At 70.5% G+C, this 230686-nt stretch carries 195 protein-coding genes, 6 tRNA genes and 10 pseudogenes (2 of these 211 cut by a window edge); 133 read left to right on the top strand and 78 right to left on the bottom strand.

Going from position 1 to position 230686, the window contains the following annotated elements; all coding sequences use genetic code 11:
• Positions 1 to 709 carry the start of a sensor histidine kinase gene (locus OG780_RS12960; RefSeq protein ID WP_328447743.1) on the bottom strand. It extends 2960 nt beyond the left edge of the window, so 709 of the gene's 3669 nt are visible here — the first part of the coding sequence; it begins with the start codon at positions 707 to 709; the stop codon falls past the left edge of the window.
• Positions 710 to 1309: 600 nt separating this feature from the next.
• Here OG780_RS12960 and OG780_RS12955 point away from each other — a divergent pair.
• The 9 genes from OG780_RS12955 (at position 1310) to OG780_RS12915 (ending at position 5500) form a co-directional block, all read left to right on the top strand.
• Positions 1310 to 1498 (top strand): hypothetical protein, encoded by a 189-nt coding sequence (locus OG780_RS12955; RefSeq protein WP_328447741.1) that lies wholly within the window; start codon positions 1310 to 1312, stop codon positions 1496 to 1498.
• Between the two features lie 227 nt (positions 1499 to 1725).
• Complete coding sequence (locus OG780_RS12950; RefSeq protein ID WP_261708236.1) at positions 1726 to 2502, top strand: fumarylacetoacetate hydrolase family protein; 777 nt, start codon at positions 1726 to 1728, stop codon at positions 2500 to 2502.
• Positions 2495 to 3964 carry a glutamate--tRNA ligase gene (gene gltX / locus OG780_RS12945; RefSeq protein WP_328447736.1) on the top strand — a complete coding sequence of 490 codons (1470 nt, stop codon included), beginning with the start codon at positions 2495 to 2497 and terminating at the stop codon, positions 3962 to 3964. Before OG780_RS12950 ends, gltX begins: the two co-directional genes overlap by 8 nt.
• Positions 3965 to 4161: 197 nt before the next feature.
• Complete coding sequence (locus OG780_RS12940) at positions 4162 to 4896, top strand: HAD family hydrolase (RefSeq protein ID WP_328447734.1); 735 nt, start codon at positions 4162 to 4164, stop codon at positions 4894 to 4896.
• Between the two features lie 90 nt (positions 4897 to 4986).
• A tRNA-Gln gene (locus OG780_RS12935) sits at positions 4987 to 5058 on the top strand.
• Between the two features lie 44 nt (positions 5059 to 5102).
• Positions 5103 to 5175, top strand: a tRNA-Glu gene (locus OG780_RS12930).
• 62 nt (positions 5176 to 5237) lie between these two features.
• Positions 5238 to 5310, top strand: a tRNA-Glu gene (locus OG780_RS12925).
• Between the two features lie 16 nt (positions 5311 to 5326).
• Positions 5327 to 5398 (top strand) — tRNA-Gln (locus tag OG780_RS12920).
• A gap of 29 nt (positions 5399 to 5427) precedes the next feature.
• Positions 5428 to 5500 (top strand) — tRNA-Glu (locus tag OG780_RS12915).
• A 240-nt stretch (positions 5501 to 5740) separates the two neighbouring features.
• Here the strand turns inward: OG780_RS12915 and ndgR are convergent.
• Positions 5741 to 6457, bottom strand: coding sequence for an IclR family transcriptional regulator NdgR (ndgR, locus tag OG780_RS12910; protein WP_028806673.1), 717 nt, complete (start codon positions 6455 to 6457; stop codon positions 5741 to 5743).
• Between the two features lie 192 nt (positions 6458 to 6649).
• Here ndgR and leuC point away from each other — a divergent pair, with 192 nt between their 5' ends.
• The 4 genes from leuC to OG780_RS12890 all read left to right on the top strand — a co-directional run bounded on the left by leuC (position 6650) and on the right by OG780_RS12890 (position 9953).
• Positions 6650 to 8074 carry a 3-isopropylmalate dehydratase large subunit gene (gene leuC, locus OG780_RS12905; protein ID WP_328447731.1) on the top strand — a complete coding sequence of 475 codons (1425 nt, stop codon included), beginning with the start codon at positions 6650 to 6652 and terminating at the stop codon, positions 8072 to 8074.
• Between the two features lie 5 nt (positions 8075 to 8079).
• On the top strand, positions 8080 to 8673 hold the full coding sequence (leuD, locus tag OG780_RS12900; protein WP_328447729.1) for a 3-isopropylmalate dehydratase small subunit: 594 nt from the start codon (positions 8080 to 8082) through the stop codon (positions 8671 to 8673).
• 275 nt (positions 8674 to 8948) lie between these two features.
• Positions 8949 to 9179 carry a hypothetical protein gene (locus tag OG780_RS12895; protein WP_326785324.1) on the top strand — a complete coding sequence of 77 codons (231 nt, stop codon included), beginning with the start codon at positions 8949 to 8951 and terminating at the stop codon, positions 9177 to 9179.
• A 138-nt stretch (positions 9180 to 9317) separates the two neighbouring features.
• Positions 9318 to 9953 carry an HU family DNA-binding protein gene (locus OG780_RS12890; RefSeq protein WP_328447727.1) on the top strand — a complete coding sequence of 212 codons (636 nt, stop codon included), beginning with the start codon at positions 9318 to 9320 and terminating at the stop codon, positions 9951 to 9953.
• Positions 9954 to 10090: 137 nt separating this feature from the next.
• On the opposite strand, the gene OG780_RS12885 is transcribed toward OG780_RS12890, so the two are convergent.
• Both OG780_RS12885 and cofC read right to left on the bottom strand, forming a co-directional pair.
• Positions 10091 to 10294 (bottom strand): hypothetical protein, encoded by a 204-nt coding sequence (locus OG780_RS12885; RefSeq protein WP_326785322.1) that lies wholly within the window; start codon positions 10292 to 10294, stop codon positions 10091 to 10093.
• Positions 10295 to 10371: 77 nt separating this feature from the next.
• Positions 10372 to 11010: a 2-phospho-L-lactate guanylyltransferase gene (gene cofC, locus OG780_RS12880; RefSeq protein WP_328447724.1), complete on the bottom strand. Its 639-nt coding sequence runs from the start codon at positions 11008 to 11010 to the stop codon at positions 10372 to 10374.
• A 144-nt stretch (positions 11011 to 11154) separates the two neighbouring features.
• On the opposite strand from cofC, the gene OG780_RS12875 reads away from it, so the two are divergent.
• The 3 genes from OG780_RS12875 (at position 11155) to OG780_RS12865 (ending at position 14205) form a co-directional block, all read left to right on the top strand.
• A complete protein-coding gene (locus OG780_RS12875) occupies positions 11155 to 11925 on the top strand; it encodes a lysophospholipid acyltransferase family protein (RefSeq protein WP_328447722.1) in 771 nt (256 codons plus the stop codon).
• A complete protein-coding gene (locus OG780_RS12870; RefSeq protein WP_328447720.1) occupies positions 11922 to 12932 on the top strand; it encodes an NAD(P)H-dependent glycerol-3-phosphate dehydrogenase in 1011 nt (336 codons plus the stop codon). Before OG780_RS12875 ends, OG780_RS12870 begins: the two co-directional genes overlap by 4 nt.
• A 115-nt stretch (positions 12933 to 13047) precedes the next feature.
• Entirely contained in the window at positions 13048 to 14205 is a 1158-nt protein-coding gene (locus OG780_RS12865; protein WP_328447718.1) for a D-alanine--D-alanine ligase family protein, read from the top strand.
• 21 nt (positions 14206 to 14226) lie between these two features.
• Here OG780_RS12865 and OG780_RS12860 read toward each other — a convergent pair whose 3' ends face one another.
• Both OG780_RS12860 and OG780_RS12855 read right to left on the bottom strand, forming a co-directional pair.
• Positions 14227 to 14736: a DUF3515 domain-containing protein gene (locus tag OG780_RS12860; RefSeq protein ID WP_328447716.1), complete on the bottom strand. Its 510-nt coding sequence runs from the start codon at positions 14734 to 14736 to the stop codon at positions 14227 to 14229.
• A gap of 20 nt (positions 14737 to 14756) precedes the next feature.
• A complete protein-coding gene (locus tag OG780_RS12855) occupies positions 14757 to 14990 on the bottom strand; it encodes an Lrp/AsnC family transcriptional regulator (RefSeq protein WP_158990895.1) in 234 nt (77 codons plus the stop codon).
• 206 nt (positions 14991 to 15196) lie between these two features.
• Between OG780_RS12855 and OG780_RS12850 the strand changes: the two genes are divergently transcribed.
• Positions 15197 to 16162 carry a thiamine-phosphate kinase gene (locus OG780_RS12850; RefSeq protein WP_326785315.1) on the top strand — a complete coding sequence of 322 codons (966 nt, stop codon included), beginning with the start codon at positions 15197 to 15199 and terminating at the stop codon, positions 16160 to 16162.
• A 130-nt stretch (positions 16163 to 16292) separates the two neighbouring features.
• Here the strand turns inward: OG780_RS12850 and rpmB are convergent, their stop codons facing one another.
• On the bottom strand, positions 16293 to 16478 hold the full coding sequence (gene rpmB, locus OG780_RS12845) for a 50S ribosomal protein L28 (RefSeq protein WP_037625034.1): 186 nt from the start codon (positions 16476 to 16478) through the stop codon (positions 16293 to 16295).
• 264 nt (positions 16479 to 16742) lie between these two features.
• Here rpmB and OG780_RS12840 point away from each other — a divergent pair, with 264 nt between their 5' ends.
• Positions 16743 to 18557: a DAK2 domain-containing protein gene (locus tag OG780_RS12840; protein ID WP_328447709.1), complete on the top strand. Its 1815-nt coding sequence runs from the start codon at positions 16743 to 16745 to the stop codon at positions 18555 to 18557.
• A gap of 19 nt (positions 18558 to 18576) precedes the next feature.
• Here the strand turns inward: OG780_RS12840 and OG780_RS12835 are convergent, their stop codons facing one another.
• On the bottom strand, positions 18577 to 19503 hold the full coding sequence (locus tag OG780_RS12835; protein WP_328447707.1) for a DMT family transporter: 927 nt from the start codon (positions 19501 to 19503) through the stop codon (positions 18577 to 18579).
• A gap of 81 nt (positions 19504 to 19584) precedes the next feature.
• Here OG780_RS12835 and OG780_RS12830 point away from each other — a divergent pair, with 81 nt between their 5' ends.
• Complete coding sequence (locus tag OG780_RS12830) at positions 19585 to 20526, top strand: LysR family transcriptional regulator (protein WP_328447705.1); 942 nt, start codon at positions 19585 to 19587, stop codon at positions 20524 to 20526.
• Positions 20527 to 20685: 159 nt separating this feature from the next.
• On the opposite strand, the gene OG780_RS12825 is transcribed toward OG780_RS12830, so the two are convergent.
• Together OG780_RS12825 and OG780_RS12820 are read right to left on the bottom strand one after the other, a co-directional pair.
• On the bottom strand, positions 20686 to 23778 hold the full coding sequence (locus tag OG780_RS12825; protein ID WP_328447703.1) for a tetratricopeptide repeat protein: 3093 nt from the start codon (positions 23776 to 23778) through the stop codon (positions 20686 to 20688).
• Positions 23775 to 25613, bottom strand: coding sequence for an HSP90 family protein (locus tag OG780_RS12820; protein ID WP_328447701.1), 1839 nt, complete (start codon positions 25611 to 25613; stop codon positions 23775 to 23777). The genes OG780_RS12825 and OG780_RS12820 overlap by 4 nt, the downstream gene beginning before the upstream one ends.
• 166 nt (positions 25614 to 25779) lie before the next feature.
• On the opposite strand from OG780_RS12820, the gene recG reads away from it, so the two are divergent.
• The 8 genes from recG (at position 25780) to mutM (ending at position 33353) form a co-directional block, all read left to right on the top strand.
• Complete coding sequence (recG, locus tag OG780_RS12815) at positions 25780 to 27990, top strand: ATP-dependent DNA helicase RecG (protein WP_328447698.1); 2211 nt, start codon at positions 25780 to 25782, stop codon at positions 27988 to 27990.
• A 64-nt stretch (positions 27991 to 28054) separates the two neighbouring features.
• A complete protein-coding gene (gene rsmD / locus OG780_RS12810; protein WP_328447697.1) occupies positions 28055 to 28642 on the top strand; it encodes a 16S rRNA (guanine(966)-N(2))-methyltransferase RsmD in 588 nt (195 codons plus the stop codon).
• 26 nt (positions 28643 to 28668) lie between these two features.
• Positions 28669 to 29148 carry a pantetheine-phosphate adenylyltransferase gene (coaD, locus tag OG780_RS12805; RefSeq protein WP_326790782.1) on the top strand — a complete coding sequence of 160 codons (480 nt, stop codon included), beginning with the start codon at positions 28669 to 28671 and terminating at the stop codon, positions 29146 to 29148.
• A gap of 99 nt (positions 29149 to 29247) precedes the next feature.
• Positions 29248 to 30327, top strand: a complete 1080-nt coding sequence (locus OG780_RS12800; RefSeq protein WP_328447696.1) for a cell division initiation protein — start codon at positions 29248 to 29250, stop codon at positions 30325 to 30327.
• Positions 30328 to 30500: 173 nt separating this feature from the next.
• Entirely contained in the window at positions 30501 to 31154 is a 654-nt protein-coding gene (locus OG780_RS12795; protein ID WP_328447695.1) for a YceD family protein, read from the top strand.
• Positions 31155 to 31156: 2 nt separating this feature from the next.
• Positions 31157 to 31330 (top strand): 50S ribosomal protein L32, encoded by a 174-nt coding sequence (rpmF, locus tag OG780_RS12790; RefSeq protein ID WP_006139588.1) that lies wholly within the window; start codon positions 31157 to 31159, stop codon positions 31328 to 31330.
• A 19-nt stretch (positions 31331 to 31349) separates the two neighbouring features.
• On the top strand, positions 31350 to 32207 hold the full coding sequence (rnc, locus tag OG780_RS12785; RefSeq protein ID WP_328447693.1) for a ribonuclease III: 858 nt from the start codon (positions 31350 to 31352) through the stop codon (positions 32205 to 32207).
• 285 nt (positions 32208 to 32492) lie between these two features.
• Entirely contained in the window at positions 32493 to 33353 is an 861-nt protein-coding gene (gene mutM, locus OG780_RS12780) for a bifunctional DNA-formamidopyrimidine glycosylase/DNA-(apurinic or apyrimidinic site) lyase (protein WP_328447691.1), read from the top strand.
• A 42-nt stretch (positions 33354 to 33395) separates the two neighbouring features.
• Here mutM and OG780_RS12775 read toward each other — a convergent pair whose 3' ends face one another.
• Positions 33396 to 33854, bottom strand: a complete 459-nt coding sequence (locus OG780_RS12775) for a winged helix-turn-helix transcriptional regulator (protein ID WP_328447689.1) — start codon at positions 33852 to 33854, stop codon at positions 33396 to 33398.
• 114 nt (positions 33855 to 33968) lie between these two features.
• On the opposite strand from OG780_RS12775, the gene OG780_RS12770 reads away from it, so the two are divergent.
• Positions 33969 to 34268, top strand: coding sequence for a hypothetical protein (locus OG780_RS12770; protein WP_328447687.1), 300 nt, complete (start codon positions 33969 to 33971; stop codon positions 34266 to 34268).
• Between the two features lie 372 nt (positions 34269 to 34640).
• Here OG780_RS12770 and OG780_RS12760 read toward each other — a convergent pair whose 3' ends face one another.
• A complete protein-coding gene (locus tag OG780_RS12760) occupies positions 34641 to 35633 on the bottom strand; it encodes a CAP domain-containing protein (protein WP_328447685.1) in 993 nt (330 codons plus the stop codon).
• A gap of 153 nt (positions 35634 to 35786) precedes the next feature.
• On the opposite strand from OG780_RS12760, the gene OG780_RS12755 reads away from it, so the two are divergent.
• The 3 genes from OG780_RS12755 to smc all read left to right on the top strand — a co-directional run bounded on the left by OG780_RS12755 (position 35787) and on the right by smc (position 40464).
• Positions 35787 to 36068 (top strand): acylphosphatase, encoded by a 282-nt coding sequence (locus OG780_RS12755; RefSeq protein WP_328447682.1) that lies wholly within the window; start codon positions 35787 to 35789, stop codon positions 36066 to 36068.
• Between the two features lie 382 nt (positions 36069 to 36450).
• Positions 36451 to 36654 (top strand): hypothetical protein, encoded by a 204-nt coding sequence (locus OG780_RS12750; RefSeq protein ID WP_028802434.1) that lies wholly within the window; start codon positions 36451 to 36453, stop codon positions 36652 to 36654.
• 207 nt (positions 36655 to 36861) lie between these two features.
• On the top strand, positions 36862 to 40464 hold the full coding sequence (gene smc / locus OG780_RS12745; RefSeq protein ID WP_328447679.1) for a chromosome segregation protein SMC: 3603 nt from the start codon (positions 36862 to 36864) through the stop codon (positions 40462 to 40464).
• Positions 40465 to 40516: 52 nt separating this feature from the next.
• Here smc and OG780_RS12740 read toward each other — a convergent pair whose 3' ends face one another.
• A complete protein-coding gene (locus tag OG780_RS12740) occupies positions 40517 to 40861 on the bottom strand; it encodes a DUF4326 domain-containing protein (RefSeq protein WP_328447677.1) in 345 nt (114 codons plus the stop codon).
• Between the two features lie 608 nt (positions 40862 to 41469).
• Here OG780_RS12740 and OG780_RS12735 point away from each other — a divergent pair.
• Positions 41470 to 42888 (top strand): sugar porter family MFS transporter, encoded by a 1419-nt coding sequence (locus OG780_RS12735; protein ID WP_328447675.1) that lies wholly within the window; start codon positions 41470 to 41472, stop codon positions 42886 to 42888.
• Between the two features lie 132 nt (positions 42889 to 43020).
• Here the strand turns inward: OG780_RS12735 and OG780_RS12730 are convergent, their stop codons facing one another.
• Complete coding sequence (locus OG780_RS12730) at positions 43021 to 43989, bottom strand: LLM class flavin-dependent oxidoreductase (RefSeq protein WP_326785296.1); 969 nt, start codon at positions 43987 to 43989, stop codon at positions 43021 to 43023.
• Positions 43990 to 44338: 349 nt separating this feature from the next.
• On the opposite strand from OG780_RS12730, the gene ftsY reads away from it, so the two are divergent.
• Positions 44339 to 45541: a signal recognition particle-docking protein FtsY gene (gene ftsY, locus OG780_RS12725; RefSeq protein WP_326785295.1), complete on the top strand. Its 1203-nt coding sequence runs from the start codon at positions 44339 to 44341 to the stop codon at positions 45539 to 45541.
• Positions 45542 to 45636: 95 nt separating this feature from the next.
• Here ftsY and OG780_RS12720 read toward each other — a convergent pair whose 3' ends face one another.
• Positions 45637 to 46299: a bifunctional DNA primase/polymerase gene (locus tag OG780_RS12720; RefSeq protein ID WP_328447673.1), complete on the bottom strand. Its 663-nt coding sequence runs from the start codon at positions 46297 to 46299 to the stop codon at positions 45637 to 45639.
• A 447-nt stretch (positions 46300 to 46746) separates the two neighbouring features.
• Between OG780_RS12720 and nsdA the strand changes: the two genes are divergently transcribed.
• From nsdA to ftsH, 6 genes are all read left to right on the top strand, one after another.
• Entirely contained in the window at positions 46747 to 48222 is a 1476-nt protein-coding gene (gene nsdA / locus OG780_RS12715) for a transcriptional repressor NsdA (RefSeq protein WP_328447671.1), read from the top strand.
• A gap of 438 nt (positions 48223 to 48660) precedes the next feature.
• Positions 48661 to 49998, top strand: a complete 1338-nt coding sequence (locus OG780_RS12710) for an ammonium transporter (RefSeq protein ID WP_328447669.1) — start codon at positions 48661 to 48663, stop codon at positions 49996 to 49998.
• Positions 49995 to 50333 (top strand): P-II family nitrogen regulator, encoded by a 339-nt coding sequence (locus OG780_RS12705; protein ID WP_142192909.1) that lies wholly within the window; start codon positions 49995 to 49997, stop codon positions 50331 to 50333. The genes OG780_RS12710 and OG780_RS12705 overlap by 4 nt, the downstream gene beginning before the upstream one ends.
• A 41-nt stretch (positions 50334 to 50374) precedes the next feature.
• The gene (locus tag OG780_RS12700; RefSeq protein WP_328447666.1) at positions 50375 to 52834 is read left to right on the top strand and encodes a [protein-PII] uridylyltransferase; all 2460 of its coding nucleotides are present in this window, start codon (positions 50375 to 50377) and stop codon (positions 52832 to 52834) included.
• Positions 52835 to 53246: 412 nt separating this feature from the next.
• Entirely contained in the window at positions 53247 to 54797 is a 1551-nt protein-coding gene (gene ffh / locus OG780_RS12695) for a signal recognition particle protein (protein WP_328447664.1), read from the top strand.
• Between the two features lie 135 nt (positions 54798 to 54932).
• Positions 54933 to 56867, top strand: coding sequence for an ATP-dependent zinc metalloprotease FtsH (gene ftsH, locus OG780_RS12690; protein WP_328447662.1), 1935 nt, complete (start codon positions 54933 to 54935; stop codon positions 56865 to 56867).
• 21 nt (positions 56868 to 56888) lie between these two features.
• On the opposite strand, the gene OG780_RS12685 is transcribed toward ftsH, so the two are convergent.
• Complete coding sequence (locus tag OG780_RS12685) at positions 56889 to 57746, bottom strand: SAM-dependent methyltransferase (RefSeq protein WP_328447660.1); 858 nt, start codon at positions 57744 to 57746, stop codon at positions 56889 to 56891.
• A 200-nt stretch (positions 57747 to 57946) separates the two neighbouring features.
• On the opposite strand from OG780_RS12685, the gene proS reads away from it, so the two are divergent.
• From proS to OG780_RS12595, 18 genes and pseudogenes are all read left to right on the top strand, one after another.
• Positions 57947 to 59362, top strand: coding sequence for a proline--tRNA ligase (proS, locus tag OG780_RS12680; protein WP_328447658.1), 1416 nt, complete (start codon positions 57947 to 57949; stop codon positions 59360 to 59362).
• A gap of 251 nt (positions 59363 to 59613) precedes the next feature.
• Positions 59614 to 60210: a hypothetical protein gene (locus tag OG780_RS12675; protein ID WP_328447656.1), complete on the top strand. Its 597-nt coding sequence runs from the start codon at positions 59614 to 59616 to the stop codon at positions 60208 to 60210.
• Between the two features lie 436 nt (positions 60211 to 60646).
• Positions 60647 to 61066, top strand: a complete 420-nt coding sequence (rpsP, locus tag OG780_RS12670) for a 30S ribosomal protein S16 (RefSeq protein ID WP_326785285.1) — start codon at positions 60647 to 60649, stop codon at positions 61064 to 61066.
• A 2-nt stretch (positions 61067 to 61068) separates the two neighbouring features.
• On the top strand, positions 61069 to 61308 hold the full coding sequence (locus OG780_RS12665; protein WP_005479813.1) for an RNA-binding protein: 240 nt from the start codon (positions 61069 to 61071) through the stop codon (positions 61306 to 61308).
• Between the two features lie 118 nt (positions 61309 to 61426).
• Positions 61427 to 62014, top strand: coding sequence for a ribosome maturation factor RimM (gene rimM / locus OG780_RS12660; protein ID WP_328447653.1), 588 nt, complete (start codon positions 61427 to 61429; stop codon positions 62012 to 62014).
• Positions 62014 to 62835, top strand: a complete 822-nt coding sequence (gene trmD / locus OG780_RS12655; protein ID WP_328447651.1) for a tRNA (guanosine(37)-N1)-methyltransferase TrmD — start codon at positions 62014 to 62016, stop codon at positions 62833 to 62835. Before rimM ends, trmD begins: the two co-directional genes overlap by 1 nt.
• Positions 62836 to 62966: 131 nt before the next feature.
• Positions 62967 to 63317, top strand: coding sequence for a 50S ribosomal protein L19 (rplS, locus tag OG780_RS12650; RefSeq protein WP_328447649.1), 351 nt, complete (start codon positions 62967 to 62969; stop codon positions 63315 to 63317).
• 80 nt (positions 63318 to 63397) lie between these two features.
• Positions 63398 to 64114 carry a signal peptidase I gene (gene lepB / locus OG780_RS12645; protein WP_328447647.1) on the top strand — a complete coding sequence of 239 codons (717 nt, stop codon included), beginning with the start codon at positions 63398 to 63400 and terminating at the stop codon, positions 64112 to 64114.
• Positions 64107 to 65195, top strand: a pseudogene (gene lepB, locus OG780_RS12640) (signal peptidase I); the annotation flags it as partial. The gene lepB (OG780_RS12645) and the pseudogene lepB (OG780_RS12640), both read left to right, overlap by 8 nt.
• On the top strand, positions 65083 to 66024 hold the full coding sequence (lepB, locus tag OG780_RS12635) for a signal peptidase I (RefSeq protein WP_328447645.1): 942 nt from the start codon (positions 65083 to 65085) through the stop codon (positions 66022 to 66024). The pseudogene lepB (OG780_RS12640) and the gene lepB (OG780_RS12635), both read left to right, overlap by 113 nt.
• 149 nt (positions 66025 to 66173) lie before the next feature.
• Positions 66174 to 66947, top strand: coding sequence for a signal peptidase I (lepB, locus tag OG780_RS12630; RefSeq protein WP_328447643.1), 774 nt, complete (start codon positions 66174 to 66176; stop codon positions 66945 to 66947).
• The gene (locus OG780_RS12625; RefSeq protein WP_328447641.1) at positions 66937 to 67461 is read left to right on the top strand and encodes an NUDIX hydrolase; all 525 of its coding nucleotides are present in this window, start codon (positions 66937 to 66939) and stop codon (positions 67459 to 67461) included. Before lepB (OG780_RS12630) ends, OG780_RS12625 begins: the two co-directional genes overlap by 11 nt.
• 55 nt (positions 67462 to 67516) lie before the next feature.
• Positions 67517 to 67825 (top strand): DUF2469 domain-containing protein, encoded by a 309-nt coding sequence (locus OG780_RS12620; protein WP_003965949.1) that lies wholly within the window; start codon positions 67517 to 67519, stop codon positions 67823 to 67825.
• A gap of 204 nt (positions 67826 to 68029) precedes the next feature.
• Positions 68030 to 68401 carry a YraN family protein gene (locus OG780_RS12615; protein ID WP_328447639.1) on the top strand — a complete coding sequence of 124 codons (372 nt, stop codon included), beginning with the start codon at positions 68030 to 68032 and terminating at the stop codon, positions 68399 to 68401.
• On the top strand, positions 68401 to 70026 hold the full coding sequence (locus OG780_RS12610; protein WP_328447637.1) for a YifB family Mg chelatase-like AAA ATPase: 1626 nt from the start codon (positions 68401 to 68403) through the stop codon (positions 70024 to 70026). The genes OG780_RS12615 and OG780_RS12610 overlap by 1 nt, the downstream gene beginning before the upstream one ends.
• Positions 70023 to 71168, top strand: a complete 1146-nt coding sequence (dprA, locus tag OG780_RS12605) for a DNA-processing protein DprA (RefSeq protein WP_328447635.1) — start codon at positions 70023 to 70025, stop codon at positions 71166 to 71168. Before OG780_RS12610 ends, dprA begins: the two co-directional genes overlap by 4 nt.
• 271 nt (positions 71169 to 71439) lie before the next feature.
• Positions 71440 to 72282: an RNA polymerase sigma factor WhiG gene (gene whiG, locus OG780_RS12600; protein ID WP_326785273.1), complete on the top strand. Its 843-nt coding sequence runs from the start codon at positions 71440 to 71442 to the stop codon at positions 72280 to 72282.
• A gap of 156 nt (positions 72283 to 72438) precedes the next feature.
• Positions 72439 to 72996 carry a TetR/AcrR family transcriptional regulator gene (locus OG780_RS12595; RefSeq protein ID WP_328458084.1) on the top strand — a complete coding sequence of 186 codons (558 nt, stop codon included), beginning with the start codon at positions 72439 to 72441 and terminating at the stop codon, positions 72994 to 72996.
• A 285-nt stretch (positions 72997 to 73281) separates the two neighbouring features.
• On the opposite strand, the gene OG780_RS12590 is transcribed toward OG780_RS12595, so the two are convergent.
• The gene (locus OG780_RS12590; protein ID WP_328447631.1) at positions 73282 to 73881 is read right to left on the bottom strand and encodes a murein hydrolase activator EnvC family protein; all 600 of its coding nucleotides are present in this window, start codon (positions 73879 to 73881) and stop codon (positions 73282 to 73284) included.
• Between the two features lie 270 nt (positions 73882 to 74151).
• Between OG780_RS12590 and rpsB the strand changes: the two genes are divergently transcribed.
• The 5 genes from rpsB to OG780_RS12565 all read left to right on the top strand — a co-directional run bounded on the left by rpsB (position 74152) and on the right by OG780_RS12565 (position 78852).
• The gene (gene rpsB, locus OG780_RS12585) at positions 74152 to 75096 is read left to right on the top strand and encodes a 30S ribosomal protein S2 (protein WP_328447629.1); all 945 of its coding nucleotides are present in this window, start codon (positions 74152 to 74154) and stop codon (positions 75094 to 75096) included.
• A 96-nt stretch (positions 75097 to 75192) separates the two neighbouring features.
• Positions 75193 to 76029, top strand: coding sequence for a translation elongation factor Ts (gene tsf / locus OG780_RS12580; protein ID WP_326785270.1), 837 nt, complete (start codon positions 75193 to 75195; stop codon positions 76027 to 76029).
• 183 nt (positions 76030 to 76212) lie between these two features.
• The gene (gene pyrH, locus OG780_RS12575) at positions 76213 to 76983 is read left to right on the top strand and encodes a UMP kinase (protein ID WP_037625128.1); all 771 of its coding nucleotides are present in this window, start codon (positions 76213 to 76215) and stop codon (positions 76981 to 76983) included.
• 172 nt (positions 76984 to 77155) lie between these two features.
• On the top strand, positions 77156 to 77713 hold the full coding sequence (gene frr / locus OG780_RS12570; RefSeq protein WP_037625129.1) for a ribosome recycling factor: 558 nt from the start codon (positions 77156 to 77158) through the stop codon (positions 77711 to 77713).
• Positions 77713 to 78852: a phosphatidate cytidylyltransferase gene (locus OG780_RS12565; protein ID WP_328447624.1), complete on the top strand. Its 1140-nt coding sequence runs from the start codon at positions 77713 to 77715 to the stop codon at positions 78850 to 78852. Before frr ends, OG780_RS12565 begins: the two co-directional genes overlap by 1 nt.
• A 79-nt stretch (positions 78853 to 78931) precedes the next feature.
• On the opposite strand, the gene OG780_RS44640 is transcribed toward OG780_RS12565, so the two are convergent.
• Positions 78932 to 79183, bottom strand: a complete 252-nt coding sequence (locus OG780_RS44640) for a DUF6233 domain-containing protein (RefSeq protein ID WP_443062152.1) — start codon at positions 79181 to 79183, stop codon at positions 78932 to 78934.
• A 322-nt stretch (positions 79184 to 79505) separates the two neighbouring features.
• Between OG780_RS44640 and OG780_RS12560 the strand changes: the two genes are divergently transcribed.
• The 3 genes from OG780_RS12560 (at position 79506) to OG780_RS12550 (ending at position 81260) form a co-directional block, all read left to right on the top strand.
• Positions 79506 to 79979 (top strand): carboxymuconolactone decarboxylase family protein, encoded by a 474-nt coding sequence (locus OG780_RS12560; protein ID WP_328447622.1) that lies wholly within the window; start codon positions 79506 to 79508, stop codon positions 79977 to 79979.
• 337 nt (positions 79980 to 80316) lie between these two features.
• Positions 80317 to 80637: a GYD domain-containing protein gene (locus OG780_RS12555; protein WP_328447620.1), complete on the top strand. Its 321-nt coding sequence runs from the start codon at positions 80317 to 80319 to the stop codon at positions 80635 to 80637.
• A gap of 242 nt (positions 80638 to 80879) precedes the next feature.
• Complete coding sequence (locus tag OG780_RS12550) at positions 80880 to 81260, top strand: DUF4240 domain-containing protein (protein ID WP_328447618.1); 381 nt, start codon at positions 80880 to 80882, stop codon at positions 81258 to 81260.
• 104 nt (positions 81261 to 81364) lie between these two features.
• On the opposite strand, the gene OG780_RS12545 is transcribed toward OG780_RS12550, so the two are convergent.
• On the bottom strand, positions 81365 to 81769 hold the full coding sequence (locus OG780_RS12545) for a hypothetical protein (protein ID WP_328447616.1): 405 nt from the start codon (positions 81767 to 81769) through the stop codon (positions 81365 to 81367).
• 254 nt (positions 81770 to 82023) lie between these two features.
• On the opposite strand from OG780_RS12545, the gene OG780_RS12540 reads away from it, so the two are divergent.
• From OG780_RS12540 to OG780_RS12530, 3 genes are all read left to right on the top strand, one after another.
• A tRNA-Ser gene (locus tag OG780_RS12540) sits at positions 82024 to 82110 on the top strand.
• A gap of 427 nt (positions 82111 to 82537) precedes the next feature.
• Entirely contained in the window at positions 82538 to 83155 is a 618-nt protein-coding gene (locus OG780_RS12535) for a hypothetical protein (RefSeq protein ID WP_328447614.1), read from the top strand.
• A 576-nt stretch (positions 83156 to 83731) separates the two neighbouring features.
• On the top strand, positions 83732 to 84358 hold the full coding sequence (locus tag OG780_RS12530) for a hypothetical protein (protein ID WP_328447612.1): 627 nt from the start codon (positions 83732 to 83734) through the stop codon (positions 84356 to 84358).
• A 279-nt stretch (positions 84359 to 84637) separates the two neighbouring features.
• Here the strand turns inward: OG780_RS12530 and OG780_RS12525 are convergent, their stop codons facing one another.
• From OG780_RS12525 to OG780_RS12475, 11 genes are all read right to left on the bottom strand, one after another.
• The gene (locus OG780_RS12525) at positions 84638 to 85873 is read right to left on the bottom strand and encodes a tyrosine-type recombinase/integrase (RefSeq protein WP_328447610.1); all 1236 of its coding nucleotides are present in this window, start codon (positions 85871 to 85873) and stop codon (positions 84638 to 84640) included.
• Positions 85873 to 86070 (bottom strand): helix-turn-helix domain-containing protein, encoded by a 198-nt coding sequence (locus OG780_RS12520; protein WP_328447609.1) that lies wholly within the window; start codon positions 86068 to 86070, stop codon positions 85873 to 85875. The genes OG780_RS12525 and OG780_RS12520 overlap by 1 nt, the downstream gene beginning before the upstream one ends.
• Positions 86067 to 87485, bottom strand: a complete 1419-nt coding sequence (gene repSA, locus OG780_RS12515; protein WP_328447608.1) for a replication initiator protein RepSA — start codon at positions 87483 to 87485, stop codon at positions 86067 to 86069. Before repSA ends, OG780_RS12520 begins: the two co-directional genes overlap by 4 nt.
• Positions 87486 to 87576: 91 nt before the next feature.
• The gene (locus tag OG780_RS12510) at positions 87577 to 87894 is read right to left on the bottom strand and encodes a SpdD-like protein (RefSeq protein WP_328447606.1); all 318 of its coding nucleotides are present in this window, start codon (positions 87892 to 87894) and stop codon (positions 87577 to 87579) included.
• Between the two features lie 23 nt (positions 87895 to 87917).
• A complete protein-coding gene (locus OG780_RS12505; protein WP_328447604.1) occupies positions 87918 to 88073 on the bottom strand; it encodes a hypothetical protein in 156 nt (51 codons plus the stop codon).
• A gap of 10 nt (positions 88074 to 88083) precedes the next feature.
• Complete coding sequence (locus OG780_RS12500; RefSeq protein WP_328447602.1) at positions 88084 to 88275, bottom strand: mobile element transfer protein; 192 nt, start codon at positions 88273 to 88275, stop codon at positions 88084 to 88086.
• A gap of 20 nt (positions 88276 to 88295) precedes the next feature.
• Positions 88296 to 88952 carry a DUF2637 domain-containing protein gene (locus OG780_RS12495; protein WP_328447600.1) on the bottom strand — a complete coding sequence of 219 codons (657 nt, stop codon included), beginning with the start codon at positions 88950 to 88952 and terminating at the stop codon, positions 88296 to 88298.
• Positions 88952 to 89155, bottom strand: a complete 204-nt coding sequence (locus OG780_RS12490; protein WP_328447598.1) for a hypothetical protein — start codon at positions 89153 to 89155, stop codon at positions 88952 to 88954. Before OG780_RS12490 ends, OG780_RS12495 begins: the two co-directional genes overlap by 1 nt.
• An 80-nt stretch (positions 89156 to 89235) precedes the next feature.
• Positions 89236 to 90579 (bottom strand): FtsK/SpoIIIE domain-containing protein, encoded by a 1344-nt coding sequence (locus OG780_RS12485; RefSeq protein ID WP_328458082.1) that lies wholly within the window; start codon positions 90577 to 90579, stop codon positions 89236 to 89238.
• A 14-nt stretch (positions 90580 to 90593) separates the two neighbouring features.
• Positions 90594 to 90950 (bottom strand): SCO3933 family regulatory protein, encoded by a 357-nt coding sequence (locus tag OG780_RS12480; protein ID WP_328447596.1) that lies wholly within the window; start codon positions 90948 to 90950, stop codon positions 90594 to 90596.
• Between the two features lie 137 nt (positions 90951 to 91087).
• Positions 91088 to 91867, bottom strand: coding sequence for a GntR family transcriptional regulator (locus tag OG780_RS12475; protein WP_328447594.1), 780 nt, complete (start codon positions 91865 to 91867; stop codon positions 91088 to 91090).
• 18 nt (positions 91868 to 91885) lie between these two features.
• Here OG780_RS12475 and OG780_RS12470 point away from each other — a divergent pair, with 18 nt between their 5' ends.
• Both OG780_RS12470 and OG780_RS12465 read left to right on the top strand, forming a co-directional pair.
• Positions 91886 to 92353, top strand: coding sequence for an NUDIX hydrolase (locus tag OG780_RS12470; RefSeq protein ID WP_328447592.1), 468 nt, complete (start codon positions 91886 to 91888; stop codon positions 92351 to 92353).
• A complete protein-coding gene (locus tag OG780_RS12465; RefSeq protein WP_328447590.1) occupies positions 92350 to 92580 on the top strand; it encodes a hypothetical protein in 231 nt (76 codons plus the stop codon). Before OG780_RS12470 ends, OG780_RS12465 begins: the two co-directional genes overlap by 4 nt.
• Before the next feature lie 280 nt (positions 92581 to 92860).
• Here the strand turns inward: OG780_RS12465 and OG780_RS12460 are convergent, their stop codons facing one another.
• The 14 genes and pseudogenes from OG780_RS12460 to OG780_RS12395 form a co-directional block, all read right to left on the bottom strand.
• Positions 92861 to 93427, bottom strand: a complete 567-nt coding sequence (locus OG780_RS12460) for a hypothetical protein (protein ID WP_328447588.1) — start codon at positions 93425 to 93427, stop codon at positions 92861 to 92863.
• A 47-nt stretch (positions 93428 to 93474) separates the two neighbouring features.
• A complete protein-coding gene (locus tag OG780_RS12455; RefSeq protein ID WP_328447586.1) occupies positions 93475 to 94452 on the bottom strand; it encodes a hypothetical protein in 978 nt (325 codons plus the stop codon).
• The gene (locus tag OG780_RS12450) at positions 94449 to 95540 is read right to left on the bottom strand and encodes a nucleoid-associated protein (RefSeq protein ID WP_328458080.1); all 1092 of its coding nucleotides are present in this window, start codon (positions 95538 to 95540) and stop codon (positions 94449 to 94451) included. Before OG780_RS12450 ends, OG780_RS12455 begins: the two co-directional genes overlap by 4 nt.
• Positions 95541 to 95853: 313 nt before the next feature.
• The gene (locus OG780_RS12445) at positions 95854 to 97119 is read right to left on the bottom strand and encodes a RelA/SpoT domain-containing protein (protein ID WP_328447584.1); all 1266 of its coding nucleotides are present in this window, start codon (positions 97117 to 97119) and stop codon (positions 95854 to 95856) included.
• A gap of 484 nt (positions 97120 to 97603) precedes the next feature.
• Positions 97604 to 98426 (bottom strand): annotated as a pseudogene (locus OG780_RS12440) (IS5 family transposase).
• A gap of 83 nt (positions 98427 to 98509) precedes the next feature.
• Positions 98510 to 99151 carry a hypothetical protein gene (locus OG780_RS12435; protein ID WP_328447582.1) on the bottom strand — a complete coding sequence of 214 codons (642 nt, stop codon included), beginning with the start codon at positions 99149 to 99151 and terminating at the stop codon, positions 98510 to 98512.
• A gap of 61 nt (positions 99152 to 99212) precedes the next feature.
• Entirely contained in the window at positions 99213 to 99656 is a 444-nt protein-coding gene (locus OG780_RS12430; RefSeq protein WP_328447580.1) for a hypothetical protein, read from the bottom strand.
• A 1169-nt stretch (positions 99657 to 100825) separates the two neighbouring features.
• Positions 100826 to 100978: pseudogene (locus OG780_RS44635) on the bottom strand (translation initiation factor IF-2 N-terminal domain-containing protein); the annotation flags it as partial.
• A 126-nt stretch (positions 100979 to 101104) separates the two neighbouring features.
• Positions 101105 to 101435 (bottom strand): annotated as a pseudogene (locus tag OG780_RS12420) (transposase); the annotation flags it as partial.
• A gap of 559 nt (positions 101436 to 101994) precedes the next feature.
• Positions 101995 to 102297 carry a hypothetical protein gene (locus tag OG780_RS12415; RefSeq protein WP_328447576.1) on the bottom strand — a complete coding sequence of 101 codons (303 nt, stop codon included), beginning with the start codon at positions 102295 to 102297 and terminating at the stop codon, positions 101995 to 101997.
• Positions 102294 to 103037 carry a GntR family transcriptional regulator gene (locus tag OG780_RS12410; RefSeq protein ID WP_328447574.1) on the bottom strand — a complete coding sequence of 248 codons (744 nt, stop codon included), beginning with the start codon at positions 103035 to 103037 and terminating at the stop codon, positions 102294 to 102296. The genes OG780_RS12415 and OG780_RS12410 overlap by 4 nt, the downstream gene beginning before the upstream one ends.
• On the bottom strand, positions 103034 to 103258 hold the full coding sequence (locus OG780_RS12405) for a hypothetical protein (RefSeq protein ID WP_328447572.1): 225 nt from the start codon (positions 103256 to 103258) through the stop codon (positions 103034 to 103036). Before OG780_RS12405 ends, OG780_RS12410 begins: the two co-directional genes overlap by 4 nt.
• A 217-nt stretch (positions 103259 to 103475) precedes the next feature.
• Positions 103476 to 103658, bottom strand: a complete 183-nt coding sequence (locus tag OG780_RS12400; RefSeq protein ID WP_328447570.1) for a hypothetical protein — start codon at positions 103656 to 103658, stop codon at positions 103476 to 103478.
• Between the two features lie 135 nt (positions 103659 to 103793).
• A complete protein-coding gene (locus tag OG780_RS12395; RefSeq protein WP_328447568.1) occupies positions 103794 to 104072 on the bottom strand; it encodes a hypothetical protein in 279 nt (92 codons plus the stop codon).
• Between the two features lie 78 nt (positions 104073 to 104150).
• Between OG780_RS12395 and OG780_RS12390 the strand changes: the two genes are divergently transcribed.
• From OG780_RS12390 to OG780_RS12370, 5 genes are all read left to right on the top strand, one after another.
• Positions 104151 to 104906, top strand: a complete 756-nt coding sequence (locus OG780_RS12390) for a GntR family transcriptional regulator (protein ID WP_328447566.1) — start codon at positions 104151 to 104153, stop codon at positions 104904 to 104906.
• A gap of 223 nt (positions 104907 to 105129) precedes the next feature.
• Entirely contained in the window at positions 105130 to 106236 is a 1107-nt protein-coding gene (rlmN, locus tag OG780_RS12385; protein ID WP_328447564.1) for a 23S rRNA (adenine(2503)-C(2))-methyltransferase RlmN, read from the top strand.
• Between the two features lie 314 nt (positions 106237 to 106550).
• On the top strand, positions 106551 to 107609 hold the full coding sequence (locus tag OG780_RS12380; protein WP_328458078.1) for a thiamine ABC transporter substrate-binding protein: 1059 nt from the start codon (positions 106551 to 106553) through the stop codon (positions 107607 to 107609).
• A gap of 164 nt (positions 107610 to 107773) precedes the next feature.
• Positions 107774 to 109372 carry an ABC transporter permease gene (locus OG780_RS12375; RefSeq protein ID WP_328458076.1) on the top strand — a complete coding sequence of 533 codons (1599 nt, stop codon included), beginning with the start codon at positions 107774 to 107776 and terminating at the stop codon, positions 109370 to 109372.
• A complete protein-coding gene (locus OG780_RS12370) occupies positions 109373 to 110431 on the top strand; it encodes an ABC transporter ATP-binding protein (RefSeq protein WP_328447562.1) in 1059 nt (352 codons plus the stop codon).
• Between the two features lie 72 nt (positions 110432 to 110503).
• Here the strand turns inward: OG780_RS12370 and OG780_RS12365 are convergent, their stop codons facing one another.
• The 7 genes from OG780_RS12365 to OG780_RS12335 all read right to left on the bottom strand — a co-directional run bounded on the left by OG780_RS12365 (position 110504) and on the right by OG780_RS12335 (position 118076).
• Entirely contained in the window at positions 110504 to 111163 is a 660-nt protein-coding gene (locus OG780_RS12365) for an LAETG motif-containing sortase-dependent surface protein (RefSeq protein ID WP_443062151.1), read from the bottom strand.
• A gap of 186 nt (positions 111164 to 111349) precedes the next feature.
• Positions 111350 to 112465, bottom strand: coding sequence for an LOG family protein (locus OG780_RS12360; RefSeq protein WP_328447558.1), 1116 nt, complete (start codon positions 112463 to 112465; stop codon positions 111350 to 111352).
• A 475-nt stretch (positions 112466 to 112940) separates the two neighbouring features.
• Positions 112941 to 113348 carry a VOC family protein gene (locus OG780_RS12355; RefSeq protein ID WP_328447556.1) on the bottom strand — a complete coding sequence of 136 codons (408 nt, stop codon included), beginning with the start codon at positions 113346 to 113348 and terminating at the stop codon, positions 112941 to 112943.
• A 141-nt stretch (positions 113349 to 113489) separates the two neighbouring features.
• A complete protein-coding gene (locus tag OG780_RS12350) occupies positions 113490 to 115184 on the bottom strand; it encodes a hypothetical protein (RefSeq protein ID WP_328447554.1) in 1695 nt (564 codons plus the stop codon).
• Entirely contained in the window at positions 115166 to 115903 is a 738-nt protein-coding gene (locus OG780_RS12345; RefSeq protein WP_328447553.1) for an ABC transporter ATP-binding protein, read from the bottom strand. The genes OG780_RS12350 and OG780_RS12345 overlap by 19 nt, the downstream gene beginning before the upstream one ends.
• Before the next feature lie 290 nt (positions 115904 to 116193).
• Positions 116194 to 117576, bottom strand: a complete 1383-nt coding sequence (locus OG780_RS12340) for an aspartate aminotransferase family protein (RefSeq protein ID WP_328447552.1) — start codon at positions 117574 to 117576, stop codon at positions 116194 to 116196.
• Positions 117561 to 118076 (bottom strand): Lrp/AsnC family transcriptional regulator, encoded by a 516-nt coding sequence (locus OG780_RS12335; RefSeq protein ID WP_328447551.1) that lies wholly within the window; start codon positions 118074 to 118076, stop codon positions 117561 to 117563. Before OG780_RS12335 ends, OG780_RS12340 begins: the two co-directional genes overlap by 16 nt.
• 187 nt (positions 118077 to 118263) lie before the next feature.
• Here OG780_RS12335 and OG780_RS12330 point away from each other — a divergent pair, with 187 nt between their 5' ends.
• Positions 118264 to 119703, top strand: a complete 1440-nt coding sequence (locus tag OG780_RS12330) for a gamma-aminobutyraldehyde dehydrogenase (protein WP_328447550.1) — start codon at positions 118264 to 118266, stop codon at positions 119701 to 119703.
• 106 nt (positions 119704 to 119809) lie between these two features.
• Here OG780_RS12330 and OG780_RS12325 read toward each other — a convergent pair whose 3' ends face one another.
• Complete coding sequence (locus OG780_RS12325) at positions 119810 to 120472, bottom strand: hypothetical protein (RefSeq protein WP_328447548.1); 663 nt, start codon at positions 120470 to 120472, stop codon at positions 119810 to 119812.
• Positions 120473 to 120766: 294 nt separating this feature from the next.
• Here OG780_RS12325 and OG780_RS12320 point away from each other — a divergent pair, with 294 nt between their 5' ends.
• Genes OG780_RS12320 through OG780_RS12310 form a run of 3 tightly spaced genes read left to right on the top strand, consistent with a single transcriptional unit; the run spans position 120767 to position 124077 of the window.
• On the top strand, positions 120767 to 121423 hold the full coding sequence (locus tag OG780_RS12320; RefSeq protein ID WP_326785217.1) for a response regulator transcription factor: 657 nt from the start codon (positions 120767 to 120769) through the stop codon (positions 121421 to 121423).
• A complete protein-coding gene (locus OG780_RS12315) occupies positions 121420 to 122835 on the top strand; it encodes a sensor histidine kinase (RefSeq protein ID WP_328447545.1) in 1416 nt (471 codons plus the stop codon). Before OG780_RS12320 ends, OG780_RS12315 begins: the two co-directional genes overlap by 4 nt.
• A gap of 51 nt (positions 122836 to 122886) precedes the next feature.
• Positions 122887 to 124077 carry an ABC transporter substrate-binding protein gene (locus tag OG780_RS12310; protein ID WP_328447543.1) on the top strand — a complete coding sequence of 397 codons (1191 nt, stop codon included), beginning with the start codon at positions 122887 to 122889 and terminating at the stop codon, positions 124075 to 124077.
• 1 nt (position 124078) lies between these two features.
• Here the strand turns inward: OG780_RS12310 and OG780_RS12305 are convergent, their stop codons facing one another.
• Positions 124079 to 125137, bottom strand: coding sequence for a PucR family transcriptional regulator (locus OG780_RS12305; protein WP_328447541.1), 1059 nt, complete (start codon positions 125135 to 125137; stop codon positions 124079 to 124081).
• A gap of 187 nt (positions 125138 to 125324) precedes the next feature.
• Here OG780_RS12305 and OG780_RS12300 point away from each other — a divergent pair.
• Positions 125325 to 125609: pseudogene (locus tag OG780_RS12300) on the top strand (hypothetical protein); the annotation flags it as partial.
• A gap of 53 nt (positions 125610 to 125662) precedes the next feature.
• On the opposite strand, the gene OG780_RS12295 reads toward OG780_RS12300, so the two are convergent.
• From OG780_RS12295 to OG780_RS12285, 3 genes are all read right to left on the bottom strand, one after another.
• Positions 125663 to 129001, bottom strand: a complete 3339-nt coding sequence (locus OG780_RS12295; protein WP_328447537.1) for an ATP-binding protein — start codon at positions 128999 to 129001, stop codon at positions 125663 to 125665.
• A 119-nt stretch (positions 129002 to 129120) separates the two neighbouring features.
• Complete coding sequence (locus tag OG780_RS12290; protein WP_328447535.1) at positions 129121 to 132138, bottom strand: FG-GAP repeat domain-containing protein; 3018 nt, start codon at positions 132136 to 132138, stop codon at positions 129121 to 129123.
• The gene (locus tag OG780_RS12285) at positions 132138 to 134696 is read right to left on the bottom strand and encodes a S8 family serine peptidase (RefSeq protein ID WP_328447533.1); all 2559 of its coding nucleotides are present in this window, start codon (positions 134694 to 134696) and stop codon (positions 132138 to 132140) included. The genes OG780_RS12290 and OG780_RS12285 overlap by 1 nt, the downstream gene beginning before the upstream one ends.
• Before the next feature lie 347 nt (positions 134697 to 135043).
• Between OG780_RS12285 and OG780_RS12280 the strand changes: the two genes are divergently transcribed.
• The 5 genes from OG780_RS12280 (at position 135044) to OG780_RS12260 (ending at position 138659) form a co-directional block, all read left to right on the top strand.
• Positions 135044 to 135409: a sortase-dependent protein gene (locus tag OG780_RS12280; RefSeq protein ID WP_328447531.1), complete on the top strand. Its 366-nt coding sequence runs from the start codon at positions 135044 to 135046 to the stop codon at positions 135407 to 135409.
• Positions 135406 to 136038, top strand: a complete 633-nt coding sequence (locus OG780_RS12275) for a class F sortase (RefSeq protein ID WP_328447529.1) — start codon at positions 135406 to 135408, stop codon at positions 136036 to 136038. The genes OG780_RS12280 and OG780_RS12275 overlap by 4 nt, the downstream gene beginning before the upstream one ends.
• Positions 136039 to 136150: 112 nt before the next feature.
• Positions 136151 to 136642, top strand: coding sequence for an RNA polymerase sigma factor (locus tag OG780_RS12270; RefSeq protein ID WP_328458074.1), 492 nt, complete (start codon positions 136151 to 136153; stop codon positions 136640 to 136642).
• On the top strand, positions 136626 to 137126 hold the full coding sequence (locus OG780_RS12265) for a hypothetical protein (RefSeq protein ID WP_328447527.1): 501 nt from the start codon (positions 136626 to 136628) through the stop codon (positions 137124 to 137126). The genes OG780_RS12270 and OG780_RS12265 overlap by 17 nt, the downstream gene beginning before the upstream one ends.
• Positions 137127 to 137294: 168 nt before the next feature.
• Positions 137295 to 138659: an FAD-dependent oxidoreductase gene (locus tag OG780_RS12260; RefSeq protein WP_328447524.1), complete on the top strand. Its 1365-nt coding sequence runs from the start codon at positions 137295 to 137297 to the stop codon at positions 138657 to 138659.
• An 89-nt stretch (positions 138660 to 138748) separates the two neighbouring features.
• Here OG780_RS12260 and tnpA (OG780_RS12255) read toward each other — a convergent pair.
• Positions 138749 to 139160, bottom strand: a pseudogene (gene tnpA / locus OG780_RS12255) (IS200/IS605 family transposase).
• 76 nt (positions 139161 to 139236) lie between these two features.
• On the opposite strand from tnpA (OG780_RS12255), the gene OG780_RS12250 reads away from it, so the two are divergent.
• Both OG780_RS12250 and OG780_RS12245 read left to right on the top strand, forming a co-directional pair.
• Positions 139237 to 140517 carry an RNA-guided endonuclease InsQ/TnpB family protein gene (locus OG780_RS12250; RefSeq protein WP_328447522.1) on the top strand — a complete coding sequence of 427 codons (1281 nt, stop codon included), beginning with the start codon at positions 139237 to 139239 and terminating at the stop codon, positions 140515 to 140517.
• Between the two features lie 32 nt (positions 140518 to 140549).
• Positions 140550 to 140849: pseudogene (locus OG780_RS12245) on the top strand (hypothetical protein); the annotation flags it as partial.
• Here the strand turns inward: OG780_RS12245 and OG780_RS12240 are convergent.
• The 3 genes and pseudogenes from OG780_RS12240 to OG780_RS12230 form a co-directional block, all read right to left on the bottom strand.
• Positions 140842 to 142038 (bottom strand): serine hydrolase domain-containing protein, encoded by a 1197-nt coding sequence (locus OG780_RS12240; RefSeq protein ID WP_328447520.1) that lies wholly within the window; start codon positions 142036 to 142038, stop codon positions 140842 to 140844. The pseudogene OG780_RS12245 and the gene OG780_RS12240 sit on opposite strands and share 8 nt — an antisense overlap.
• Before the next feature lie 300 nt (positions 142039 to 142338).
• Positions 142339 to 143022, bottom strand: a complete 684-nt coding sequence (locus OG780_RS12235; protein WP_328447518.1) for a glycerophosphodiester phosphodiesterase — start codon at positions 143020 to 143022, stop codon at positions 142339 to 142341.
• 17 nt (positions 143023 to 143039) lie between these two features.
• A pseudogene (locus OG780_RS12230) lies at positions 143040 to 144188 on the bottom strand (adenosine deaminase); the annotation flags it as partial.
• A gap of 120 nt (positions 144189 to 144308) precedes the next feature.
• Between OG780_RS12230 and OG780_RS12225 the strand changes: the two are divergent.
• The gene (locus OG780_RS12225) at positions 144309 to 145553 is read left to right on the top strand and encodes a hypothetical protein (protein ID WP_328447516.1); all 1245 of its coding nucleotides are present in this window, start codon (positions 144309 to 144311) and stop codon (positions 145551 to 145553) included.
• 65 nt (positions 145554 to 145618) lie between these two features.
• Here the strand turns inward: OG780_RS12225 and OG780_RS12220 are convergent, their stop codons facing one another.
• Positions 145619 to 147214 (bottom strand): MFS transporter, encoded by a 1596-nt coding sequence (locus tag OG780_RS12220; RefSeq protein ID WP_328458072.1) that lies wholly within the window; start codon positions 147212 to 147214, stop codon positions 145619 to 145621.
• A gap of 128 nt (positions 147215 to 147342) precedes the next feature.
• Entirely contained in the window at positions 147343 to 147924 is a 582-nt protein-coding gene (locus OG780_RS12215) for an NADAR family protein (protein ID WP_328447514.1), read from the bottom strand.
• A gap of 208 nt (positions 147925 to 148132) precedes the next feature.
• On the opposite strand from OG780_RS12215, the gene OG780_RS12210 reads away from it, so the two are divergent.
• From OG780_RS12210 to OG780_RS12175, 8 genes are all read left to right on the top strand, one after another.
• Positions 148133 to 149659: a gamma-aminobutyraldehyde dehydrogenase gene (locus OG780_RS12210; RefSeq protein WP_328447512.1), complete on the top strand. Its 1527-nt coding sequence runs from the start codon at positions 148133 to 148135 to the stop codon at positions 149657 to 149659.
• Positions 149660 to 149732: 73 nt separating this feature from the next.
• Positions 149733 to 150980 carry a polyamine ABC transporter substrate-binding protein gene (locus tag OG780_RS12205; RefSeq protein WP_328447510.1) on the top strand — a complete coding sequence of 416 codons (1248 nt, stop codon included), beginning with the start codon at positions 149733 to 149735 and terminating at the stop codon, positions 150978 to 150980.
• A gap of 5 nt (positions 150981 to 150985) precedes the next feature.
• On the top strand, positions 150986 to 152134 hold the full coding sequence (locus OG780_RS12200; RefSeq protein ID WP_328458070.1) for an ABC transporter ATP-binding protein: 1149 nt from the start codon (positions 150986 to 150988) through the stop codon (positions 152132 to 152134).
• Positions 152134 to 153063, top strand: coding sequence for an ABC transporter permease (locus OG780_RS12195; protein ID WP_328447508.1), 930 nt, complete (start codon positions 152134 to 152136; stop codon positions 153061 to 153063). Before OG780_RS12200 ends, OG780_RS12195 begins: the two co-directional genes overlap by 1 nt.
• Positions 153064 to 153864, top strand: a complete 801-nt coding sequence (locus OG780_RS12190) for an ABC transporter permease (protein ID WP_328447506.1) — start codon at positions 153064 to 153066, stop codon at positions 153862 to 153864.
• Positions 153865 to 153894: 30 nt separating this feature from the next.
• Positions 153895 to 155322: an NAD(P)/FAD-dependent oxidoreductase gene (locus OG780_RS12185; RefSeq protein WP_328447504.1), complete on the top strand. Its 1428-nt coding sequence runs from the start codon at positions 153895 to 153897 to the stop codon at positions 155320 to 155322.
• 127 nt (positions 155323 to 155449) lie between these two features.
• Entirely contained in the window at positions 155450 to 155908 is a 459-nt protein-coding gene (locus tag OG780_RS12180; protein ID WP_328447502.1) for a hypothetical protein, read from the top strand.
• Positions 155909 to 156029: 121 nt separating this feature from the next.
• Positions 156030 to 157865 (top strand): chitinase, encoded by a 1836-nt coding sequence (locus OG780_RS12175; protein ID WP_328447500.1) that lies wholly within the window; start codon positions 156030 to 156032, stop codon positions 157863 to 157865.
• Here OG780_RS12175 and OG780_RS12170 read toward each other — a convergent pair.
• Together OG780_RS12170 and gabT are read right to left on the bottom strand one after the other, a co-directional pair.
• Positions 157804 to 158703, bottom strand: coding sequence for a phosphatase PAP2 family protein (locus OG780_RS12170; RefSeq protein WP_443062314.1), 900 nt, complete (start codon positions 158701 to 158703; stop codon positions 157804 to 157806). The two genes, OG780_RS12175 and OG780_RS12170, sit on opposite strands and share 62 nt — an antisense overlap.
• Positions 158704 to 158902: 199 nt before the next feature.
• Positions 158903 to 160237 (bottom strand): 4-aminobutyrate--2-oxoglutarate transaminase, encoded by a 1335-nt coding sequence (gene gabT, locus OG780_RS12165; RefSeq protein WP_328447498.1) that lies wholly within the window; start codon positions 160235 to 160237, stop codon positions 158903 to 158905.
• 302 nt (positions 160238 to 160539) lie between these two features.
• Between gabT and OG780_RS12160 the strand changes: the two genes are divergently transcribed.
• The 4 genes from OG780_RS12160 (at position 160540) to OG780_RS12145 (ending at position 168058) form a co-directional block, all read left to right on the top strand.
• The gene (locus OG780_RS12160) at positions 160540 to 162948 is read left to right on the top strand and encodes an ATP/GTP-binding protein (RefSeq protein WP_328447496.1); all 2409 of its coding nucleotides are present in this window, start codon (positions 160540 to 160542) and stop codon (positions 162946 to 162948) included.
• 180 nt (positions 162949 to 163128) lie between these two features.
• Complete coding sequence (locus tag OG780_RS12155; RefSeq protein WP_328447493.1) at positions 163129 to 164796, top strand: PucR family transcriptional regulator; 1668 nt, start codon at positions 163129 to 163131, stop codon at positions 164794 to 164796.
• 211 nt (positions 164797 to 165007) lie between these two features.
• Positions 165008 to 166453, top strand: coding sequence for an aldehyde dehydrogenase family protein (locus OG780_RS12150; RefSeq protein WP_328447492.1), 1446 nt, complete (start codon positions 165008 to 165010; stop codon positions 166451 to 166453).
• Positions 166454 to 166768: 315 nt separating this feature from the next.
• Entirely contained in the window at positions 166769 to 168058 is a 1290-nt protein-coding gene (locus OG780_RS12145) for a tachylectin-related carbohydrate-binding protein (RefSeq protein ID WP_328447490.1), read from the top strand.
• A gap of 474 nt (positions 168059 to 168532) precedes the next feature.
• Here OG780_RS12145 and OG780_RS12140 read toward each other — a convergent pair.
• The 3 genes and pseudogenes from OG780_RS12140 to OG780_RS12130 all read right to left on the bottom strand — a co-directional run.
• Positions 168533 to 168625: pseudogene (locus OG780_RS12140) on the bottom strand (lytic transglycosylase domain-containing protein); the annotation flags it as partial.
• A gap of 247 nt (positions 168626 to 168872) precedes the next feature.
• Complete coding sequence (locus OG780_RS12135; protein ID WP_328447488.1) at positions 168873 to 169046, bottom strand: hypothetical protein; 174 nt, start codon at positions 169044 to 169046, stop codon at positions 168873 to 168875.
• A gap of 170 nt (positions 169047 to 169216) precedes the next feature.
• Entirely contained in the window at positions 169217 to 169525 is a 309-nt protein-coding gene (locus OG780_RS12130) for a hypothetical protein (protein WP_328447486.1), read from the bottom strand.
• 160 nt (positions 169526 to 169685) lie between these two features.
• Between OG780_RS12130 and OG780_RS12125 the strand changes: the two genes are divergently transcribed.
• On the top strand, positions 169686 to 170681 hold the full coding sequence (locus OG780_RS12125; protein ID WP_328447484.1) for a helix-turn-helix transcriptional regulator: 996 nt from the start codon (positions 169686 to 169688) through the stop codon (positions 170679 to 170681).
• Positions 170682 to 171261: 580 nt separating this feature from the next.
• Here OG780_RS12125 and OG780_RS12120 read toward each other — a convergent pair.
• Positions 171262 to 174111 (bottom strand): glycoside hydrolase family 3 C-terminal domain-containing protein, encoded by a 2850-nt coding sequence (locus OG780_RS12120; RefSeq protein ID WP_328447482.1) that lies wholly within the window; start codon positions 174109 to 174111, stop codon positions 171262 to 171264.
• 363 nt (positions 174112 to 174474) lie between these two features.
• Here OG780_RS12120 and OG780_RS12115 point away from each other — a divergent pair, with 363 nt between their 5' ends.
• The 6 genes from OG780_RS12115 to OG780_RS12090 all read left to right on the top strand — a co-directional run bounded on the left by OG780_RS12115 (position 174475) and on the right by OG780_RS12090 (position 183329).
• On the top strand, positions 174475 to 176154 hold the full coding sequence (locus tag OG780_RS12115; RefSeq protein ID WP_328447480.1) for a Tat pathway signal sequence domain protein: 1680 nt from the start codon (positions 174475 to 174477) through the stop codon (positions 176152 to 176154).
• A 26-nt stretch (positions 176155 to 176180) separates the two neighbouring features.
• On the top strand, positions 176181 to 177233 hold the full coding sequence (locus OG780_RS12110) for an ABC transporter permease (RefSeq protein ID WP_328447478.1): 1053 nt from the start codon (positions 176181 to 176183) through the stop codon (positions 177231 to 177233).
• Complete coding sequence (locus OG780_RS12105; RefSeq protein ID WP_328447476.1) at positions 177230 to 178165, top strand: carbohydrate ABC transporter permease; 936 nt, start codon at positions 177230 to 177232, stop codon at positions 178163 to 178165. The genes OG780_RS12110 and OG780_RS12105 overlap by 4 nt, the downstream gene beginning before the upstream one ends.
• A gap of 129 nt (positions 178166 to 178294) precedes the next feature.
• Positions 178295 to 180301 carry a beta-galactosidase gene (locus OG780_RS12100; RefSeq protein ID WP_328447474.1) on the top strand — a complete coding sequence of 669 codons (2007 nt, stop codon included), beginning with the start codon at positions 178295 to 178297 and terminating at the stop codon, positions 180299 to 180301.
• Complete coding sequence (locus OG780_RS12095) at positions 180298 to 182574, top strand: glycosyl hydrolase family 95 catalytic domain-containing protein (RefSeq protein WP_328447473.1); 2277 nt, start codon at positions 180298 to 180300, stop codon at positions 182572 to 182574. The genes OG780_RS12100 and OG780_RS12095 overlap by 4 nt, the downstream gene beginning before the upstream one ends.
• 38 nt (positions 182575 to 182612) lie before the next feature.
• On the top strand, positions 182613 to 183329 hold the full coding sequence (locus OG780_RS12090) for a glycoside hydrolase family 12 protein (RefSeq protein ID WP_328447472.1): 717 nt from the start codon (positions 182613 to 182615) through the stop codon (positions 183327 to 183329).
• 48 nt (positions 183330 to 183377) lie between these two features.
• On the opposite strand, the gene OG780_RS12085 is transcribed toward OG780_RS12090, so the two are convergent.
• Together OG780_RS12085 and OG780_RS12080 are read right to left on the bottom strand one after the other, a co-directional pair.
• On the bottom strand, positions 183378 to 185420 hold the full coding sequence (locus OG780_RS12085; protein ID WP_328447470.1) for a glycoside hydrolase family 31 protein: 2043 nt from the start codon (positions 185418 to 185420) through the stop codon (positions 183378 to 183380).
• Positions 185421 to 185610: 190 nt separating this feature from the next.
• On the bottom strand, positions 185611 to 186624 hold the full coding sequence (locus OG780_RS12080) for a LacI family DNA-binding transcriptional regulator (protein WP_328447468.1): 1014 nt from the start codon (positions 186622 to 186624) through the stop codon (positions 185611 to 185613).
• Positions 186625 to 186978: 354 nt separating this feature from the next.
• On the opposite strand from OG780_RS12080, the gene OG780_RS12075 reads away from it, so the two are divergent.
• From OG780_RS12075 to OG780_RS12060, 4 genes are all read left to right on the top strand, one after another.
• Positions 186979 to 188910, top strand: a complete 1932-nt coding sequence (locus OG780_RS12075; protein ID WP_328447465.1) for an acyl-CoA dehydrogenase family protein — start codon at positions 186979 to 186981, stop codon at positions 188908 to 188910.
• A 159-nt stretch (positions 188911 to 189069) separates the two neighbouring features.
• The gene (gene secA, locus OG780_RS12070; protein WP_328447463.1) at positions 189070 to 191844 is read left to right on the top strand and encodes a preprotein translocase subunit SecA; all 2775 of its coding nucleotides are present in this window, start codon (positions 189070 to 189072) and stop codon (positions 191842 to 191844) included.
• Positions 191845 to 192036: 192 nt separating this feature from the next.
• Complete coding sequence (gene dxr / locus OG780_RS12065; protein ID WP_328447461.1) at positions 192037 to 193293, top strand: 1-deoxy-D-xylulose-5-phosphate reductoisomerase; 1257 nt, start codon at positions 192037 to 192039, stop codon at positions 193291 to 193293.
• On the top strand, positions 193290 to 194594 hold the full coding sequence (locus tag OG780_RS12060; RefSeq protein ID WP_328447459.1) for a M50 family metallopeptidase: 1305 nt from the start codon (positions 193290 to 193292) through the stop codon (positions 194592 to 194594). The genes dxr and OG780_RS12060 overlap by 4 nt, the downstream gene beginning before the upstream one ends.
• A gap of 156 nt (positions 194595 to 194750) precedes the next feature.
• Here OG780_RS12060 and tnpA (OG780_RS12055) read toward each other — a convergent pair.
• Positions 194751 to 195118 (bottom strand): annotated as a pseudogene (gene tnpA, locus OG780_RS12055) (IS200/IS605 family transposase).
• A gap of 110 nt (positions 195119 to 195228) precedes the next feature.
• Between tnpA (OG780_RS12055) and OG780_RS12050 the strand changes: the two are divergent.
• The 5 genes from OG780_RS12050 (at position 195229) to OG780_RS12030 (ending at position 201365) form a co-directional block, all read left to right on the top strand.
• Positions 195229 to 196443, top strand: coding sequence for an RNA-guided endonuclease InsQ/TnpB family protein (locus OG780_RS12050; RefSeq protein WP_328447457.1), 1215 nt, complete (start codon positions 195229 to 195231; stop codon positions 196441 to 196443).
• A gap of 152 nt (positions 196444 to 196595) precedes the next feature.
• Entirely contained in the window at positions 196596 to 197753 is a 1158-nt protein-coding gene (gene ispG / locus OG780_RS12045) for a flavodoxin-dependent (E)-4-hydroxy-3-methylbut-2-enyl-diphosphate synthase (protein WP_326785167.1), read from the top strand.
• Between the two features lie 369 nt (positions 197754 to 198122).
• Positions 198123 to 198971, top strand: a complete 849-nt coding sequence (locus tag OG780_RS12040) for a GNAT family N-acetyltransferase (protein WP_326785166.1) — start codon at positions 198123 to 198125, stop codon at positions 198969 to 198971.
• A gap of 61 nt (positions 198972 to 199032) precedes the next feature.
• Positions 199033 to 199602 (top strand): GNAT family N-acetyltransferase, encoded by a 570-nt coding sequence (locus tag OG780_RS12035; RefSeq protein ID WP_328447454.1) that lies wholly within the window; start codon positions 199033 to 199035, stop codon positions 199600 to 199602.
• A 71-nt stretch (positions 199603 to 199673) separates the two neighbouring features.
• On the top strand, positions 199674 to 201365 hold the full coding sequence (locus tag OG780_RS12030) for a proline--tRNA ligase (protein ID WP_328447452.1): 1692 nt from the start codon (positions 199674 to 199676) through the stop codon (positions 201363 to 201365).
• 86 nt (positions 201366 to 201451) lie between these two features.
• On the opposite strand, the gene OG780_RS12025 is transcribed toward OG780_RS12030, so the two are convergent.
• The 3 genes from OG780_RS12025 to OG780_RS12015 are packed head-to-tail and all read right to left on the bottom strand — an operon-like array spanning position 201452 to position 203543.
• Positions 201452 to 202396: an aminoglycoside phosphotransferase family protein gene (locus OG780_RS12025; protein WP_328458066.1), complete on the bottom strand. Its 945-nt coding sequence runs from the start codon at positions 202394 to 202396 to the stop codon at positions 201452 to 201454.
• Between the two features lie 38 nt (positions 202397 to 202434).
• Positions 202435 to 202908 carry a ferritin-like domain-containing protein gene (locus OG780_RS12020; protein ID WP_328447450.1) on the bottom strand — a complete coding sequence of 158 codons (474 nt, stop codon included), beginning with the start codon at positions 202906 to 202908 and terminating at the stop codon, positions 202435 to 202437.
• A complete protein-coding gene (locus OG780_RS12015; protein ID WP_328447448.1) occupies positions 202905 to 203543 on the bottom strand; it encodes a hypothetical protein in 639 nt (212 codons plus the stop codon). The genes OG780_RS12020 and OG780_RS12015 overlap by 4 nt, the downstream gene beginning before the upstream one ends.
• 251 nt (positions 203544 to 203794) lie before the next feature.
• On the opposite strand from OG780_RS12015, the gene rimP reads away from it, so the two are divergent.
• From rimP to OG780_RS11970, 9 genes are all read left to right on the top strand, one after another.
• Positions 203795 to 204292 carry a ribosome maturation factor RimP gene (rimP, locus tag OG780_RS12010; protein WP_328447446.1) on the top strand — a complete coding sequence of 166 codons (498 nt, stop codon included), beginning with the start codon at positions 203795 to 203797 and terminating at the stop codon, positions 204290 to 204292.
• 2 nt (positions 204293 to 204294) lie between these two features.
• Positions 204295 to 205305 (top strand): transcription termination factor NusA, encoded by a 1011-nt coding sequence (gene nusA, locus OG780_RS12005; RefSeq protein ID WP_328447444.1) that lies wholly within the window; start codon positions 204295 to 204297, stop codon positions 205303 to 205305.
• Between the two features lie 101 nt (positions 205306 to 205406).
• Positions 205407 to 205685, top strand: coding sequence for a YlxR family protein (locus OG780_RS12000; protein WP_328447442.1), 279 nt, complete (start codon positions 205407 to 205409; stop codon positions 205683 to 205685).
• A 149-nt stretch (positions 205686 to 205834) separates the two neighbouring features.
• Complete coding sequence (gene infB / locus OG780_RS11995; protein WP_328447440.1) at positions 205835 to 208993, top strand: translation initiation factor IF-2; 3159 nt, start codon at positions 205835 to 205837, stop codon at positions 208991 to 208993.
• A 268-nt stretch (positions 208994 to 209261) separates the two neighbouring features.
• Complete coding sequence (locus tag OG780_RS11990) at positions 209262 to 209555, top strand: DUF503 domain-containing protein (protein ID WP_328447438.1); 294 nt, start codon at positions 209262 to 209264, stop codon at positions 209553 to 209555.
• Between the two features lie 43 nt (positions 209556 to 209598).
• Positions 209599 to 210063, top strand: a complete 465-nt coding sequence (rbfA, locus tag OG780_RS11985) for a 30S ribosome-binding factor RbfA (protein ID WP_328447436.1) — start codon at positions 209599 to 209601, stop codon at positions 210061 to 210063.
• On the top strand, positions 210060 to 210965 hold the full coding sequence (gene truB / locus OG780_RS11980; RefSeq protein WP_328447434.1) for a tRNA pseudouridine(55) synthase TruB: 906 nt from the start codon (positions 210060 to 210062) through the stop codon (positions 210963 to 210965). Before rbfA ends, truB begins: the two co-directional genes overlap by 4 nt.
• Positions 210966 to 211232: 267 nt before the next feature.
• A complete protein-coding gene (locus OG780_RS11975; protein WP_328447432.1) occupies positions 211233 to 215054 on the top strand; it encodes a serine protease in 3822 nt (1273 codons plus the stop codon).
• Positions 215055 to 215284: 230 nt separating this feature from the next.
• A complete protein-coding gene (locus OG780_RS11970) occupies positions 215285 to 216238 on the top strand; it encodes a bifunctional riboflavin kinase/FAD synthetase (protein ID WP_328447430.1) in 954 nt (317 codons plus the stop codon).
• A 135-nt stretch (positions 216239 to 216373) separates the two neighbouring features.
• Here the strand turns inward: OG780_RS11970 and OG780_RS11965 are convergent, their stop codons facing one another.
• Positions 216374 to 220129 carry an SCO5717 family growth-regulating ATPase gene (locus OG780_RS11965; protein WP_328447428.1) on the bottom strand — a complete coding sequence of 1252 codons (3756 nt, stop codon included), beginning with the start codon at positions 220127 to 220129 and terminating at the stop codon, positions 216374 to 216376.
• Positions 220130 to 220571: 442 nt separating this feature from the next.
• Entirely contained in the window at positions 220572 to 220868 is a 297-nt protein-coding gene (locus OG780_RS11960; protein WP_328447426.1) for a DUF397 domain-containing protein, read from the bottom strand.
• A 263-nt stretch (positions 220869 to 221131) separates the two neighbouring features.
• Between OG780_RS11960 and rpsO the strand changes: the two genes are divergently transcribed.
• The 5 genes from rpsO (at position 221132) to OG780_RS11935 (ending at position 226652) form a co-directional block, all read left to right on the top strand.
• A complete protein-coding gene (gene rpsO, locus OG780_RS11955) occupies positions 221132 to 221422 on the top strand; it encodes a 30S ribosomal protein S15 (RefSeq protein WP_081219736.1) in 291 nt (96 codons plus the stop codon).
• Between the two features lie 362 nt (positions 221423 to 221784).
• A complete protein-coding gene (locus tag OG780_RS11950) occupies positions 221785 to 224001 on the top strand; it encodes a polyribonucleotide nucleotidyltransferase (RefSeq protein ID WP_328447423.1) in 2217 nt (738 codons plus the stop codon).
• The gene (locus OG780_RS11945; RefSeq protein WP_326785149.1) at positions 223998 to 225377 is read left to right on the top strand and encodes a M16 family metallopeptidase; all 1380 of its coding nucleotides are present in this window, start codon (positions 223998 to 224000) and stop codon (positions 225375 to 225377) included. The genes OG780_RS11950 and OG780_RS11945 overlap by 4 nt, the downstream gene beginning before the upstream one ends.
• A gap of 38 nt (positions 225378 to 225415) precedes the next feature.
• Entirely contained in the window at positions 225416 to 226168 is a 753-nt protein-coding gene (dapB, locus tag OG780_RS11940) for a 4-hydroxy-tetrahydrodipicolinate reductase (RefSeq protein ID WP_328447420.1), read from the top strand.
• A gap of 31 nt (positions 226169 to 226199) precedes the next feature.
• Positions 226200 to 226652 (top strand): hypothetical protein, encoded by a 453-nt coding sequence (locus OG780_RS11935; protein ID WP_328447417.1) that lies wholly within the window; start codon positions 226200 to 226202, stop codon positions 226650 to 226652.
• Positions 226653 to 226716: 64 nt separating this feature from the next.
• Here OG780_RS11935 and OG780_RS11930 read toward each other — a convergent pair whose 3' ends face one another.
• Positions 226717 to 227274, bottom strand: a complete 558-nt coding sequence (locus OG780_RS11930; protein WP_328447415.1) for a hypothetical protein — start codon at positions 227272 to 227274, stop codon at positions 226717 to 226719.
• A gap of 89 nt (positions 227275 to 227363) precedes the next feature.
• Entirely contained in the window at positions 227364 to 227603 is a 240-nt protein-coding gene (locus OG780_RS11925; protein ID WP_328447413.1) for a hypothetical protein, read from the bottom strand.
• A gap of 294 nt (positions 227604 to 227897) precedes the next feature.
• Between OG780_RS11925 and thyX the strand changes: the two genes are divergently transcribed.
• The 3 genes from thyX to OG780_RS11910 all read left to right on the top strand — a co-directional run.
• On the top strand, positions 227898 to 228638 hold the full coding sequence (gene thyX / locus OG780_RS11920) for an FAD-dependent thymidylate synthase (RefSeq protein WP_326785144.1): 741 nt from the start codon (positions 227898 to 227900) through the stop codon (positions 228636 to 228638).
• 211 nt (positions 228639 to 228849) lie between these two features.
• The gene (gene dapA / locus OG780_RS11915) at positions 228850 to 229749 is read left to right on the top strand and encodes a 4-hydroxy-tetrahydrodipicolinate synthase (protein ID WP_326785143.1); all 900 of its coding nucleotides are present in this window, start codon (positions 228850 to 228852) and stop codon (positions 229747 to 229749) included.
• A 131-nt stretch (positions 229750 to 229880) separates the two neighbouring features.
• Positions 229881 to 230686 carry the 5' end (the start) of a ribonuclease J gene (locus OG780_RS11910; RefSeq protein ID WP_328447410.1) on the top strand. Its footprint extends 880 nt past the window's final position, so 806 of the gene's 1686 nt are visible here — the first part of the coding sequence; the start codon lies at positions 229881 to 229883; its stop codon lies off the right edge, out of view.

The raw sequence follows: 230686 nt of genomic DNA, 5'->3' as shown, positions 1-230686 counted from the left end.
TGTCCTGCGAGAGCGCGAGGAGCTCGGTGATCAGGCGGTGGTAGGCGTCCACCGTCTGGGTCGAGTTCTGCGGGTCGTTGTAGGCGTCGCTGCGGATCTTGTTGAGGTTGTACAGCTCGCCCACGACACCGACGAGGCTGTCGTGCACGCCGACGAGCTGGCCCTCGGCCGTCGCGTTGTCGACCTGCTGCGTGCCTTGGAGGAAGTGCTTCCTCGCCACGTCGGTCTTGTCGCGCGCCGACTTGACCTCGTAGTCGTTGGCCAGGGCGCCGTGTGTCAGCGGACCGGCCGTCTCGTCGCGCTCCTGCTGGAGCGCGGCGGCGAGCTCGGTGGCCTGCTTGGTCATCTCGGTCAGCAGCCGCATGTTGTCGAGCTGCTGGATGTTGTCCATCGACTCGTTGATGCGGAGCGCACCCAGCGAGGTCGCGGCGACCACGGGGAGCGCGAGCAGCGAGACGAGTCGCGTCGAGATGCGCCAGTTCCGCAGGGCTACACGCGAGCCGTAGCTCGGCGTACCCGTCGACGTGGCGTCGGTCGTGGTGGCGGGAGCCTTGGGCTTCGCGCCGGCGCGAGCGGAGTGTTCACCGCTGCCGCCGACCTCTGCCGGTCCCGGGTTCTGGGCGTGCTGGGGCGAGGAACCGCGGTCGGTCCCGCCGCGCGGCTCCGGCTCCGCCGAAGCGCTGCCATCCCTCTTGAAACGTCCCTGCACTAGCGTCGCAACCTCTGGACCAGGCGCCCCTCCGCTGGAACGGCGGGGCGGTGTCGGCGTTGTACACGGACGCAGATGCGCCCTGTGTCGTGGTCTGAATGACCGGCGCAGGTTCCCCCTTCCCGCCGCCACTCGGCGCTGAGTAGCGCCCCTGCGCGCCGGATTCGTGAATCCGCGGCGGTCCGAGGAATTCCAGCACAGTGCAGGATCTCCAACAAGGGCCATGTACCAGGCTGTGACCTCCGTGACAGCATGTGAGTGACAGGTCACGAGGCGTGCAAGGGGTTCTCGTACATACCGGGCATAGGCCTACGAGCCATGGGCGTCACGGCTGTGTCCCAGTCGCGATGATCAGGAGCGGAATGACTGGTTCAGTGGAGTAATGTCCGTTTGGTCGGCCCGTATTGGGGGTCTTGATTGACCGGTTTGCCCCTTGGTAAGTGAGCAAACTCACACAGCGATCATGGCCTCTTCACGGCATCGCCAGGGAATTGAATGTTTAGCCTGACGCTTTACAGGGATGGCGAATCCGACAACCTGCGTCTATGTGGGGCTCTTTGACCCCGACCGGCGCCCAGGACGACAAGGTCGAGCAAAACGGTGAAGACGACGATGATGTTCCGCAACATTGCCAATCCGCGGCGCACGACGCTGGCGCACCTCGAGGACGCCGATGCCCTGCGCACGCCGGAGCGGCCGGAGCACTCGGTCGAGCTCCCCCTCCAGACGGCCAACCCCCGCCGCACCGTCCTGATGGACGCCCCGGTCACGGTCGCCGCCGCGGAGTGAACGCGGTGACCGGCGAAGGGCCGCGCAGCGCGCGGCCCGGCCGGTCACGGACACCCCTCCACGAGGGCACCCTCACCCCTGGCCCGGACCGGCGCACCGCTGCCCGTCACCCCGGAGCACGCCTCGCCGTTCACCGCCCCGGCGGATATACGCGAAGCCCGCAGCCCTTGCCGCGTTAGCCTGGAGCGTCAGACTCCAGCCAGCTCAGTGAGGGGCGCAAGGATCCCGTGCGCATCGCCAGATTCTCCATCGACGGCAACGTCGCTTTCGGCGCGGTCGAGGGCGACAAGCCGGACGAGCTCGTCCTCGACATCATCAAGGGCATCCCGTTCGCGGACTTCGAGCTCTCCGGTACGAAGGTCCCGCTGAACAAGGTCCGGCTGCTGCCGCCCGTGCTCCCGAACAAGGTCGTGGCCTTCGGCCGCAACTACGCGGAGCACGCCAAGGAACTCGGCAACGAGGTGCCCGACGCCCCGTTCGCCTTCTTCAAGCCGTCGACCTCGGTGACCGGTCCCGGCGACCCGATCCAGTACCCCTCCTTCTCCAGCGAGCTGCACCACGAGGCCGAGCTCGCCGTCGTCATCGGCCGCATGTGCCGCGAGGTCCCGCGCGAGCGGGTCAAGGACGTCATCCTCGGCTACACCTGCGCCAACGACGTCACCGCCCGTGATGTGCAGAAGCGCGAGAAGCAGTGGGCCCGCGCCAAGGGCTTCGACAGCTCCTGCCCGCTCGGCCCCTGGGTGGAGACGGACCTCGACCCCTCCGACCTGACCATCCAGTGCACGGTCAACGGGCAGCAGCGGCAGCTCGGCCGCACCAGCGAGATGATCCACTCCATCGAGGACCTGATCGTCAACATCACCGAGGCCATGACGCTGCTCCCCGGCGACGTGATCCTCACCGGCACCCCGGCTGGGGTCGGCCCCCTGAACGTCGGCGACGAGGTCGCCGTCACCATCGAAGGCATCGGCACTCTCACCAACAAGGTGATCAAGCGTGGCTAACGTCCGTGTACGTTTCTGTCCCTCCCCGACCGGCAACCCCCATGTCGGGCTGGTCCGCACCGCCCTGTTCAACTGGGCGTTCGCCCGGCACAACGAAGGCACCCTGGTCTTCCGCATCGAGGACACCGACGCGGCCCGCGACTCCGAGGAGTCGTACGACCAGCTCCTCGACTCGATGCGCTGGCTGGGCTTCGACTGGGACGAGGGCCCCGAGATCGGCGGCCCGCACGCGCCGTACCGCCAGTCGCAGCGCATGGACATCTACGCGGATGTCGCCGCCAAGCTCCTGGACGCGGGCCACGCGTACCGCTGCTACTGCTCGACCGAGGAGCTGGACACCCGCCGCGACGCCGCCCGCGCCGCCGGCAAGCCCTCCGGCTACGACGGCCACTGCCGCGACCTGTCCGCCGGGCAGAAGGCCGCCTACGAGGCCGAGGGCCGCGAGCCCATCGTCCGCTTCCGGATGCCCGACGAGGCGATCACCTTCGACGACCTGGTCCGCGGCGAGATCACGTACCTCCCGGAGAACGTCCCGGACTACGGCATCGTCCGTGCCAACGGCGCCCCGCTGTACACGCTCGTCAACCCCGTCGACGACGCCCTGATGGAGATCACCCACGTCCTGCGCGGCGAGGACCTGCTCTCCTCCACCCCCCGGCAGGTCGCCCTCTACAAGGCGCTGACCGAGCTGGGCATCGCCAAGGAGACCCCGGCCTTCGGCCACCTCCCGTACGTGATGGGCGAGGGCAACAAGAAGCTTTCCAAGCGCGACCCGGAGTCCTCGCTCAACCTCTACCGGGAGCGCGGCTTCCTCCCCGAGGGCCTGCTGAACTACCTCTCCCTGCTCGGCTGGTCGCTCGCGGCGGACCGCGACATCTTCTCGATCGACGAGATGGTCGCCGCGTTCGACGTCACGGACGTGAACCCGAACCCGGCCCGCTTCGACCTGAAGAAGTGCGAGGCGATCAACGCCGACCACATCCGCATGCTCGATGTGAAGGACTTCACCGAGCGCTGCGCCCCCTGGCTGCGCGCCCCCTTCGCGCCCTGGGCGCCGGAGGACTTCGACGAGGCGCAGTGGCAGGCGATCGCCCCGCACGCCCAGTCGCGGATGAAGGTCCTCTCCGAGATCACGGACAACGTCGACTTCCTGTTCCTGCCGGAGCCGGCCGTCGACGAGGCGTCCTGGACGAAGGCGATGAAGGAGGGCAGCGACGCCCTGCTCCGCACGGCCCGCGAGAAGCTGGAGGCAGCCGACTGGACCTCTCCGGAGTCCCTGAAGGAGGCCGTCCTGGCCGCCGGTGAGGCGCACGGCCTCAAGCTCGGCAAGGCCCAGGCCCCGGTCCGCGTCGCCGTCACCGGCCGCACGGTCGGCCTGCCGCTCTTCGAGTCCCTGGAGATCCTGGGCAAGGAGAAGACGCTGGCGCGCGTCGACGCCGCGCTGGAGCGGCTCGCGGCCTAGCCCGCAGACGTACGCGACAGGGGCGGTGTCCGGTTCGGACGCCGCCCCTGTCGCATGTGCCCGGCCGGTCACCCTCGGTTCACCGTTCCCGCCGACTCCCTCTTGCGGTAGCGCAGTTGTATGCCTGCCGTGCCCTGACCGGCACGACCGCCACCGTCCGAGGGACAGTCGCCCGCCCTCGGGGATACCGTCGGCGCATGAGGATCGACGCCGTGGTCTGGGACATCGACGACACGCTCTTCGACTACACGGCCGCCGACCGGGCGGGCATGCGGGACCATCTCGCCGCCGAGGGCCTGCTCGACGGCGGGACGACCGTCGAGCAGGCCCTCGGGCGCTGGAGGGAGATCACCGACGCCCAGTGGGCGAGGTACGCGGCCGGCGAGACGGACTGGCAGGGCCAGCGGCGGGACCGTGTCCGGGTGTTCCTGGGGGAGTCGCTGAGCGACACCGAGGCCGACGCGTGGTTCGACCGGTACGTCACGCACTACGAGGGCGCCTGGGCGCTCTTCCCGGACGTCCTGCCCGTCCTGGACGCGCTCGTGGCCAGCCACCGGCACGCCGTGCTGTCCAACTCCAGCCTCCTCGTGCAGGACCGCAAGCTGCGCGTCCTCGGTGTGCACGACCGCTTCGAGGCCATCCTGTGCGCAGCCGAACTCGGCGTCTCCAAACCCGCGGCGGCCGCCTTCCACGCGGCCTGCGACGCCCTGGGGCTGCCGCCGCACCGCGTCGCCTACGTCGGGGACCATCCGGAGATCGACGGACGCGGCGCCGCCGACGCCGGTCTGCTCTCGGTCTGGATCGACCGGGACGGCGCCCACGCCGCCGGCGCCGTCGGGCGGACGGGTCCGCATCGCATCGGATCGCTGGCCGAGTTGCCCGCGCTCCTCGACGCGGATACCCGTTTTGGAGCGTGGTCCACCTTCGGGTAATGTTCTTTCTGCGCCGCCGGGAGCGGGCCGAAAGGCCGGAGCCCGGAGGTGCCAGCTAAAACAAGATCCCCCTGGGGGGTTGCGTTTCAGTGGCCTATGGTGTAATTGGCAACACTACGGTTTCTGGTACCGTCATTCTAGGTTCGAGTCCTGGTAGGCCAGCTCGCAGAGCTCATCTGCAAACGCGGAAGTCCAGATCCGCACCCGCCCCCGTTGTGTAGCGGCCTAGCACGCTGCCCTCTCACGGCAGTAGCGCCGGTTCGAATCCGGTCGGGGGTACAGATCCTTCCCAGGGAGGCAGTCCGGGTCGCACCCGCTGTCCCTCATGCAGGATCGCTAGGGCCCCCGTTGTGTAGCGGCCTAGCACGCTGCCCTCTCACGGCAGTAGCGCCGGTTCGAATCCGGTCGGGGGTACTGGTCTAAACCACCATGGGCTATGGTGTAATTGGCAACACTACGGTTTCTGGTACCGTCATTCTAGGTTCGAGTCCTGGTAGCCCAGCTTCGAATCTGCGGAAACGCAGGATTCAGGCCCCCGTTGTGTAGCGGCCTAGCACGCTGCCCTCTCACGGCAGTAGCGCCGGTTCGAATCCGGTCGGGGGTACACGGTCCGCAAGGGTCTCCACTTCGGTGGGGGCCCTTTCGGCGTTCGGAGATCAACTCGGGCCACGGGTGCCGTGAGAACTCGGACCACGGTGCCGTGAGTTGGATCACCCCGGAAACGAGGCGCGGGGTGCACGGGCTCGGTGAGCCGGTACACCCCGCGTACGGGACGGTGCGCTTCGGGAAGGGCCTGCCGCGGCGTTGAGGCCGGCCCTCCCGTCGCGAGGGAGCGGAGCGAAGGTCAGCCCGTGCGGCGCAGGGCTTCGGAGAGCCGCCCGGCGGCGTCGATGACGGCCTGGGCGTGCATGCGGCCCGGGTGGCGGGTCAGGCGCTCGATCGGCCCGGAGACCGAGACGGCGGCCACGACACGGTTCGAGGGGCCGCGGACCGGCGCGGACACGGACGCCACGCCCGGCTCGCGCTCGCCGATCGACTGGGCCCAGCCACGGCGCCGTACTCCCGACAGTGCGGTGGCGGTGAAGCGGGCGCCCTGGAGACCGCGGTGCAGCCGCTCCGGCTCCTCCCAGGCCATCAGGATCTGGGCGGAGGAACCGGCCTTCATGGTGAGGGTGGAGCCCACCGGGACCGTGTCCCGCAGACCGGACAGCCGCTCGGCCGCGGCGACGCAGATGCGCATGTCGCCCTGGCGGCGGTAGAGCTGCGCGCTCTCGCCCGTGATGTCCCTCAGGTGTGTGAGCACCGGGCCCGCCGTCGCGAGGAGGCGGTCCTCTCCGGCGGCCGCGGCCAGTTCGGCGAGCCGGGGTCCGAGGATGAAACGGCCCTGCATGTCGCGCGCCACCATGCGGTGGTGTTCAAGTGCCACGGCGAGGCGATGTGCCGTGGGTCGTGCCAGTCCGGTCGCCGCGACCAAGCCTGCGAGGGTGGCCGGACCGGACTCCAGAGCGCTCAGGACAAGGGCTGCCTTGTCCAGAACGCCGACGCCGCTACTGTTGTCCATGAAACGATACTCGCGTCTCACTCTGTGAAACGCAAGTTCAATTTCCGGTGGAACGCGCCACCCTTGTAGACACAGCGGCCCGCGAACCAACGGGTCCGGCGGACGACGTCCGGTACGAGGGGTACGGACGTTCAACCGCCCCGGAAATCTCTAGTTGGGCCGGCGCCACACAAGCCGGCCGGAGGGAAAGCGATGGGTAGGACACTCGCGGAGAAGGTCTGGGACGACCATGTCGTCCGGCGCGCCGAGGGCGAGCCCGACCTCCTCTTCATCGATCTGCACCTGCTGCACGAGGTGACCAGCCCGCAGGCCTTCGACGGCCTGCGTCAGGCGGGCCGTCCGGTGCGGCGCCTCGACCTCACCATCGCGACCGAGGATCACAACACCCCGACCCTCGACATCGACAAGCCCATCGCGGACCCGGTCTCCCGGATCCAGCTGGAGACGCTGCGCAAGAACGCCGCCGAATTCGGCGTGCGGCTGCACTCGCTGGGCGACGTCGAGCAGGGCGTGGTGCACGTGGTGGGGCCGCAGCTGGGTCTGACCCAGCCGGGCACCACCGTGGTCTGCGGTGACTCGCACACCTCCACGCACGGCGCCTTCGGCGCCCTGGCGTTCGGCATCGGCACCTCCCAGGTGGAGCATGTGCTGGCCACCCAGACGCTCCCGCTGGCCCGCCCGAAGACCATGGCCATCACGGTCGACGGCGAGCTGCCCGACGGAGTCAGTGCCAAGGACCTGATCCTGGCGATCATCGCCAAGATCGGTACGGGCGGCGGCCAGGGCTACATCCTGGAATACCGCGGCTCCGCCATCGAGAAGCTCTCGATGGAAGCCCGGATGACCATCTGCAACATGTCGATCGAGGCCGGCGCCCGCGCGGGCATGATCGCCCCCGACGAGACCGCCTTCGCGTATCTCAAGGGCCGCGCCCACGCCCCCGAAGGCGAGGAGTGGGATGCCGCGGTCGCGTACTGGAAGACCCTGAAGTCCGACGACGACGCCGAATTCGACGCGGAGGTCGTCATCGACGCCGCCTCCCTGTCGCCGTTCGTCACCTGGGGCACCAACCCCGGCCAGGGAGCACCGCTTTCGGCGAACGTCCCCGACCCGGCTTCGTACGAAGACGCTTCGGAGCGCCACGCCGCCGAAAAGGCCCTGGAATACATGGGGTTGACCGCCGGACAGCCGCTGCGCGACATCAAGGTCGACACCGTCTTCGTAGGTTCGTGCACCAACGGCCGTATCGAGGACCTGCGCGCGGCCGCCGAGATCGTCGAGGGCCGCAAAGTCGCCGACGGCGTACGGATGCTGGTCGTCCCCGGCTCCGCGCGGGTCGGTCTCCAGGCCGTCTCCGAGGGCCTGGACGTGGTCTTCAAGGAGGCCGGCGCCGAATGGCGGCACGCGGGCTGCTCGATGTGTCTGGGCATGAACCCCGACCAGCTGGCTCCCGGTGAGCGCTCCGCGTCCACCTCCAACCGCAACTTCGAGGGCAGGCAGGGCAAGGGCGGCCGTACGCACCTGGTCTCGCCGCAGGTCGCCGCGGCCTCGGCGGTCCTCGGCCACCTGGCCTCCCCGGCCGACCTGTCCGACGCCCCCGTGCCCGCTGGAGTCTGAGAGCCATGGAAGCATTCACCGCGCACACCGGCCGGGCCGTCCCGCTGCGCCGCAGCAACGTCGACACCGACCAGATCATCCCCGCCCACTGGCTCAAGAAGGTGACCAGGGACGGCTTCGAGGACGGCCTCTTCGAGGCCTGGCGCAAGGACGCCTCCTTCATCCTCAATCAGCCCGAGCGCCAGGGCGCCACGGTTCTGGTCGCGGGTCCCGACTTCGGTACGGGCTCCTCCCGCGAGCACGCCGTCTGGGCGCTCCAGAACTACGGCTTCAAGACCGTCATCTCGTCCCGGTTCGCCGACATCTTCCGCGGCAACTCGCTCAAGAACGGCCTGCTCACGGTGGTTCTGGACCAGAAGATCGTGGACGCGCTCCAGGAGCTGTCGGAGAAGGACCCGCAGGCCGAGATCACGGTCGACCTCGAGGCCCGTGAGGTGCGCGCCGAGGGCATCACCGCCGCCTTCGAGCTCGACGAGAACGCCCGCTGGCGGCTGCTGAACGGGCTGGACGACATCTCCATCACCCTCCAGAACGAGGGCGACATCGCGGCGTACGAGGCCAAGCGCCCCTCGCACAAGCCGAAGACGCTCCAGGTCTGACACCCGGGCCCGGCCCCGGCCGGGCCCAGCTGGTTTCAGCCACGCGGCATCACTCTGTACCCCCAATCGTGGACGGTTGGGGGTACAGCTGTTTCCACTCCCGGAGGACTCCCGCGCACCCTCACGAGGCAGGTCAACTCCCTTAGTTACAAGGCGGGTTGCCTGGGTAGGCGACTACGTGGGCGACTTCCGGCCAAGAGGGTCAGAAGGCCTCCGGTGGACGGCAGTTACCCCCTGCGCAGGCGACAACTCGCCCCAGATGGCACAATCTGTGCATGGAACGTGACAGCCAACTCGAGCTCTACACGGCGGTCGCGGCCCAACTCAAGGAAGCGCACACAAGAGTGCGCGCACTGCAAGTCCCGGAGGGCGTACGGATGGCGCTGACCCGGAAGCTGCTGGTCATTACGGCCGCGGCCAAGCACGATCTCGCCGACGCGACAAGGCGGCTGGAGCGGTTCACCACCGACCTCGACGAGGGCCGATTCCTCGAAGGGGATCACTGACGAACTGCGCTACGGCCCGAGTTCGTTGCGGCACAAGGGTGATTAGCCCGTTTCGTGTTTGATTTGCGGTATATATCTGCCTAACGTGCGAAAAAGCTTGAACGCATTCGTTCGGGCAATGTCTCCGAAGGGGAAGACGTGAACAAGGCGCAGCTCGTAGAAGCGATTGCCGACAAGGTCGGCGGGCGTCAGCAGGCCGCCGACGCGGTCGACGCTGTACTGGACGCCATCGTCCGTGCGGTTGTCGGCGGAGACCGGGTCTCGGTCACGGGCTTCGGTTCCTTCGAGAAGGTCGACCGTCCCGCCCGTTACGCCCGCAACCCTCAGACGGGTGAGCGTGTTCGGGTCAAGAAGACCTCTGTGCCGCGCTTCCGTGCCGGTCAGGGCTTCAAGGACCTGGTGAGCGGCTCGAAGAAGCTCCCGAAGCACGACGTCGCGGTCAAGAAGGCCCCGAAGGGCAGCCTCTCCGGCGGCGCTTCCGCGACGGTGAAGAAGGCCGCGGCCAAGAAGGCCACCACCGCCAAGAAGGCGGCGGTCAGGAAGACCGCGGCGAAGAAGACGGTCGCGAAGAAGACCACGGCCGCCGTGAAGAAGACCGCGGCGAAGAAGACCACGGCGAAGACGGCCGCCGCCAAGAAGACGACGGCGAAGACGACCACGGCCAAGAAGACCGCCGCCAAGAAGGCTCCGGCGAAGAAGGCCACGGCCAAGAAGGCCCCCGCGAAGAAGTCGACGGCTCGCAAGACCACCGCCAAGAAGGCCACCGCCCGCTAGAAGCAGGGCCGAGGGGCACCTCACACGCCGGGCCGGGCTCCCACCGGGAGCCCGGCCCGCGGCGTGTTCAGAACGTCTGCGCCAGAACGTCTGCGCCAGAACGTCTGCGCCAGAACGTCTGCGCCAGAACGTCTGTGTCAGAACGTCTGCAGTGTGATCAGGGTGATCCTGAGCTCCGCGCCCTCGCCCTCGGTCTCGATCCGCACGCGCTGTCCCGGCCGCAGCAGCCGCAGCCCGCCGGCGTCGAACGCCGGACCGTCGAAGGGCACCGGGGTGCCGTCGTCGAGCAGCACCTGTCCGCTGCGGGTCTCGGGGTCGTACGTGTACGAGGTCGCCTGCATGGGGGCAGCCTACTGATCCCGCCCCGCGCGGGACGCGGGCAGTCCCGCCACACCCGGGCGCGGGCGCCCGTTGCCGCCTACTGCCCGGGAATCAGCAGCCGTGCCGCCGCGGCCGCCGTGCGCGGGCCGACGCCGAGTGTCAGCGCCGCCCGCAGATCCTCCCGGGTGTCCACGTCCTGGCGTACGGAATCCACCGCGTCGAGACGGAGTTCCACGGCCCCCGAGGCGCGATGGCGGGCCCGCGAATCACCGCCGAAAGCGGGGAGCAATTCCCGGCCCGGGGAAGCGGCCAGGAGCGTCGTGCCGATTGCGGCAGCATCGGCCAGAAAAGCGCGGGGGAATTCGGCCGCGGCGGCCAGTACGCGGGCCAATTCCCGAGGCCGCAGAGCGGGCAGATCGGCGTTCAGGGCCGCGACGGCGCATTCGGGATCCCGGGCCCGCACGGCCTCGGCCCCGTGCGCCAGCGCCGCGTTGAGGCCCCCGCCCGGCTCGTCCGCGACGATGTGCGCGCCGAGTGCGGCCAGCTCCCTCCCGGCCAGGGCGTCGCCCGTGACGACCGCCACACCCCGGACGGTGGCGCAGGCCAGCGCCGCCGCCACGGTGTCCTGCGCGAACGCGAGGGCGAGCCCTGGGCGCAGTACGTCGGAAGCGGTGTCCGCCAGCCTGCTCTTGGCCCGCGCCAGGGGTTTGAGGGGTACGACCAAGGTCCACCGCACGAGCGCTCCACCCTCTCCAGTCACGCCTTATTGTGACCTGGTCACCCTGGCGGTCCGGGTGTCGGGGCGTACGGTGTTCTCGACAGACAGGCGGCCTGGAGCGACACTTGTGCGGCCCCCCAGGCTCTAGAGGAAGGTGTCCGCGTGCCCCGCCGCAGAATCGGCTTCTGGTACCGCTTCGCAGCGGTTCTCTGCAAACCGCCGCTGGTGCTTCTGATCAAGCGGGACTGGCGCGGGATGGAGAACATTCCGGCCGAGGGCGGATTTATCACCGCGGTGAACCACAATTCCCATGTGGACCCGTTCGCGTATGCGCACTACCAGTACAACACCGGGCGTGTTCCGCGCTTCCTGGCGAAGGCCGGGCTTTTCAAGAAGGGATTCGTCGGCGCCGCGATGCGCGGCACCGGACAGATCCCCGTCTACCGCGAGAGCACCGACGCCCTGAGCGCCTTCCGGGCCGCGATCGACGCCGTGGAACGCGGTGAGTGCGTGGCGTTCTACCCCGAGGGCACGCTCACCCGTGACCCCGACGGCTGGCCGATGACCGGCAAGACCGGTGCGGCGAGGGTCGCCCTGCAGACCCGGTGCCCGGTGATCCCGGTCGCGCAGTGGGGCGCCAACGAACTGCTGCCCCCGTACGCCAAGAAGCCCGACATCCTTCCGCGCAAGACCCACCGCGTGCTCGCGGGCCCGCCGGTGGACCTCTCGCGCTACTACGACCGGGAGATGAACCCGGACCTCCTGAAGGAGGTCACCGAGGTCATCATGGCGGCCGTCACCGCGCAGCTGGAGCTGATCCGCGGCGAGAAGGCGCCCGAGAACGTGTACGACCCGCGCGAGGTGCGCATCGCGCAGCGCCGTAGGACCGCGGCCAAGCCGAAGGCACAGCAGGAAGAGGGGCAGGGCACGTGAGCAAGCCGGTCAGGGCGGCCGTCTTCGGGACCGGATCGTGGGGTACGGCTTTCGGCATGGTGCTCGCCGACGCGGGGTGCGACGTCACCCTGTGGGCACGCCGCCCCGAACTCGCCGACGCGGTCAACTCCACGCGCATGAACCCGGACTACCTCCCGGGCATCGAACTCCCGGAGAACCTGCGGGCCACCGCCGACCCGGCGAAGGCCGCGCGCGGAGCCGACTTCACCGTCCTCGCCGTGCCGTCCCAGACACTGCGCGGCAACCTCGCGGACTGGGTGCCGCTGCTCGCCCCCGACACCGTGCTCGTCTCGCTCATGAAGGGCGTCGAACTCGGCACCGTGAAGCGGATGAGCGAGGTCATCGAGGAGGTCGCCAAGGTCTCCGCGGACCGTGTCGCCGTCGTCACGGGGCCCAACCTCGCCAAGGAGGTCGCCCAGCGGATGCCCGCGGCGGGCGTCGTCGCCTGCCGCGACGAGGCGGTGGCCCGACGCATCCAGACCGCCTGCCACACGCCGTACTTCCGCCCGTACACGAACACCGACGTGGTGGGCTGTGAACTCGGCGGAGCCGTCAAGAACGTGATCGGTCTCGCCGTAGGCATCGCCGACGGCATGGGTCTGGGCGACAACGCCAAGGGCTCGCTGATCACCCGCGGCCTGGCCGAGACCACCCGGCTCGGACTCGTGATGGGCGCGGACCCGATGACGTTCTCCGGCCTCGCGGGCCTCGGCGACCTCGCCGCGACCTGCTCCTCGCCGCTGTCCCGCAACCACACCTTCGGCATCAACCTCGGCCGGGGCATGACCCTCCAGGAGACCATCGCGGTCACCCGGCAGACCGCCGAGGGGGTCAAGTCCTGCGAGTCGGTGCTGGATCTGGCGCGCCGGCACGGCGTCGACATGCCGATCACGGAGACGGTCGTCAGCATCGTCCACGAGGGCAAGCCGCCGGTGGTCGCCCTCAAGGAGCTGATGGGGCGCAGCGCGAAGTCCGAACGCCGCTGAGCCGCCCGCCGAACCGCCAGGTGGGCGACGCTCCGCAACGGTGGGTACGACGCTGAGCAACGGCCGCCGTGGGGCGCTGACTCACCGCCGTACCACCGGGTACTCTCAACCCGATATGAGCACCGAGAACCTCCCCCAGAGCCCTGAGCAGCCGACGCGCAAGCCGCGCGTGGCCGTCGTCTTCGGCGGCCGAAGCTCCGAACACGGGATCTCCGTGGTCACCGCCGGCGCCGTCCTCAGCGCGATCGACCGTACGAAGTACGACGTACTGCCGATCGGCATCACCCAGGACGGCCGTTGGGCGCTCACCGCGGACGAGCCGGAACGCATGGCGATCGTCGACCGCAAGCAGCCCAGCGTCGAGCAGCTCGCCGAGTCCGGCGAGGGCGGCGTGGTGCTCCCCGTCGACCCGGCCAACCGTGAAGTCGTCTACAACGAGCCGGGGTCGGTCCCCAAGGCGCTCGGTGAGGTCGACGTCGTCTTCCCGATGCTGCACGGTCCGTACGGCGAGGACGGCACCCTCCAGGGCCTGCTGGAACTGTCCGGGGTCCCCTACGTCGGCTCGGGCGTGCTCGCCTCGGCCGTCGGCCAGGACAAGGACTATATGAAGCGGGTGTTCACCTCGTTCGGCCTGAAGGTGGGCCCGTACGTGGTGATCCGGCCGCGCGAGTGGCAGCAGGACGAGGCCGCCGCCCGCAAGAAGATCGTCGACTTCGCGGGTGAGCACGGCTGGCCGCTCTTCGTGAAGCCCGCGCGCGCGGGTTCGTCGTTCGGCATCACGAAGGTCGACGACCTCTCGGGCCTCGACGAGGCCATCGAGGAGGCCCAGCGGCACGACCCGAAGATCATCGTGGAGGCGCTGCTGCGCGGCCGCGAGATCGAGTGCGGAGTCCTGGAGTTCGAGGACGGCCCGCGCGCGTCGGTCCCCGCGGAGATCCCGCCCGTGCAGTCGCACGCGTTCTACGACTTCGAGGCCAAGTACATCGACGCCGCCGACGGGATCGTGCCGGCGCCGCTCACCGAGGAGCAGACCGCGGAGGTCCGCCGTCTGGCCGTCGAGGCCTTCGACGCGGCGTCCTGCGAGGGCCTGGTCCGCGCGGACTTCTTCCTCACCGAGGACGGCGAGTTCGTGATCAACGAGATCAACACGATGCCGGGCTTCACGCCGATCTCCATGTACCCGCGCATGTGGCGGGAGACGGGCGTCGGCTACGCGGAGCTCGTCGACCGCCTGATCCAGGCGGCGCTGCGGCGGTCCACCGGACTGCGCTGAGTACGTCGCGGGACCAGCACGTCAGTCGGCGATCCCCTTGGGGATCGCCTTCTTGACGGAGGCGGCCAGGTCGACGAGCACGCCGGAGGCATCGGCCCCTTCGGGCACGGTGACCTGGACGTACGCCAGACGCGACGCGGTGGTGAGGCGGGTCGTCCCGTCGTCCTGCTGCTCCATCAGCCAGTCGACGCCGTTCACTCCGCCGCCCACCGCCTTCGGGTCGTCGCCCGCCGCCACCTTCGGATCGATCATCTTCGGCGGCCGCTCGACACCGCAGCGCAGTATGATCGCCGGGCTTCCCCAGCCCGCGGTCAGTGCGGACCGGGGCTCCGGGTCCTCCCGGCGCCGGCCGTCCACGGTTCGCGGCAGCGCCTTGTCCAGGTTCTGGCACAGCTCGGTGACCTTCGTGTCCGGGCTCGGAACCGCGACGGACGCGCTGTCGTCTGCTGAGGAGCAGCCCGCGATCGCGATCAGCGTCGCGAGAGCGGGCAGCCCGAGCAGAGCGGTGTGCCGGTGACGGAAGAAGTTCACCGGCCAAGGGTAGACGGGGGCTACAGGTGAACGACCGGGCAGGTCAGGGTGCGGGTGATGCCGTCCACTTGCTGGACCTTGGCGACCACCATGCGACCGAGGTCGTCGACGGTGTCCGCCTGGGCGCGCACGATCACGTCGTACGGTCCGGTCACGTCCTCGGCCTGGATCACCCCCGGGATCTTGGCGATCGTCTCGGCGACGGTCGACGCTTTGCCGACCTCCGTCTGGATCAGGATGTACGCCTGTACCACGGAACCTCCAGGGCGGCCACGAGGATCATGTGGGGAAAAGGAACGCCACGGTATCGCGTTGCCGCTCGCCGCGGGGAGACCCGCGGTCACTGGGGCTCGCGCGCCGGGGTGGAGGGACTGCGCAAGTTGACGGTCAACTCGACCGTACCGAGTACTCAGACGGCTCGCGACCGGGCACGAGCAGCGACAGAGGGAGCACGACGATCATGAAGGGCACCGTGGGCGAGTTGGGGGAGTTCGGGCTCATCCGAGAGCTCACCTCGCGTCTCACCACCACCCCGGCGGTCCGGGTCGGCCCCGGCGACGACGCCGCGGTGGTGGCAGCGCCGGACCGCAGGGTCGTGGCGAGCACCGACATCCTCCTCGAAGGGCGTCACTTCCGCCGCGACTGGTCCACGGCGTACGACGTCGGCCGCAAGGCCGCCGCACAGAACCTCGCGGACATCGCCGCGATGGGCGCCGTGCCGACCGCGCTGCTGCTCGGCCTGGTCGTGCCCGCCGAGCTCCCGGCCACCTGGCCCTCGGAGCTGATGGACGGGCTGCGCGACGAGTGCCAGGTCGCGGGCGCCGCCGTGGTCGGCGGTGATGTCGTACGGGGGGAGACCATCACCGTCGCGATCACCGCGCTCGGCGATCTGCGCAACCACGAGCCGGTCACCCGGGGCGGCGCACAGCCCGGTGACGTCGTCGCCGTGACGGGCTGGCTGGGCTGGTCCGCGGCCGGGTTCGCGGTGCTCTCCCGGGGCTTCCGCTCGCCGCGCGCCTTCGTCGAGGCCCACCGCCGCCCCGAGCCGCCGTATCACGCGGGTCCGGCCGCCGCCGGGCTCGGCGCGACCTCGATGACGGACGTCAGCGACGGCCTCATCGCCGACCTCGGGCACATCGCCGAGGCGAGCAAGGTCCGTATCGACATCCGCTCCGGGGACATCGACATCCCCTCGCAGATGAACGACATCGGTCAGGCCGTGGGGGTCGACCCCATTCAATGGGTGCTCACCGGCGGCGAGGACCACGCGATCGTCGCCACCTTCCCGCCGGACGTGAAGCTGCCCGCGCGCTGGAAGGTGATCGGCGAGGTCCTCAACCCGTCGGCGCTGCCCCGGGTGACCGTGGACGGCGCTCCCTGGACGAGCAAGGGCGGCTGGGACCACTTCGGGGGCATCGAGTCCTGAGCCCCGGCGCCCGGGGTGCATCCCCGGGCGCTCGGGCGGCCGACGGAACGCGAGCAGCAAAAAACCCGCCCACCGTGAGGTGGACGGGTTCAGTGCAGACGTACCAGCAGTGGCCGCGCGCTAGCGGTTGTCAGCGCGTGACCTTGCCGGCCTTGATGCACGAGGTGCAAGCGTTCACGCGCTTCGGCGTCCCGCCCACCACGGTACGAACGCGCTGGATGTTGGGGTTCCAGCGACGCGGTGTACGGCGGTGCGAGTGCGAGATGTTGTTGCCGAAGCCCGGCCCCTTGCCGCAGACGTCGCAGTTGGCAGCCACGGGTCACTCCAAAGACTTCAGATGCACTTACGGTTGATCCCGGCATGCCGAGAATCAAGATCTAGGATCTGAGTGGCGCTGCCAGGGGGATGGCCCGATCGGATCGGGCAACTGGAGCAGCATACAACGACTGCGTCCGGAGAACGAAACTACCATGACCTGCCGGTTGCCACTCCGCCCTCCTCGGGCCCGGGGCCCTCTACCGGCAGTAACCCGTTCTGGGTCTACGCTGCCTCCCACGTCCAGCAGCTCAAGGAGGCGCAGGTGCCGCAGGTGCCGCAGACATTCGATGCTGTCGCGGTGCGCACCTGGTGCGGGCTCGCGCTGGAGGCCCTGGGCCGTGCGCGCGAGGAGATCGACGCGATCAATGTCTACCCGGTCGCCGACGGGGACACCGGGACGAACCTGTATCTGACGGTGGAGTCGGCGGCGGCGGCCGTCGAGGCGGTGTTCGCGGGGCACGAGGCGGCCGCGACGGCCGAAGGAGCCGGGACCGCCGGTGGGAGCGACGTCTCCCTCGCCGACGCCATCAGGGCCATGGCGCACGGGGCCCTGATCGGGGCCCGGGGCAACTCCGGAACCATCCTCGCCCAGCTGCTGCGGGGCATGGCCCAGGTGCTCGCGGCCGAGGGCGAGGCCGCTCACACCGACGGCCGGGGCCTGTGCCTAGCGCTGCGCAACGCCGCCGATTCCGCCCGCGGGGCCGTCGCGCACCCCGTCGAGGGCACGGTCCTCACCGTCGCCTCGGCCGCCGCCGACGCGGCCTGCGGCGCCGAGGGGGACTGCGGCACGGTCGCGCTCGCGGCCCACGAGGGAGCGGGCACCGCGCTCACCGCGACCACCGGGCAGCTCGCCGTCCTGCGGCACGCCGGCGTGGTCGACGCGGGCGGGCGAGGACTGGTGGTGGTCCTCGCGGCGCTGGTCGAGACGTTCACGGGGGAGGCGCCGAGACCGTTCGCGGCCTCCGCCGCACCGCACGAGCCGGTGGAGGGGGCCGTTCCCGGCACCAAGGGCGTGCCCGGTCCGGCCGGCGTCCCGGCCTCCGCCGCTGACGCCGGAGCCGGCGGCTCCCGGGCCGCCGGGCCGGACGTGCCGGACGGCCACGGCGCCGACGCGGCGGCAGGCTGCGGGGACACGGCCGCGGAGACCGGCCACCCCGCCTTCGAGGTGATCTACCTCCTGGAAGCGGAGGACTCCGCCGTGGAGCGGCTGCGGGACCGGCTCGACGGCCTCGGCGACTCCCTCGTCGTGGTCGGCGGCGACGGCCTGTGGAACGTCCATGTGCACGTGGACGACGCGGGCGCGGCCGTCGAGGCGGGCGTCGAGGCGGGGCGTCCGCACCGCATCCGGATCACCCACTTCGGGCTCGGTGACGCGCACACCGGAGCCGGGACGGGGCGCCCGCCCCGGGAGCGGGCGCAGCGGGCCGTCGTGGCCGTCGTGCCCGGCGAGGGCCTGGCCGGGCTCTACACGGAGGCCGGGGCGACCACCGTGCTCGCGCGGCCGGGGGAGCCGCCCGCCAGCGGGGAGCTGGTGGAGGCCGTACGACGGGCCCACGCGCGCGAGGTGGTGCTGCTGCCCAACGACGCCGACCTGCGGCACACCGCGGCGGCCGCCGCGGAACAGGCCCGCGCCGAGGGCGTCCGGGTCGCGCTGATCCCGACCCGCTCCGCGGTGCAGGGCATCGCCGCGCTGGCCGTGCACGAACCCGAGCGCCGCTTCGACGAGGACGTCGTCGCCATGACCTCGGCGGCCGGCGCCACCCGCTACGCCGAGGTCGCCGTCGCCGAGCGGCAGTCCTGGACGATGGCCGGCATCTGCCAGGCCGGAGACGTTCTCGGGCTCATCGACGGCGACGTCGCCGTCATCGGCGCCGACGTCACCGCCACGGCCGAGACCGTCCTCGACCGCATGCTCGCGGCGGGCGGCGAGATGGTCACCCTCGTCCTGGGCGACGAGGCCCCCGAGACCATCGCCGCGCGCCTGGAGTCCCGGGTGCGGGAGTCGTACCTCGCGGTGGACACCGTGGTGTACCGGGGCGGGCGCCAGGGCGCGTTGCTGCTGATCGGGGTCGAGTAGCGGACCTGGGTGCCGGCGGTCAGGCCCCCGCGGGCACCTCGGACCGCCGGGGGACCTCCAGGGTCCCGGCCGTCCGGTGGACGCGTTCGACGGCCTGCCCCCAGTAGGTCCCGGCGACCATGACCACGGCACCGAGGGCGGTGAGGGCCGTCAGGTGTTCGCCACCCAGGGCGAGGCCGACCGCGACGGCCCAGACCGGCTCGGTGCCCAGCAGCAGACTGACCCGGCTCGCGGAACTGCGCTGCACCGCCCAGGTCTGGGCGAGGAAGGCGAACAGGCCGCAGAACAGGGCGAGATAGAGAAGCCGCGCCCAGCCCCCGGCGTCGACCCCGCCGAGCGTCGTCAGGCTGCCCGCGACGGGCACCGTGAACAGGACGGCGCCGACGGCCGTCTGGACGGCCGTGACGTGCAACGGCCGTACCGGGTATCGGGCGGTGAGCCGCCCCACCAGGGCCACATGGGCCGCGCGGACCAGGGCGGCGGCGAGGATCAGCAGGTCACCGCCGCGAGGGGAGTGGAAGCCGCTGCCCGACACGAGGAGCCCGACGGCCAGCAGACACAGGCCGGTGGCGGCGAAGTAGCGAAGCGGCAGCCGCGCCGCGCCGGACGTACGGTCCAGCAGCGGGGTGAGGACGATGGTGAGGCTGATGATCAGGCCCGCGTTGGCCGCGCTGGTGTGCGCGACCCCGTACGTCTCCAGGATCAGGACCGCCGCCTGAGTGACCCCCAGCAGGGCCCCGACGCGCAGCTCGTCGCGCGTGCAGCGCCGGGTCCGGCGCCGAGCGGCGACCAGGGCGACGCAGGCGACGGCGGAGATGCCGTACCGGGCGAACAGGACGAGCAGGACGGGGAGCGCCGACGTGGCGGTCTTGGCGGCCAGATAACTGGAACCCCAGACGACGGCGACAAGGAGAAGCACCGCGTCGGTGCTGCGGACTCGGGACACGCCCCACACGCTCCCGTACACCGACCATGAAGCCCAGACCGAAGTTCTTCAGGGTCTATTAAGCATCACTACAATGAGCAGGTGAACGAGCGGCAGTTGCGGATCCTGCGTGAACTGGGCGAGCTGGGAAGTGTCACCGCCGTGGCGGAGGCGCTGCTGATGACCCCCTCGGCGATCTCGCAGCACCTGCGCCTGCTGCAACGCTCGATCCCGGTCCCGCTCACCGAACGCGACGGACGACGGCTGGTGCTGACGGACGCCGGGCGGGTGCTGGCCGGTGCGGCGATCGAGGTGGAGAGCGCCCTCGCCCGGGCACGCCACTGCGTGGACGAGTTCGTCGGGGAGCCGGCCGGAGACGTGTCGGTGGCCGCCTTCCACAGCGCGGCCGCCACGTTCTTCCCGGTCCTGCTGCGCGACCGGGCCGAGACGGCCCCGCGGCTCTCGCTCGCCGACCAGGACGTGGCGCAGGACCACTTCCCCCGGCTGACCCGGGACTACGACCTCGTGCTCGCCCACCATCTCGCGCACACACCGCCCTGGCCGCGCACCGTCACCGCGACCACGCTGCTGAGCGAACCCCTCGACGTCGCCCTGCCGGCCGACCACCCGCTGGCCCGCGAGGAGAGCCTGACCCCGGACGATGTCGCGGGTCTGCCCTGGATCACCGTGCACGACGGTTTCCCGCTGATGGCCACCGTCGACGCCATCGCGACCGCCGCGAACCGGCGGCTCGACATCGTCCACCGCATCAACGAATTCGCGGTGGTCGCGGAGACCGTCGCCGCGGGAGGCGGCCTCGCCCTGATGCCCCGCTGGACCACACGCCCGCATCCCGCCCTGGTCCTCAGACCGCTGACCGGGGTCCACGCCGTACGCCGCATCGACGTGCTCCACCGTCCCGAGAGCGCGGCCCGCAAGGCCGTACGGACGGTCCTCGGCGAACTGCGCCGCGCGGCCGAGACGATCCGGCGCGGCGACGCGGATTCCGAGCCCGTCGGGACGCCCGCCGCCGGTTCGCCGTGAGAGCCAGGACCGAGGTCCGCGCCCCGGCACCGAGCTCCGCGACCTCGTAACCGCGCGGACGCGGCCGCCAGGGACGACGACGTCGATCCCGACGACGCCGGGACACCGGCGCCGTACAGCCTGGTGCCGAGGCGCGGAGACCCCGCGTCCCGGCACCGTTCAGGCTTTGTCGGCGCTCTCCAGGAGCTCCCGCATCCTCGCGGCCTCGGTGCGCCGCGCCTCAGCGACCTCCCCGTCCAGCCGCGCGCAAGCGGCGAGGACCCCTCGCGCGCGTGCCGCGGCGGCCTCGCGCCGTCCCAGTTCGGCCTCCAGCCGGCCGGCCGCGAGTTCGGCACCCGTCCGGGCGTCGAGCAGGGCGTCCCCGAGGGAGTCGAACACCGGGATCGCCCGGGTGATGTGCCCGAGAGCCTCCTCGAACGCGTCCCGCGCGGCGGCCTGCTCCGCCTCGTCCGGTACGGAGCCGGCCACCAGATCGCCGAACTGGCGGTGGGTGTGCCCGAGTTCGGCGACGATACGGCGACGCGCGTCCTCGGCCTCGGCTTCCGCCTCGTGCTCGTGCAAGCGCCCGTCCCCGGTCCCGGCTCCGGCCCCGTCCTCGGGTGAGCCGCCCGGCGGGTCCGGGGCGACCGCCCAGGCCTCCACCGCCGACTCGCACTCCAGGACCGCCGCTCCCATCAGCTCCCGCGCGCCGTCGAGCCCCCCGTCCAGCCGGGCCGCGGCCCAGGCGCGTGCCCGGAGCGCCCGGACCAGCCCGTGGACGTCGCCCAGCTCGCGCCAGAGGTCGCCCGCACGCGCGTACGCCTGATCCGCCTGGGCGGTCAGCCCGGCGCGCCCGAGAGCCTGGCCCGCGAGGTGCGCGAGCATCGCGTGGTCGCGCTGCTCGGGCCAGTGCCGGGCCGTGTCGGCGGCGCGCAGCCAGTGCTCGGCGGCCTCGCGGTGTTCGCCGAGCTCGGTGAGACAGTCGCCGAGCCACCAGCGCGTCTGCACGATCGCGCCCTCGCCGTGCATCTCGGCGGTCAGATCCGGCAGTGCCGCCTCCAGGATCTCGGCGGCCTCCGCCCACCGTCCCCGGCGGAGCAGGAAACCACCGAGCTGGTGGCGCGCCCAGGCCCCGAGTGTGGCGGCCTCGCCCGCCTCGTCGGCCCAGTGCGCGGCCTCCAGAGCGTGCTCCGAGGCGGGTCCGAACCGTCCGGTGGTGGCGAGGATCTCGGCGAGCTGGAGCTGCAACTGGGCATGGGCGGTCGGCTGCAGACGGGAACCTCCGTGGTCCAGCGCCGCCCGCGCCGACCGCTCCGCCTCCTCCATGTCGCCGAGGTGGATCGCGATCCCGGCGAGCCGGGAGTCGTACTCGACGGCGAACCACGGCAGCTCCGCCGCCACGAACCCGTCGACGGCGCGCGAGAGCAGTTCGGCGGCCGCCTCGCCGTCGTCGGCGCGCGCCGCGAGCTCCCCGAGCATCGCGTACGCCTCCGCGGCCCGCGACGCCTGTACGACGTCGTCCCCGGCATGGGGTTCCGCGAGGGCCAGCAGTTCCCGCGCGGCCTCCTCGGCGGCGACCATGACATCGCCCTCCGAGCCCGGGCCGGTGCCCGTGCCGGCGTCCGAGAGGGGGCCGCCCTGCGCACCGGACTCCAGTTCGTCCACCCGGTGCATCAGGATCCGTGCCCGTCCCACCAGGACGGACGCCGTCTGCGACACCTCGGTCCCGCCCTCCGCGAAGAGGGCCAGCACCTGTCGGCGCAGCTCGGCGACGGTGGCCAGGGCCTCCGTGGTTCCGCCCGACAGGGCGTGGACGTACGCGGCGCGGGAACGGGCCGCCAGCGCCTCGCCGGGGTCGCCCGCCTCGGCGTACAGCTCCGCGGCCCGGTGAAAGAGGTCGACGCCCTCCGGCCCGCGGCCCATCGCCGCGTGATCGGCGATCTGCGCGCGGTCGCGGACGTCCAGTTCGTGGTCCTCGGCGGCACGCGAGACCGCCGCCCACGCCTCCATCGAGTCCGGGCTCCGGCGCGCCGAGAGCCGCCGGGCCTCGGCGAGCAGCTCGGACAGGCCGGGGCCGGCGGCTACGGCCGCTTCGGCCCCGGCGTGCGGCAAGGGTGCCGCGGCCGTCGGCGGCGTGTGGTGCGCGGTGCTTCGCGGGCTCGCGGAGCGCACACCGAGGGGCAGCCGGTCGACGAGCGGCGGCTGGTCCATGCGCGCACGGGTGCGCTCGCCGACGTACGACGTGCCGTTGCGGGCGTCGAACCGCCCGGCCAGCGCGAGCGCCTCCTCGCGCGCGTGCACGGCGAGTTCCGCCGCGGTCCACACGCGTCCGGTGGGCCCGGGAACCGTCTGCCAGCCGAGCCCGAGGGCGGTCAGGCGGTCCGTCGTGAGCGCCACCACCGCCATGAAGTCCAGCTTGCTGCGCGGGTCCCCGGAGTCCGTGAAGTACGCCGGGCGCTCCGCGAGCAGTTCCAGGGCACGTGCCTCGTTGCCGGTGAGGGTGCAGAACGCCACGTGGTCCGCGTACGCGCCCCGCATGCTTTCCATGGCGCGCACCAGCCGGAAACCCCGCAGATGATGGGCGCGCGCCTCGTCCACGCGCCCCAGGCGCAGCAGCGGCAGCAGGGAGGACGCGAGGACCGTGTGCGGCTCGTGGGCGCAGGAGTACTCGCCCTCCAGAACCGGTGCCCACACCTCCAGCGCCTCCGGGTCCGCGCCGCGCGCCGCCCGCCACCACCCCTGCCCGTGCAGCTCGCACGCGTGGCAGTCGGCCATGGAGTCGCGGTCCGCGGCCATCCAGGAGCTGTACGCCCGCTCGGCGCGCTCCAGGTCGCCCAAGTGGGCGGCGACGCTGAACTCGGCTCTGCGCACGGCCCGTTCGGAGTGACCGGCGAGACGGTAGCGCCGCTCCATCTCGCCGAGCCACTTCTCTATGGAGGCGAGCGGGACGTGCGGCTGGTCGAGCATGCCCGCCGACATCCACTTGAAGACCCAGTGCAGGGAGTGGATCTCGAACTCGTCGAAGTCCTCCGGGTGTTCGTCCCACATGCGCAGCAGGCGCGCGAAGGGCACGAACATCTTGCCCTTCTCGGAGCTGTAGTTGTAGACCTTCAGCTGGTGACCGAGCGCCTCGATGACGGCGAGCGGAATGTTCAGCCGCTCGGCCTCCACGAGCAGTTGCTCCGCGCGCGCGTTGCGCCCCGGCCCCTCCGGCTGCTCGTAGTTGTCCGCCATCGCCCGGCGCAGCGTGTCGAAGTCCATGGCCGGGGTCATCGCCGGTCGTCCTTTCCGGGGTCGGTGTGGGTGGCCCACTCCAGGAGGCCGATGAAGGCGCGGTTGAGGAGCGCCGAGTCCGCGGGCCGCAGCGGGCGCTGGGCCATCAGCAGGGCCTGTCCGTAGAGGGACTCCGTGGCGGTCCCTATCAGGTCCGGATCGCCGAGCGAACTGATCCTGCGGATCAGCGGATTGAGGTGGTTGAGGACCAGACGCGCGCGCGGGGCGCTGCCGCGCAGCGAGCCGAGGATGCCCGCCCACAGGTCGTCGGCCTGCTCCTCGGCCTCCGCCCTGGCCTGTTCGTGGCGGGCCGACCGGTCGTCCAGATGCAGGGCGGGCACCGACAGGGGGTGGAAGGCGCGCAGCACCACATCGCAGTTCAGCGGGTCGAGCCGGGCCCGCGCGGCCGCGAGGAAGCCGGCCAGCGCCAGCTCCTCGGCCGGGTCGACCGTGTCCAGGTGGGCCGTCACGGTGTCCGCGTCCAGCTCCGAGACGGCCGTGTCCGGGCGCACGGTGGGCAGTGCCTCGATCAGCTCGCTGTCGTACGTGTAGCCGCCGTTGACGACCCCGACACCCTGCGCGGAGGCGATCGCCGCGACCTGCCGGTACTCCTCCACGGTCCGGGTGAAGTGGACCACCGGGTGCCGCTGCGCGAACTCCTCCAGGGACAGCCGTCCGTCGGTCGTCTCGAAGGGCAGCCACGGCAGCATCGTGCGCAGCATCTCCGGGTCGTGCCGCGCCAGCGACTTCACGCCCAGGTGATGCACGGACAGGAAGGCGGCCAGCCGTTCCGGATCGCCCGCCGCGAGTCCGGTCAGCCAGGACCGGATGCGCTCGCCCAGCGCCTCCCGTACGGCGGCGAGGGTCTCGTCCTCGTACAGCGACTCGCGGGACGCGGTGGGCCGCAGGCTGTCCGTGTCGAGGACGCAGCGCACGAAGAACGCCCAGTCGGGCAGCAGCTGTTCGGCCCGTTCGGTGAGCAGCATGCCCTTCAGGTGCACGCGGTGGGTCGCGCGCTGTGCGGGACTGACCGCCGTCGGCAGCACGTAGGCCACGCCCCGGATGCCGGCCAGCGGCACGTCCAGGTCGATGGAGTCCAGCGGAGTGAACCCGAACAGCTCCCGGCAGTGCCGGGCCAGGGCGACCCGCCGGCCGGAGGGGCTCGGATAGGGCCGGTCCCAGGGCGCGGGCAGGTCCGCGATCGCCTCGTCGCCGACCCGTACGTCGTACGGCAGCAGCGCGCCGAAGTCGCGCGCCAGCGAACGGACCCGCTCCTCGCTCAGCCACTCGGCGGCCCCGGCGCGCGCCACCAGGTGCACGGTGGTGCCGGGTTCGGCGCGCGCCTCGTGCGGCAGGGTGCGCACGGTGTACGAGCCGTCGTCGGCCGCCGTCCACTCGACGGGCGCCGCCCCGGGCGTCCGGGCGCTGCGGCTGACCACCCGGATCCGCTCGGCGACGACGAAACACGCCAGCAACCCGATGCCGAACTGGCCGAGGAAGTCCGAACGCGCCGACTCCAGGCCGTCGTTCCGCTTGGAACTGCGGCCGATGGTCGCCAGCAGACTGTGCACGTCGGACTCGGTGAGCCCGACACCGGAGTCCTCCACCCGCAGGGTCCCGCCTTCGGCGTACAGCCGCACGGTGGCCGGGGCGTCCGGCTGCTCGGCGCGGCGCGCGGTGATCGCGTCGACGGCGTTCTGCAGCAGCTCGCGCAGATAGACCTTGGGGCTGGAGTAGAGGTGATGGGAGAGGAGGTCGACCAGACCGCGCAGGTCGACCTGGAACGTATGAGGTGACGGGGAGGCCTGGGACGGCTGTGAGGTCTGGGAGTCCATCGTCGCTGCGCCGGTCGGTGGGGGGACAGGCCACGGCGCGGGGTCGGGCGGTCCCGGGGGCGGTGACCGCGAAGAGGGCCGGAGCGCGTCATCCTAGGCCCGGAACGAGCCGTCTGACCAGCGGATTTCCAGGACGTATACGGCAATGTCAGTGCGGTGGTGTGCAATGGATCTCGTGCCCGTGCTCGAAGAACCACTGAAGAAGGCGCTCGGTCCCGCCACCGCGAAGGTGATGGCCGAGCACCTCGGCCTGCACACCGTCGGCGATCTGCTGCACCACTACCCCCGCAGATACGAGGAGCGCGGGCAGCTCACCCACCTCGCCGACCTGCCGCTGGACGAGCACGTGACCGTGGTCGCCCAGGTCGCCGACGCGCGCCTGCTCACCTTCGCCTCCTCCAAGGCGCCCCGCGGCAAGGGCCAGCGCCTCGAAGTCACCATCACGGACGGCAGCGGCCGCCTCCAGCTGGTCTTCTTCGGGCACGGCGTGCACAAGCCCCACAAGGACCTGCTCCCCGGCACCCGCGCGATGTTCTCCGGCAAGGCCTCCCTCTTCAACCGCCGTCTCCAGCTGGCCCACCCGGCCTACGAACTGCTGCGCGGCGAGGGCGACGAGGCCGTGGAGAGCGTCGACAGCTGGGCGGGCGCCCTCATCCCGATCTATCCGGCCACCGCCAAGCTGGAGTCCTGGAAGATCGCCAAGTCCGTGCAGACGGTGCTGCCGAGCGCCCAGGAAGCGGTCGACCCCCTCCCGGACTCGCTGCGCGACGGCCGCGGCCTGGTCGCCCTCCCCGAGGCCCTCCTCAAGATCCACCGCCCGCACACCAAGGCCGACATCCACGACGCCCGCGCCCGCCTCAAGTGGGACGAGGCCTTCGTCCTCCAGGTCGCCCTGGCCCGCCGCCGCCACGCCGACGGCCAGCTCCCCGCCGTCGCCCGCGTCCCCGCGCCGGACGGCCTGCTGACCGCCTTCGACGCCAAGCTCCCCTTCACCCTCACCGAGGGCCAGCGGAAGGTCTCCAAGGAGATCTTCGACGGCCTCGCCACCGAACACCCGATGCACCGGCTGCTGCAGGGAGAGGTGGGCTCGGGTAAGACGATGGTGGCCCTGCGCGCCATGCTCGCCGTGGTCGACGCGGGCGGGCAGGCCGCGATGCTCGCGCCCACCGAGGTGCTCGCCCAGCAGCACCACCGGTCGGTCACCGAGATGATGGGCGAGCTGGCCGAGGGCGGGATGCTCGGCGGGGCCGAGCACTCCACGAAGGTCGTGCTGCTCACCGGCTCCATGGGGGCGGCGGGCCGGCGGCAGGCGCTGCTCGACCTGGTCACCGGCGAGGCCGGGATCGTGATCGGCACCCACGCGCTGATCGAGGACAAGGTGCAGTTCCACGATCTGGGCCTGGTCGTGGTCGACGAACAGCACCGCTTCGGTGTCGAGCAGCGCGACGCCCTGCGCGGCAAGGGAAAACAGCCCCCGCACCTCCTGGTGATGACCGCCACGCCCATCCCGCGCACGGTCGCCATGACGGTCTTCGGCGACCTGGAGACCTCCGTGCTCGACCAGCTCCCCGCCGGACGGTCCCCGATCGCCAGTCATGTCGTCCCGGCCGCGGACAAACCGCACTTCCTGACGCGCGCGTGGGAGCGCGTGCGCGAAGAGGTGGAGAACGGCCATCAGGCGTACGTCGTCTGCCCCCGCATCGGTGACGAGGACGACGACCCGAAGAAGGGCGGCAAGAAGAAGGCCCCCGAGGACGAGAAGCGCCCGCCGCTGGCCGTCCTCGACGTCGCCGACCAGCTCACCAAGGGCCCCCTCCAGGGACTCAGGGTCGAGGTCCTGCACGGCAGGATGCACCCCGACGACAAGGACGCCGTGATGCGCCGCTTCGCCGCGGGCGAGACACACGTCCTGGTCGCCACGACCGTGATCGAGGTCGGGGTGAACGTCCCGAACGCCACCGCCATGGTGATCATGGACGCCGACCGCTTCGGCGTCTCCCAGCTCCACCAGCTGCGCGGCCGGGTCGGCCGTGGCTCGGCGGCGGGGCTGTGCCTGCTGGTCTCCGAGATGCCGGAGGCGAGCCCGGCCCGTCAGCGGCTGAACGCGGTGGCCTCGACCCTGGACGGCTTCGAGCTCTCCCGCATCGACCTCGAACAGCGCCGCGAGGGCGACGTCCTCGGCCAGGCGCAGTCCGGTGTCCGCTCCTCGCTGCGCATGCTCGCCGTCATCGAGGACGAGGAGATCATCGCGGAGGCCCGCGAGGAGGCCACCGCGGTCGTCGCCGCGGACCCGGACCTCACGGGCCTGCCCGGCCTGCGCGTCGCCCTGGACGCCCTGCTGGACGAGGAACGGGAGCAGTACCTGGACAAGGGCTGAGCGGCGAGGGGCCGGCGGCTGAGAGACTGGGAGGAACCGACCACCCCCAGCGCAAAGGACCCTCATGACCCGCGTGATCGCCGGCCGGGCCGGCGGACGCCGTCTGGCCGTCCCGCCGGGCACCGGCACCCGCCCCACCTCCGACCGCGCGCGCGAGGGCCTCTTCTCCACCTGGCAGTCCCTGCTCGGCGGCCCGCTGGAGGGCGAGCGCGTGCTCGACCTGTACGCCGGCTCGGGCGCCGTCGGCCTGGAGGCGCTCAGCCGCGGCGCCGGCCACACCCTGCTCGTGGAGGCGGACGCCCGCGCGGCCAAGGTCATCCGCGACAACGTGAAGACGCTGGGCCTGCCCGGCGCCGAGGTCAGAGCGGGCAAAGCGGAGCAGATCGTCAGGGCGGCGGCGCCCGAGGCACCGTACGACCTGGTCTTCCTGGACCCTCCGTACGTCGTCCCGGACGGCGATCTTCGGGAGATTCTGCTCACACTCCGCACCGGGGGCTGGCTCGCGGAGGATGTGCTCGTCACCGTGGAGCGCAGCACCAGAGGCGGTGAATTCGGCTGGCCGGACGGTTTCGAGGCCGTCAGGGCCCGTCGCTACGGCGAGGGCACGTTTTGGTACGGTCGCGCCGCCTCTACGTGCGAAGACGCACGATGACCGGACCGGAGAGCGAGGGACCACTGTTGCGCCGCGCCGTCTGTCCGGGGTCATTCGACCCCATCACCAACGGACACCTCGACATCATCGCCCGCGCCTCCGCGCTCTACGACGTCGTGCACGTCGTGGTGATGATCAATCAGTCGAAGAAGGGCCTGTTCACGGTCGACGAGCGGATCGAGCTGATCCGCGAGGTCACGGCCGAGTTCGGCAACGTCCAGGTCGAGGCCTATCACGGCCTCCTCGTCGACTACTGCAAGCAGCGGGACATCCCGGCCATCGTCAAGGGTCTGCGCGCGGTCAGCGACTTCGACTACGAACTCCAGATGGCCCAGATGAACATCGGCCTCTCGGGTGTCGAGACGCTGTTCATCCCGACCAGCCCCACCTACAGCTTCCTCTCCTCGTCGCTGGTGAAGGAAGTCGCGAACTGGGGCGGCGACATCTCCCACCTGGTGCCGCCGGTGGTCCTGGAGGCGCTCAAGGGGCGGCTCGGCCAGGACTGAGCGACTGACAGTCCGTCACCCGGTGTCGGACGGTAAGGGAGTGGTCGTACAGTCGTCCCGTCCGTCTCCATCACAGCTGTAGAGAGTGGCGAGCACACGGTGGACGTGCAGAAGAAGCTCGATGAGATCGTCCAGGCGGTCGGCAGTGCCCGTTCCATGCCCATGTCGGCATCGTGCGTGGTCAACCGGGCCGATCTGCTCTCGATGCTGGAAGAGGTGCGCCAGGCGCTGCCCGGCTCCCTCGCCCAGGCGCAGGAGCTGATCGGCGGACGCGAGGAGATGGTCGAGCGGGCCCGTCAGGAGGCCGAGCGGATCATCGAGACCGCGCACGCCGAGCGTGGCTCGCTCATCTCCGACACCGAGGTCGCCCGCCGCTCGCAGAACGAGGCGGACCGCATCCTGAACGAGTCCCGCAGGGAGGCCGAGGAGATCCGCGCGGAGGCCGACGACTACGTCGACTCCCAGCTCGCCAACTTCGAGGTCGTCCTCACCAAGACCCTCGGCTCCGTCGGCCGCGGCCGCGAGAAGCTCCTCGGCACCGGTCCGGGCCTCGACGAGCAGGGCTACGAGGACGAGGACGCCCCCGAGCGCAGCTACGACCCGGAGACCCTGCGCCGTAACGCCGACGAGTACGTCGACGTCAAGCTCGGTGCCTTCGAGGCCGTCCTCGCCAAGACCCTGGAGGCCGTCGGCCGCGGCCGGGAGAAGCTCCAGGGCCGGATCGCCAGCGACGACCTCGGCGAACTCGGCTCCTTCGGGGACGACGGGACACCGGGGGCGCACACCAGCGACGCCGACTACCTCGCCGGCCTCGCGGAGCTCTCCGACGGTCCCGAACAGGGCGCCCGGACCCCGGAGCCGGCCGCCCAGCCGTCCTACGGGCAGCAGGACGCGTACGGCTACCAGCAGCAGGCCGACCCGTACGGCTACCAGCAGCAGCAGCAGTACGCCCAGCAGCAGGACGCCTACGGCTACCAGCAGGCCGACCCGTACGCCGCCTACCAGCAGCAGGGCTACGACCAGCAGGGGTACGACCAGAACCAGCAGGTCTACGCCCAGCAGCAGGCCCACGCCATGGACCAGCAGAACCACGCCCTCGACGAGGCCAGCCTCTTCGACACCAGCATGATCAGCGCGGAGCAGCTCAGGGCGTACGAGCAGGGGCGCGGCGGCCACTGACCGCCCGGTCAGGAGGGGCGCGCGCCGCCGGTCGGGGGGCGGGCGCGCACCGGATTGGGCCGAGAGCGAAAGGTCCAGTATCCTGGCTCTTCGGTCGCGTGTACGTCCGCGATCAACGCTGCCCGCGGGACACCGGGGGTGGCATCCCCTGAGATCGAGAACCGAAAGCAGTCATGGCTCTGAACGCCCGCCTCGACCACCGCAATCCTCTCGTGTTCGACACACACGAGCTGGGGCGGCGTCCTGGCGCGCTCCAGCGCCTGACCCGCACGATCGACGCTCCCAGGGATCTCGGGATCCAGGGTGTCATCGGAGTGCCGGAAGGCGCCCCGGTGGAGCTCGAACTCCGTCTCGAGTCGGTCATGGAAGGGGTGCTTGTCACAGGCACCGCCCGTGCATCGGCCGAGGGGGAGTGCGTAAGGTGTCTTGAGCCGCTTCAGCAGGTTCTCGAAGCGGATTTCCAGGAGATGTTTTCGTACCCTGACGCCGACGACCGGGGCCGCCCCAAGGCGGAGCCGGCCGACGACGCCGAGGAAGACGAGGACACGCTCCCTCTCGAGGACGGATTGTTCGACCTCGAACCCGTGCTGCGTGATGCGGTGGTGCTCGCACTGCCGATGCAGCCGGTGTGCCAGGACGACTGCCCGGGTCTGTGCTCCGAATGCGGAGCCCGGCTCGCGGACGACCCGGACCACCACCATGAGGCCGTCGACATCCGTTGGGCGGCACTGCAGGGACTCGCCGGTTCACTCGAAGATGGCGAGAAGGACGAGATGAGCGGCGGCGCGCTTCCATCAGCGCACGCCGACGAGAAGCAGGAGAAGTAGCCGTGGCTGTTCCGAAGCGGAAGATGTCGCGCAGCAACACGCGCCACCGCCGGTCGCAGTGGAAGGCTGCGGTCCCCACCCTGGTTGCGTGCGAGCGCTGCCACGAGCCCAAGCTGCAGCACATCGCGTGCCCGGCCTGTGGCACCTACAACAAGCGCCAGGTCCTCGAGGTCTGAGCGGCTGGTGAGAGGTCTGATGTCTGACGCCAAGGCGGATTCGACCGCCAAGAAAAAGGCGGACAACACAGCCTCGTCCCACACGCTTCTGGAAGGGCGGCTCGGCTACAAGCTCGAGTCCGCCCTTCTGGTGCGTGCGCTGACCCACCGTTCCTACGCGTACGAGAACGGCGGTCTGCCGACCAACGAGCGTCTGGAGTTCCTCGGGGACTCCGTACTCGGCCTCGTGGTCACGGACACGCTGTACCGCACCCACCCCGACCTGCCCGAGGGCCAACTGGCCAAACTGCGGGCCGCGGTGGTCAATTCTCGTGCACTTGCGGAGGTGGGCCGCGGCCTCGAACTCGGCTCCTTCATCCGGCTCGGCCGGGGCGAGGAAGGCACGGGAGGCCGGGACAAGGCGTCCATCCTCGCCGACACCCTTGAAGCGGTGATCGGCGCTGTCTATCTCGACCAGGGTCTGGAGGCCGCGGGCGAACTCGTCCACCGGCTCTTCGACCCGCTGATCGAGAAGTCCTCGAATCTCGGTGCCGGCCTGGACTGGAAGACCAGTCTCCAGGAACTCACCGCGACCGAGGGGCTCGGGGTTCCCGAGTACCTGGTCACGGAGACCGGCCCGGACCACGAGAAGGTCTTCACTGCTGCTGCCCGCGTCGGAGGCGTCTCGTACGGCACCGGCACCGGCCGCAGCAAGAAGGAGGCGGAGCAGCAGGCCGCGGAATCCGCGTGGCTTGCCATCCACTCCGCCGCGGACGAACGCGCGAAGTCGGCCCAGGCCGCCGAACAGGCGGCTCGTGCCGCCCAGCAGGCGGCTCAGGACATCGAGGAGACCGCCGACACCTCCTCGACGCCCACCACCGACACGGCCACGGCCTGAATCCTTCACCCCACGCACGGACCGCGAAGTTCGCGGCCCGTGCGTGGGACCCGCACCACGGACCCCGCCCCGGCGCACTCGCGCCGCGGCGGGGTCCGCGCGTTGCCGTACCGCGCGTCCCGCGTATGCCGCGCCCAGCGTTCCGCCTCTGCCTCCTCTCTTCCGGGACGGACCGCCTTCCGGGACGGACCGCCTTCCGGGACGGACCGCCCGCCGACGGCCGCCGCCGGGCGCGATGTACCCTTCCGGCATCACCGGCCCAGTCCGCCCCTCAGGAGGAGTCCCGTGCCCGAACTGCCCGAAGTCGAAGTCGTGCGGCGGGGGTTGGAGCGCTGGGTCACCGGGCGGGTCGTGCGATCCGTGGACGTCCGGCATCCGCGGGCGGTGCGGCGGCATCTGGCGGGCCCCGACGGCTTCGCGAAGGCGCTCGCCGGGCACCGGGTGGGCGAGGCGATGCGCCGCGGCAAGTACCTGTGGCTGCCGCTCGACGACTCGCCGTACTCCGTGCTCGCGCACCTCGGCATGAGCGGTCAGCTCCTCGTGCAGCCGGAGGACGCCGCCGAGGAGAAGCACCTGCGCATCCGCGTCCGCTTCGATGACGACCGCGGCACCGAGCTGCGCTTCGTCGACCAGCGCACCTTCGGCGGGCTGTCCCTGCACGAGAACACCCCGGACGGCCTCCCCGACGTCATCGCGCACATCGCCCGCGACCCGCTCGACCCCCTCTTCGACGACGCCGCGTTCCACACCGCGCTGCGGGCCCGCCGTACGACCCTCAAGCGTGCCCTGCTCGACCAGTCGCTGATCAGCGGTGTCGGGAACATCTACGCGGACGAGGCGCTGTGGCGCTCCAAGCTGCACTACGAACGCCCGGCCGGAACCATGACCCGGCCGCGCACCGCCGAACTCCTCGGCCACGTCCGTGACGTCATGAACGACGCCCTCGCCGCCGGGGGGACGAGCTTCGACAGCCTGTACGTCAACGTCAACGGTGAGTCGGGCTACTTCGACCGCTCGCTCGACGCGTACGGGCGCGAGGGCGAACCCTGCCGCCGCTGCGGGACCCCGATGCGCCGACGGGCCTGGATGAACCGCTCCAGCTACTTCTGCCCGCGCTGCCAGCGCGCACCGCGCCCGGCGGTCTGACGGTCCGGGGCGCCCGGCCCTGAGGATCCGGGTTCCTACGCCCTACGCCTCTTTCGGGACCTCGTTCCGGGCCGCGCGGGTCTCGTCGTAGCGCCCACGGGCCTCCAGGACGTCGTCCATGCGCCCTTCGACGAAGCCGATGAGGGCCAGCAGGCGCTCGGCGACCTCGCGGCCCAGCGGCGTGAGGGTGTAGTCGACGCGCGGCGGGTTCGTGGGCCACGCGTCACGGTGCACCAGACCGTCGCGCTCCAGCGCGTGCAGGGTCTGCGAGAGCATCTTCTCGCTGACGCCGTCGACCCGGCGGCGCAGCTCGTTGAACCGGAAGGTGCCCTCGTACAACGCCCCCAGCGTGAGGGAGCCCCAGCGGCCGGTGACGTGCTCCAGCGTGCCCCGGGACGGACAGCCGCGGGCGAACACGTCGTACGCGAGGGCCTTGCCGTCGGCGCACACGGCGCCCCCGCCGCTCCCGGCGCGCTCCGTGATCCGCGCGGACGATTCCATACGGCCAGCATACTCAGCCACAGCGCCACCCCGCAGGTTGCACTAACTCCTGGTCAGTGTCTCGAGTCCGCACGTCGATTGCCAGGGGGTCTTCTGCTGCGCGACCATCGCCGGATGACGGATGAGGGTCGGAAGCTGACGCGGGTTGTGCAGACGTGTTCTGCCTACCCGTCGCAGTGGAATGCCTGGACGGCAGACGGCCAGTACCTGTATCTCCGATACCGGCATGGTGTGGGCTGCGTCGAGTGGCATCCGGGCCCTGAGGATGACGCCGATACGCCGGACTCCTGGAACGAGGGCCTCTCGGGGCTCCTGATCGAATGGGACGACGGCACCAAGTGCGGCGTCATCAGCCTTGAGGACTTCCTCGTGGCAGCGGGTCTGGTGCTGGCGCCGGGTGCCTCGGTGAGCTGAGGCCGTGGCACGCGGTCAGGAACCGGTCCGCCCGCCATGGCATCGCTGACCTTCGTCGGGCCCATGGGCTATCGCCGGACCGGAACCGCTTCAACGACCACGAATGGCGGCCGGCAGTTCGAGCCGCGTGCGTCGAGACCGGGCGGGACAACGGCATGCACACCCTGCGGCGCTTCTACGCCTCGGTGCTGTGGACGCGGGGGAGAGCGTCAAGGCTGTCAGCGAGTCGGGGGACCATGACCCCGGCTTCACGCTGCGGACGTATACGCACCCGATGCCGTCAGCCGGGACTCGGACCCGGGTCGCCGGGTGCCCCGGAAACACGACATGGCCGACCCCTCGAGCGGGTCGGCCATGTGATCTGGGGCTGTCTCAGTAGCCGAAGTCCTGCGTCCACCAAGGGCCGCCCTCGGCGAAGTGGACTCCTACGCCGAGGGTCTTGAAGTCGCAGTTCAGGATGTTGGCCTTGTGGCCGGGGCTGTTCATCCAGGCCTCCATGACGGCTGCCGCGTCGGCCTGGCCGCGGGCTATGTTCTCGCCGCCGAGGCTGGCTATCCCGGCCGTCGCCGCACGGTCCCACGGGCTGAGCCCGCTCGGGTCGGTGTGGTCGAAGAAGTCACGCACCGCCATGTCCTCGCTGAAGGCCTGGGCCAGGTCCGTCAGGGCACTGTTCGCGGCGACCGGGCTGCAACCGACCTTGGCGCGCTCGTCGTTGACGAGCTTGAGCACCTCGGCCTCGGCGGCGGTCTGAGCGGACACGTCCACCGGGGTCTTGGCGACCGGGGCCTTCGTCTCCTTCTTGGAGGGCTTCGAAGCTTCGGGAGCCTTGGGCTCCTTCGTCTTCTCCTCCTTGGAGGCTCCGTTGCCCTGCTTCTTCGGCGGCTCCGTCGTGGTCGGAGCGGCCGACGGCGACGTGGAGGTCGAGGGGGCGACGGTCGAGGGGGTCGTCGCGCGACCGGAGCCGCGGCTGGTCGACGTGCCCTCACGGGAGTCCGCGCTGCCCGAGGTACCGCCCTGCTGGGTCTCCACGCTGGAGGGCGAGCCCGCGGCCTGGACGCTGTCGGAGTTGTGGCTGCCACCACCGAGCGCGTAGTTGTCGCTGCCGGGCACGACACCGGCCGCGACGGCCACGGTGCCGAGGGCCACGGCCGCCGAGACGCCGAGCAGTCCCGTCTTGACCGGGCTCGGACCCTTCCGCTTGCGGTGCGAGCGGGCCGCGGCGGCGGACGGGAGATCGGCGACGGCCGCATAGCCGTACAGGTTCTCCGGCCCGTAGCTTTCCGTGTGGGTCCCGCTCGTATCTGTGACTCCGGTGGCGCGCCCTGTGGCGGCGCGGCCGGCGTCGGAGCGTCGGTGGCGTCCCATCTCTTGGGCCTTCCTCGATCTCGAGTCAGCGATCCTCACCTGAACCTCACCCTAAAGAGTGAGTTTCTAGTGAGACTCATTGGGTCGGGACGGTACCCCATGGCGCAAGGGGAGGATGTGCTCCAGGAGACATTGTCCGGTTAGCGTGCAGCCATGAACGAGGTTTCACGGCTGGTCGTCTGGGTCCGCGGGCGGGTCCAAGGTGTGGGTTTCCGCTGGTTTACGCGGGCCAGGGCGCTGGAGATCGGGGAGCTGAGTGGTTTTGCTCTCAATCTCGACGACGGACGCGTCCAGGTGGTCGCGGAGGGCCCCCGAGCCGGCTGCCAGAGTCTGCTCGACTGGCTCCAGGGAGACGACACGCCCGGCCGGGTGGACGGAGTGACTGAGATCTGGGACACGCCCCGCGGGATCTACGACGGCTTCGCCATCCGCTGACGGTGATGCCCGCGAAGGCCCCCGGAAGGTGGCGTGGAGTATGCCAACGGCACCCGTCAGTAGCGGAAAGGGCCTGGTGGTTGCCAAGAACGGCTCGAAGTGGCAGGCTCCCGAGATAACGATGATCCCGACGCCCTGAGGGCCCCGCCGGAGTCGCAGCGCCGCCGCTTCACAAGCCGCGCGACAGTGGGTTGCCCGCCGATACGGGGTGTGATCGTGTTGACCGTCAAACTTTTTGGTGAGACGCTGAAAGCCCCGCGCACCTTAGCTGTTTGGCATGTGGAACGGCAGCAGGACATCAGCAGTGTCAAGCATCGCGGGTGCGATTCCCTCACGACCCACACCGCTTCGGTCGGTCACTCAGTGTGGAGGACCATCCATCATGGCAAAGGCGCTTCTCGGTTACGTCGGCGGTTCCGACCCGCGACTCATTGCCGAGATGCGACGGCTCCAGCAGCGCGTCCAGGACCTTGAATCCGAGCTCGTACGGATCCAGGCCGAGAACGACGCGCTCGCGGCTGCCGCTTCTCACGACTCGCTTCTCGAGAGCATCGACGTACCCCAGGCGGAGCCTGCGCTCACCTGACCACTGCACCGCACCATGACAGCAGTGGTTGGGCAGCCCTAATCAACCGCTAAGTTGTCGGATTTGCAAGGGACGCCGTCCGGCGTCCCTTCTTTCTTTCCCCCGGGCACCCCTCCCCCTCTTCAACGTCTGGTGTGCCCTGCGCGTTCATGGGCGAAACCGCGCGTTCATGGAGTGAGACCGGCCCGAAAGGTAGAGTCCAGCGGCGTGCACCTCAAGGCCCTGACCCTGCGAGGGTTCAAGTCGTTCGCCTCCGCGACCACGCTGCGGTTCGAGCCGGGCATCACCTGTGTCGTGGGCCCCAACGGCTCGGGCAAGTCCAACGTCGTGGACGCGCTGAGCTGGGTCATGGGCGAGCAGGGGGCCAAGTCCCTGCGCGGCGGCAAGATGGAGGACGTCATCTTCGCCGGCACCACCGGGCGTCCGCCGCTCGGCCGTGCCGAGGTCTCCCTCACCATCGACAACTCCGACGGGGCGCTGCCCATCGAGTACGCCGAGGTCACCATCACGCGGATCATGTTCCGCAACGGCGGCAGCGAGTACCAGATCAACGGCGACACCTGCCGACTGCTCGACATCCAGGAGCTGTTGTCCGACTCCGGCATCGGCCGTGAGATGCACGTCATCGTCGGACAGGGCCAGCTCGACTCCGTCCTGCACGCCGACCCGATGGGCCGCCGCGCCTTCATCGAGGAGGCGGCGGGCGTCCTCAAGCACCGCAAGCGCAAGGAGAAGGCGCTGCGGAAGCTGGACGCGATGAAGGCGAACCTCGCCCGCGTCCAGGACCTGACCGACGAACTGCGGCGCCAGCTCAAGCCGCTCGGCCGGCAGGCCGCCGTGGCCCGCCGGGCCGCGGTCATCCAGGCCGACCTGCGCGACGCCCGGCTGCGGCTCCTCGCCGACGACCTCGTGCGTCTGCGCGGGGCGCTCCAGTCCGAGATCGCCGACGAGGCCGCGCTCAAGGAGCGCAAGGAATCCGCCGAGGCCGAGCTGAAGAAGGCACTCCAGCGGGAGGCCCTGCTGGAGGACGAGGTACGGCAGCTGACGCCGCGTCTCCAGCGCGCCCAGCAGACCTGGTACGAACTCTCCCAGCTCGCGGAGCGGGTGCGCGGCACGGTCTCGCTGGCGGACGCGCGGGTGAAGAGCGCCACCTCGGTGCCCGCGGAAGAACGGCGCGGACGCGACCCCGAGGACATGGAGCGTGAGGCCGCCCGCGTCCGCGAGCAGGAGGCCGAACTCGAAGCGGCCCTGGAGGCGGCCGAGCGGGCCCTGGAGGACACCGTCGCGCACCGCGCCGAACTGGAGCGCGAACTCACCGTCGAGGAGCGCCGGCTCAAGGACGTGGCCCGCGCCATCGCCGATCGCCGCGAGGGCCTCGCCCGCCTGGGCGGCCAGGTCAACGCCGCCCGTTCGCGCGCCGCCTCCGCGCAGGCCGAGATCGACCGCCTCGCCGCCTCCCGCGACGAGGCCCAGGAGCGCGCGGTCACGGCCCAGGAGGAGTACGAGCAGCTGAAGGCCGAGGTCGACGGTCTCGACGCGGGCGACGCCGACCTCGCCGAGCAGCACGAGGCGGCCAGGCGGGCCCTGTCCGACGCGGAGGCCGCGCTGACCGCCGCCCGCGAGGCCGCCACCGCCGCCGAACGCAAGCGGGCCGCCACCCGGGCCCGCCGTGACGCCCTCGCCCTCGGCCTGCGGCGCAAGGACGGCACGGGAGCGCTGCTCGGTGCCACGGACCGGCTCACCGGGGTCCTCGGTCCCGCCGCCGGACTGCTCTCGGTCACCCCCGGCTTCGAGGTCGCGCTCGCCGCCGCGTTCGGCGCGGCCGCCGACGCCGTCGCGGTCGCCACCCCGGCCTCGGCCGCCGAGGCCATCCGCCTGCTGCGCAAACAGGACGCGGGCCGCGCGGCCCTGCTGCTCGCCGGAACACCCGAGGAACCCGGAGCCGAGGCCCACGCCGGCGCCGGACCGGCGGACGGTGCCTCCAGGGACGTACCCCTCGACCACGACGCGCCGCCGTACGCCGCCGATCTCGTCCGGGGCCCCGCCGAACTGATGCCCGCCGTACGACGCCTGCTGCGCGGGATCGTCGTCGTCGGCACCCTGGAGGAGGCCGAGGACCTGGTCCACGCGCGGCCCGGACTCACCGCGGTGACAGCCGAGGGCGACCTGTTCGGGGTGCACTTCGCGCACGGTGGGTCCGCCGGAGCGCCCAGTCTGCTCGAAGTGCAGGCCTCCGTGGACGAGGCGGCGGCCGAACTGGAGGAACTGGCCGTACGCTGCGAGGAGTTGACCGAGGCGCAGCGGATGGCGACCGAGCAGCGCAAGGAACGGGCCGCGCTCGTCGAGGAGTTGGGGGAGCGGCGGCGGGCCGCCGAGCGGGAGAAGTCGTCCGTCGCTCAGCAGCTCGGCCGGCTGGCCGGGCAGGCGCGGGGCGCCGCGGGCGAGGCCGAGCGGAGCACCGCGGCGGCCGCCCGAGCGCAGGAAGCGCTCGACCGGGCCGTGGTCGAGGCCGAGGAACTGGCCGAACGGCTCGCCGTGGCCGAGGAGATGCCCGTCGAGGAGGAACCCGACACCTCGGTACGGGACCGGCTCGCCGCGGACGGCGCCAACGCGCGGCAGACGGAGATGGAGGCCCGCCTCCAGGTGCGCACGCACGAGGAGCGGGTCAAGGGACTCGCCGGACGGGCCGACTCGCTGGACCGTGCCGCCCGCGCCGAACGCGAGGCACGCGCGCGTGCAGAACAGCGGCGCGCCCGGCTCCGCCACGAGGCGGCCGTCGCCGCGGCCGTCGCCTCCGGTGCACGGCAACTGCTCGCGCACGTCGAGATCTCGCTCGCCCGTGCCGAGGAGGAGCGCACCGCGGCTGACAGCGCGAAGGCCCGCCGTGAGCAGGAGCTCGTGACCGCGCGGGGCCAGGGCCGCGATCTCAAGGCGGAGCTCGACAAGCTCACCGACTCGGTGCACCGGGGCGAGGTGCTCGGCGCCGAGAAACGGATGCGCATCGAGCAGCTGGAGGCGAAGGCGCTGGACGAACTCGGCGTCGAGCCGGCGGGACTCGTCGCGGACTACGGCCCCGACCAGCTCGTACCACCGTCGCTGCCCGCCGAGGGCGAGGAGCTGCCCGAGGACCCCGAGCACCCGCGCAACCAGCCGCGGCGGTTCCACCGTGCCGAGCAGGAGAAGCGGCTCAGGTCGGCCGAGCGGGCGTACCAGCAGCTCGGCAAGGTCAATCCGCTGGCCCTGGAGGAGTTCGCCGCGCTGGAGGAGCGCCACAAGTTCCTCAGCGAACAGCTGGAGGACCTCAAGAAGACACGCGCCGACCTTCTCCAGGTGATCAAGGAGGTCGACGAGCGCGTCGAGCAGGTCTTCACCGAGGCGTACCGGGACACCGCCCGGGAGTTCGAGGGCGTCTTCAGCCGGCTGTTCCCGGGCGGCGACGGGCGGCTCATCCTGACCGACCCCGACAACATGCTCACCACCGGCGTCGACGTGGAGGCCAGGCCGCCGGGCAAGAAGGTCAAGCGGCTCAGCCTGCTCTCCGGCGGCGAGCGGTCGCTGACCGCCGTCGCGCTGCTCGTGTCGATCTTCAAGGCGCGCCCCAGCCCGTTCTACGTGATGGACGAGGTCGAGGCCGCGCTGGACGACACCAACCTCCAGCGGCTGATCAGGATCATGCAGGAGCTGCAGGAGGCCTCCCAGCTCATCGTGATCACGCACCAGAAGCGCACGATGGAGGTCGCCGACGCGCTCTACGGCGTCTCCATGCAGGGCGACGGCGTCTCGAAGGTCATCAGCCAGCGCCTGCGCTGATCGCCGGGGGCGCCGCCCGCGGTTGTCCGCCCGGTTCCGGTCCGGGCGCCGCCTATGGCCGATCGTCCGGTTCCGGCAGATCCGCGCCCGCGCCCTCGTCGGCGAGTTCGGCGAGCACCTCGGCGTGGCAGCGCTCGGGGACGCACCAGCAGCCGAGGCGGTGGCCGCGCAGGGCGGGGAGCCGGGCCAGCAGCTCCGGGCGTGCCAGCAGATAGGCCCGGTACATCTCGACGACCTCCTCCCGGGTGCCGTCGTGGCCCGGTCGGAACGGGCTCGCCAGCGGAGAGCCGGCCAGATGCCAGCCGCCCCGGTGCATGGCGCGCCCCACGTACACGACGTCGGCGTACGCGGGATCGTCGCGGTGACCCTTGAGGTTGACGACCGTGGTCTGCGGCATGCCCGGATCCTCGCGGCTCCGAGGGGCGCGGGCAACGCGGACACGGCCGGCGCCGGGACGGGCGTCCGGCGTCCCTCCGCGGACTGCGACCCGTGCCTCGCGCCACGCGCCTCGCGGGCGGCTCCTGGCGGGCGGGCTCTTCGCGTGCCGCTGGGCCGTCGGTCCGCTGGCCCCGCCCACCGCATGCCGCACGTCACACCTCGGGCGCCGTTCGTGACCGGCGCCCCGGAACAGCCCTTGTGCCCACCGTCCGAGCCGGTGGTTCCGGCGGGCCCGGTCAGCCGAACGGGTCGGCCGCGGGCAAGCCGACGCGCTGGGGATCCGCCGACTTCACCCGGCGGGGCGCGAGTTCGGCCGGGTGGGCCTCGTGGGCTTCGTTGGGCCATTCAGGCACTTGATGTTCAAGTCTTGAACACAACTACACCATGTCGGCGGGAGATATTCACAAGTACCCAAGTTTGACTTCGAAAGTTGAAGGCATATTCTCTCCGACGTTGCTTTTACCTTCAGGTGGTGGCCCGCGTGAACCTGTGCGCCACTGGTAACCACCAACGAAGGCTTTCGCCCCCCACCCCCGGCAGCGAGGCCGGTGGCCCGAGGAGTCTTACGTGACCAGCGCATCGCAGGCACCTGTGCCAGGAGTCAAGCCGGCTCCTCCCGAGCATCTCGGGCATGTCATCTTCATCGCGGCGGCGGCCGCGATGGGCGGCTTCCTGTTCGGCTACGACAGCGCTGTGATCAACGGCGCGGTCGAGGCCATCCGGAGCCGCTACGACATCGGCTCCGCGGCCCTGGCCCAGGTCATCGCCATCGCGCTGATCGGCTGTGCCATCGGTGCCGCGACCGCCGGCCGCATGGCCGACCGCATCGGCCGCATCCGCTGCATGCAGATCTCCGCGTCGCTCTTCACCGTCAGCGCCATCGGCTCGGCGCTGCCCTTCGCGCTGTGGGACCTCGCTTTCTGGCGCATCATCGGCGGATTCGCCATCGGCATGGCCTCGGTCATCGGCCCCGCCTACATCGCCGAGGTCTCCCCGGCCGCGTACCGCGGACGGCTCGGCTCGTTCCAGCAGGCCGCGATCGTCGTGGGCATCGCCATCTCGCAGCTCGTCAACTACGCCATCCTGAACGCCGCGGACGGCGACCAGCGCGGTCAGCTCCTCGGCGTCGAGGCCTGGCAGGTCATGCTCGGCGTCATGGTCGTCCCGGCCGTCCTCTACGGTCTGCTCTCCTTCGCCATCCCCGAGTCGCCGCGCTTCCTGCTCGAGGTGGGCCGCAGGGACCGTGCCCGTGAGGTGCTCAAGGAGGTCGAGGGCGACAAGATCGACCTGGACGCCCGCGTCGCCGAGATCGAGCACGCCATGAAGCGCGAGCACAAGTCGACCTTCAAGGACCTGCTCGGCGGCGGCTTCCTCTTCCTGCCGATCGTCTGGGTCGGCATCGGCCTCTCGGTCTTCCAGCAGTTCGTCGGCATCAACATCGCGTTCTACTACTCCGCGACGCTGTGGCAGTCGGTCGGCGTCGACCCGACGGACTCGTTCTTCTACTCGTTCACCACGTCGATCATCAACATCATCGGCACCGTGATCGCCATGATCTTCGTGGACCGCATCGGCCGTAAGCCGCTCGCCCTCATCGGCTCGGTGGGTATGGCCATCGGTCTCGGCCTGGAGGCCTGGGCCTTCTCCTACGACCTGGTCGACGGCAAGCTGCCCGCCACCCAGGGCTGGGTCGCCCTGATCGCCGCGCACGTCTTCGTCCTCTTCTTCGCCCTCTCCTGGGGCGTCGTGGTCTGGGTCTTCCTCGGCGAGATGTTCCCGAACCACATCCGCGCCGCCGCGCTCGGCGTCGCCGCCTCCGCGCAGTGGATCGCCAACTGGGCCATCACCGCGAGTTTCCCGTCGCTGGCCGACTGGAACCTCTCCGGCACCTATGTGATCTACACGTGCTTCGCCGTCCTCTCCATCCCCTTCGTGCTCAAGTTCGTCAAGGAGACGAAGGGCAAGACCCTGGAGGAGATGGGCTGACCGCCCGTGTCACCGGCGGCTCCCCACGGCCGCCGGTGATTCCCCGGAACTCGGGGAGAAGGGCCAAGTCCCCGCTGCCCCTCTCCCCGTACTCGTGAAAGAGGGCGTGCTGCCCCGGCCCGGACCGTCAGGTCACGCGAGCCGGGGCAGCACGCTTTCGCAGAAGAGATGCAGACTGCGCCAGCCCTCGTCCACGGGCATCCCGCCGGACAGCGGATGCAGGACGAGGTTGTCGAGGCCCTGCTCCACGCACTGGTCGGGCGTGAGGACGCGGTAGACGCCCTCGGCGCGCAGCTCCCCGACCGTCGTGGCCGCCGACTTCACCGCCGAGCGGATCTCGCCGGACTGCCAGGAGGCGTACGTCCGCGCCTCGTGCAGGAAGTGGCGGCCGTACTCGGCCCAGGCCCGGTCCGGGTCCTCGGCGATGTGCAGCAGCGGCGTCTCGGCGCCGGGCATCATGGTCCAGCCCTCGGTGCCGTACTCGATGAGCCGCTCCTTGTAATAGGCCTCCAGCTCGGGCAGGTGCGCGCTCGGGAAGAACGGCAGCCCGAGCCGGGCGGCACGCCGGGCCGCGGCCCGGGACGAGCCGCCCACCAGCAGCAGGGGGTGCGGGTCCGAGAACGGGCGCGGGGTGACCCGTACCGTGCGGCCGCGATAGGTGAACTCCTCGCCGGTCCACGCCTTCAGCAGCGTCTCCAGAAGCTCGTCCTGGAGTTTGCCGCGCCGCTTCCAGTCCACGTCGAACTGCGCGTACTCCTCGGGCCGGTAGCCGATGCCGGCCACGGTCACCAGGCGGCCGCCGCTGAGCAGGTCGAGTACGGCGATGTCCTCGGCCAGACGCAGCGGGTCGTGCAGCGGGCCGATGACCGCCGAGACCGTGACCGCTACATGCCGGGTCGCTCCGAAGACCGCGCCCGCGAACGCGAAGGGCGAGGGCAGCCAGTTGTTTGCGGCGCCGTGGTGTTCCTCGGTCTGCACCGTGGTGATCCCGCGGTCGTCGGCGTACGTGGCCATCTCGACGGCGGCCCGGTAGCGGGCGCTGAGCGAGGCGGGGGTGGCGTCGGGTTCGACGAGGTTGAAGCGCACGACCGTCACGGGCATGGGGAGCCCCCTTCGTGTGTGGAGGGGGACGGTAGCTGACGGGGCGTCAGGTTGCCAGAGCGTGGAACCGGTGGAGTCTGCCCATGGGAGGTGACGTTGCGGTAAGGGTGTGTCACGGCCCACGGCATGGGCCGTGACACACCCTGGGTACGTTGCGCGCATCCGTACATACCCCGTGAAACCAGAGCAGTCGGCTTGCCGCCGCTGATACTGGGGGCGTTGTGACTCCGCCCTGAAGGCTTCCCGTCGACGCGCGGCCGAGCGGCGGACCAGCCCGGCCCGCGGGGGCACGCGGCCCCCGCACGGACAACGCCTGGCCGGAGGACAGGTCACGCATACTGGGCTTGTTATGGAAACCATCATCCTTGCTGTAGTCATCGCCGTGGTGGTGATCGGCGCAATCGGTGGGCTCGTCGTCGGCAGTCGCAAGCGGAAGCAGCTGCCCCCGCCGCCCCCCGCCGCCCCCGACATCACCGCCCCTCCGGCCGAACCGCACGTCGGCGACGAAGCCGAGACGCCGCGCGAAGAACCGCGCCGCACGATAGAGGAGGTGGATCTCTCCGACGGCCCGGCCGCCCCGTCGGTCGTCGTCGAGGAACCTCCGGCAGCCCCCCAGATCGAGATCCCGGAGCCGACCGCCGGGCGTCTGGTGCGCCTGCGCACCCGGCTCTCCCGCTCGCAGAACGCGCTCGGCAAGGGGCTGCTCACGCTGCTCTCGCGCGAGCACCTCGACGACGAGACCTGGGAGGAGATCGAGGACACGCTGCTCGTCGCCGACGTCGGTGTGCAGCCCACCCAGGAACTGGTCGACCGGCTGCGCGAGCGCGTGAAGGTGCTCGGCACGCGGACGCCGGACGAGCTGCGCGGTCTGCTGCGCGAGGAGCTGATCCAGCTGCTCGTCCCGGAGTTCGACCGCGTCGTCAAGACCGACTCGAACCTCGACACCCCGGGCATCGTCATGGTCGTCGGGGTCAACGGCACCGGCAAGACCACCACCACCGGCAAGCTCGCACGGGTGCTCGTCGCCGACGGCAAGAGTGTCGTGCTCGGCGCGGCCGACACCTTCCGCGCCGCCGCCGCCGACCAGCTCCAGACCTGGGGCGAGCGCGTGGGCGCGCGTACCGTCCGCGGCCCCGAGGGCGGCGACCCCGCCTCGGTCGCGTTCGACGCGGTCAAGGAGGGCATCGAGGAGGGCGCGGACGTCGTCCTCATCGACACGGCGGGCCGGCTCCACACCAAGACCGGCCTCATGGACGAGCTCGGCAAGGTCAAGCGCGTCGTGGAGAAGCACGCGCCGCTCGACGAGGTGCTGCTCGTGCTCGACGCGACCACCGGGCAGAACGGTCTGGTGCAGGCGCGTGTGTTCGCCGAGGTCGTCGAGATCACCGGCATCGTGCTGACCAAGCTCGACGGCACCGCGAAGGGCGGCATCGTCATCGCGGTGCAGCGCGAGCTGGGTGTCCCGGTCAAGCTGGTGGGGCTCGGCGAGGGCGCGGACGACCTGGCGCCGTTCGAGCCGGAGGCGTTCGTTGACGCCCTTATCGGCGAGTGACCATCCGCGTGAACGCGTAGTGACCGAAGAAGCGCCCGCCCCCGCAGTGCTGCCGGGGGACGGGCGCTTCGTCCTGTACGGACCGCTCCGGCGCGTCAGGCCCGCGAACGGTGTGCCACGTAGGCGAGCGTGCCCAGCAGCAGCCTGGCCGGAGGCGGCTTCGTGGCGGAGTCGAGAACGGGGGAGCGCAGCCAGCGGACCGGGCCGAGCCCCGCCCGGTCGGAGGGCGGGGCGGTGATGAACGTGCCCGGGCCCAGGCCGTGCAGGTCGAGAGAGGCGTCGTCCCAGCCCATGCGGTAGAGCAGCTCGGGAAGTTCGGCGGCGGAACCGGGGGAGACGAAGAAGTGGGCGCGGCCGTCCGCGGTGGCCGTCACGGGGCCGAGCGGCAGACCCATGCGCTCCAGCCGGACGAGCGCGCGGCGCCCCGCCGGCTCGGCCATCTCGATCACGTCGAAGGCCCGGCCGACCGGCAGCATCACCGCGGCGCCCGGGAAGCCGGCCCAGATGTCGGTCGCCTCGTCCAGCGTCGTGCCCGCCGGGATCGTCGGGGCGAAGGCCAGGGGGTGCGCACCCGGCGCCGGGCAGTCGGCCCGGCCGCACGAGCACGCCCCCGCGGCGGCTCGGGCACCCGGGACCACGTCCCATCCCCACAGTCCGGTGAACGCGGCTACGGCGGTGCCCTCCGACGAGCGGCCGCGGCGACGTGCACCGGTCCGGATGTCGCGCATCGCCCGACTACTGCCGATCGTGAAGCCCATGCCCCCTCCAACGGGTCCGGTGCGCCCGTGGTTACGTGACGGAACCGGATTGTCACCCTCTGTTCCTGCCTGCCCGTTATCGCGCGATCCAGACGGCGCCTTGTCGCGCATGGGGTGGTGCGTTCGGCTCCGTGCGCCCTGGAGTGCGCTTCTTCGCCCACCCTTGGTCGTTCCGTGTCAAGTGAATCGCGAGCAGGGTGACTGGGGTTCATTCGAAGGGGTGGCGAATGGTGGCGTTTCACGGATCGCCATGGCTGGACGCGTGATCGTAGGATTACTTTGAGTGCACGAGTCCTAGGGTTTTGTTTACTCGCGAGTATGCCAAGGGCAAGCCGGGTTCCCTTTCGAAGGGTGAGAACTACCGGACACGCGGCCGTGTTTACGGGCATTCTGATAGGGCTTGTCGCAGAGCGGCGACAAGTGATCTCGGGGAGTGGGGGCGTTCCAGTGGGCGGCAACGGCGGAGGCGGGACGAACGCTGACAAGCGCCCCAACGAGCTGCTCGGCTCGTGGTTCGTGCGCAGTGGCTGGTCGAAGGGCGAGCTGGCGCGCCAAGTGAACCGCAGAGCGCGCCAGCTGGGGGCCAACCACATTTCCACGGACACCTCGCGGGTGCGCCGCTGGCTGGACGGGGAGAACCCGCGCGAGCCGATCCCGCGCATCCTGTCGGAGCTGTTCTCCGAGCGGTTCGGCTGTGTCGTCGCCGTGGAGGACCTCGGTCTGCGCGCGCCCCACCAGGCACCCTCCGTGTCCGGCATCGACCTTCCGTGGACCGGTCCCCAGACCGTCGCGCTGATCAGCGAGTACTCGCGCAGCGACCTGATGCTGGCGCGGCGCGGCTTCCTCGGCAGTTCGCTGGGGCTCTCCGCCGGCCCGGCCCTCATCGAGCCCATGCAGCGCTGGCTCGTCCCCACACCACCCGCGTCCTACGAGGCGGCCGAACCGCCGGCCTCGACGCGCCGCGGCGGCAGGCTCTCCCAACCGGAGCTGGATCTCCTGGAGTCCACCACCGTGATGTTCCGTCAGTGGGACGCGCAGTGCGGCGGGGGACTGCGCCGCAAGGCCGTCGTCGGCCAGTTGCACGAGGTGACGGACCTCCTCCAGGAGCCGCAGCCCGCCGCCACCGAGAAGCGCCTGTTCAAGGTCGCCGCCGAACTGGCCGAGCTGGCGGGCTGGATGAGTTACGACGTGGGTCTCCAGCCCACCGCGCAGAAGTACTTCGTGCTCGCCCTGCACGCCTCGAAGGAGGCGGGTGACAAGCCGCTCGGCTCGTACGTCCTCTCCAGCATGAGCCGGCAGATGATCCATCTCGGGCGGCCCGAGGACGCCCTGGAGCTGATCCATCTCGCCCAGTACGGCAGCCGTGACTGCGCGAGCCCGCGTACCCAGTCGATGCTGTATGCGATGGAGGCCCGGGCCTACGCCAACATGGGCCAGCCCGGAAAGTGCAAGCGGGCCGTCCGCATGGCCGAGGACACCTTCGCCGACGTGCACGAGTGGGACGACCCGGACCCCGACTGGATCCGCTTCTTCTCCCAGGCCGAGCTGTACGGCGAGAACTCGCACTCCTACCGCGATCTCGCCTACGTCGCCGGGCGCAGCCCCACGTACGCCTCCATGGCCGAGCCCCTGATGCAGGAGGCGGTCGACCGCTTCGGCAAGGACTCCGAGCACCAGAGGTCGTACGCGCTCAACCTCATCGGCATGGCCACCGTGCACCTGCTCCAGCGTGAACCCGAGCAGAGTGCCGTCCTGGCCAAGGAAGCCCTGAGGATCGGTAGGAAAGTGCGCTCCGAACGCGTCAACACTCGTATCCGAAAGACGGTCGACACCGCGGTCCGCGAGTTCGGCGACCTCGCCGAGGTCATCGACCTCACCGACCAGCTGGCCGTCGACCTGCCCGAGACCGCCGAGGCGGTCTGACGCCAGGCCGCCGAAGCGGCCCCGCTCAGTACCCCGGCCGCGGCCGGCCGTCCCGAACTGCCCGACTCGGCTCCCCCATGCCAGGTCATCGGACGGCCGGCCGTGGCCGGTTCCGCTGTATGCGGCCCCGGCCGGCGCCGCTCGCGCGGACGCGGCCCGTCATCGCGGGGACGCCCCGCACGGTGGTCATGTCCCCGGTGCGCCGGGGGCGCCACGAGCATCCTGTCGGAGATTGCGTCACGATAACGATCGCTTCGACCACAATCAGGCAGTTCATGAACGTGTAACACACAGAGTGCCTTCGTCACTGGTGCGAAACATCGAGGGGCGTCCACGGAAACCGCGCTGCGTCAATCTCATGGCGCATAACCGGCCCACCCCTCACGACCCATTCAGGCTTCGCCCGCACGGGGCCGTACCAACGACGAGGAGACGCCGATGGCACCAGCCATCACCCTTGCCGCAGAGGCACCCAAGCTTTCTGCCGCCAACACAGGGTTCATGCTCATCTGTTCCGCCCTGGTGCTCATCATGACGCCGGGCCTCGCCTTCTTCTACGGAGGCATGGTCCGCGTCAAGAGCACCCTCAACATGCTGATGATGAGTTTCATCAGCATGGGGATCATCACCATCCTGTGGGTGCTGTACGGCTTCTCCCTCGCCTTCGGCACGGACAAGGGATCGTTCATCGGCTGGACCTCCGACTGGGTCGGCCTCAGCAACATCGGCCTGACGGAGCTCTGGCCCGGCTACACCATTCCGGTGTTCGTCTTCATGGTCTTCCAGCTGATGTTCGCGATCATCACGCCCGCGCTGATAAGCGGTGCTCTCGCGGACCGCGTGAAGTTCACCGCCTGGTCGGTCTTCATCGCGCTGTGGGCCACGCTCGTCTACTTCCCCGTCGCCCACTGGGTCTGGGGCACGGGCGGCTGGGCCTTCGACCTCGGCGTGATCGACTTCGCCGGTGGTACGGCGGTCCACATCAACGCGGGTGCCGCGGCGCTCGGCGTGATCCTGGTCATCGGCAAGCGCGTCGGCTTCAAGAAGGACCCGATGCGTCCGCACAGCCTTCCGCTGGTGATGCTCGGATCCGGTCTGCTGTGGTTCGGCTGGTTCGGATTCAACGCCGGCTCGTGGCTCGGCAACGACGACGGCGTCGGCGCGCTGATGTTCGTCAACACGCAGGTCGCCACCGCCGCCGCCATGCTGGCCTGGCTCATCTACGAGAAGATCCGGCACGGCGCGTTCACCACGCTGGGCGCCGCCTCCGGCGCGGTCGCCGGTCTGGTCGCCATCACCCCGTCCGGCGGCGCGGTCTCCCCGCTCGGCGCCATCGCGGTCGGCGCCATCGCCGGTGTCCTGTGCGCCATGGCCGTCGGCCTGAAGTACAAGTTCGGCTACGACGACTCCCTCGACGTCGTCGGTGTCCACCTCGTCGGCGGTGTCATCGGCTCCCTGCTGATCGGCCTCTTCGCCAGCGGCAAGGGCCAGTCGACCGTCGAAGGCCTCTTCTACGGCGGCGGTCTGACCCAGTTCTGGAAGCAGTGCGCCGGTGTCTTCGCCGTCCTCGGCTACTCCCTGGTCGTCTCCGCGATCCTCGCCTTCGTCATCGACAAGACCATGGGCATGCGGGTCACCGAGGACGAGGAGATCGCCGGCATCGACCAGGCCGAGCACGCCGAGACCGCATACGACTTCAGCGGCGCCGGTGGTGGCGCCGCCCGGACCGCCGTGCCCGCCCCGGCCGACACGGACGCCAAGAAGGTGGACGCATGAAGCTCATCACCGCCGTCGTGAAGCCCCACCGGCTCGACGAGATCAAAGAGGCACTCCAGGCCTTCGGGGTCCACGGACTGACGGTCACCGAGGCGAGCGGCTACGGTCGGCAGCGGGGACACACCGAGGTGTACCGCGGCGCCGAGTACACGGTCGACCTCGTCCCCAAGATCCGCATAGAGGTGCTGGTCGAGGACGACGACGCCGAACAGCTCATCGATGTCGTCGTGAAGGCGGCCCGTACAGGCAAGATCGGTGACGGCAAGGTGTGGTCCGTCCCGGTCGACACGGCGGTCCGGGTGCGGACCGGCGAGCGCGGCCCGGACGCACTCTGACCGGATCGGCCCGCACGTAGAAGAAAGACAGGAGTCGCTGGGTGACGAGTACGGACACGCGAGTGGAAGCAGAGGACTCGGGACCCAGCGGCTACGCGGCGGCCCGGCTGCGCCTCCTCCAAGAGGGGGCGCGGTCCGGGCCGCCGCGCCGTACCGCCCTCGCCGACCTGACGGACGACTGGCTGACCGGCCTGTTCACCGCCGGATCCCAGGGCCTGCGCGGGGTCTCCCTCGTCGCCGTCGGCGGTTACGGCCGCGGCGAACTCTCCCCCCGCAGCGATCTCGACCTGCTCCTCCTGCACGACGGCACCGACTCCGCCGCGGTCGCCGCCCTCGCCGACCGCCTCTGGTACCCCGTATGGGACCTGGGCCTCGATCTCGACCACTCGGTCCGCACACCCGTCGAGGCCCGCAAGACCGCCGCCGACGACCTCAAGGCCCAGCTCGGCCTCCTCGACGCCCGTCACATCGCGGGCGACCTCGGCCTCACCGCCGGACTGCGCACGGCCGTCCTCGCCGACTGGCGCAACCAGGCGCCGAAGCGGCTGCCCCAGCTCCAGGAACTGTGCGCGGAGCGCGCCGAACGCCAGGGCGAACTCCAGTACCTCCTCGAACCCGACCTGAAGGAAGCACGCGGCGGACTGCGCGACGCCATCGCGCTGCGCGCCGTCGCCGCGTCCTGGCTCGCGGACGCCCCCCGCGAAGGACTCTCGGACGCCCGTCGCCGGCTCCTGGACGTCCGCGACGCCCTGCACCTCGCCACCGGCCGCGCCACCGACCGCCTCGCGCTCCAGGAACAGGACCAGGTCGCCGCCGAACTCGGCCTGCTGGACGCCGACACCCTGCTGCGCCAGGTGTACGAGGCGGCGCGCGTCGTGTCGTACGCCAGCGACGTCACCTGGCGCGAAGTGGGACGCGTCCTGCGCTCGCGGGCCGTACGCCCGCGGCTGCGCGCCATGCTGGGCGGCGGCAAGCCGGTCGCCGAGCGGTCCCCCCTCGCCGAAGGAGTCGTCGAACAGGACGGCGAGGTGGGGCTCGCCCGCACCGCACGTCCCGAGCGCGACCCCGTGCTCCCGCTGCGCGCCGCGGCCGCCGCCGCGCAGGCGGACCTCCCGATCTCCCTGCACGCCGTACGACGGATGGCCGCCGCCGTACGTCCCCTCCCCACGCCCTGGCCCGCCGAGGCGCGCGAACAGCTCGTCACCCTCCTCGGCTCGGGCCGCCCGACCATCGAGGTCTGGGAGGCGCTGGAAGCCGAAGGGCTGATCACCCGGCTGCTGCCCGACTGGGAGCGGGTGCGCTGCCGGCCCCAGCGCAACGCCGTCCACATCTGGACCGTCGACCGCCACCTCATCGAGACGGCCGTCCGCGCCTCCGAACTGACCCGCCGCGTCGGCCGCCCCGACCTCCTCCTCGTCGCCGCCCTGCTCCACGACATCGGCAAGGGCTGGCCCGGCGACCACTCCGTGGCCGGCGAGATCATCGCCCGTGACGTGGCCGCCCGCATCGGCTTCGACCGCGTGGACGTCGCGGTGCTCGCCACCCTCGTACGCCATCACCTGCTGCTCGTCGACACCGCGACCCGGCGCGACCTGGAGGACCCGGCCACCGTCCGCTCGGTCGCCGAGGCCGTCGGATCACAGGGCACCCTGGAACTGCTGCACGCGCTCACCGAGGCGGACGCGCTGGCCACCGGGCCCGCCGCCTGGTCCTCCTGGCGCGGCTCCCTCGTCGCCGACCTGGTCAAACGGGTCTCGGCCGTGCTCGCCGGGGACGCTCCCGAGGAACCCGAGGCCCCCGCGCCCACCGCCGAGATGGAACGTCTCGCGATCGAGGCGTGCCGCACGGGCGGGCCCGTCCTGGCCCTGCGCGCACAGACGGAACCGGTCGACACCGACGCCGAGCCCGCCACCGTCCCGGACGACCCGGAGCCGCTCGGTGTGGAACTGCTCATCGCCGTCCCCGACCAGCCGGGCGTGCTCCCCTCGGTGGCCGGCGTCCTCGCCATGCACCGGCTGACCGTCCGCACCGCAGAACTGCGCGCCCTGGACCTGCCCGACGGCGTCGACGGCTCGGTGCTGCTGCTCAACTGGCGGGTCGCCGCCGAGTACGGCTCCCTGCCGCAGGCCGCCCGGCTGCGCGCCGACCTCGTACGCGCCCTCGACGGCTCCCTCGACATCACCGCCCGCCTCGCCGAGCGCGACGCCGCCTACCCGCGCCGCCGGGGCGTGGTCGCGCCCCCTCCGCGGGTCACCGTCGCGCCCGCGGCGTCCCGCCTGGCCACGGTCATCGAGGTCCGCGCCCACGACGCCCCGGGCCTGCTGCACCGCATCGGGCGGGCCCTGGAGACGGCGCGGGTACGGGTACGGAGCATGCACGTCTCCACGCTCGGCGCGAACGCCGTCGACGCCTTCTACGTGACGGGCACGAAGGGGGAACCCCTGCCGGGGGAGGAGGCCGCCTCGGTGGCGCGGGCCGTGGAGGAGGCGCTGCGGGGCTGACCTCGCGGCCGTCGGCCCGGCGGTCGTTCCGGGGACGCACTGGTTTCGCGCCCGTGGTCGTTCCGGGCCGCGGCCGTTCCGGGCCCGCACCGGTTCCGGGGCCCGTGGTCGTCCCGCGCCCGCACGCGCTCTGCCGGCCTCCGTACTTGCTCCGCCGCCGCACTTGTTATGACCCCGGGTGCGTTCCGCCCCCGCGTTCGTTCCGGGCGGCGAGCGGACATGTGATCTCCGCGACCCGGGGAGCCGCCCGGTCGCCGAAAGCCGGTCCGCCAGGGCCGCGGACCGCCGCCCCCGCCGCCGCGGGCCTCGTCCCCGGTCGCCGAATGCGGTGTGCGGGGACGAATCGCTTGCGGGGACAGATACCCTGGAGGGCAGCCCGAAACCGACCCCGACTCCGAGGACCGAAGCCACCGTGTTCGATACCCTCTCCGACCGCCTCAGCGCGACGTTCAAAAACCTCCGCGGCAAGGGGCGCCTCAGTGAGGCGGACATCGACGCCACGGCCCGCGAGATCCGCATCGCGCTCCTCGAAGCCGATGTCGCCCTCCCGGTCGTCCGCACCTTCATCAAGAACGTCAAGGAGCGGGCCCTCGGCAGCGAGGTCTCCAGGGCGCTGAACCCCGCCCAGCAGGTCCTGAAGATCGTGAACGACGAGCTCGTCACGATCCTCGGCGGTGAGACCCGCCGCCTCCGGTTCGCCAAGAACCCGCCCACCGTGATCATGCTCGCGGGCCTCCAGGGCGCGGGCAAGACCACGCTCGCCGGAAAGCTCGGCAAGTGGCTCAAGGACCAGGGCCACTCCCCGATCCTCGTCGCCGCCGACCTCCAGCGCCCGAACGCGGTGAACCAGCTCAGCGTCGTCGCCGAGCGCGCGGGCGTCGCCGTCTACGCCCCCGAGCCGGGCAACGGCGTCGGCGACCCGGTCAAGGTCGCCAAGGACTCCATCGAGTTCGCGAAGACCAAGGTCCACGACATCGTGATCGTGGACACCGCCGGCCGCCTCGGTATCGACCAGGAGCTGATGCAGCAGGCCGCGGACATCCGCGACGCCGTCAGCCCCGACGAGATCCTCTTCGTCGTCGACTCGATGATCGGCCAGGACGCGGTCAACACCGCCGAGTCCTTCCGCGACGGCGTCGGCTTCGACGGCGTGGTGCTCTCCAAGCTCGACGGTGACGCCCGCGGTGGTGCCGCCCTGTCGATCCGGCAGATCACCGGCAAGCCGATCATGTTCGCCTCGAACGGCGAGAAGCTCGACGACTTCGACGCCTTCCACCCTGACCGGATGGCTTCCCGCATCCTCGACATGGGTGACCTCCTCACCCTGATCGAGCAGGCGGAGAAGACGTTCAGCCAGGAAGAGGCCGAGAAGATGGCCTCCAAGCTGGCGTCCAAGAAGGGCCAGGACTTCACCCTGGACGACTTCCTGGCCCAGATGGAGCAGGTCCGGAAGATGGGCAGCATCAGCAAGCTGCTCGGCATGCTCCCGGGCATGGGCCAGATCAAGGACCAGATCAACAACCTGGACGAGCGGGACGTCGACCGCGTCGGCGCGATCATCAAGTCGATGACCCCGGGTGAGCGCCAGGACCCGACGATCATCAACGGTTCGCGCCGTGCCCGTATCGCCAAGGGTTCCGGCGTCGAGGTCAGCGCGGTCAAGGGCCTGGTCGAGCGCTTCTTCGAGGCCCGCAAGATGATGTCCCGCATGGCCCAGGGCGGCGGGATGCCGGGCATGCCCGGGATGCCGGGCATGGGCGGCGGCCCCGGCCGCGCCAAGAAGAAGCCGAAGCAGGCCAAGGGCAAGCAGCGCTCCGGCAACCCGATGAAGCGCAAGCAGCAGGAGGAAGAGGAGGCGGCCCGGCGCGAGGCGGGCGTCCAGGGCGGCAACGCCTTCGGCCTCCCGCAGCAGGGCGCCCAGGACTTCGAGCTGCCGGACGAGTTCAAGAAGTTCATGGACTGACGCTCGTGCACTGGCCTTCCGCCCCGTGCGGGAGCGCCGACGTGACGCCCGCTGGGGGCGCCCCTCACCGGGAGGGGCGCCCCCAGCGGCATGACCGCAGGTGCCGGTGTCCGCCATCTGTCGTAACGTCCACTTATGAGCAATCCCGTGCCGCCGCGCAAGGCACCGGACCAGCCGTGGCGTACCGAGGGCACGCCACCTGAGCCGACGCCGCCGCCGGGCGGCCGGCGGAAGCTGCCCGGTGGCTGGTGGAGCCTGGCCCTGGCCGCGCTCATCGTGTTCCTGATCGCCAACCTGGTGCTGTCCTTCTACAACAAGGGCAACGAGCCGACGATCTCGTACACGGAGTTCAGCCGGCAGGTCGACGACGGCAACGTCACCAAGATCTACGCCAAGGGCGACGCGATCCAGGGACAGCTCAAGGACTCGCAGGAGAAGCCCGACGGCGACGGGAAATACACCAAGTTCAAGACCCAGCGCCCGGTCTTCGCGGACGACAAGCTCTGGGACAACCTCCAGAAGCACGACGTCACGGTGACCGCCTCGCCGGTGGTCCAGGAGCGCAGCTTCCTGTTCAACCTGCTGATCTCGCTCGCCCCGATGATCCTGCTCGTCGTCCTGTGGATCTTCATCGCCCGGCGGATGGGCTCCGGCATGGGCGGCGCGGGCGGCATGCTCGGCCGCAAGGCGCCCCCGAAACCGGTCGAACTCGTGCCCGGCGGCAAACGCACCACGTTCTCGGACGTGGCCGGCATCGACGAGGTGGCCGGCGAAGTCGACGACGTCGTGGACTTCCTCAAGAACCCCGACGCCTACCGCAGGATGGGCGCGAAGATGCCGCGCGGCGTGCTGCTGGCGGGCCCGCCCGGCACGGGAAAGACCCTGCTCGCGCGGGCCGTCGCGGGCGAGGCGGGAGTCCCGTTCTTCTCCGCCTCCGCCTCCGAGTTCATCGAGATGATCGTGGGCGTCGGCGCCTCGCGCGTCCGCGAACTGTTCGCCGAGGCCCGCAAGGTGGCCCCGTCCATCATCTTCATCGACGAGATCGACACCATCGGACGGTCACGGTCGGGCGGCTCCGCCATGGGCGGCCACGACGAGCGCGAGCAGACGCTGAACCAGATCCTCACCGAGATGGACGGCTTCTCCGGCTCGGAGGGCGTCATCGTCATCGCCGCCACCAACCGCGCGGACATCCTGGACCCGGCGCTCACCCGCCCCGGCCGCTTCGACCGGGTCGTCAACGTCTCGCCCCCCGACCGCGGCGGCCGCGAGGCGATCCTGGAGATCCACACCCGCGACATCCCGCTCGCCCCCGGCGTGGACCTGACCCAGGTGGCCCGGACGACCCCGGGCATGACCGGCGCCGACCTCGCCAACCTCGCCAACGAGGCGGCTCTCCTCGCCGTCAAGCGCAAGCAGTCCGAGGTGACCCAGGGCGACCTCTCCGAAGCGCTCGAAAAGGTCCAGCTCGGCGCCGAACGCTCCCTGGTCATGCCCTACGAGGAACGCCGCCGCACCGCGTACCACGAGAGCGGCCACGCCCTCCTCGGGATGCTGCGGCCCGGCGCCGACCCCGTCCGCAAGATCACCATCGTTCCGCGCGGCCGCGCGCTCGGCGTCACCCTCTCCACGCCGGACGCGGACCGGTACGCGTACACCGAGGAATATCTGCGCGGCCGGATCATCGGCGCCCTCGGCGGCATGGCCGCCGAGCACGTCGTCTACGACGTCATCACCACGGGCTCGGAGAACGACCTGGAACAGGTCACGAACCTCGCCCGCGGCATGGTCGCCCGCTGGGGCATGAGCGAACGCGTCGGCCGGCTGTCCGCGCTGCCGGGCGACTCCCAGCAGGCCTACGGCCTCGCGGCGGCCCCGGGCACCCTCGACTCGATCGACCACGAGATGCGCCGCATCGTCGACGAGTGCTACGAGGAGGCCTGCCAGAAGCTCCGCGAGCACCGCGGACAGCTCGACGCCCTGGCCGAGGCGCTCCTCGCGAACGAGACGCTGGAGGAGGCCGAGGCGTACCGGATCGCCGGAGTGCCCCGGACGGCCAAGGAGGTCTGAACACCACGCCCGGGACCGGCCTCAGGCCGTACGGGCGATCAGATACCGGAACACGTTCGGCATCCACACCGTCCCGTCCCGCCGCAGATGAGGATGCAGCGCCTCGGCCACCTCCTTGTCGACCTGCGCCTGGTCGGTGGCGGCGACCGCGGCGTCGAAGAGCCCCGTCGAGAGCAGCCCGCGTACGGCGCTGTCCACATCGGCGTAACCGAACGGGCAGGACACCCGCCCCGAGCCGTCCGGCCGCAGCCCGGCCCGCTGGGCGACGTCCTCCAGGTCGTCCCGGCGAGCGGCACGCCAGCTCGCCGCGCCGCGCAGGGGATCGGCCAGCTTGGTGGCCACCCGCAGTACGGCCGAGGTGCTGCACCGCTCCGGCGGCCCCCACCCGACCAGCACCACGGGCGTGCCCCGGCCGGTGAGCGGTGCCGCCTCCGTGAGCAGCGAACCGAGCCCTTCGGAGTCGCCGGCCACGCACCCGATCGGTTCGAACGCGGTCACCAGGTCGTACGCCGGCGCTCCCTGCGCCACCGTGTCCCGGGGGGACCCGGACACGATCCGGATCCCGGCGCGCGGGCCCGTGTCCCGGTCCCGCGGCAGCAGACGTTCCCGTGCGAGGGCCAGCCGTTCGGGCGACGAGGAGTCGACACCCGTGACCGCGGCGCCGCGGGAGTCCGCCATCAGCAGGGCGAGCCCCGACCCGCAGCCGAGCCCGAGCAGCCGTGTCCCGCCGCCCACTTCGAGCCGCTCGTAGACGGCCTCGTAGAGCGGCACCAGCATCCGCTCCTGGATCTCGGCCCAGTCACGCGCGCGTGCACCCCGGTCCGCGCGGGACGAGGGGCCCGCATGAGGAAGGTGCTGCCGCACGAGCGTAGGTGTCATCGAAAGTGCCCCAATCCGCCGAGAGTTGCCGCCGGGCCCCCTTTCCTCCGCCCCCGCGCGCGAGGCCCGCACTCCCCCCGTATGTCAGGTAACTCCGCCCTCGACGTGCCGTCCAGGGGTCGCGGGGGCCCGTTTGTGCCCAGGCCGCGAAAGGCGCAAGAATTCACATACCGGCAACGTGGGCCCGTAGCATCGCCCACATGGCAAAGGCACCCGTTCTCACGCCCCGGGCGGACGACTTCCCGCGCTGGTACCAGGACTTGATCAACAAAGCCGAGCTCGCCGACAACGGACCGGTGCGCGGCACCATGGTCATCCGGCCCTACGGGTACGGGCTGTGGGAGCGGATGCAGCAGGAGATGGACGCCCGCATCAAGGAGGCGGGGGCCCAGAACGCGTACTTCCCGCTGTTCATCCCGCAGTCGTACCTGACCCGGGAGGCGGAGCACGTCGAGGGCTTCGCACCCGAGCTCGCGGTCGTCACGCACGGCGGCGGCAAGGAGCTGGAAGAGCCGGTCGTCGTCCGCCCCACCTCCGAGACGATCGTCAACGAGTACTTCTCCAAGTGGGTGCAGAGCTACCGCGATCTGCCGCTGCTGATCAACCAGTGGGCCAACGTGGTCCGTTGGGAGATGCGCCCGCGGGTGTTCCTGCGAACGACCGAATTCCTCTGGCAGGAGGGCCACACCGCGCACGCGACCTACGAGGACGCCCGGGACTACGCCGCGCACATCCACAAGGAGGTGTACGCCGACTTCATGGTGAACGTCCTCGGCATCGATGTCGTCCTCGGCCGGAAGACGGCGGGCGAGCGGTTCGCCGGCGCCATCAACACCCTCACGCTCGAAGGCATGATGGGCGACGGCAAGGCGCTCCAGATGGGCACCAGTCACGAGCTGGGGCAGAACTTCGCGAAGGCGTTCAACACCCGGTACCTGTCCCGGGACGGGAAACAGGAGCTCGTCTGGCAGACCTCCTGGGGGTCCTCGACCCGCATGGTGGGTGGCCTGATCATGTCGCACGGCGATGACAGTGGGTTGCGGGTGCCGCCCCGGCTCGCCCCGGTACAGGTCGTCGTCCTCGCGATCAAGGGGGACGAGGCGGTTCTGGCCAAGGTCCGCGAGATCGGCGACCGGCTGAAGGCGGCGGGTGTACGGGTCCAGGTCGACGACCGCACGGACACCCCCTTCGGGCGCCGCGCCGTCGACTGGGAGCTCAAGGGTGTCCCCGTACGGGTCGAGGTCGGCCCCCGTGACCTGGAGAACGGTACGGCGATGCTCGCCCGCCGCATCCCCGGGGGCAAGGAGCCGGTGGCCCTCGACGCGCTGGCGGCCCTGCTCCCCGCCGTCCTCGAGGAGGACCAGGCGCTGCTCCTGAGGCAGTCCCGCGAGCGCCGCGAGTCCCGTACCTCTGACGTGTCGACGATCGACGCGGCCGTGGAGGCCGCCGTGGCCGGCGGCTGGGCGCGCATTCCCTGGGCCGACCTCGGCGAAGAGGGCGAGGCCAGGCTCGCCGAGCACGCGGTGACCGTACGGTGTCTGGTCGCCGAGGACGGGTCGGTGCCCGGCACCGACGACGCACCCGGTAACGTCGCCGTCGTCGCCCGCGCCTACTGAGCGGGCCCGCAGGGCGGCCGAAACACCACTTGCGCATCCGCCGGCCCCAGGTGCCCCGGCGTGCGGACCCCGTCTACGCGCCGGGGCGTACGTGTGACTACGTACCGGCTTGATACGAGCTGTGACGCTTCTCCGCAGATCAGCGCACCCGCCCTCGTCGGGACGCATCAGTGGCAACTGACGGGTACGTGCAAATTATTTGGGATGCCCCGTAATAGGAACACGGAGGCACTCCCGCTCGTTGTCATTACGTGAGCACGACACCACCTGTTCTCGCCGCAGAGCTGGCAGGGGCGTGGGCCGACATTCAGCGGCACCACCCCGAACTGCCCGATCTTGCCGCGCCAGAGTCCCTGATCGGGGAGTCGTCGTCCGCCTGCGGACACGAACTCTCCTTCGAGCGACTGCTTCACGAAGCAGTCCACGGCATCGCCGCCGCGCGTGGAGTCCGCGACACCTCGCGCGCCGGCCGGTATCACAACCGCAGATTCCTCGCGATCGCCGAGGAGCTGGGCCTCGACCACCCCGAGGAGCCGCATCCCAGCAGTGGCTTCTCCTTGGTCACGCTCAACCCCGAGGCGAAGCGCCGCTACCGCCCGACCATCGAGCGGCTCCAGCGCGCGCTGAAGGCCCACACGGCCGCCACGTCCGCGGACACCGCCCGCTCGTTCCGCGGTCCGGCCGCCCGCCACGGCTCCTCCGGAGGAGGTGTCCGCGTCAAGGCCGTCTGTGACTGCGGGCGCAACGTGCGCGTGGTCCCGTCGGTCCTCGCGCAGGCGCCGATCGTGTGCGGAGGGTGCGGCAAACCCTTCCGGATTCCGGAGGTGGTCGGGGCAGCCGCGAGCTGAGGTGCGCGCTCCACCGGCGTCTCGTGGGTGCCGGACGAGTCCGGGCGGCCCGTGAGCAGTCGTGCCTCCCCCACTGCCCTGGAGCACGTGGGGGAATTCAGGAGGCACGAGTGCGCGCGGGCGGCCTCTCTCCGACGTCCCCGGCGGCCGGTCCACCGCCGCCCTGCCTGAGCGGGCACCCGGAACACCGGGTGCCCGCTCAGGTATGGCCCCGCTCAGCCCGGTCTCGACGAGGCGCGGGCTCGCCCAGGCGTGGGCTCGCGCACCCTCGGTCCGGGCGGACCGCAGGATGTGGCAGAATGGTCAGCTGTACTCGACAGCCGCATAGGACCCCTCTCTCCTCCGGCTGACGCGTCCATCGGGCACTCGGGTACCGCAACCCCACGCGGCCATCTCTGCGTGCCCAACCCCGTCAAGACCAGGAGACACCACTTCCGTGGCAGTCAAGATCAAGCTGAAGCGTCTGGGCAAGATCCGTTCGCCTCACTACCGCATCGTCGTCGCCGACTCCCGTACCCGCCGTGATGGCCGGGCCATCGAGGAGATCGGTCTGTACCACCCGGTGCAGAACCCTTCGCGCATCGAGGTCGACTCGGACCGTGCGCAGTACTGGCTGGGTGTCGGCGCGCAGCCGACCGAGCCCGTGCTCGCCATCCTGAAGCTGACCGGTGACTGGCAGAAGTTCAAGGGCCTGCCGGCCCCGGCTCCGCTGCTCGTCGCCGAGCCGAAGGCCGCGCGCCCGCTGTTCGACGCCCTCGGTGGCGAGGACACGGGCAAGGGTGAGGCCATCACCCAGAAGAAGAAGGCTGAGAAGAAGGACGAGGCCCCGGCCGAGTCCGAGTCGACCGAGGCCTGAGCATGCTCGAGGAGGCTCTCGAGCACCTCGTGAAGGGCATCGTCGACAACCCCGACGACGTGCAGGTCGCCTCGCGCGACCTGCGCCGCGGGCGCGTACTCGAGGTCCGGGTCCACCCGGACGACCTCGGCAAGGTGATCGGCCGCAACGGCCGCACCGCACGCGCTCTGCGCACCGTCGTGGGCGCCATCGGCGGCCGCGGTGTCCGCGTCGACCTCGTCGACGTGGACCACGTCCGCTGACGCAACAGGCAGCACCGGCTCGGGCCGGGGAGGGCTTACGAGCCGTCCCCGGCCCGTAGTCGTCTGCGCACCCGTATCCGAAGCATTGCCGTCGGTACACGACAGGAGATCAAGCACAGTGCAGCTGGTAGTCGCTCGCGTCGGCCGCGCCCACGGCATCAAGGGCGAGGTCACCGTGGAGGTCCGCACCGACGAGCCGGAGCTGCGGCTCGGGCCCGGTGCCGTCCTGCTCACCGATCCGGCCTCCGCCGGACCGCTGACCATCGAGACGGGCCGCGTCCACAGCGGCCGTCTCCTGCTGCGCTTCGCCGGCGTACGCGACCGGAACGGCGCCGAGGCGCTGCGCAACACCCTGCTGATCGCCGAGGTCGACCCGGACGTGACGCCGGAGGACCCGGACGAGTACTACGACCACCAGCTCATGGACCTGGACGTGGTCACCACGGACGGCACCGAGGTCGGCCGGATCACCGAGATCTCGCACCTGCCCTCGCAGGACCTGTTCGTGGTCGAGCGGGAGGACGGCACCGAGGTGCTGATCCCGTTCGTCGAGGAGATCGTCGTCGAGATCGACCTGGAGGAGCAGCGGGCCGTCATCGACCCGCCGCCCGGCCTGATCGACGACCGCGCGGAGGTCGTGTCCACCCGGGACGAGGAGAACGGCTCCGCCGCGGCCGGCGAGGACGTCACGGGGGCCGGCGCCTGATGCGGCTCGACGTCGTCACGATCTTCCCCGAGTACCTGGAGCCCCTGAACGTCTCGCTCGTCGGCAAGGCCCGCGCGCGTGGCCAGCTGAACGTGCACGTGCACGACCTCCGGGACTGGACGTACGACCGGCACAACACGGTCGACGACACGCCCTACGGCGGCGGCCCCGGCATGGTCATGAAGACCGAGCCCTGGGGCGACGCGCTGGATTCCGCTCTGGCGGACGGGTACGAGACGGGCTCCCACGGGCCCGCCCTCGTGGTCCCCACCCCCAGCGGGCGCCCGTTCACCCAGGAACTCGCCGTGGAGCTCTCCGAACGCCCCTGGCTGGTCTTCGCGCCCGCGCGCTACGAGGGCATCGACCGCCGTGTCATCGACGAGTACGCGACGAGGATGCCCGTCTACGAGGTGTCCATCGGCGACTACGTGCTCGCCGGCGGCGAGGCGGCCGTCCTCGTCGTCACCGAGGCTGTGGCCCGGCTGCTGCCGGGTGTCCTCGGCAACGCCGAGTCCCACCGGGACGACTCCTTCGCCCCCGGTGCCATGGCCAACCTCCTGGAGGGCCCGGTGTACACCAAGCCCCCGCTGTGGCGCGGCCGTGAGATCCCCGACGTGCTGGTCAGCGGCCACCACGGGAAGATCGCCCGCTGGCGCCGCGACGAGGCCCTGCGCCGTACGGCGGCGAACCGGCCCGACCTCATCGAGCGCTGCGAAGCCTCCGCCTTCGACAAGAAGGACCGCGAGATGCTCTCGATCATGGGCTGGCGACCGGCTCCCGACGGCCGATTTTGGCGCAGGCCGGACGCCGTGGAAGAATAAGCCGCTGCTCTACGTCGTCCGGCGTGCGCCCCTGCCACAGGGGGACACGACGCCCGTCCCGACGAGACAGCATCATCTTCGAACCTCTCTCCCGTTGATGACCTGTGGCATCAGCGAAGAAAGCAGACAAAATGACTCACCTGCTCGACTCCGTCGACGGCGCGTCGCTGCGCACCGACATCCCGGCCTTCCGCCCGGGTGACACCGTCAACGTCCACGTCCGCGTCATCGAGGGCAACCGCTCCCGTGTGCAGCAGTTCAAGGGCGTAGTCATCCGCCGCCAGGGCGCCGGTGTCCGCGAGACCTTCTCGGTCCGCAAGGTCTCGTTCTCCGTCGGCGTCGAGCGCACCTTCCCGGTGCACACCCCGATCGTCGAGAAGATCGAGGTCGTCACCCGCGGTGACGTGCGTCGCGCCAAGCTGTACTACCTCCGTGACCTGCGCGGCAAGGCCGCGAAGATCAAGGAGAAGCGCGACCGCTGAGCCGGTGCCGCCGCGGTGACCCGTCGGCGACCGAGCCGGTAAGAAGGTGTCTCAGGGAGGCCGGATAGCATCTGGCCCCGATGGACACCGAAGCACAGCCCGTGGAGCGCGACCGCTCCTCCCGCCCTTCCGCTTCCGAGGAGATCTCGGACACAGCGGGGCCGGAGGAGCGGTCGCGTTCTGCGTTCTCCGACAAGATCGCCGAGTGGCTTCCCGGAGGCCGGATCACCCTGACCGTGCTGGTCTGTCTGGTATTCCTGCTGCTTGTCAGCCGCTTCGTGATGCAGCCGTTCGAAATTCCCAGCGGCTCCATGGAGTCCGGATTGAGGATCGGGGACCGCGTTCTCGTAAACAAGTTGGCGTACCGTTTCGGTTCCGAGCCGCAGCGGGGCGATGTCGTCGTCTTCGACGGCACCGGTTATTTCGGGAACGCGGACTACGTCAAACGCGTCGTCGGAGTAGGGGGAGACCACGTGGTCTGCTGCGACAAGGAGGGGAGACTCGAAGTGAACGGCCGAGCGGTCGACGAGTCGACATTTCTCTATCGGGGTGACAGCCCGTCCGAGGTGCCCTTCGACGTCGTCGTGCCCCAGCGGTCCCTGTTCCTTCTGGGCGATCACCGCAGCCGCTCCCGCGACTCCCGTGATCATCTGGGCTCGCCCGGCGGCGGCATGGTCCCCGTCGGCGATGTCATCGGCAGGGCCGACTGGATCGCCTGGCCCGTGGGCCACGAGACCCGTCTGACGCGTCCCGACGCCTACGCGCGTGTACCGGCCGCCGGGGGTGCGCATGGGTAACCGTGGACGGGCGCGCGGGGTCTCCGCCAGCGCCGCCGACAACCTGCTCCCCACCGGATCCCGGCGCGCCGCCGGAGGCGCCGCCAGGCCCAGCCGGGTCGAGCGCCGCAAACTCGCGCGCAAGATCAAGCGGCGCAGGCGCCGCTCGGCGGTCAAGGAGATACCCCTCCTCGTCGGCGTGGCCGTCCTGATAGCCCTGGTCCTCAAGACGTTCCTCGTCCAGGCCTTCGTGATCCCGTCGGGCTCCATGGAGAACACGATCCAGATCGGCGACCGCGTCCTGGTGGACAAGTTCACCCCGTGGTTCGGCTCCCAGCCCAAGCGCGGTGACGTCGTCGTCTTCAAGGACCCCGGAGGCTGGCTCACCGCCGAGGACACCCAGAAGAAGAGCGACCCCGTGGTCGTCAAGCAGTTCAAGGAGGGTCTGACCTTCATCGGTCTGCTGCCCTCCGACAACGAGAAGGACCTGATCAAGCGGGTCGTCGGGCTCGGCGGGGACACCGTCAAGTGCTGCGACGTACAGGGCCGGGTGACCGTGAACGGCACCCCTCTGACCGAGCCGTACATCTACGCCGGAGACAAACCGTCGGACTTCTCCTTCGAGGTGAAGGTGCCGGCGGGCCGTCTGTTCGTGCTGGGCGACCACCGCGGCAACTCGGCGGACTCCCGTTACCACCGCACCGACAAGTTCTCCGGCACGGTCTCCGAGGACTCGGTCGTGGGCCGGGCGATGGTCATCGGCTGGCCCATCGGTCACTGGACCCGTCTGCAGGAGCCGAACACGTTCTCGACGGTGGCCGACGCGCCTGGAGGGTCGGCTTCCGCTCCAGCTCTGTCGCATAGGGTGGCCTCTGCGGATCCAGATGGATTGATCCCGCTCCCGAGCCCTGCGGAACTCCCGCTCGTTATGGGAGTGGTGGGCCTGCGCCGAATACGGCGCGGGCGGCGGCACGGAGTGAGGAGTGGATGTGGGGGATGTGGCGGTCGGCGCGCGTTCTGGGCACGAAGGTCCCGAAGGGCAGCCGGAGCGGCCCGAGGATGCGGCTGCACCGGCCGTAGAACCCGGTTCGGGTTCCGGGAGCGGCTCCGAGGACGGTGACGCCCCGGCCGGGCGTCCCGAACGGGACCCCAAGTCCACCAAACAGCGCTCCTTCTGGAAGGAGCTGCCGATCCTGATCGGCATCGCTCTGGTCCTTGCGCTGATCATCAAGACGTTCCTGGTGCAGGCGTTCTCGATCCCGTCGGACTCGATGCAGAACACCCTCCAGCAGGGTGACCGCGTCCTGGTCGACAAGCTGACCCCGTGGTTCGGCTCCGAGCCGGAGCGCGGCGAGGTCGTCGTCTTCCACGACCCGGACAACTGGCTGGCGGGCGAGCCCACAGCCAACCCGAACGCCCTGCAGACGGTCCTCAGCTGGATCGGCCTGATGCCGTCCGCCGAGGAGAAGGACCTGATCAAGCGGGTCATCGGCGTCGCCGGTGACACGATCGAGTGCAAGAACACCGGCCCGCTGAAGGTCAACGGCAAGGCGCTGAACGAGTCGTCGTACGTGTACGCGGGGAACACCCCGTGCAGCCAGGACGAGGACGGCGGTCAGTTCAAGGTCAAGGTCCCCAAGGGCATGATCTGGGTGATGGGCGACCACCGCCAGAACTCGCGGGACTCGCGCTACAACCAGGCGGACAAGCACCACGGCATGGTGCCGGTGAACGACGTCGTCGGCCGCGCCATCGTCAAGGCCTGGCCCATCAACCGCTGGGGCACCCTCCCGGTGCCGGACACCTTCGACCAGCCCGGTCTGAGCGCCCAGGCGGCCGCGGCGGTCACCTCGCCGGGGTCGGTGGCCCTGCTGGGCGCCGTGCCGCTCGTGCTGGTGCGACGCAGGCGCAAGGCGTCCAAGGACGACTGAACCGCCGCACGGCCTTCGGGGCCGGCCTCTGCGGACATGTCCGCAGAGGCCGGCCCCGCTCGTTTCCCCGCACGGATCCGGTCCGCTCCGGCGATCGTGATCCGGCGGGGGCTGACCCCGGACCGTACCCCCGGGTAAGGTGCGGGCCCATGGGTGGCGAGAGCGCAACACGTACGGCCCCGCGCAGCGGCGGCACCGGCAAGGCCCCGGTGGGCAGCAAGACCGGACAGCGGTTGTCCGGGCTGGCTGTCGCGCTCGGTCTGGTGCTGTTCCTCGGCGGATTCGCCTGGGCGGCGTTGGTCTACCGGCCGTACACCGTTCCCACGAGTTCGATGGCACCGACGATCAAGATCGGCGACCGGGTGCTGGCGCAGCGCGTCGACGGCAGCGAGGTCCGCCGCGGTGACGTCGTCGTCTTCGAGGACAAGACCTGGGTCACGGGCTCGTCCGTGGTCAAGCGCGTGGTCGCCGTCGGCGGCGACACCGTCGGCTGCTGCACCGACGGCAAGCTGACCGTCAACGGCAAGAAGATCGACGAACCGTATCTGCCCGAGGGAAGCCTCGCCGAGCTCACGGGCTTCCCGACCGTGAAGGTCCCCGAGGGACGGCTGTTCCTGCTGGGCGACGAGCGGCGCGGCTCCCTGGACTCCACCGCGCACCTCACGGACGCGGCCAGCGGCACCGTGGCGCGCGGCGCCGTGAAGGCCCGGGTCGAAGCCGTCGCCTGGCCGATGAACGGCATGCTCGCCCGCCCCGACGGCTTCAAGGAACTCGGTGCTCTGTCCCGGCCCGGACCGCTCCCCACGATGATCGCCCTGGTGATCGCGGGCGCCGTCCTCGTACTGGGCGGCGCGGCGTACGGGCCGGTCGCCAAGCTGGCCGGCCGTTCCCGCGCGCGCACGGAGTCCGCCGGTGCCCGCTGAGGCGGCGGGCTCGGACGAGGGGCACGGCCGGGACGGGCTGCGCAAGGTCGCCCGGGTCGTGCTGCTCGACCCGCGGGACCGCGTCCTGCTGCTGCACGGCCACGAGCCGGACGATCCCTCCGACGACTGGTGGTTCACGCCCGGCGGCGGCGTGGAGGGCGACGAGACCCGGGAGCAGGCGGCCCTGCGCGAACTCGTGGAGGAGACCGGGATCACCGAGGTCGAACTGGGCCCCGTCCTGTGGCGGCGGACCTGCTCGTTCCCGTTCGCGGGCAGGCGCTGGGACCAGGACGAGTGGTACTTCCTGGCCCGTACGGCCCAGACCGCCACGGCGGCCACGGGCCTGACGGAGCTGGAGCGGCGCAGCGTCGCCGGATCGCGTTGGTGGACGTGCCGGGAACTGACCGAGGCACATGAGACGGTGTATCCGACCAAGCTCGCCGAGCTGCTGCGCAGGGTGCTCGACGAGGGGCCCCCGGCCACGCCCGAGGTCCTCGACACGGAAATCGTCTAGGGGCTCTCGGGACTGGCGCACAATAGGGGAACGCACGGCTGAAGGGGAACATGCCATGAGCGCCGAGGACCTCGAGAAGTACGAGACCGAGATGGAGCTGAAGCTCTATCGGGAGTATCGCGATGTCGTCGGTCTGTTCAAATATGTGATCGAGACCGAGCGGCGCTTCTATCTCACCAACGACTACGAGATGCAGGTGCACTCGGTCCAGGGTGAGGTGTTTTTCGAGGTGTCCATGGCGGATGCCTGGGTGTGGGACATGTATCGGCCCGCCCGCTTCGTGAAACAGGTGCGCGTCCTTACTTTCAAGGACGTGAACATCGAGGAGCTGAACAAGAGCGATCTGGAGCTGCCGGGCGGCTGAGATCCGGGTGACGGAGACGCGGGTGGCTGAGGTCCGGCGGCCGAGGTCGGGCCGGCCGGACCCGGGCCCGCCCGCCAAGGGTGAGCGACGATCACGGTGGTGACTCGTACGGGTGACGGGGTTCTCCACAGTCGCCCGCTCGTCCACCAAGATCCAACAGCTGGGTGACGAGGCCTCAGTGTCGGTGCCGGAGGTGGTGCCGACATGAAGACACCCGAGGCACGTAACGCACTGGGAGCCTACGGCGAGGAACTGGCCGCACGGCGGCTGACCGGGGCCGGAATGACGGTCCTGGCACGCAACTGGCGCTGCGGCAGGACCGGCGAGATCGACATCGTGGCCCGGGACGGCGACGCGCTGGTCGTCTGCGAGGTCAAGACCCGCGGGGCGGGCGCGTTCCAGCATCCGATGGAGGCCGTCACACCGGCCAAGGCGCGCCGATTGCGCGGCCTGGCCGAACGCTGGCTCCAGGAACACGGTGGAGCCCCGCCGGGCGGTGTCCGCATCGACCTGGTCGGCGTCCTGATCCCCGAACGCGGCGCGCCCGTGGTCGAGCACGCGCGGGGGGTGGCCTGATGGGATTCGCGCGTACGTGTTCGGTCGCCCTGGTGGGCGTGGAGGGCGTCGTCGTCGAGGTCCAGGCCGACCTGGAGCCGGGCATCGCCGCCTTCACACTGGTCGGGCTCCCCGACAAGAGTCTGACCGAGAGCCGGGACCGGGTCAGGGCGGCGGTGGTCAACTCCGGCGCGTCCTGGCCGCAGAAGAAGCTGACGGTGGGGCTGAGCCCGGCCTCGGTGCCCAAGGGCGGTTCCGGCTTCGACCTCGCCGTGGCCTCGGCGGTGCTGGGCGCCTCCGAGCGGATCGACCCCCGCGTGCTCGCCGACATCGTGATGATCGGGGAACTGGGGCTCGACGGCCGGGTGCGGCCGGTCCGCGGCATCCTGCCGGCCGTCCTCGCCGCGGCGGAGGCCGGGTACGTACAGGTGGTGGTGCCGGAGTGCGCGGTGGCCGAGGCCTCACTCGTGCCGGGAGTCTCGGTGCTCGGGGTCCGCAGCCTGCGCCAGCTGATCGCGGTACTGGCGGACGAACCGGTGCCCGAGGAGGAGCCGGACGAGCGGGGCCGCCCGGACCCGCTGTCGGCCGGCCTGCGCCTGCCCGGCACGGGCGAGGCCACCGGCCTGTGCGGCATCGCCGTGCCGGAACACGACCAGGGCCACGACCTCGGCGACGTCGTCGGCCAGCTCTCGGCGCGCACCGCGATGGAGGTGGCGGCGGCCGGCGGCCACCATGTCTTCCTCCAGGGGCCGCCCGGCGCGGGCAAGACGATGCTGGCCGAGCGGATGCCGCTGATCATGCCGCGCCTCACCCGGCAGGAATCCCTGGAGGTGACGGCGATCCACTCCGTCGCGGGCCTGCTGCCGCCCGGCAAACCGATGGTGGACGTCGCGCCGTACTGCGCACCCCATCATTCCGCGACCATGCAGTCGCTCGTCGGCGGCGGCAAGGGGCTCGCACGGCCCGGAGCGGTGTCCCTGTCGCATCGTGGCGTGCTCTTCCTGGACGAGGCGCCGGAGTTCAGCGGCTTCGCACTGGACGCCCTGCGGCAGCCGCTGGAAGCGGGACACGTGGTGATCGCGCGCAGCGCCGGTGTCGTGAGGTTCCCCGCGAAGTTCCTGATGGTGCTGGCCGCCAACCCCTGCCCCTGCGGCCGCTTCAGCACGGCGAACGACTTCTGCGAGTGTCCGCCCTCCGTCATCCGCCGCTATCAGGCGAGGCTCTCCGGGCCGCTGCTCGACCGGGTCGATCTGCGCGTGGACGTCGAACCGGTCACCCGGGCCGAACTCACCGCGCGAGGGGCGCGGGGCGAGTCGACGAAGACGGTCGCGGACCGGGTCCTCGCCGGCCGTGAACGAGCCGCCGAGCGCCTGAAGGGGACTCCCTGGCACACCAACAGCGAGGTGCCGGGACGCGAGCTGCGCGGACGCTGGCAGGCGCGGGCGGGAGCGATGGACGAGGCCGAGCGGGGCCTGGAGCGCGGGCTGCTGACGGCCCGTGGCCTGGACCGGGTGCTCCGGGTCGCCTGGACGGTCGCGGACCTGTCCGGACACGACCGGCCCGACGCCGGGGACGTCGCCCTGGCCCTCCAGCTGCGCACCGGCATCCCCCGCGGTGTGCCGATGGCGATCGGCTCGCCGGCATGACAGCCGTCGAACGCGAGGCCCGCGTCACGCTGTCCCGGGTCGTCGAACCGGGTGACGAGGTCTGCGGGCGCTGGATCCGGGAGGTCGGGGCCCCGGAAGCGGTCCGGTGGCTGTACGGGAACCTGGGACAGCCGCGGGGGATGACCGACACAAGGTGGGCCGGGCTGCGGGCCAGGGCCGCGCGGGCCGCCCCGGAGCGTGACCTCGCCCTCGCCCGGGACGCCGGGGTGAGGTTCGTCTGTCCCGGTGAACCCGAATGGCCCGCGCAGCTCGACGACCTGGGGGACGCCCGGCCCGTCGGACTGTGGGTGCGCGGGCCGGCCGGTCTGCGGTTGTGGGCCCTGAGATCGGTGGCCGTCGTCGGCGCCCGTGCCTGTACGGAGTACGGCGCGCACATGGCCGCCACCCTCGGCGCCGGTCTCGCGGAGCGGGGTTGGGTGGTGGTGTCCGGCGGCGCCTACGGCATCGACGGCGCCGCGCACCGCGGCGCCCTCGGGGCCGGCGGGGCCACGGTCGCGGTGCTCGCCTGCGGCGTCGACCGGCCCTATCCGCGCGGACACACCCAGCTGATCACCAGAATCGCGGAACAGGGTCTCGTCGTGGGGGAGCTGCCGCCGGGCGAGCACCCGACGCAGAGCAGATTCATCCTTCGCAACCGGGTCATCGCGGCGCTCACCCGGGGCACCGTGGTCGTCGAGGCGGCGTACCGCAGCGGAGCGCTCGTCACCGCCCGCGCCGCACAGCGGCTGGGCCGGTTCACGATGGGCGTGCCGGGACCCGTCACCAGCGCGCTGTCGGCCGGGGTGCACGAAATGCTGCGCGGGGAGGCCGTCCTGGTGTCCGACGCCGCGGAAGTCGCCGAACTGGTGGGCGACATGGGGGAGCTGGCTCCGGACCGGCGTGGTCCCGTACTGCCGCGCGACCTGCTGCCCCCGGACGCGGTGCGTGTTCTGGCCGCTCTGCCGGCGCGGGATCCGGCCGGGACCGAGGAGATCGCCCGGCGGGCGGCGACCAGTACGGACGACGCGGTCGGGAGACTGTACGAACTCCGAGCACTTGGATTCGTCGAACGACACGGCGACGGCTGGAAGTTGACACGCCAGGTGACGGCCTCCGGCGGAGGTGATCGGGAGGGATGCTGACCGAGCGTGTTCGGCCGTCCGGGGGAATGCCGACACGCCTGGGAATCCTCGCAGTTGGCGACCCCTGACGGTCACGCAGGGCGACCGCCGTGACTCCGGGGAACGTCCCGGGGAAAGGTTTCGCGTGCGGGTGACAGCCTGCCCTTCGCGCACTGCGACAGCCCAGTCACGCTACGCTCACAAGAATCCGAAGCAGGCACGCGATCTCGGCACGGCGCCGACAGGACACCCAGGTCATCCCAGTTCACGGCAGAACGGCACAAGGCGACGAATGCCCCAGCACACCTCCGGGTCCGACCGGACGGCGATCCCGCCAGCCGCCCGCGACGGCGGCAGCGTGCGCCCGCCCGCGCCCTCGACACTCGACGAGCTGTGGCGGTCGTACAAGTCGACCGGTGACGAGCGGCTGCGGGAACAGCTGATCCTGCACTACTCACCGCTGGTGAAGTACGTCGCGGGCCGGGTCAGCGTGGGTCTGCCGGCCAATGTCGAGCAGGCCGACTTCGTCTCGTCGGGGGTGTTCGGGCTGATCGACGCGATCGAGAAGTTCGACATCGAACGGGAGATCAAGTTCGAGACGTACGCGATCACCCGCATCCGCGGGGCGATGATCGACGAACTGCGGGCGCTGGACTGGATCCCGCGGTCGGTGCGTCAGAAGGCGCGCAATGTGGAGCGCGCCTACGCGACGCTGGAGGCGCGGCTGCGGCGCACCCCTTCCGAGGGCGAGGTCGCCGCCGAGATGGGCATCGGTGTGGAGGAACTCCACGCGGTGTTCAGCCAGTTGTCGCTGGCCAACGTGGTCGCTCTGGAGGAGCTGCTGCATGCCGGCGGCGAGGGCGGCGACCGGCTGAGCCTGATGGACACCCTGGAGGACACCGCCGCCGACAACCCGGTCGAGGTGGCCGAGGACCGGGAGCTGCGGAGGCTGCTGGCGCGGGCGATCAACACGTTGCCGGACCGGGAGAAGACCGTGGTCACGCTGTACTACTACGAAGGGCTCACGCTCGCGGAGATCGGCAATGTGCTCGGGGTGACCGAGAGCCGGGTGAGCCAGATCCACACCAAGTCGGTGCTTCAGCTGCGAGCCAAGCTGGCCAGTTTCGGACGCTGAGCCGGGCCGTGCCGTGATGCCGGGCGGTGCCGCCCTGCCGTCCTGTCGGCGGACCCGTCGTGGCGGACGCCATCGGGGCGGGCTCGGCGGAGTGGTTCCCGTCGGCGGCACCGCGTCCGTACAGTGGTTGACGTGCCAAGGATTCGAGCGGCCTCCGTGGCCGAGCACCGGTCGATGCAGCGAGCCGCCCTGCTGGACGCGGCGCGCTCCCTGTTGTCCGAGGGCGGGACGGAGGCACTGACCTTCCCCGCGCTCGCCGAGCGCACGGGGCTCGCGCGTTCCTCCGTGTACGAGTACTTCCGGTCCAGAGCGGCCGTCGTCGAGGAACTGTGCGAGGTCGACTTCCCCGTCTGGGCGGCCGAGGTCTCCGCCGCGATGGCCGCGGCGGACGGCCCCGAGGCCACGGTCGAGGCCTATGTGCGCCGGCAGCTGGCCCTGGTCGGGGACCGGCGGCACCGGGCCGTGGTCGCCATCTCCGCCAGCGAACTCGACGCGGGTGCCCGGGAGAAGATCAGGGCCGCGCACGGCGGGCTGGTCACGATGATCGGTGAGGCGCTCACGGAGATGGGACACGCCGAGCCGCGGCTGGCCGCGATGCTCCTCCAGGGCGTGGTGGACGCCGCGGTGCGCCGTATCGAGCTGGGCGCCGCCGAGGACCCCTCCGCGATCACGGAGGCGGCCGTGACGATGGCCCTCCGGGGCGTCCGGGGCTGAACCCCGCCGCCCCCCTGGGACCGGGGCTGCCTCCGCTGTCATGGGGCCAGGGCTGAACCCTGCCGTCCCCTTGGGGCCAGGGCTAAACCTCACCGTTCCCCGGGGCCGGGGCCAAACCCCGCCGTCCCCCGGGACCGGGACTGCCCCGCTGTCATGGGACCGGGGCTGGCCCCCGCCGTCCCGGCCCGGGGCTGAGGCTCGTCGTCGCGGGCCCGGGGTGAACTCGTCCGCTGGACCGCCTCCCCGTCTCCCTGCCACCCCGCCCCCTGCCTCGTGTCCGGCCGGTCAGGGACGGGTGACGGGGGCGTCGAGCGGCAGCAGACGGGACGGGCCCGTGCCCAGGAGCCACGGGGGAAGCAGCGACAGCGGGTTCAGATAGGCCGTGCCTCTGAGCAGGCCCCAGTGCAGACAGGGTGTCGGCCCGCAGTGCGTGTCCGGTGTTTCCAGGGTGCCGAGTACCTGGCCTGCGAGGACCTCGTCGCCCTCGCGCACCGAGGCCCGCACCGGTCCGTACGTCGTTCGCAGCGGCGGTGCCCCCGTGCCCGGCAGCTCCACCGAGACGGCCCCGCGGCCCGCGACCCGGCCCGCGAAGGACACCCGGCCGGACGCGACGGCCCGTACCTCGGCGCCGGGGCCGGCCGCCAGGTCGACCCCGCGATGCCCCCGCGAGTAGGCCGTCTCCGGCGGTTCCCAGCCCCGTACGACGAACGGCCGGACGCCCACCGGCCAGGCGCGGGCGAGCGTCGGCACCGAGGGGTCGGCCGTCGGCGGGGAGACCGGGGCCCTCGGCCCGGGGCCGGTCCCCTGAGCCGGCGCCGACGCACCCAGGACGGTCACCGCCAGGCACAGCAGGAGCCACGCACGCACACATCGGTTCACTCGCATGCGGGAACCGTCCCGCACCGAGCGGATCATGGCCGGGATCTGTGGAGTACCGGCCGGTTGTGGACAGCGGCGTCACCTGCCCCCTCTCGGGTCCCGTACACTTCTGATGGCGATTCGGGTCACCGAGTCGACTTCGCACGCCCCGGCACCTGGTCGTCACAGATCGGTGTCAGCGCCTCTCGGTCCTTTGTGGCAAGGCGCATCGCGGGCGTCAGGCGCGTGTGCCGTCCGGCATGTGCGGTACAACCGAGAACACCTAGGAGAACGGCCATGGCCGTCGTCACGATGCGGGAGCTGCTGGAAAGCGGCGTCCACTTCGGTCACCAGACCCGTCGCTGGAACCCGAAGATGAAGCGCTTCATCTTCACCGAGCGCAACGGCATCTACATCATCGACCTGCTCCAGTCGCTGTCGTACATCGACCGCGCCTACGAGTTCGTCAAGGAGACCGTCGCCCACGGCGGCACGGTCATGTTCGTCGGCACGAAGAAGCAGGCGCAGGAGGCCATCGCGGAGCAGGCCACCCGCGTCGGCATGCCCTACGTCAACCAGCGCTGGCTGGGCGGCATGCTCACCAACTTCTCCACCGTCTACAAGCGTCTGCAGCGCCTCAAGGAGCTCGAGCAGATCGACTTCGAGGACGTCGCGGCCTCGGGTCTCACCAAGAAGGAGCTTCTCGTGCTCTCGCGCGAGAAGGCCAAGCTGGAGAAGACCCTCGGTGGTATCCGCGAGATGCAGAAGGTGCCCAGCGCCGTCTGGATCGTGGACACCAAGAAGGAGCACATCGCGGTCGGCGAGGCCCGGAAGCTCAACATCCCGGTCGTCGCCATCCTCGACACCAACTGTGACCCGGACGAGGTCGACTACAAGATCCCGGGCAACGACGACGCGATCCGCTCCGTCACCCTGCTCACCCGCGTGATCGCCGACGCCGTCGCCGAGGGCCTCATCTCCCGTTCCGGCGCCGGCAAGGCCGCGGGCGACAAGGCCGCGGGCGAGCCGCTCGCCGCGTGGGAGCGCGACCTGCTCGAGGGCGAGAAGAAGGCCGACGACGCCGAGGTCCAGACCTCCGCCGAGACGGAGAAGGTCGCCGACGCCGAGCAGGCCGAGGCTCCCGCCGAGGCTGAGGCCGTCGAGGCCCCCGCCGCCGAGGCCGAGGTTGCTGCCGAGGCGCCCGCCGCCGAGGCCCCCGCCGCGGACGCCGAGCAGGCCTGACCCCTCACCCTTTCGGGTTTGTGAACGGCGGGGGCCCACAAAGCCCCCGCCGTTCGTCCCGTAGATCTTCAGACTTCGAGAGAGACTCCAGGAATCATGGCGAACTACACCGCCGCCGACGTCAAGAAGCTTCGTGAGCTCACCGGCGCCGGCATGATGGACTGCAAGAAGGCGCTGGACGAGGCCGACGGCAACGTCGACAAGGCCGTCGAGGCGCTGCGGATCAAGGGCCAGAAGGGCGTCGCCAAGCGCGAGGGCCGCTCCGCCGAGAACGGCGCCGTGGTCTCCATCATCGCTGACGACAACACCTCCGGTGTCCTGGTCGAGCTGAAGTGCGAGACGGACTTCGTCGCCAAGGGTGAGAAGTTCCAGGCTGTCGCCAACGAGATCGCCCAGCACGTCGTCAAGACGTCGCCGGCCGACATCGAGGCGCTCCTCGGCTCCGAGATCGAGCCGGGCAAGACGGTTCAGGCGTTCGTCGACGAGGCCAACGCCAACCTGGGCGAGAAGATCGTCCTGGACCGCTTCGCCCAGTTCTCCGGCGCGTTCGTGGCCTCGTACATGCACCGCACCATGCCTGACCTGCCCCCGCAGATCGGTGTTCTGGTCGAGCTGGACAAGGCCGACGCCGACCTCGCCAAGGGCATCGCGCAGCACATCGCCGCCTTCGCGCCGAAGTACCTCTCCAAGGAGGACGTTCCGGCCGAGGTCGTCGAGACCGAGCGTCGCGTCGCCGAGGAGACCACCCGCGCCGAGGGCAAGCCCGAGGCCGCCCTCCCGAAGATCGTCGAGGGTCGCGTCAACGGCTTCTTCAAGGAGGCCACGCTCCTCGGTCAGCCGTACGCGCTCGACAACAAGAAGTCCGTCCAGAAGGTTCTGGACGAGGCCGGTGTCACCCTGAAGCGCTTCTCGCGCATCAAGGTCGGCATCTGAGTCCGTACAGCGATCGACGCGCGACCCCGATAGGGTCGACAGCAGTCGTCCGCGTACGTCGGCACTCACACGTGTGTGCCGGACGACAGCAGATCTGACGAGGAGGCCATTGCCGAGCATGGGTTGCGAACAACACCCCACCGGCAATGGCCTTCTTCGTATGTGCACCATGAGGAGATCTCCATGACCACCACCCAGGCCGGCAACGGCGAGAAGAGCGACGACGGCAAAGGCGCGGGCCGCTTCCTGCTGAAGCTTTCCGGCGAGGCGTTCGCCGGTGGCGGAGGACTGGGCGTCGACCCCGACGTGGTGCACAAGATCGCCCGCGAGATCGCGGCCGTCGTGCGCGGCGGTGCCCAGATCGCCGTCGTCATCGGCGGCGGCAACTTCTTCCGCGGGGCCGAACTCCAGCAGCGCGGCATGGACCGGGCGCGCTCCGACTACATGGGCATGCTCGGCACGGTCATGAACTGCCTCGCCCTCCAGGACTTCCTGGAGAAGGAAGGCATCGACAGCCGCGTCCAGACCGCCATCACCATGGGCCAGGTCGCGGAGCCGTACATCCCGCTGCGCGGTGTGCGGCACCTGGAGAAGGGCCGTGTGGTCATCTTCGGCGCCGGTATGGGCATGCCGTACTTCTCCACCGACACCACTGCCGCCCAGCGCGCCCTGGAGATCGACGCCGAGGCGCTCCTCATGGGCAAGAACGGCGTGGACGGGGTCTACGACTCCGACCCGAAGACCAACCCCGAGGCGGTCAAGTTCGACGCGCTCAGCTACGGCGAGGTCATCACCCGGGACCTCAAGGTCGCCGACATGACCGCCATCACGCTGTGCCGGGACAACAAGCTGCCGATCCTGGTCTTCGAACTCCTGGCGGAGGGCAATATCGCGCGGGCCGTCAAGGGTGAGAAGATCGGCACACTCGTGGGCGACCAGAGCGGCCGAGCCTGACGGGGAACGCGCTGGACCGGGTACGCCTTCCGGTCCGGGACGGACCCCGACCGGGGGATGGACAATGTCCTGCCGGTCCGGAACCGTGCAGGAACAAGACGCGACGCAGCCGGCCGCCGGACTCCGACGAGGAAAAGCTGCCGGGCCTACTCAAGACACGCAGGAGCAAGTGGTGATCGAAGAGACCCTCCTCGAGGCCGAGGAGAAGATGGAGAAGGCCGTCGTGGTCGCCAAGGAGGACTTCGCCGCGATCCGCACCGGTCGTGCGCACCCGGCGATGTTCAACAAGATCGTGGCCGACTACTACGGCGCGCTGACGCCGATCAACCAGCTGGCCTCGTTCTCCGTTCCGGAGCCGCGCATGGCCGTGGTGACCCCGTTCGACAAGAGCGCGCTGCGCAACATCGAGCAGGCGATCCGCGACTCCGACCTGGGCGTCAACCCCAGCAACGACGGCAACATCATCCGGGTGACGTTCCCCGAGCTGACGGAAGAGCGCCGCAAGGACTACATCAAGGTCGCGCGGACCAAGGGCGAGGACGCCAAGGTCTCGATCCGCGCCGTGCGCCGCAAGGCCAAGGACGCTCTCGACAAGCTCGTCAAGGACAAGGAGTCCGGCGAGGACGAGGTCCGCCGTGCGGAGAAGGAACTCGACGACACCACGGCGAAGTACGTCGCCCAGGTGGACGAGCTCCTGAAGCACAAGGAAGCGGAGCTGCTCGAGGTCTGATGAACGACTCTTCCTGGGGGGCGCCGTCACAAGCCGAGTACTGGGGGCCGTCCGAGCAGGGGCCACTCCAGGGGGCGGCTCCGGCGGGTCCCACGTACGATGCGCATGACGCGCAGCACACTCGGCCCATGCCCACCGCGCCCGACGTACCCGCTCATGGCGGGGACCAGGATGACGACCGGGGGGCCGCTCGGCTGAGCGGCCCCCCGGTCCGCAACGACTCACCGCCGACGGCGCCCTACGGGGATCCGTCGCACAATCCGCAAAGCCCGCAGGAGCCCATGCCCAGCACCGCACCCGAGCCCGCCCCCGCACCGCAGAAGAAGAGTGCGGGACGCGACCTGGGCGCGGCCATAGGAGTGGGCGTCGGGCTCGGCGCCGTGATCGTCGCGTCGCTGTTCGTCGTCAAGGCCGTCTTCGTCGGTGTGATAGCGGTGGCCGTGGTGGTGGGGCTCTGGGAGCTCACCTCACGGCTGGAGGAGCGCAAGGGCATCAAGGCGCCCCTCGTGCCGCTCGCACTCGGCGGGGCCGCCATGGTCGTAGCCGGATACGTGCGCGGAGCCGAGGGTGCCTGGGTGGCCATGGCGCTCACCGCGCTGGCCGTGCTGGTCTGGCGGATGACGGAACCGCCCGAGGGCTACCTCAAGGACGTCACCGCGGGGGTCTTCGCGGCCTTCTACGTGCCGTTCCTGGCGACCTTCGTGGCCATGATGCTCACCGCCGACGACGGTCCGCGCCGCGTTCTGACCTTCCTGCTCCTGACGGTCGTCAGCGACACGGGGGCGTACGCCATCGGCTGGCGCTTCGGCAAGCACAAGCTGGCTCCGCGGATCAGCCCCGGAAAGACCCGCGAGGGTCTGTTCGGAGCGGTCACCTTCGCGATGGCGGCGGGTGCGCTGTGCATGCAGTACCTGATCGACGACGGCACCTGGTGGCAGGGTCTGATCCTCGGCCTCGCGGTCGCGGCCAGCGCCACGCTCGGTGACCTCGGCGAGTCCATGATCAAGCGGGACCTCGGCATCAAGGACATGGGCACCCTGCTGCCGGGCCACGGCGGCATCATGGACCGGCTGGACTCCCTGCTTCCGACGGCTCCTGTCGTCTGGCTGCTGCTCGTGCTTTTCGTCGGCTCCGGCTGATCGTTTCTTCGCACGCGTTTACGGCGTACGTATCCGTGACGCGCGCACATCCACGACACCACCCCTTCGGGTCATCCGATCACCTCACCGTGATCGCCGTGACCCGGAGGGGTGGTGTCGTATGTGCGGGGCCGATCGTCCTGCCACTCCACCCAGTGCGGATCGTCCAGGTACTCCCAGGCGGCGGGCAGGTCGTGACGCCGTCTTCGGTGATCGCCCGGAGATCCTGCTCGCGGGCGGGCGGCCTCGTGTTCTTCCCGGCCGTGCCGCAGTCGCCGGTGTGGACGGCGTCGGGGGTCGCGCCGGTACCGTCGCCGCCCGTCCGTCGCATCGCGAGCTTCCAGCCGCGTGGCCGCGGAGGCGACGTGCGGCCGCACGCGTGGCCGCGACCTCTTGGCGCTCCAGCTCGGTGATGGTGCCGTCGGTGCGGCGCAGTTGCCGGAGCAGCCGGGCGTGGGTGCCGCGCGGATGCTGCAGGTGGGACGCTTTTTCAGACACATGTTCGACTCTAGGGTCTTGCTGGGACGCTGCACAGCACTCCTCGCGTGCCGCCCGATCACAGAGAGACGCAGGTCACATTCAGGTCGGTCACATCGTGCCGGGTCGTTCCGTCAACCAGGTGTAACCACGAGAAGCGACACAGGGAGCACACCATGGAAGCTCGTCTGAACCTCTTCGCCAGCCCGGTGGCGGCCAAGTTCATGAAGCACATCGTCGCCGCGGGCAGGCCGCTCGCGGAGTCGACGCTGCCGCTCGCGACGCAGGAGCTGGTGAAGCTTCGTGCCAGCCAGATCAACGGCTGCGGGTTCTGCACCGACATGCACAGCAAGGACGCGGAGGCCGCGGGCGAGACCTCCGTGCGCCTCAACCTGGTCGCGGCCTGGAGGGAGGCGACGGTGTTCACCGACGCCGAGCGCGCCGCCCTGGAGCTGACGGAGCAGGGCACGCGCATCGCCGACGCGGCGGGCGGGGTCACGGACGAGTGCTGGGCGAACGCCGCCAAGTACTACGACGAGGAGCAGCTCGCCGCGCTGGTGTGCTGCATCGCGCTCATCAACGCCTTCAACCGCGCGAACGTCATGATCCAGCAGCCCGCCGGCGACTACCGGCCCGGCCAGTTCGCGTAACCGGGCGACGCGAGGGGGCCGGCGGCCGGGACCTGGACTACGGGGAGGACCGGGCCGGTTCGGGCGGGGACGGGGCCGGGTTCGGGCGAGGGCGGGGACGGCGGCGGAATGGTGACGATGCCGCCTTCCTCCTCCCCTCCTCCGCTTGTTCCTCCTCGGCCGCGCAGATCGTTCATGCCGTGGGTTCATGTGGTGGGTTCATGCGGCGAGCGGCCCACCGGAATCGTCCGACGGCCGGTGTCTTACGAGTGAATCCCGGCGTTCTCCGATGGGCGGCCGAGGCGCCGGCGGGAAGAGCATCCACGTACCGACACCTCAGTGGCAGGGAGCACCCCCTATGCCGAAGTTCCTCATCCAGGCCCGCTACACCCCCGAGGGGGCGAAGGGCTTGCTCAAGGAAGGCGCGAGCGGCCGCCGCGCCGCTGTCGAGCACGTCGTCGCCGGCCTCGGCGGGACCGTCGAGGCCATGTACTTCTCCTTCGGAGAGGACGACTTCGTGTGCATCCTCGACTTCCCCGACGCGGTCTCCATGGCCGCCGTCAGCCTCAGCGTCAAGGCCAGCGGTGCCCTCCACACCCGGGCCACACCGCTTCTCACCCTCGGCGACGTCGACGAGGCCGCCCGCAGAGAGGTCGCCTTCCGCCCTCCGGGCGCGTAGCCCGAGCCGGCCGGGGACACTCCACCGCAGGCGATCCGGCTGGACGCCCGCCGTCGAGTCCAGCTCGGGTGCCATGCTCTGCCTCATGGACGCGGAAGAGTTCTGGAACCTGATCGAGCGGGCCCGCGGCGTGGCCGTCGACCTGGCCGACGCCGAGGACATCGCCGAGCAGGCGACCGTGCTGCTGGCCGGGTACGCCCCCCCGGGACATCCTCGGCGCCGAGCGGGTCCTGCAAGAGCTGATGGCCGCGTCCGACAGAGCTCCCCTCCGGGCCGCGGCCTGGGTCATCAGCGGCGGCAGCCCCTGCTTCGACGAGGGTTTCGAGTACTTCCGCGGATGGCTGATCGCCCAGGGCCGGGAGGTCTTCGAAGGCGTCGTGGCGCACGCCGACCGGCTGGCCGAGCTCCCGGAGATCTCTGCGTCGGCGCCCGAGGGGATCGAACCCGACGGTGAGGAGATTCTTGGCATCGCCCGGGACGCCTACGAGAGGGCGACCGGCGCCGAACCGCCCGAGGACGCCTTCCCCCTCGACCACCCAGCAGTCGGTCCGGACCTCGGCTTCCACGACCGTGAGCGTATGACCGTCCTGCTGCCCCGGCTCACCGCCCTGTACCCGAGCTGACCCGGACCGGCCCGCTGCCTCGACGGTGGCTGAATCGGTGGGGCGGGTTTGCCGTTCGAAGCCGGCGGCATGCCCGGTTCCTGGCCCGCGGATGGCCCGAGACGTCAATGTCCCGGGAGCCGCCCGCCCTGTCGTGTCGCGGAGGCGATCGCTGATACGACGGTGGTCACGGCGAGGCTTCCCAGCATGACCAGCACCACGCCGACGATGAAGAGGCCGCTGGAGTCGTCCGACCAGTCGTAGTAGGCGGCGACGGTGAGGCCGGCCGTGGTGCCGAGCACAGCGCCTGCGAGGTAGCGCCGGGATGCCGCCCAGTACACCGGTGCCAGCAGAATCAGCACCAGCCCGATCACCTGCCACACCTCGTACGGACCGGTCGTCGTGCCGTCGGGTTGCACGTCACGATGCTGGTCCCAGCCCAGCCAGGCAGCCCACACCGCTAGCGACACGCAGGCCAGCAGGAGGACCGACACCAGCTGGGGAACAGGTTTCCGTGGTTCTTGACTCATGGCCCCAGCGTTTCCGTTCACTCGATCACCGACCAGGGCGCAGACACTCAGTTCCGCCCGAGTACATCAGCCATGGACAGGTCGAGTACGCCAGGGCTGGACCCAGGGTGGCTGCCCAGCAGTTGAAAGGCCGCGACCCGGGGTGTGACAAGGGTCTGCTGCCTCACCACCACCTCAAGCCCGTGCCGCTCTCGCGCCAACGGGCGGGGGCTCACGGGGACTCGGCGACAACAACGGAGCACGATCGTGCACTTGCCCCAGTGCACGTCCGCAGCTCATCACAGCAGCCGCCCAACCTCGCTCCCAAAGCGGGTGTCGCAGGTTCGAATCCTGCCGGGGCACACGGCTAAGGGCCAGTTCAGAGGCTTGATCCTCTGGAGCTGGCCCTTGTCGTGATCACGGCCGTGCCACACCCGTGCCACAGGCTCGGTAGTTCGAGCCGTCAGGCCGACTGATCGTCGCTGCCCCACCGCACCCGGAGAACGTGTTGCCTGGAACCCGACGTCGAGCAAGACGAGGGAGCCGATCGGGCTTGTTACGGGCAGGCAGGAGTCAGCCGCATTCGCGGCTGGCGTACGGCTCCCTGGCCATGCTCGACCCCAGTCCGGGCGTGCCATCGATCAAAGATCGCGCCGACGCCCACGTGTGTCCGCACTCCCGCCCGAGGCTGGCCTGAGAACCACTACGTTCTCCATGATCAACGAGCTCTGATCATCAGGTAGCCTGCCGGTTCGCCTAATTGGAACAGTAAGCACACTGGTGGGAACCGTGAACGTCCGTACTCAGATACACCTCTTGATCCTGTTTGCTGTCGGCTTCGGTCTGTTTTTCGGCGGCCTGACGTTGGGAGGGGCGCCACTCGGTCTGCTGGGCTTCGTGATCTTCTTTTTTGTTCTTCAGCCGTTGATTTGGGCGCTACTTCCGGTTTCCTTCCTCATGGCTCCGAAGGGGGCGCAAGCGACCTGCGCCCTGTACCGCGGCTGGGCCGCAAAACTGACCGCTCGCCTCGGGCTGGGAGCCTCCCGCACGGTCGAGGCCGACGCCGCGAGGCTTCGGCAAGGAGTGCGCCTCGGCATGCTCTCGCTTGGCCTGCGCGACGGCAGTCAGGCCCTCGGCCACGTGCTCCTGCACCAGTCCTCGGACGGCGAGGTCTGTCTGGCCTGGCGCAAGCGCGGGAAGGGCAGTACTGACCAGCCGATCAACCTTCAGGGCCCGGTGGCCGCACGTCGGGAGCGCCAGCAGCAGAATGGCACACAGGCCCGAATGGGGTACACCGTAGCTGTGGATCTCGGCACCGAGTCCTACTGGCTACGCCCCCACGACGCTGCCCTGCTCGAGCTCCTTCTCGGGAACGGCGCGTCAGTTACCACTGACGTCTCCATTTGACGTCGCCAATGGCTCCGCGGCTGCCCGGGACGGCTCAGGCGATAACGCACGGGCCGGCCAAGCTGCCGCATATTCGTGGATTGGCACCTGAGCGAAGGAGCATCGTTCGTCTCTGATCAGCGCCACGCCGGAAGTCGCAACGGCCTCCGAAGTCGTGCTTGATCGGCGGTGGCTGACATCACCAGCTGACATCAACGGCGGCGAACGCTGGTGCACCGAAGCGGCCACAGCCGGATCGGCGAGCGGCCAGCGGGCTCCCTTCCTGCAGGGCACGCCGCACCACGAGCGAACTTACAAGGCCGATGTCTTCCTCAGCGCACGAGCGCCCTCCCGGGCCGTCCCGGGGCCGTGGAAGGGCGCTCGATGGTGACCAACGTCGACAACTGCCGACAGCTCAGCAGCAGGTCAGAGCGGTGATCGGTTAGGCGGCCGCAGGTCACGGCCGCCGTTGATCAGTTGTGGCTATTCTGAGGCATGAGCGCGTACGGCCGCGTCCTGGCTGGATCGCCCCCTTGTGTGCCCTTCGTGTGCGTGTCACACAGTTCAGAGGCGGGGACCTGGGGGAGGGGCACTGCAATGTCGGTGTTGGGTGGCTATTCGGCAGGGCCGTCGGGCTGGGCCGTCGAGAGGTTTGGGCGGTGTGCCGGCGCGCTGGCCGTCGCGGTTCCGGTGCGGCTGGCTGAGGCGCATGAGAAGGCTCATGCCGCGCACCTCGCTGCGGGACTGAAGAAGCGGAGTCCGTACGGTGTCGCCCTTGCGGGCCTGGTGCGCGAGAACCTGGCGGAGACGGCGCGCGAGCTCGGGGAAGCCGTTCGAGATGTGCGCGGGTATGAGTATGCGGTGATCAACGATCACGCACTCTTCCCCTTCCGGTACGCGGACAGGCCGAGGCCCCTGGACCGAGCCCGGCTGCCTGCCAACGCGTCGCCGACTCGGCACCGGCTGTTACGGGCCCACGGGCCGCAGCCTCCAGAAACCCTGTTCGATGTCGATGAGGACTTGGCGACCGAGGAGTACCTAGGGCTGCACGAAGCATTCGAGGAGCTGGGAGCTTCCACCAGGTTGGTCTGCGTGTTCTTCACTGCCGACGTCGAAAACGGCATCCACGCCATCCACTGGGGGGAAGCCCACCTCGAACCCGACCGCACCTTCACCTGGCCCTACAGGGAACAGCTCCCGCTCGCTCCCTTGCGGCTGGGCTGACGGGCGGTGGCGACGCTGCCTGGACACGGCCGGTCGGGGACTGACTGAGTCCTGGGCCGTCTCTGGGCCGTCCGAGGCCGACCAACACTGACGGGTGGCACCCGTGGGTGACCGCCCCCACCCCGCTGTGGCCTGGGCCGGTGGTATTGATCTGCGACACTGGAAGGGTTATGCCGAAGCCCGGAGAACTTATGTGATCCGGGCTCAAAGAAGCCCCCTACCAGCGATGTTGCCGCGAATAGGGGGCTGCCTTGTACCCGCTGGGCCGTCCCTGGGCCGTCAGGGTTCCCGGGCCGTGCCGAAGACCTCGTCCAGGGCCCGGCGGGCTCGCTCGCGGCTGCTGGGCATCAGGTGGGCGTACACCCGCAGCGTCATCGCCGGGTCGGAGTGCCCGAGGTATTCACTCACCGCCTTGATGCTTTCGCCCGCGTCCAGGAGGACCGAAGCGTAGAAGTGGCGAAGGGCGTGCATCCCGTGCTGTCGGGCGGAGGCGTACGGCTTCCCGGGGTCGGGCGTCGGGATGAGGCCGGCCCTCGCAAGGGCGCGCTTCCACTCCAGGGCGTTGAAGTTGCTCCGCCAGACGATTCCGTCGGCCGTGTTGGTGAAGATCAGCCGCCGCTCTGTGAGGGGGCCGTCCGGCCGGATCCACGGCAGCTTGATCGCCATGGGCGGGTGACTCGCGATGTGCCGCCGCAAGGCGTAGGCCACCGAGGACGGCAGCGGTACGTCCCGCTCCTTGTTGCCCTTGGGCGGAGCGAAGACGGCGACGCCCCTGATCAGCTTGACCTGAGCCGTGACCCGAAGCGTGTCACTGTCGAGCTGTGCGGAGTCCTCGGCCAGACCGATGATCTCGCCCTGGCGGAGACCGCAGCCGCTGCCCACGTCGACCATGGCTCGGTAGCGCTCCGGCAGGGCATCGCGGACTGCCCGAACCTGTGACGGCAACCAGGGGACGACCCGGGCGGCGGAGGCGGCAGGCGGCCGGACAGACGCTGCCGAACACGGATTCCGGGCGAGGTGACCGTCATCCACGGCGGCCGACAGCACTGCGCGCACGTTGGCGTAGATGTTGCGGGCGTAGGTGCCGCTCATCGGGCCGTTCTCCAGGTCCCGCACGAACTCGCGGATGTGGAGTGGCCGGAAAGACCCAAGGGGGCGCGACCCGATACGAGGGAAGGCATGGAGCCGAAGGCGGGTCTCCGCTCCGATGCGTGTGTTCAGGTCGGTTGTCTGCCCGGTGATCCAGCGTTCCGCGTACTGCTGGAAGGTCGTCTGTGCTGCCTTGGGGTCGATGTACTGGCCCCGAGACATGTCGGCGGCCGTCTCGGCCAGCCACTCCTCCGCCCGACGCTTCTGCCGGTCGGGAAAGGACTGGCTCTTCTCGGTGCCGTCGGGCCCGACGTAGCGGGCCCGGTAGCGGAGGCCGCTGCCGTAGCGGTCCGATTTGACCTTGACCGGCTTGCCGTCCGGACCCGGTTCCGTCTTGTACCAGCGATCCTGCACATGCCCCGGCATCAGGCGGCCGCTTCTGTCAGACGGTCGATCCACTGGCGGAGCAGCACAGGGTCGTACCGAAGATGCCTCCCGACCCGGAAGGCCGGAGGACCCGAGCGCTTGCGCCGCCACTGGTACAGCGTCTCGACCGGAACACCCAAGAGCTCAGCGACATCGGCCGGAGTCAGGTACCGCTCGGGAAGCGTGCGAACGGTCATGCCACAGCCCCTTCCACGTCCAGGTCTCGCAGGGCTTCGCGGGCGGTCTCGCGGTTGGCCTGGAGGTCACGGGCGATCGTTGCGGCGAGGGCGGCTTCGCCCGGGGTGTGGCCGTGGCCGGCGTACTGCCAGTCGGTCAGGACGAGGACGGTGTCCGGCTCGCGGTCGTCGAGGCCGAGGACGGATGCCTCCTGGGCGGCGCGGTAGTCGGCGCGTTCCTGGCGGATGGCGCCGAGGGTGGTGGAGTACGCGCGCGACTTGGACGAGAAGTGCCCGCGGAAGCCGAGCATGTGCGCCCAGACCCAGAGGCGCCGGTCCGGGTAGAGGTCGTCCAGGTTGCGGCACGCGGTGATGAGTCGCCGAGTGTGGTCGGGCACGCCGTGGCGGTCGAGTTCGGCGAGTTCACCGATGCGGCGGTCCAGGGTTCCGGTGTTCTCGGCGGCCTTGGTGGCGTACTTGGCCACGTACGAGGCGACGGCCTGTTCCGTGATGTCGGAGCCGTCCCCGAAGGCCTTGACCGGGCGGACGTCGAGCTGTCTTCCCCATCGGAAGGTCCGGGCCGGTTGGTCACCCGCGGCCGGGACCGAGACGGATGTGTACGAGTGCGCGGCGGCAGCGCGCAGCGCGTCCGTGAGGAGGTCGACCGTGGCCCACGCGGGTGGGGGTGTGCCGGGTCCGTCGGGGCCGTCGAGGCGTACGACGGCGTGGAAGTGGAGGGCGCCGCGCTTCTGGAATTCGGCGACCTTGCCGTACGAGACGCGCAGGTGCTCGGCGAGTTCGCGGCGAGGCAGCCCGGCGCGGGCGGCGAGTTCGCGGCGCAGGCGGGTGGTGAAGCGCTGCCAGAGCTGCCCGGCGTGGTTGTTGAAGAGGACGGCGCCCGCGTAGTCGTAGGTGTCGGGGTCGAGGGCGGTGCCCAGTTCGGCGGCATCGGGGGAGTGGGCGGTGCCGCAGCGGCAGATGCCGCCTTGGTCGGGGCGGTTGTGGACCGCGCCGAACGAGGGCGCGGTGAGTGTGGCGAAGACGCGGGGGTGGTCGCGGATGGTGGCCGGGATGTCGCGGCGGTCGTCTCCGGCGAGGCCGGCACGGATCAGGTTGTAGGTGTCGCCCGCGTACGTCCAGGCGCACGAAGGGCAACGGGAGGCCCGGCGGTTGCCGCAAGCGAGACGCAGGCGTCCGCCGGGTTCGTTCTCGGTGGAGTAGTGGTGCAGGGTCTCGCCGGTGGTCTTGTCCTTGGCGAGGGTCCAGCCGGTCAGGTGGATCGGGTCGGAGCAGCCGCCGGTGCGGCGGATCTGGTCCTCCCAACGGGTGTAGTCGGAGGCCGAGGCCACCCGGAGGATGTCTCCGAGGGTGAGCGGGTCGAGCGTCGGGGCGGACGTGGGCGCCTTCTGTGTCGGGGGAGAGGCCCGGTGGGCCATGCTGGGGGTTCCTTCCGGTTGCGAGATCGATCGGCGGGGACGGCTCCCGGGCGGCGGATGCTTGGCGGTATCGAGGCCGCCCGGGGGCCGGTCAGCGGCGCTTGGCGTCGGAGGCGAGCAGGGAGCGCAGGACGACCGCGCAGACGGCGACCGAGGCGCCCGTGATGGCGACCGCCAGGAGCAGCGAGACCAGGACGGCGCCGACGACCAGGACCACGGCCGTTCCACCGCCCACGAGGGCGAGCGCAGTGCCGGGGGTGAGCTGGACGACCGGACGGGACGGCGCGGGGGCGACGGGGACCGACTGCGGGGCCGGGGCGCTCGGGGTGACGGTGGTCGGCTGGACGACGGCGGGCGGGGTGATCAGGCCAGTGGGCTGGGGCATGGTCGGGAACTTGGGACGGAGCATGGGCAGTTCTCCTTCGCGGTGCGCTACTTGACGGCGGCGTCGATGGCGGGGGCGAGAACGCTGTCGGCGAGGAGGTAGCCGCCGAGGAGGAGCACGGCGATGAGCCACCAGGGCGGGCGGATGAGCTTGACGCCGAGGTAGCCGACGGCGGTCAGGGCGAGCCAGAGCGGGACCTGCACGGGTTTCTCCTCAGCGGACGGTGCAGCGGTGGGTGCGGGCGGCGAGCTGGGCGGCGGTCTGGCTGGAGTAGTCGGCGGACCAGCCGCAGCGGTCGGCGGTGCAGACGGCGGCATGCGTGGTGCGGCCGTTGCGGTCGCGGTGGGTGCCGATCTGCACGGGGCCGATCCGCATCAGGGAGTGGAAGTTGTCGCTTGCGGGCATCGTGGGTGCCTCATTCCCGATCAGGTCAGGTGGGCTGCGATGGCGTCGCCAAGGTGGGACGGGACGCCGAGGCGGGAGCGGAGGGTGTCGGGATCGATCGGGGAGCCGGTGCGGGCGCGGTACTCGTCGGCGACCTTGCGGGCGTGATCGACGAGGACAGCGGGGACCGGGGGCGCAGCGGCAGCAGCAATGGCTTCTGGAGCGGGGAAAGCAGCAGGCGCGGGCGCGGCTTCCAACATGGGCGGTTCGGCGTCCGGTGCTTCCATGGCGGGGGCCGGCGGAACCGTCTCCGCTTCCGATTCCAGTTCGGCAGCGGACGAGTGGGCGAGCAGCGTCCCGCCGAGGAAGGCGAGCGCGGGCCATCCGGCGATGCCGAGGCGGAGCGGAGCGGGCGGGTCGGCCAGGTCGAGGAACCCGGCGGTGGCGATGTTGGCGCCGAGCGAGGCGAACAGCGCGACGACGAACCAGCACCAGGCCAGCCGGGACGGTCCCTCGCTGCGCAGCCTCCGCCAGGCGGCGACTAGGAGCAGGTCGACACTGACCGGGTAGGCCCATGCCTTCCAGCCGTTCTGTCCGGCAGCGGCGGCCAGGTCGTGCAGGTGGGCGAAGGACAGGGCACCAGCGATTACGGCCTGGATCAGAACCGCGTCCACCCGGAGGCCGTGACGGGTGCCCATCAGACGTCGCCCGGATAGGTGGGGCCGTCGTCGGGGTCGTAGCCGTCCGGGAACACACCGGACGGCGGGTCGGGCAGCGAGGCGGCGAGGGCCGGGCTGACGGCGTCCACGAAGTCGAGGTCGGCGCCGTCCGCGTCGGCGTAGAGCGCGAGTTGGCCGAGCAGGAGCACGGTCCGGGCGAAGTCCTCGCAGTTCGGGCACATGGCGGGTCTCCCTTCTTTGGGCATGGCTGGGTAGGGACTTGGCGCGAATGCGGTCGAGCCGACCGTGAGGGTGGGGCGGGTCAGACGGTGACCGAGGACGCCTTGACCAGCGGCACGGCCTCTGCGGCGGTGCTGGGGAGAACGGGCCGGAACGGGGCCAGCTCGGGCAAGTCCGGAGTCCGGTCGGCGTGCCGGTTGCAGATGTTCACGGCCTGGCGGAGCGAGGTGTGCGGGGCGCGGATGCGGTGCCACCCGCCGGAGGAGTCACCCGCGATGGCGATGCCCCGTGTCTCGGCAGGGATCTGGATCGCGGCGAGGACGGCGTCCGGGGAGATGTCGCCGAAGGCCATGTTGGCCGAGGTCTCGTCGTTGACGCGATGGGCCGTACGGCCGGTGAGCTGGGCGCGAAGCATGGTGATGCCCTTGCCGAGTTCGGAGCCGAAGCGCTGCCCGCAGATCTCCAGGTAGATGCCGGCCGCACGGCCGAGCTGGGCGAGGCGGACCAGGGCGGTGATGATGCGGTCCCGGCGCTTCTCCTCATCCTTGCTTGCGTACAGGGCGAGTTCGGCGACCTCGTCGACCAGGACCACGACCGGGACCGGGCGTAGGTCGTCGGGCAGGTCCCAGATGTCGGCGGCGATCTCCGCGTCCGGCACGTCGGAGGTGATCCGCTGCTGGGACCGGATGAGCTGATAGACGTGCCCCATCCGGGACACGAGCGCTTCGAGGACTTCCGCGGCGGTGTCGGGATCGTCGGCCAGCGCGGAGAACCGGCGGGCCAGCGGGAACAGTTCGACCCCTTGCTTGCAGTCGATGCCGACGAGGGCGACGTCCATCGGGGCGAGCCCCGTAACCAGGTTGCGCTGGTAGACGGACTTGCCGGACTCCGTGGCACCGAGGGTGAGAGCGTGGGGCACTGCTCGGTAGTCGCGGTAGTGCACCGAGCCGTCCTCCCGCAGGGCGACCGGTACCCGCATCGGCCGGTGGTCGGTCTCGGCCGGCATCTGCACCCGCTTGAGCACGTCGTAGCCGGTCATCCGCACCTCTACGACGCCGGAGCGCAGCTCACGCGAGGTGACGCCGTACATCGAGAACGAGTGCCGGAGCCGGTCCGAGGCGGCGGCGACGTCGAACGCGTCCTGCCCGGGGCGGAGCTTGAGTCTCAGAATCAGGCCGGTACGAGTGGGCCGCAGCCGCAGGATGCGCGGCGGACGCGGATCCGGCATCGGCCGGTTGGCGGCACGGGCCAGGGCGAGCCGCCAGCGCGAGGGCGGGACGGTCAGCCCGCACGCGTCCATGACCGAGCGGTAGCGGACCAGGACCCGTAACACGGCCAGAGTGACCCCGAAGGTCAACCAGTACCAGGCGGGACGCCGCCACCGCAGGAGACCCACGGCGGCGACGACCAGCACCAGAACGACCATGAAGACGGCCACGATCAGGCCGCCTTGGACCCTGCGGCAGCACCGACGAGCGAGGTGACCGCGACCGCGCGGAACGCGATTCCGTGCCGCCTCTGGCCGTTGAAGTCGTTTTCCCAGGGGCGGGCGATCAGGCCCGTGAGCGCGACCGGCGTGCCCATGGCCAGCTCGCCGGAGATGCCCGGCTCCGGAACGGTGATGGACAGGATCTCCACTTCCTCGTTCGCCGCGAACATCACGTCCACGGTCATCAGCCTCGCCCCGGTCTCCGTGTCGGTGGCGACTTCACCGGTACGGCGGTCACGCACCTTGACCTGCGGGGACTTGGCGACCATCACGACCGCGCCGGAGGTGTCGACGGGAATCTGACGCACAGAGCTCACTCCTCTATAGATGCTGGACTTCGTCACTCATGTATAGGAGTGACATGAAGAAGAGTGCCTCACTCCTATACATGAGTCAACCCGCCACGAAAAGAACTCGTGGCGGGTTGCGGGATGCTGAGCGGGCGTCAGTCCTCGGCGGGGATCCGGTACTCGAAAACGAACTGGTCAGCGGCCATGAGGGTGTCGCACACCTCGACCACGAGCCCTGCGGTCGTGCGAGCCTCCCGGATCAGGTGGACCACGGGTGCACCCGGGCTCAGCGCCAGCTCCGAAGCCTCCGCCTTGGAGGCCGGCCGCGCTTGCATCGTCTCGACGAACTCGGCGAACTCATGGCCGTGGTCTTCGAGCCGGGCGTAAATACCGCCGCCGCCGGGATTCTCGGCGAACAGCTCGGGGATATCCTTCACGACGTCCCAGGGCAGGTAGGACGTGGCGGTCTCGACCGGCGTGCCGTTGCGGAAGTAGAGACGCCGGCGGGCAAGCACCTGCGTGCCGACGGGGACGCCCAGACGTCCGGCGGCATCCTCCGGCGCCTCCAGGGGGCCGACGTAAAGGACGCTGACCTTGGCGGTGGCCCCGGACTGCGAGGACTCCGCGAGGTAGGCCGCCTGCCCTCCCCGCCGCAGCGAACGCCGGAAGCGATCGGAGGAACGGTGCCGCACCGGAGGCCGGTCCTTCACGATCGAACCCTTGCCGTGCCGGGTCTCGACCAGCCCACTCGCCCGCACCTCGACCATGGCTTTACGGATCGTCCCGCCAGCGACGCCATAGCGCTCCACCAGCTCCGATTCACTGGGCACCATGTCGCCGGGCTTCAGAACCCCCGCCCGGATCTGCCGCACGATCTCGTCCGCGATCTGTACGTACCGAGGCCCGGAACCGGCCCCTCCCGCCGCAGTTCCCATAGTCCTTCCCTGCCTCCTATGCTCCTCTACATGAGTCAACCACAGGAAGCGGCACCCTCCCCCCTGCACTCCGTGTCCGTAGCCGGAGTAGTGGTGCGCGAGGACGGCCGCCTCCTGGCGATCCGCCGAGCCGACAACGGCACCTGGGAGCTCCCGGGCGGCATCCTCGAACTCGACGAGACCCCGGAAGCCGGCGTCGCCCGCGAGGTCCTGGAGGAGACCGGCATCCACGTCGAGGTCGACGAACTCACCGGCGTCTACAAGAACATGACCCGCGGAGTCGTGGCCCTGGTCTTCCGCTGCAAGCCCTCGGGCGGCACCGAACGCACGTCGGGCGAGTCCACGGCGGTCTCGTGGCTCACTGCCGAAGAGGTCAGCGAGCGCATGTCCGAGGCATTCGCGGTGAGGCTCTTGGACGCCCTGGATGGCAACGGGCCCCACGTACGAAGCCACGACGGACAGCGTCTCCTCGACGGCAACGCATGAAGTCCACACTGCTGGTGGAGAACGCAGGCGACACGGACGTCTGCCTGTTCATCGAGCCATACGGCGAAGACTTCTGGATGAAGCCCGGGGATGCCTTCAAGGTCGTGCCGCTGAGCGACGACAACGTGCAGTTCTCCGCGAAGGACCTGTTCACGGTCTGGCCTCTACCAGGACGGCGACCCCTACAACGTGTTGCTCGACTACGAGGCGACAGGGACCAACGGTGAGAAGCTCGCATGCGGTCACCAGCGACCGGCCGACTCCGATGGCAGCCGAACCTCAGGAGCCTGAGCCCACCAGGCGCGATTGCCTCACCTGCACCTCAGCGGGATAAGACTTTCTCTACTTCATCAAGGCGGCGCGCTCCGCTCCCCGCGTGCGGCCCGGCCCCCGGCCGGGCCTGCGCTCCTGTCTCCGCCCCGCTCCAGCCCGGCCGGCGCCCGTGCCGCACGCACAGCAATCAGCTGCTAGGGGTACATAGTGGCTGGGACTGTCGTCTCCGCAGTTCTAGGCAGTCACGTTACCGCCCTGACTCGGCACCGCTGCTGCGGCGTGCGAGGCCTGCTGCGCAAGCTTCTTGTAGCCAGTTGCGGTGATACTCCGCCAACACAGATAAAACCCTGCGGCACACAGCCCGCCGAGCACGATCACTGCAATGAAGAGACTCCATCGATCATGGATTGGAAAGCGCCAAATAAGCAACGAGGAGGCAAGAACCAGCAGCAGGCAGTCTAGAAGCCATCCCCGGCAAATCCGCATGCGCGACCGCGCATAGTCTGACATTGCCACCAAGTGTGGGAAATCAAGAATAGCCCGGCGGGCTTCATCATAAGCAGAATTGGTCGAAAAGTAGCGCTGCCGCAACCGTCGCCTCGGAGAGGTGAGTAAATGATCCGCAGCACGATCAAAAACGATACCTAAGGCGTACGCGGCGGATAGAGCCACACCAGAAGCGGATGTAGAAGAAAGAACCGTAGCAATTTTGTGCATATTGTCATAGCCGGCGATAGCAGCGATGCAGCCAAAGACGCCGGCAAGTGCCCCAATGCCGATTACGAGCACTTCTACAAACATGGCAGTAGCCGCGACAACGCCTGACGTTTCAGGCTTACTAAGCTGACTCACAGAGACACACCCCAGGCATCAGCCATGTCATTGAGCATCGACTCCGGCAGTTCATCGACCCAACGTCCCTGCAATAGCATTTTTGAGCTAGACAGGCGTTCAAAAATGATTAAGCTCTCTGGCTGGCTAGCGAGTATGTAACGTCCGTGACGTAAGAAGTGATCACTCTCAGACCCGTAGTCCTTATAAGCCCGTTCCAAGTCTTCTCGCCGCTCATCGATAAATTTCGCGAGCCGTTCCGGGTAGACGGCAGGATCAGGGATAGCTTTCACCAGTACGTCGACTACCTCTTCAGATAGGTCTCGCCGAGGCCTGTGCTCCGTGAACGTGCGAAAGAGATGCTCGACCTCGTCTAAGAGGCGGTTACTCTGGGCAACATCGGGGTAATGTGTCATGGCTTCGACCCCCCGTCGGACCTCAAGATCGTAAAGCTCGATCAGAGCAATCAAACGGTACAGCGAGCGTCTGACATTGGATGGTACGGCCGACGCCTCAGCCTTGTACATGAGCTTGTGCGACATCCTTGCCCACAAGTCCATGGCCTCGGTCCGGATCTGGATCTCGCACTCGTATGGCTTGCCATCGTCACTCGCTTGGTCGCCCGACGCGATCACCTGAACGTGTAGCCGCGAGTATTGAAGACGATCTTCCGCGCCAACGATGAGGCGATCATCCTCCGGTTCGCCAACTACGTTGAGTGACTCCTGTATCAGGTCCAGCATGGGATCTAGCAGGCCCTCGTGCTGCACCACCACCCGCACGCCAGCCTTGTCCGTAACCTGCGTCCATGGATCGGCGTAGTCCTTGTGCTGCACCTTGGTTACGAAGCTACCCAGATCTTTAGCCCGGCAAGAGACCTCGCAATTGATCCTTTTTCGTGCCGCTCGTCGCCGTAAGTGAGCCGCCGTCAGCTTGGCTGCAGTTTCGATGCGAGGAAGTTCGCGCCGGTACCGAGCAAGGACTTCATCAATCAAGATATCTCACCCAGTGCAGGGGGGTCCTCATCGGGAATACCCTGGCCGACTGCTTGATCACTACTCGCTATCCGAGTCCGTCGTCGCCCTCCCGGAGGTGCGTACGCAGTTGCAGTCGTCACAGTGCCGGTGATGGTAACGCTAGTGATGCCATCACCTTGATCCTCAAGCAAGATGAGATCGTCATCGCCCTTGGCATCACCTACTGGTGCCACAATAAATGCGCCACTGGCGAAACCGACACGCATATTTCTCATGCGAGCTTCAAGGTGATCTGTGTCCTTATCAAAGGTCCGGCAAGGAACCTCAGAGGCTTGCAAATGCTCAATAAATGCGTCTCTGTGTGCAACCTCTAGGTGCTGTTGTGCAAAAGTGATCGGATTGAGAAAACGTGTGGGGCTTTGCAGTTCGGCCAGCGTGGCCATGACATAGTTGATACGGGTATCCGGATCCGCGATATAAGAGTTGATCCACTCGATTGCTGCATCGTGGAAGCGCCGGGTTACTTCGCGCGGTTCACTTTTCTGCTCGCAGCCCAGGAAACGCTCGAGGAAAAATACCGCCATTTTTCCAGAAAGTTGACGGTCCGCCGCCCAACCTTCGATCCTTTCCTCGCCGATCCCGTCCTCAGCGAAAAGCGCCACCTTATGGATTTTCGATTTCTCCGTAAGTAGCAGATCTGCGAGGTACTTCACATCAAAGGTGCGCAAGCCGTTGACGACTGTTTCCGTAGCCCGCATCCCCGTTTCCTGTTCGAGCTTGACGATCAGTAGAGCTTTTTGATCGCCTAATCGAGCATCCGCTACGAAAAGCAGGCCGGCAGAATTTACGCCCGACTGGCTGCTTCGTAGAAGGTGAACCATATCTACGGAAACATCGACAAGGTTCGTCTCTCCGGTTAGGAACGCGTAAACGTAGTCGGGAAGCGATGACTTCGAATCCGGATTTTCGACGATCTCTCGCCCGCTGTGGGCTAGAACCCCTCTTAGGCGCGCTTGGAGCGCGGTACGCACGTCGTGGTTCAAGCTGCATGGAGCTTGACTCAATGGGATCGGCTCATCGGGATCAGACCGTCTGCGCTGTGGCACAACGTGCACGATCACCTGTTCGATGCCGAGGTCCCCGAAGTCTGTCCGCAACGCTTCCCACCCGTGGTTCGCTCTTGGCCTACTGGCCGGCCCTAAACATCCCCCGCACGCAGTGTCGCTGCGGCATGGGCCCGCCCCCGATAGTCCGACGGTGTACGTACACGCATGGTGACACACCGCGACAAGGATGGGGAGAGCACGGAACAACGTTGCCTAAGCCAGGGTCCGTCAGTGGCCAGCTCGGCCGTCCGGTTCAAGCCAGAGCAGAAAATCGAACATATTCTCTACATCGATCGTTGCGCAGCGTCGCCCTTCAAGGGGCACTGCTGGGACCCTCGTCATTGAGAAGCGCAATGATTTGCTGGATCCGTTTTGTGGCATCGCCAAAGGCAGCTACGGAAAAGTCACGCCTTAGATGTACGACGTCGTTCCTCATGGAACGAAGAAGGTCAATCTCCTCTCCGATCCCGGGCGGCATGTCCAGAAGCTTAAGCAGATGGATCACGGGTGCGGTGGATCGGCGGGATACCCCGGCACGTTGAGCCAATTCATTGAGTACAGTTTCGAGAGCAACCCAATTGCGCAGGAATTGCATCATCGCACTCCCCGTATCACGCTCAGGGCCGGAAACTTCCACATGCCCCGAATGAGAAGTGCTGCGAATATCGTCGTAGATGGCGTAGCGCGATGAATCCTCGGCAAGCAGCGCATCTACCACTTGCTCCGCCAAGGGTCGTTCCTCCACTGCGCCATGTAGGGATTCCAGGTAATTCTCCAGTTCCTCAGGGGTGGCCTTATTGAGTCGCTTAAGCAGAGAGAAAAGATCGTCGACCTTTCCGAGCCCCGAGTCGCCGATAGGCTCTGCAAGAGACTCACGGGCGCGCCGCAGTAGATGCGCGGCGAGCTCATAGTGATTCAAGAACTTGGCACCATTACGCTCTACGCGAGCCTCGCCGGCATCCTGAAGAAGCTTGAGGGAAATTTCCCCCGCGATCACTAGCCCGTTCAGTTGGTCCAGGATCGCGTGCTCCTCTCCTGAGAGATCGCCTGCCATTTGCTTATAGGCGAGATCGTGCTGTACCTCTGACCAGGCATGCATAAGCACTGATGCCACTTGGATTTCTACTCGCGCCTTCAGGTACCTCTTGTCCGCCTCGCCAATGAACCGTTCCCTAGGCTGTACACGATAGTGCACCGCTGAATAACCGGAAAATCTTCGGTTCGGTGCAGTTTCCTCGGCGCCGGGAAAGACCCGCTTCGTGTCCCACTGATCAAAAAGACGGGTGATTGCCTTGTCTACTTGCTCCTGTTCCTTCGGGAAGTAAAGGGCAACTCTAACGCCCGCTAGGTCGACAATATCCTCAAAGATATGCTCTACTGATTCGTATTCATTCTGGGCATCGCGCTGCGCGCATTTGTCTTTGAGGCGCTCAACGTCTTTTGCTCGATGACTCACGATGCAACGAATGCCTGAAGAACGGAGATCGCTTTCGAGCGCTTGCGCAACTAGGCGTGCAGCCCTACTGTAAAAGTCATACTCTTTTGTGTATCGATCGATGAATTGTTCGATGTGATTCATTTTTCCCCACCCATGTCGCTACACGGTCCATGCCAGAATGCCGTAGCTGGGTTTTAACGCGCAACCACATCTCGGAGGCCGACCGTGCGATTCGGACCATGGCCGCAGGTAGGGTTCGGCTCCAGCCCGTCACGTGCGCACCGCTACAGCGCCGGATGAGGCAGGGGAACCGGAGGGCCACGGTGAAAGCACCCCAGCTCGAGGAAGTCGGAGCCATGCCTACCCTTGGTCGGCGCACCCGCAGTCGGGGCGGGCTGTCGTCGGCTGAGGTTCGTGCCACTACCGTGCCAGATGCAGGGATCCGCCACCGTGCCCTCAGGCGCCGAGGTCGAAGTCCCGATCATGGACGACCTCGCCGCGTTCATGGGCAACTTTGTCCTGGATACCGATCGGGCGTGGGAGCTGGTGCACGCCTTCACGCAGACGTGGGCGGCCGGCCCTCTGGGTGAGTGGTGTGAGTTGTAGCCAAAAGCTCGTGACGCGATCACGACCGGTGCTTCTTCAGTCGCCTCCAGCAGATGAGGCCGCAGGCCAATGAGACGAAGGCCTCGTGTAGTTCGGTTCGGCGTTCCCAGCGGACGGCGAGGCGTTTGAACTGGTGGAGCAGGGCGAAGGTCTGCTCGACGACGTAGCGGAGCTTGCCCAGGCCCTTGATGTTCGGGGCGCCCTTGCGGGAGATGACCGGCAGGATCCGGCGCCTGCGCAGCTCATCGCGGTTCGGGTTGGAGTCGTATCCCTTGTCGCCGAGCAGCGAATCGGGGCGGCGGCGTGGCCGGCCGGGACGCCCGGCCACCGGCGGGATGCCGTCACGGGACGCCCGGCCACCGGCGGGATGCCGTCGACTAGGGCGAGGGTCTGGGTGACGTCGTTGACGTTTGCCGCGGTGGTGATGACCTTGAGCGGGGTGCCGCGGCCGTCGCAGATCAAGTGGTGCTTGCTGCCCGTCTTCCGGCGGTCGACCGGTGACGGACCGGTGTCGGCTCCCCCTTTTTCGCACGGATGTGGGAGCCGTCCACACACGCCCTCGACCAGTCGAGTCCGCCGGCAGCATGCAACTCGGCAAGCAGAATGCGGTGCAGCCGGTCGAAGACCCCAGCATGCTGCCACCGTTCCAGACGCCTCCAGCAGGTCTGTCCGGAGCCGAACCCCTGCTCCAGGGGCAGTAGTTGCCAGGCTATGTCGTTGTGGAGCACGCACAGGATGCCCTGCAGACACAGCCGGTCCGCCACCGGCCGAGGTCCCGGTGATCGCTTTGGCCAGGGCGGCAGCAGCGGCTCGATCAGCGTCCACGAGTCGTCATCCACAATCCACGGGCGAGTACTCACACCCTCCCGAACGGCCGAATCGTCGTATCGGTCACGCCCGGCCAGGGCACCTCAACAAGATCGTGTTACGAGCTCTTGGTGTCTTTCTCCTTCGCCAGAGCCTCACCGTCGTTCTGGTTGCTCATTCTGTTCTGCTCCATGTCAGATATTCGCTGCCACTGTACCCGGCAATATCTGAGTTCTCGGATCGTGGCACAGACGACGATGGCAAGTGCCACCACTCCCCATGCCGTCGAAGCGAGCTCTATCGCCATTGAGCAGAATGAGAACAAGATGGCATTGAAGCCAACGTATATGGCAGCTTCGCGAAGAAGTAGGCCGAAGTGTCGGTCGCCTTCCCGGGCGAGGATTGGCCCAGCGATTAGGACGACAGCTCCAAGGAAGAGCAGCCCAACACTGACTCCCGAAAGTCGTGAAGCGGGTTCATCGGGTTTGTCCACGACGAATATGACTGACCATGCGGCGGCGGCGATGGTGCCTCCGAGCATGGAAGCATCAAGCTGATTATGGGCGAGCTCGTCGTAAAGCTCCCGGGCTTTCGCTTTGATTTCATCCGATTCTGTTCCCTGGGCAAGTTCAACCGTAGTTGCTCGTGCCGCCTCCAGCCAGCCGGCTGGGCTCATCGGAAAAATGGTGTAGTAGTAGATCAAGCCCATAGCGCGGAAGGCGACAATGGCGCTCATGCACGCCAGAACTACGTTTCTCATGCTGGCACACTGCGTGAATGCTGAGTAGACGCTCGGACACAGCAGCATGTCGGACCCCGGCTTATTTCGGTGGGCAGGGCCTTGGCCTCATGCAGATTCCGCCGTAAGTCTGATAGCCGTGCTCACGACACGGTCGAAGCGCGGCGGCAAAAGAGTCGATTTGATCTTTTAGTCCCATAACCGCGAAGGAGAAGCCCTCCGTAAAATCGAGCACCCTGTGCGGGCTCCCATGCATTACGGAGGCTTCAGTGAGTCGGCTGGTGAGGATGGCAAGCTGGGGGAGGAGCGGGACCGTCGAGGGGTGATCGTCCTTCGCCGTAACATACTCAATTATCCAACGTTGAAGCTTCGCTCCGTCTTCGAAGAGATCTTCTAGAGAGCTAGACTCTATTTCCTCTAGAGCTTCAAGGACTAGTGTGTATGCCTCAGCTACGTCGACCTCATCAGGCCTCGGCAAGTAGATCATCTGGATCACTCCGTGTGTGCCCAAGTCGCCGCCGAGCATGCGCACTTACCAGGCTAGATCACTCGGCGTGAGTGCGCATCCTGAGGCTTCCACAGGGCCGTAAGGGGAGCGTGCGATCGCTACGTCGCCCAATGTGTCTTTGGCGACGTAATGCAAGGAAGGCTGCGCCTGACAGCTTCGATATAACAAACTTCGCCCTAATAACGGGTCGAGCCCACAATACCTGACCATGCGGCTCAGTCCCTATCCCGGTATGGATCATATTCCCTCGCCTTCTGCTGCTCGTAGATCGCACGAGGCGTTTCCCCCATCAGGTGCTCCATGTCACTGGCGCCCCGATACGGCGGCGTGGGGGGCGACTGATATGAAGGAACCGGTCGTGGAGGTTTCCTCGACTCCTCGTAAAACGACTCCTCGCGTTGCCTCGACAAATCAGCCACCTCTCGCTTGAGGGCACCTACCTGTTTGCGGAGCCTGGCCACCCCCTCCTCGATGACAGTCGTTTTTTCCCTGAGCTTTCTGTCCAGGGAGGTCGTTCTACCCTGGACCTCCGCGAGGGTCGACGTCCTGCACTGGAGTTCTTGACGAAGAGCTGCTACATCCTCTTTTGCGGCGCGCCCGCCTACCGCATCACGAATTTCGATCACCCGGCTGGATAGATCGTTCGCCGTTGCCCGTTTCCCCACCTCGTGCCGAAGATTGGTCATCTCCTCACGCAGTGTTTGGGCATCGGTACGTAGGGCGGCCATTTCTGCGCGAGTCGCCAGCTCAGTTCGAAGCTGCACCATCTCTGTCGTGACCTCGGTGGACACGGCGGCCATTACAGCGCGAGTTGCTAGCTCGATTTCGTTTCGAAGCTGGTTCAGCTCCTCGCGAAGCTGGTAAATCTCCTCCGGAACCGTGGCAATGTCCGACGTCTCCTCCATATGACGCATAGAGGTGGCTGGCTCCGTCATTGCTGCTTGGTAGCGCCGATCCCGCTCGGCGAGGATCTTCTGCCGTTCTCGCTCGGAAGCGCTAATCTCCTCAGCGATGATCTCGGCCTGCTCATGGTCCGCAGCCAGGCGGGATCGCTCCCAGGCGCGAAATTCCTCGTCGGTGACTTCCTCCCACTCGTCATCTTCTTCTGTCTCCTCTGGACTACCTGACTCCGGCAGGCGGAGACGGGCTCTGAGCCGCTCCAAGGCGTCCTCAGAGGCTTCGCTGCCCCGGAACGCGTTGATCAACTTGCTGACAGTTGGCTCCTCAAGCGATGAGGAAGCAGAGCGGACAAAGACCCCAAGCTCTTGCAGCTTCGCCATAGCGGCCTGACTGTCTACACCCAAGTATTTGGCGAGCTCGTACACCCGAACCTTCGCCATTTTGACCACCTCCCCAGACGAGAGCACCTAGCTCCAGCTTGAACGGGTGGCCTCCTCGATGCATGCGCTGGGGCTCCGGCGTCCCCTCATTCAGGAGGCCGCGGTGACGGGCCTGGTTGATTGGCTCCGGCAGCGCCTGTCGACCGGTGCCCCAGCATCGACGAGTCGGTCGATCACCGGGTAGAGCCTTTTGGGCGGGCTTGTCCTCACCGAGAAACTTCGCCGCCTGGCGGACGATCCCCATCTCGGGCTCCAGCTCACGGATCCGCCGGCGAGCGGCCCGCAACTCAGCAAACTCGCTCGACGGCTTTCCCGGCCGCCGCTCGTTGTCGACGTTGTCCTGCTGCAACTTCGACAACGTGACGGGATGGATGCCGAGCCCGACCGCGGTCTGCTTGCCGGCACAGGCCAACGCGATGGCATACGCCCGGAACTCCGGAGGATAGGGACGAGGCATGACTGCCAGCCTTCCGTGAAGGGCTGTTCCTCAGCCACCAGAACTGGAACCCAAGACGTGGGGCAGGTCAAGATGTCACTCGATCGTGCAGCAGACCCTCGGGTGAGTGTCTAATTGCGTGAGAACGTCAGCGAACGACGCCAGCCGAGTCCGAACAACCACGGACCAGTAGCACAGCTGACAGGCTCACCAGGCCAAGGTTAGATACCCGCCCAAGTTGCTTCGGGACGAGGAAGTCGCCGCGCCAAAGCTTCGTCGCCACGCTTCTGCCGTCGCTGATTGCTCTGGTGGACGTCACCGGACTGCATGGCTGGGCACGGTGGGGGTGCAGCGAGGCATACGCGCGCCTGGTCGGGCGGCGCGCCCGCCGTCGTGGCTGACTTTCGGTGGTTGAGGTTCAGGCGGTCGCGAAAGGGTTCGTTTCTGCCTCGGTGTGCGATATGTCTGCACCGGGTCGGCACAGCGTGACGGGGAGGGGAGCCCGGGTTGGTCTTCGGGCCCCCCTCCCCGTGTAGAAGGGAGGAGCGTCATCGGCAAGCGCTGCTGTGCAGGCGCGTCTTCAGATGACGTGTGGTTCGTTCACCGCCAGTAGGTGACCGCGGCTGATCGCGACGCGGAGGACGTCTCGTAGAGCCCGGGTTAGTTCCTTCGCCAGCCGTTGCTTTACCTCCAGGTCCGCGTCCTGGTCGTCGAGCGTTTCGGAGACTCGCTCCAGCAGTTTGGCGGCCGTGCCGAGTTGGACCGCTTCGATGTTGTCCGCCAGGCGGGACATGAAGCCGTCTCGGTCGTCGGTGCTCAGGTAGCAGGGGTTTCCGCCGGGGCCCGACCATGGGAGGAGCCGCAGTTCGTCTTGTGCCGTCATCCTTGCGTCTGCCTCTCGTCGATCACGTGGTGGGTGGTGAAGACCGCGTCGATGCGGTCACCCGGGAAGGCCAGCAGCGCGGCTTCGACAACACGTCCAGTGGAGTCGGTCGCAGTGCGCGTGATGGCGAGGACCGGCACGGTGGAGCCGATCCGAAGGGCCGATGCTTCGTCCGGTGTCGCTGGACGGGCGCGCACCGTCTCCCGGACGGCGGTCGGCATAGGACCGAGAACGGCGAATCTTTTGACCTCTTCCCCGTGCGCAGATTCGTCGTCGAGCATTCCAGCCGGCACCAGGTCGGGCGGGATGTAGATGCGGGCCAGTCCGTGCGGTGACGCTTCTTCGAAGCTGAGGCACGAGAACTCGATGACGGGACTGCCCATGGGCGCGTTGAGCAAGGCTGTGAGATGTCCGTGCGCTTGAACCGTGGTGGTGCGAACGGTGACGCGCAGGGCCGCTTCGGCGGCGGTCCACGGGTCCAGGGTTCCCCAGCCGCCGACGTACATGATCTTGCGAAGGGGGCGGCGGACGAAGTTGCCCTTGCCATGGATCTTCTCGACTAGGCCTTCCCCTTGTAGTGCGGCGAGGGCGCTGCGCAGAGTCAGCGTGCTGACCTTGTACCGGTCGGCCAAGTCGGTTTCGGATGGGAGGCGTTCACCGGGCTGGATGCGGCCGGTCGTGATCTGGCGGCGGAGGTCGTTGGCGATGTCGTGATGGCGGGAGGGCACGGACCTGGTCACCGCCTTCTCAGCGACCGCACGGCGAGGAGCCGGGTGCGTGTGTGGATGGTCAGCAGCTCGCCCGACTCGAAGACCAGTTGCTTGGCCCCCTGGGGGAGCTGGAAGAGGTCTCTCACCCGGCAGGCCCGACCACCGAGTTGGATGACGTCGCCGCGCTGCACGGTGGCCGCGGTGACCTCGACACTGCCGACCAGCGCGCCGCCGGGAGCCCATGCGTTCATCGATCCACCTCCGGGGGAGGGGTTCGGTCGGCTGCCGGGTGGCACGGGCAGTCGCACGCTTCGTAGATCACGGGAAGGTCGACCGGGGCCGAGGTCGGGGAGGACTCCGCGCAGGCGGGGTGCGTGCCGATGCGACAGGCGGTCGAGCGGTAGGGAACGGCCGGGGCGTCCTCGATGCGGAGATGCTGGCGAGACGGCCTTGAGGACATCGAGGGCATCAGCGGACCCCCGCGAGAGCCGGCCATGCATGGATCGGCAGATGGGGAGCGACGACCACCGTGCGCGTGCGGACGGGCTTCTCCCAGGCCAGCACGTACGGGCGGACGAGTGCGACGTCTTCAGTCGCGAGCGGGTGGCAGCGGTCCCCGTCGCTGGAGCTCCTGCCCACGATGGCCGTCAACGCCTCAGCGGGGGCAGCAAAAGCGGTCGGTGCGTGGACGGTCTTTAAGGGGCGGCGGTGCCTGCCTTTTGTGGAGTGACGCGCCCTGGTGAGGGATACGGCGCGGCGGATACGGTTGAGCACGCTGGTCAGCTCCTATCGCTGATGGCCCGGTCCCCCGACATCGCCCGTCGTGGGGACCGTTCTGCGTACGACCGCCCAGAGGGTGCGGCCGTTCAAGCTGGTGGCGAGGAGCCCGAACCGATCGGCCTCGGCCACCACGTCCAGGACCTCCCGCCATGACTCGGCGGGGAGCCCGTCCGGCACCTCCGCTTCGACCGACGTGTGACGGCGGTGTTCCTCCACGCGCGTGGGAAGCCCGAGGGCGGACAGTCGGGCGGCGATGGCCGCCGCGCTAACTTCCGAAGCGGGCACAGGACAGCCTCCGTCACCAGCGATCACTTTCAGTGAAGCTAGTTAACTAGATTAGGGCTAGTGGACTAGATTTTCCATATGCCTGAGCAGCCGCCCTATCTCCGCATCGCCGACGAACTCCGGCGCCGGATCGCGGAGCACGTATGGGAGCCGGGTGACCGTCTGCCCTCTCGCACCCAGATCGGCCAGGAGTGCGGAGTGGGCGAGAACGTGGTCCGCCGGGCGCAGGAGCTGCTGATCTCTCAGGGGTTGCTGGAGGGGCGCGCGGGGTCGGGTACGTACGTCGCCGAGCCCCGCCAGCGGGTGCGGGTGGTCCGGTCGGCGGCGCGGGAGCGGCGCGACGGGTCGCCGTTCCGGGCCGACATGCGGGACATCGGCAGGGCGGGGGACTGGGAGAGCCGGACCGACGCCAAGGTGCCGGCGCCCGCCGACATTGCCACGCGGCTCGGGATCGCCGAAGGCGAGCTGTGCGTCCGGACTACGTACGAGTTCCTGGCGGACGGCAAGCCGGTGCAGCTCTCGACGAGCTGGGAGCCGTACGACCTCACCGCGGGCACTCTCGTCGTCCTCCCCGAGGGAGGCCCGCATGCCGGGGCCGGTGTCGTGAACCGAATGGCCGCGATCGGTGTCACCGTCAGCCACGCCGTGGAGCAGCCAGAGCCGCGGACGGCGACCGCCGAGGAGGCGTCGCTGCTCGGCATCCAGAAGGCCGCGCTGGTCACGCACATCCGGCGGACGTACTACAGCGACGACGGGCGGCCCGTTGAGACGGCGGACATCGTGGTGCCCGTCGCTCACTGCGAGATCGTCTACGAGATTCCGATCAATCGTTGATCGCCGGTGGGGGCGGGGCGTCGCGGGTGTTGATGCTCCCGTCTGTCCATGACGCTTCTCTGTCCGTGCTCGTGGCTGGTCAGGGGTCCCGTCCAAGATCATTCCTGGGCCGTCCCTGGGCCGTGCGAGGTCGACAGAAGCTGACAGAGACCACCCAGGGGTGACTGCACCCACCCCGCTCTGGCCTGGGCTAGTCGAGTTGATCTGCGACACTGGAAGGGTTATGCCTGCACCCGGAGAACTCACCTTTGTCGCGCCGCGCGGAGCCAAGAAGCCGCCGCGGCACCTTGCCGATCTCACGCCCGCCGAGCGCAAAGAGGTGGTTGCCGCGATCGGTGAGAAGCCGTTTCGTGCCAAGCAGCTCTCGCAGCACTACTTCGCCCGGTACGCGCACGACCCCGCCGAGTGGACGGACATCCCGGCCGCCTCGCGCGGCAAGCTCCAGGAAGCGCTGCTTCCCGAGCTGATGACGGTCGTGCGGCACCTGTCGACCGACCAGGAAACCACCCGCAAGACGCTGTGGCGGCTCTTCGACGGCACACTCGTCGAGTCGGTGCTGATGCGCTACCCGGACCGGGTGACCATGTGCATCAGCTCGCAGGCGGGCTGCGGGATGAACTGCCCGTTCTGCGCCACCGGGCAGGCCGGCCTCGACCGGAACCTGTCCACGGGCGAGATCGTGCACCAGATCGTCGACGGTATGCGGGCGCTGCGTGACGGCGAGATCCCCGGGGGTCCGGCGCGGCTGAGCAACATCGTCTTCATGGGGATGGGCGAGCCGCTCGCCAACTACAAGCGGGTGGTCGGAGCGATCCGGGCCCTGACCGACCCCGAGCCGGACGGCCTCGGGCTCTCGCAGCGCGGTATCACGGTCTCGACGGTCGGGCTCGTCCCCGCCATCAACCGGTTCGCGGACGAGGGCTTCAAGTGCCGGCTCGCGATCTCCCTGCACGCCCCGGACGACGAGCTGCGCGACACCCTCGTCCCCGTGAACACGCGGTGGCAGGTGCGCGAGGTGCTGGACGCCGGCTGGGGATACGCGGACCGGTCCGGACGGCGCCTGTCCATCGAGTACGCGCTGATCCGCGACATCAACGACCAGGCGTGGCGTGGGGACCGGCTCGGGCGGATGCTCAAGGGCAAGCCCGTACATGTCAACCTCATCCCGCTGAACCCGACCCCGGGCTCGAAGTGGACCGCGTCGCGGCCCGAGGACGAGAAGGCGTTCGTCGAGGCGATCGCGGCCCATGGCGTCACGGTCACCGTCCGGGACACCCGGGGGCAGGAGATCGACGGAGCGTGTGGCCAGCTCGCCGCGACCGAGCGGTAGTCTGAACCGAGTCGACCCGTACGGTCGTCCGACAGCACCATGGTCGGACAACCCCATCGTCCGGCATCTTCACCGTCCGACATCTTCATATTCCGACAGGGGAGCGCCACAGCGCTGAGAGTGCGGGACAGACCGCAGACCCTCTGAACCTTGCCCAGGTCATTCTGGGTAGGAAGTTCGGTCGTTACTCAAGCTGTTGCGCCCTGCCCGGGAACCGTCAGAGGTCCCGGGCAGGGCCGCGTCTCTTCCTGGTCACCCAGGAGGAATCAGTGAGCATCACCACCACCGTCAGCAGCGGCAGACGGTTCGCCGTCATGGCCGCCGGGCTCGGTCTCGTCGCGCTGCCCGTGCTGTCCGCGTGCGGCTCGTCCGGCGCCTCCGGCTCGGGCGATCCGAAGACGGTCACGCTCGTCAGCCACGACTCGTGGCTCGTGTCGAAGAGCGTGCTGGCGGACTTCGAGAAGCAGTCCGGCTACAAGGTCCGCGTCCTCAAGGACGGCGACGCCGGGCAGGCCGTGAACAAGGCCGTCCTGACCAAGGACAACCCCCAGGGCGACGTCTTCTTCGGCGTCGACAACACCCTGCTCTCCCGCGCGCTCGACAACGGGCTGTTCCAGCCGTACGAGGCCAAGGGCGCGGACCAGGTCCTGCCGGAGTACCGGACCGACCAGGACAAGCACCGGGTCACGCCCATCGACACGGGCGACATCTGCGTCAACTACGACAAGGCCTGGTTCAGCGAGCACAAGCTGGCGCCGCCGCGGTCCTTCGACGACCTGGTCAAGCCCGCGTACAAGAACCTCCTCGTCACCGAGAACGCCGCCACCTCCTCGCCCGGCCTCGGCTTCCTGCTCGGGTCCGCCGCGCACTACGGCGACAAGGGCTGGGAGGACTACTGGACGAAGCTCAAGGCCAACGGCGTGAAGGTCGTGGACGGCTGGGAGCAGGCGTACAACGAGGAGTTCTCGGGGTCCGCCGGCGGCAAGAAGGCCAAGGCCGACCGGCCGCTCGTCGTCTCGTACGCCTCCTCGCCGCCCGCCGAGGTCATCTACGCCGACCCGAAGCCCGCCACGGCCCCGACCGGAGTCGCGGACGGCACCTGCTTCCGGCAGGTGGAGTACGCGGGTCTGCTCAGCCATGCCAAGAACGCCAAGGGCGGCAAGGCGTTCCTGGACTTCCTGCTCACCAAGGAGTTCCAGGAGGACATGCCGCTCAACATGTTCGTCTACCCGGTCCGTGAGGGCGCGCGGGTGCCCGCGGAGTTCACCCGGTTCGGTCCGCAGGCCAAGGATCCCGAGATCCTGGCGCCCGCGAAGATCGCCGCCGACCGCGACCAGTGGGTCAAGTCGTGGACCTCACTCGTACTGAAGTAACGGACGAGGCCGGCAGGACCGACCCGGCCGGCAGGACCGACCCGGCCGGTGGGACCGGCGGGGTCGACGGGACCGGCCGGGTCGGCGACATCGGCCCCGAAGCCGTGGCCGAAGCCGCGGCCTCGCGCGGCGCGCGTCGGGGGAGCGCGGTGCGGTTCGGGCTGATGGTCCTGCCCGTCGCGTTCTTCGCGGTGTTCTTCGCCTGGCCGGTCGCCGCGATCGTCTCGCGCGGGCTCCACGGGGACGGCGGCTGGGAGCTCGGCCGGATCTGGGACGTGGCGACCCGTTCCGACATCCGGCACGTGCTGTGGTTCACCACCTGGCAGGCGCTCGCCTCGACGGCGCTCACGCTGCTGGTCGCGCTTCCCGGCGCGTATGTCTTCGCGCGCTTCGATTTCCGGGGAAAACAGATCCTCCGGGCCGTGGTGACGGTGCCCTTCGTACTGCCGACCGTGGTCGTCGGCACGGCGTTCCTCGCGCTGGTCGGCCGGGGAGGGCTGCTCGACGAGCTGTGGGGTGTACGCCTGGACACCACGGTGTGGGCGATCCTGCTGGCGCATGTCTTCTTCAACTACGCCGTCGTCGTACGGACCGTCGGCGGGCTCTGGTCGCAGCTCGACCCGCGTCAGGAGGACGCCGCGCGCATGCTCGGGGCCTCGCGTCTCGCGGCCTGGCGCAGGGTGACGCTGCCCGCGCTCGGGCCCGCCGTGGCCGCCGCCGCCCTCATGGTCTTCCTCTTCACCTTCACCTCGTTCGGTGTGGTGCAGATCCTCGGCGGACCCACCTTCTCCACCCTCGAGGTCGAGATCTACCGGCAGACCTCCGAGATCTTCGACCTCACGACGGCGGCGGTGCTCACGATCGTCCAGTTCGTGGCCGTCGGCGCGATCCTCGCCGTGCACGCGGCGACCGTACGCCGACGGGAGACCGCCCTGCGGCTGGTGGCGCCGGCGACGACCGCGCGCCGGCCGCGCGGTGCCGGGCAGTGGGCGCTCCTGGCGGGTGTGCTGGTGAGCATCGCGGTCCTGCTCGTGCTGCCGCTCGCCGTCCTCGTCCAGCGCTCCCTCGGCGCCCCGGGACTCGGCTACTACCGGGCCCTGACCGACGACGACGGAGGAGTCTTCCTCGTCGCCCCGATCGAGGCGGTCGGCAACTCGCTGGAGTACGCGCTCGCCGCCACCGCCATCGCCGTGCTGATCGGCGGTCTGGCCGCCGCCGCCCTCACCCGGCGCGCGGGCCGGCTGATGCGGGGCTTCGACGCGCTGCTGATGCTGCCGCTCGGCGTCTCCGCGGTGACCGTGGGCTTCGGGTTCCTGATCGCCTTGGACGAGCCGCCGCTCGACCTGCGCGCGAGCTGGATCCTCGTGCCGCTGGCGCAGGCGCTGGTGGGCGTCCCCTTCGTCGTACGGACGATGCTGCCCGTGCTGCGCGCGGTGGACGGACGGCTGCGGGAGGCCGCGGCCGTCCTCGGGGCGTCGCCGTGGCGGGTGTGGCGCGAGGTCGATCTGCCGATGGTGCGGCGGGCGCTGCTGATCGCGGCCGGGTTCGCCTTCGCCGTCTCCCTCGGCGAGTTCGGGGCGACCGTCTTCATCGCACGGCCCGACAACCCGACGCTGCCGGTCGCCGTCGCCCGGTTGCTCGGGCGCGCGGGAGATCTCAACTACGGCCAGGCGATGGCCCTTTCGACCATCCTGATGGTGGTGTGCGCGGTGGCGCTGCTGCTGTTGGAGCGGGTACGGACCGACCGGACCGGGGAGTTCTAGATGCTGCTGAGCCTCCAAGGCGCGACCGTACGCTTCGGCGGGCGGCCCGTGCTCGACGCCGTCGACCTCGACGTCGCCGAGCACGAGATCGTGTGCGTGCTCGGGCCGAGCGGCAGCGGAAAGTCCACACTGCTGCGGACGGTCGCCGGACTGCAGCCGCTGGACGCGGGCCGTGTGGTGCTGGACGGACACGATCAGGGAGGCGTCCCCGCGCACAAGCGGGGCGTCGGCCTGATGTTCCAGGACCATCAGCTCTTCCCGCAGCGGGACGTGGGCGGCAACGTGGCCTTCGGGCTGCGGATGCAGGGCACGTCGAGGAGCGGACAGGCCGCCCGGGTGAGGGAGCTGCTGGACCTCGTCGGGCTGCCCGGAGCCCGGGACCGCGCCGTCGCCTCGCTCTCCGGCGGTGAGCAGCAGCGCGTGGCGCTGGCCCGTGCCCTGGCACCCCGCCCCCGGCTGCTGATGCTCGACGAGCCGCTCGGCCAGCTGGACCGCTCGCTGCGCGAACGGCTCGTCGTCGAACTCCGCCAGCTCTTCGGCGAGTTGGGTACGACGGTGCTCGCCGTCACGCACGACCAGGGCGAGGCCTTCGCGCTCGCCGACCGGGTCGTGGTCATGCGCGACGGACGGATCGCCCAGTCCGGTACACCACTCGAGGTCTGGCAGCGGCCCGCGGACGCCTTCGTGGCCCGCTTCCTCGGCTTCGACAACGTGGTCGACGCGACCGTGAGCGCGAGTGCCGCCGACACCCCCTGGGGCAAGGTCCCGGTGCCCGAGGGCGCCCCCCAGGGGCCCGGAACCCTCCTCGTACGGCCCGCCGGTGTACGGCTCGTGGCCGTGGCGGACGGGCTGCGCTGCACGGTCGCCGCGCGGACCTTCCGGGGCACGCACGTCGCCGTACAGCTCCAGCCGGAGGGCGCGCCCCGGCTGGAGGCCGCGTGCGCGCTGCGGGACGCTCCGGAGCCCGGGGACGTGGTCGGGGTGGAGTTCGACGCCGCGGAGATCGTCGTCCTCGGGGCGCCGGCCCCCGCGAAGCGACCGTCGCGGCAGGCGGGTTGAGCGGGACGTCCGGACAGCCGTGTGGCCCGCCCCCTCGACGGGGGCGGGCCACACGGTCGTTCAGGAGGTGGTTCAGCTCGCCTTCGAGGCGCCACGGCGGCGCATGCCGAAGAAGACCGCTCCGCCACCGACGACGACGAGCGCGCCGGCGATACCGGCGATCATCGGGGTGTTGGAGTTCGCACCGGTCTCGGCGAGGTTGGACTCACCGGCGGCCGCGGACGGCTGGTTGTCGCCCGGGGTGGCCGGAGCGGCGCTGCTCTCCGAGTCGGACGGGCTGGCCGAGTCCGAGGGAGTGTCCGAGGAGGCGGACTCCGACGGCTCCGGGCTCGTCGACGGGGACGGCGACTCCGACTTCGTCGTGCAGGCCTCGTCCTTGGTCACCAGGTTCGGCGAGATGTCCTTGTCCACGATGTTCGGGACGCTCACGTGGATCCGGTACTCGGCCTTGGGCGCCCAGTCCTCCGAGAAGGAGATGGTGGCACCGTCCTTGCTGCCGGTGACCTTCTGGGCGGACCCGACCTGGTGGTCGTCGGCGCCGTTGCGCTCGAGGAAGACCGTGATCGTGGCTTCCTTGGCGGAGGCGTCGATGTCGGTCACGGTGATGATGCCCTTCCCGTTGCCGTCACAGGTGGCGGCCGCCGAGAAGTCCTTGATGTTGCAAGCGAGTGCGTTGCCGGCGACGCCGAGCGCGAGCGCGGCAGAGGCGGAGGCAACGCCGAGGATTCGCACGGAACGTGCGGTGCGTCGAGATATGGACACGATTGCCCTTCACAGATTGTGCAACTGCGGGGGGTGTGGGGGGATTTGCTGCGGTCTTTCCAGCAACAGCGCCCCCAGGAGTCTCACAGGTCTATAAGCGCGACCTAAGTGCTGTCAATGCGTAGACCGTGCCCGACTGTTGGCTTTGCCGAGTTGTTAAGGTCCCAGGTGTTTGAGTGCTTCCGGAGCGTCATCGACGCCGTCGACGAGGGCGATGCGTGACTCCATCGCACGCTCCCTGGCCAGCGACGTCAGCAGTGCCCAGGCGGGGTACTTCTCGGTCCAGTGCTCCCGGTCCACCAGGACCATGGGGGTCGGCTCGCCCCTGGATCCGTAGTAGTTGGGGGTCGCGTTGTCGAAGATCTCCTGTACGGTCCCGGCGGCGCCCGGAAGGAAGACGACCCCCGCGTTCGAGCGGGCCAGCAGTCCGTCCTCACGGGTCGCGTTGGCAAAGTACTTGGCGATGTGCGCGGCGAAGGCGTTCGGCGGCTCGTGGCCGTAGAACCAGGTGGGGATGCCGACCGAGGCGCCGCCCGAGGGCCAGCGCTCGCGCACCTCGAACGCCGCGCGCGCCCAGTCCGTGACGGAAGGGGTGAACGAGGGGACGGCGGCCAGCACACGCAGAGCCTCGTCGAGCATGCCGTCGTCGAACGGGGCCGCGTACGCGCCGAGGTTCGCCGCCTCCATGGCGCCGGGGCCACCGCCGGTGGCGACCATGAGACCGGAGCGGGCGAGGGTGCGGCCGAGCCGCGCGGCCCCCGCGTACGCCTCCGTGCCGCGCGCCATCGCGTGGCCGCCCATCACGCCCACCACCCGTACGCCGACGAGGAGTTCTTCGAGCGCGTCCGAGACGGAGTCGTCGTGGACCGCGCGCACCATCGACGCGAATATGTCACCGTCGGCCTTGGTCCGCTGGAACCAGGCGTACGCGCGGGCGTCGGGCGTCGACTCGTACCCCGCGTCGAGCGAGGCGAAGAGCTCGTCGGGGGAGTAGAGGTGGCCCCGGTAGGGGTCGAGGGGGAGGCCCGGTACGGGTGGGAAGACGAGCGCACCGGAGAGCCGGACCCGCGCGGCCGCCTCGGGCTCCATCGGACAGCCGAGGAAGACGGCACCCCCGGTGTCCACGGACAGCAGGTCCCGCGTACGGCCCGTCAGATCGACGGCCTGGACCCGGAACCCGGCGAGCGAGCCGCCCGCCGAGACGGCCTCGTCGAACTCGGCGAGGGATTCGATCTCACGGTCGTGGGAGACGTGAAGAGGAGTTGGCAGCACCCGGCCATGCTAGGGGCTGCCGCCCGAGGCGCACCGGGGTTCTGGACCCCAGGCCCTCGCGACGTGACCCCGGGTCACCCCCGGCCTCGCAGCTGGCCGCTGACCGCGACCCGGCCGGTAATCGGCCCCGGCCCGGCTCTGGCCGAGCGGCCCAGCCCCGGCGCTTCACGGCCCGCCGCACCGGCAACCTTCTTTCGCCCCCTCCGCCCCGTACCTGGGGCTCCGCCCCGTACCTGGGGCTCCGCCCCAGACCCCGCTCCTCAAACGCCGGAGGGGCTGGATCTTGCCCCCGCACCCGAAAACGCGGGCCGGAGGAAGGTCGCCCCTGGGCTGGATCTTGCCCCCGTACCCGAAAACGCGGGCCGGAGGAAGGCCGCCCCTGGGGCTGGATCTTGCCCCGCACCAGAAAAGGCGGGCCGGCGCGCGGACCCCTGTACCGCGCGCCGGCCCCGGAACGTCGACCGGGTGGTGAGGCTCAGGCCTGGACCGCCGCCGGGTCCATCCACATGACCTCCCAGGTGTGGCCGTCCAGGTCGTCGAAGGCACGCCCGTACATGAAGCCCTGGTCCTGTGCCTCGCCGGTGCCCGAGCCGCCCGCCGCGATGGCGGCGTCGACCAGCTCGTCGACCTTCTCGCGGCTCTCGGCGCTCAGACACAGCAGCACCTCGCTGGTCTTCGTCGCGTCCGCGATCTCCTTCTTGGTGAAGTCCGCGTAGCGCTGCCTGCCGAGCAGCATCGCGATGATTGTGTCGCTGATCACCACACAGGCGCAGTCGTCGGTGGAGAACTGGGGGTTGATCGTGTAGCCGAGCTCCGTGAAGAACTTCCTCGAGGCGGCGACGTCGGACACGGGCAGGTTCACGAAGATCATCTGCTGGTACATGCGAGGTACTCCCGTCGGTGTGGTGCCGTTCGCAGGGATAGACCGGGGGGTCGCCCGGAAATCATCGCCCGGTACGGACTTTTCCCGGAGGACCGCGCCGGGCGGCCCGCGGGCGCGTCACCTGACCGGCCCGCGGGCCGGTCAGGTGATGAGCGGAAGCGCGGCCAGTTCGGCGACCGCCCAGGTCAGCGGGGCGAACGCGACGAACAGCGCCCCGGCGCGCAGGGCCGCGGCGCCGCGCAGCATCGTGGCGGGCGCCCCGAGCCGCAGCAGTGCCGCCGTGGTGTCGGCACGGGCCTGCCGCACCTCGACGGCGGCGGTCGCCAGCGTCAGCAGCGTGCACCCGGCGACCAGCAGGGCGCCGAGCGTGGTCAGCGGACCGAAGGCGGGCCGGGCGCCGGTGTACAGCGTCGTCATGGCGAACCCGCCTGACGCCACCGCGCACACCACCCCCAGCGGCTGCCCGATGCGCCGCGCCTCCGCCTGGAGCACCCGCCCGGCCAGCAGCCGCATCGCGCCCGGACGTACGGCCTGGAGCAGCCATCCGCACAGATACGTGATCGCGGGCCCGGCGAGGGCCAGACCGACCGCCGTCAGCACCCAGCCGAGCAGTACCCCGGCCGGACCGCCGACGAATCCGCCGGGCAGCGCGAGCACGGGCGCGGGTCCCGGACGGCTCGCGTACGTCTCCACGGCCAGCCCGGCCGCCAGCGCGGCCGCGCCCCAGGGGAGCCCGTTCGGGCAGCCCTGCGCGGGCGGCAGCGCACGGGGGCCGGCCTCGGCGGCCCGACGCCGGTCCGGGCGCGCACCGGGCACGACGGCACCCTCGTACGCCGGTTCCGGGTGTGCGTACGAAGGTGCCGTGTCCCCGTACGCGATGTCCGGGCGCTCGTACGAGGGCGGCGTTCCGTGGGCGACGGCGGGGGGCAGGTCCTCCGCGGCCGTCCTCCGGGTCTCCCCGGAGGCGTACGCCTCGGCGGTCCAGTGGAAGTCGGGGCCGCCGGGGCCGTCCGCCGCGGGGGCCCGCGGGTCGGGTGCCGGCAGGGCGGCGCCGTCGGCGTCCGTCGACGCGTCCCGGAATCCGTCGCCCGTGCCGGTCACGGTCAGACCCGCGGCCGTGCCGGTCACGGTCGGACCCGCGGCCGTGCGGGTCGCCGCGGAGGCCGTGGGCCCGCCGGGCGCGGTGATGGGCGCGGGCGTGCCGGGAGCGCCGCCCGTGGGCCGTCCGCCGCCGCGGGTACCGGGCCGGGGAGCGCCCGCGACGGCGTTCTGCCGCGCCGACATCCAGGTGCGGCCGTACGACCACGCGGCGCGCACCGGACCGCTGCCCCGGGGGCGCAGGGCCAGGGCGGCCGCGCCGGAGGCCGCGACCGGCACCACGACGAGCAGGGTGAGGGCCGCGGGCAGGGGCAGGGACCGGCCGGAGGCGAGGAAGTCCGTGGCCGTGCCACCGAACGGGATACCGGTCAGGTCGCCGCGCAGGTGGAGGAAGAGGACCAGGGCGAGCAGAGAGCCGAGGAGCGTGGACAGGGCGGTGGTGGCGGCGGAGATCGCCATCAGCCGGCCCGGACCGAGGCCGATGGCGGACAGGCCGGGCCGGGGCCGGGTGGCGGGGTCGGTGCGGGCCACCGCGACGGCGAAGTAGACCGTGGCGGCGAGGGGAACGACGCACCAGGCCAGGCGCAGCGCGCCGGCGGCCGAGGCGTCCGGATGGCTCAGCGCGTACCCCAGCGTGCACAGCAGCAGGAACCCGGTGCCCGCGGAGGCGGCGGCGACCAGGAGCCGGCGGAGCTGGACGAGGGGGTGCCCCCCGCGGGCTAGACGGAGAGCGAGCACGCGGCCCGGCCTTCCGTCTCGGCGACCGGGGGCAGGTGGACGGTGTTCACGCGCCGTCCGTCGAGCAGGTTCACCGTGCGGTCGGCGAGGGCCGCGGTGTCCGGGTCGTGGGTGGCGAGGACGACGGTGATGCCGTGCGAGCGGGCCGCCGAGGTCAGGGTGCGCAGCACATGAGCCTGGTCGGCGCGGTACAGAGGGGCCGTCGGCTCGTCGGCGAACAGCACGGTGGGGGCGGGGGCGAGGGCGCGGGCGACGGCCACGCGCTGCCGTTCGGCCTGGAGCAGGGCGTGCGGGCGTCTGCGGGCGCAGTCGCCGACGTCCAGACGCCTGAGCCACTCCAGGGCGGCGGTCTTGGCGGCCCGGCGGGTCCAGCCGCGCAGCATCAGCGGGAGGGCGGTGTTCTCCCAGGCGTTCAGCTCGGGGACCAGCGTCGGGACGGGGCCGATCCAGCCGAACCGGTCCCGGCGCAGCCGCTCGCGGGTGAGCGGGCCCATGGTGTGCACGGGCGAGCTGTTGAACCAGACCTCGCCCTGCTGCGGCAGGAGCTGGCCGGACAGGCACAGCAGGAGGGTCGTCTTGCCGCTGCCGCGCGGGCCGCCGACGGCGAGGATCTCGCCCTCACGGACGCCGAGCGAGACGCCGCTGAGCGCGGGCGAGCCGTTGTGCTTGACGTGCAGGGCGCGTGCCCAGAGCACGTCGTTGTCAGGCGGGGCCACCATCGCGTACACCTCGTTCAGAGCTGATGTGCCGTGCCCGGCGATCTCTTCGAGGTCGCTCGGTCCCCCGGACGGGGGAACGAAGGCAGGGCCGATCGGTCAAGGGGCACGCTAGGGAGTCGGGGCCGGGAGGCCGGACAGCACACGGCCCCGGGCCGCCCATTCTCACTCGAACGGGCGCCACCGGGGCCGGTGTTGATCAGTCAACCGGTGTTGATCAGTCAAACGGAAGACCGGAGCCCGCCGGGGGGAACCGGCGGACCGAGCTCACGGCCGGGGCCGACGGGGTGCGGTCAGAGCTTGGTCCACGCCTCCGTCAGGACCTGACGGACGATCCCCTCGATCTCGTCGAAGGTCGACTGGTCGGAGATCAGCGGCGGCGAGAGCTGGATGACCGGGTCGCCGCGGTCGTCGGCGCGGCAGTAGAGGCCGTACTCGAAGAGCTTCTTGGAGACGAAGCCGTAGAGCACGCGCTCCGACTCCTCGTCCGTGAAGGTCTCCTTGGTGGCCTTGTCCTTCACCAGCTCGATGCCGTAGAAGAAGCCGTTGCCGCGGACGTCGCCGACGATCGGCAGGTCGTGCAGCTTCTGCAGGGTCTGCAGGAAGTTGGCCTCGTTGTCCAGCACGTGCTGGTTCAGGCCCTCACGCTCGAAGATGTCGAGGTTGGTGAGCGCCACGGCCGCGGAGACCGGGTGGCCGCCGAAGGTGTAGCCGTGCAGGAAGGTGTTGTCGCCCTTGTAGAACGGCTCGGCGATCCGGTCGGAGACGATGCACGCGCCGATCGGGGAGTAGCCCGAGGTCATGCCCTTGGCGCAGGTGATCATGTCCGGTACGTAGCCGAACTTGTCGCAGCCGAACATCGTGCCGAGGCGGCCGAAGGCGCAGATGACCTCGTCCGAGACAAGCAGCACGTCGTACTTGTCGCAGATCTCGCGCACGCGCTGGAAGTAGCCGGGCGGCGGCGGGAAGCAGCCACCGGCGTTCTGCACCGGCTCCAGGAAGACCGCGGCGACGGTGTCCGGGCCCTCGAAGAGGATCTCCTGCTCGATCTGGTCGGCGGCCCAGCGGCCGTAGGCCTCCGGGTCGTCGCCGAAGAGCGGGGCGCGGTAGATGTTGGTGTTGGGGACCTTGTGGGCACCGGGGACCAGCGGCTCGAAGGGGGCCTTCAGGGCCGGCAGACCGGTGATCGACAGGGCGCCCTGCGGGGTGCCGTGGTAGGCGACCGCACGCGAGATGACCTTGTACTTGGTCGGCTTGCCCTGCAGCTTGAAGTACTGCTTGGCCAGCTTCCACGCGGTCTCGACGGCCTCGCCGCCACCCGTCGTGAAGAACACCTTGTTCAGGTCGCCCGGCGCGTGGTGCGCGAGGCGCTCGGCCAGCTCGATGGCCTTGGGGTGGGCGTAGGACCACACCGGGAAGAAGGCCAGCTCCTGGGCCTGCTTGAAGGCCGTCTCGGCCAGCTCGGTGCGGCCGTGGCCGGCCTGGACCACGAACAGGCCCGCGAGACCGTCGAGGTAGCGCTTGCCCTTGTCGTCGTAGATGTAGGTGCCCTCACCACGGACGATGGTGGGAACGGGCGCGTTCTCGTACGAGGACATGCGGGTGAAGTGCATCCACAGGTGGTCGTACGCGGTCTTGCTGAGGTCCTTGGTGCTCACGGCTATCGGGTTCCCCACATGTAGGTCTGCTTCTTGAGCTTGAGGTAGACGAAGCTCTCGGTGGAGCGCACCCCGGGCAGGGCCCGGATGCGTTTGTTGATGACGTCCAGCAGGTGGTCGTCGTCCTCGCAGACGATCTCGGCGAGGATGTCGAACGAGCCCGCGGTCATCACCACGTACTCGACTTCCGACATGGCAGTCAGCGCTTCGGCCACCGGGTCGAGGTCGCCTTCGACGTTGACACCGACCATCGCCTGCCTGCGGAACCCCACGGTGAGCGGGTCCGTGACGGCGACGATCTGCATGACGCCCTGGTCGAGCAGCTTCTGGACCCGCTGGCGCACGGCGGCCTCGGAGAGGCCCACGGCCTTGCCGATCGCGGCGTACGGGCGGCGTCCGTCCTGCTGGAGCTGCTCGATGATGGCGAGGGAGACGGTGTCCAACTGGGGACTGCCGTTCCTGGACTCGCGGGAGTCCCTGGGTTCCGCGCTTCGACTGGCCACGACCTCACTGTGCACGACGTATCGACAGTTCCGCAAGCATGCGGCGATGAAATTCGTTGTTTACAGGTACGTGTCTTGCGGATTTCGCAGCCATGGGCCGTTCGGGGGTGTTGAAAACGTGGAGCCACGGATTAGGGTGGGGCCCAGGCATCTCAGGTAGTGGACACCTGGGCCGTTGGACATCCGACAGGAGGGCCGGGCAGTGAGCACCGAGCTGCGTCGTCTGCGCAATTACATCGACGGAGAGTTCCGCGATGCCGCCGATGGACGGACCACGGAGGTGGTCAACCCCGCGACCGGCGAGGCGTACGCGACCGCGCCGCTCTCCGGCCGGGCGGACGTGGACGCCGCCATGGCGGCCGCCGCCGCGGCCTTCCCGCAGTGGCGGGACAAGACCCCCTCCGAGCGCCAGAAGGCGCTCCTGAAGATCGCGGACGCGTTCGAGGAGCGGGCCGAGGAACTGATCGCGGCCGAGGTGGAGAACACCGGCAAGCCGATCGGGCTGACCCGGTCCGAGGAAATCCCGCCGATGGTCGACCAGATCCGCTTCTTCGCGGGTGCCGCCCGCATGCTCGAGGGCCGTTCGGCCGGCGAGTACATGGAGGGCATGACCTCGATCGTCCGCCGCGAGCCGGTCGGCGTCTGTGCCCAGGTCGCGCCGTGGAACTACCCGATGATGATGGCGGTGTGGAAGTTCGCCCCGGCCCTCGCGGCGGGCAACACGGTCGTCCTGAAGCCGTCGGACACCACCCCGGCCTCCACCGTCCTGATCGCCGACATCCTCGGCGGCATCCTGCCCAAGGGCGTCTTCAACGTCATCTGCGGCGACCGCGACACCGGCCGCGCGATGGTCGAGCACCCGACCCCGGCGATGGCGTCCATCACCGGCTCCGTCCGCGCGGGCATCTCGGTCGCCGAGTCGGCGTCCAAGGACGTCAAGCGCGTCCACCTGGAGCTGGGCGGCAAGGCCCCGGTCGTCGTCTTCGAGGACACCGACATCCCCAAGGCCGTCGAGGACATCTCGGTCGCGGGCTTCTTCAACGCCGGCCAGGACTGCACGGCCGCGACCCGCGTCCTCGTCCAGGACTCCATCCACGACGAGTTCGTCGCGGCGCTCGCCAAGGCCGCCGCCGAGACCAAGACCGGTCAGCCGGACGACGAGGACGTGCTCTACGGCCCGCTGAACAACCCCAACCAGCTCAAGCAGGTCGCCGGGTTCATCGAGCGCCTGCCCGCGCACGCCAAGGTCGAGACGGGCGGTCAGCAGGTCGGCGAGAAGGGCTACTTCTACGCCCCGACCGTCGTCTCCGGCCTCAAGCAGGACGACGAGATCATCCAGAACGAGGTCTTCGGCCCGGTCATCACCGTGCAGTCCTTCTCGGACGAGGCCCAGGCGATCGAGTGGGCCAACGGCGTCGACTTCGCCCTCGCCTCCTCGGTGTGGACCAAGGACCACGGCCGGGCGATGCGCCTGTCCAAGTCCCTCGACTTCGGCTGCGTGTGGATCAACACCCACATCCCGCTGGTGGCCGAGATGCCGCACGGCGGCTTCAAGAAGTCCGGCTACGGCAAGGACCTGTCGGGCTACGGCTTCGAGGACTACACGCGCATCAAGCACGTGATGACGTCGCTGGACGGCTGACCGCCGGCCGACCGAGCGGCGTTCACGCTCGGCTCGTACGCACCACGTGGCCCCGGACGGGAGTCGATCCCGGCCGGGGCCACGGTGTTCCCCCCGGGCGTTCGGCTCAGACGCTCTCGGTCACGCTGGAGAGCGTGGGTCCGCCGGGTGCGCCCGCCTTCCCGTCCCCCTTCTCCGTGTGGAAGCCGGGCAGCTCGCCGGAGCCTCCGACGGAGCCGCCGACAGGGCTTCCGCCGGATCCGGTACCGGGCTTGCCGGGCTTGCCCGGAACGGGCAGCGGGGGCAGGCCGGCCTTCGACGAGAGGGTGATGCCGGCCTTCTTCAGGATCGGCGCGCACGCCTTCACGGCGGCCCGGTAGCTCTTGGAATTCGGGTCGAATCCGTTGGCCGCCCCGACCTGCACGTTGAACAGGATGCGGCCCTGCTTGTCCTTCGAGGCGTGGAAGGCCGGGAAGACCTTCTGGCCGTGGCCGCGCATGCACGCCGCGAACGCGTCGTTGGCGGTGTTCACGTCCCCTGGCGCGTGCGAGGTGGGCCGGTACCCGACGGCGCCCGGGAACCCGGCGGGGGGAAGGCCGCCCTTCGGCGGCTTGCCGGTCGTCGAGTGCTGCGTGAGCCGGGCGGACGCGGCGGTCCACGCCGTCGCCGTGGTGACGGTGGACCTGTCGGACGCCGAAGCGGCCGAGGCGCTGACGGTCCCGAGGGTGGCGGCCGAGATCAAGGCGCAGGCCAGGGCGAGTCGTTGTGGCCGAGTGGCCAGTGCACGCATGGGTTTCCTCCATGGGGCGGGCGGCGGTGCCGCCGGGTCGGACGCGTTGGCGCACGGTGGCGCACCACCGAGCCGTCACGTGTCGTGGCTCGACCGTCGGGGCGGGGTGCGCGGTGTCGTGTTGTGCTCCAGCCAAGCCCGGGGGCGGTTACGGCACGGGAACGGCCGTCCTTATGGCGAACCGACGGCGAGCCGGAGGCGTACGCCGGGACGGCCGGGCCCGGCCGGGGTGCGCGGGGCCCGCACAGGGAACGCTTATCCCCGTGTAACCCCCGGGCCGCCACACTGACCGCCATGCGTGTGCTGGTGGTCGAGGACCATGAGGAACTGGCCGAGACCGTGGCCGCCGGGCTGCGCCGCGAGGGCATGGCGGTCGATCTCGCGCTGGACGGGCCCACGGCGCTGGAGCGCGCCACGGTCAACGCGTACGACGTCGTCGTGCTCGACCGCGATCTGCCCGGCGTCCACGGCGACCAGGTGTGCCGGACGCTGGCCGCGGGCGGCAGCCGGGCGAGGGTGCTGATGCTGACCGCGTCCGGCACGGTGGCCGACCGGGTCACGGGACTCGGCCTCGGTGCCGACGACTATCTGCCCAAGCCCTTCGCGTTCGCCGAACTCGTCGCGCGTGTACGGGCCCTGGCGCGACGCGCGCAGCCCGCGCTGCCCCCTGTCCTGGTCCGCGGGGAACTGCGGCTCGACCCGGCGCGGCGGCAGGCGACCCGGGGCGGTTCGGGGCTCGCCCTCAGCCCGAAGGAGTTCGCCGTGCTCGAACTCCTGCTGGCCGCGCAGGGCGCCGTGGTCTCCACCGAGGAACTCCTGGAGCGGGCCTGGGACGAGGCGGCCGACCCCTTCAGCCAGACCGTGAAGGTCACGGTGAGCCGGCTGCGCCGCAAACTGGGGGAGCCGCAGCTGATCGCGACGGTGGACCGGGCGGGGTACCGGATCGCATGACGGACGCATCCGCCGGAGCGGACCGCCCGGCCCCGTACGGCACGCGCCCGCGGCCGGCACCGCCCGGCCGCCGTTGGTGGCGAGCACCGCGGACCGCCCGCGGGCGGCCGGCCCTCGGCGGTGTCCGGTGGCGGATCGCCCCGCGCAGCATTCGCTGGCGTCTGACCCTGCTCTACAGCGCGCTGTTCGTGGTGGCGGGGGCCGCCCTGCTCGGCTTCACCTATCTGCTGGCGTCGCGGACCGCGCCGTCGACGGCGGTCGGGGGTTCGTCCGTGGCCCCCGGGCTGCCCGGGGGCGAGGGACAGACCCCCGATCCGCCGACGCTCACGATGTACGCCGAGGCCCTGCGCGCCGATCAACTGCACCAGTTGCTCGTCGAGGCGGGCGTCGCGCTCGCCGTGATGACCTTCGCCTCCGTGGCCCTGGGCTGGCTCATGGCAGGACGCGTCCTCGCGCCGCTGCGCACGATGACCTCGGCCGCCCGGCGGATCTCCGCGGACAACCTCCGACAGCGGCTGGCGGTGCCGGGTCCCGAGGACGAACTCAAAGCCATGGCGGACACCTTCGACGACGTACTGGGGCGGTTGGAGGGCGCGTTCGAGGCACAGAAACAGTTCGTCGCCAACGCGTCGCACGAACTGCGCACTCCGCTCACGCTCCAGCAGGCGATCGTGGACGTCGCGCTCGCCGACCCCGGGGCGTCGGTGGAGAGCCTGCGGGCCGCGTGCCTGCGCGTTCGTGCCGCCGGGCAGGAACAGGAGCGCCTCATCGACGCCCTGTTGACCCTCGCGCGCAGTCAACGCGGGCTTCAACGAAGGGAGTTCGTCGACATCGCCGAGACGGTGCGGGAGCTGCTGCCGGACGGCGGGCCCGGGACCGGCGGGCCACGGGTGCGGGCCGACCTCGGCTCCGCGCCCGTACTGGGCGACCCCCAGCTGATCGAACGCCTGGTGGTCAACCTCGCCGACAACGCCGTACGGCACAACACCCGTGGGGACCAGGAGAGCTGGGTCCAGGTGTGGACCGGGACGGAGGCGGGGCGCCCGGTCCTGCGGATCGACAACACCGGCCCGGTGATCCCGCGCGACCAGGTGGCCGGACTCTTCCAGCCGTTCCGGCGGTTGGGCGCGGAACGGACCGGCACGCACCCGCGCGGGAAGGGCCGCCCCCGCGAGGGCCTCGGGCTCGGCCTGTCCATCGTCACGGCCGTCGCCACCGCCCACGGCGGCACGGTCGAGGCATGGCCCCGTCCGCGGGGCGGCCTGTCCGTGAGGGTCGCGTTCCCGCCGTGCGCACCGCCCGCGTCGAGGCCGGGCCAGGCGCAGGGCCGGGGACGGGCGGCGGTCGCGCGCGCGGAGTTCTCGGAACGCAGGGGAACGGATCGACAGGGTGTCGGGTCGGCGGGCGACTGATCGACGCAGCGTCCATTGTCCCGGCCGGGCCCGGGTCGGCATGCTTCGCGCGTGCCAGTGAATCGGAAGACCTCGCCCCCCTCCCGCCGGTCCCTGCTGCGCGCCCTGGGCGGCGGTGCCGTGCTCGGAGCACTCGCGGGATGCGGGGTACCGGCGGCGTACGTGGGACCGGGAGACCGGGCCGGAGCGGACCTCTCCGCCACGGACAAGCGGCTGACCTGGGCGAACTGGCCGCTGTACATCGACACCGACGACGAGGACAGCACCCGGCGGCCGACGCTGGAGGCCTTCGGGAAGCGCACCGGGATCTCCGTCGACTACATCGAGGAGATCAACGACAACGACGAGTTCTTCGGCAAGATCAGCCCGTCCCTGATGAACCACCAGCGGACCGGCCGCGACCTCATCGTCATCAGCGACTGGATGTGCGCCCGTTTCGTCCGGCTCGGCTGGGTCCAGGAGATGGACCGGTCCCGGCAGCCGAACGTCGTCAAGTACCTGGACCCGCTGCTGAGTTCGCCTGCCTTCGACCCCGGCCGCAAGTCCTCGGTGCCGTGGCAGTCGGGGATCACCGGTATCGCGTACAACCGCCGCAGGGTCGGCCGCGAGATCCGGCACGTCTCGGATCTGTGGGCCGACGACCTCAAGGGCCGGGTCACCCTGCTCTCCGGCCTGGACGAGGCGTTCGCGCTGCTCATGCAGGGCAACGGCGTCGACATCACGAAGTGGCGGGCCGACGACTTCCACCAGGTGTGCGATCAGGTCGAGAAGCAGGTGCGCCGAGGCCAGATCCGCCGCTTCACCGGCAACGACTACATCAAGGACCTCGCCGGCGGGGACGTGCTGGCCTGCCAGGCCTACTCGGGCGACGTGATCCAGCTCCAGGCCGACGACCCCGACATCCGCTTCGTCGTCCCCGAGGAGGGCGCCGAACTGTGGGCCGAGTCGCTGATGATCCCCAACCTGGCCCGGCACAAGGCCAACGCCGAGAAGCTCATCGACTACTACTACGAGCCCGAGGTCGCCGCCGAACTGGCCGCCTGGGTCAACTACGTCTGTCCGGTCCCCGCCGCCCAGGACATCCTCGCCTCCTCCGGGGACAAGGACACCGCCGCCCTCGCCGAGGACCCCCTGATCTTCCCGGACGCGACGATGCGCAGGCGTCTCGCGATCGCCCGCGACATCACCGCCGCCGAACGCACGGAGTTCGCCAAGCGCTGGAACGCGATAGCCGGCCTGTGAGTCAGAGGTCCTGGGCCGGCCAGTCCAGCAGCCGTGCCCCGATCACCGCGGTCTGGAGCATGTAGCGGTGGGCCGGGTCGGCCGGGTTGGCGCCGGTGAGTTTGTGGATGCGTTCCAGGCGGTAGGTCAGGGCTCGCACGCTCAGGGTCAGGCGGCGGGCGGCTTCGGCGGCGACGCAGCCGCAGTCGAAGTACGCGGTGAGGGTGTCCAGGAGGGGCTGGGCGCCGCCGCGGCTTGTTCTGAGCGGTCCGAGGGCGTCGAGGACCAGGTCGGCCATGGCCTGGCGGTCGCGGGTGAGGACCGGGTAGACGAGCAGGTCCGCGGAGCGCAGGACCGGTTCGTCGAGGCCCAGGCGCTCGCCCAGTTCCAGGGCGTTGAGCGCCTCCTCGTAGGACTGGACGACGCCGCCGGGGCCCGGCTGAGGGCGGCCGATGGCGACGCGTCCGCCGTCGCTGGCGGCATGAGCCTGCTGGGCGAAGCAGGTGAGGATCTCGTCCTGGTGGCCGGGGGCGACGCACAGCAGTCGCCCGTCCTTGGTGGTGATCAGGATGTTGCGGTCGCCGAAGCGGCCGATGAGCGCGTGCTCGACCTGTCGGGGCACCGCGTCGCCCTCGTCGTAGGCGGCCGGGCCCTCGGCGACGGCGACCGCGTGCGCGTGGGACAGACGCAGGCCGAAGCGCTCGGCGCGCTCGGCGAGACGGCCCAGGTCGCTGCGGCCGTACAGGAGATCGTCGATGAACTCCCGGCGCGCGGCCTCTTCTTGTCGGACGGCCTGGCGCTGCGCGCGTTCGTAGCCCTCGGCGAAGGCGTCTATCGCCTGCTGCACGGCGCCGAGCACGATGTCGATGGAGCCGGGTGAGTGGGGCCAGGCGGAGCGCGCGGCGGTCAGGTGCTCGCTGACCAGGGTGCGCAGTCCGTGTCCGGCCTCCGCCGCCTGCTCACCCAGGGCGCGCCGGGACTCGATCTCCACGCGGGTGAGGCGCCGGCCGGTGGCCGAGACGTCGGCCAGGATCTCGGCGTAGCCGTGCAGATAGTGCACGGGGTTCTCCCGGTCGGTCACGTCGTCTCCCGAATCCTGAGCGTCGGTGACGGAATCTCAGCGGCTCACCGGCATGCAGACCCTAGTGAACGTTGCCGGGAATCGGCAATGCGCCTAAGCGCCCCGGCCGTGCACCATGACGTGCGGGGAGCACTGCGAACGGCTCTGGTGCCGGGCACCGGCAGATGGTGCCCGGCCCGGGGCCTGGATTCCGTACGTCGCGACCATGGCACCCATCACCGGCGACCTGGTCCACACCATGGGCGGCGACGGCGACCACGTCATGTGGTGGGCCCTCGCCCTCGGAGCCGACCTGGGCGGCAACGCCACCGCGATCGGCGCCTCCGCCGACGTCGTCGTCCTCGGCATCGCCGAACGCAACCGCCGGCCCATCACCTTCTGGCAGTTCACCAGGTACGGCCTGATCGTCACCGCCGTGACCGTGGCGATCTCCCTCGGTCACGTGTGGCTGCGCTACTTCGCCCTCGCCTGACGAGGGTTACCTGAGCTCTGGGGGCGGCGGACTCGCGGCGACGGAACCGATGTTCACGGTTCGCGCAGCAGGTCCCGGGCCCGGGCCAGCCGGCGGGTTCCGGCCGGGTAGGGCAGCGCCCGGGCCAGCGACTCGGCCCGCGTCAGTTCCTTCGTGCCCTCCCGCGCCGGGGCGAGCCGCGACAGCGAGGTCCCGAGGACGATCCGTGCCTCCACCTCGGTGAGGCGTTCCCCGGTTCGCTCGGCCCGGGCCGCCTCGGCGCGCGCGAGCCGCAGGGCGGCCTCGGTCCGCCCCGACAGGAGTTCCGCCCAGGCCACCAGGACCGGCGCGTCCTCGGTGTGACCGTCCAGGGCACGCAGCGCCTGGTCCGGGCGGCCGGTGCGCAGGGCGAGTTCGGCGCGCGCCGTGCGCACCTCGTGCTCCGCCTGCCGGTCCCCGAACTCGGCGGCGACCGCCTCCGCTCGGTCCAGCAGGGGCAGCGCCTCCCGCGCCGCGCCCGCGAAGACCCGTACGCGGGCCAGGGTCGCGAGGGCGTACGGAAGGCACCAGGCGTCGTACGCCTCCGCGCCCGCCACGGCTTGCTCGGCGAGGGCGAGGGCCGGCTCGGGCTCCTCGAGCAGCAGCCGCAGTTCCGCGAGGTTCCCGCGCTCGAACGCGGCGGCGGTCGGATCGCCGGACCGTTCGGCCAGGCCGAGCGCGCGGGTCCCGATCTCGACGGCCTCGCGCAGTCTTCCCGCCCGCCGCGCGTTCTCACGCAGCATCGACAGGACCGAGCCGAGGAGCGTCGGATCGCCGTAGGCCTCGGCCGGCGCCAGCGCCTGGTCGCCCGCTTCGCGTGCCTGGTCGAAGCGGCCGGCGAGCCCGAGGTTGGCGGCCTGCATCGCGAAGGCGCGGGCCACCAGCCTCAGGCCGGAGGCTCCCGGCACGTTCCGCGCCGCGGTCAGGGACTGCCGGGCGGCCTCGGCCCCGGCCGCGTACCGGCCCTGGACGCAGCGGACCACGGACAGGGCGAGGAAGTGAGCGGCGGCCGGTTCCGGCCCGGTGTCCGCGGTCACCGGGTGCTCCCGCAGCGTGCGGCGGGCGGAAGCCGGGGCGCTCGTCCTGACCAGGGTCTCGGCGAGCAGGGCCGAGGTGAGGACCGCGTCGTCGTGGTCCTCGCGCCGCTCGAACTCCGCCAGGGAGAGCCGCAGGGCCTCGGCCGCCTGCTCGAAGTGGCCCATTCTCCGCAGGACATGGGCGTGCGCGAGCCGGGCGCGGGCCGCGTCGACGTCCAGCCGGGCCACCAGGTCGCGGTAGTAGCGGTCGGCGGTGTCGTTCGCGTACAGGGCCGCGGCCCGCTCCGCCGCGCGGCGCAGGTATTCGGCCGCGCGCGGATCGTCGGCGCGGGCGAAGTGGGAGGCCAGGGTGTCGACGGCATCGGGACGGCGCCGCCGGACCGCCTGCGCGAACGCGGCGTGCAGTTGCCGGCGGCGGACGGCCGCGAGCTGTTCGTAGCAGGTCAGCCGGACCAGGGGATGGCGGAAGGCCACCCCTTCCTCGGACCGCCCGGCCACCACGACGGACCGTTCCTCGACGAGCGAGGCGGCGATGGCCTGTTCCAGGGCGTCGGCCGCCGCGGCGCCTGCCACCGGAGGGTGCAGCCCGTGTTCGGCGACATCGAGCAGTTCGGACAACGCGGTGTCGCCGCCCGCCACGGAGAGGGCCTCGACGACGCGGCGCGCGTCCGCGTCGAGCCGTACGAGCCGGTCGGCCACCAGCCCCCGTACACCTTCGGGGGCGAGGCCTCCGCCGTTCTCGTCGGCCGGGCCATGAGCGAGTTCGAGGGCGAACAGCGGGTTTCCGAGGGAGAGTTCCCACACCCTCAGGGCCCGGTCGTCCCGTGACATGTCCGTGGCCGCGTCGCGTACGACGGCCAGGCACGCCTCCTTGTCGAGCCGGCCCAGTTCCTCGCGCACGGACAGGCCCTGACGCAGCAACGACGCCACGATCGAGCGGCGCGGGTCACCGTCGGGGAGTTCTTCCTCGCGATACGTCACCAGGAACCGCAGCGCCGTCCCCCGCTCCGCGGACCGGCGGGCCAGATGGCCGAGCAACTGGTACGAGCCGGTGTCGGCGGCGTGCAGATCGTCCAGGACCATCAGCACCGGGCGCACCGCGGCCAGGTCGCCGAGCAGTGCCGCGCTCGCCCGGAACAGCCGGTCCCGTTCCTCCTCGGGACTGCGCTCGCCGGTCGCTCCCACCTGCCCCAGCGACGGCAGGAACGAGGCCAGTTCGGGATATTCGGTGCCGACCCGGGCGCGTTCGGCCGCGCTGTGCTCGGCGAGCCATCCCTCCAGAGCCTCCGCGAAAGCCCCGTACGGTGTGTGCCCCTCCGCGTCCCGGCCGCCGCCCCACAGCACAGCGGTACCGGCCGAGGTGGCCCGCCGTGCCACCTCGCCGACCAGACGGGTCTTGCCCACGCCCGCCTCGCCGGTGAGGAGCGTGACCGGCGGGCCGTCCGCCGAGAGGAGCCGTTCGAGCACGGCGTCGCGGCCCCGCAGCACGGGCGTGCCGCGGCCGGTCCGCAACGGGGCGGGGAGCAGGGGGGTGGCGGGGACGGGGGCGGGGGCCGCGGCCAGGGCGAGCCGGTGCAGCCGCTCCGTCTCCGGCCCCGGCCGCACGCCGAGTTCGGTGTCGAGCGTGTCGCGGCACACGTGGTACTGGTGCACGGCTCGCCGGCGCAGCCCCTGGCGCAGCCAGGCGTCGATGAGGAAGCGGTGGGCCAGTTCCTCGGCGGGGCTGGCGGCGAGGACCTGCTCGGCGAAGGCGGCCGCGTCGGCCGGGGCACCCCGTTCCAGGTGCTCGCCGGCGAGCCGGAGCAGCAGTTGTTCGCGCAGCAGCGTGAGCCGGGCGCGCCGGTCGTCGGCCCAGCGCGCGTAGCGGTCCTCCGGGAGCATCTCACCGGTGAACCGTTCGAGGGCGCCGGTCAGTTCACCGATCCCGCCGTCGGCGAGGGCCGCGCGGGCCGATGCCTCGGCCTCGTCGGCGTCGATCCACACGGTCGCGGGGTCGAGGTGGAGGAGCCCTCCGTCGGAGACGAGGTACGAGGAGGAGGCGCGCGGGGCGAGTTCGGGTTCGAGGGCGTGGCGCGCGGCGTGCAGGGCGACCCGCAGACTGCCCGCGGCGGCCTGCGGATCGGCGTCGGGCCAGCAGACGGCCATCGCCTGTTCGCGGTGCAGGCGGTGCGCGGGCGACACGGCGAGGAGTTTCACCAGGGCCTGGGCGCTGGGCCGGGGCCATCGTTCGGCGAGTGCGGGGCCGCCGTCCCGGGTGGCCCGAAAGCCGTTGAAAAGGTGCAGCCGGAGCAGAGGGGCGGACGGGGCCGTGCGGTGGGGCGGCTGCTGCGGACTCATCAGGGCGTCACTGTAGCCGAGCGTGCCGAGGACCCCCCGGGCGTGTGCCCGGGGGGTCCTCGGCCGAGCCGGCCGGCTCGGATCGGGTCAGGTCGGCTCAGGCCGGGTCGGGTACGTGCTCAGGAGAGCTTGTACGTGGTGACCTGGTGGATGGCGTTGTTCGGCAGGTAGTAGCGGCCGCCGAACTCCTCGGCCATCCGGTCGACGCCGTTGTAGTCGCCCGTGAGCGAGAGCGCCTCGTCGACCCCGTCGCCGTCCAGGTCGGCGGCGAGGTAGTCGCGCGCACCCATGAGGGTCGCGCTTCCGACGCCGTTCGCCCAGGTGTCGGCGGACTCGAAGATGCTCGGGTCCCACAGGTACAGCCCGCCCTCGACACCGGCGACCAGCAGCTTGCGGCCGCCGGGACCGGTCAGGAAGCCGCCGCCGTAGGACTGCGGCAGCACCCCGGCCTTGGAGTCCACGCCGTCGGCCTCGTACCGCCGGAAGGAGGCCGTGCCTCCCTCGTACAGCACGCCGTTGTCGGTGAAGTAGCTGAAGTGCGTCCACAGGCCGCCCGCGTAGCCGGAGTGCAGCACCTCACCGGTGCGGCCGTCGCGGATCTCGAAGTAGTTCCGCGGGCTGAGGGATTCGGCACCGTTGATCTCGACCGGGGCGGTGACGTTCCACTGGTAGACGACCGCGTGTCCGTCCGCGTACGGGATGTCCCCGGACGCGAGGATGCCGTCGTTCGGGGTGGCGGTGCGGACGCCGCCGACCGCCTCCGCCGGGGCCTTCGGCGCCACGTCCCAGCGGACCTCGCCGTTCCTGGCGTCGAGCGCGACGGCGTCGGTCACCGCGTCGGTCCGCTGGTACGCGTCGAGACTGGCGTAGGCCGCGTAGACCCTGCCGTCGTTCACGGACGGGTCGGTGAAGCGCACGTCGCCGGCGCTCTTGGGCGCGCTGTACGTCCACAGCGCGTGGCCGTCGCCGTAGTAGGCGCGCAGGGCGTCGGTCGGGACGAGGATGTCGAGCTCGCCGTCGCCGTTCAGATCGGCCAGCTCGGCCGAGCGCACGTACTGGCCCGCGCCGCCCTCGATGGTGGCGAGCGTCTTGCCGGTCCTGCCGTCGAGGACGACCACGGCGGTGTCGGCCGCGACGACGATCTCCGGCTTGCCGTCGCCGTCGACGTCACCGGTCTCGATGTCGTGCACCGCGCCGGGCACGGTGGCCTGCCACAGCTTCTCGGGCTTGCCGCTCACCAGGGACGGACCCGAGTAGGCCCACACGCCGTCGGACGAGCCGGCCATGACGACGTCCTTCTTGCCGTCCTTGTCCAGGTCGGTGGCCTCGGCGTAGGCGATGTCGCCCATCAGCGGCGTCACGTCCTCGGCCTTGCCACTGCCCAGCTTGAACGTGCGGATGTTCTCCGCCTGGTCGACGACCCGCACGTGCGTGCCCCGGTCGTCGCTGAAGACGTCCTGGTACATCGGGGCGGCGGCGATGCCCCTCTGCTGCCACTTGATGTCGCCCTTGGCGGAGTAGACCGTCAAGGACGCGTACCGCCCGCCGCCGGGGTTGTTCGCCCCGTTGATCTCGCGGTCGTCCTGGGCGGAGGTGACCAGCCTGCCGTCGGCCACCTGCAGCCGCCAGACGCTCGCCGCGTCCTTGCTGTTGTCGGCGTCGCGCTTGACCGTGCTCGACCACAGCAGCGTGTCCGGGGCGGTGCCGTCGAGCACCCGCACGGTGCTGGCGTTGACCCAGTAGTCCTCGTCGAGGGAGGACTCGGCGACCGCGTACTCGTCGCCGTCCTTCGCGGTGAGGTCACCGACCGTCAGCGCGGTGGGCAGGACGTTGTCCCGGGTCTCCAGCGTGGCGCGGTGACCGGTCTTCAGATCGTAGGAGGCGACCTCGTAGCGCACGGCGTCTGTGGCGTCCTGCTGCTCCAGCGCGACGATCCGCTTGCGGCCCGCGTCCAGGCGCAGCTGACGGCCGTAGAGCATGCTGTCGGTCTGCCAGTCCACCGAGCCGTCCGCCGTGTCGAGCACGAGGGTGCGGCCGCGCGCGTCGACACCGGTGGCCTTGGCCAGGTTCCAGGTGAGGGCGACCTTGCCCTTGCCCAGGTCCTGGATGTCGCCCCAGTTGGCCTTGCGGGCCTCCCCGGTGTCGTACGTCCAGGTCCGCGCCGGGGTCAGCACGCCGTCCGCGGAGGAGAAGCGGATGCCGGTCAGGGTCGCCGTGGCGGCGGCCGGGACCTTGGAGTCGCCGCTCATCCGCGGCGCGTCGGCGACCAGCAGGGTGCCGTCGACGATCTTGACCATGGACGCGCGGTTGTACAGCTTCGACCACATGGTCCTGCCGGTCCTGCCGTCGAGGACCGTGACGAACGTGCCCGTGGTCAGCGACGAGCCCGGCGAGGTGAACGGACGCGGGTACGGCGTCGTGCCGACCTGCGCCGAGAAGACCACGTCCGGGACGCCGTCGCCGGTCAGGTCTCCGGTGGAGTACCCGTTGTCCGAGTTGGCGGAGAACGGCGAGACGGCGTTGTAGCCCATCAGGATCTGCGCCGGGTACGGCTCGGCCCGCCAGACCTGGGTCGGCTTGACCTGCCAGTCCGTGTAGAAGGAGCTGCTGGTGCGCGCCCACACTTCACTGCCGTCGGCCGTGTGCCGCTGCACATAACCCATGCTGTTGACGGTGAAGTAGTCGCCGTTCTTGCCGACGGGCACGGTCGCGCCCATACCGCGCACGCCTTCCAGCGTGGAGGCACCGGTGAGCGTGACCTTGGTGGTCGGGTCGACGTCGGCGGAGGCGCCGTCGAGCTGGGAGCCGCTGCCGCTGCCGGTGTCCGTGCCGGAGCCGGAGCCGCTGTCGGTGTCCGTGCCGGAGCCGGAGCCGCTGTCGGTTCCCGTGCCGGTGCCGTCGTCGGCGGGCTTCGGGGCGTCGTCGGACTTCGGGCTGACCGTGCTCGTGCCGGTGGCGTCGGCGTACGGGTCGAGGCCGACGTGGGCGGCCAGCGTCTCGGCCTCGGCGCTGGTCAGCTTCATGGCCGAACCGCTGTCGTCGGCGGCCAGGGCCTGCGGGCTCGCGCTCAGGCACAGGCCCGCCGCGACCAGGGCGGAGGCGAGCCGCAGGGCCCGCCGGGACTGGGGGGCTCTCATCACTTGGCTCCCTGAGCGAAGCGGACGGCGGTGCCGTCGGCGATCACGGACTGGTTGTAGGAGTACTGGAGGGCGTCGGTGCCGGACTGGTTCGCGATGCCGACGGTGGCGCCCGCGCCCTTGTCGGCGACCGACTGGTACTGGACGGTCACGGCGCCGGTCGCCTCGTCGAAGACGACCTCGAAGGAGGAGCGTCCCGAAGTGCCGTTGGCGTAGGCGGCGTTGTTCCAGACGACGGCGAACGTGCGGTTGCCCTTGGTGCCGGTCGTGGTGGTCTGCACCGACGACTTCTTGTCGAGGGTGAGGTCGTCCCACAGCGGGGCGATGATGCCCTTGACGCTGTTCGCACCGGTCGTCGGCAGCGCGGTGTTGCTGTAGTCGCCGACGCGCGAGGACAGGAAGTCGACCAGGCCGTCGGTGGTGACGGAGGCGGAGGAGTACGAGACGCCGTACAGGCTCACCGGGAAGGGCAGCGAGACGCTCGCCGAGTCCTCGTCACCGGTCAGCGGGACCTTCTTGGAGCCGGCGATCCAGGAGTACGCGGCCGGGGCGCAGCTGTTGCCGGAGCTGTCGGTGCGGGCCGGGACCCGGACGTCCTTGACCAGGTCCGCGGAGGCGACGGTGGCGGTGCCGGTGTAGACGCCGTTGCACAGGACCGGCGCCGCGGGCTTCACCGTCAGGCCGTAGGTGCCCTCGGCGACCTTCGCGAAGCTGTATCTGCCCTTGGCGTCGGTGGTGACGGCGGCGACCGGGGAGCCGGTCAACTCGACCGTGGCGCCCGCGAGCGCCTTTCCGGTGACGTCGAGCACGGTGCCGCCGACCTCGTGCGAGGCCACCGCGGTCAGCGCGATGTCCTGGGTGAGGGCCTGGTTCTCGGCGACCGTGACGCCGCCGGCCGAGCCGGTCGCGTAGCCGTAACCGCTGTATGCGAAGGCGTACGTGCCGGCCGGCAGGGCGATCCTGTACGTGCCGTCGGCGGCGGTGGTGACCGTGCGGACGTCGCCGCCGGTACCGGTGGCCGAGACGGTGATGTTGGCGAGGGCCGCGCCGGTCGCCCTGTCGGTGGCCTTGCCGGTGACGGTGGCCGCGGTGTGCGGGGCCAGGTCCACGGAGGCGAGGATGTCGAGCTTGCCCTCGCCCCACACGTTGTTCATGCCGGTGGTGCCGCCGCAGTGGGTGTCGTCGACGTCGCGCGCGCCCTCGTTGAGCAGCGCACGGGTCTCGTCGATCTTGCCGATCAGCGAGGGGGCCGCCGACCACAGCAGCGCGACGGCGCCCGCGACGTGCGGTGTCGCCATCGACGTACCGGATATGGAGTTGTACGACGAACCGGGCCACGTGGACCGGACGTTGACGCCCGGCGCCGAGATGTTCGGCTTCATCGAGCCGTCGACCAGCGAGGGGCCGAAGCCGGAGAAGGAGGCGATCGTGCCGGTGGAGTCGTAGGCGCCGACGCCGTAGGACGGGGCCTGCGAGCCGGGGGCGTGCGCGGTGGAACAGGTCTTGCCGTCACCGTCGTTGCCGGCCGCGAACGCCTCGAAGATGCCGGCGGCGTTCCAGGCCTCGACGATGTCCTGGTAGAACGTCGTGTCGCCGCCGCCCCAGGAGTTGTTGACGATGTTCGGCGCGAGGTCCGGGCGAGGGTTCTGGCCGTTGTGGTCGGTCGGCGCGAGGATCCACTGTCCGGCCGCGAGCAGCGACGCGTCCGAGCAGGAGGACGACTCGCAGCCCTTGGCGGCTATCCACTTGGCGTTCGGCGCGACACCGATGCCGTTCCTGCCGACCATCGTGCCCATCGTGTGGGTGCCGTGGCCGTTGTTGTCGCAGGGGACGCCGCCGGTGCCGCACTGGCCCGTCGGGTCGTACCAGTTGTAGTCGTGCGTGAAGGAGCCGTCGCCGTTGTTGCCGCGGTACTGGGCGACGAGGTCCGGGTGGTTGTACTGCACGCCCGAGTCGACGTTGGCGATGACGATGCCCTCGCCGCGGTCGTCGTACTGCTTCCACACGTCGTCGGCGTCGATGTCGGCGACGCCCCACTCGGGGGTGTCGTCACCGCTCGCCGAGGAGTCCGTGCGCGACTTGGTGATCTTGCTGTCGGCCGTCTCGACGCTGTCGAGCCTGTAGTGCTGATCCTTGACGATCGACGCGACGTCCGAACGCCTCGCCAGCTCGTTCACGAGGTCCTGGTCACCGGTGACCTGGACCGCGTTCGCGATCCAGTAGTCCTGGTGGCCGATCTTCTTCTTGTCCAGGAAGGACGTGAGGGAGGCCTGGCTGTCGGCGGCGTTCGCGCGCAGCTCCTTGAAGGCGGCCCCGGCCCTCGCGGCGTGCGTCTTCTGCTTCTCGGCGCCGGACAGGTCCGCATGGTCCTTCAGGACGACGAAGAACGTCGCGTCACCGCCCTTGGCCACGGCGGTGGTGAGCGTGGAGTCGACCTCGGCCGACGGGGCGGTGCCGGCGGCGAGCGCGGGTGTCGACGCGGTCAGCAGGGCGGTCGCGGTGAAGGCGGCCGCCGCCCAGACGGCGCGTCTGCGCCGGGGCGGTTGGGGCAGGTGCATCTGGGGTGCTCCTCCAGGAACGGTACGGGGGAGCTCGGACGCTAGGCAGACGCCGTTACTCGGGCATTACCGGGTTCGGCCCGGCCGTACAACTGCCCGCTTTCCAGGGCGAACCAGGCCGCGTACGCCCATACGGTCACGTCAACACCGCGGATGAACGGCGGAGATCGACACCGGGACAGGGTCGGACAGCCGCCGGAGCAGCCGAGTTCCCGCACGGCGCGGCCGCCGCACAGTGGCTTTGCCGTCTCTTTACAACCCCGTCCGCCGCCGGCTCGTCTCTCCGCTCGATCCGTAACCGGCCCGCCGTTCCGACGGGCCGTCGGACCGACGAAAGAGAGCGATCCATGCGCCGAACCGTCTTCAGTGCCACGGCACTCGCGTGCACCGCCGTACTGGTGGGCACGGTGCCCGCGTTCGCCGACGGAACCTCCCCGAGCCCCAGGACCCGTCCGAGCGTCACCGCCGCGCCGGCCTCGGCGAGCCCCACCGCGACCCGGAAGCCCTCCGCCGCCCCCAGCCCCGTACCGACGCGGGCGCCGGCCTCCCGTCAGGTCTCCGTCCGGCCGGGCGGAGCGCCCGACACCGGTGTGGCGACGACCGCGACGCCGTCCTCGGTCCCGGGCGCGCTCGTCGGCGGGGGCGCCGCCGCCGTGTTCGCCGCGGGCGCGGCCGTCCTCGTCGTACGCCGTCGGCGGGCGACCGGGGCATGACGCCTGTCTCCAGGCGCGCGTTCGTCACCGCGGCCGCGGCCGCGCTGCTCGTGGGCTGCGGCGGCCACCCGGCCGCCCGGCCCGCGCGGCCCGGCGGCACACCCGCGACCGCACGGTCCGGCGACGGCTCCACGGCCTCGCGGCCCGCCGCGAAGCCGGCGCGTGCGATGGCGCGTTCGGTGCCGGTCGGGCTGCGGATACCGGCCATCGGGGTCGACACCCCGCTGATCCGGCTCGGACTGGCCCCGGACGGCAGCGTGCAGGTGCCCCCGATCGCGGCACACGACCGGGCCGGCTGGTACCGGCACTCGCCGACGCCCGGCCAGAAGGGCCCGTCGGTGATCCTCGGTCATGTCACGGTCGGCTCGTACGGCGACGGCGTCTTCCGTCACCTCGCGCGGCTGCGCCACGGCGACCGGATCGTGGTGCGCCTGGAGAACGGCGGGTCGGCCGAGTTCACCGTCGGCGACGTCCGTACGGTCGCCAAGGCCGACTTCCCGGCCGACGCGGTCTACGGCGACGTGGACCGCCCGGAACTGCGGCTCATCACCTGCGGAGGTCCCCGCTCCGGAAGCGTTTACCGCGACAACGTGATCGTGTTCGCGGCGCTCACCTCCGTGAGCCCCTGACCCCCGACCGGCTGCTCGACGGGGCGCCGGGAAGGAGGATCCTGGGCCGCCGGACCGTACCCCCGCGGCCCGGGATCCGTCCCTCCCGGCACCGTCACGACCATGGAGAATGTTGAAAGGGTCCCGTGAGAAGGCGGCGTCCGAGCTGTTCGCCGCCCTCTATCCGCGCCTCGCCGGCTGGTGCCGCCGTCTCGTCGACGACGACGGGACGGCCCACGAGATCGCCTCGGAGGCGTTCACCCGGCTCTGGTCCCGCTGGACCTCCGTGGCCGAGCCACGGGGGTTCCTCTACGTCACGGCGGCCAACCTCGTCCGGGACCACTGGCGCAAGCTGGAGCGGGAACGCAGGGCGATGCGCCGGGCCACCGCCGAGGCCGTCGTCGGCCCGCCCAACGAGCAGGCCGATCCGTCCGTACGTCTGCTCGTGCAGTCGCTGCCCGAACGGCTGCGCGTCCCGATCCTGCTGCACTACTACGCTGACATGCCGATCCGGGAGGTGGCCGCGCTGACCGGGCGCAAGGAAGGAACGATCAAGGCCGATCTCCACGCGGCCCGTGAAACGCTCCGCGCCCACCTGAGGAGAAGTCTTGATCACACACTCTGACGACGGTCCGGACCCCGGCCCCGACGACCCGCTCGCCGTCATCATGCGGCCCCCGTCCGAGTACCTCTCTCCACCGCCCGGCCGTTACGAGGCGATCCGCCGGGGCGCGGCCCGGCGCCGGCTGCTGCGCGCCGCGGCCGGGGCCGCGGCGGCGTGTGCCGTCGGCGCCCTCGTCGCGCTGCCGCTCCGGTCGGCCGCCCCCGAGTCACCCGTGTCCCCGGTGGTCCCGCTGGCCCCGCCGCCCGCGAGCAGCCCGTCGGCCGAGCCCACTCCGTCGTCGTCGCCCGGGCGCGTCAGTCCCCGTCCCCGTGTGAGCGGCCCGTCCCACCGGACGTCCGCGCCCGCTCCCACGGCCCGGACGACCGGTGCACCCTCCCTCACCCGCACTCCGTCGGCGACCCGGACCTCCGAGCCCGCGACCGCCGGACCGTCCGCGGTCCGTACCCGGGTCGTTCCCACACCGTCCAGGGGGGCCCGGCAGTAGGGGTGCGAAGGGTGTGCTCTACCGTGCGAGTGCCACTCATAAAGCGACCCTTCAGTACCCATAAGTCAGCCTTATGAGGTCATAGCCCGGACCCGCCTACTGACTTAGGTTTGCCTCAGTTTAGGCTTCCCTTCGAGTCCCCCGCCCCTGCTCGAAGGGAACCTGATCATGCCTCGCCCTCTGCGGGTAGCCATTGTCGGAGCCGGCCCCGCCGGAATCTACGCCGCCGACGCGCTGCTGAAATCCGCAGTGGCCGTCGAGCCCGGTGTCTCCATCGACCTGTTCGAGCGGATGCCTGCCCCGTTCGGTCTCATCCGTTACGGCGTCGCCCCCGATCACCCCCGGATCAAGGGCATCATCACGGCCCTGCACCAGGTGCTCGACAAGCCGCAGATCCGCCTCTTCGGCAACGTCGACTACCCCCGCGACATCGATCTGGACGATCTGCGCGCCTTCTACGACGCGGTGATCTTCTCCACGGGCGCGACGGCCGACCGGGCCCTCGACATCCCCGGCGTCGACCTCGACGGCTCCTACGGCGCGGCCGACTTCGTCTCCTGGTACGACGGTCACCCGGACGTCCCGCGCACCTGGCCGCTGGAGGCCGAGAAGGTCGCCGTCCTCGGTGTCGGCAACGTCGCCCTCGACGTGGCCCGCGTCCTGGCCAAGACCGCGGACGAGCTGCTGCCCACCGAGATCCCGCCGAACGTCCACGAGGGCCTCAAGGCCAACAAGGCGCTCGAGGTCCACGTGTTCGGCCGCCGTGGTCCGGCGCAGGCGAAGTTCAGCCCGATGGAGCTGCGCGAGCTGGACCACTCGCCGAACATCGAGGTCATCGTCGACCCCGAGGACATCGACTACGACGAGGGTTCGATCGCCACCCGGCGCGGCAACAAGCAGTCCGACATGGTCGCCAAGACCCTGGAGAACTGGGCCATCCGCGACGCGGGCGACCGCCCGCACAAGCTGTTCCTGCACTTCTTCGAGTCGCCGACCGAGATCCTCGGCGAGAACGGCGAGGTCGTCGGCCTGCGCACCGAGCGCACCGCCCTCGACGGCACCGGGAACGTCAAGGGCACCGGCGAGTTCAAGGACTGGGACGTCACCGCGGTCTACCGCGCGGTGGGCTACCTCTCCGACAGCCTGCCCAAGCTGCCCTGGGACGTCGACTCGGGCACGGTGCCGGACGCGGCCGGCCGGGTGCTGGAGGACACGGGCGAGCACCTGTCGTCCACCTACGTCACCGGCTGGATCCGGCGCGGTCCCATCGGTCTGATCGGTCACACCAAGGGCGACGCCAACGAGACGGTCGCGAGCCTGCTCGACGACCACGCCAACGGCCGTCTGCTCACGCCCGCTTCGCCCGAACCGGAGGCCGTCGACGCCTTCCTCGGCGAGCGGGACGTCCGCTTCACCACGTGGGAGGGCTGGTACCGGCTCGACGCCGCCGAGAAGGCGCTGGGCGAGCCGCAGGGCCGCGAGCGCGTGAAGCTCGTCGAGCGCGAGGACATGCTGCGGGAGAGCGGCGCCTGAGTCACCGGGCCCCGGGCGGGGCAGTTTTGAACACGTTCAAGTCGGGGCGTACGCCCCCGGTATGAGCGACAGAGCTGCCCTGCCGCCGTTTACGACGGGGGCGCGGGTCTGTGCTGTCTGTCTCGGCTCGTAGGGGGCTGCTGGTTCTCGATGTACTGCCGTACGACGGTCAGCGGTGCTCTGCCGCGTGAGCTGGCGAAGTAGGAGCCGGACCGGAAGTGCCCGCACCACAAGTATCTGCGGACGTGGCTGTCGTGGTCCCGGCGCAGGCGGCGGGAGGAGACGTCCTTGAGGCTGTTGGCCGGCTTGGAGAGCTGCACCTTCGGCGGGTGGTGCACGAGCAGGTGACGGGGTCCTGCCCGCCGTTGAACTGCTTCGGCTCGGCCTCGAAGTCGGTGCAGACCTCGCGCATGACTTCCTCGCAGCGGGTCGGCATGGCGTCGGTGAACGCATTCCGCCGGTACTTGGTGACAAAACCAAATGGACGGTCAGTTTGTGGATGACGTGACGGCCGGTGTGCGCATCAAGGTTCGGGTTTCAGTGTGGTGACATAACCCAATACTCTACAGTTTCGTCCATGGGTGATCGCGGCTTGGAGACGCGGCAGTTTGGGCACCGCGCCCGGCTTGCACTGTCTCCTGCCCTGGCGCTCAAGGCTGACGACCAGGCGCACGCGGCTCGCACGATGTGGAATCTCCTGCACGCCTGGTGGCAAATGATGCCGAAGGAGAAGCGGACTCTGGCGAACGCGGACGCGGCGATCCGCCAGGCCCGCAAGGAGATCGATTTCCTCGCCGTCCTTCCCGCGCAGGCCGCGCAGGCGGTGTTGAAGTCGTATTTCCAGGCGTGGAAGAACTGCTGGGCCGGCCGGTCGGACGCCCCGAACTTTAAGGCCCGTTTCCGCAGCACCCTGACCGTGGATGTGCCGCAGGGCCGGGACCTGAACATCACCCGCGTGCACCGCCGGTGGGGCATGGCCAATCTGCCGAAGATCGGTCGCGTCCGCTTCCGCTGGACCAAAGACCTCCCCGTCGGCAAGCGTGCCAGTGCAGAGAACCGGATCACCGGTGCACGCCTGGTCAAGGACGCGCTCGGCTGGCACATCGCGTTCCGCGTCCAGACCCTCGAAAACACGCCGGAAACCCACCAGGGGCCGGAGATCGGCATCGACGTCGGAATCACCGTGCCCCTCGCCCTCTCCGACGGAGAGACTTACGGGCACGGCGAGTGGCTGACCAACCGGGAACAGGCCAAACTCCTGGGCCTGGAACAGCGCTCAGCACAGTGCAAGAAGCACCGCAAGCCCGGTGAACGCACCTCCCGCCGACTGCACCACACCTACGACCAGATCGCAGGACTGCGCGCGAAAGCCAAGCGCCGGGCCACGGACTGGCAGCACAAGACCACCACCGACATCGCCCGCACGTACAGCGTCGCGGTGGTGGAGGCATTGCAGATCACGAACATGGTCAAGTCCGCCAGAGGAACCATCGAAGAGCCGGGGAAGAACGTCGCCCAGAAATCCGGGCTGAACCGCTCCATCAGCGGAGAGGCGTGGGGCCGCACGGTCACCATGCTGACGTACAAGACCGCCCGCCAGGGCGGCACCCTGGCCAAGGTCCCCGCCCCGGGCACCTCCCGACGATGCTCCGCGTGCGGCTTCACCACCCCCGGCAGCCGGGAGACCCAGGCACTGTTCGTGTGCAAGAACCCTGACTGCGGATGGTCCGGCAACGCCGACCACAACGCGGCCCAGAACATCCTGCACCTGTACCGGATGGGCCACGCGCTCGTCCCGGCTGCCGGGAGGGCAGTCGTCAGGCGTGCACCGCGCGTCAAGCCCGCCACCGCAAGGTAGGCGGGAATCTCCCTGCTTTAACTGGGAGAGCACTTCAAGGAACGGACTGGCTGGCGTTCGCGCATCTGGTGATCGCGGTCGCGTTCTACGGTCCCTATCGCGATCCGGTCCGCAACATCTGGGTCGTCGAGTTCGGGATGATCGCCTGTGCCGGCATCGTCCCGCTGGCCCTGATCTGCGGACCGATCCGCGGAATCCCGTTCTGGTGGACGGTCATCGACATGTCCTTCGGGATCTTCGGGGTGATCCCGCTGTACGTCGTCCGGCAGAAGATCAAGCGCCTGGAGGCGCTCGCCCCGGACCGGACGACCGCCCCGGCCCTGGCTACCTGACCGCTCCGGCAATCGCTGCCAGGGCGCTCCGGTCCCGCTGCTTGAGCGCGGCCAGGGCGATCCGCTGGGCGACCGGGTTCATCGACTCGCCCTTGGCGTCGGTGGAGTTGACCGAGTACACGAGGGTGCGGGACAGGTCCCGGGTGGCCGCGACCGCGGTGCTGTAGCCGTACCGGGCGCCCGACTTGAGCCAGTACACCGTGCCCCCGTACTCGAAGCGCTGGAGTCCGGCGCTCATGTCGGCGCCCTTGATGCCCGGGGGCACGGTGAACATCTCCTCCAACTGCCGTGCCGGGACGAGGTCTCCCTTGAACAGGCGCGTGATCAGCCGCTCCAGGTCCGCCGTCGTGGAGATCATGTCGCCGGCCGCCCAGCGGTCCGCCTGGTTCCAGTCGGTGACATCCACGAACGTCGTCGTGCCGTCGGGTCGCCGCACCGCCTGGTAGCCGTGGTTGTGTGGCCCGCGGATGCGCGGGTCGGTGCCGGGGAAGTAGGTGTGGCGCATCCCGGCCGGCCCGAGGATCCGCCGGGCCGCCTCGTGCGCGTACGGGTGACCGGTCACCTTCTCGATCAGCAGGCCGAGGATCGTGTAGTTGATGTTCAGGTAGTCCTGCCGGGTACCCGGCGTGAACTCCGGTCCCTTCGCCACTGCGGAGGCCACGACCTCGCGCGGTGTGAGGCTGTCGAAGCGGTGCGCGTACGCGTCCTCGAAGGCGTCGCCGAAGCCGTCACCGGACTGGATGCCACTCGTGTGGTTGAGCAACTGTCGTACGGTGATGGGCTCGAAGGCCGGCGGCAGCAGCCCGGGGAGGTACTTCTGCACGGGCGTCCCCAGCCCGACCCTGCCCTCGGCCGCGAGCTGGAGGACGACCGCCGCCGTGACGACCTTCGTGGTGGAACCGGCGCGGAAGCGGGCGTCCGGATCGGCCGCGCGTCCGCTCTGCAGGTCGTGCACCCCGGCGCTGCCGCGCCACGTGCCGTCGCTGCCGCCGACCCGTACGAGTGCCGCCGTTGCGTCCGCGTCCGGGAGTCCGGCCAGCGCGGCGCGCAGCGCGTCGGCGTCGGGCCCGGCGGCCGTCCGCGCCGAAGCCGCGGCGGGGGAGGCGAACGCCGGAGCGCCCAGCGGTCCGGCCGCGAGACCGAGAGCGAGGGCGGCTGCCAGGACAACTGCTGGGCGGCGTACGGGCATTGAGTGCTCCTGAGGATGGTGGGCCGGAAGTGGACACCGCTCATCCTCCGGCCGGGCGCGACCCTCCGGATCCTCACCAGGCAGGGTGCCGCCCCCTGCATCCGGGCCGGGGTCGCCCCTAAGGGACGACCGCGACGACCCCGACCCCCGCGTGCCGCGCGACCGCCGCGCCGCGCGCAGGACTTCGGCCGCGGCTTCGGTGGGCGCACCCACCGCGCCCGGTCCGCCGACCGGTTTCGGTGGGTGCACCCACCGCATCCGGTGCGCCGCCTGCCGCCTGCCGCCTGCCGCCTGCCCGGCTTAGTCCTTGCGCAGGGCGGTGAGCGCGTCGACGCGGTTGGTCGTGATCGAGTCGACCCCCGCGTCGAGCAGGCGGCGCATGGACCGGCGGGTGTCCGGGGTCCACACGGAGAGCAGGTGGCCGTCGCGGTGGACGCGGGCCGCCAGGTCGCGGTTCACCAGGGGGAAGCGGTAGTTGAGCCAGCGCGGGCGTACGACGTCGAGCAGGCCCGGACGCGGCGGGGCCAGGCTCGTCCAGGTCAGCGCGATCTCCGCGGACGCGTCGGCGGCCCGCACCGCGAGCATGGCGGGGGCTCCGGCGCAGTAGTACACCCGCTCCTCGGCCCCGCACGCCCGCACCACGTCCACGACCTCGCGCGCGACCCCCACATCCACCTGTCCCGGCAGATCGACCATGACCCGGCTGTCGCCGGTCGCCCCGAGGGCCTGCGCCAACGTGGGCACACCGCCGGCCGTGAGTCCGCGCACCTCGTCGCCGGAGAGCGAGCTCAGCGGCCGGTCGTGTCCCCACAGACGCTTGAGCGTCGCGTCGTGCAGCAGGACGGGTACGCGGTCGCGCGTCAGCCGTACGTCGATCTCGACGGCGTCCGCGCCCCGGTGGAGCGCGGAACGCAGCGAGTCGATCGTGTTCTCACGGGCGCGATAGGGGTCGCCGCGGTGGGCGACTGCGGTCACGGTGCGCATGGGGCCATTGTGCTGGGTCAGAGCGCGAGCCAGGTGGCGGCGTACGTGTCGATCTCCGCGGCGAGTTCGGCCTTCTCCGCCTCGCCGAGGAACGAGGCGCGCACCGCGTTCTTGGCGAGCTCCGCGACACCCGGCTCGTCGAGGCCGAGGAGGCGGGCGGTGACCGCGTACTCGGTGTTGAGGTCGGTACCGAACATCGGCGGGTCGTCGGAGTTGACGGTGACCGTGACACCCGCCGCCACGAACTCCTTGACGGGGTGCTCGTCCAGGGTACGGACGGCGCGGGTGGCGATGTTCGAGGTCGGGCAGACCTCCAGCGCGATGCCGTGCTCGGCGAGATGGGCGAGCAGCCTCGGGTCCCGCGCCGAACTCGTGCCGTGGCCGATGCGCTCGGCGCCGAGGAGGTTCAGCGCGTCCCAGACCGTCTCCGGGCCCGTCGTCTCACCGGCGTGCGGCACCGACCGCAGTCCCGCCGCGCGGGCACGGTCGAAGTACGGCTTGAACTGGGGCCTCGGTACGCCGATCTCGGGGCCGCCGAGTCCGAAGGAGACGAGCCCCTCCGGCCGCAGCCGGTCGTCGGTCGCGAGCCGGACGGTCTCCTCGGCGGCCTCCAGGCCGGCCTCGCCCGGGATGTCGAAGCACCAGCGCAGGACGACACCCAGCTCGGCCTCGGCGGCCTTGCGGGCGTCCTCGATCGCGTCCATGAAGGCGCGCTCGTCGATTCCGCGCCGTGTGGAGGACCACGGAGTGATCGTCAGCTCGGCGTAGCGCACCTGCTGGCGGGCCATGTCGCGGGCGACCTCGTACGTCAGCAGCCGTACGTCCTCGGGCGTGCGGACGAGGTCGACGACGGACAGGTACACGTCGATGAAGTGGGCGAAGTCCGTGAACGTGAAGTAGTCCGCGAGCGCCTCGGGGTCGGTCGGCACCCGGGAGTCGGGGTGGCGGGCGGCGAGCTCGGAGACGATGCGCGGGGAGGCGGAGCCGACGTGGTGGACGTGCAGTTCGGCCTTGGGCAGCCCGGCGATGAAGGCGTGCAGGTCGCGGGCGTCGTCGCGTGCGGTGATGTGCTCGGTCAACGGGTTCCTCCCCGGAACGGCGTCCCTGGGCCGTGTTCGGCCGGACGCGGGTGATCGGCTGATCGACGGTTCGGGATCATCGTAGGCGGCCGCCCCGTCCGGGCCCGGTGCACCCCGCGGGGGACGAGAGGGCCGTCGTACGACCGAGGTCCGGGGAGCGGCTTGGGCCGTAGCATGACGGAACGTACGAGAGAGGGGACCTCGCGCATGTCCGACGACGCCCAGAGGCCGACCGCCCCACGCGACGCGGGTGCGTGGGCTCCGCCGGGCGGGGCGAACCCGATGTCCGCGCGCGGCGGGTCACCCGAGCGGAGCGGATCGTCCGGGACGGGCACCGGTCCCGGTTCCGGTCCGGATTCCGGTCCCGCGGAGGACGCGATACCCGAGGCGGGTCGCGCGTCCGCCGCCGGTCCGGATCACGGGACACCCGCCGTCGGCCCGGCTCGTGCGAGGCCCGCGGCCGACCCCGACCGGACGGCCTTCGCGTCGGACGGCGGACCGGACGACGGTCGGGACGGACGTCAGGACGGCGACTCGGACAGTGACCGGGGCGGTGGCCCGGACGGCGGCCGGGACGGTGATCCGGGCTCCGGGCACGGGCCGGCCGCGCGGTGGGTGGACAGCGCGTTCGACGGCGGGCCGGGACACGCGGCGCCCCCGGCGGGCGGCGCGTTCGGTGAGGCGCCCGGGGGTTCCGTTCCCGCCCAGGGCGCCGCGCCCTTCGCCGTCCCCGCCCCCGACGCCCGGATCTCCCTCGGGAAACGCGAGGCCGACCGGGAATCCGAGTTCAACCCCTGGACCCCGCCCGAGGAACTCGCCTCGCCCGGGCCGGCCGCGCGGGGGAGTGCCGCGCCTCCTCCGGCGTACGGGCTTCCGGCGATCACCTCGCTGCCCGGCACGCCCGTCCCGCCCGGACCCGGACACCTCGGCGGCCCCGCCTGGGACAACCCCTTCGCGCCGCCGACCGCCCGCACCCCCTACCCGCAGCCCTTTCCCGGCGAGCCCGTCCCTCCGCCACCGGTCGCCCCCGGAGGTCCCGGCCTCCCGTACGGCTACGGCTACCCGCAGTACCCCGGCGCTCCCGCGGGTGCCGTTCATCCGGGAGTACCGGGTTACGGCTGGCCCGTGGCGGGGCCCATGCCGAGCAACGGGCTGGGGACCGCCGGGCTCGTGCTGGGCATCATCGCGGCGGTCCTGTTCGTCGTGTGGCCGCTGGCGATCGTGCTGGGCGTCCTCGCCGTGATCTTCGGACTGATCGGCGGGGCCAAGGCCCGCCGCGGCGAGGCCACGAACCCCGGGCAGGCGCTGGCCGGGGTCATCTGCGGAGCCGTCGGACTCGTTCTCGCCGTCGGCGTGTTCGTCCTGATCATCGTGTTCGCCGCGGACGACGGCGGCAGCGGTGAGGCGGGTGGCGACGACGGCTTCTCCACGTCCCTGGTGACACAGCGCTGACGGCCCGCGTGACACACCGGTGACGACCCGCGCCCGGCACATCCGTGGAGGGTCCGACGGCGCTGTCAGCCGGCCGGCGGGGGTTCCTCCGGCTCCGTCGTGCCCCCTCGGCCGCCGGGGTGGCGCAGGGCGCAGACGAACGCGACGGCGAGCGCGATCGCCATGCCGTAGAAGACCCGCTGGTTGGCCTCGGCGAAGTCCGTCCGCACGCTGCTCATCACCTCCCGCATCGTCGACGCGGTGACGCCGGTGCCCGTCGGCTGCCGTGCGTCGGAGTTGCCCGTGACCGCCTGGGTGATGTCGGCGGCCACGCTGTGGGCCTCGGCCGACGACAGGCCGTGGGACCGGAGCGTCGAGACGACCTTGTCCGTCATCGTGTGTGTCAGGACGGTCCCGAAGACGGCGAGCCCGACACTGGCCGCGTAGTTGCGGACGGTCTGGGTGATGCCGGTGACCTCGCCGTAGGAGGCTCCGATGGACCGGTTGACGGCGTCGGTGGACGCGGGCGCCAGGAGGAAGCCGATCCCGGCTCCCGCGAGGGCGACGTAGGGCCACTGGTCGTGCATGGACAGGTCGGTCAGCTTGCCGGCCCAGAGGTAGAACCCGACCGCGCCCACGATGGTGCCGATCTTCATGGGCCGCCGTGCGCCCTGTCTGTCCAGCATGCGGCCGCCCCACTGGGAGGCGATCGCGAAACCCGCGAAGAAGTACAGAAGGTAGAGCGCGGCCTGGTCGGGCGAGGCGCTGAGGGAGACCTGCGCGTACACCGAGGCGAAGAAGAACACCGGGACGAAGGCCAGCATGGCGAAGAAGAGCACCAGGGAGTCCGCGGTGAACGCCTTGTCCCGGAAGACCGCCAGGTTGACCAGAGGGTGGCGCCGGTCCCGCTCGTAGCGCCAGAAGAGGATCAGGACGACGAGGCCGCCCGCGATGCAGCCCCAGGTCGCCACGCTGTCCCAGCCCCAGGCCGCCGCCTGCTGGAATCCGAGCACGCTCAGGCCCATGCCCACCGCGATGAGCAGGGCCCCGACGCCGTCCAGCGACTCGTCGCGCCGGCGGTCGGGAATGCGCGCCAGCACGGTCAGGACGAGCGCCACGACGGCGACGGGCACGTTGACCCAGAAGATCGCCCGCCAGGTCCACGACGTGAGCCAGCCGCCCAGCAGCGGGCCGATGGCCGTCAGCGCTCCCGACAGTCCGAAGAACAGCGCCAGGGCCCGGCCGCGCCGCTGCACCGGGAACACGGCCACGACCACGGCGAGTGCCGCGGGGAAGAGGAGAGCGGCCCCCAGGCCCTGGGTCGCCCTGAAGACGATCAGCCAGGTCTGGGCGAGGTCTCCCTCGGGCACACAGCCGCACAGCACCGACGAGATGACGAACACCAGGGTGCCTACGACGACGACACGACGTGGCCCGAGCAGGTCGGCCAGCCGCCCGCCCAGGGCGAAGAACGCGGCCAGCGACAGCAGGTAGGCGTTCACCACCCACTGCATCCCGGACGCGGACAGCCCCAGCTCGCGGACGATGTCCGGCGCCGCGATGGAGACGATCGTCTGGTCGATGAACGTCATCGACACCGCGAAGAGCATCGCCGTCAGTGCCAGTGACTGGCGCGGGACGCGGGGTGCGGTGGACGCGATGTCGTTCTGCTCTGCGTACATGCCACTCACACGCACAGTTTTGGCCGGTCGGGACACCACCGCATCCGGGGACCGCCACCCCCGGGGCGGCCACTCCGGCATCCGCGGACCGCCACCCCGCATCTGGAGGCGTCGATTCCGGCCTGTTCCTAGGTGCCCGCCTCCGTGGGCGCGTCCCCCGCGCGCAGCCGCTCGCGTGCCTCCATCAGGGCGAAGCCCAGCAGGTTCTCGCCCGGCCAGCGGCGGGGGTCGAAGGCGCCGTCGTCGTTCGCGGCGAGTCCGATGCCCCAGACCCGGTCCACGGGACTCGCCTCGACCAGCACGCGCCCGCCCGTGCCCAGCAGGAACGCCCGCAGGCCGGGATGGGCGGCGAACTTGTGGACGCTGCCCTCGACGACGATCCCGAACCGCTCGCGCTCCCACACGGCGTTGTCGAAGTCGCGCACCAGCCGCCCGGCCTTCTTGGCGAGCGCGGGGTTCGGAGCCTCGATCGCCTGCCGCTCGGCCTCGGCGTCGCCGAAGAGGCGCGCCTTGGAGGCCATCATCCAGTGCTCCGCCGTCGCGTAGACGACCCCTTCGACCACGAAGGGCGACGGCCACCACTGGCTGAGACAGCTAGACCCCAGCCGGCCGTCGGCCTGCGGGCGGTGCCCCCAGAAGTGCAGGTACTTCACCGGCGTCCCCGACTGAACCGCACCGACCAGTGCTTCCCGTGTATCGATCTTCCCCATGCACGCCACTGTGGCACGCACCACTGACACACCGTCCCGCCTTTTCCGGGAGGACTCGACACCTGGTCGAAGGATTCCGTCGCGTAACCAAAAGGCAACAACGGAATCACTTGTTGGAGTCCCTTTGCTCTGTCAGGATCGGCACTCAAATCGAGCTGGAGCTACGCCCACCCCCGTCCCGACGGGGAGGACGGCGGAGGAGAGCGACATGCACAATCCGGGCCATCGCTTCCAGGCGCAGGACCGCCTAGCGGACGGCGCGCAGTACATCGGAGGCCGCCTCACCCAGGGCACCTCCGGCCGTACGCACGCGGTCGTGAACCCTGCCACCGGCGAAGAGGTGTACACGTACGAGCTGGCGAGCACCGCCGACGTGGACGCGGCGGTCGCGGCCGCCTGCGCGGCGTTCCCCGGCTGGGCGGCCACCACCCCCGGGGAGCGGTCCGACGCGCTGCACCGCTTCGCCGCCGTGCTCGCCGAGCGGGCCGAGGAGTTCGCCCGGGCCGAGTCGCTCCAGTGCGGAAAGCCCCTCAAGCTGACCCGGGAGTTCGACGTCCCGGGAACCATCGACAACACCGCGTTCTTCGCGGGCACCGCCCGGCATCTGCAGGGCCAGTCGGCCGGTGAGTACTCCGGCGACCACACCTCGTACGTACGCCGCGAGCCCATCGGGGTCGTCGGTTCCATCGCACCCTGGAACTACCCGCTCCAGATGGCCGCCTGGAAGATCCTCCCGGCGATCGCGGCGGGCAACACGATCGTGCTGAAGCCCGCCGAGCTGACCCCGCTGACCTCCCTGCTGTTCGCCGAGGCGGCCACCCACGCGGGCATCCCGGACGGCGTGATCAACATCGTCACGGGCCTGGGCAAGGAGGCAGGCGAGCATCTCGTCGGGCACCCCGACGTCGCCATGACCTCCTTCACCGGGTCGACCGCCGTCGGCAAGCGCGTCGCGGAGATCGCCACCTCGACCGTCAAGCGTCTCCACCTGGAGCTCGGCGGCAAGGCCCCCTTCCTCGTCTTCGACGACGCGGATCTGGAGGCCGCCGTGCACGGCGCGGTCGCCGGTTCGCTCATCAACACCGGCCAGGACTGCACGGCCGCCACGCGCGCGTACGTGCAACGACCCCTCTACGACGCGTTCGTGGAGCGGACAGGCGCCCTGATGGCGAGCGTCCGCGTGGGCGATCCCTTCGCGCCCGGCACCGACCTCGGCCCGCTGATCTCGCACGCGCAGCGTGACCGCGTCGCCGGATTCGTCGACCGGGCCCGCGGCTACGCGCGCGTGGTCACCGGCGGGGAGGCCCCACAGGGGGAGCTCAAGAGCGGTGCGTACTATGCGCCCACGCTCGTCGTCGACGCCGCGCAGGACAGCGAGATCGTGCAGGCCGAGATCTTCGGACCCGTGCTCGTGGTGCTGCCCTTCGACACCGACGACGAGGGCATCGCGCTGGCCAACGACACCCCGTACGGACTGGCCGCCTCCGCCTGGAGCCGCGACGTCTACCGGGCCAACCGCGCGACCCGCGAGATCAAGGCCGGGTGCGTGTGGGTCAACGATCACATTCCGATCATCAGCGAGATGCCGCACGGCGGTTACAAGGCCTCCGGCTTCGGCAAGGACATGTCCGTCTACTCCTTCGAGGAGTACACGCAGGTCAAGCACGTCATGTTCGACAACACCGCGGTCGCCAGGAAGGACTGGCACCGCACGGTCTTCGGGGACCGGCCGTAGCCCCACCGGCTATGGCCCTGTGGCAGACCAGGCCGCGACCACGGCCGCGACCCTCTCGAAAGGGCATCAGAGCATGGAGCAGTACGAGCCCGAACGCCTGTCCCCGGTGCAACTGGCCGCCATGCGGCGCAGCCTCCGGAACGGCAGGGCCGCCCTCACCCGTCGTTCACTGCTGCGTGCCTCTGCGGGCGGCGCGCTGGCCGTCGGCGGACTCGGGGCACTGAGCGGCTGCGGGATCCCCGCGGCCGGCCGGACCCAGGGCGGCACGTCCGCCCAGGACCACTCGGCCACGGAGAAGACCCTCAACTTCTCCAACTGGACCGAGTACATCGACCTCGACGACAGCGGCAAGCACCACCCGACGCTGGAGACGTTCCGCAAGCGGACGGGTATCTCGGTCAAGTACACCGAGGACATCAACGACAACAACGAGTTCTTCGCCAAGATCAAGCCGCAGCTCGCCGCCGGCCAGCCCACCGGCCGTGACCTGATCGTCCTCACCGACTGGCTGGCCGCGCGCGTGATCCGCCTGGGCTGGGTCCAGAAGCTCGACCCGTCCAACCTGCCGCACGCCTACACCAACCTGTCGCCGCAGTTCCGCAACCCCGACTGGGACCCGGGACGCGCCTACTCGTACGCGTGGCAGGGCATCCCGACGGTCATCGCCTTCAACAAGAAGGCGCTCGACGGGATCGAGGTGAAGTCGGTCTCCGACCTCCTCGACAACCCGAAGCTGAAGGGCCGTGTCTCGTTCCTGTCCGAGATGCGCGACACCATGGGCATGACCCTGCTCGACATGGGCAAGGACCCGGCGAAGTTCACCGACGACGACTACGACGCGGCCATAGCCCGGCTGCAGAAAGCCGTCGACAAGGGCCAGATCCGCCGCTTCACGGGCAACGACTACACCTCCGACCTGACCAAGGGCGACATCGCCGCCTGCGTCGCCTGGGCCGGAGACGTCGTCCAGCTCAAGAACGACAGCCCGGACGTCGACTTCGTCATCCCGGACAGCGGCTACATGACGTCGACCGACAACCTGCTGGTCCCCAACAAGGCGCGTCACAAGACGAACGCCGAGCGGCTGATCGACTTCTACTACGAGCCGGAGCAGGCCGCCGAGCTCGCCGCGTACATCAACTACGCGACTCCGGTCGAAGGAGTGAAGCCCTACCTTGCCAAGATCGACGAGGACGCGGCGAACAACCCGCTGATCGTTCCCGACAAGGACATGCAGGCCAGGTCCCACGCCTTCCGCTCGCTGAGCCAGAAGGAAGAGACGGCCTACGAAGAGAAGTTCGCGAAGCTCACAGGGGCGTGACGATGATGACGACAGAAACCAGCGGCGACGTCCGCCTCACCGGGATCAGCAAGACCTACGGATCCTTCACCGCCGTACAGCCGCTCGACCTGACCGTGCCGCAGGGCTCCTTCTTCGCCCTGCTCGGTGCCTCGGGCTGCGGCAAGACGACCACCCTGCGCATGATCGCCGGTCTGGAGGAACCTTCCTCCGGCACCGTGCACCTCGGCGACCAGGAGGTGACGAACCTGCCGCCGTACAAGCGGCCGGTGAACACCGTCTTCCAGTCGTACGCGCTCTTCCCGCACCTGGACATCTTCGAGAACGTCGCCTTCGGCCTGCGCCGGCGCGGGATCAAGAGCGTCAAGAAGCAGGTCGAGGAGATGCTCGACCTCGTCCAGCTCGGCGAGCAGGCGCGCAAGAAACCCCACCAGCTCTCCGGCGGCCAGCAGCAGCGTGTCGCGGTCGCCCGCGCACTGATCAACCACCCCAAGGTGCTGCTCCTGGACGAACCCCTCGGCGCCCTCGACCTCAAGCTGCGCCGCCAGATGCAGCTCGAGCTCAAGCGGATCCAGACCGAGGTCGGCATCACCTTCGTGCACGTCACGCACGACCAGGAGGAGGCCATGACCATGGCCGACACGGTCGCCGTGATGAACGCGGGCCGCGTCGAGCAGCTGGGCGCGCCCGCCGACCTCTACGAGAACCCGAACACCACCTTCGTCGCCAACTTCCTCGGCACCTCCAACCTCATCGAGGCCGAGGTCGACTCCCGCAGCGGCGACGACATCGTGCTCAAGGCGGGCGGCGGCAAGCTGGTGCTCCCCGCGGCGCGCTGTTCGGCACCCGCCACCACCGGCGGCAAGGTCCTGGTCGGCGTCCGCCCGGAGAAGATCTCCCTCACGCACGCCGACGACGCGGGCGAGATACCCGCCGGCCGCAACCGGATCACCGGCAAGATCGCCGACTCCAGTTTCATCGGCGTCTCCACGCAGTACGTCATCGACAGCGCCGTCTGTCCCGAGTTCGAGGTCTACGCCCAGAACATCGAGCGCGACTCCCGGCTCGTCCCCGGCGCGGACGTCGTCCTGCACTGGAGCCCGGCGCACACCTTCGGCCTCGATGCCGCCCAGGACATCGACGCGGGTGTCGACACGGCCGAGGAGGCCGCCTGATGGCCACCGTCACCGAGGCCGAAGCGCCACCGCTCGCGCCGCAGTCCGTGGAGAAGCAGCCCAGGAAGCGGGGCCGCCTCGTCCCGTACTGGCTGCTGCTGCCCGGACTCCTGTGGCTCGTCGTCTTCTTCGCGCTGCCGATGATCTACCAGGCCTCCACGTCCGTGCAGACGGGCTCCCTGGAGGAGGGCTACAAGGTCACCTGGCACTTCGCGACCTACTGGGACGCGCTCATCGAGTACTGGCCGCAGTTCCTGCGCTCGGTGTCCTACGCGGCCGCCGCCACGGTCCTGTGCCTGCTGCTCGGCTATCCGCTGGCGTATCTGATCGCCTTCCGGGCGGGCCGCTGGCGCAACCTGATCATGATCCTGGTGATCGCGCCCTTCTTCACCAGCTTCCTGATCCGCACCCTGGCCTGGAAGACGATCCTCGCCGACGGCGGCCCGGTCGTCGGCGCGCTCAACACACTGCACGTCCTGAACGTCACCGACTGGCTCGGCTGGACCGCGGGCGACCGCGTCCTCGCGACACCACTGGCCGTGGTGTGCGGTCTGACGTACAACTTCCTGCCGTTCATGATCCTGCCGCTCTACACCTCGCTGGAGCGGATCGACGGCCGGCTGCACGAGGCCGCGGGCGACCTGTACGCCAGGCCCTGGACGACCTTCCGCAAGGTCACCTTCCCGCTGTCGATGCCGGGCGTGGTCTCCGGAACGCTGCTGACGTTCATCCCGGCGGCCGGTGACTACGTCAACGCCGAACTCCTCGGCTCGACCGACACCCGCATGATCGGCAACGTCATCCAGACCCAGTTCCTGAGGATCCTGGACTATCCGACGGCCGCCGCGCTCTCCTTCATTCTCATGGCCGCGATCCTGCTCATGGTCACGGTCTACATCCGCCGGTCCGGGACGGAGGATCTGGTCTAAATGCCCCTCGTCACCTGGCTCAAGCGCCATCTCGTCGTCATCGCGGGACTGCTGACGCTGTCCTATCTGCTGCTGCCCAACGTCGTCGTCACCGTGTTCTCCTTCAACAAACCGAAGGGCCGCTTCAATTACGAGTGGCAGCAGTTCTCCACGGACGCCTGGAAGGATCCGTGCGGCGTCGCCGACATGTGCGGCTCGCTCGGGCTCAGCCTCCAGATCGCCGTCTGGGCGACGATCGGGGCCACCGTCCTCGGCACGATGATCGCCTTCGCGCTGGTCCGCTACCGCTTCCGCGCGCGCGGCGCCGTGAACTCGCTGATCTTCCTGCCGATGGCGATGCCCGAGGTCGTCATGGCCGCCTCGCTGCTCACCCTGTTCCTCAACATGGGTGCCCAGCTCGGCTTCTGGACGATCCTGATCGCCCACATCATGTTCTGCCTCAGCTTCGTCGTGACGGCCGTCAAGGCCCGTGTCATGTCGATGGACCCCCGGCTGGAACAGGCGGCCCAGGACCTCTACGCCGGCCCGGCGCAGACGTTCCTGCGGGTCACCCTGCCCATCGCGGCCCCCGGAATCGCCGCGGGCGCGCTGCTCGCCTTCGCGCTCTCCTTCGACGATTTCATCATCACCAATTTCAACGCGGGCTCGACCGTCACGTTCCCCATGTTCGTCTGGGGTTCGGCACAGCGCGGAACACCCGTCCAGATCAATGTCATCGGTACGGCCATGTTCCTCGTCGCCGTCCTGTTCGTCCTGTTCGGCATGGTCATCGGAAATCGCCGGAACAGGCAGAAGGCATAACGCTCGTCACCCTTGTAGGGAGTTGAAATCATGGCCCCAAGCGCCATGACCCGTGGTAATCAGTGGACGAAATCCCTTTCCGACGCCCAGCCGGTCCCGTACTGGCTGGACGACCCCGGCAAACCCCACCCCGAGCCCGCGCTCACCGGCGCCGAGACCTGCGACCTGCTCGTCGTCGGCGGCGGCTACAGCGGACTGTGGACCGCGCTGATCGCCAAGGAGCGCGACCCCGGGCGGGATGTCGTCCTGGTGGAGGGCCGCGAGGTGGGCTGGGCCGCCTCGGGCCGCAACGGCGGCTTCTGCGCCGCCTCCCTCACCCACGGTCTGTCCAACGGGCTCACCCGCTGGCCGGACGAGATCGGGAAGCTGGAGGAACTGGGCGCCCGCAACCTCGACGAGATCGAGGCCGCGGTCGCCCGCTACTCCCTCGACTGCGACTTCGAGCGCAGCGGCGAGATCGACGTCGCCACCGAGCCGCACCAGGCGGCCGAACTGCGCGACTGGCACCAGGAGCTGGAGCGGCGGGGTCTCGCCGACGGCATCGAGTTCCTCGACACCGCGGCCGTACGGGAACAGGTCGACTCCCCGACCTTCCTGGCCGGACTGCACGACCGCCGCGGGGTCGCCATGCTCCACCCGGCCAAACTGGCCTGGGGCCTCAAGCGCGCGTGCTTGGAGCTCGGGGTGCGGGTGTACGAGCACACGCCCGCCCTCGCCCTGAAGCCGTCCGGCGCCGGCATGGCCGTCCGCACGCCGTACGGCTCGGTCCGCGCCCGCCGGGTGGCCCTCGGCACCAACATCTTCCCGAACCTGGTCAGGCGCGTGCGCCCGTACACCGTTCCGGTCTACGACTACGCGCTGATGACCGAGCCGCTCACCGCCGGCCAGCTGGCCTCCATCGGCTGGAAGAACCGCCAGGGTCTCGGCGACTCGGCGAACCAGTTCCACTACTTCAGGCTGTCGGCCGACAACCGGATCCTGTGGGGCGGTTACGACGCGATCTACCCGTACGGCGGCCGGGTGCGCGCCGAGTACGACGACCGCCCCGAGACGTACGCCACGCTCGCCGAGCACTTCTTCACCTGCTTCCCGCAGCTAGAGGGTGTCCGCTTCTCCCACGCCTGGGGCGGCGCGATCGACACCTGCTCCCGGTTCTCGGCGTTCTTCGGCAGCGCCCACCAGGGCAAGGTCGCCTACGCGGCCGGCTACACGGGCCTCGGAGTGGGCGCCACCCGGTTCGGCGCGGAGGTGATGCTCGACCTGCTGGAGGGGGAGCGGACCGAACGCACCGAGCTGGAGATGGTCCGCAGGAAGCCGCTGCCGTTCCCGCCCGAGCCGTTCGCCTGGACCGGCATCGCGCTCACCAAGTGGTCGCTGGCGCGGGCGGACACGCACGGAGGCCGGCGCAACCTGTGGCTGAAGGCGATGGACAAGCTGGGCCTCGGCTTCGACAGCTGACGGCACGCCCGCGAAGGGCGTGAGCTGAATTTCTGTCAATCGGTCCCCCGAACCCGCGTAATGGACCGCCCGGACCTCCCTCTCCTCTGTGACGCGACCCGCGTCGACACGAGAGGGAGGTTCCGTCATGACAGGGCCCAAGGCGGCGGTCGAGTGGCTGGCATCCGTGGCTCCGGACCCCGAAGCCTGCCGCTGGGAGTGGGAGCGCAGTCCCCGAGGGATCGCGCTGCTGCCGGCGGGAAGGGCCTGGGACGTCCTGATTCTTCCGGCCGAGCTCGGCTATCCCACCCTCGACGTACTGACCCGGGTGCTCGACCAGCCCGGGCCGGTGCTCGTCGACTTCGGGGACGCCCGGATGGGCTTCTTCGTGCCCGCGGGCACCGCGACCCGGTGGCTGGGCACAGGGGTGCGCACGGCGGGCCACGGCACATGGATCGTGGTGCCCTATCCGGGACGGTCGACCGGCGGGGTCCGCTGGCTGGTCGCGCCGGACGGCTCGGGCACGCTCACGGACCCGGCACTGCTCGAACTGGCCATGCACGAGGCCGCGGCGGGCCTCGCTCGTGACGGGGACCGGCGCCGGTGAGGGGGAGTTCCCGGCGGCCGTCAGAACTCCGTTGTCTGTCAGAGGACTTGACAACCAAATTGGTCTGGACCAAGTTGGGCGCGCGCTCCATCCTCCAACTCCCCCATGCCCGGAGGCACTCATGGACCCCACCCGGCACGACAGACCCCTCGCCCGCCACCGCCGACGGCTGCTCGCTGCCTGTACGGCCACCGTCCTGGCCGTACCCGGCCTGGTGGCGGTCTCGTCGGGCGCCCAGGCGGCCGACGCCGACCTGGCCAGGAACGGCGGCTTCGAGTCGGGCCTGGGCGGCTGGACCTGCACGGCATCCACTGTCGTCAACTCGCCGGTTCACAGCGGCAGTTCGGCGATGACGGCCACCCCGGCCGGCAGTGACTACGCGCAGTGCTCGCAGACCGTGACGGTGAAGCCCGACGCGCAGTACACCCTCTCCGGCTACGTCCGCGGCAGCTACGTCTACCTCGGCGCGACCGGCACCGGTACCACCGACGTCAGCACCTGGACCCCGTCCGCCGCCGACTGGCAGCAGCTGAGCACCACCTTCCGCACCGGCGCCGCCACGACGCAGGTCACGATCTACACGCACGGCTGGTACGGCACCGGCGCCTACTGGGCCGACGACCTCTCGCTGACCGGCCCCGGGGTCGACGCGGGGCAGCCGCCGGCCGTGCCCACCAATCTGAAGACCGGCACGGTCACCTCCTCGTCGGTCGGCCTGTCCTGGGCGGCGGTGTCCGGCGCGACCGGGTACGCCGTCTACCGCGACGGGGTGAAGGTCCAGACCGTCACCGGAACCTCGGCCACCGTGAGCGGGCTGACGGCCTCCACCGCGTACTCCTTCCAGGTCGCCGCGACGAACGACGCGGGCGAGTCCGCGAAGTCGGCAACCGTCACCGCGACCACCTCCGCGGGCTCGGGCGGAGGCGGCGGAGGCTCCTCCGACCTGCCCACGCACGCGCTCGTCGGCTACCTGCACGCGAGCTTCGCCAACGGCGCCGGATACACGCGCATGGCCGACGTGCCCGACAGCTGGGACGTCATCGACCTGGCCTTCGGCGAACCCACCTCCACCACCTCGGGCGACATCCGCTTCAACCGCTGCCCGGTCACCGAGTGCCCCACGGTGGAGAGCGACGCCGACTTCAAGGCCGCGATCAAGGCCAAGCAGGCGGCCGGCAAGAAGGTGCTGATCTCGATCGGCGGCCAGAACGGCCAGGTCCAGCTCACCAGTACGGCCGCCCGCGACACCTTCGTCTCCTCGGTCTCGAAGATCATCGACACCTATGGCCTCGACGGCCTGGACATCGACTTCGAGGGTCACTCGCTCTCCCTCGACGCGAGCGACACGAACTTCAAGAGCCCGACCACCCCGGTGATCGTCAACCTCATCTCCGCCCTGAAGACCCTGAAGGCCAAGTACGGCTCGAAGTTCGTCCTGAGCATGGCCCCGGAGACGTTCTTCGTCCAGCTCGGGTACCAGTACTACGGGACCGGGAAGTGGGGCGGCCAGGACCCCCGCGCCGGCGCCTACCTCCCGGTGATCCACGCACTGCGTGACGACCTGACCCTCCTGCACGTGCAGGACTACAACTCCGGGTCGATCATGGGCCTCGACAACCAGTACCACTCCATGGGCGGCGCCGACTTCCACATCGCGATGACCGACATGCTGCTGACCGGCTTCCCGGTGGCGGGCGACGCGAACAACGTCTTCCCGCCCCTGCGCCCCGACCAGATAGCGATCGGCATGCCCGCCACCACCAACGCGGGCAACGGCTATGTCGCCCCGGCCGAGGTCACCAAGACCCTGGACTGCCTGACGAAGAAGACCAACTGCGGTTCGTACGCGACCCACGGCACCTGGCCGGGCCTGCGGGGTCTGATGACGTGGTCGGTCAACTGGGACCGGTTCGGAGGCTGGGAGTTCTCGCGGAACTTCGACGCGTACTTCGGCTGACGAAGAGCCACAGGGACGACAGCAGCACCGCGCAGAGGCACCAACTGGCCACCACGTCCAGTGGCCAGTGGTAGCCGCGCCGGACCAGGCCGAAGGCCACGCCCGCGTTCAGGGCCACGCACACGCACAGCAGCGCCCCACGGGCGCCCGCGGTGCGGAGCAGCGGAAGGAGGAGCAGGGTCGCCGCGCCGTACGCGACGACGGCGGTGGCGGTGTGACCCGAGGGATAGAAGCCGGTGCCGGGCCCCATGACCGGGGGGCCCGGCCGGGAGACGAGTTCCTTCAGGGGCACGATCACCGCGGGGACCAGCGCCATCAGGACCGCGGCGGCGGCCGGGGGCAGCCACCATCGGTCCAGACCGGTGGCACGGTTCCGCAGGGCGACGAGAAGCAGCGTCAGTGCCAGGACCGGGACCGCCACCTGGACGCTGCCCAGGTCGGCGAGCAGTTCGGAGAACCGGCTCGGGTGGACGAGGCTGCCGCTCAGCCGCTCGTCCAGGCTCACGAGCGGGCCGCCCGCCACGACCTGCCAGGTGATGAGCGCGAAGCACAGGGAGGGCAGGCCGAACAGGAGGGGCGTGCGGGACATGGGGGACAGCCTGCCATTGTCCGGCGCCGTCGCGGCACGGGCCCCGCGGAAGAAGGGAGTCGGCCGCCCCGGAACAGGGGGGGTGGTTCCGAGGCGGCCGTCCGGACCGGAATGCCGCGCGCCCCGGGGGGTTTGGGGCGGGCGACCGTCCGATCGGTGAGGAGAACCGGAGCCGCAAGCTCCGGGTGTGTGCGCGAGGGCACGACCAGGGCGAAGCTGGGGGAAGCCTCGGCCCGGTACAGCCCACAGTCCCCTGTGGGCGGGTGTATCCCTGATCCGCTTAGAACCTACGGCAGGGGGTGCGGCTCCGACAGGCGGATTCGCGTCCCGCCATGTACCTCGCACACCTTCTTCACACGCCCCCACGGGAACGCCGCAGCACCGAAACCCCGGCGGAATCCGCCGGGGGCGGGTCCGGGGTTCCGGTGCTGCGGTGCCGTCCGCGTCGTCAGATGCGGGAGAAGGCCTGCTCGATGATGTCGAGGCCCTCGTTCAGGAGGTCCTCGCCGATGACCAGCGGGGGCAGGAAGCGGAGGACGTTGCCGTAGGTGCCACAGGTCAGGACCAGCAGGCCCTCCTGGTGGCAGGCCTTGGCGAGCGCGCCGGCCGCCTCCGGGTTCGGCTCCTTGGTGGCCGGGTCCTTGACCAGCTCGATCGCGATCATGGCGCCGCGGCCGCGGACCTCGCCGATGATGTCGAACTTCTCGGCCATGGCGCCGAGGCGGGTCTTCATGACCGACTCGATGTGCTTCGCCTTGGCGTTGAGGTCGAGCTCCTTCATCGTCTCGATCGCGCCGAGCGCACCGGCGCAGGCCACCGGGTTGCCGCCGTAGGTGCCGCCCAGGCCACCCGAGTGCGCCGCGTCCATGATCTCGGCGCGGCCCGTCACGGCGGCGAGCGGCAGACCGCCCGCGATGCCCTTGGCGGTGGTGATCAGGTCCGGGACGATGCCCTCGTCCTCGCAGGCGAACCACTGGCCGGTGCGGCAGAAGCCGGACTGGATCTCGTCCGCGACGAAGACGATGCCGTTGTCCTTGGCGAACCGGCTGATGGCCGGCAGGAAGCCCTTGGCGGGCTCGATGAAGCCGCCCTCGCCGAGCAGCGGCTCGATGATGATCGCGGCGACGTTGTCGGCGCCGATCTGCTTGTTGATCATGTCGATGGCCTGGGCGGACGCCTCGGCGCCGGCGTTCTCCGGGCCGGTCAGCCAGCGGTAGCCGTAGGCGACCGGCACGCGGTAGACCTCGGGCGCGAACGGACCGAAGCCGTTCTTGTACGGCATGTTCTTGGCGGTCAGCGCCATCGTCAGGTTCGTCCGGCCGTGGTAGCCGTGGTCGAAGACGACGACGGCCTGGCGCTTGGTGTACGCGCGGGCGATCTTGACGGCGTTCTCGACGGCCTCGGCGCCCGAGTTGAACAGGGCGGACTTCTTGGCGTGGTCGCCCGGGGTCAGCTCGGCGAGCGCCTCGGCGACGGCGACGTACCCCTCGTACGGCGTGACCATGAAGCAGGTGTGGGTGAAGTCCTGGAGCTGGGCGGAGGCCCGGCGCACGACGGCCTCGGCGCTCGCGCCGACCGACGTCACGGCGATGCCGGAGCCGAAGTCGATGAGCCGGTTGCCGTCGACGTCCTCGATGATCCCGCCGCCGGCGCGCGTGGTGAAGACGGGGAGCACCGACCCGACACCGGCCGCGACCACGGCGGTGCGCCGGGCCTGCAGCTCCTGCGACTTCGGGCCGGGGATGGCGGTGACGACGCGGCGCTCCTGCGGAAGTGCGGTCATGAGGGGCTCCCTGATGATCTTGCGAACCGGACGGTCCCCGGCGAACGCGGGGCTGGTCCGGGCGGGGGGTTTTCGGACGCTTGCCTTCTTTCTTCGCAGGCTAGAGCCGAGGAGGGGGGCTCGGCATGCGCCATGTGGGCGTTGTCGGACGAATCCATTGTCCGCGGTGGACATAGAGGAGCGGACGCCCGGTGGCCCCGTCCCGCCGCGGGCCCGGCCGTGTAAACGGTGAACTCGCCCCGCAGGACCACTAGATTGGCCTCGGAGCGACAGGCGGACTGGCTGGTCAGGGGGCGCACACGATGGACTTCGACGGTACGCGCGACGCACGTGGTACGCATGCCGATCCCGTGCCTCGTCCGGCCGCACCCCCCGGGGCCGTCCCCGGCGGAGCCCCGCCCAGGCCCTCGGGCCCGCCACCCGTCCCCGCCGGCCCGCCCGGACCCCGCCGGGCCGTACGCGACTGGCTCAACGAACCCCGCCCCGAGGCCGCACTGGGGATCTGGCGGTACGGATATGTCGCGCCCCGGGCGTCGAAGGAGCGCAGGCGTCTGCCCTCCGTGACGATCGTCGGTCTCCTGATCCCTCTGGTGCTCGGGCTCGTCGTCTGGTCCCTGTGGCGCCGGGGGAACGTCCCCTATCAGCTGGTCGTGCTGAAACTGTTCACACCGGACGACTGGTGGTGGGGCGGTACGACCGCCCCGAAGTCCTGGCAGGGCGAGGACGCCATCCGTGTCTACGACGGACTCTTCTTCGGCGCGCTGGTCTACACGATGGGACGCCTCGGAAGCTGGCGCGAGATCGCCCATCACTTCGTCGTCCGGCGCGCGCAGCCGGGCCGGGCCGTCATCGCCGCCCTGGCGGCCCTGCTGACGCTCACGTTCGTCTGGCCGGACGCCTTCCCGGGCATCGGCTGGGACCCCCTGCCCATCGTCAACCCGGTGCTGTCCCTGGTGGCGCTGATCGCCGGCGGGCGTGAGGTGTTCGAGTCGCTGGTGATCAGCTACGGCGTGTACACGCTGATCACCGTGCTCGTGGTGCTGCCGTTCGCCAAGCTGGGCGGATGGTGGCCGCTCGCCAAGGAGCGGTTCGGTTCCCGGCCGACCGCGGCGACGGCGGCTCAGGCCGAGCCGGCGGAGCCGTCCGGCCCTCCGGCCGAATGGCCCGAACTGAGGGCGACCGGTCAGCACAAGGCGGCGGAACTGCTGTCCTCCGAGGTGCTGACGGAACGCATGAACGACGTCGACTGCGCGAGGATTCTGCGCGCCTGGACCTCGGCCAAGCGCGACGGAGGGCTCGCCGGCTTCAGCGACACCGTGCTGCGGCGGGGCGCCGCGGCCTGGACCCATCCGTCCGGGGCCCGCGACCTGCCCGTCCGCGCCGCCTCGCACGACCTGCTCGCGGCCCAGGTACGGCTCGGCCGGTGGGTCGCCCGCGAGCGCACTCCGCTCGCCTACTCCGGTGCGGGTGCCGCCCTCGGCCCGGCGACGCTCGGTACCTCGCTCCTCGCCGTCGGACCCGCGGGTTCCGGCAAGACGCGCCACCTCGTGCGGCCCGTCGCCGAATCCCTCGGGCTCCAGGCCCTCACCGCGCGCTGCGCCGTCGTCGTCGTGGCCGCCGCCGGGACGCCGGTCGGCCCCGACGCGTCGTACGACGTCGTCGTGAAGCTCGGTGACCCCGAGTCGGTCCACGACCTGGACCTGTACGCCGACTGCGAGGACCCCGACGAGGCCGCCGCGTTTCTCGCGGAAGGCCTGGTCGGGAGCGTCGACGGCGTCGACGTCCGGCGCGCCGCCACGGCCCTGGCCCAGCTGCTCGGTCCCTACCGGGCCGTGCACGGCACGTTCCCCACGATTCCCGTGCTGCGCGAACTGCTCGAAGGAGTGCCCGCGCTGCTGGAACCCCTGCGGCAGGACCTGTCGGCCGGGGGCCACCCCGCGATGCTCCGCGAACTGGAGGCACGGCTGCGGCAGAGCGGCGGCCCGAACGACCCCGGCCCCGTTCTGGCCGACCGCCTGGCGCTGCTGGACCGGCCCGTCTTCGCGGACTTCTTCGGCTCGGGCACCGGCGCCCGGCCGTTCTCGCTCCGGGCGGTGGCCCATCACCCGCTGCGCGTCCGTGTCGATCTGCCGGAACGCGGGTACGAAGAGGCCTCCCAGCTCATCACCCGGCTTCTGCTCGCCCAGTTCGCCGCCGTCGTCCGCGGCGGCGACCGGCGCGGGCACTTCGCCTGCCTGGTCCTCGACGACGCGACCGGCGCCCTGACCGCCGAGACGGTACGCCGCATCCAGGGCCTGCGGGCGCACAACGCCGGAGTGGTCCTCGCCCTGCGGACCATCGGGGACATCCCCGAGGCCCTCCACGGGCCGCTGTACGGCGCGGTCGGCTGCCGCATGGCCTTCTCCGGTGTCACGACCTGGGACGGCGGCCGCTTCGCCGAGTCCTGGGGCACCGAGTGGGTGGAGACGCAGGACGTGGCCAAGCACACCGTCTTCGCCGACCAGCCCATGACCCGGGCCATCCACGCCCTGCGCAAGCTGGTGACCGGCAAGGCGGTGACCACGGACGCCGTGACCGTGCGTCAGGTCGAGCGGGAACGCTGGTCCGCCTCCGAACTGGCGCACGCGGTCCCGCCCGGCCACGCCGTCCTGTCGCTGACCAGCGTCGAGGGGGGACACGCCCCGCCGCTGCTGGTGGACCTGCGCGGCTGACGGGCACCCGGGGCGTGACGTATCGAGGGGGACGTATGGATATACGGACCCGCTGACCAGGGTGTCCGGGGATGAACGCACGCGGCGACCGTACGGTGAGGCAGAATCGACACAGGCCGTTCATACGCCGCGGCCAAAAGATCACAGAGATCACAGAGATCACACCGACCTGAAGGCCCCATGCCTCCCACGCTCGCCTCGCTCGTCCACCACTCCGCGCTCAAGCTCACGGTGCGTGCGGGCGAGGACCGCCTGGACGTGCCCGTCCGCTGGGCCCATGTCAGCGAGCTCGCCGACCCCGTGCCGTACATGGAGGGCGGGGAACTGCTGCTGATCACCGCGCTTAAGCTGGACGCGGACGATCCCGAGGTCATGCGGCGGTACGTGAAACGGCTGACCGGCGCCGGAGTCGTCGGGATCGGCTTCGCCGTCGGGGTCAACTACGACGAGATCCCGAAGGCGCTCGTCGACGCGGCCGCGGAAGAGGGACTGCCGCTCCTCGAAGTGCCCCGGCGCACCCCGTTCCTCGCCATCAGCAAGGCCGTGTCCGCCGCCATCGCCGCGGATCAGTACCGGGCAGTCACCGCGGGATTCGCCGCGCAGCGCGAGCTCACCAAGCAGGCCCTGAACGACGGGCCGGAGGGACTGCTCACCGCGCTCGCCGGACAGGTCGACGGATGGGCGGCGCTCTACGACGCGTCCGGCTCCGTCGTCGCCGCCGCCCCCGACTGGGCGGGACGCCGCGCCGCGCGCCTCACCCCGGACGTGGAGCGGCTGCGCGAGCGGCCCGCCCCCGCGAGCTCCGTGGTGGGCGGGGAGGACCGCGTCGAACTGCACTCCCTCGGCACGGGACGCAGGCCGCGCGCCGCGCTCGCCGTCGGGACCGCCGGCGCGCTCGGCACCGCCGAGCGCTACGCCGTGCACTCGGCCATCGCCCTGCTGACCCTCACCACCGAACGCTCGCGGTCCCTGCACGCCGCCGAGCAGCGGATCGGCGCGGCCGTGCTCGGGATGCTGCTCGCCGGGGAATCCGACCACGCGCGTGCCGTCGCCGGAGACCTGTACGGCGAACTGCTCGACGCCCCCTTCCGGCTGATGATCGCCGAGCCGGTGTCCGCGTCGGCCGGCCGTGCGCACGCCGACGCACGCGTGCGCCCGGGTGCCGCCGTGCCCTCGAAGACCGCCGTCGCCGTGCCCGACGCCAAGGGTGATCCGCTGGGCGGCCTCGCCGAGGTCGTCGAATCCGCCGCCGCGCGTTCGGGGGAGTCGGTGCTCGTCGTGCCCGACGGGGAGCGGCTGGTCGTTCTCGCCGTGGACGGAGGCGCCGCGGTGGCGGCCTGCGGGGACTACGCCGCGGCGTTGGAGTCCGCGCGGGCCGTCCCGCGCGAGCAGCCCGCCGGGGCGGCCGGGGACGAGGGCGAACTCGTCGTCGGGCTCTCGGCCCCCGCAGGACCGATCGCCGCCCGCGCCGCCTACAAGCAGGCCGAACAGGCCCTGTCCGTCGCCCGGCGGCGGGGCCGGTTCCTCGTCGAGCACGAGGAACTGGCGGCCGGGTCCGTACTGCCGCTGCTCGCGGACGACGCCGTGCGGGCGTTCGCCGACGGGCTCCTGCGGGCGCTCCACGAGCACGACGCCACCGGCCGCGGGGACCTCGTCGCCTCGCTGCGGGCGTGGCTGTCACGTCACGGGCAGTGGGACGCAGCGGCCGCCGACCTGGGGGTCCACCGGCACACGCTGCGCTACCGGATGCGCAGGGTCGAGGAGATCCTCGGGCGGTCCCTGGACGACCCCGACGTCCGGATGGAACTCTGGCTGGCCCTGAAGGCCACGGCCGCGACGGGGGAGTGACCGGGTCTTCCCGCCGTCGGTGGCGGCTCGCTCGGGAATGAGGCGTGGGACCTCGGGCGATCAGTCCAAACCGGCGCACCTCGCCCCCCGACTGTTACGCGCCGGACAAACGACCGGTGATGGTCCCGGCTCTACCGTGGACGGGAAAGCGCAGCACCACCAGAAACATCCCAGTCGTCACCCCCACTACGGAAGGGCTCGGGACTCGCACATGACTTCCACCCACGCCTTCTGGCTCGCCGGCCGCCAGGCCACGGGCGAGACCACCTTCGACGTCACCTCGCCGTGGGACGGCCGCCTCGTCGGCCAGGTCAGCGTGCCCACCGAGGCCCAGGTCGAGGAGGCCGTGGCAGCCGCGCACGCCGTGCGCGACGAGTTCGCCGCGACCCCGGCCCACGTACGCGCCGCCGCCCTCGACCACGTCTCGCGCCGTCTGGCCGAGCGCACCGAGGAGATCGCGCAGCTCATCTCCGCCGAGAACGGCAAGCCGATCAAGTGGGCCCGCGGCGAGGTCGGCCGCGCGGTGTCCGTGTTCCGGTTCGCCGCCGAGGAGGCCCGCCGCTTCAACGGCGGCGAGGCGCAGCGCCTGGACACCGACCTGGGCGGTCAGGGCCGGCTCGCCCTCACGCGCCGCTTCCCCAAGGGTGTCGTCCTCGGAATCGCGCCCTTCAACTTCCCGCTGAACCTGTGCGCCCACAAGGTCGCCCCGGCCATCGCCGCGGGTGCCCCGATCATCCTGAAGCCGGCGCCCGCGACCCCGCTGTCCGGCCTGATCCTCGGCGACCTGCTGGCCGAGACCGACCTTCCCGCCGGTTCCTGGAGCATCCTGCCGGTCGCCAACGACAAGATGCCCGCCCTGGTCCAGGACGAGCGCCTTCCCGTCATCTCCTTCACCGGTTCCGAGACGGTCGGTTACGCGATCATGGACTCGGTGCCGCGCAAGCACTGCACCCTGGAACTGGGCGGCAACGGCGCGGCCGTCGTCCTCGCCGACTTCGCGAGCGACGCGGACCTGGACTGGGCCGCGACCCGCATCGCGACCTTCTCCAACTACCAGGGCGGCCAGTCCTGCATCTCGGTGCAGCGCGTGATCGCGGACGCCGCGGTGTACGAGCGGCTGCTGCCGCGCATCGTCGCCGCCGTCGAGGCCCAGGTCACCGGCGACCCGTCCGACGACGCGACGGACGTCGGCCCGCTGGTCAGCGAGGTCGCCGCCGAGCGCGTCGAGTCGTGGGTGGACGAGGCCGTCGCGGCCGGCGCCACGCTGCTCACCGGTGGCAAGCGCGACGGCGCCTCCTACGCCCCGACCGTCCTCGCCGACGTTCCGGCCGACGTCACGATCTCCTGCGAGGAGGTCTTCGGACCGGTCCTGACCGTGCAGAAGGTGGACGGCGAGGCGGCTGCCTTCGAGGCCGCCAACAACTCCAAGTACGGCCTCCAGACGGGCGTGTTCACGCACGACCTCCAGACCGCGTTCCGCGCGCACCGTGCCCTGGAGGTGGGCGGCGTCGTGATCGGCGACGTTCCGTCCTACCGCGCCGACCAGATGCCGTACGGCGGTGCGAAGCAGTCCGGTGTCGGCCGTGAGGGCGTCAGGTTCGCGATGGACGACTACACCTACGAGCGTGTGCTCGTGCTGACGGGTCTCGCCCTCTGACGAAGACCTCACCGAGGCCGACGGCCGCAGCCCACTGTGCGGGGGCTGCGGCCGTCGGCGTGTCCGGGAACTTCGGACGGCCGGAGCCCGCTGTGCGTGGCGTTCCGGTGCTGCCTACGCTCCGTCAGGACGCAACAGGCCAGGGACGTTTGCGTCCACGCGATTTCTCTTCCGGCCCCCGTGACCTGCGGCGAAAGTAGTTCCTGTCACCGGGAGCCACACCCGAGAACATCCTTCACGGCTGCACCTGCAGGGCAGCTGTCTGGGCCAGGGATGTGGCTTCGCCCGCTCGACCTACTCACCGCAGGAGAAATCATGAAGCTGGGCCATGCCGTCCGCCGCACCACAGCCGCCGCCGTCGCCGTCGGCGCGATGTCCCTCGGCCTGGTGGCGATCACCGGCGGAGCCGCGCATGCCGTCGCGTCCTGCACTGGCGACGTGTCGATGTACGGCACGCTGTCCGACGGCCGGCTGACGTACACGCAGATCGCGCCGAACACCGGCGACCGCGTCAAGACGCTCATCGGCCCGAACCTCGGCTTCACGCCCAAGACGATGGCGGCCCTCAACTTCAACACGGTCCTGGTCACTTCGACCACCGGCGACCTCTACCGGGTCGACATCCAGACGAACAACACCTCCCTCACGGTCGCGGGCGTCGTCAAGATCTGGGACGGCGGCTGGACCTTCGACAAGTTGGTCTACGACGGCGCCGGTCACCTCTACGGGACGGTCGACGGCCAGCTCCACCAGTACCTGGTGTCGCAGGCCAAGCCCGCGGGGTCGGCCCACATAGGCCAGCACGTCGTGATCGACACCGGCTTCGTCCTCAAGACGCTCGCCGCCGCGGGCGACGACCGCATCGTCGCCTCGACCGCGGACGGACGGCTGCTCAGCTACAAGATCAACGGAGTGGACGACTGGGACCTCTCGGTCCTCAAGACGAGCGGCTGGTCGGCGGTCGACTCGCTCTCCTCACCGGGCGGCGGCCTCTACTACGGCCGCACCAACGGTGGCATGTACTGGTACCACGACGCGGACCCGACCGACGGTGACGGCAGCGACATCACGTACCACTCCGACGACCCGGTGGACGCGTCCGGCTGGACCCAGAGCCTGCTGTCGACCTACGCGAGCAACTGCTCCTACGTGGCGCCGGCCCCGCCGGAGTCCGTGCAGGGCGGCACCATCTCCCGCAGCGAGGTCATGACCCGGGCCAAGAACTGGTACACCCGCAACGTCCAGTACGACCAGGGCGCTTCCGCCTCCGACATCGACGGCGATCACACCTACCGCACCGACTGCTCCGGCTTCGTCTCCATGGCCTGGCACCTCACCAGCTCGCTGACGACCGAGACCCTCTCCAGCGCGAGCACGGAGATCAACAAGTCCGACCTCAGGCCCGGTGACGCTCTGAACAGCTACTCCGAGCACGCTGTCATCTTCGCGGGCTGGAAGAACCAGGACGCGGGCACCTTCTACTACTACTCCGAGAGCAGCCCGGCAACGGACATGAACTACTCGACCGCGGACATCGACAGCGGCGACATCAGCGGCCACCCGGCCTCGTCGTACGTCGCCCTGCGCTACAAGAAGATCGCCTGACGCCCCACCCGACGCCTTGAAGGCCCCGCCGATCCCCGGCGGGGCCTTCAAGGCGTTCCTGGCCCAGAACGGCCTCACCACCGGCGGAACCGACAGTCGGCAGAACATACAGCCGGCAGAGGCATCAACCGGCAGAACCCTCACCACAGCGGCCGGGCGGCGCGGTACCGGCCGGAACCGGAACGGAGTGGTACCGGCCGACGGTCTCCACCGACTCCAACCGGAGCCGCGCCCCCGCCGCCGTCCGCACCGCCGGGGCGCTGCCGACCTCCCGGGCCTGCCGGGGTGCTGCCGGCCTCCGGCCCTGCCTCGTGCGCGACGCCGACGCCCAGGTCGTGCCGGTGGCGCCGGCTCCATGAACGCGCCGAGCGCCCACCGCATCCATGTCCCGGAGCGCCGGACTTCCCGGCCCACGCCGAAAGGGCGGCGCCCCCTCGGTTCGAGGGGGCGCCGCCCTTTTCAGGTCCGCCGGTATCAGTACCAGCTGTTCGCCTGCCAGAAGTTCCACGCGTCGCACGGGGAGCCGTAGTGGCCGTCGATGTAGTTCAAGCCCCACTTGATCTGGCTGAACGTCAGTCTGCCGTCGTCGAGTACGCCGTAGATGTCGACTCCGCCCGAGGAGGTGGTGGCCGCTTCGGCGGTCGGGGTGGTTACCGTGAGGAGTCCGGTGCCGAGGGCGCCGGCCGTCAGCAGGCCCGCGATTCTCCGGCCGTTCTTCACTTTTCGGTCCCCCGGGGCGGGTTGTGGTCAGGCAGACGGACAGGAGTCGGATCGTGGCCGACAGGCCGGTGGGCGGCCGACGGCGGCGGGCGGCCTACTGCCAGCCGGCGTCCGTCGGGGCGACCTGCCAGCCGGCGTCACCGGCGAGAACGGAGGAGGCCGGAACCGCGTCCGCCGTGGACCGGAGCGTGACCACCGGGGAGGCGAGAGCCGCGGCGGCGACGAGGGAGGAGACCGCGGCGACCTTGGCGATTCGGGTACGAAGCATGGCTGTTTCCGTTCCTTCCGGGACGAGATGCGGTGTCCGGCCTGCCGTCGCGCCCCGCGGTGGCGCTCGGCTCGGCCGGTGCTCCATAGGTTCGTCGCAGCTCAGGCCCGTGAGAAGAGTTCACGGATGGACGGAAAGGGCCTTGGACCGATGTGTCCACGCGGGCCGCTTCAGTCCACCGCCTGCGGTTCGAAGGTCAGCGGCATCAACGGCACCCCCGCACCGGTCAGCCGCGCCGTGGCCAACTGCGGTACGTCGCGCAGCAGTCGGCGGCAGACGCGCACCGACCGTTCCTCCGCCTCCTCCAGCACACCGGCCAGCAGATAGAAGCCGAGCGTGAGCCGGGCGGGAGGGACGGGGTGAACGGCGACGTGCTCGACGCGGTCGCGGGTGACGATCGCCGATCGCACCAACGCCCGGATGTTCTCCGGAAGTTCCTCGCCGGAGGGCAGTTCCAGATGCGCGTGGACCAGATACATGCGTTCCAGACTCTCAATGGAAGTCGAGAGCAAGTCGGCCTGGAGGATGGACGGTTGAGGCCACGGCCGGTTCCGTCCTGGCGCTGTGACGATCCCGCACCCTTCTGCGAAGATCATCGTCGAAGAGGGGATGTTGAGTGCAGGAAACTGGGGGAACCAGATGCTGACCGCTCTCGGGCTCGACTCCGTCACGGAGGCGGTGTACCGCGCCATGCTCGGACACCCGGCCGCGGGTGTCGCGGCCCTCGCCGACGCCGTGGGGCTGTCCGGGGAAGAGGTGCGCGACGCCCTCGACACACTGAGCGAGTTAGCGCTGGTGCGCCCCGCCGCCGGGGACGCGAGCCGGCTCCGGGCGGTCTCCCCGGACATAGGCATGGAGATCCTGATGGGCCGCCAGCAGGCCCAGCTGGCAGCCCAGCGGCAGCGCCTCGAAGCCTCGCGGGCGGCCGCGGCCCAGCTCATCTCCGAGTACGCCGAGCTCCGTCCGGCCACCAGCCATCCCGGGGTGGAGCAACTGGTCGGCCTCGACCAGATACGCGACCGGCTGGCCGTGCTCACCCGGGAGGTGCGCGAGGAGTTCCTGACCTTCGCCCCGGGCGGTCCGCAGACCGCGGAGAACATGGCCGCCTCACGGCCCCTCAACGAGGATCTGCTCGGCCGTGGGGTGCGCATGCGCACGATCTACCTCGACAGCGTCCGCACCAACCGGCCCACCGTCGAACACGCCACCTGGCTGGCCCGGCTGGGCGGCCGGATCCGCACGGTTCCGTCCCTGCCGACCCGGATGATCCTCATGGACCGGCAGACCGCCATGATCTCGGTCAGCAGCGACGACACCGCCGCGGGCGCCGTCCTGCTCACCGGCCAGGGCACGCTCACCGCGCTGTGCGCGCTCTTCGAGACCACCTGGGAGGTCGCACGGCCGCTCGGCGAGGTCGTCCCCACCGACCCGAACGGGCTCACCGGCCAGCAGGCGACCGCCCTCCGTCTCCTGGCCGGGGGCCATACCGACGAGGCGATCGCCAAACGGCTCGGGGTGTCGCACCGCACGGCCCGGCGGATCGCCTCCGAACTGATGGACCGCCTCGGCGCACGCAGCCGTTTCGAGGCCGGCGTACGCGCCGTTCAGCAGGGCTGGCTGCCGGCCCGACCCTGAATCGCCGTCCAGGGACGAGGCGACACGACGGCGACCGCCCGGCGCGCAGGGCTTCGCCCGTACGCTGCGGCTTCACGCCGGCGACCGGCGTGCCACGGTCGCCGCGCTCACACGGGCCCGAAGAGACCCGTCGCCCCACCCGAATCGGCCCGTGCGAGCCGGACCGGACAAAAAAAGACCCTGTCCCGGACAATGCGGGACAGGGTCTTCACAGAGCGCCGGGCAGGCCTTGCACCTGCATTTCCCCGCAGGAAGCGGGGCGTCTTTCCTTGGACCACCAACGCATCGCGAACCGGCGTGACCTCCGCCGATCTGCTGAAGATCATATTAGCGCAAGGCCTGAGAAGCGCAAACGTCCGGCCGGGCGGGATCGCCGAACAATCGCGTCAGGTGCACGGCCGCACGGCCTGGCGTTTTTCGGAAGGGCTCGAGGCGCTCACGGGTTCCGGCCGTCCGCCTGTCGGGACGTGACCGAAAACGACGTGTCTAGTGACAATCGTTTTCAGCTAAGTTCGCCAGAGAAGGGGCCCGGCACCGATGCCTTCCGGTGCCGGACCCCTGTGCCGGCTCCTCCGGACCCTCAACCGGAGAAGCCGACGTGCGCGAGCCGGACGGGCCCGCGCAGTCCGAGGTGGACGTCGTGCACACCGCCGGCCGTGAACGGGGCGGTGAGGGTGCGGTAGTCGTAGGGCCCCCGTGTTCCGCTCAGCGTGACTTCGGCGACCGGCTTGCCGTCCAGCGAGACCTCGACAGCGCCCTCGCCCGCCACCTCGATCACGACACCGGTGGCGCCCGCTCCGAAGTCGCAGAGCCGGTACAGGACTTCGCCCGTGCCGCCGTCCGCCGGGGTCACCGCGTCGCCCGCCGTCTTCGTACGGTCGACGATCGCGGTGCCGTGCTGCTCGTCGAAGTCGGCCGCGTCCAGGCCGTGTTCGCGGACCGGGCGGAACGCGCCCGGCTCGCCGTCGAGTTCGACGGTCGCGCCGAGCCGGACGTCCTCGCTGGAGGCGCCGACCAGCAGCTCGTACATGCCCGGTTCCAGGCGTCGACGGCCGTGCGCGACGTCCCAGAACTCCAGCGCGGTGAGCGGGAGGTCGAAGGTGACGGCCGTCGAGGTGCCCGGAGCGAGCCGGACCCGCCGGTGCGCCGCCAGTTCGCGGCGGGGGCGGGGCACGGACGGGGCGACCGCCCGGGTGTAGAGCTGGACGACCTCGTCGGCGGTCACGGTCGCGGTGTTCGTCACGGTGCAGGAGACGGTCAGTGCCGCGGCCTCCCTGCGGACCCGCAGATCCGTGTAGGCGAACGAGGCGTAGGACAGGCCGTGCCCGAAGGGGAACAGCGCGGTCCCCTCGAAGTAGAGGTAGGTCTGCCGGCCGCCGATCACGTCGTAGTCGAGCAGACCGGGCAGGTCGTCGTCCGTGGCGTACCAGGTCTGCGGGAGGCGGCCCCCGGGGGAGACGTCCCCGGCGAGCACGCGGGCCAGCGCGGTGCCCGCCGCCTGGCCGCCGTGCGCGGTCCACAGCAGGGCGGGCAGGCCGGTGGGGTCGACCGCGTACGGGTAGGCGGAGACCAGCGCCAGCACGGTGTCCGGGTTCGCCGCGCGGGCGGCGTCCAGCAGCCGTTCCTGATGGGCGGGCAGCCGCAGGGTCGTACGGTCCTCGGTCTCGCGGCCGTTGATGTGCGGGTCGTTGCCCGCGACGACGAGAACCACGTCGGCGGAGGCGGCGACGCGCGCCACCGCGTCCTCACCGCGTTCGGTGAACTCCGCCACGAAGATCTCGGCGTCCCCGGCCTCCCGCCCGGCAACCTTCACGCCGTCGGCGGCGACACAGACGTATCCGCCCGTCCCGAGGTGTTTGAGGAGGTGGCCGCCGCGATGGGAAGCGGAGGGTTCCAGCCGGAAGGTTTCCTGGACGACCCAGCCGCCCGGCCGGTCGGCGGACGCGCGCACGAAGCCGTCGTCGGCGACCGACAGGTAGCGGCCGTCGGGGGAGCGCAGCGTGAGGACGCCCTCGCCCCAGTCGACCAGAGCCAGTTCGGTGCCGACGGTGTCGGCGGTCAGCGGGGGCAGGTCCGTACGGCCGGCGAGCAGCGCCGGATCGAGCGCACCCTCGGCACCCCGGGTCCCCACCAGCGCGCCGTCCGCGGCGGGCACCGCGAGATACCGGCCGGACGCGGTCCTCAGGCGTACGCGGTCCACGCCCTCGGCGAAGTCCACCCGCTCGGCGCCGAACCGCTCGTACAGGCCTTCCAGCGGGGTCGACCGGTGGATGAGCGTGCCGCTGTACCAGTCGAGCTTGCACTCGTCGGCGAGCAGGCCGACGACGGCGAGCCGGACTCCGGGACGCAGCGGCAGCAGGCCGTCGTTCTTGAGCAGGACGATCGCCTGCTCCGCGGCCTCCCGGGCGAGCGCGCGGTGGGCGGGCGTGTCGAACTCCCCGGTGCTCGCGTACGGGTCGAGGTCCGGGTCGAACTCGCCGAGCCGGAAGCGCACGGCGAGCTGGCGGCGGACCGCGGTGTCGATGTCGGCCTCGGTCAGCAGGCCTCGCTCCAGGGCTCCCCGGACGCGTGCGGTGATCCGCGAGCCGTCCTCGCCGTGGTCGGTGAAGCTGTCGACGCCGGCGAGGAGCGCGGCGGCGGTGGCCTCCTCGTGGGTGTCGAAGTAGTGCTCGGAGTCGACCAGGTTGGAGGGCGCGCCCGCGTCCGAGCAGACCAGCAGCTCCTGGTCGGTCCAGGTCCGCAGGTGCTCGCGCAGGTACGGCGAGACATGGTTGGGACGGCCGTTGACCAGGTTGTACGCGGGCATCACGCCGGCGACGGAGCCCGCCTCGACGGTCTCGCGGAAGGCGCGCAGATCGTACTCGTGCAGCACGCGCGGCCGGACGGACGAGGACGTGGTGTCCCTGCTCGTCTCGTTGTTGTGCGCGAGCCAGTGCTTGAGGACCGGCGCCGTGCGCCAGTAGACCGGATGGTCGCCGCGCAGCCCGCGGGTGTACGCGGTGGCGATGGCGGAGGTGAGCGCCGGGTCCTCCGAGTAGCCCTCCTCGTTGCGTCCCCACAGCGGGTGGCGCAGCAGATTGACCGTGGGGGACCAGACGTTGAGGCCCACGCGGTCGTCGCGGGCGCGCATCGCACGGGCCTCCGACGAGACGGCCTCCCCGATCCGGCGCACGAGCTCGGCGTTCCAGGTCGCGCCGAGCCCGACGGCCTGCGGGAACACCGTCGCCGGACCCATCCACGCGACCCCGTGCAGCGCCTCCTGGCCGGTGCGGAAGGCGGGTATCCCGAGCCGCTCGACGGGGGGCGTGTACTGGTGCAGGAACGCGACGCGTTCTTCCGGGGTGAGCCGCGTCAGCAGGTCGTCGATGCGCTTCGCGAACGGCAGGCTCGCGTCGCGGAAGGGCGGCATGGGTGGCGTCTCTGCGGTCACGTGGTGATCCCTTTGTGGTGGGGCATCGAAGGTCTTTCGAAGCGCTTCGATGCTCGATCGACCAAGGGGTGGGTGTCAAGACGCCTGAGCGTCTCACCTCTGTTTCCCGCCAGTGATGTCAAGTGCCGCACGGATAAGCTCTGTTGTCGCACGTCTCCGAGGAATCTTGGGATCGACCCTTGTGCGCCCTCAGGCGTTCACTTAACCTCGCAGCAACATCGAAGCGCTTCGATTGTCGGGCTTCCCTCTTCCCAGGGCACAGTCCTCCGAGGACCGCTTCAGCTCAGGCAGATCCACTCAAGACACCGCAGCCGACGGCTCCACCGCCGGGTGTCCTGCTGTGCGCCATGAAGGGTTGACGCAATGACGCCGAACACCGCCACCACCGCCCCCAGCCGGAGAAGCTTCCTCGCCTCCACGGCGGTCGCAGCGGCCGCCGTGGCCGGCGGAACGTCCCTGCTCGCCGCCTGCGGCGGAGGACAGGACGGCAGCAAGGACGGCACCACCTCGGGGAAGGACGCCCAGAAGATCCTTCCGGCGTTCGTGGCGTCGAACGTCGTCACGCCCGACCTCCCGTCGAAGAACGGATCGGCGGCCGGGTTCACCCGGGCGATCGACCTGGACGCGCTGAAGACGTCCGTCCCGAAGAAGCTGGGCACCGGCAGCGACCTGAAGATCATGTCGCCGTTCTGGGGCACCCCGCCGTCCGGCGGCAACGCGTACTACACGGCCATGAACGAGGCCATCGGCGTCAAGGCGACCTGGCAGAACCAGGACGGCAACACCTACGACGAGAAACTGGGCGCGGTCCTCGCCTCCAGCGACATCCCGGACGTGGTGGTCGTCCCGGGCTGGAACCTGAACGGCAAGATCCCGAGCGCGATCAACGCCAAGTTCGCCGACCTCGGCCCGTATCTGTCGGGCGACAAGGTCAAGGCCTACCCGAACCTCGCGGCCGTACCGACCGACGCCTGGCAGCGCTCCATCTTCGGCGGCCGGCTGCGCGCGATCCCGATGCCGGCCTCCTACGTCACGAACATCGCGCCCTTCTACCGCAAGGACATCTTCGCCAAGAAGGGCTACACCCTGCCCAAGTCGCCCGACGAGTTCCTGTCCTGGGCGAAGGAGGCCACCGACGCCAAGGCGAAGGTGTGGGCCTGCGACGACCTCAAGTGGACGGCCTTCAACATCTACGGCGTCCTCAACGGCAGTGACAAAGCCCTGTGGTGGGACCTGAGGGACGGCAAGCTGGTCAACCGGATCGAGACCGACGAGTACCTCGAAGCCCTGGAGTGGACGCGCAAGCTGTACGCGGCGGGCGTCGTCCACCCCGACGCCAAGGCCGTCAAGGGCGACGCGTCCAACCGCTTCACCGCGGGCCAGTCCCTCGTCTTCAACGGCGACCTGTCCTACTGGTACGGCTCGACGGCCGAACAGCGCACCCAGAAGACCGACTTCGAGATGGGCGCTTTCGACATCTTCGGCCCCGACGGCGGCGACCCCACACTCTGGGCGACCCAGCCCGCCGGCATCTTCACCTTCGTGAGCGGAAAGGCGTCCAAGCAGCAGATCAAGGACTTCCTCGCGCTCGCCGACTTCTGCGCGGCGCCCTACGGCACCAAGGAGTACATGCTGACGGTGTACGGCGTCGAGGGCACCGACTACACGATCAAGAACGGCCTGCCCACCAAGACCACCAAGGGCACCAACGAGGTCAACGGCGCCTACGACTACACCGGCGACCCGGCCGCCTACCTCGCCCACCCCGATCTGCCGGAGATCGCCAGGCTCCAGGTCGAGTGGCAGCAGCGCATGGGCGCCTTCACCAAGAAGTCCTCCTTCTACGGCCTGACCATCACCGAGCCCAACCGGTGGACCAACCTCGCCAACGACTTCGAGCAGCTGGAGGACGACATCGTCCGCGGCCGCAAGAAGATCGGCGACATGCAGCAGGCCGTCGCGGACTGGAAGCAGAAGGGCGGCGACGACCTGCGCGCCTGGTACAAGAAGCTGCTCGACGACAACGGCTCCGCGGCCAAGTGACCCAGGACTGAGGCAAGGAGAAGGCCGTGTCCCACAGCACGGTGCCTCGGAGCAGGGCCGGGGCCAGGGCGGGCAAGAGGACGCCGGAAGGGAGCCCGCCGGACGGTGCCACCGGACGGCGGGCCGCCGGGGGCGCCGCACAGGGCGCGGGAAAGCGGGGCTTCCGGCTGCGGTTCAGACGCGACCGCACCCTGATCCTGATGACCCTGCCCGCGATCGCGCTGCTGCTCGTCTTCAACTACATACCGGTGCTGGGCAACGTCGTCGCCTTCCAGGACTACGACCCGTATCTGAGCGACAACGGCTTCGTCGCGATCTTCGAGAGCCCCTGGACCGGTCTGGAGAACTTCCAGCGGATCTTCGCCGACTCGGGCTTCTGGCACGCGGTGCAGAACACGTTCGTCCTGTTCTTCCTCCAGCTCGTGCTCTACTTCCCGATCCCCATCGGCCTCGCACTGCTCATCAACAGCGTGGTCAGGCCCCGGGTCCGGGCCGTCGCCCAGGCGGTCATGTACCTCCCGCACTTCTTCTCCTGGGTCCTCGTCGTCACCGTCTTCCAGCAGATCTTCGGCGGGGCGGGCGTCATCGCCCAGACCCTGCGCCAACACGGGCACCAGGGCATCGACCTGATGACCGACCCGGGGATCTTCAAGTTCCTGGTGACGGCCGAGGGCGTCTGGAAGGACGCGGGCTGGGGCATCATCGTCTTCCTCGCGGCCCTGTCGGCCGTGTCGCCCGACCTGTACGAGGCCGCCGCCATGGACGGGGCCGGACGCCGGCGCCGGATGTGGCACATCACCCTGCCGGCCCTGCGCCCGGTGATCGCCCTGCTCCTGGTGCTGCGCGTCGGCGACGCGCTCACCGTCGGCTTCGAGCAGCTCCTGCTCCAGCGCGACGCGGTGGGTCCCGGCGCCTCCGAGGTCCTCGACACCTACGTCTGGTGGAACGGCATCCGCAACCAGGACTTCGGCTACGCCGCGGCGGCCGGATTGATCAAGGGGGTGGTCGGCCTGGGGCTCGTCCTGACCGCCAACAAGGTCGCCCATCTCATGGGCGAGCAGGGGGTGTACGAGAAATGACGGCCGTGACCCACCCACCGCGCGAGAGGCCCGGCCGCTGGTCGGCACCGCCCCGGCCGCCCTGGGAGGAGGAACCGTCGAAGGCCGGCCTCGCGGGCAAGGGGATCGCCCTCGCCCTGGCCGCCTTCGCGATCCTGTTCCCGCTCTGGATCGTCGTCGTCACCAGCCTCCAGTCGAAGAAGACCATCGACGCGGCCGGCGGACTGGTCGTCGTCCCCAGGGGCGTCACCCTGGTCGCCTACAGGGAACTGCTCACCGGCGGCCAGGTACAGCGCGCCGCGCTCGTCAGCGTCGGCGTGACCCTGGCCGGCACCCTGTTCAGCATGGCGGTCTCGGTCCTGTGCGCCTACGGACTCTCGCGCGTCGGATCGCTCGGCCACCGCTGGTTCCTGATGCTGCTGCTCGCCACGATGTTCTTCGGCGCCGGACTCATCCCCACCTATCTGCTGGTGCAGGCCCTCGGCCTCACCGACAGCTACCTCGCGCTGATCCTCCCCAGCGCGGTCAGCGTCTTCAACATCCTGGTGCTGCGGGCGTTCTTCATGGGCATCTCGCCCGAGCTCGTCGACAGCGCCCGCATCGACGGCGCGGGCGACTGGCGCATCCTGTGGCAGATCGTGATGCCGCTCTCCCGGGCCGTCCTCGCGGTCATCTCGCTGTTCTACGCGGTCGGTTACTGGAGCGCCTGGTTCAACGCCTCCATCTACCTGAGCGACCAGGACATGATGCCGCTCCAGAACGTCATGATCCAGCTGGTGCAGAAGCAGGAACGTCCGGTCGGCCTCGCCACCCAGATCAACACCGGCCAGCTCTCCCCGCTCGCCGTGCAGATGGCCGTCATGGTGATGGCGCTGCTGCCGGTCGCGGTCCTCTCGCCCTTCGTCCAGCGGCACTTCAAGAAGGGCATGCTCACCGGCGCCGTGAAGGGCTGACCCGCCCGGCGCTCCGTACCGAGGTGCCCGGTGTCCACCCCGCGCCGCCCCCAGCTCGTCGCGGCCGACCTGCTCCTGACCAGCGGTCGGCCGCGGCGGTCCACTTCCTCACCCCGAACGAGGTAGGTCATGCGCACGCCCCGTGGAACCGGTCCGCAGCCCGGGCGGCCGAGCCTGAGCGACGCCACCCGGGGCCGCATCCTGTTCGGCGGCGACTACAACCCCGAACAGTGGCCCGAGGAGATCTGGCACGAGGACGTCCGCCTCATGAAGGAGGCCGGCGTCAACTCCGTCACCCTCGGGGTCTTCTCCTGGGCCAGGATCGAACCCCGCCCCGGAGCAAGGGAGTTCGGCTGGCTGGACCGGCTGATGGACCTGATGCACGAGCACGGCGTCGGCGTCGTGCTCGCCACCCCCACCTCCTCGCCACCGCCCTGGATGGGCCGGCTGCATCCCGAGACCCTGCCCCGGGACGAGGACGGCCGCATCGAATGGTGGGGCTCCCGGCAGCACTTCTCGCACTCCAGCGCCGTCTACCGCCGCCTCGCCGCCGCCGTCACCGAGGACCTGGCGGCCCGCTACGCCGGGCACCCCGCCCTCACGATGTGGCACATCAACAACGAGTACTGCACCGTCGACTACGGCGACGAGGCGGCCACCGCCTTCCGCCGCTGGCTCCAGGACAGGTACGGCACCCTCGAAGCGCTCAACACGGCCTGGGGAACGGCCTTCTGGGGCCAGGCCTATGACGACTGGCACGAGGTCCTCCCACCGCGTCACGCGCATTACATGAAGAACCCGACGCATGTCCTCGACTTCAGGCGGTTCACCTCCGACATGCTCCTGGAGTGTTACGTCGCCGAGCGGGACATCGTGCGCCGCCACAGTCCCGGCACTCCGGTGACCAGCAACTTCATGCCGATGTGGGTCGGCCAGGACGCCTGGCGGTGGGCCGAGGAGGAGGACGTCGTCTCGGTCGACCTCTACCCCGACCCGCGCGACCCCCTCGGCGCGCAGCACGGCGCGCTCGTCCAGGACATGACGCGCTCGCAGGCGGCGGGCGGTCCCTGGATGCTCATGGAACAGGCGGCCGGAGCCGTCAACTGGCGCGGTGTGAACCATCCCAAGCCGCGCGGGCTGAACCGGCTGTGGTCCCTCCAGGCCGTGGCGCGCGGCGCCGACGCCGTCTGCTACTTCCAGTGGCGGCAATCCCGGCAGGGGGCGGAGAAGTTCCACTCCGGGATGATCGGCCACGCGGGGGAGCGGGGCCGCACCTTCCAGGAGATCAAGCGGATCGGCGCCGAACTGGCCGCCCTCGCACCCCATGTGACGGGCACCCGGGTCGGCGCGGACATCGCGATCCTGCACGACTGGAACTCCTGGTGGGCGGGAGCGCACGACGGCCGGCTGTCCGCGGAGAACGACTGCGCCGAGGTCGTACGGGCCTGGCACCGCGCCCTGTGGGAGGCCCACCTCACCACCGCGTTCGCGCACCCCGAGCACGACCTCTCCGCGTACCGGATGGTCGTCGTGCCCCAGCTCTACCTGCTCACGGACACGGCGATCGAGAACCTTCTCGCCCACGCGCGAGCGGGCGGCACGCTCGTCTGCGGCTTCCTCACCGGCGTCGCCGACGAGGACGACCGGGTCCGGCCGGGCGGCATGGACGAGCGGCTGCGCGACCTGTTCGGCATCCGCACGCTGCACGAATGGTGGCCGCTGGACGCGGGGGAGAAGGTCGCGTGCGACAGCTTCTCGGGCACGCTGTGGTCCGAGGAGATCGAACCCGACGGCACCGCGGCCGTCGAGGCGCGGTACCGCGGCGGCGAGCTGGACGGGCTGCCCGCCGTACTGTCCAAGGGCACCGCCCGCTACCTCTCCACCCTGCCCGAACCGGCCGCTCTGCGCGCACTGCTGGCGGCCGCCGCGGACCGCGCGGGCGTCCGGCCGCCACTCGGCCGGCTGCCCGACGGTGTCGAGGCCGTCCGGCGCGGCGACCTGCTCTTCCTGCTCAACCACCGGCGCGACCCGGTGACCGTCGAGGTGCCGGGCAGTCACCGCGACCTGCTCGGCGGTGCGGCCGTGCGGGACTCCGTACGACTGGAGCGCCACGGAGCGGCGGTGCTCGCCCCATGATCGACGAGGCCCGTTCCGGCCCCCACGCGGGCCGCTTCCCGACGGAGGGCGGCTCCGGTTCCGCCCCCGTCCACGGCACCTGGGAACCCCGGCCCGCCGCCCGCTGGGAGGACGCCTTCCTGAGCGGGAACGGCACGCACGGCGCCATGGTGTTCGGTGATCCGAACGATGACCGGGTCATCGTCAATCATCACCGTCTGGTCCGCCCCAACGGCAGCGCGGACGCGCGCCCGCCCGAGCTCGCCGACCGCCTCGCCGACGTACAGGACCGGCTGCTCGCCGGAGACGTGAACGCGGGCGAGGACTTCACCGACGGCCGGCCGCTGCTGTGGGTACAGCCGTTTCATCCGGCGTTCCAGGTGCGGCTGCGCCGCCCCGCCGAGGAGGCGCGCGGCTACCGCCGCGAGGCCGACTTCACCACCGGGGTCGTCCGCACCGTGTGCGGTGACCGGCGCGGCGAGGTGTTCGTCTCGCGCGCCGACGACGTGATCGCGCAGTACGTGACCGCCCCCGGCCCCGCGGCCGAGGTGACGCTGGACCACCGGCTGCCGGGAGCGCCCCCGGACCTGGCGGTGGAGCACGGAGCCGTCCACACCCCCGAGGGTGCACTGCTCACCCTGCGCGCCCGCTATCCGGGCAGCGACCTGGCGTACACCGGGGTCACCCTCCTCATGACGGACGGTGTCACCCGTCCCGCCCCTTCGGGCGTACGGGTCGAGGGCGCCCGCTCGGTGCTGCTGCTCACCCGGGTGCGCCGGCACCCGGGCCACCTGGACGCCCGTGCGGAGCTCCGCGCGCTGCGGGATCTGCTGCCCGGGCCCGGTCACGGCGCCGAGGACATCGAGAACGCCCGCGCGCACCTGCTCTCCCGCCACACCGCCCTGCACCGCGCCGCCTATCTGCGGGTCACCCTCGACCTGCACGCCGATCCCGCCGAACGGGCGCTGCCCGGATCGGAGCTGGTCCGGCGCCCCAAGAGCCCCGCCCTTGTGGAACGGCTCTTCGCGGCCGGCCGGTACCACCTGCTGTCGGCGGCCGGCACGCTGCCGCCGCGGCTGACCGGCCTGTGGACCGGCGACTGGGACACCGCATGGTCCGGGGCGTTCACCACGGACGCCAACCTCAATCTCCAGACGGCGTCGGCCGCGGCGGCCGCCCTCCCCGAGGTCACCGAGGCGCACGCGGCCCTGGTCCACGGCCTGCTGCCGCACTGGCGGGACAACGCCCGAGCCGTCTTCGGCGCACGCGGGGCACTCGCCCCCGCCCACACCGACGGCGAGTCCGGCCACGTCTACCACCTCAGCCGTGAATACCCGCTGCACGTGTGGACCGCCGGCGCCGACTGGCTGCTCAAGCCGCTCGTGGACCACGACGAGACCCGCGGCGCCCGCGACCCGCGGCTGGCCACGGCGCTCGCCGAAGCAGCCCGCTTCTACGAGGACTTCCTCACCCGGACCGACCAGGACGGCCACCTGGTGATCGTGCCGTCCTACTCCCCGGAGAACCGTCCCGCGAACGCGAGCTGGGTCACCGTGAACGCCGCGATGGACCTCTCGGCGGCCCGCCACGCCCTGTGCACGGCGGCCACGTATCACCCGGGCCCCGACGCCGAGCGCTGGCGGGCGCTCGCCGACCGGCTGCCGCCGCACCGGGTCAACTCCGAGGGCGCGCTCGCCGAGTGGGCCCGTCCCGGACTCCTCGACACCTACGACCACCGGCACCTCAGTCATCTCTACGGCGTCTGGCCGCTCGACGAGATCAACCCCTACGACACCCCGCGGCTCGCCGCGGCGGCCCATCGCGCCCTCGAACTGCGCGGCGCCGAGAACGACTCGGCGCACGGCCACCTCCATCACGCCCTGGTGGCAGCCCGGCTGCGGGACGCCGGGCGGGTGGCGAAGGCCCTCGACAACGTCCTGGCCGGGGACTTCTTCCATGTCTCCCTGATGAGCGGCCACTACCCGGACCGGCACGTCTACAACGCCGACGCCGCCCACACCCTGCCCGGCGTCGTCATCGAGGCCCTGATCCAGTCGACACCACGGCGGCTCGTCCTGTTCCCCGCGCTCCCCGCAGGTCTGCCGAGCGGTGAACTCCGCGGCATCCGGACGAGGTTCGGCGCCGAGGCCGACCTCACCTGGACTCCCGACGGCGCCACGGCCGTCCTGCGGCCGGGCCGCACCTGCCGCATCGAACTCCGGACTTCCACCGGCGCGCGACCGCTCTCCCTGAGCGCCGGAGAAGACCGCGTCCTCACCCTGGGGCCGCGGTAGACCCCCCGCACTTCCCCCCACCCATGGAAGGGACTCCCATGGCACTTCGCACGCTGAGCAGGATCACCAAGGCCCTCGTCGCCCCCGCGCTCGCGCTCGGTGCGACGATCGGCCTCGCCTCCGCCCCCGCCCAGGCCGCCGTCTGGTCCTCCTGCGACCAGTGGGGCAACACCACCCTCAACGGGTACACGCTCTACAACAACATCTGGGGCTCCGGCGCGGGCAGCCAGTGCGTCTGGGCCAACTCCGGCACCAACTGGGGAGTCTGGGCCAACCACCCCAACACCGGCGGCATCAAGTCCTACCCCAACTCCAAGAAGTACGTCGGCAAGACGATCGCAGGGCTGTCCTCCCTCACCAGCACCTACAACGTCACCGTCCCGTCCTCCGGCGCGTACAACACCTCGTACGACATCTGGGACACCGACTACGACTACGAGACCATGCTCTGGGTCAACTACAACGGCGCCGTCGGCGCGCTCGGCACCTCCCAGGGCACGCTCACGCTGAACGGCAACACCTGGACCGTCTACAAGGGCAACAACGGCGCGAACGACGTCTTCTCGTTCCTGCGCACCTCGGACTCCACCTCCGGCACCATCAACATCCTCCCGATCATGAGGTGGATCGCGAACACCAAGGGCTGGATGTCCAGCGCCGAGACCATCGGCGACGTGCAGTTCGGCTTCGAGATCACCTCGTCCGCGGGCGGTCTCGACTTCGCCGCCAACAACCTGACGGTCAGCAGCAGTTGACCCACGCGTCCAGGCGCGGCCGGCCCCTCCCGGGACCGGCCGCGTCCGCTATCCGGCTACCGGCAGCCGCGCCCCGTCCCGCAGGAACAACGGGATCCGGTCCAGCGGCGCGTCCACCGTCACGGCCGCGCCCCCCTCGTACGACACCCCGGTCCACGCGTCCGTCCAGCGCGCACCCGCCGGGAGATACGCCGTACGGGCCGTCGCACCCGCGGTGAGCACCGGCGCGACCAGCAGGTCCGGGCCGAGGAGGTAGGCGTCGTCCACCGACCAGGCCGCCTGGTCGCCGGGGAACTCCAGGAGCAGCGGGCGCATCACCGGCAGCCCCTCCTCGTGGGCCTCCCGCATGACCTCCAGCAGATACGGCTTCAGACGTTCCCGCAGCCGCAGGTACTTCTCCATGACGGCGCCCGCCTCCTCGCCGTACGACCAGACCTCGTTCGGGCCGCCGGTCATGCCGGGGCCGAGCGGCAGACCGGGGTCGCGGAAGCCGTGCAGCCGCATCAGCGGCGACAGCGCGCCGAACTGGAACCAGCGCACCATGACCTCGCGGTACGCCGGGTCGTCCGGGTCGCCGCCGTGGAAGCCGCCGATGTCGGTGTTCCACCAGGGGATCCCGGACAGGGCGGTGTTGAGACCCGCGGCGATCTGGCGGCGCAGGGTCGCGAAGTCGGTCCCGATGTCGCCCGACCACAGGGCGGCCCCGTAGCGCTGACTGCCCGCCCAGGCCGAGCGGTTGAGGGAGATGATCTCGCTCTCCCCGGCGGCGCGCAGGCCCTCGTAGAAGGTGCGGGCGTTCTCGCGCGGGTAGAGGTTGCCCACTTCGAGTCCCGGGCCCGCGTGGTAGCGCAGGTTCTCGGAGAAGCCCGGCTTCAGCTCCGGCTCGCAGGCGTCCAGCCAGAACGCCGAGATGCCGTACGGGTCGAGATAGTTGTCCTTCACGCGGGACCACAGGAAGTCCCGCGCCTCCGGGTTCGTGGCGTCGTAGAAGGCCACCTGGACCGTGGAGGCGACCTGCTTGTCCGGCCAGTCGGCGTGCGCCATCGGCCCGTACTCCGTGCCGATGAACCAGCCCCGCTGCTCCATGAGCTGATGGTTCTCGGAGAGCGGCGAGACCGAAGGCCAGACGGACACGACCAGTTTGACGCCGAGACCGGCGAGTTCGGCCTGCATGGCCGCCGGGTCGGGCCACTCGGCCGGGTCGAACTTCCAGTCCCCGAGGTGGGTCCAGTGGAAGAAGTCGCAGACGATCACCGAGAGCGGAAGGCCCCGCCGCTTGTACTCCCGCGCCACCTCAAGGAGTTCGTCCTGGGTGCGGTAGCGCAGCTTGCACTGCCAGAATCCGGCCGCCCACTCGGGCAGCATCGGTGTCCGGCCGGTCGCCGCGCTGTAGCGGCGCTGGGCGTCGGCCGGGGTGCCCGCGGTGATCCAGTAGTCGATCTGCCGGGCCGAGTCGGCGACCCAGCGGGTGCCGTTGCCCGCGAGCTCCACCCGGCCGACGGCCGGGTTGTTCCACAGGAGGGTGTAGCCGCGGCTGGAGGTGAGCACCGGAACGGTGACCTCGGCGTTGCGCTGGATCAGGTCCAGGACCGCGCCCTTCTGGTCGAACAGCCCGTGCTGGTGCTGCCCGAGGCCGTACAGCCGCTCGCCGTCGTACGCGGCGAAGCGCTGCTCCAGCCGGTGGTGGCCGTTGCCGGTGGGGGTGTACAGCCGTGAACCGGGCCACCAGAAGTGGGCGCGCTCCTCGGTGAGGAGTTCACCGCCGTCCGCGGTGCGGGTGAAGCGGATCAGCCCCTCGGCGCTCACCTCGACGGTGAGCGCCCCGACCGTCAACCGGCCCTCGCCGTCGCTGAGTTCCATCGTGCTCGTGGTGTCCTCGGGCCGGTCGAGCAGCGCTCCCGGCAGGCCTTCGAGCAGCGGACCGCCGAGCCGGGCGCGGACCCGCACGGCATCGGGGCCCCACGGCTCGATCCGGACGGTCTCCGTACGGCCGCTCCACTCCAGAGCGCCGTCCCGTTCACGGAACGTGCCGACGGTCGGGGAGGACTGCGCGAGGCTCACCTGGGGCTGGACTGCGGCGGACTGATTCACGTGGATGCTCCTGAAGGAGTGCAGACATGAAGGAGTGCGGACGGGGAGTGCGGCCGGGATTCCGTCCGGGGCGGGGCGGCGAAGCGCGGTACAGGGAGAGCACGCGGACAGCGGGTGCCCGGCGGGGGAGCGGGGTCCGTGAGGCCCGCGCAGGGAGTACCGGCGGGCGCGCCGTCGGCAGGAGCCCGGTTCAGGGAGCGGCCGGCGCCGGCCCCGTGCTCGCCCGTACCGTCAACTCCGGGGAGATCAGTACGACTTCGTCCTTGCCGCGTCCTTCGAGCTTGGCGATCAGATGCTCGACGGCATGGCGGCCCATGTCCTGGGCGGGGATGGCGACCGACGTCAGCCGCACCGAGGACTGGGTGGCGACCTGGTCCGGGCAGATCGCGATCACCGAGACGTCCTCGGGGACGGCGCGGCCCTTCTGGCGCAGCAGGGCGAGCAGCGGCTCGACCGCCGACTCGTTCTGCACGACGAAGCCCGTGGTGCCCGGGCGCTCGTCGAGGATGCGGGCGAGGGTGAGGGCCATCGCGTCGTAGCCGCCCTCGCAGGGGCGGTGCAGCACCCGCAGCCCCAACTCGCGGGAGCGGGCGCGCAGTCCGTCGAGCGTCCGCTCGGCGAAGCCGGTGTGCCGCTCGTAGACGGCGGGCGCCTCGCCGATGACAGCGATGTCACGGTGGCCGAGCAGCGCCAGATGCTCGGCGCACAGCGCGCCCGTCGCCCCGAAGTCGAGGTCGACGCAGGTCAGGCCGGTGGTGTCGGCGGGGAGGCCGATGAGCACGGACGGCTGGTCGGTCTCACGCAGCAACGGCAGCCGCTCGTCGTCGAGTTCGACGTCCATCAGGATCATCGCGTCGGCGAGCCCGCTGCCGGTGACCCGGCGTACCGCGTCGGGCCCCTCCTCGCCGGTGAGCAGCAGGACGTCGTAACCGTGGGTCCGGGCGTTGGTGGCCACCGCGATGGCGATCTCCATCATCACGGGTACGTACATGTCGGTGCGCAGCGGGACCATCAGCGCGATGATGTTGGACCGGCTGCTCGCCAGGGCGCGGGCGCCCGCGTTCGGGTGGTAGCCGAGTTCCTGGATGCTCTGCTCGACCCGCTGCCGGGTGCTCGCGGAGATGGACCGCTTGCCGCTGAGGACATAGCTCACCGTGCTCGCCGAGACTCCGGCGTGCTGGGCGACCTCGGCGAGGGTGACCATCCGGCTCTCCCAGTTTTGTGAAGCGCTTCGACAGTGCGCGCGGTACCGATAGGGGCGATGAGGGTGGCTCGACACTAGCTCGGTGGAGGAATCGTGTCCATAGGCTGTCGAAGCGCTTCGACAGCCAATTCCCGGCGCCGGCCCGGCCCCCGGTGGCCGTGCGGAACCTCACCCGGACGGCGCACCCGGACCGGGCCTCCGGCGCAACACCGGCGGCCGGTCCGCGGGTGGGCCCATTGCGCCGAACGCTGCGCGAGGACTGGTGGGGTCGTCCGGAATCAGGTAAATACGATCGAGTAGAACCGGTCGGTAACGGACAGACCCAAGATCCCTATTCGCGGCGAGGTGACCCTCATGTCCGCAACACCCCACCAGCCCACAGTCACCGAACGTGAGGCCCGACAGGTCGCCGAGGCCGCGCGCGAACAGGACTGGCGCAAGCCCAGCTTCGCCAAGGAACTCTTCCTCGGCCGCTTCCGGCTCGACCTGATCCACCCGCATCCGCTCCCCGCCGACGAGGACACACAGCGCGGCGAGGAGTTCCTGGCCAAACTGCGGGACTTCTGCGAGACGAAGATCGACTCCGCCCGGATCGAGCGCGAGGCACTGATTCCGGACGAGACCATCACCGGGCTCAAGGAACTCGGCGCCCTCGGCATGAAGATCGACACCAAGTACGGGGGTCTCGGCCTCACCCAGGTGTACTACAACAAGGCCCTCGCCCTGGTCGGCTCGGTGAACCCGGCGCTCGGCGCCCTGCTCTCGGCCCATCAGTCGATCGGCGTACCGCAGCCGCTGAAACTCTTCGGCACCCAGGAGCAGCGGGACACCTTCCTGCCGCGCTGCGCCCGCACCGACATCTCCGCCTTCCTGCTCACCGAACCGGACGTCGGCTCCGACCCGGCCCGGCTCGCCACGACCGCCGTGCCGGACGGCGACGACTACATCCTCGACGGGGTGAAACTGTGGACGACCAACGGCGTCGTCGCGGACCTCCTCGTCGTCATGGCGCGCGTCCCGAAGTCCGAGGACAGCAAGGGCGGCATCACGGCCTTCGTGGTGGAGGCCGCCTCGGAGGGCGTCACCGTCGAGAACCGCAACGCGTTCATGGGCCTGCGCGGCCTGGAGAACGGCGTCACCCGCTTCCACCGGGTGCGGGTGCCCGCCGCCAACCGCATCGGACCGGAGGGGGCGGGCCTGAAGATCGCCCTCACCACCCTCAACACCGGACGCCTCTCGCTGCCCGCGATGTGCGTGGGCGCGGGCAAGTGGTGCCTGAAGATCGCCCGTGAGTGGACGTCGGTGCGTGAGCAGTGGGGCAAGCCGGTCGCCTTCCACGAGGCCGTCGGCTCCAAGATCTCCTTCATCGCGGCCACCACCTTCGCGCTGGAGGCCGTGCTCGACCTGTCGTCGCAGATGGCCGACGAGAACCGCAACGACATCCGCATCGAGGCCGCCCTCGCCAAGCTGTACGGCTCCGAGATGGCCTGCCTGATGGCCGACGAACTGGTCCAGATCCGCGGCGGCCGCGGCTTCGAGACGGCCGCGTCGCTGGCGGCCCGCGGCGAGCGCGCGGTCCCCGCCGAACAGGTCCTGCGCGACCTGCGCATCAACCGCATCTTCGAGGGCTCCACGGAGATCATGCACCTGCTGATCGCCCGGGAGGCCGTCGACGCCCACCTCTCGGTGGCCGGCGACCTCATCGACCCCGACAAGTCCCTCTCCGAGAAGGCGAAGGCGGGCGCCAACGCCGGTGTCTTCTACGCCAAGTGGCTGCCGAAACTGGTCGCGGGCGCGGGCCAGCTCCCGCGCTCGTACAACGAGTTCAGCCACGACGTGGACCTCTCCACGCACCTGCGGTACGTCGAGCGCAATGCCCGCAAGCTCGCCCGGTCCACCTTCTACGCGATGTCGCGCTGGCAGGGCCGTATGGAGACCAAGCAGGGCTTCCTGGGCCGGATCGTCGACATCGGCGCCGAGCTCTTCGCGATGAGCGCGGCCTGCGTACGGGCGGAACACCTGCGCACGAAGGACGATCACGGACGCGAGGCCTACCAGCTCGCCGACGCCTTCTGCCGCCAGTCCCGCATCCGTGTCGAGGAACTCTTCGGACGCCTGTGGAGCAACACCGACGACATCGACCGCAAGGTCGTCAAGGGCGTCCTGTCCGGCACCTACACCTGGCTGGAGGAAGGCGTCCTGGACCCGTCGGGCGAAGGCCCCTGGATCGCCGACGCCACCCCCGGCGCGAGCACCCGGGAGAACGTGCACCGGCCCATTCGCTGACGATTTCCCCGGTGGCGCTCCCGCCCCGTCCGCCGCCCTGCTGCTTGCCGCGCCGCAGCAGGGCGCCGACAATGAACGCAACGGCGAACGGGGAACTCCACCACGACGCCCTGGCGGTTCTCCCCGGCATCGACCGCGCCGGACTGCGAGGGAATTCCCATGCCAGCAAAAGGGCTCGACGCCATCACCGGAAGGATCATGCGGGCGGGCGAGGGCCGGATGCTGCGCCGCCTCGAACACCTCGCCGCGCAGACCGGCTCCCTGGAAGAGGAGTTCAGGGCGCTGTCCGACGAGGAGCTCCAGGCGCTCACACCGGAGTACAAGGAACGTCTCGGTGCGGGCGAGAGCCTGGACGACCTGCTGCCGGAAGCCTTCGCCGCGATGCGCGAGGCCTCCCGCCGCATCCTCGGCATGCGCCACTTCGACGTGCAGATCATGGGCGGAGCGGCACTGCATCTCGGCCACATCGCCGAGATGCAGACCGGTGAGGGAAAGACGCTCGTCGGCACCCTGCCGGTCTATCTGAACGCCCTCGCCGGCAACGGGGTTCACCTCGTCACCGTCAACGACTACCTGGCCCGCCGGGACGCCGAGTGGATGGGGCGCGCGTACCGCTTCCTCGGACTGAGCGTCGGCGTCCTCAGGGCGGAGTCGACCCCCGCCGAACGGCGTGCCCAGTACGCCTGCGACGTCACCTACGGCACCAACACCGAGTTCGGTTTCGACTACCTGCGCGACAACATGGCCCGCTCCAAGGACGAACTCGTGCAGCGCGGGCACCACTTCGCGATCGTCGACGAGGCCGACTCGATCCTCATCGACGAGGCGCGCACCCCGCTGATCATCTCCGGACCGGCCGACCAGCCGACGCACTGGTACGAGGCCTTCGCCGCGTTCGCCCGGCACATGAGGGGCGTACCGGTGCAGGAGGAGCAGTTCACCACGCAGGCCGACAAGGACCGCCTAGCCGTCCTGCGGACGGGGCACGACTACGAGTACGACCCCAAGAAGCGCACGGTGTCGATTTTGGACCCCGGCGTCGAGTACCTCCAGGACCAGCTCGGCATCGACAGCCTCTACGAGTCCGACCACACCCCGCTGATCGGACACCTGAACAACGCGCTCAAGGCCAAGGAGCACTTCAGGAAGGACAAGGACTACGTCGTCGTGGACGGCGAGGTGCTGATCGTCGACGAGCACACCGGCCGCATCCTCGCCGGCCGGCGCTACAACGAAGGACTGCACCAGGCCATCGAGGCCAAGGAAGGCGTCACGATCAAGGACGAGAACCAGACGCTCGCCACGATCACCCTCCAGAACTTCTTCCGCCTCTACGGCAAGCTCGCCGGCATGACCGGCACCGCCATGACCGAGGCGGCCGAGTTCCACCAGATCTACCGGCTGCACGTCGTCCCGATCCCCACCAACCGGCCCATGGTCCGGTGCGACGACCCCGACCAGATCTACCGCACCGAGGAGGCGAAGTACGCCGCGGTCCTCGCCGACATAGCCGAGAAGCACGCGCTCGGCCGGCCGGTCCTGGTGGGCACCACCTCCGTCGAGAAGTCCGAGACGCTCTCCGCGCTGCTGCGCCGGGAGGGCATCCGGCACGAGGTGCTCAACGCCAAGAACCACCGCCGCGAGGCCCAGATCGTCGCCCAGGCCGGACGCCGGGGCGCCGTCACCGTGGCCACCAACATGGCGGGCCGCGGCACCGACATCATGCTCGGCGGAAACCCCGAGGCGATGGCGCTCGCCGAGGCGGGCGAGGACGCGGACCCCGGGGAACGGCGCGGGGTCCTCGACCGGATCACCTCCGCGGTCGCCGTCGAGCACGACGAGGTCACGGCGCTCGGCGGACTGTACGTACTGGGCACCGAGCGGCACGAGTCACGGCGCATCGACAACCAGCTCCGCGGCCGCTCCGGCCGCCAGGGCGATCCCGGCGCCTCCCGCTTCTACCTCTCCCTGGAGGACGACCTGATGCGGCTGTTCCGGGCCAACGTCGTCGACCGCGTGATGTCCATGGCGAACGTCCCCGACGACGTGCCCATCGAGAACAAGATGGTCACCCGCGCCATCGCCTCCGCCCAGGCCCAGCTGGAGCAGCAGCACTTCGAGTCGCGCAAGGACGTCCTGAAGTTCGACGAGGTCCTCAACCGGCAGCGCACCCTCATCTACGCCGAGCGCCGCCGCGTCCTGGACGGCGAGGACCTGAACGAACAGATCGCGCACTTCATGGAGGACACCGTCCGGGCGTACGTCGAGCGGGAGACCGGCGAGGGCTTCGCCGAGGAATGGGACCTGGAGAGGCTGTGGGGAGCCCTCCGGCAGCTCTACCCCGTGGGGATCACGGTCGAGGAACTGGTGGACCTCCACGGTGGCCGTGAGGACCTCACCACCGAGCGGGTCCTCGAGACGGTGACCGACGACATCCGCGCCCGGTACGCGGAGCGCGAGAGGGAACTCGGCCCGGAGGCCCTGCGCGACCTGGAACGTCTCGTCGTCCTGTCCGTCCTCGACCGCAAGTGGCGCGAGCACCTCTACGAGATGGACTACCTGCGCGAAGGCATCGGGCTGCGCTGGACGCTCGGCCGCGAGCCGATCGTCGAGTACGAGCGCGAGGGCTACGACATGTACGGAGCCATGACCGACGCCATCAAGGAGGAGTCCGTCGGCTACGTCTTCAACCTCGACACCGCCGCCCCGGCCCCCAGGGCCCTGGAACCCCGCGACCGTGCCGACGGCCTGCTCTTCACCGCGCCGACGCTCGACACGGCCGACGGTGTGGTCGAAGGCGCGTTCGCCCCCGCACAGCCGCTCAGGACCGTGCCGGGCGTTCCCGGACCCACCGACAAACCCGCCGACGCACGGTCCGCGCGCGGCGGTCCCCGGCCGCCCGGGCCCGCGTCCCGGCGCCGCCGCAAGCGCTGACCTGCGGATCAGCAGGGCGGCCGGGCCACGCCCCGGCCCCCGCGGGCGGGCACCCGCCCGCCGAGGCCCCGCGGAATACCCGCTCCTCGCCGACGCCCCCGAGACGCCCAGGTACCCCCGGTCACGGGGAGAGACGGCGGGAATGAGGGACGCCCTGTCTTCGGGCGGACGCGATGCGGCCACAATGGGGGGATGAGCGACAGTCCAGCCCCCCTCGCTGATCCGCATCTCGTCTTCGACCCCGTGAACGGAGTCAGGGATGTCGTGATCCTCGGATCCACCGGCTCGATCGGCACCCAGGCCATCGACCTCGTGCTGCGCAACCCCGACCGGTTCCGGGTCACCGCGCTGTCCGCCGCCGGCGGCAGGGTCGCCCTGCTCGCCGAGCAGGCCCACCAGCTGCGGGTACGGACGGTCGGGGTTGCGCGCGAGGACGCCGTCCCGGCGCTCAGGGAGGCCCTCGCGGCCCGGTACGCACCCGGTGAGACCCTTCCCGAGATCCTCGCCGGACCCGACGCGGCCACCCAGGTCGCCGCGTCCGACTGCCACACCGTCCTCAACGGCATCACCGGTTCCATCGGCCTCGCGCCCACCCTCGCCGCCCTGGAGGCGGGCCGCACCCTCGCGCTCGCCAACAAGGAGTCGCTCATCGTCGGCGGCCCGCTCGTGAAGGCGCTGGCCGAGCCGGGTCAGATCATCCCGGTCGACTCCGAGCACGCGGCCCTCTTCCAGGCGCTGGCCTCCGGCACGCGCGCGGATGTACGCAAACTCGTCGTGACCGCCTCCGGGGGCCCGTTCCGCGGCCGTACGAAGGCGGAGCTGGCGGACGTGAAGCCGGCCGACGCCCTCGCGCACCCCACCTGGGCCATGGGCCCGGTCATCACGGTCAACTCCGCGACCCTGGTCAACAAGGGACTGGAGGTCATCGAGGCGCACCTCCTCTACGACATTCCCTTCGATCGCATTGAGGTGGTCGTGCACCCGCAGTCGTATGTCCACTCGATGGTGGAATTCACGGACGGCTCGACGATCGCCCAGGCGACGCCCCCCGACATGCGGGGGCCCATCGCCATCGGCATCGGCTGGCCCGAGCGCGTCCCGGACGCGGCCCCCGCCTTCGACTGGACGAAGGCCTCGAACTGGGAGTTCTTCCCGCTCGACGAGGAAGCCTTCCCCTCCGTGGGGCTCGCCCGGCACGTGGGGCAGCTCGCGGGTACGGCCCCGGCGGTGTTCAATGCCGCCAACGAGGAGTGCGTGGACGCGTTCCTGAACGGCACACTGCCGTTCAACGGGATCATGGAGACCGTCACCCGGGTCGTGGAGGAACACGGCACACCGCGTACGGGAACTTCCCTGACCCTCGCGGACGTCCTCGAAGCGGAGACCTGGGCGCGCGCCCGGGCCCGTGAACTGACGGCACAGATGACAATCGCGGAGGCTCGTGCATGACGACCCTGATGATGATCCTCGGCATAGTCGTCTTCGTGATCGGCCTGCTGATCTCGATCGCGTGGCACGAGCTGGGACATCTGTCGACGGCCAAGCTCTTCGGCATCCGGGTGCCGCAGTACATGGTGGGCTTCGGCCCGACCATCTGGTCGCGCAGGAAGGGCGACACCGAGTACGGCATCAAGGCCGTTCCGCTCGGTGGCTACATCCGCATGATCGGGATGTTCCCGCCCGGCCCGGACGGCCGGATCGAGGCCCGCTCGACGTCCCCCTTCCGGGGCATGGTCGAGGACGCCCGGTCGGCCGCGTTCGAGGAGCTGAAGCCCGGCGACGAGACCCGCCTCTTCTACACGCGCAAGCCGTGGAAGCGCGTGATCGTGATGTTCGCCGGTCCCTTCATGAACCTGATCCTGGCCGTCGCGATCTTCCTCGGCGTGATGATGACGTTCGGCGTCCAGACCCAGACCACCACGGTCAGCGCGGTCTCCCCCTGCGTGATCCAGGCCAGCGAGAACCGCGACAAGTGCACGAAGAAGGACCCGGTCGCGCCCGCCGCGGAGGCGGGACTCAAGCCCGGTGACAAGATCGTCGCCTTCAACGGCACGCCCGTCTCCGACTGGTCCGCGCTTCAGTCCGACATCCGCGCCAACCCCGGCAAGCAGGTGACGATCACCGTCGACCGCGAGGGCCGGCAGCTCGCCCTCACCGCCCACCTGGTCAAGAACACGGTGAGCAGGACCGACGGCAGCGGCGGCTATGTGGAGGGCAAGTACGTGGAGGCCGGCTGGTTCGGCTTCACGCCCGCCACCGGCATCGTCGAGCAGTCCTTCGGCCAGTCCGTGAACCGCATGGGCGACATGATGCAGAACGGCGTCGAGTCCCTGGTCTCGCTGCCCGGAAAGGTCCCCGACCTGTGGGACGCGGCCTTCGGCGACGGCCCGCGCAAGGCCGACTCCCCGATGGGCGTGGTCGGCGCGGCCCGCATCGGCGGCGATGTCTTCACCCTGGACATCCCCGCGTCGCAGCAGGTCGCGATGATGCTCCTGCTCGTCGCCGGGTTCAACCTCTCCCTGTTCCTGTTCAACATGCTCCCGCTGCTCCCGCTCGACGGCGGGCACATCGCGGGCGCGCTGTGGGAGTCGCTGCGCCGCAACCTCGCGAAGGTGCTGCGTCGCCCGGACCCGGGTCCGTTCGACGTGGCGAAGCTGATGCCGGTGGCCTACGTGGTGGCCGGGATCTTCGTCTGCTTCACCCTGTTGGTCCTCGTGGCAGACGTCGTCAATCCCGTGAAAATCTCTTAGTCGTACAGCATTGGCGACGGCCGGGCACCCTGGGTGCCCGGCCGTCTTCCATCCCTTGTTCTTCGCGGGGAACCCGGGCCTTCAGGCCGGGCGGGAATGCGATCCTCGGTCCGGATGCGTGAAGCGCCGGAGATCACTGCGTTTGCGTGGTGGCGGTCATGCCGGGCGCTTCTGGTTCTCGATGTAGTCCTTGACGATGCTCAGGGGTGCGCCGCCGCAGGATCCCGCGAAGTAGGACGGGACCAGAACGCCGGGCCGGTCCCGGTCCGGTTGATCCGGCCGGTGTACTCCGCGCGCGGGTAGCGGGAGCTGACGCCTTTGAGGCTGTTGACGAGCTTGGGCAGGGCGATCTTCGACGGGTGGTGCACGGGCAGGTGGACGTGATCGCCTTCGCCGTTGAACTCCCGCGGTTCCGTGCCGAGGCTCTCGCACACATCGCGCACGAGCGCCTCGCGGCGCGTCAGCATCTCGCCACTGAAGATCTCCCGCTGGCACTTCGCGACAAACGCCAAGTGGGTGTGCAGGTGGTGGGCGACGTCATTTCCTCATTTCATACGAGGATCTTGTTCTGGATATGGCGATATGCGCTAAGACGGTACGGTCAAGCCGACCTGACCGGAAGGGGTCGGGCTGGATGATCCGTGCGTACAAGTTCCTGCTGCGGCCCACCGTCCGTCAGGCCCAGGCGCTCGCCGAGATGCTGCGCGACCACTGTTCCCTCTACAACGCGGCGTTGCAGGAGAGGCGGGATGCCTGGCGGCACCCGTCGAGGACGAGCGTCAGGTACGGGATGCAGTCGGCGCAGCTCAAGGAGATCCGGGCGTTCGACCCCGAGCGTCAGGGCCGCTGGTCGTTCTCCTCGCAGCAGGCCACCCTGCGCCGTCTGGACAGGGCGATGCAGGCGTTCTTCCGGCGGGTCAAGTCCGGCGAGACCCCGGGGTACCCGCGTTTTCGTGGGGTGAACTGGTTCGACACGGTGGACTTCCCCAGGGACGGGGACGGCTGCCGCTGGGACTCCACTCCGCATGACCCGGTCACCCGCGTCCGTCTCCAGGGCGTCGGCCACGTCAAGGTCCACCGGCACCGCCCGGTGCCCGGCAGGGTCAAGACCGTCTCGGTCAAGCGTGAGGGCCGTAAGTGGTTCGTCGTGCTCACCGCCGAACTGGACCGGCCCGAGCCGCTGCCCGCGACCGGCTCCGTGGTCGGGATCGACCTGGGCATCGCGAACTTCCTCGCCGACTCGAACGGGGTCTTCGTGCCCAACCCGCGCCACGGTCGTCGCGCGGCCGAAAAGCTCCAATCCGCGCAGCAGGCCCTGTCCCGGTTCCCCCGCTGCAAGGCCAAGGACCGCACCGGCAACCACCGGCGCGCCGTGGAGAAGGTCGCCCAGCTCCACGGCAAGGTGCGCCGCCGGCGCCTCGACCACGCCCACAGGACCGCGCTCGACCTGGTCCACGCGCATGACGTCATCGCGCACGAAGACCTCAAGATCCGCAACATGAGCAGGACCCCCGCCCCGAAGCCCGACCCCGACCGGTCGGGCACCTTCCTGCCCAACGGGGCCACCGCCAAGGCCGGGCTCAACAAGTCGATCAACGATGCCGGTTGGGGGGTGTTCCTGACGATCCTGCACGCCAAGGCTGAAAGCGCCGGACGGGAAGTGATCGCCGTGGACCCCCGCAACACCTCCCGCACCTGCCCCCACTGCGGGCACACCGCCAAGGAGAACCGGCCCACCCAGGAAAAGTTCCACTGCATCGCCTGCGGACACACCGCGCACGCCGACACGGTGGCAGCCACCAACGTTCTACGGGCCGGGCTGGTCCGTCGCAACGCCGACCCGGCATAGCGAGAAGCCCCCGGCCTCAGCCGGGGGAGGAGTCACTGAGTGGGTTTGAACGCCGGGCGTGATGTGCCCGGTGGTGCGCCCGTACCGTAATCTCGAAGCCCGGAGCCCACGATTCCCGGGACCTTGAACCATAACTTGGGGTTGCACAGCAGATGACTGCGATTTCTCTCGGCATGCCGTCCGTTCCGACCAAGCTGGCCGAGCGCCGGAAGACCCGGCAGATCCAGGTCGGGACCGTCGCCGTGGGCGGAGACGCACCCGTCTCGGTGCAGTCGATGACGACCACGCGTACGTCGGACATCGGCGCCACGCTCCAGCAGATCGCCGAGCTGACCGCGTCCGGCTGCCAGATCGTGCGCGTGGCCTGCCCCACGCAGGACGACGCCGACGCGCTCGCCACGATCGCCAAGAAGTCGCAGATCCCGGTCATCGCGGACATCCACTTCCAGCCGAAGTACGTCTTCGCCGCGATCGACGCCGGCTGTGCCGCCGTCCGCGTCAACCCCGGCAACATCAAGCAGTTCGACGACCAGGTCAAGGAGATCGCGCGGGCCGCGAAGGAGACCGGCACCCCGATCCGCATCGGCGTCAACGCGGGCTCGCTCGACAAGCGCCTGCTCCAGAAGTACGGCAAGGCGACCCCCGAGGCGCTCGTCGAGTCCGCGCTCTGGGAGGCCTCCCTCTTCGAGGAGCACGACTTCCGGGACATCAAGATCTCGGTCAAGCACAACGACCCGGTCGTCATGGTCAACGCCTACCGTCAGCTCGCCGCCGCCTGCGACTACCCGCTGCACCTCGGCGTGACCGAGGCCGGTCCCGCCTTCCAGGGCACCATCAAGTCGGCCGTCGCCTTCGGCGCCCTGCTCTCCGAGGGCATCGGCGACACCATCCGCGTCTCCCTGTCGGCCCCGCCGGTCGAGGAGGTCAAGGTCGGCCTTCAGATCCTCCAGTCGCTGAACCTGCGCCAGCGCGGCCTGGAGATCGTCTCCTGCCCGTCCTGCGGCCGCGCCCAGGTCGACGTCTACAAGCTCGCCGAGGAAGTCACCGCCGGCCTCACCGGCATGGAGGTCCCGCTCCGCGTCGCCGTCATGGGCTGCGTCGTCAACGGTCCCGGCGAGGCCCGCGAGGCCGACCTCGGCGTCGCCTCCGGCAACGGCAAGGGCCAGATCTTCGTCAAGGGCGAGGTCATCAAGACCGTCCCCGAGTCGAAGATCGTGGAGACCCTGATCGAAGAGGCGATGAAGCTCGCCGAGCAGATGGAGGCCGACGGAGTCGCCTCCGGCGAACCCACGATCTCGGTAGCTGGCTGACCCCGCCGCCCGCGGCCGGGCGAGACGAGGCACCTCGCCCGGCCATCCAGGGGCGCGGGGAACGAGGCGGCGCGTTCGAGCTCCGGCCGGGATGTCAGGGGCGCGAGGAACTGCGCGGCCAACCCCCTACGCACCCGCACCCGGGAGCCGCGGACAACAAGGCTCCCTTTCGAGCTCCGGCCGCGCGGAGCCACCCAGGGGTGCGGGGAACTGCGCGCCCAGCCCCCACGACCCGCACCCGGGCGACAACATCAGGTCCCACCCCGGTGGCAGCCTGCTCCCCTGTCCGGCCAGAGGACTCGGCGGCGAGCCACAAGCACGGCAGGTACAGTGCGGAGATCAGCAGATCCCAGGGTGAGGCCCCCGCACGTGTTGACCCAGACCACCACCAGGGTCCTCGAACCGAGTGACCTGGACGCCGCGCTCGCCGTCCTCGGCCGCGAGCCGGTGGCGAACGCGTTCGTCACCTCCCGAGTACAGGTCGCCGGGCTCGACCCATGGCGGCTCGGCGGCGAGATGTGGGGCTGGTACGAGGACGGCATGCTGCGGTCCCTCTGCTACGCGGGCGCCAACCTCGTCCCGATCTGCGCCACCCAGCGCGCCGTGCGCGGCTTCGCCGACCGGGCCCGCAGAAGCGGCCGCCGCTGCTCCTCGATCGTCGGCCCCGCCGAATCCACCGCCCAGCTCTGGCGGCTCCTCGAACCGAGCTGGGGCCCCGCCCGCGAGATCCGCGCCCACCAGCCGCTGATGGTCACCGACCGGCTGCCCGCCGACATCACCCCGGATCCGTACGTCCGCCGCATCCGCAAGGACGAGATGGAGACGATCATGCCGGCATGCGTCGCCATGTTCACCGAGGAGGTCGGCGTCTCGCCGCTGGCCGGCGACGGCGGCCTGCTCTACCAGGCCCGGGTCGCCGAACTCGTCGGCTCGGGCCGGTCCTTCGCCCGCCTCGGCCCGGACGGCAACGTCGTCTTCAAGGCGGAGATCGGCGCCGCGACCGCCGAGGCCTGCCAGATCCAGGGGGTCTGGGTGGCCCCCGAGTACCGCGGCCGGGGACTCGCGGCCCCCGGCATGGCCGCCGTGCTGCGCTACGCCCTCGCCGATGTCGCCCCGCTCGTCAGCCTCTACGTCAACGACTTCAACACCGCGGCCCGGGCGACGTACCGCCGCGTCGGGTTCCAGGAGGCCGGCGCCTTCATGAGTGTCCTGTTCTGACGCCCGGTGCGGGCCCGTCGGGACCTCACGCGTCACACGGTCCGCCAGGTAGTCTCCCGGCATGCTGCGCTTTCCCGGCCACGGCCACCGCGACTTCGACGACGTGGTCATCGGCCCGCTGGATCTCGCCGCCCGCGTCGACGAGGCACTCGCCGTGCAGGCGCTCGCCTTCGGGCTCGGCGCCGACGAGATCGCCGTACGACGCCAGATCGTGCTGCGCCACGTCACCTACCCGGGAGCCCGCGCGCTCGGCGCCACCACCGTCGACGGACGGCTCGTGGGATTCGTCTACGGCATGCCCAACGACCGCGCGCACTGGTGGTCCACCGTCGTCGAACCGTATCTGCGCGACCAGGGCCACGACGGCTGGCTGGACGACTCCTTCGTGATCACCGAACTGCACGTCCACCCCCGCTTCCAGAACCGGGGCGTCGGCCGCACCCTGATCACCGCCATCACGGACACCGCGGCCGAACCCCGCTCGATCCTCTCCGCGATCGACTTCGACAGCCCGGCCCGCGGCCTGTACCGCTCCCTCGGCTACGAGGACCTCGCACAGCAGGTCCTCTTCCCCAGCGCGCCCAGGCCGTACGCCGTGATGGGCGCCCCGCTTCCGCTGCGCCACGCCTAATGGATTTCCGGGGACGGCCGCTGCCCGGCTAACCTCCAGACATCACCCTTACGCAGCAGGAGTCGAGAATCATGGCCCAGGTCCAGCGCATGTCCCGTTTGATGGTCAAGACATTGCGTGACGACCCGGCCGACGCCGAGACGCTCAGCCACAAGCTGCTCGTCCGGGCCGGCTACGTACGCCGCAACGCCGCGGGCATCTGGACCTGGCTGCCGCTCGGCAAGAAGGTCCTCGACAACATCTCCCGCGTGGTCCGCGAGGAGATGGACGCGATCGGCGCCCAGGAGGTCCTCCTGCCGGCCCTGCTGCCCAAGGAGCCCTACGAGGCCTCGGCCCGCTGGGAGGAGTACGGCGACCTGCTCTTCCGTCTCAAGGACCGCAAGGGCGCGGAGTACCTGCTCGGCCCGACGCACGAGGAGATCTTCACCCTGGTGGTGAAGGACCAGGTGGCCTCGTACAAGGACCTGCCGGTCATGCTCTACCAGATCCAGACGAAGTACCGCGACGAGGCCCGTCCGCGCTCCGGCGTGCTGCGCGGCCGCGAGTTCCAGATGAAGGACTCGTACTCCTTCGACATCACGGACGAGGGCCTCGCCGAGTCCTACGGGCTCCACCGCGAGGCCTACCAGAAGATCTTCGCGCGCATCGGCCTCGACTACCGCATCGTGTCCGCCGTCTCCGGCGCCATGGGCGGCTCGGCCTCCGAGGAGTTCCTCGCGCCCGCCGCCGCCGGTGAGGACACCTTCGTGGACTGCCCGGCCTGCGACTACGCCGCCAACACGGAGGCCGTGACCTTCAAGCTCACGCCCGTCTCCGGGGAGCACGGCGCGGTCGAGGAGCTGGACACCCCCGACACCCCGACGATCGAGACGCTCGCCGGGCACCTCGGCGTGCCCGCCTCCGCGACCCTGAAGAACCTGCTGGTCAAGGTCGACGGCGAGATCGTGGCCGTGGGCGTCCCCGGCGACCGCGAGGTCGACCTCGGCAAGCTCGGCGAGCACCTCGCCCCGGCCGTCGTCGAACTCGTCACGGCCGAGGACTTCGAGGGCCGCGAAGACCTCGTACGCGGCTACGTGGGCCCGCAGGGTCTGGAGAAGGTCCGCTACATCGCCGACCCGCGCGTCGCCCCCGGCACGGCCTGGATCACCGGCGCCAACAAGATCAACACGCACGCGAAGAACGTCGTGGCCGGCCGCGACTTCGAGGTCGACGACTACCTCGACGTCGTCGTGGTGGAAGAGGGCGACCCCTGCCCGGCATGCGGCACCGGCCTCAAGATGGACCGCGCCATCGAGATCGGCCACATCTTCCAGCTCGGCCGCAAGTACGCCGACACCTTCGGCCTCGACGTTCTCGGACAGCAGGGCAAGCCGGTCCGCGTGACCATGGGCTCGTACGGCATCGGCGTCTCCCGCGCGGTCGCGGCGCTGGCCGAGCAGTCGGCGGACGGCCAGGGTCTGTGCTGGCCCAAGGAGATCGCTCCCGCCGACGTGCACGTGGTCGCCGCGGGCAAGGCCCTCCAGACCGAGCTGGCGCTCGACGTCTCCGAGAAGCTCGGTGCCGCGGGTGTCCGCGTCCTGGTCGACGACCGTGCCGGAGTCTCCCCGGGCGTGAAGTTCACCGACGCGGAACTGATCGGCGTACCGACGATCCTGGTCGCCGGCCGCCGCTCGGCCGAGGGCGTCGTGGAGCTGAAGGACCGCCGCACCGGCGAGCGCGAGGAACTCACCGTCGAAGAGGCGATCGCCCGCCTGACGGCGTAACCGACACCTGGGCGGCGCCCGGCACCTCTCCGGAGGCGCGGGGCGCCGCTCGGCCGTTTCCAGGGGTGTGGTGTCCCGGCCGGTGCTCAGAGCCAGTCGGCGAACTCCAGGAGCAGTTCGGCGTCCTGGGGGCGGCCGACCCGGCCCGCCCGGACACCCGACTCGACGGCACGGAACAGGGTCCAGCCGCGCAGCCGCGCCTGGTCCACTTCCAGGGACTCGGCGAGCCGCTTGATCCGCCGCCGGGTGATCGACGGTCCCGAAGGCGACGCGATGAGGTCCTCCACCCGGTCGCGGACCAGCCGGGCCAGGTCGAACGCGCACTCGCCGACCACCGGGTCCGGTCCCACCGCCAGCCAGGGCACGCGCTCACCGGCGAGCACCTTGCTCTGCCGGAACGTGCCGTGCAGCAGCAGTGCCTCGGGCGGCTGGACCAGCAGTTCCTCGCGGGCCGCGAGCGCCGCGTCGACCAGAGCCCCGATCCCGGCCCCGGCCTCGCCCGCCGCCGTGGCCCGCATGGCCTCGGCCTGCCGCCCGGTCCGCTCCGCCACGGTCTCGAAGACGGGGTCGGCGGGCGGCTCGACCCACAGCCGCCGCAGCGTCCCCGCCGCCTCCAGCAGGGCCTTCGCCTCGGGCAGCGACCGCACGGAGACGTCCGGATGCAGCCGCTCGAGCAGCAGGACGCCATCGGTGCCGGAGGCCTCCCCGGTGCCGACGGCGTCGAGAAGACGGACCGCGCCGCGGCCGTCCCAGTGGGCGAGCGCGACCCGCTCGGCCTCCGGACGCGCCCGCCCGGGCGCCAGCTTCAGCACGGCGGGCGTGCCGTCGGCCCGGCGCACCAGGACGACCAGACTGCTGCGCCCACCCGGCGCCTGCACTCGCTCCACGGTCAACTCGCGCAGAGCGACGGCCCCTCGGGCCAGTTCGGGCAGCCTCTCCAGCCACTCGTCGGCCTCGTCGGGGCCCTCCGGCCCGCTCCGGCGGGTCTCGCCGAGCGCCCGGAGAAGGCGCCGCGGCGGTTCGAAGGCCATGCGCGAGTCCATGCGCGAGAGGTTCCTTCCAGGTCGCGTCAGGTCGGCGAGGGTGCCGTGGCCGATGAGGTGCCCGCCCGCTCGGCGAGCCCAGGGAAGGCTACGCTCTCGCCGCTCCAGCGCACCGCGCGGACCGCGGCCTCGCGCAGCGCCCCGGCCGCCATGCGCCGCCGGTCGCCCGTGGCGGCGCGCACGAGGTCGGAGTACACGTCGGCGACGCGTTCCTCCAGCTCGGCCGCGAACCGTATGGCCGCGGCGGAGTCCGTCACCGGGAACGGCAGCACGTACGCGGCCGACGCGGCCTCGGGTGCCGCGCCCATGTCCTTGACCTCCCGCGTCAGTTCGTCCCTCCGCGCCCGGTGGGCGTCGTAGGCCGACCGGGCGTCCGTCTGACGGGCCGCGCCGATCCGCGCGCCCACGACGCCGTAGCCGTAGACGGCCGCGTGCTCGGCGCCCAGCGCGGCCTGGAGGGCCTTGAGCTCCGCTTCCTCGGTCTTGGTCCGCTTGCTCACTTCGCCGCCTTCGTCAGCAGAAACGCGTGGGCCGCTCCGGCCGCCGCCACGGAGGCGAGCAGCCGGGCGAGTTCGCCGGGGACGTCCACCAGGGCCCGTGTCCGTTCGTCCGCGAGCGCCAGTTCGGCCGAGGCGAGTTCGGCGAGTGCGTCCTTGGGCCGGGCCGCCACACCGGGCGAGGCGCCGGCCGAAGCCGAACTCGAAGCCGAACCGGAAGCCGGACTCGAAGCGGACGCCGACTCCGAAGCCGACGCGGACGGTGACTCCGTCGAGGACCCCGACGCCGATGCCGATGCCGACCCTGACGGAGCAGCCGACGCGGAGCCCGAGGCTCCCGCACTGCCGCCCCCGAACGCCTGCGCGTGCCGGACGACCTCCCCCCGCAGCGGGTCGAGCCGCTCCGCCAGCTGGGGATGGGCGGCGATCACCGCGGTGTACCGGTCGGAGAGCGTCATGCTGTCCCGGGCCGCACGCGCGCGTGCCCGGTCCGCGAGCGAGGGGCTGCCGCCCGTCGTGTCGCTGGACGACTCGGGAGCGGCGGAACAGCCCGCGAGCGCGAAGGCACCCACGGCGGCCGCGAGCAGGGTCCTTCGGCGCGGACCCGACGGGGTGCGCGACGGCAGGGGGAACGACACGGCAGACGTCCTCGGAGGGCTCGTACGAATGTATGGGCGAGCTGCCCGCGATCACGGTACCCGCGCATTGGCCGATCACGGCCCAGCGGCTCTCCTCCAACTGTCTCCGGCGCGATTTCGGGGAGGTCCGCCGGCACCCGTCGGCGCGGGCGCACCCGCACGGTGGACGGCAACACCCTCCGCGACCGGATACCCTTTGAGCTGACACGCGACCAACCCACAACAGCACACGCGGCCGAGGAGTCACCCGGATGAGCACGACCCAGAGCGAGAGGCTTCGAGAACTCCTGGATCCGCTCGTGAGCTCCCAGGGCCTCGATCTCGAAGAGATCGAAGTGGAGTCAGTAGGCCGCAAGCGTGTACTGCGCGTCGTCGTCGACTCGGACGAAGGTGCCGACCTGGACGCGATCGCCGATGTGAGCCGCGCGCTCTCGGCGAAGCTCGACGAGACCGACGCGATGGGTTCGGGTGAATACACCCTCGAGGTCGGAACCCCCGGTGCCGAGCGCGAGCTCAAGGAGCACCGTCATTACGTACGCGCCACCGACCGCCTGGTGAAGTTCCAGCTGGCGGAGGACGGCGAACTGCTCGCCAGGATCCTGCGGGTCGAGGACGACGGTCTCGATGTCGAGGTGCCGGGCGTGAAGGGGCGCAAGCCCACCGCCCGGCGGCTCGCCTTCGGGGACATCGTCAAGGCCCGCGTCCAGGTCGAGTTCAGCCGCAAGGACAAGAAGGAAGAGGAGGCGTAGCCGTGGACATCGACATGAGTGCCCTGCGGGGTTTGGTGCGGGAGAAGGAGATCTCCTTCGACCTGCTGGTCGAGGCGATCGAGTCGGCCCTCCTCATCGCCTACCACCGCACCGAGGGAAGCCGCCGGCGCGCGCGCGTGAAACTCGACCGGGAGACCGGTCATGTGACCGTGTGGGCGAAGGAGGACCCCGAGGACCTGGAGGAGGGGCAGGAGGCCCGCGAGTTCGACGACACCCCCTCGGGGTTCGGCCGGATCGCCGCCACCACCGCCAAACAGGTGATCCTGCAGCGCCTGCGGGACGCCGAGGACGACGCGACCCTCGGCGAGTACGCGGGCCGCGAGGGCGACATCGTCACCGGTGTGGTCCAGCAGGGCCGCGACCCGAAGAACGTGCTCGTCGACATCGGCAAGCTGGAGGCCATCCTGCCGGTGCAGGAGCAGGTCCCCGGCGAGAACTACGAGCACGGCCTGCGGCTTCGCTCGTACGTCGTACGGGTGGCCAAGGGCGTCCGCGGTCCGTCCGTGACCCTGTCCCGTACGCACCCCAACCTCGTGAAGAAGCTCTTCGCGCTGGAGGTGCCGGAGATCGCCGACGGTTCCGTCGAGATCGCCGCCATCGCCCGTGAGGCCGGCCACCGCACGAAGATCGCCGTCCGGTCCAACCGCAGCGGTCTGAACGCCAAGGGCGCCTGCATCGGCCCGATGGGCGGCCGGGTGCGCAACGTGATGGCCGAGCTGAACGGCGAGAAGATCGACATCGTGGACTGGTCGGACGACCCGGCCGACATGGTGGCGAACGCGCTCTCGCCGGCCCGTGTCTCCAAGGTCGAGGTCGTCGACCTCGCGGCCCGCTCCGCGCGCGTCACGGTCCCCGACTACCAGCTCTCGCTGGCGATCGGCAAGGAGGGCCAGAACGCCCGCCTCGCCGCCCGCCTCACCGGCTGGCGGATCGACATCCGTCCGGACACCGAGCAGCCCGGCGAGCAGCGCGGCGAGCAGCGCGGGGAATAGACCGGGAATAGATCCGGCCCGCGCATCGCTTACATCACGACAACAACCGTTCGATTCTTGCCCCAAAGGGGTGAGGTCGGTACGGGGAGGTAGACTCAAGAGTGTCTGGCCGGACGCGAGCCCGCGCATGCCCTGAACGCACCTGTGTGGGGTGCCGGGAGCGAGCGGCCAAGAGAGACTTGCTGCGGATCGTGGCGGTCGAGGGTGAATGTGCCCCCGATCATCGCGGTACGCTGCCCGGCCGGGGTGCGTACGTGCATCCCGTTCTGGTCTGTCTCGATCTGGCGGTCCGCCGCCGGGCGATCCCGCGGGCGCTGCGCGCCCCGGGACCGCTCGACACCGAGGCGTTGCGCCTCTACGTCGAGCAGGCAAACCCGTAAGAGAGCGTCGTGCGGAACCTCCGTGCGGCCCTGGTATTCCGCGAGTTGGAAGTAGGTCGAGATTGCGATGAGCACTCGATGAGCACGCGATGAGTACGCCCATGAAGTAGCGACGGTCCGGACGCAGACCCGGACCTAAAAGGAGCGAAGTGGCTAAGGTCCGGGTATACGAACTCGCCAAGGAGTTCGGCGTAGAGAGCAAGGTCGTCATGGCCAAGCTCCAAGAACTCGGTGAATTCGTCCGTTCGGCGTCCTCGACGATCGAGGCCCCCGTCGTACGTAAACTGACAGATGCCCTCCAGCAGGGCAACGGTGGCGGCAAGCCCGCCCCGCGCAAGGCTTCCCCGGCGAAGCCGGGCGCCCCCTCTCCGGCGCAGGCGGCCCGTCCGGCCGCCCCGCGCCCGCCGGCCCCGAAGCCGGCCGCGGCCGAGACGCCCGCGGCTGCTCCGGTCACCCCGGCCGCCGCGGGTCCGCGCCCGACTCCCGGTCCCAAGCCGGCCCCGAAGCCCGCTCCGGCGGCTCCGGCTCCGGTCGCGGCCGAATTCACCGCACCGCCGTCGGCGCCGGTCGCGCCGTCGACCCCCTCGGCTCCCGCCGCGGGTGCTCCCCGTCCGGGCGCCCCGCGTCCCGCGGGCCAGGCTCCGCGTCCCGGTGCCCGTCCGGCCGGTGGTCCCGGTCAGGGTGGTCAGGGTCGTGGTGACCGTCCCGAGCGTCCCGAGCGCGGCGACCGTCAGGGTGGCGCCCCGCGTCCCGGCGGCCAGGCTCCGCGTCCCGGTGCCCGTCCGGCCGGTCCGCGTCCGGGCAACAACCCGTTCACCTCTGGTGGCTCCACCGGCATGGCGCGTCCGCAGACGCCCCGTCCGGGCGGTGCCCCGCGTCCCGGTGGCGCCGGCGCCCCCGGCGGCCCGCGCCCGCAGGGTGCCGGCGGCCAGGACCGTGCTCCCCGTCCCCAGGGCGGTCCCGGCGGCGCTCCGCGTCCGCAGGGCGGTCCGGGCGGTGCCCGTCCCACTCCGGGCGGCATGCCCCGTCCGCAGGCCCCGCGTCCCGGCGGCGGTCCGGGCGGTAACCGTCCGAACCCCGGCATGATGCCTCAGCGTCCGGCCGCGGGCTCCCCGCGTCCCGGCGGTGGCCCCGGTGGCCGCGGTCCCGGTGCCGGCGGCGGTCGTCCCGGTGGTCCCGGTGGCGGCGGCGGTCGTCCCGGTGGCGGTTTCGCCGGTCGTCCGGCCGGTCCTGGTGGCGGCGGTGGCGGTTTCGCCGGTCGTCCCGGTGGTCCCGGTGGCGGTGGCGGCGGTTTCGCCGGTCGTCCCGGTGGTCCCGGTGGCGGTGGCGGCGGTCGTCCCGGCTTCGGCGGTCGTCCGGGTGGTCCCGGTGCCCGTGGTGGAACACAGGGTGCGTTCGGCCGTCCCGGCGGTCCGGCGCGTCGTGGTCGCAAGTCGAAGCGGCAGAGGCGCCAGGAGTACGAGGCCATGCAGGCCCCGTCCGTCGGCGGCGTGATGCTGCCTCGCGGCAACGGACAGTCCGTCCGCCTGTCGCGTGGTGCCTCCCTCACCGACTTCGCCGAGAAGATCGGCGCCAACCCGGCGTCGCTCGTCGGCGTGATGATGAACCTCGGCGAGATGGTCACTGCCACGCAGTCCGTCTCCGACGAGACGCTGAAGCTCCTCGCGGACGAGATGAACTTCGTCCTCGAGATCGTCAGCCCCGAGGAGGAGGACCGCGAGCTGCTCGAGTCCTTCGACATCGAGTTCGGCGAGGACGAGGGCGACGAGGACGACCTCGTGGTCCGTCCGCCGGTCGTGACCGTCATGGGTCACGTCGACCACGGTAAGACCCGCCTTCTCGACACCATCCGCAAGACGAACGTCGTCGCGGGCGAGGCCGGCGGTATCACGCAGCACATCGGCGCGTACCAGGTCGCGACCGAGGTCAACGGTGAAGAGCGCAAGATCACCTTCATCGACACCCCCGGTCACGAGGCGTTCACCGCCATGCGTGCCCGTGGTGCCAAGTCGACCGACATCGCGATCCTCGTGGTGGCGGCCAACGACGGCGTGATGCCCCAGACGATCGAGGCGCTGAACCACGCCAAGGCGGCCGACGTGCCGATCGTGGTCGCGGTCAACAAGATCGACGTCGAGGGTGCCGACCCGACCAAGGTGCGCGGTCAGCTCACCGAGTTCGGTCTGGTGGCCGAGGAGTACGGCGGCGACACGATGTTCGTCGACATCTCCGCCAAGCAGGGTCTGAACATCGACGCCCTGCTGGAGGCCGTGGTCCTGACCGCGGACGCCTCGCTCGACCTGCGGGCCAACCCGGAGCAGGACGCGCAGGGTATTGCGATCGAGTCCCACCTCGACCGTGGCCGCGGTGCCGTTTCGACGGTCCTGGTCCAGCGCGGCACGCTGCGCATCGGCGACACCATGGTGGTCGGCGACGCGTACGGCCGTGTCCGGGCGATGCTCGACGACAACGGCAACAACGTCGAGGAAGCGGGTCCGTCGACCCCCGTCCTGGTCCTGGGTCTCACCAACGTCCCGGGCGCCGGCGACAACTTCCTGGTCGTCGACGAGGACCGTACGGCGCGTCAGATCGCCGAGAAGCGGGCGGCGCGCGAGCGCAACGCCAACTTCGCCCGCCGGGGTGTCCGGTTCTCCCTGGAGAACCTGGACGAGGCCCTCAAGGCCGGTCTGGTGCAGGAACTCAACCTCATCATCAAGGGCGACGCGTCCGGTTCGGTGGAGGCTCTCGAGTCCTCGCTGCTCCAGCTCGACGTCGGCGACGAGGTCGACATCCGTGTCCTGCACCGCGGTGTGGGTGCGGTCACCGAGTCCGACATCAACCTGGCGACCGGCTCCGACGCCATCGTCATCGGCTTCAACGTCCGCGCTGCGGGCCGCGCGGCGCAGATGGCGGAGCGCGAGGGCGTCGACGTCCGGTACTACTCGGTGATCTACCAGGCCATCGAGGAGATCGAAGCGGCCCTGAAGGGCATGCTGAAGCCGGAGTACGAGGAGGTCGAGCTCGGCACGGCGGAGATCCGCGAGGTCTTCAAGTCGTCCAAGCTCGGCAACATCGCCGGTGTCCTGGTCCGCTCGGGCGAGGTCAAGCGCAACACCAAGGCGCGACTCGTCCGCGACGGCAAGGTCATCGCGGAGAGCCTCAACATCTCCGGGCTGCGTCGCTTCAAGGACGACGTCACCGAGATCCGCGAAGGGTTCGAGGGCGGTATCAACCTCGGCAACTTCAACGACATCAAGGTCGACGACGTCATCGCGACGTACGAGATGCGCGAGAAGCCGCGCTCGTAAAGCGGTTCCCAGGCTGGCCGGCGGTGAGCAGTCACCGCCGGCCAGCCTGGCTTTTGCGAGATCACGCGATTCCCCGCGTCCCTTCCCGGGGCGCGGGGAATCGCGTGACCGGCCCCGGCCGGTCACCGTGCCGGGGCACCCGTCCGGTGTACGGCCCGGGCCCGGAAACCCCGTCGAGCGAGCCGACGGTTCGTTGTACGGTTCTGATGTCCCTGCCAAGCGCATTGGCAGGCCGTCTACCCCGTACCGGCGGGACATCCGGTTACACATGTATGTGGGGACGCTGTCCTTCGATCTGCTCCTCGGCGACGTCCACTCGCTCAAGGAGAAACGCTCTCTCGTCCGGCCGATCGTCGCCGAACTCCAGCGGAAGTACGCGGTGAGTGCCGCCGAGACGGGCAACCAGGACCTTCACCGCAGGGCCGAGATCGGCCTGGCGGTGGTCTCCGGGGACACCGAGCACCTGACGGACGTACTGGACCGGTGCGAACGACTGGTCGCGGCGCGACCGGAGGTGGAACTGCTGTCGGTACGACGCAGACTCCACACCGACGAAGACTGACGAAGACCGACGCAACACGCAAGGCGAAGAAGGAGACGGACCAGTGGCCGACAACGCGCGGGCGAAGAGGCTGGCGGACCTCATCCGAGAGGTGGTGGCCAAGAAGCTGCAGCGCGGGATCAAGGACCCGCGGCTCGGCACTCACGTCACCATCACGGACACCCGGGTCACCGGGGACCTCCGGGAGGCCACCGTCTTCTACACGGTGTACGGGGACGACGAGCAGCGTGCCGAGGCGGCCGCGGGCCTGGAGAGCGCCAAGGGCGTGCTCCGCTCGGCCGTCGGCGCGGCGGCGGGCGTGAAGTTCACGCCGACGCTGACGTTCGTCGCGGACGCCCTGCCGGACACCGCCAAGACCATCGAGGACCTGCTCGACAAGGCACGGGCCTCGGACGAGAAGGTGCGCGAGGTCTCGGCCGGCGCGTCCTTCGCGGGTGACGCGGACCCGTACAAGAAGCCGGGCGAGGACGACGAGGACGACGAGGACGAGGACGACTCGGCTCGATGACGCAGAAGACCAAAACGCCCGACGGGCTTGTCATCGTCGACAAGCCGTCGGGCTTCACCTCGCACGACGTGGTCGCCAAGATGCGCGGCATCGCCAGAACCCGCCGGGTCGGCCACGCGGGCACCCTCGACCCCATGGCGACGGGCGTGCTCGTCCTCGGTGTCGAGAAGGCCACCAAGCTCCTCGGGCACCTCGCGCTCACCGAGAAGGAGTACCTCGGCACGATCCGGCTCGGCCAGAACACGCTGACCGACGACGCCGAGGGCGACCTCACCTCCTCGACGGACGCCTCCGGTGTGAAGCGCGACGCGATCGACGCCGGGGTCGCCAAGCTGACCGGCGCCATCATGCAGGTGCCGTCCAAGGTCAGCGCCATCAAGATCGACGGCGTGCGCTCGTACAAGAGGGCACGCGAGGGCGAGGACTTCGAGATCCCGGCCCGCCCGGTGACCATCTCGTCGTTCGCGGTGTACGACATCCGTGACGCGGTCGCCGAGGACGGCACCCCGGTGCTCGACCTGGTCGTCTCCGTCGTCTGCTCCTCCGGGACGTACATCCGGGCGATCGCCCGCGACCTCGGCGCGGACCTGGGCGTCGGCGGTCACCTCACCGCCCTGCGCCGCACCCGCGTCGGCCCGTACAAGCTGGACTCCGCGCGCACCCTCGACCAGCTCCAGGAGGAGCTGACGGTGATGCCGCTCGCGGACGCGGCCGCGGCCGCGTTCCCGCGCTGGGACGTGGACTCCAAGCGGGCCCGGCTGCTGCTCAACGGCGTCCGGCTCGAGATGTCCGACGAGTACGCGGGCAAGGGCACGGTGGCGGTCTTCGACCCCGAGGGCCGGTTCCTCGCGCTGGTCGAGGAACAGAAGGGCAAGGCCAAGAGCCTGGCCGTCTTCGCCTGAGGACCGCGCGCCCCTGCCGGGCGCGCGGCCGGGCGGACACTTCTGCCCGTGGAGCGGCGGTCACGGGGTCTCGTGCCCGCCGCTCCATGGTCCCCCCTCGGTTCCCCCACCAAGGGTGTATCCATCCGATCTGCCGTATTCACCCCATCGGGCGGGCGCTCGGAGTGAACCGGGGGAGTAGAGGGGGGCGCGTTCGCCACGCGATCTGTCCCGCTGATCACCTCGCCCCTACCGTCGGAGCAGGAGCAGCGGCGGGGAGGTTCGAGTATGGCGGGGCGAGGCCCGCGGACCGGGAACGATGAGGCGGCGGACGACGCCGGACAGACGGGGGACGACGCCCTCGTACGCGTCTGCGACCTGGCCGGCCGCCCACGCGGCACGGGTTTCGCGGCCGACCACCACGGCACCGTGATCACCAGCCACGAGGCCGTCGACGGACTGGCCCGGCTCGTCCTGCACGCCCCCGGCGACCGCACCTGCGTGCTGGGCGCCGACGCCGTCACACCGCTGCCCGGCCTCGGTCTGGCCCTCGTACGCACCGAAGGTCTCGGCCTCTGCCCGCTCCCCGTCACCGTGCGGGACCGCGTCGCGACCGGCACGTACGTCAGGATCGCCGCGGGCGGCTGGCGCGAGGCGCGCGTGCTGGGCTCCGCCCCTGTGGCGTACCCGGCCCTCGGCGACGCCCATCTCCTCCACGGCGCACTGGAGTTGGCGATCGGCACGGCGGGCGCGGACGCGCTCAGGCCGGGCGGCGGGGCGACCGGGGGGCCGGTCCTCGACGCCCGCACCGGAGCCGTGGTGGCGGTCGTCTGCACCGCCCTGCGCGCCCGCACCCCGGACGGCACCGCGCCCGGGGAGACCCCGGCGGGCCATCGGGCGCCCGGACTCGCCGTTCCCCTGCGGCGCGGCGCGGGGCCGCTCGCCGAACTGCTGGCCCGTAACGCGGTCACCGTGCCCGCGTACGGCGCCGATCTGAACCTCGCGGGCGCGCTGGAGCTCACCGCGACCTCGGTGGGCTCGGACGGGCCCCGCCCGCCGGTCCCGCCCGGAGCCGTGGGCGCGCAGCCCGGAATCGTCGAACGGGCCGATGTCGGCAGGGAGTTCGCGGCCTTCGAGAGCGGCCCGGCCGTCGTCCTCGGGCTCGTCGGCCCGCCCGGCAGCGGCCGTACGACGGAACTGGCCGCCCTCGCCGCCCGCCGCCTCCGGGGTCCCGAACCGGCTCCCACCCTCTGGCTGCGCGGCGCCGATCTGCGCGCCGACGACATCTCGGTGGCCGACGCGGCGACGCGTGCCCTGGAGCGCGCCGGACGGATCGTGGCCGCGTCGCGGCGGAGCCCCGGAGCGACCGGGACGGCGGCCGCGCGGCGGGCCCCGGCCGAGACGAGCGTGCTGCCTCCCGAGGGATACGGCGGCGAACTCGGCGACATCGCGCCGGACCGCCTGGCCGGGCCCGCTCACGCCGGTGGCCGGCCGCTGCTGTTCCTCCTCGACGGCCCCGAGGAGATGCCCCCCGAACTCGCCCACCGCCTCCCTGCCTGGACCGAGGCGACGACGGCCTGGTTGACGGAGACCGGCACCCGACTCGTGGTCGCCTGCCGCGCGGAGTACTGGGAACGGGCCGGGGCGGAATTTCCCGCGGCCCTGCTGCACCACCCGGCACCGGACCCGGACGGCCGGCGGACGCCGGCCCCGGACGGACCCGCGTCGCCGGACGCCGGCGGGACTCTGCCCGCGTGTGTGCTGCTCGGTGATCTGACCGAGGAGGAGGGGCGGCTGGGGCGGGCGCGTGCCGGGATTCCGGAAGGTGTCCTCGTGCCGTCCGACGCCCGTCGTCCGCTGGTGCTGCGCCTGCTCTCCGAGGTGCGGGCCGCGCCCGTGGACCTGCCGGCCCGACAGCTCGACCGCGACGACGTGTTCGCCGCTCACCTCGACCTGATGTGCCTGCGCGTCGCGGTCCGGCTCGCCGCGGCGAACGGACTGCGCGGCGCCGCCGTACGCCGGCTCGCAGCCCGTGTCTCCGGCCAGGTGCACGAAGCCGCCCGGCGCTGTCTGGGCCCCGGACAGGGCCAGCTGGACCGGGCCTCCTTCGAGAGCGTCTTTCCCTGGGGCCCCGCCCGGGGACCTCTCGCGGGCATCACCGGCTGGGCGTCCGCCGTCCTCACCGAAGGACTCCTCGTCCCCGCCGGCGACGGCTACCGCTTCGCCGACGAGGAGCTCGCCGACTGGATCCAGGGCACCCACCTCGACCTGGACGCCGCGCTGGACGGCCTGGTCCACCGCAGGCGCGGCGCCGGCACCGGAACCGGCACGGATACCGGCATCGACCTCGGCCGTACGGAGACCACGGTGTCCGGCCGCCGCCACGCCCGGCGTACCCGGTCCGCCTCTCCCGACGCCGGGGTCCGTGACTCCAGGACCGCCGCCGACGGAGCAAGCACCCTTCCCGTCCCCGGCCACAGGATCGGCCCCGTCGTCGAGACCCTGCTCCTGCTGGCCCGTCAACAGGCCACCGCCGAACTGACGCTCCACCTCGAGGACCTCGTCCACGCGGTCGACGATCTGCTGCCCGAAGCGCCGGACCGGCTCACCGCCCGGCACGGCGACCCCCTCTGGTGGGCGACCCGCCTCTGCACGACCGTCCTGCTCCGCGTGCCCGACGCGACCCCGTACCTCGGCGCGCTGCGGCTCCTCGCCGAGCGGATCGTGGTGTGGCGGCGGCAGGGCAGAGCCGTACCGACCGCGTTCGGCCCGGCCTTCTGGGTGGCGCTGCCCGTCCCGGACACGGAACGCTTCGACCTGCTCAGGCGCCTGGTGGCCGCAGACCCCCGCCGGACCCCGGCCACCGAGCCCCCGCACCCGGGCGAGGCCCCCGCCGCCCCGCGCCATCTCGACACCGTCTCCCGTCTCCTCGCCGCCGACCCCGTCGCCGTACACCGCCACCTCACCCGCTGGTTCGACGACGAGCGGCCCCTGCCCGCGACGCCGAACGCGACCGTGGCGACGGCCGCGCAGGCACTGCTGTACGCGCACCGGCGGCGCGCCCCGGACGATCTGACCGAGGCCCTCATGGCCGGTGCCCATCCACGGGGCGACGAACTGCTGGCCGTGCTGGCCGAGGAGGAGCCGTCGGCCGTGTGCCGGGCCGTCGACCGGTGGGCGCGCGACGAACGGCCCGAGCGGCGTGCGACGGCCCTCACCCTCGGGCTGCGCGCGGCACCGTTCGCGGCCACCCCGGCCGACCGCGAGCTGCTGCGCCACGCCGCTCTCACCCTGCTCGCCCGTCCCGCCGACCGCACCCTGCACGGCGGGGCGCTCGGCATCCTCGTACAGGATCCGCTCGCACGTGCCCGTTGCCTGCCGCAGGCCCTGGAACGCTTCGTGGCCGGTGACCCACGGCTGCCGCCGAGCGCGCCGGCCGCCGCGCTCGCCACCGACCCGGAGCCCGTGCTCGCCGCGTTCCGCGAACGGCTGCGGCGGCTCGGCCCCGACACGGGCGAGCTGCTGCGCGCCCTCGCCGACGTCACCACCCCCGCGCTCGCCCGCCCGGTCGCCGCCCTGGTGCGCGAGACCGTGGAGCTGTGCCCCGCAGTCGCCGCCTACGTGGCCGCGGACGTGGACCGGCGCATCGACCACGGAAGTGCTCCCCAAGGGGCGCTGTTCCCGCTGGTCAGCGGACTGCTGGAGACGTGCGGCCCGCCGGTGCGGAGCGCGCTCGCCCAGGTCCTCGCGTCGCCGGGAGACCAGGCGTCGGCCCCGCTGCGGCGCGAACTGCTCGATCTGCTGCTGGCGCACGAGCGAGATCCGGCCGTTCTCGGCACCGTGCTGAGGACCGCCGCCGACGGCCTCGACCGCGGGGGCGAGGGACCCACCCGTGAGCTGGTGCACCGCGTCGGCCTCCTCCTCGTCCGTACCCCGGCCGGAGCCACCGCCTTCGACCGGGGCCTGGCCGACCTGGCCCGGCGTGTTCCGGGCTTCGCCGCCCTGGTGGCCCGCTGGGTGACCGGCGCTCCCGAGGAGTGGTACGGCGTCGTCGGCCCCGGGACCCGACACCTGATCGAGAACCTGGCCGGGGCAAGGGCGCCCGCCTGAACCACGCCCACGCAACGGACTCCGCACCGCACCGGGCTCACCGCCGCGCGCCGGGCCGAACCCCGCACCGGGCCCGGCGGCCGCGCCTCGTCGGACTCGGCACGGCACCCCCCGGCGCTGAGCGATCGGTCACAGCCTGATGCCGATGCAAGCCGAGAGCGCACGGCATGGCACCCTTAGAGCTGCGAATAAGGCAATCACGGACACGGGTTCGACAAGGAGCGGTCACAGTGCAGCGCTGGCGTGGCTTGGAGGACATCCCCGAGGACTGGGGGCGCAGCGTCGTCACCATCGGTTCTTACGACGGGGTGCACCGCGGACACCAGCTGATCATCCGGCATGCCGTGGACCGCGCACGGGCTCTGGGCGTCCCCTCCGTCGTGGTCACCTTCGACCCGCACCCCAGCGAGGTCGTCCGCCCCGGCAGCCACCCGCCCCTGCTCGCCCCGCATCACCGCCGCGCCGAACTGATGGCCGAACTGGGCGTCGACGCCCTGCTCATCCTGCCGTTCACCACCGAGTTCTCGAAGCTGTCGCCCGCCGACTTCGTGGTCAAGGTGCTGGTCGACAAGCTGCACGCCAAGGCGGTCGTCGAGGGCCCCAACTTCCGCTTCGGCCACAAGGCCGCGGGCAACGTCGGCTTCCTGCGCGAGCAGGGGGAGACGTACGACTTCGAGGTCGAGGTCGTCGACCTCTTCGTGTCCGGTGAGGCGGGCGGCGGCGAGCCGTTCTCCTCGACCCTCACGCGGCGCCTCGTCGGCGAGGGCGATGTCGAGGGCGCGCGCGAGATCCTCGGCCGGCCGCACCGCGTCGAGGGCGTCGTCGTCCGCGGCGCCCAGCGCGGCCGCGAGCTCGGCTTCCCCACGGCGAACGTCGAGACCCTCCCGCACACCGCGATCCCCGCCGACGGCGTCTACGCCGGCTGGCTGCACGCGCAGGGCGAGGCCATGCCCGCCGCGATCTCCGTGGGCACGAACCCGCAGTTCGACGGCACCGAGCGCACGGTGGAGGCGTACGCCATCGACCGTGTCGGTCTCGACCTCTACGGTCTGCACGTCGCCGTCGACTTCCTCGCGTTCGTCCGCGGCCAGGCCAGGTTCGACTCCATCGAGGAGCTGCTGGTGGCCATCACCGACGACGTGAAGCGCTCGCGGGAACTGATCGAGGCGTACGACGGGGAGTAGCCCCTCCTCCCGCCTTCCCTCTGTTCTCGCCCGGTCCTTCCCCGGACCCTCTCCCGTACGTACGCGAAGACCCGCACCGTCCATGGACGGTGCGGGTCTTCGCCGTGTCCGGCCCTCCGTGGAGCCGGCCGGACGCTACTGCCGCGGGGGTGCCGGAGGCGGCGGGTTCTGCCCCGGGTTCGGCGGGTAGGCCTGTCCGGGCTGGAACTGCTGCCCCGGCTGCGGCGGTTGGGGGTATCCCTGCCCCGGCGCCTGCGGATACGGCTGACCGGGCTGCTGCGGGTAGGGCTGTCCCGGCTGGGCGTACGGCTGCTGGGGCTGCTGCGGAGCCTGCCCCGGCGCGGGCTGCCCCGGAACCGGCTGCCCGGGAACGTACTGTCCGGGAGCCTGCTGCCCGGGGACGTACTGACCCGGCATCGGCGGCGCGGCCACCGGCGGCGGGTTGCCGTCGTTCGTCCACAGCCCGTGCGACTGCTGGTGCCGCGCGATGTCCTCGGCGACCATCGCGGAGAGGTTGAAGTACGCCTCCCGCACCTTGGGGCGCATCATGTCGAGGTCGACCTCGGCGCCCGCGGACAGGTGCTCGTCGAACGGCACGACCACGACACCGCGGCAGCGCGTCTCGAAGTGGCTGACGATGTCGTCGACCTTGACCATCTTGCCGGTCTCGCGCACTCCCGAGATGACGGTGATCGACCGCGCGACGAGGTCCGCGTACCCGTGCGCCGACAGCCAGTCCAGTGTCGTACTGGCACTGCTCGCCCCGTCCACCGACGGTGTCGAGATGATGATGAGCTGGTCGGCGAGGTCGAGCACTCCGCGCATGGCGCTGTACAGCAGACCCGTACCGGAGTCGGTCAGGATGATCGGGTACTGCTTGCCCAGGACGTCGATCGCGCGCCGGTAGTCCTCGTCGTTGAAGGCCGTGGACACGGCGGGGTCGACGTCGTTGGCGATGATCTCCAGCCCGGAGGGCGCCTGGGAGGTGAACCGCCGGATGTCCATGTACGAGTTGATGTACGGGATCGCCTGCACGAGGTCACGAATGGTGGCGCCGGTCTCGCGACGCACCCGGCGGCCGAGCGTACCGGCGTCGGGGTTGGCGTCGATCGCGAGGATCTTGTCCTGTCGCTCGGTGGCGAGCGTGGAGCCGAGCGCGGTGGTCGTGGTCGTCTTGCCGACACCACCCTTGAGGCTGATGACGGCGATCCGGTAGCACGAGAGCACCGGAGTCCGGATCAGCTCCAACTTCCGCTGCCGCTCGGCCTCTTCCTTCTTCCCGCCCAGCTTGAAACGCGACGACGCGGCGGCCGGACGACCGCTCTTGGCCTTCTGCCTCTTGTTGTTGAGCAGCCGGTCGGAGGACAGCTCCACCGCCGCGGTGTAACCGAGCGGGGCCGCACCGGGGTTGGTCGGCTGCCGCTGGTCGTGCCGCACGGGCTGCGGCCAGGCGGTACCGGTCCGCGGGTCGACCGGGGCGGTCGGCGCGGCGGGCTGCTGCTGCACGGGCGGCGGGCCCGGCTGGTGCGGAGCCTGCGGCTGTGCCGGCGCCGGGTACGGCGGGGCGGCCGATGCCGGGGCCTGCGGCTGCGCAAAGTCGTAGCCCGGCTGCGGCGCGGTTGAGCCGGCCGACGACTGCGGGAATCCGTAGCCCTGCTGAGGAGCGGGAGCCGGAGCGTGCGGCGGCACGGCACCCGGCACGGGCGGGGCGACCGGGGCGGGTTGGCCGGGTGCATGCTGCTCCGGGACCGGGGCGGGCTGTGGGAAGCCGTAGCCGGGGACCTGCTGCTCCGGGGCGTTCTGCTGCGGGAACCCGTAGCCGGGGGCCTGCGGGGCGGCGGGGTGGGCCGGCTGCTGGTCCTGGGGCGCGGTGTTCGGCTGCGGGAAGCCGTAGCCCGGTGCGGGGGCGGGCCGGCCGGGGGCCTGCTGCTCCGGGCCCGGGGTGGACTGCGGGAATCCGTAGCCCGGTGCCTGGGCCGGCGGGGCCGCCGGAGCGGGCGGGCCGGGCTGCGGGAAGCCGTAGCTGCCCTGTGGGGCGGAGGCCTGGTCCGGGGCGCCGGACTGGGGGAAGCCGTAGCTCCCCTGCTGAGGCGCGGCCGGGGCCCCGGGGGCGGGAGCGGGTACTGCGGAGGGATGGGCGGCCTGCGGGGGAGCAGGTACGGCGTTCTCGAATTCCGCCGGCGGTACCGGCGCGGGCGCCTGCGGCGAACCCGCAGGACCGGGAGCGCCGGGTGAGGACCACGCCGACGGCACGGGCTGCGGTGCCGGGGGCTGGAAGGGCTGGCCGGGTGCGGGCGCGGGCGCCGGTGCGGGCGGCTGGAAAGGCTGGCCGGGCGTGGGTGACTGTGCGGCCGGGGGCTGGAAAGGCTGGCCGGGGGCGGGGGAGGGTACCGGTGCGGGCGGCTGGAAGGGCTGGCCCGGGGCCGGGGCCACGGGCGCCTGCTGCGGCATCGGTGCCTGGTACGGCACCTGACCCTGCGCGGCCGGCGCGGGCTCCGTGGAGGCGGGCCAGTGCGGAGCCGGTGCGGGGGCCGCGGGCTGGTAGGCGGGCGGCAACGGCGGCAGCCCACCCTGCGGCAGCGGCGGCGGAGCCCAGGTGGGAGGCGTGTCCTGCACCCTCTCGGGCTCCTCCGGCCGGACCACGGGCACCGCGTCCTGGGGCTCGCTGTCCTGGGGCGAGGTGCCCTGGAGCTCGAAATCGCCGGCCCCGGGGGCAGCGGCGTCCGTACCGGTCTCGTCGACCGACGATCCCGGCGGCACGGCGTCGGTGGTCCCGCCCCGGGCTTCGGCGTCGGTCCCGGCCGAGGCGGCGCCCGCTTCCTCGGCGGACTCGGCGCCGGGGGAGGCGGCGACGGCGTCGGCCGCCCGGTCCGCCACCGGTGCGTCGGCCACGCTCGCGCGCTGGGACTGGGAGGCCGCCTCCAGCGACTGATAGGCGAGCACGGGATCGATGACGGGCGCGGGCTCGGGAGCGGCCACGGGCGGGGCGGGCACAGGCTGTCCGGACCGGTCCACCTGGTGATCCGGCCGGACCACGGTCAAGGCTGCGCCCGGGGCCTCGGTTTCGTCCTCGCCCCGCACCGTGCCGTCGTCACCCCGGTCGTCACCTTCGCGTTCGGTGGTGCCGGCCTCGGCCTGAGCGTCCGCGGCCGGAGCGTCCTCGGTCCCGGCATCCTCGGAAGCCGTCCGTTCCGCGATCTCACGCTTCAGTGCGACAGCGGAGAACCGCATGGTCGCCCCGCTGTCGAGGTCCCCGCTCCCGGAATCCTGTACGTCGGGAGCGGCATCGGAGGCGACGGGCGGAGCGGCAGGCGTCCACGGCGCCGGGAATCCGCCCGCGGGGAGGTGCGGCAGAGCGCTCGGGCCACCGGCATCGGCGACCGGAGCCGTCACAGACGCGTGAGGCTGCCCGACGTCAGGCTTTACGACGCCGGGCTGTACGAAGTGGGGTGCGACGTCGGGCTGTCCGGCGTGCGGCTGTACGACGGGCGGCAGGACGGTCTCGGGGCCGTCGACGGGCGCCGAGCCGGGCACCGTCACCGAAGCGGCCGACGGTCCGTCCGCGGCCGTCGCGCTCTCCGAGGCCGTCGCGTCACCCGCAGGTGCCGAATCCTCCGGTTCCCGCGACTCCCGCCGCTCCTCGGACTCCCTCACGTCCCCGGACCCCTTCGGGCCGTCGGATTCCTCCGAGTCCTCCGGACCTTCCGAGCCCCCCTCGTCGCCCGTACCTCCCGAATCCCCGGAACCGTCCGAGGCGTTCTGCGTGTACCAGGCGGGCGGCGCGTAGTCGATGGTGAACTCGCCCGTCGTCTCGACGGCGGACTCGGCGTCGGACTGGTCATCGCCGGGCGTCGCCCAGCCCCCGCGGATCCCGTCCCGATCGCTGTTCACAATTCCTCCTGGTGTGGTCGAGCACCCTCAAGCCGTGCCGGGCCGACCGTCTGCTTGTCGTCCGCTGACGTTCACGGACGACCGAGGCCGCCCGAAGTGCGTACGAGACCGCCCGAATTGACCGGCCCCCCGGATAACGCGAGCCCCCCGTCCACGGGTTCAGGCGTCGCGCCCTGTCCCAGCCTAATCACCATGACTGTTCGCGGGGCAGGCCCGTCCACCGCACCGCTGCGACCCGTTACGGCACACCCTGCCCAGAAGTGGCGTACGTACGCTCACTATTGACCCCGAAAGCGGACAAACGACGGCACCCGGACGGCCACTTGCCGCACGGTCGCTCACTCGGTGTTCACGCGCCTCCCGCGGACGCGCCGCCGGGCGGACAGGCGAAAGGGCCGCCGCGGCATGTCTCCGCACCGGCCCCTGAGTTCCCGACGGCCCGCTACTCCGCGGGCAGACCACCCGCGTGCGGAGCCGGCTCCAGGTCGAACTCGCCGTCCCGTGCACCCAGCACGAAGGCCCGCCACTCCGCCTCCGTGTACCGGAGGACCGTCCCCAGGTCGAGCGACGACCGCATGGCCACCGCGCCCCCGGGCAGATACGCGATCTCGACCCGCTCCTCGTGCTCCTCGGTGCCCGGCGCGCTCTTCCATGCGACACCCGAGATGTCGAGCGCGTAGAGCTCGTCCTTCTCCCGCTCCTTGCGCGCCTTGACGTCGTTCTCCGTCTCCTCGGCCATGTTCGCCGGCCCCTTCCCCACGTACGAATGACCTCTGCCGTCACCCTAGTGGCCCGGTCAGCGCCGTCCGGGAAGGTTCGTGGACCCGGACAGACGTATCCGCCCAGGCTGGTACCCTGTGTAACGGCCGTTTGTGTACGCACCCCCGGAGCGCTGCTCTGGAGGCCGCGCCCAGCGGATCCCCGCCTTCCGAGTCACGGAAGCTCCCCTGAGAATTCGACCAGGGGCACTCGGTGGCAGACACGAGACTACAAGGAGTAAGCGTGCCGCTCGACGCCGCTACGAAGAAGCAGCTCATCAGCGAGTTCGGTCAGAAGGAGGGCGACACCGGCTCCCCCGAGGTCCAGGTCGCCATGCTTTCGCGCCGGATCTCGGACCTGACCGAGCACCTCAAGACCCACAAGCACGACCACCACTCCCGCCGTGGTCTTCTGATCCTGGTCGGCCAGCGTCGCCGCCTGCTTCAGTACCTGGCCAAGAAGGACATCCAGCGCTTCCGTGCGCTGGTCGACCGCCTGGGCATCCGCCGCGGTGCGGCCGGCGGCGCCAAGTAAGACGCCGTGAAGGGAGCGGTTCCCACTTCTTGGGGGCCGCTCCTTTTGCTGTATGTGCTGCCTCAGGTGCTCTCTACGTGCGGAGTGTCACCGACGCTTTGTAGTGTGGTAGCACAACGCAATACGCAGGAAACAGCACGGACGAACACAGCGTGACGACGCCGTACCCGCCGGGTAGGGCATCTCACGACAACGAACGAGGAGAAGCGCGCCTCATCGCCGCCGGTCCTCGGTAGTGGCCCCCGGGCGACAGAGCCCCGGGTGCTTCGATCGAAGACCGGCCCGCACGAGAAGGAGCGCTTCTCCGCCACCGTCCCCCTGCCACACGGGCAGGACGGGACGAAGACGAGGAGAAAACGCTAGTGGAGAACGAGACCCACTACGCCGAGGCCGTTATCGACAACGGTTCCTTCGGCACCCGCACCATCCGCTTCGAGACGGGCAGGCTGGCCAGGCAGGCCGCCGGCTCCGCCGTCGCGTACCTGGACGACGACACCATGGTGCTGTCGGCCACCACCGCTTCGAAGAAGCCCAAGGACCAGCTCGACTTCTTCCCCCTGACGGTGGACGTCGAGGAGCGGATGTACGCCGCCGGCAAGATCCCCGGCAGCTTCTTCCGCCGTGAGGGCCGTCCCTCCGAGGACGCGATCCTCACCTGTCGCCTGATCGACCGTCCGCTGCGTCCGTCCTTCAAGAAGGGCCTTCGCAACGAGATCCAGGTCGTCGCGACGATCATGGCCCTCAACCCCGACCACCTGTACGACGTCGTGGCGATCAACGCCGCGTCCGCGTCCACGCAGCTGGCCGGTCTTCCCTTCTCCGGCCCGGTCGGCGGCGTCCGCGTCGCGCTGATCAACGGCCAGTGGGTCGCGTTCCCGACGCACACCGAGCTCGAGGACGCCGTCTTCGACATGGTCGTCGCCGGTCGCGTCCTGGAGGACGGCGACGTCGCGATCATGATGGTCGAGGCCGAGGCCACCGAGAAGACGATCACGCTCGTCCAGGGTGGCGCCGAGGCGCCGACCGAGGAGGTCGTGGCCGCCGGTCTCGACGCCGCGAAGCCCTTCATCAAGGTCCTGTGCAAGGCGCAGTCGGACCTCGCCGCGAAGGCCGCCAAGCCGACCGGCGAGTTCCCGATCTTCCTGGACTACCAGGACGACGTCTTCGAGGCCCTCACCGCCGCGGTCAAGAGCGAGCTCGCCCAGGCGCTCACCATCGCCGGCAAGCAGGACCGCGAGGCCGAGCTGGACCGCGTCAAGGAGATCGCCGCCGAGAAGCTGCTCCCGCAGTTCGAGGGCCGCGAGAAGGAGATCTCCGCCGCGTACCGCGCGCTGACTAAGAAGCTCGTCCGCGAGCGCGTCATCAAGGACAAGGTCCGCATCGACGGCCGTGGCGTCACGGACATCCGTACGCTGGCCGCCGAGGTCGAGGCCATCCCGCGCGTGCACGGCTCGGCGCTGTTCGAGCGTGGCGAGACCCAGATCCTGGGCGTCACCACCCTCAACATGCTCCGCATGGAGCAGCAGCTGGACACCCTCTCCCCGGTGACCCGCAAGCGCTACATGCACAACTACAACTTCCCGCCGTACTCCGTCGGTGAGACGGGCCGCGTCGGCTCCCCGAAGCGCCGCGAGATCGGCCACGGCGCGCTCGCCGAGCGCGCGATCGTGCCGGTCCTGCCGACCCGCGAGGAGTTCCCCTACGCGATCCGTCAGGTGTCCGAGGCCCTCGGCTCCAACGGCTCGACGTCCATGGGCTCGGTCTGCGCCTCGACCATGTCGCTGCTCAACGCCGGTGTGCCGCTGAAGGCCGCCGTCGCGGGTATCGCCATGGGTCTGATCTCCCAGGAGATCGACGGCCAGACGCACTACGTCGCCCTCACCGACATCCTCGGTGCGGAGGACGCCTTCGGCGACATGGACTTCAAGGTCGCCGGCACCAAGGAGTTCGTGACCGCCCTCCAGCTCGACACGAAGCTGGACGGCATCCCCGCCTCCGTCCTGGCCGCGGCCCTCAAGCAGGCCCGCGACGCCCGCCTCCACATCCTCGACGTGATGATGGAAGCGATCGACACGCCGGACGAGATGTCCCCGAACGCCCCGCGGATCATCACCGTCAAGATCCCCGTGGACAAGATCGGTGAGGTCATCGGCCCCAAGGGCAAGATGATCAACCAGATCCAGGAGGACACCGGCGCCGACATCACGATCGAGGACGACGGCACCATCTACATCGGTGCCCAGCAGGGTTCGCAGGCCGAGGCCGCGCGCGCCACGATCAACGCGATCGCCAACCCGACCATGCCGGAGGTCGGCGAGCGCTACCTGGGCACCGTCGTGAAGACGACGACCTTCGGTGCGTTCGTGTCGCTGCTCCCGGGCAAGGACGGTCTGCTGCACATCTCGCAGATCCGCAAGCTCGCCGGCGGCAAGCGCGTGGAGAACGTCGAGGACGTCCTGGCCGTGGGCTCCAAGGTCCAGGTCGAGATCGCCGAGATCGACTCCCGCGGCAAGCTCTCCCTGATCCCCGTGGTCGAGGGCGAGAGCGACGATGAGAAGAAGGACGACACCGACCAGTGACGTCGAGTAGCTCCACGACGACGGCCCGCACCTCTTCGGAGGCGCGGGCCGTCGCCCGTACCCAAACCCTGATCAAGGGCGCGAACGGCATCGGCACGGTCCGCAAGACCACCCTGCCCGGCGGGCTGCGCATCGTCACCGAGACGCTCCCCTCCGTGCGCTCCGCCACGTTCGGCATCTGGGCGCACGTGGGCTCCCGCGACGAGACGCCGACCCTGAACGGCGCCACGCACTACCTGGAGCACCTGCTCTTCAAGGGCACCAGCCGCAGGTCCGCCCTGGACATCTCCTCGGCGATCGACGCGGTCGGCGGCGAGATGAACGCGTTCACGGCCAAGGAGTACACGTGCTACTACGCACGCGTGCTCGACACCGACCTGCCGCTGGCCATCGACGTCGTCTGCGACATGCTGACCGGCTCGCTCATCCTCGAGGACGACGTCAACGTCGAACGCGGCGCCATCCTCGAAGAGATCGCGATGACCGAGGACGACCCGGGCGACTGCGTGCACGACCTGTTCGCGCACACCATGCTCGGCGACACCCCCCTCGGCCGCCCGGTCCTCGGCACGGTCAACACGGTCAACGCCCTCACCGCGGACCGCATCCGCCGCTTCTACAAGAAGCACTACGACCCGACGCACCTCGTCGTGGCCTGTGCGGGCAACGTCGACCACAACAAGGTCGTACGCCAGGTCCGTGCCGCCTTCGAGAAGGCCGGCGCCTTCAAGAACGCCGAGGCGGCCCCCATCGCACCGCGCGACGGCCGGCGCAGCATCCGCACCGCGGGCCGCGTCGAACTCCTCGGCCGCAAGACCGAGCAGGCCCACGTCGTCCTCGGCATGCCAGGCCTGGCCCGCACCGACGACCGCCGCTGGGCCCTCGGCGTCCTGAACACCGCCCTGGGCGGAGGCATGTCCTCGCGCCTGTTCCAGGAGGTCCGCGAGAAGCGCGGCCTGGCCTACAGCGTGTACTCGTACACCTCGGGCTTCGCCGACTGCGGCCTCTTCGGCGTCTACGCGGGCTGCCGCCCGAGCCAGGTCCACGACGTCCTCAAGCTCTGCCGCGACGAACTGGACCAGGTCGCCGAGCACGGCCTCTCGGACGACGAGATCGGCCGCGCCATCGGCCAGCTCCAGGGCTCCACGGTCCTCGGCCTGGAGGACACCGGCGCGCTGATGAACCGGATCGGCAAGAGTGAGCTGTGCTGGGGCGAGCAGATGTCGGTCGACGACATGCTCGCCCGGATAGCGTCGGTCACCCCGGACGAGGTCCGCTCCATCGCCCGGGACGTCCTCGGACAGCGCCCCTCGCTGGCGGTCATCGGCCCGGTCAAGGACAAGCAGGCGTCCCGACTGCACGACGCGGTCGCGTAGATCCCGTCTCGAATCCCGTCTCGGTAAGGAACGAAGCAATGAGCAAGCTGCGCGTGGCGGTCCTCGGTGCCAAGGGCCGGATCGGAGCCGAGGCGGTACGAGCCGTCGAGGCCGCCGAGGACATGGAGCTGGTGGCCGCACTGGGCCGCGGCGACAAGCTGGAGACGCTGGTCGAGGCCGGCACCCAGGTCGTGGTCGAGCTGACCACCCCGGCCTCGGTGATGGGCAACCTCGACTTCTGCGTCCGGCACGGCATCCACGCCGTGGTCGGCACGACCGGCTGGACCGAGGAGCGTCTCGCTCAGCTCGGCACCTCGCTCGCCGCGTCCCCGGAGACGGGCGTGCTCATCGCGCCCAACTTCTCCATCGGGGCCGTCCTGACGATGAAGTTCGCCGAGGTCGCCGCGCCCTACTTCGAGTCCGTCGAGGTCGTCGAGCTGCACCACCCGAACAAGGTGGACGCCCCCAGCGGCACCGCCACGCGCACCGCTCAGCTCATCGCGGCGGCCCGGCAGCGCGCGGGCAGCGCCCCGCAGCCCGACGCCACGGTGACCGCCCTGGACGGTGCCCGAGGCGCCGACGTCGACGGCGTCCCGGTGCACGCGGTCCGGCTGCGCGGCCTCCTGGCCCACCAGGAGGTCCTGCTCGGCGGCGAGGGCGAGACCCTGACCATCCGCCACGACTCCCTCCACCACAGCAGCTTCATGCCGGGCATCCTGCTCGGCGCCCGCCGCGTGGTGACCACCCCGGGCCTCACCTTCGGCCTGGAACACTTCCTCGACCTCGGCTGAGCCGGGGACGTACGACAGTTAGCCGGCAGACATGCGCGCGAAGATCACCTATGCCGTCACGGCCGCCGTCCTGGTCGTCTATTTCGTCCTGGTCGGCAGCCGGGGCGTGCTGCTCATCCAGAACGGCACCCTGATCACCGTCACCTTCGGGGTCGCGGTGCTCATCCTGCCGGTCATCGGCATCTGGTTCCTCTGGCAGAACACCCAGTTCGTCCGGAAGGCCAACCGGCTCTCCGCCGTGCTCGACGCCGAGGGTGGACTGCCCGTCGACGAGCTGCGGCGCACCGAGGGCGGACGTATCGACCGCGACTCGGCCGACGAGGTCTTCGCCCGCCGCAAGGCCGAGACCGAGGACGCCCCGGACGACTGGCGGAGCTGGTTCCGCCTCGCCGTCGCCTACCACGACGCCCGGGACACCCCGCGCGCCCGCAAGGCCATGCAACGGGCCATCGCCCTCCACGAGGGCAGGACCCTGGAAGCCTGACCAGGCCGTACGGCGAAGGGGCCGGTCCGCACAGCGTGCGGACCGGCCCCTTCGCCGTGATGTCTCAGGCCCGGCGGTACTCGTCGGCCCACACCTCTATGACGTCCGCCGCCCGGTCGAAGGCCTCGGTGCGCGCCAGGAAGTCGGCGTTGTGCGTGGTCATCAGCGGCGGCACGTCCCCGGGCGCGCGGTCCGCGCTCACCAGCGTCAGGGCCTGGCCCTGGACCGTACGGGGCAGCCCCAGCCAGCGCACCGGCTGCTGCACCGTGCGCACCGCCACGACCTGCTCCCACGGAGTCGTCCGCGTGACGAAGAAGCCCACCCGGCGCAGCCCTCGGGCGCTGACCCACACCCCCATGCGCAACAGGCGCAGCGCGCAGAGGATGACGGCCGTCGCGCCGGCCATGCAGGCGGCGGCGCCGGGCAGCGTCCCGGCGACGGCGATTATGACGCCCGCGACGAGCACGTACGAGGCGAGCAGCAGGACGAGCGCGGCCGCGCCCACCCGCCAGGGACCGGGCCGGTAGGGGCGCCGCCAGCGGTCGCGGTCGTCGAAGGGCAGCGCGACATCCTCCGCCGCCTCGTCAAAGGCGCGGTCCGCCGTCAGAAAGGGCAGGGGCACGACTGATCCTCACTCGATCCACGATGGGCTGTGCCCGGTGAGGTTATCGAGCCGGTTACCGGCTCACCACCCTCGGGGGTCCGGAAGAGTCAGCGGCCGTCCGACGCCACGGAGTGCTGCGTCTGCGCAGGTGACGGTTCCTGGGACAGGGCGGGCATGCCGAGGATCAGGGACCCGGCGATCCCGGCGGCCAGGGTGAGGCCGAAGAGGCACCGGCCGGCTATCTGCCCGGCGGAGGACCGCTCACGGGGCGGGGGAGCGACGTTGCTGCGGAACGGGTCGGCTTCGGCGGTGAAGGCGAACGGAACGGGCTCGCGCCGACGGAACATGGGCGGTGCTTCTCCTCTGGGGCTTCGCCGGGCCCAGCGACGTGATCCGGGTGGTCCGGGTGACCTGGGCGATCCGGTGGCAAGTGGTGCGATCGGCTCGAACAGCTCGAACGCGTCGCTCCCACTCATACAGACGGCCGAACGTTACAAGAGGTGCCCGGAATCACCGAATTCGCAGAAGTTCGCCGATGAATGTCGCGGCGGGCACCGAACGCCCGGTTGCGGACGCCGGGCGGACGCCGGGCCGTAGAGTGGTCGCCGCCCGAGCCAGTGATGGGAAGGACCCCGCGCACCGTGACCGACACCCCAGCCGACGACCTCAAGCCCTTCTTCCGCAGCGATGTCACCGTCGAGCTGATCAAGCACACGGCCTCCGACGCCGACGTGCTGTTCGCCGCCCGTGTCTCCACCGCGGGGGAGCAGTCGCTGGCAGAGCTGCAGAAGGACCCGGAGCGCTCCAAGGGCCTGATCAACTACCTGATGCGGGACCGGCACGGCAGCCCCTTCGAGCACAACTCGATGACCTTCTTCGTCAGCGCCCCGATCTTCGTCTTCCGTGAGTTCATGCGGCACCGCGTGGGCTGGTCGTACAACGAGGAATCGGGCCGCTACAGGGAGCTGGAGCCGGTCTTCTACGTTCCCGGCGAGGACCGCAAGCTGGTCCAGCAGGGGCGCCCCGGCAAGTACGAGTTCGTCCAGGGCACCCCCGAACAGCACAGGACCGTCACCACGGCCATGGAGGAGTCGTACCGGCAGTCCTACGCCGCGTACCAGGAGATGCTGAAGGCCGGTGTCGCCCGCGAGGTCGCCCGCGCCACCCTTCCGGTCGGACTCTTCTCCTCGATGTACGCCACGTGCAACGCCCGCTCCCTGATGCACTTCCTCGGGCTGCGCACCCAGCACGAGCTCGCCAAGGTGCCGTCGTTCCCGCAGCGGGAGATCGAGATGGTCGCCGAGAAGATGGAGGCGGAGTGGGCCGGGCTCATGCCGCTCACGCACGCGGCGTACAACGCCAACGGGCGCGTGGCGCCGTAACACGCCACTGAGCACCGGTCCGGCACAGATGTACGGATCAGCCGAGCGAAGTGTCCGTATTGCGGCATTTCGCGAAGTTCATCTAGCCTGATCAAACGGACCCGGTACTGCTTGAACCCCCGAGCAGGCAGTGCCGGGTTCCACCTTTGTCATGCTTTGTCGTGGCCCCCGAGGGCAGACCATGCGGTGAGCAGCGAGTAGCGTATTACCCATGGCTCCGACCTCCACTCCGCAGACCCCCTTCGGGCGGGTCCTCACCGCCATGGTCACGCCCTTCACGGCGGACGGCGGACTCGACCTCGACGGCGCTCAGCGGCTCGCGACCCACCTGGTGGACGCAGGCAACGACGGCCTGATCATCAACGGCACCACCGGTGAGTCCCCGACCACCAGCAACGCGGAGAAATCGGAGCTGGTACGCGCCGTGCTGGAGGCGGTCGGCGACCGCGCCCACATCGTCGCCGGCGTCGGCACGAACGACACCCGCCACAGCATCGAGCTCGCCCGCGACGCCGAGAAGGCCGGCGCGCACGGCCTGCTCACCGTCACGCCGTACTACAACAAGCCCCCGCAGGAGGGTCTGTACCGGCACTTCTCGGCCATCGCCGACGCGACCGAACTGCCGGTCATGCTCTACGACATTCCCGGCCGCAGCGGCGTCCCGATCAACACCGAAACCCTGGTGCGGCTCGCCGAGCACCCGCGTATCGTCGCGAACAAGGACGCCAAGGGGGACCTGGGCCGCGCCAGCTGGGCCATCGCCCGCTCCGGCCTCGCCTGGTACTCCGGCGACGACATGCTGAACCTGCCGTTGCTCTCCGTCGGCGCGGTGGGCTTCGTCTCCGTGGTCGGTCACGTCGTCACCCCGGAACTGCGCGCGATGCTCGACGCGTACATCTCGGGGGACGTCCAGAAGGCCACCGAGATCCACCAGAAGCTGCTCCCCGTCTTCACCGGCATGTTCCGCACTCAGGGCGTGATGACGACCAAGGCCGCACTCGCCCTCCAGGGCTTGCCCGCCGGTCCGCTCCGCGCCCCGATGGTCGAACTGTCGCCCGAGGAGACCACCCAGCTCAAGATCGATCTTGGCGCCGGCGGGGTAGAGCTCTGACCACAGACTTCACAACTGAATACGCCCGACCGCAGGCCACGGGCCTGCACCCCACATAACAGCTACTGCACGAACGTCACGCGCGCCACGTGCCTTGCCAGGTACGTGGCGCGCGTGGTGAGGAGAGTCTTTTGAGTCATCCGCATCCTGAACTCGGCAAACCGCCGGTCCTCCCGAAGGGCGGCCTGCGGGTCACCCCGCTCGGCGGCCTCGGCGAAATCGGCCGGAACATGACGGTCTTCGAATACGGAGGCCGTCTCCTGATCGTCGACTGCGGAGTGCTCTTCCCCGAGGAGGAGCAGCCCGGAATCGACCTGATCCTGCCGGACTTCACGTCCATCAGGGACCGCCTCGACGACATCGAGGGCATCGTGCTCACGCACGGCCACGAGGACCACATCGGCGGCGTCCCGTTCCTCCTGCGCGAGAAGCCGGACATCCCGCTGATCGGCTCCAAGCTGACCCTCGCGCTCATCGAGGCGAAGCTCCAGGAGCACCGCATCCGGCCCTACACGCTCGAAGTGACCGAGGGTCACCGGGAGCGCATCGGCCCCTTCGACTGCGAGTTCGTCGCGGTCAACCACTCCATCCCGGACGCCCTCGCGGTCGCCATCCGCACCCCCGCGGGCATGGTGGTCCACACCGGCGACTTCAAGATGGACCAGCTCCCGCTGGACGGCCGTCTCACGGACCTGCACGCGTTCGCCCGGCTGAGTGAGGAAGGCATCGACCTCCTCCTCTCGGACTCCACGAACGCCGAGGTCCCGGGCTTCGTCCCGCCCGAGCGCGACATCCAGAACGTGCTGCGCCAGGTCTTCGCCGGCGCCAGCAAGCGGATCATCGTGGCGAGCTTCGCCAGCCATGTGCACCGCATCCAGCAGATCCTCGACACCGCCCACGAGTACGGCCGCAGGGTCGCCTTCGTCGGCCGCTCGAT

Source organism: Streptomyces sp. NBC_00386, assembly GCF_036063235.1.
Lineage (GTDB): Bacteria > Actinomycetota > Actinomycetes > Streptomycetales > Streptomycetaceae > Streptomyces.
The sequence above is the reverse complement of the archived record's forward strand: the minus strand, read 5'-3'. Positions and strand labels throughout refer to the sequence as shown.

Coding starts and splice junctions, on each gene's coding strand:
- OG780_RS12940 (WP_328447734.1), top strand. CDS start 4,162: ATGAGGATCGACGCCGTGGTCTGGGACATCGACGACACGCTCTTCGAC.
- ndgR (WP_028806673.1), bottom strand. CDS start 6,457: ATGGACAACAGTAGCGGCGTCGGCGTTCTGGACAAGGCAGCCCTTGTC.
- leuC (WP_328447731.1), top strand. CDS start 6,650: ATGGGTAGGACACTCGCGGAGAAGGTCTGGGACGACCATGTCGTCCGG.
- leuD (WP_328447729.1), top strand. CDS start 8,080: ATGGAAGCATTCACCGCGCACACCGGCCGGGCCGTCCCGCTGCGCCGC.
- OG780_RS12895 (WP_326785324.1), top strand. CDS start 8,949: ATGGAACGTGACAGCCAACTCGAGCTCTACACGGCGGTCGCGGCCCAA.
- OG780_RS12885 (WP_326785322.1), bottom strand. CDS start 10,294: ATGCAGGCGACCTCGTACACGTACGACCCCGAGACCCGCAGCGGACAG.
- OG780_RS12865 (WP_328447718.1), top strand. CDS start 13,048: ATGAGCACCGAGAACCTCCCCCAGAGCCCTGAGCAGCCGACGCGCAAG.
- OG780_RS12850 (WP_326785315.1), top strand. CDS start 15,197: ATGAAGGGCACCGTGGGCGAGTTGGGGGAGTTCGGGCTCATCCGAGAG.
- OG780_RS12825 (WP_328447703.1), bottom strand. CDS start 23,778: ATGACCCCGGCCATGGACTTCGACACGCTGCGCCGGGCGATGGCGGAC.
- OG780_RS12820 (WP_328447701.1), bottom strand. CDS start 25,613: ATGGACTCCCAGACCTCACAGCCGTCCCAGGCCTCCCCGTCACCTCAT.
- recG (WP_328447698.1), top strand. CDS start 25,780: ATGGATCTCGTGCCCGTGCTCGAAGAACCACTGAAGAAGGCGCTCGGT.
- rsmD (WP_328447697.1), top strand. CDS start 28,055: ATGACCCGCGTGATCGCCGGCCGGGCCGGCGGACGCCGTCTGGCCGTC.
- OG780_RS12795 (WP_328447695.1), top strand. CDS start 30,501: ATGGCTCTGAACGCCCGCCTCGACCACCGCAATCCTCTCGTGTTCGAC.
- rnc (WP_328447693.1), top strand. CDS start 31,350: ATGTCTGACGCCAAGGCGGATTCGACCGCCAAGAAAAAGGCGGACAAC.
- OG780_RS12775 (WP_328447689.1), bottom strand. CDS start 33,854: ATGGAATCGTCCGCGCGGATCACGGAGCGCGCCGGGAGCGGCGGGGGC.
- OG780_RS12770 (WP_328447687.1), top strand. CDS start 33,969: ATGACGGATGAGGGTCGGAAGCTGACGCGGGTTGTGCAGACGTGTTCT.
- OG780_RS12760 (WP_328447685.1), bottom strand. CDS start 35,633: ATGGGACGCCACCGACGCTCCGACGCCGGCCGCGCCGCCACAGGGCGC.
- OG780_RS12755 (WP_328447682.1), top strand. CDS start 35,787: ATGAACGAGGTTTCACGGCTGGTCGTCTGGGTCCGCGGGCGGGTCCAA.
- OG780_RS12750 (WP_028802434.1), top strand. CDS start 36,451: ATGGCAAAGGCGCTTCTCGGTTACGTCGGCGGTTCCGACCCGCGACTC.
- OG780_RS12740 (WP_328447677.1), bottom strand. CDS start 40,861: ATGCCGCAGACCACGGTCGTCAACCTCAAGGGTCACCGCGACGATCCC.
- OG780_RS12730 (WP_326785296.1), bottom strand. CDS start 43,989: ATGCCCGTGACGGTCGTGCGCTTCAACCTCGTCGAACCCGACGCCACC.
- ftsY (WP_326785295.1), top strand. CDS start 44,339: ATGGAAACCATCATCCTTGCTGTAGTCATCGCCGTGGTGGTGATCGGC.
- OG780_RS12720 (WP_328447673.1), bottom strand. CDS start 46,299: ATGGGCTTCACGATCGGCAGTAGTCGGGCGATGCGCGACATCCGGACC.
- OG780_RS12710 (WP_328447669.1), top strand. CDS start 48,661: ATGGCACCAGCCATCACCCTTGCCGCAGAGGCACCCAAGCTTTCTGCC.
- OG780_RS12705 (WP_142192909.1), top strand. CDS start 49,995: ATGAAGCTCATCACCGCCGTCGTGAAGCCCCACCGGCTCGACGAGATC.
- ftsH (WP_328447662.1), top strand. CDS start 54,933: ATGAGCAATCCCGTGCCGCCGCGCAAGGCACCGGACCAGCCGTGGCGT.
- OG780_RS12685 (WP_328447660.1), bottom strand. CDS start 57,746: ATGACACCTACGCTCGTGCGGCAGCACCTTCCTCATGCGGGCCCCTCG.
- proS (WP_328447658.1), top strand. CDS start 57,947: ATGGCAAAGGCACCCGTTCTCACGCCCCGGGCGGACGACTTCCCGCGC.
- OG780_RS12665 (WP_005479813.1), top strand. CDS start 61,069: ATGCTCGAGGAGGCTCTCGAGCACCTCGTGAAGGGCATCGTCGACAAC.
- trmD (WP_328447651.1), top strand. CDS start 62,014: ATGCGGCTCGACGTCGTCACGATCTTCCCCGAGTACCTGGAGCCCCTG.
- rplS (WP_328447649.1), top strand. CDS start 62,967: ATGACTCACCTGCTCGACTCCGTCGACGGCGCGTCGCTGCGCACCGAC.
- lepB (WP_328447647.1), top strand. CDS start 63,398: ATGGACACCGAAGCACAGCCCGTGGAGCGCGACCGCTCCTCCCGCCCT.
- lepB (WP_328447643.1), top strand. CDS start 66,174: ATGGGTGGCGAGAGCGCAACACGTACGGCCCCGCGCAGCGGCGGCACC.
- OG780_RS12620 (WP_003965949.1), top strand. CDS start 67,517: ATGAGCGCCGAGGACCTCGAGAAGTACGAGACCGAGATGGAGCTGAAG.
- OG780_RS12615 (WP_328447639.1), top strand. CDS start 68,030: ATGAAGACACCCGAGGCACGTAACGCACTGGGAGCCTACGGCGAGGAA.
- OG780_RS12610 (WP_328447637.1), top strand. CDS start 68,401: ATGGGATTCGCGCGTACGTGTTCGGTCGCCCTGGTGGGCGTGGAGGGC.
- dprA (WP_328447635.1), top strand. CDS start 70,023: ATGACAGCCGTCGAACGCGAGGCCCGCGTCACGCTGTCCCGGGTCGTC.
- whiG (WP_326785273.1), top strand. CDS start 71,440: ATGCCCCAGCACACCTCCGGGTCCGACCGGACGGCGATCCCGCCAGCC.
- OG780_RS12590 (WP_328447631.1), bottom strand. CDS start 73,881: ATGCGAGTGAACCGATGTGTGCGTGCGTGGCTCCTGCTGTGCCTGGCG.
- rpsB (WP_328447629.1), top strand. CDS start 74,152: ATGGCCGTCGTCACGATGCGGGAGCTGCTGGAAAGCGGCGTCCACTTC.
- tsf (WP_326785270.1), top strand. CDS start 75,193: ATGGCGAACTACACCGCCGCCGACGTCAAGAAGCTTCGTGAGCTCACC.
- pyrH (WP_037625128.1), top strand. CDS start 76,213: ATGACCACCACCCAGGCCGGCAACGGCGAGAAGAGCGACGACGGCAAA.
- OG780_RS12565 (WP_328447624.1), top strand. CDS start 77,713: ATGAACGACTCTTCCTGGGGGGCGCCGTCACAAGCCGAGTACTGGGGG.
- OG780_RS44640 (WP_443062152.1), bottom strand. CDS start 79,183: ATGCGACGGACGGGCGGCGACGGTACCGGCGCGACCCCCGACGCCGTC.
- OG780_RS12560 (WP_328447622.1), top strand. CDS start 79,506: ATGGAAGCTCGTCTGAACCTCTTCGCCAGCCCGGTGGCGGCCAAGTTC.
- OG780_RS12555 (WP_328447620.1), top strand. CDS start 80,317: ATGCCGAAGTTCCTCATCCAGGCCCGCTACACCCCCGAGGGGGCGAAG.
- OG780_RS12550 (WP_328447618.1), top strand. CDS start 80,880: ATGGCCGCGTCCGACAGAGCTCCCCTCCGGGCCGCGGCCTGGGTCATC.
- OG780_RS12545 (WP_328447616.1), bottom strand. CDS start 81,769: ATGAGTCAAGAACCACGGAAACCTGTTCCCCAGCTGGTGTCGGTCCTC.
- OG780_RS12530 (WP_328447612.1), top strand. CDS start 83,732: ATGTCGGTGTTGGGTGGCTATTCGGCAGGGCCGTCGGGCTGGGCCGTC.
- OG780_RS12525 (WP_328447610.1), bottom strand. CDS start 85,873: ATGCCGGGGCATGTGCAGGATCGCTGGTACAAGACGGAACCGGGTCCG.
- OG780_RS12520 (WP_328447609.1), bottom strand. CDS start 86,070: ATGACCGTTCGCACGCTTCCCGAGCGGTACCTGACTCCGGCCGATGTC.
- repSA (WP_328447608.1), bottom strand. CDS start 87,485: ATGGCCCACCGGGCCTCTCCCCCGACACAGAAGGCGCCCACGTCCGCC.
- OG780_RS12510 (WP_328447606.1), bottom strand. CDS start 87,894: ATGCTCCGTCCCAAGTTCCCGACCATGCCCCAGCCCACTGGCCTGATC.
- OG780_RS12500 (WP_328447602.1), bottom strand. CDS start 88,275: ATGCCCGCAAGCGACAACTTCCACTCCCTGATGCGGATCGGCCCCGTG.
- OG780_RS12495 (WP_328447600.1), bottom strand. CDS start 88,952: ATGGGCACCCGTCACGGCCTCCGGGTGGACGCGGTTCTGATCCAGGCC.
- OG780_RS12490 (WP_328447598.1), bottom strand. CDS start 89,155: ATGTGCCCGAACTGCGAGGACTTCGCCCGGACCGTGCTCCTGCTCGGC.
- OG780_RS12485 (WP_328458082.1), bottom strand. CDS start 90,579: ATGGTCGTTCTGGTGCTGGTCGTCGCCGCCGTGGGTCTCCTGCGGTGG.
- OG780_RS12475 (WP_328447594.1), bottom strand. CDS start 91,867: ATGGGAACTGCGGCGGGAGGGGCCGGTTCCGGGCCTCGGTACGTACAG.
- OG780_RS12470 (WP_328447592.1), top strand. CDS start 91,886: ATGCTCCTCTACATGAGTCAACCACAGGAAGCGGCACCCTCCCCCCTG.
- OG780_RS12465 (WP_328447590.1), top strand. CDS start 92,350: ATGAAGTCCACACTGCTGGTGGAGAACGCAGGCGACACGGACGTCTGC.
- OG780_RS12460 (WP_328447588.1), bottom strand. CDS start 93,427: ATGTTTGTAGAAGTGCTCGTAATCGGCATTGGGGCACTTGCCGGCGTC.
- OG780_RS12445 (WP_328447584.1), bottom strand. CDS start 97,119: ATGAATCACATCGAACAATTCATCGATCGATACACAAAAGAGTATGAC.
- OG780_RS12435 (WP_328447582.1), bottom strand. CDS start 99,151: ATGAGAAACGTAGTTCTGGCGTGCATGAGCGCCATTGTCGCCTTCCGC.
- OG780_RS12430 (WP_328447580.1), bottom strand. CDS start 99,656: ATGCTCGGCGGCGACTTGGGCACACACGGAGTGATCCAGATGATCTAC.
- OG780_RS12415 (WP_328447576.1), bottom strand. CDS start 102,297: ATGACGGCACAAGACGAACTGCGGCTCCTCCCATGGTCGGGCCCCGGC.
- OG780_RS12405 (WP_328447572.1), bottom strand. CDS start 103,258: ATGAACGCATGGGCTCCCGGCGGCGCGCTGGTCGGCAGTGTCGAGGTC.
- OG780_RS12390 (WP_328447566.1), top strand. CDS start 104,151: ATGCCTGAGCAGCCGCCCTATCTCCGCATCGCCGACGAACTCCGGCGC.
- rlmN (WP_328447564.1), top strand. CDS start 105,130: ATGCCTGCACCCGGAGAACTCACCTTTGTCGCGCCGCGCGGAGCCAAG.
- OG780_RS12380 (WP_328458078.1), top strand. CDS start 106,551: ATGGCCGCCGGGCTCGGTCTCGTCGCGCTGCCCGTGCTGTCCGCGTGC.
- OG780_RS12375 (WP_328458076.1), top strand. CDS start 107,774: ATGGTCCTGCCCGTCGCGTTCTTCGCGGTGTTCTTCGCCTGGCCGGTC.
- OG780_RS12370 (WP_328447562.1), top strand. CDS start 109,373: ATGCTGCTGAGCCTCCAAGGCGCGACCGTACGCTTCGGCGGGCGGCCC.
- OG780_RS12355 (WP_328447556.1), bottom strand. CDS start 113,348: ATGTACCAGCAGATGATCTTCGTGAACCTGCCCGTGTCCGACGTCGCC.
- OG780_RS12345 (WP_328447553.1), bottom strand. CDS start 115,903: ATGGTGGCCCCGCCTGACAACGACGTGCTCTGGGCACGCGCCCTGCAC.
- OG780_RS12325 (WP_328447548.1), bottom strand. CDS start 120,472: ATGCGTGCACTGGCCACTCGGCCACAACGACTCGCCCTGGCCTGCGCC.
- OG780_RS12320 (WP_326785217.1), top strand. CDS start 120,767: ATGCGTGTGCTGGTGGTCGAGGACCATGAGGAACTGGCCGAGACCGTG.
- OG780_RS12315 (WP_328447545.1), top strand. CDS start 121,420: ATGACGGACGCATCCGCCGGAGCGGACCGCCCGGCCCCGTACGGCACG.
- OG780_RS12295 (WP_328447537.1), bottom strand. CDS start 129,001: ATGAGTCCGCAGCAGCCGCCCCACCGCACGGCCCCGTCCGCCCCTCTG.
- OG780_RS12290 (WP_328447535.1), bottom strand. CDS start 132,138: ATGAGAGCCCCCCAGTCCCGGCGGGCCCTGCGGCTCGCCTCCGCCCTG.
- OG780_RS12285 (WP_328447533.1), bottom strand. CDS start 134,696: ATGCACCTGCCCCAACCGCCCCGGCGCAGACGCGCCGTCTGGGCGGCG.
- OG780_RS12280 (WP_328447531.1), top strand. CDS start 135,044: ATGCGCCGAACCGTCTTCAGTGCCACGGCACTCGCGTGCACCGCCGTA.
- OG780_RS12275 (WP_328447529.1), top strand. CDS start 135,406: ATGACGCCTGTCTCCAGGCGCGCGTTCGTCACCGCGGCCGCGGCCGCG.
- OG780_RS12260 (WP_328447524.1), top strand. CDS start 137,295: ATGCCTCGCCCTCTGCGGGTAGCCATTGTCGGAGCCGGCCCCGCCGGA.
- OG780_RS12250 (WP_328447522.1), top strand. CDS start 139,237: ATGGGTGATCGCGGCTTGGAGACGCGGCAGTTTGGGCACCGCGCCCGG.
- OG780_RS12240 (WP_328447520.1), bottom strand. CDS start 142,038: ATGCCCGTACGCCGCCCAGCAGTTGTCCTGGCAGCCGCCCTCGCTCTC.
- OG780_RS12235 (WP_328447518.1), bottom strand. CDS start 143,022: ATGCGCACCGTGACCGCAGTCGCCCACCGCGGCGACCCCTATCGCGCC.
- OG780_RS12225 (WP_328447516.1), top strand. CDS start 144,309: ATGTCCGACGACGCCCAGAGGCCGACCGCCCCACGCGACGCGGGTGCG.
- OG780_RS12220 (WP_328458072.1), bottom strand. CDS start 147,214: ATGTACGCAGAGCAGAACGACATCGCGTCCACCGCACCCCGCGTCCCG.
- OG780_RS12215 (WP_328447514.1), bottom strand. CDS start 147,924: ATGGGGAAGATCGATACACGGGAAGCACTGGTCGGTGCGGTTCAGTCG.
- OG780_RS12210 (WP_328447512.1), top strand. CDS start 148,133: ATGCACAATCCGGGCCATCGCTTCCAGGCGCAGGACCGCCTAGCGGAC.
- OG780_RS12205 (WP_328447510.1), top strand. CDS start 149,733: ATGGAGCAGTACGAGCCCGAACGCCTGTCCCCGGTGCAACTGGCCGCC.
- OG780_RS12200 (WP_328458070.1), top strand. CDS start 150,986: ATGACGACAGAAACCAGCGGCGACGTCCGCCTCACCGGGATCAGCAAG.
- OG780_RS12195 (WP_328447508.1), top strand. CDS start 152,134: ATGGCCACCGTCACCGAGGCCGAAGCGCCACCGCTCGCGCCGCAGTCC.
- OG780_RS12190 (WP_328447506.1), top strand. CDS start 153,064: ATGCCCCTCGTCACCTGGCTCAAGCGCCATCTCGTCGTCATCGCGGGA.
- OG780_RS12185 (WP_328447504.1), top strand. CDS start 153,895: ATGGCCCCAAGCGCCATGACCCGTGGTAATCAGTGGACGAAATCCCTT.
- OG780_RS12180 (WP_328447502.1), top strand. CDS start 155,450: ATGACAGGGCCCAAGGCGGCGGTCGAGTGGCTGGCATCCGTGGCTCCG.
- OG780_RS12175 (WP_328447500.1), top strand. CDS start 156,030: ATGGACCCCACCCGGCACGACAGACCCCTCGCCCGCCACCGCCGACGG.
- gabT (WP_328447498.1), bottom strand. CDS start 160,237: ATGACCGCACTTCCGCAGGAGCGCCGCGTCGTCACCGCCATCCCCGGC.
- OG780_RS12160 (WP_328447496.1), top strand. CDS start 160,540: ATGGACTTCGACGGTACGCGCGACGCACGTGGTACGCATGCCGATCCC.
- OG780_RS12155 (WP_328447493.1), top strand. CDS start 163,129: ATGCCTCCCACGCTCGCCTCGCTCGTCCACCACTCCGCGCTCAAGCTC.
- OG780_RS12150 (WP_328447492.1), top strand. CDS start 165,008: ATGACTTCCACCCACGCCTTCTGGCTCGCCGGCCGCCAGGCCACGGGC.
- OG780_RS12145 (WP_328447490.1), top strand. CDS start 166,769: ATGAAGCTGGGCCATGCCGTCCGCCGCACCACAGCCGCCGCCGTCGCC.
- OG780_RS12135 (WP_328447488.1), bottom strand. CDS start 169,046: ATGCTTCGTACCCGAATCGCCAAGGTCGCCGCGGTCTCCTCCCTCGTC.
- OG780_RS12130 (WP_328447486.1), bottom strand. CDS start 169,525: ATGTATCTGGTCCACGCGCATCTGGAACTGCCCTCCGGCGAGGAACTT.
- OG780_RS12125 (WP_328447484.1), top strand. CDS start 169,686: ATGCTGACCGCTCTCGGGCTCGACTCCGTCACGGAGGCGGTGTACCGC.
- OG780_RS12115 (WP_328447480.1), top strand. CDS start 174,475: ATGACGCCGAACACCGCCACCACCGCCCCCAGCCGGAGAAGCTTCCTC.
- OG780_RS12105 (WP_328447476.1), top strand. CDS start 177,230: ATGACGGCCGTGACCCACCCACCGCGCGAGAGGCCCGGCCGCTGGTCG.
- OG780_RS12100 (WP_328447474.1), top strand. CDS start 178,295: ATGCGCACGCCCCGTGGAACCGGTCCGCAGCCCGGGCGGCCGAGCCTG.
- OG780_RS12095 (WP_328447473.1), top strand. CDS start 180,298: ATGATCGACGAGGCCCGTTCCGGCCCCCACGCGGGCCGCTTCCCGACG.
- OG780_RS12090 (WP_328447472.1), top strand. CDS start 182,613: ATGGCACTTCGCACGCTGAGCAGGATCACCAAGGCCCTCGTCGCCCCC.
- OG780_RS12080 (WP_328447468.1), bottom strand. CDS start 186,624: ATGGTCACCCTCGCCGAGGTCGCCCAGCACGCCGGAGTCTCGGCGAGC.
- OG780_RS12075 (WP_328447465.1), top strand. CDS start 186,979: ATGTCCGCAACACCCCACCAGCCCACAGTCACCGAACGTGAGGCCCGA.
- secA (WP_328447463.1), top strand. CDS start 189,070: ATGCCAGCAAAAGGGCTCGACGCCATCACCGGAAGGATCATGCGGGCG.
- dxr (WP_328447461.1), top strand. CDS start 192,037: ATGAGCGACAGTCCAGCCCCCCTCGCTGATCCGCATCTCGTCTTCGAC.
- OG780_RS12060 (WP_328447459.1), top strand. CDS start 193,290: ATGACGACCCTGATGATGATCCTCGGCATAGTCGTCTTCGTGATCGGC.
- OG780_RS12050 (WP_328447457.1), top strand. CDS start 195,229: ATGATCCGTGCGTACAAGTTCCTGCTGCGGCCCACCGTCCGTCAGGCC.
- ispG (WP_326785167.1), top strand. CDS start 196,596: ATGACTGCGATTTCTCTCGGCATGCCGTCCGTTCCGACCAAGCTGGCC.
- OG780_RS12035 (WP_328447454.1), top strand. CDS start 199,033: ATGCTGCGCTTTCCCGGCCACGGCCACCGCGACTTCGACGACGTGGTC.
- OG780_RS12030 (WP_328447452.1), top strand. CDS start 199,674: ATGGCCCAGGTCCAGCGCATGTCCCGTTTGATGGTCAAGACATTGCGT.
- OG780_RS12025 (WP_328458066.1), bottom strand. CDS start 202,396: ATGGCCTTCGAACCGCCGCGGCGCCTTCTCCGGGCGCTCGGCGAGACC.
- rimP (WP_328447446.1), top strand. CDS start 203,795: ATGAGCACGACCCAGAGCGAGAGGCTTCGAGAACTCCTGGATCCGCTC.
- OG780_RS11990 (WP_328447438.1), top strand. CDS start 209,262: ATGTATGTGGGGACGCTGTCCTTCGATCTGCTCCTCGGCGACGTCCAC.
- truB (WP_328447434.1), top strand. CDS start 210,060: ATGACGCAGAAGACCAAAACGCCCGACGGGCTTGTCATCGTCGACAAG.
- OG780_RS11975 (WP_328447432.1), top strand. CDS start 211,233: ATGGCGGGGCGAGGCCCGCGGACCGGGAACGATGAGGCGGCGGACGAC.
- OG780_RS11960 (WP_328447426.1), bottom strand. CDS start 220,868: ATGGCCGAGGAGACGGAGAACGACGTCAAGGCGCGCAAGGAGCGGGAG.
- dapB (WP_328447420.1), top strand. CDS start 225,416: ATGAGCAAGCTGCGCGTGGCGGTCCTCGGTGCCAAGGGCCGGATCGGA.
- OG780_RS11935 (WP_328447417.1), top strand. CDS start 226,200: ATGCGCGCGAAGATCACCTATGCCGTCACGGCCGCCGTCCTGGTCGTC.
- OG780_RS11925 (WP_328447413.1), bottom strand. CDS start 227,603: ATGTTCCGTCGGCGCGAGCCCGTTCCGTTCGCCTTCACCGCCGAAGCC.
- dapA (WP_326785143.1), top strand. CDS start 228,850: ATGGCTCCGACCTCCACTCCGCAGACCCCCTTCGGGCGGGTCCTCACC.